The following is a 224707-nucleotide window of genomic DNA, read 5'->3' as shown; positions in this document are numbered from 1 at the left end:
GTTGCGCTGCTGCTGGCAGTGCCGATCTGCGGCGCGCTTGTCCGTCCACTTCGCCCGCTGTTTCTGAAGCTTCATGCGCCCACTCATCGCTCGTTGCTCGGCCAGGTAGCTGTCGTGCGCAGCGGTACGGTTACGTCGAGTTTTGGCGAGGCCACTCTGGAGGATGGCGGTGCTGGGCTGATCCTGCGAGTCAGAGCGGATGAGCAGGTCGGGTTCAAGCGCGGTGATCGCGTGGTTCTGCTGGAGTACCTGGAGGCTGAGAATGCCTATCGGGTCATTACCGAAAGTGAATTCAAGGGCGTCTAAGCCCGCTTTTAAAAGGAGTTGATGTAATGAGCCTCGAACTGGTGATGCCTTTCCTGATCGGATTGGGCGTGTTCTTCCTCTTGATCATGGGCTTCTTTGTCCTGTTCAAAGCCTTCTATATCAAGGTCCCGCAAGGCACGGCACTGATCGTCAACGACATGTCGTCGATGCCCAAGGTCCACTTCACAGGCGCTCTGGTCTATCCGGTGATCTACAAAAAGGAGTTCATGAAGATCTCCTTGTTGACGCTGGAAGTCGATCGCCGCGGCAAGGATGGTCTGATCTGCCAGGACAACCTGCGCGCCGATATCACCGTCGCCTTTTATCTACGGGTAAACGAGACCCAGCAGGACGTGCTGAAGGTCGCCAAGGCGATCGGAGTGGATCGTGCCTCCGATCGTGCAGCGGTGAATGAGCTGTTCAATGCCAAGTTCTCCGAAGCGCTGAAGACCGTGGGCAAGCGCTTCGATTTCGTCCAGCTGTTCGAAGAACGCCAGAGCTTTCGTGACCGTATCGTTGAAGTGATCGGCAACGATCTCAATGGCTATGTGCTTGAAGACGTCGCGATCGATTACCTGGAGCAAACGCCCAAAAGCTCCCTGGACCCAAACAACATTCTAGATGCCGAAGGTATTCGCAAGATCACTCAGCTGACGGCTGCGCAGAACATCATCACCAACGACTTCGAGCGCAACGAAGAGTTGGCGATCAAGAAAAAGAACGTAGAAACCCGTGAGGCGACTCTGGCGCTAGAGCGTCAGGAGGCTGATGCGGTGGCTAGGCAGAAGCGGGAGATCGAGACCATTCGTGCGCGCGAGCATGCTGAAACGCTCAAGGTGCAGGAAGAGGAGCGGCTGAAAGCCGAGCAGGCCCGCATTCAAACCCAGCAGGAGCTGGATATCCGCGCCGAGAACCACCAGCGTGAAGTCGAGGTGGCGCAGCAGAACCGCCAGCGTGCCGTGGTCATCGAAGTCGAGAAAGTGACGCGTGCCAAGGATCTGGAGATCGTGGCCCGCGAGCGTGAAGTCGAATTGCAGCGAATCGAAAAGGAAAAGGCGCTGGAAGAAGAGCGCAAGAATATCGCTTCAGTCATTCGTGAGCGCGTTGCGGTCGAGAAAACCGTTGCCCAGGAAGAAGAACGCATCAAGGAAGTCCGCGAGGTTTCCGAGGCCGAGCGAATGAAACAGGTCGTGGTGCTCAATGCCCAGGCCGAGGCAGAGCAGGAGCTGGTACGTCAGGTCAAGCAGGCCGAGGCGGACGAAACGCGCTCCAAGCACAAGGCTGTGGAAATCAATACGCTGGCTCAGGCCGAACTGGAGGCAGCTGCCAAGCAGGCAGAAGCCAAGAAGAAGCTTGCCGAGGGCGTCGAAGCCGAGCGTGCGGCACCTGGCCTGGCTGATGCGCGCGTGCGTGAAGTCACCGCGGCAGCGAAGGAGAAGGAAGGGCTGGCCGAAGCACGCGTGCAGGCAGAGCAACTGATCGCAGCTGCCAAAGGCGAGCAGGAGAAGGGTTTGGCCGAGGCACGGGTGATTGAGGCCAAAGCAGGCGCCAAGGAAAAGGATGGCTTGGCCGAGGCCAAGGTGCTGGAAGAAAAACTCACTGCTCAGGCCCGCGGCGAGGAGCAGTTGGGCAGTGCCAAGGCCAAGGCGGCCCAGGATCTGGGTATGGCCGAGGCGCACGTGCTCTTGGAACGCTTGAACGCCGAGGCCGAAGGCTTGGGCAAAAAGTTCGGTGCACTGGACTCGCTCAGCGATGGCGCCCGTCAGCACGAAGAGTTCCGCATGCAGCTGGAGAAGAGCTTCGAAGAGGCGATGGCCTCGATCGCGGCGAACAAGGACATCGCCAAGGACCAGGCGGAAGTGCTGTCGGCAGCGCTGTCGAAGGCCAAGATCGAGATCGTCGGTGGCGAAGGCGACTTCTTCAATTCGTTCGCCAAGTCGTTGTCGGTGGGCAAGGCGATCGAAGGAGTGGTTGGCAAGAGTCCAGTAGTTCAGGACGTGCTGGCGCGCCTCCTCAACGGCCGCGCTGCCGAAGCCAAACCGGTGCGCGCTGACACCAGCGAAGTTTGATGATCCCAGGGCGCCTGCATCTAAAAAGCAGAGCGCCCGTTCTGGCTCACCTATTGAGCCGCTGCAGCAAGGAGTGTTTATGTCTGAACCCAGGGATTATCTGGAAATGTCCTTCCGCTCGATTCAGTGCTTTGCCAATGATGGCCGCCTGGACGTGAGCGAGCTGGGCGCACTGCTGGGCATCGCCGAGCGCGACGGTGATATCGATGAAAACGAAGCGCGCGTGCTGAAAAAGATCATCGAACGTATCCGGCCCGAGGAAATCGACCAGCCAATGCGCGACAAGCTCGCCGAGGTGGCCAAGAAAATCGGAGCTTGAGGCATCCTCCAGATCACCAGCCATTCGGCGTTCCCCGCTACTTAGTGCAGCCCTGTGCGACCGGGGCTCGTTGCTTGCAGACCGCATAGATTCAAGGAAGACCCATGATGTCGGACGTCCAAGCCGAAAATACCCAGGACATTCTCGATAAAGCCGTCGCGCAAGGCGGTGCTTACGAGGTGCTGCACAAGCGACTGCAGGAGCAGGGATTACGTCTTCGGCATATCACCGAGAGCTTGAACGAAGAGCGCCTGGAGGCCTTCGGCAGTAGCCGAATGGAGGTGGTGGGACGCGTCCGTATCCGTACCGAGAATAACTGCACTGCACGTGACATCGCCCAGGTCGGCGACAGCTTGCTGTTTGGCTACAACGTTTTTCTCGGGCTCAAGAAAGAAACCCGTGTCGAGGACGTATTTTCGATCTATCGATTGAGCGAGCAGGCCGAGGGCTACGAAGCCCAAGCCGTGTCGCTTGAGGGCAGCTTTCTTGCCCAGAGCAGCTTCGTAAACGACTTCAACGAGCTGTACACCTACTACAAAAACACCCGCTTGCTGCAGCTGATAGTGCGTGACGGCAAGCTGCTGGCCAGCTTCCAGATCGGCGAGCGGGTCACGGACATCCGGGTATTCCGCTGGTCAATCTCCAATGACGGCAAGGATGTCCGATACATCGACAACCGTGGCGAGCGCGATATCGCGTTGCCGGCACCATTCGATTTCGAATGGCAGAAGACTTCTCGTGAGATGGCGGTCAACGGCCGCCATCCGCATCTGAATATCCTCGACACATTGTTCGTCGAGACCATTGGCGGCGACCTGACCGTCAAGGTCGAAAACAATACTGACGACGGCCTAGGCATCTACCGTGAGGCGGTGCTGGACAAGACCCAGTCCCTCGACGATGCCCAGATCGAATACGCCAGGCTCGGTAGCCTGATCCTGCTCAAGGTGCTGCCGTATCGGGAAGAGCAGTGGCGCTATCTGGTCTTCAACAGCCTGACGCGCACGGTTGAGCGCCTTGATGCAATTGGGCTCGCCTGCGTTCAGTTGCCAGAAGACCATGGAATCATCTTCCCTGGCGGCTACTACCTGCAGAACGGAGAGTCGAAGGCATTCGAGCAGTCGATGGACGGCATGCGCTTCAAGCGCGCGGTGCGCTCACCTAACGGTGAAGATGTGCAGTACATCTTCTACCATCCGGAAGAAGGGCGATCGGCGTTATTTACCTACAACATGATCGACCGCCAACTGCAGAATCCGATCTTCGGTCATGGCTATGCCCGGCTCGAAGACGGGCGCATGGTGATCTTTTCCGCCGAAGGCAGTGAGCCCACACGCATTCACCCGATGCAAATCTGGCAGACGCCGTTCTGTACCGATGACTTCGCCGCTCGGCAGCCTGCGCGCAGCGGGTTTTTTGGGCGCATCGGCAACGCCGAGTTGGTGCGCGGCGTATCCGACCTTTTCAACCTGAGTCGCGAGATCGATGCGCCGCAGATATCGGTGCAGCGTTATACCCAACTCTGCCAGAACACCCGCCGTCTGTTCGATGCTTACCACTGGCTGGGCGATGCCCAGTGCCAGGGGCTTGCCCTGCTGCTGCGCGAGATTGCAGCGACCGGCGAGCTGGTGCTCGATGAATTCGAGAAGGTCGAGAGCATTCGTCAGCAATCGACCCGCGCGATGGCCGAAGCTCAAACTCGCCAGAAGGCGCTGCTCTCCGGGCTGCTGACCGACAGCTGGGACAGGGTGCAGCAGTTCGTCGAAGCGTTAAACGCAATCAACTCACATCGTGGCCAGCTGCTGACCATTCGTGACTACCGCTATATCGATGTCTCGCGCATCGATGCCATGGAGGCCGAACTGCTCGAGGCGCAGGAACGGGCCAGCTTGGCGACTTCGAGGTTCCTGGCCAGCGATGCGGCGCTCGAGCCTTACCTGCTGGAACTCAGTGACCTCGATGCGGTGGCGCAGAAGGCGGAAACCGTCACCCAGCTCAATGAGCCCTTGGCCGGCATGCAGGAGATGGCTGCAGGGCTGGACATGCTTTCGGGCCTGATGGCGTCGTTGTCGATTGATGATGCCACCGAGCGCACCCGCATCGTTGAATCGATTTCGGAAGTGTACGCACGTCTCAACCAGGCCAAGGCGCGAGCGGAGCAGCGCCGCAAGGGGCTCGGTTCGGCGGAAACAGTCGCCCAGTTCGGTGCTCAGTTCAAATTGTTCAGCCAGGGCATCACCAACGCTTTGGCCCAGGCATCGGACCCGGAGCGCTGCGACGAGCAGCTCTCACGTCTGCTGGTGCAGCTCGAGGAGCTGGAAAGCCAGTTCGGTGATCACGAACAGTTCCTCGGCGACATCCTGAGCAAGCGTGAGGAGTTGCTGGAGACCTTCGAGGCGCACAAGCAGAGCCTGCTTGATGACCGCCAGCGCCGCGCCCAGGGCGTTCTCGATGCTGCGTCGCGCATTCTCGACAGCCTCGGTCGCCGTACTGCCCGGCTGAACCAGACCGAGGAGCTCAACGCCTTCTTTGCCGCCGACCCGCTAATTCTCAAACTGCGTGAGATGGTGGGACGCCTGCGCGACCTCAAGGACAGCGTCAAGGCAGACGATGTGGAGGCGCGCCTGAAGAGCGCCCGCGACCAGGCGGTGCGGGCGATGCGCGACAAGAGTGAGCTGTTCGAGGCCGGTGGCAATGTCATCCGGCTGGGCCCGCGCCACCGCTTTAACGTCAACACGCAGGAGTTGGATCTGACCCTGCTGCCCCGTGGTGATCAGCTCTATCTGCACCTGACCGGGACCGATTTTCTCGAGCCGTTGCGTGATCCCGAGCTCGAAGCGTTACGCGAATTCTGGCAGGTGTCGCTGGAGTCGGAATCGGAAGCGTTGTACCGCGCCGAGTACCTGGCCGGCGAAGTGCTCGCCGCCGCAGATGGCGGACACGACGGCCTGGATATCAATAGCCTAAAGCAGCTACTCGCCGACCGTGAGGCGCTGACCAGGCGCATTCGAGATTTTGCCGCCCCTCGTTACCGGGAAGGTTACGAAAAGGGTATCCACGATCACGATGCGGCGCTGATCCTGGCGCGCCTGCTACCGCTTCGCGACAGCGCAGGGCTGCTTAGCCATACGCCGATGGCGCGAGGCACTGGCTGTTTTTTCTGGAACAGCGTCCAGGGTGAGGCCATTGCGTTGGAGTGGCCAGAGCGCGCCCGCACCAGTCGGCATATTCAGCAGCTCTTTGGTCGCCGTGATGGACTCGATCAGCTTGAGGCGGAAATCGCTTCGGCGATTGAGCGGTTCGCGGCCGACGAAGGGATGACGCTGCCGTCCGGGCTGCCAATAGACGCAGCGCGCTATCTCGTACAGGAGCTGGCTGGCGAACGCATCGAATTCGTCTTCAGCAAATACGCGCGCCAGCTGCTTGTCTCGCTGCAGGCAAAGCTGGAAGCGGCACGTGTCTGGGATGGCTATGTGCAGACATTGGAGCGCCTGCAGGCGCGCCCAGCGGCGCGGTGGGCGCTGGTGGACAACTGGTTGCAAGGACTCTGCGATCAGGGCGAGCTGTCCGACCTTGCTCGTTACATCCCCGAAGCAGTGGCGCTGGCTCTTTTGCCGGAGGGGCAGAGCAGGCGGGTCACTGAAGTGGATCTGCGTTTTGCTGTAGAAGAGCTGATGGGCAACCACCCACGCATTGAAGACCAGCGACTGATGCTGTCGCTGGATGACTATTTCGAGCGGCTCGAGAACCATCGCCGACGCTTCCTGCCACAACTTCGGCGTTATCAGGCCTTGCGTCAGGACGTGATCGGTCGTGAGCGTGAGGCGCTGCGCCTTAGCGAGTTCAAGCCACGGCCGCTGAGTTCTTTCGTGCGCAACAAGCTGATAAACGACGTTTATCTGGGGTTCATTGGCGACAACCTCGCCAAGCAGATGGGCACTGCAGGAGAGAACAAGCGCACCGATTTGATGGGGCTTTTGATGCTCATCTCGCCGCCTGGCTACGGCAAGACAACCCTGATGGAATATGTAGCCCATCGATTGGGGCTGATCTTCATGAAGATCAATGGCCCGGCGTTGGGCCACGAGGTTCGTTCGGTGGACCCTGCGCAAGCGCCCGATGCCACTTCGCGCCAGGAGCTGGAGAAGCTCAATCTGGCTCTGGAGATGGGAAACAACGTGATGCTGTATGTCGATGACATCCAGCACACCCATCCAGAATTCCTGCAGAAATTCATCTCGCTTTGCGACGGTACGCGGCGTATCGAAGGCGTCTGGAAGGGCAAGACCAAAACCTATGACATGCGTGGCAAGAAATTCTGCGTGATCATGTCCGGCAACCCCTATACCGAATCCGGTGACGTCTTCAAAATCCCTGACATGCTTGCCAACCGTGCGGATATCTACAACCTCGGCGATACGCTCGGAGGCATGCAGGAAGCATTCAGCCTCAGCTATATCGAGAATGCGTTGACCTCCAATCCGATCCTGGCGCCGCTGGCTACCCGCGACATGGCCGATGTCTACCGGCTGGTCGACAAGGCCCAGGGCAAGCCGTTCTCCGCCAATGAGCTGTCGTACAGCTACAGCGCCGCCGAGATCAACGAGATCACCGCTACGCTCGAACGCTTGATGCAGGTGCGCGATGTCGTAGGCAGGGTCAACCAGCAGTACATCGTCAGTGCCGCGCAGGCCGACCAGTACCGTAGCGAGCCGCCGTTCAAGTTGCAGGGCAGTTACCGCAACATGAACAAGATGGCTGAGAAGATCAGTTCGGTGATGAACCAGGCAGAGCTGTTGCAGCTGATCGCCGACCATTACCAGGGTGAATCGCAGTTGCTCACCACTGGTGCCGAGGAAAACCTGCTCAAGCTCGCTGAGCTGCGCGGCAATATGACGGACACTCAGGCCGAGCGCTGGGCGCAGATCAAGCGTGACTTCATGCGCAACAAGGCCATGGGCGGCAGTGACACCGATGTCGGGGGCCGCGTAGTCGCGCAGCTCAACGATCTGGTCGAAAGCGTGCGCGGGCTGAGCACGGGCAAGTCCGACCGTGATGAGGCGCGTATTCCCTGGGAGCAACTGATTAGCGGGCTGGATAATCTTGGTCGGCTAAGACCGCAGGTAGAAGTTGTCGCACCGCCTCAGCCAGCCGTACAGAAGCTGCTGGAGAATCTGGCCGACAGCCTGCAGAACAGTTTTCTGCCGCTGATCAAAACCATGGATAAGAAGATCGATATCGACTTGCGTACCCACCATCGGATGCTGGAGATATCCGCTCAACTGCGTGAGCTTGGCGAACATCTCGGCCAGGAGCAACGCAACGTCGAACCCCACGATGGAGTGCCGTGAAGCGAGCGCTCGGTGAGCTGCGCTTTCTGGCCGTATTGGCTGGAGGCATGGTGCTTGTGCAGCTCGCCAACAGCTTTACCGGCGGTGCGCTGAATGTATGGGGGTTGGTGCCGCGTCAGGTGCAGGCGCTGCCTGGCATTCTGATCGCGCCCTGGCTGCACGGCGGCTGGGCGCACCTGCTGAGCAACCTCAGCGGCCTCATGATTCTTGGGTCACTGGTGTTGCTGCGCTCCCGACGTGATTTCGTTCTGGCAAGCATTTTCATCATCGTCGGCAGCGGCGGGTTGGTGTGGTGCTTTGGTCGAACCGGCGTGCACATCGGCGCTAGTGGCTGGCTTTTTGGTTTCTGGGGGCTATTGCTCGCCCGTGCCTGGATCGACCGTAGCCTGCTTGACCTGTTGCTTGCGGGGCTCGTGTTCATTTTTTATGGCGGTTGGCTGTTCGGGCTATTGCCGCGTGACGGAGTTTCCTTCGAATACCATCTGGCCGGTGCGTCGTGCGGCGTGCTTTACGCTGTGCTGTCGCGTAACCGGCGCCTCTGACAAAAAGGACTTTGTGTGGATTCCAATCGACTTGACCAACAATTGCGCGACAGCTTGGCCGATCTGCGCCTGAGCAACGAAGAGCGCGACGAGTTGCGTCAGCTGGGCCGCGAGCTGACAGTTGACCAGATACGCTTCCTGCGTAATCGGGCTTTCGCCTTGGTGCGCGAGCTTAGCCGTGAGCCGGCGAACGTTGAGCCTGCGCTTAAATGGCTGGAGCAGGTGATCAAGACGCTCGACTCCTGCTCCACTCCAGTCAGGGTAGAGCAGGCCAGCGCACATTTCAGTCCGGGCGAGAGCTGCCGTCGCAAGATTCGCGACCTCTGCCGGCAGGCGCGCAAGAGCGTGGATATCTGTGTTTACACAATTTCCGATGATCAGCTCAGTGAGGAGATTCTGGCCTGCCACCTACGGGGCGTAACGGTGCGGGTAATCAGCGACAACGAGAAACAGTATGACGCGGGCAGCGACATCCAGTGGTTGCGCGATAAGGGCGTGCCGTTGCGTATCGACTCTGGCCCATACCACATGCATCACAAGTTCGCGCTATTTGACGGGCGCCTGCTCCTCAACGGCAGTTTCAACTGGACCCGTAGCGCGACCACCAGCAATGAGGAAAATCTGCTGGTGATCGATCATCCACAATTGCTGGCCGATTACGCGCGCGAATTCGAGAACCTTTGGGCGCGTTATGCGGACAATCGTTAACGGCGAAATCCGTCAAGTTGCCTGGTGCAGCCGCCATAAAATCTTCGCTGAACACTTTTTGTCGCGTGAGCGCGAGGCTTTCATGATCGCCCCGGCCGGATATTTACAAAGCTCCGCTTGGGCCTGTCAGGGCCTATCAGAAGAAGGGCGAATGGATTCTTGTGGAATCAAGTAAGGGTCGGTGATTTCAATTGCCAACCCGATCCTCCCACAGGCTCACGGCCAAATAATTCTGTAGACTCTTCGCCTTTCGTTCGCCGGATGCCCGCCATGGCGCTGCAAGCCACCCCTTACAAAGTTGAAATCAATCTCACCGATCTCGATCGTCATGTTTATCAAGATCTGCGCTTCACCGTGGCTCGTCATCCATCGGAGACTGAAGAGCGGATGGTCGCGCGGCTGATTGCTTATGTGCTCTGGTACGGCGAGCAGTTGGCCTTTGGCCGCGGGCTGTCGGATGTTGATGAACCCGCGTTGTGGGAAAAGAGTCTGGACGATCGCGTGCTGCACTGGATCGAAGTGGGTCAGCCTGACGCTGAGCGGATTACCTGGTGTTCGCGCCGCGCCGAGCGTTTCAGCCTAGTGGCCTATGGCAACCTGCGGGTCTGGCAGACCAAAGTGCTCGATAGCGTACGTACCCTGAAGAAAATCAACGTCGTGGCGGTGGGGCAGGAGGCGCTGGAGTCCGTTTCGCGTGATTTGCCTCGGTCGATTAGCTGGAGCGTAATGGTCAGCGAAGGCTCGATGTTCATTACCGATGAGCGCGGCCAGCACGAAGTGCCGCTGGAGTGGCTGATCGGCGAGCGCGGCTAGGCGCCAGCGATGATAGAGGAGGGCGCGACGGCCCTCCTATGTTGGCGTCAGGACTGCCAGAACTGCACGAAGGCGTTAAACGACATCACCACCCCAACCGCCGTGGCCACCATGGCCAGCAGGCCGAACACCAGCATCCAGGTCGGATGACGGTACTCGTTACCGACGATGCTCGGCTTCTTCGCCGCCCAGAGAATGCAGGCCAGTGCCAATGGCAGTACCAGGGCATTGAGCGTTCCGGCCACGACAAGCACCTTCACCGGTTGCCCCACCAGACTGTAGATCAGCGTCGAGCAGGCGATGAAGGCGATGACCATCCGCTGGTTGTGGCGCTGGATGCTTTCATGCAACGAGTACATGAAGGTCACGCTGGTATAAGCGGCGCCGATCACCGATGACACCGAGGCGGCCAGCAGCACTACACCAAAGATCTTGTAGCCGATGGTGCCCATCGAGTGGGAGAACACCGACGCAGCGGGGTTGCTCGGGTCGAGAGTCAGGCCCTGGGTGACGACACCGAGGGCTGCGAGGAACAGGCAGATGCGCACGACGCCGGTGGTGGCGATACCGATCACGGCCGCGCGGGTTACCAGTCTGACATTCTCTACACCGGTGATGCCGGCCTCGACCAGTCGATGGCCACCGGAGAACGAGATATAGCCTCCGACCGTGCCGCCTACCAATGTCACGATCGGCAGTAGCAGGATCAGCGGGTCGTCCGGGTTGAAGCTGCGACTCATGGCCTCCAGCAACGGCGGGTTCGATTGCAGCATGGCGTAGCCGATCATGCACAGCATCACCAGCCCGAGCACCTGCATCACCGAGTCCATTACGCCCTTGGCGTTGCGTAGCAGGAATATGCCGATGATCAGCACGGCGGCGATCAACGAGCCGATTATCGGTGGGATGCCGAAGATGACGTTCATTGCCAGGCCGGCGCCACCGATGTTGCCGATGTTGAAGGCTATGCCGCCTAGCACGATGAAGGCGGATATCAGATGGCCGACGCCGGGTATCACCCGGTTGGCGACGTCTTGGCCGCGCAGGTTGGCAACGGTGATCACCCGCCAGATATTGAGCTGGGCACCGATGTCGATGAGCAAAGAGATCAGGATTGCGAAGGCGAAACTCGCCAGATACTTCTCGGTGAACAGCGACGTTTGGGTTAGAAACGCGGGTCCGATGGACGAGGTGGCCATGATGAAAATGGCGCCGCGTAGGACGTTGCGCTGAGCGGGAGTGCCGCGTTCGGCTTGTGTGGCTTGCATTGGATACCTTCTTTTTCTTGGCGTTGGGGCAGGTAGAAATGCGCCCGGGTCATACCCGGCAATGTTGTTCTTGTAGGAATAACTGGCTGCTGGTCAGCGGTTTCTTATGAGCGACTACCGCCACTGTGCGAGCAGTTCGCGATGCGCCCGTTGCGCGGCCTCCAGTGCGATCGGTTTGAGCCTTAGCGAGGTGCCGGGCAGGCACTGCGCCAGCTGGGCCACAGCTGCAGGTGTCAGCGCGCCGAGACGTGGATAGCCGCCGATCGTCTGGCGGTCGTTGAGCAGGATGATCGGCTGTCCATCGGCCGGAACCTGGATCGCGCCGAGCGGGACGCCCTCGGAAATCATTGATGAGCGTGCGCTGTGCAGTACGGGGCCGCGCAAGCGCACGCCCATGCGATCGGCTCGTTGATCGACCGTCCAGTCGCTGTTGAAGGCATCGAACAGGCTCTGGCCGCTGAAATCGCCAAACTGCGCACCGAGCACGACCGCGAGGCTCGGCCTCGAAAGCGGGGTGACGGTTTGCGCGGGCAGCTCCCGGGAAGTGTCAGAAGCACCGCCGAGCCAGTGCAAGCGGTTACCCTCGGTCAACGCTTGGCCGTCACCGGTCAAGCCGCCAAGCTGCTCGCGCCGCACCGTGGCGCAGCTCCCCAGCACCGGTGTCGCCTGAAAGCCGCCTGGCGCAGCGAGATAGGCGCGAACGCCTCGCTTCGGATGCGTGAAGGTAAGCAGCTGACCCTTACGGACCTCGAAGCTGCGTCCCGGCGCGATGGCCTCGTCATCGAGCGCGGCGCCGAGATCGGCACCGCAGATCGCCAGGCAGGTATCGGTTTGCGCGCGAAGGCTGAAATTCCCCAGCGTGATTTCCACCGTCGCGGCCTGCACCGGATTGCCAAGCAGCCAGTTGGCCCAGCTGTGGGAAATCCAGTCCACCGGGCCGCCCTGGGTAACGCCGAGGTGGCGGACGCCCATACGGCCGCCGTCCTGCAGGCTGGCCAATGCACCGGCGCGTTCGATAAGCAGGCTCATGCAGTGGTCTCCTCGAAGGGCCTGTCGTCACCGCCCAGGCGGACGAATTCGGCGCGCTCGATGGGCACAAAACGCACCCGGTCCCCTGGTTGCCAGAGGCTGTAGCCGTCGAGCTCGCGGTCGAACAGACGAACCGGGCTGCGCCCGATCAGATTCCAGCCGCCCGGTGAAACCAGTGGATAGATCGCCGTCTGCCGATCGGCGATGCCCAGACTTCCCGCCGGCACCTGCTTGCGCGGTGTGGCCAGGCGCGGGCTGGCCAGACGTTCGTCCACCAGTCCGAGAAAGGCGAAGCCCGGTGCGAAGCCCAGGGCGAATACCTGATAGATATGCGCGCTGTGTTGCTCGATCACGCCGGCTACACCGAGCCCGCTGCGTTTGCCCAATGACTCAAGCTCTGGACCGACGCTGGCGTCGTACCACACCGGTATATCGTGCTGGCGAGCACTTTCGGCAGCGGCCGGCTGCAGACCTTCAAGTGCCTGATGAAGATGCTGGCGGGCCTGCTGATCGTTCAGTCGGGTCAGGTCGTAATGCACCAGCAGGGTGGTGTAGGAAGGCACCAGATCGATCAGTGCCGTGCCGAAGGCGTCGTGCACCCGCTGACTGGCGGCGAGCATCCACGGCATATTGTCCTCGTCGATATGCTCGAACAGGCGCAGCACCAAGCTGTCGACGCCGACCACTTCGATCCGCGGCTTCATGCGGGAAGTGCCTGCAGCGCCTGGCGGATGCGCTGTACGGCGGCAACGGAGCCGGCATTGTCGCCATGCACGCAGAGGGTGTCGGCCTGCAGAATCAGCGTGCTGCCATCGCTCGCTGTCAGGGGTTCGCCCTTGGCCAAGCGCAGGGCCTGGTCGGCAACGGTGTCTGCATCGTGGTGGACGGCGCCTGGCAGGCTGCGCGAAACAAGCATGCCGGCGGCGTCGTAGGCACGGTCGGCGAACACTTCAAACCACAGGGTGATGCCCATTTCTTCCGCCAGCGCCTGGCTCGTGCTGTTGTCGCGGGTGGACATCAGCATCAGCGGCAGATTGGTGCTGTAGGCCTTGATGGCGCTCATGACCGCGCGCAGCAGTTCGGGCTGGCGCATCATGTCGTTGTACAGCGCACCGTGCGGTTTGACGTAGCGAACCTGCGTGCCTTCGGCGCGACAGATGCCGTCGAGCGCGCCGATCTGATAGAGCAACATGTCCTCCACTTCGGCGGGGCTGCAGGCCATGGAGCGGCGGCCGAAGCCGACCAGATCCGGATAGGCTGGATGGGCGCCAATGCGCACATCATGCTGTTTGGCCAACGCGACCGTGCGCCGCATGATCTGCGGGTCAGAGGCGTGGAAGCCACAGGCTATGTTGGCGCAGTCGATGAACGGCATCACCTCGGCATCCAGGCCCATGGTCCAGGCGCCGAAGCTTTCCCCTATATCGCAATTGAGTAAGAGACGACTCACGATGGCTGCTCCTTTCGAAATGGACTGGTGCGTTTGCGGCAGCGTTGAGGGTCGATACACTGATAAAGTATCGATAAATTATCAACGTATTTCTTCCGTCGGCCGTCTGAAGTGCCTGAGCGGACATTGCTGTATCCTTGCCCGCCACATCGATACGAACGGCGCTGCCGCTTCATCAATCAGGAACTCAAGATGGTTGACGCCAAAAGCCCCCGTCCGTTGCGATCTTCGATCGTCGCTTCGGCGCACCTCGCCGAGCAGTCCCAGGAACTGTCCGAGCTCGAGTACGGCATCATTGTCGCCAGCGCCGCGTTGATGCGCTGGATGGAGCGTTGCATGCAGGCCTGCGGCACGGTGGAGATGAACGCGCTGGACGTCATGGTGCTGCACAACCTCACCAGTCGAGGGCGCGCCAAGCGACAGGCGGACATCTGCCTGCTGCTCAACGTGGAAGACACGCACACCGTGACCTACGCGCTGAAGAAGCTCGGCAAACTCGGCCTGGTGGAAGGCGCGAAGCAGGGCAAAGAGATGTTCTATCGAACTACCGACAAGGGCCGCGCGCTCTGCCAGGAATACGCCGACATCCGCCGCGAATGCCTGATTGCCTCGTTCGAGAACCTCAATATCGACCCTGACGAGATCCACCGCCTGGCAGGCATGCTGCGCGCCATGTCCGGCTTGTACGATCAGGCCGCACGAGCGGCCACCTCCCTGTAATCCGTTTCACCGAGTCTGGAATCCGACGATGCGTATCGAACCCCGCCCCTTGCCCGAGCAGATGCCCGACCTTGGCGACCTGCCGCCGTTGCTGCAGCGGCTCTATGCTGCCCGGGGCGTGGCCAGCGCGGCGGAGCTGGACAAGGGACTGGCACGGCTGATCCCTTATAAGCAGCTCAAGGGTATCGATGCGGCGGTGGAACTGCTGGTCGAGGCGCTGGAGAAGCGCCAGCGCATCCTGTTCGTCGGCGACTTCGATGCCGACGGCGCCACGGCCAGCACTGTCGGCGTGCTCGGGCTGCGCCAGCTGGGTGCCGCCCATGTCGATTACCTGGTGCCCAATCGCTTCGACTATGGCTACGGTCTGACGCCGGAAATCGTCGCCGTCGCGCTGCAGCGCGAGCCCGATCTGTTGGTGACCGTGGATAACGGCATTTCCAGTGTCGACGGCGTGGCGGCGGCAAAGGCGGCTGGTTTGAAGGTGCTGGTGACCGACCATCACCTGCCGGGCCACGAACTGCCGGCGGCGGATGCCATCGTCAACCCCAATCAGCCTGAGTGTGCCTTTCCCAGCAAGTGCATCGCCGGTGTCGGGGTCATCTTCTACGTGCTGCTGGCCCTGCGCGCGCGCCTGCGTGAGCTGGACTGGTTCATCCGTCAGGGCTGGGCCGAGCCGAACCTGGCTGAGCTATTGGATCTGGTGGCGCTAGGCAGTGTCGCCGACGTGGTACCGCTGGATGCCAACAATCGCATCCTGGTCCATCAGGGATTGGCGCGGATTCGCGCGGGGCGCGCGAGGGCGGGCCTGCGGGCGATTCTGGAGGTCGCCGGGCGCGACCATCGGCGCATCACCTCTACCGACCTTGGCTTCATTCTCGGACCGCGGCTCAACGCGGCCGGGCGGCTGGATGACATGTCGCTGGGCATCGAATGCCTGCTCTGCGAGGACGAGGCACTGGCGCGCGATATGGCGGTCCAGCTCGATGAGCTGAACAAGGACCGCAAGAGCATCGAGCAGGGCATGCAGCGCGAGGCGCTGGCGCAGCTCAAGGATTTGCCGCTGGAGGACCTGCCGTTCGGCCTGTGCCTGTTCGAGGCAGACTGGCACCAGGGCGTGATCGGCATCCTGGCGTCGCGCCTGAAGGAGCGCTATCACCGTCCGACCATCGCCTTCGCCGATGCTGGCGACGGGCTGCTCAAAGGCTCGGCGCGTTCGGTGCCGGGCTTTCACATCCGCGATGCGCTGGATGCGGTTGCCGCCAAGCATCCCGGCTTGATCAGCAAGTTCGGCGGGCATGCCATGGCGGCCGGGCTATCGTTGCCGCAAGCCAATTTTGGCGCCTTTGCCGCTGCGTTCGACGCCGAAGTGCGCCGCCAGCTGTGCGAGGACGATCTCACCGGCCGGCTGCTCACCGATGGCCAACTCAGCGTTGAGGAGTTCCACCTGGAACTGGCCCGCGCGCTGCGCAACGCCGGGCCCTGGGGGCAGCACTTCCCCGAGCCGATGTTCCATGGTGTGTTCCAGCTGGTGCAGCAGCGCCTGGTTGGCGAGCGCCATTTGAAGCTGGTACTCAAGAGTGAATGTGGCTCGCTGACCCTTGATGGCATCGCCTTCAATATCGACCGCGAAATCTGGCCGAACCCGACGGTGCGCTGGGCCGAACTGGCCTACAAGCTGGACGTCAACGAGTACCGTGGCCAGGAAAGCGTGCAGCTGATGGTGGCGCATATCGCCCCGCGCTGACTGCCCCTTCGCCGGTCGATGATAGGCCGGCTGAATCCAGCGCCATTCCCCGTCAAGACGTCTGATTGTTGCCCGCGGCCATGGAGCCTAGAGTGGCTGGACAACAACAGCGCCATGCGGGAATCCGAAATGAGCGACACGACCGTCCATCACCGTGCCTGTCATCTGTGCGAAGCCATCTGTGGTCTGACCATCCAGACCGAAGGCGAACGAATCCTCTCGATCAAGGGCGACCCCCTCGACAGCTTCAGTCGCGGCCATATCTGTCCGAAGGCTGTCGCACTGCAAGACATCCAGAACGACCCTGACCGGCTGCGCCACCCGATGCGTCGCTGCGGCGATGAGTGGCAGGCAATCAGCTGGGAGGAAGCCTACGAACTGGTCGCCGATCGCCTGGCTGAGATCCGCGAGCGCCACGGCGCCAATGCCGTGGCCATCTACCAGGGCAACCCGAGCGTGCACAACTACGGGCTGATGACCCACAGCAATTACTTCCTCGGCTTGTTGAAGACGCGCAACCGCTTTTCCGCGACCTCGGTCGATCAGCTGCCGCATCACCTGACCAGCCATCTGATGTACGGCCACGGCCTGCTATTGCCCGTGCCGGATATCGACCACACCGATTTCATGCTGATCCTGGGCGGCAACCCACTGGCCTCCAACGGCAGCATCATGACCGTGCCCGACGTGGAGAAGCGGCTGAAGGCGATCCGTGCCCGGGGCGGCAAGCTGGTGGTGGTCGACCCGCGCCGCAGCGAGACTGCGGCCATCGCCGATCAGCACCTGTTCGTACGTCCGGGGCAGGATGCCGCACTGTTGTTCGGCCTGCTCAACACCCTGTTCGAGGAAGGGCTCACGCGTAGCACCGAACTCCCGCTGGACGGCATCGAGGAGGTGCGCACGGCGATCGCCGCGTTTACCGCCGAGGCGATGAGCGCCCGTTGCGGTATTCCGGCCGAGCAGATCCGCCAGCTGGGGCGGGATTTCGCTGCGGCGGACAAGGCGGTCTGTTATGGACGCATGGGCGTTTCGACCCAGGCCTTCGGTACGCTCTGTCAGTGGCTGGTGCAGCTGATCAACCTGGTCACCGGCAATCTCGATCGCGTCGGCGGCGCGCTGTGCACCGAGCCTGCGGTGGATCTGGTGGAAACCACCACGGGCGGGCATTTCGCCGCCTGGCGCAGCCGGATTTCGCAGCTGCCCGAGTACGGCGGCGAACTGCCGGTAGCGGCACTGGCCGAGGAGATGCTTGAGCCCGGGGAAGGGCAGGTGCGTGCATTGATTACCGTGGCCGGCAATCCGGTGCTCTCCACGCCCAACGGACGCAAGTTGGAGCAGGCGCTGGATGGGCTGGAGTTCATGCTCAGCGTCGACTTCTACATCAACGAGACGACCCGCTACGCCGACCTCATCCTGCCGCCGACCGCACCGCTGGAGCACGATCATTACGACGCGACATTCAATCTGCTTGCCGTGCGCAACGTTACCCGCTTCAACCAGCCGGTGCTGCCCAAGCCCGATGGCGCGCTGCACGACTGGGAAATCTTCATCGGACTGGCCAAGGCCTACGCGGTGCGGGTGGGTGTCGAGCTGAAGCCGACCATGCCGCCGCAGCAGATGATGGACCTGGCGCTGCGCCATGGGCCATACGGCGACAAGTCCGAGCGCAAGCTAAGCCTGGCCGCCCTGGAGGATTATCCCCACGGGCTGGATCTCGGGCCGCTCAAGCCAAACTTGGCGCGGCGCTTGAAAACGCCGAACAAGCGTATCCAGGCCGCGCCGACGCTAATGCTAGACGACCTGCAGCGCTTCGCCGCACAGCCTCAGGCGGGTGCCGACGAGCTGTTGCTGATCGGCCGCCGCCATGTACGCAGCAACAATTCCTGGATGCACAACTACCAGCGACTGGTGAAGGGCAAGCCGCGTCATCAGCTGCTGATGAATCCTGCGGACATGGCTGCTCGGACTTTGCAGGATGGTCAGCGGGTGCGCGTGCATTCGCGGGTCGGCGTGGTCGAGGTGGAGGCGCTGGCCAGCGAGGAAATGATGCCCGGCGTGGTCAGCCTGCCCCATGGCTGGGGGCACGCCCGTCCTGGCGTGCAAATGGATATCGCGCGGCAGCAGCCGGGCGTCAGCAGCAATGACCTGACCGATGAGCGTGAGCTGGACGTCTCCGGCAACGCGGCGCTCAATGGTGTGTCGGTGCAGGTCAGCGCCGCCTGAGGTTGACAGCTCCACCAATGTCGCGCTGGGCATGAGCGGCGAAACGGTCTCTACTCATGGATGTCCAATTTGCATCCACGACAGAAGAGGCCGTCATGTCCCAGCTTTTCCAGCCGCTTACCCTTCGCCAGCTCAAACTGCCCAACCGGATTGCCGTATCGCCCATGTGCCAGTATTCGGCGAAGGCCGGAATGGCCAACGACTGGCATCTGGTGCATCTGGGCAGTCGAGCCGTCGGTGGCGCCGGACTGGTGATCATCGAGGCGACGGCTGTCAGCCCTGAGGGACGTATTTCGCCGGACGACCTGGGTATCTGGTCCGACGAGCATGTCGAGCCACTGCGCCGTATCACCCGCTTTATCGAGGCGCAGGGCGCGTTCGCTGGCGTGCAGTTAGCCCATGCCGGGCGCAAGGCGAGCACCTGGCGGCCCTGGCTCGGCAAGCATGGCAGCGTACCGATTGCCGCGGGTGGCTGGACTCCGGTCAGCCCTTCGACCATCGCCTTCTCACCGGAGCATGCCGTGCCCACGGCTTTGGATGAGGCCGAAATTGCAGGCATTGTGCAGGCGTTCGTCGATGCGGCGGAGCGTTCGCTTGCGGCCGGGTTCAAGGTCGCCGAAGTGCATGCGGCACATGGCTACCTGCTGCATCAGTTCCTTTCGCCGCTGTCCAATCAGCGCCAGGACCAATACGGCGGCTCGTTCGACAACCGTATCCGCCTGCTGCTGGAGGTTACGGCTGCCGTGCGCCAGGTCTGGCCTGAGGAATTGCCGCTGTTCGTCCGCCTCTCGGCGACCGACTGGGTCGACGATGGTTGGAACGCCGACGAAACCGTCGAGCTTGCGCGGCGGCTCAAGAATGTCGGTGTCGACCTGATCGATGTGTCATCCGGCGGCACCGCGGCCAACGCCGATATCCCGGTTGGGCCCGGCTACCAGACCCAGTTCGCCGAGCGCGTGCGCAAGGAAGCGGGTATCGCCACCGGAACGGTCGGCATGATCACCGAAGCGGTGCAGGCCGAGCACATCCTGCGCACCGGTCAGGCCGATCTGATTCTGCTCGCCCGCGAACTGCTGCGCGATCCGTACTGGCCGCTGCATGCCGCCGAAGACCTGCGCGACAACTCCGTGGCCTGGCCGGCGCAATATGTGCGTGCCGCGCATCGCGATACGCCGATTCGCCAAGTGCCTGAGTCGGTTGACTGAGCACTCGGTCCAATCCTGATTCAATCCGTTTGGGGACTTCGATGAAAACCAGTGACCTTCTCGATCAACTGCTAAGGTCCGGTCAGGACCTGTTGCAGAAGCAGCAAGCTTCGGTGTCGCGTTCGACACCCTCGAAAAGCGGTGGCTCGCTCGGCGATATGCTCTCAGGCGTCGGCGGTCCGCTTGGCAGCATTCTTGGTGGCGGCGGTGCCGGAAAAGGTGCGTTGGCGACCGGGGCGCTCGGCATGCTGCTGGCGAGTCGGAGTGGGCGCCGGATGGGTGCCAAGGCAGTCACCTATGGTGGTCTCGCAGCGCTTGGCGTACTTGCCTATAAAGCCTATGGCAACTGGCAGGCACAGCAAGGAGTTGCGGCGCAGCCTGACGCGTCTCAGCCTGAACCCAAGACTGTGGATCGGCTGCCGCCCGATCAGGTCGAGGAACACAGCCGAGGCATCCTCAAGGCGCTGGTCGCGGCGGCCAAGGCGGACGGTCACGTCGACGATCAGGAACGCAAAATGATCGAAGCCGAACTGGCCCAGCTGACTGAAGATCCAGAGTTGCAGCATTGGCTTGAGGCCGAGCTGAACAAACCACTGGACCCGGTCGACGTGGCGGCTGCTGCCACCACCCCTGAGATGGCATCGGAAATGTATCTGGCCAGCGTGTTGATGGTCGACGAGGAGCAGTTCATGGAGCGCGCCTATCTGGATGAACTTGGCCGCCAGCTAAAGCTTGATCCTCAGCTGAAGGCCGAGCTGGAAAGCCAGGTTCGCGGCGTTTCCGGCTGATATCAGAGGTTGTGGTCTGCACCTCGCGCTTTCGTTTCATGCTGGTCAATTTGCTTGACATTCGCCGTGCCGACGGTCCCGCGTGGGCTGTCAGCCGCGGTCAGCTGCGCTATAATCGCCGGCTTTTCGCACCGTCCGATTGAGAGCTGCCTACTTATGGAAATCAACCCGATCCTCAACAGCATCAAGGACCTGTCCGAGCGCACCCTGTCAATTCGGGGGTATCTTTGACTACGATCAGAAGCATGATCGCCTCGTCGAAGTAAACCGCGAACTCGAAGACCCTAACGTCTGGAACAATCCCGAATACGCCCAAAACCTGGGCCGCGAGCGCGCCACCCTGGCGCAGATCGTCGAAACCATCGACGACCTCGACGGCGGTCTGGCCGATTCCCGCGACCTGCTCGACATGGCGGTCGAAGAAGATGATCAAGGCGCCGTTGATGATGTGGCCGCCGAGTTGGACCGTCTGCGCGGAATCCTCGAAAAGCTGGAATTCCGCCGCATGTTCAGCCACGAGATGGACCCGAACAACTGCTATCTGGACATCCAGGCCGGTTCCGGCGGCACCGAGGCGCAGGACTGGGCCAACATCCTGCTGCGCATGTACCTGCGCTGGGCCGACAAACGCGGTTTCAGTGCCGAGATCGTCGAACTGTCCGAGGGCGAAGTCGCTGGTATTAAGGGCGCTACCGTTCATATCAAGGGTGAGTACGCTTTTGGCTGGTTGCGTACCGAGATCGGTGTGCACCGCCTGGTGCGCAAGAGCCCGTTCGACTCTGGCGCGCGTCGCCACACCTCGTTCTCGGCAGTGTTCGTCTCGCCCGAGATCGACGACAGGGTCGAGATCGAGATCAACCCGGCCGACCTGCGCATCGATACCTACCGCTCCTCCGGTGCCGGTGGTCAGCACGTCAACACCACCGACTCGGCAGTGCGTATCACCCACGTACCGACCAACACCGTAGTGGCCTGTCAGAACGAGCGTTCCCAGCACGCCAACAAGGACACCGCCATGAAAATGCTGCGGGCCCGGTTGTACGAGCAGGAAATGCAAAAGCGCAATGCGGCGTCCCAGGCGCTGGAAGACACCAAGTCCGATATCGGCTGGGGCCATCAGATCCGCTCGTATGTGCTTGATGACTCGCGCATCAAGGATCTGCGCACTGGCGTGGAACGTAGCGACTGCAACAAGGTGCTGGACGGTGACCTCGACCAGTACTTGGAAGCCAGTCTGAAGCAAGGCCTGTAAGCCTTGCCGGGCACAGTGGTGGAATGACCGTAGACTGGGCTTTGGCCCGCCGTGACAGGGCAATGCGGCGGTGGGCTGAAGCCCGCCCTGCTTGAGTTCCACGTGTCAGATGTAGGGTGGGCTTCAACCCACCAAAATAGGGCAGGTCCCTGGTGGGCTGAAGCGAAACGCCTTCCGGCGCACCCTACCCAGGATTCATTCATTTCGATTCCAGGCATTTGAAACCATGAGCGAACAACCGCTGAACCAGCACGCCGTCCAAGAGGAAGAAAACAAGCTGATTGCCCAGCGCAAGGAAAAGCTTGCTGCCGTGCGTGAGCAGGGCAATGCCTTCCCCAATGACTTCCGCCGCGACCGCTATGCAGGCGACCTGCAGAAACAGTACGCCGAGAAGACCAAGGAAGAGCTGGAAGCGGATGCCATCCCGGTCAAGGTCGCCGGGCGCATCATGCTCAACCGCGGTCCGTTCATGGTGCTGCAGGACATGAGTGGGCGCATCCAGGTCTACGTCGATCGCAAGACGCTGCCAGCCGATCAGGTCGAGGCGGTAAAGCACTTCGATCTGGGCGACATCATCGCCGCTGAGGGCACGCTGGCGCGTTCCGGCAAGGGTGACCTTTACGTCTACATGAGCAGCGTGCGTCTGCTGACCAAGTCGCTGCGTCCGCTGCCGGACAAGTTTCACGGCCTGACCGACACCGAGCAGCGCTACCGCCAGCGCTATGTCGACCTGATGGTCAACGAGGAAGTCCGCGAGACATTCCGCGTGCGTTCCCAAGTCATCGCGCATATCCGCAAGTTCCTCGCTGAGCGTGACTTCCTCGAAGTGGAAACGCCAATGCTGCAGACCATTCCCGGCGGCGCCGCGGCCAAGCCGTTCGAGACCCACCACAACGCGCTGGACATGCCGATGTTCCTGCGTATCGCGCCGGAGTTGTATCTCAAGCGTCTGGTCGTCGGTGGCTTCGAGCGCGTATTCGAGATCAACCGCAACTTCCGTAACGAAGGCGTTTCGACCCGGCATAACCCTGAGTTCACCATGCTCGAGTTCTACCAGGCCTACGCCGATTACGAAGACAACATGGACCTGACCGAGGAGCTGTTCCGCGAGCTGGCCCTGGCGGTACTCGGCAGCACCGACGTGCCGTATGGCGACAAGGTGTTCCATTTCGGCGAACCGTTCGTGCGGCTTTCGGTGTTCGACTCGATCCTCAAGTTCAACCCCGAAATCTCCGCCGATGATCTCAACGACCTGGAAAAGGCCCGCGCCCTGGCCAAGAAGGCCGGCGCCAAGTTGTTCGGCCACGAAGGCCTGGGCAAGCTGCAAGTGCTGATTTTCGAGGAGCTGGTCGAGCACAAGCTGGAACAGCCAACCTTCATCACCGAATACCCGTTCGAAGTCTCGCCGCTGGCGCGCCGTAACGACCGCAACCCCAATGTCACCGATCGCTTCGAGCTGTTCATCGGTGGTCGTGAAATCGCCAACGCCTATTCCGAGCTCAACGATGCCGAGGATCAGGCCGAGCGTTTCCACGCGCAGGTGGCGGACAAGGACGCCGGCGACGACGAAGCCATGCATTTTGACGCCGATTTCGTCCGCGCTTTGGAGTACGGCATGCCGCCGACCGCTGGCGAGGGTATCGGTATCGACCGTCTGGTGATGCTGCTGACCAACTCGCCGTCGATCCGCGACGTGATCCTCTTCCCGCACATGCGACCGGAAGTCTGATCCACTGGCTGTGAAGGTCACCAACCCGCAGTGTGCTGGCGCAGGCATCTGCGGGTATAACCTCAACGGTACGGATCATCCGTGAAGAGGTAGCGATGAATACCCGTAACAACCTGGACGAATACCAGAGCATCGTGCGTACGCTGTCCGACCGCATCGTCGAGGCACAAACCCCGGTGCGCGTGCTGGATGCGGTCAAGTGGGACGAAAACACCCGCCAAGGCTTCTTCGCCGCCCAAGGGCGCGAATTGCCGAAGATCGATCGCGGTTATTACGAGGGCCGGCCACTGGCCTTCGATTCCAGCGCGAAGAAACAGGAATTCCAGGACATCGAGCGCGACATCACCCGCCAGCTCGGCCAGTTCAACCCGGTCGGGCAGATCATGCGGCGTATGTGCAAGGAATACCGCATGGTGATTCGCATGCTCGAGGCGCGTGGCACGCCGGACTTCGGCATGATCTCCCAGGAGCTCTACGGCGCGGCATCCGATGCCTTTCACGCGGGCGACCCGACCCTGGCCGATCTCGGCCTGATGCTCTCCGACTATCTGAACAACATCGCTGACCGTGGCGACCTGCGCGACGAACCGAAGAACCTCTCTGCGCCGCAGGCCGTCGAGCTGCTGCAGAAGCGCCTCGATATTGTGTTCGGCGAAGGCGAGGGCGTGATCCGCGTATTCGAATCCGACGGCATCCTCGCCGATGCAGCGGCCGGCGCCGACTACATCAAGATCCGCAGCGATGCGATGTTCAACGAGCGCGACGTGCGTGCACTGGAAGTCCATGAAGGCCTGGTGCATGTTGGCACCACGCTCAACGGCCAGAACCAGCCGATCTGCACCTTCCTGGCCAAGGGGCCACCATCGTCCACGGTGACTCAGGAGGGCCTGGCGATTCTGATGGAAGTGATCGCCTTCGCCTCCTACCCGACGCGCTTGCGCAAATTGACCAACCGCACCCGCGCCATTCACATGGCCGAGGAGGGCGCGGATTTTCTCGACGTATTCGCCTTCTTCCGCGAGCAGGGCTACGGCGACGATGACTGCTACAGCAACGCCAGTCGAGTGTTCCGCGGCTCGACACCCGATGGCCTGCCCTTCACCAAGGATCTGTCCTACCTGAAGGGCTTCATCATGATCTACAACTACATCCAGCTCGCCGTACGCAAGGGTCAGCTTGAGCAGATCCCGTTGCTGTTCTGCGGCAAGACCACGCTGGAGGACATGCGCACCCTGCGCCAGCTGGTGGACGAAGGCATGGTGGTACCGCCCAAGTACCTGCCGCAGCAGTTTCAGGATCTCAATGCGCTGTCAGCCTGGATGTGCTTCTCCAACTTCTTGAATCACCTGAGCCTGGATCGCATCGAAGCCGACTACGCGAACATTCTCTGATCCTGGATAACCGACACCTCTCACGCAAGGAAGCGTAACGATATGGAAAACCCCGTCTTTGCCCGACGTGCGAGCCCTATGGATCGCACGCTCTCGCCCGCCGCCTACAACCTCGTCATCGGCCTCACGCTTTGCTGGGGCTTCTGGGTCAACTGGTGGATGGTCGGCAACATCCCCGTCGAGTCCATTCGCAGCATTCACCCATGGCTGTTTTTCGGTGGCTATTTCGCCAGCTGCCTGACCGGCGCTTGGTTATTTCATAGCTCGAACAAGCCCTGGGTGAGTTTCCTCGGTTACAACCTGGTGGTGGTGCCGTTCGGACTCATCGTCAACCTGGTGGTCAGCCGCTACGACGCGGCGCTGGTGCATAAGGCCATCCGCATCACTGCGTTGGTCACTCTGGGCATGATGGTGCTGGGTACGCTGTTTCCGAGGTTCTTCGCGAGCATCGCCAGTGCACTGACGGTGGCGTTGCTGCTGGTAATCGTCGTCGAACTGGTCGAGCTGTTCATCCTCGGCATCCACCATGGCGTGATCGACTGGATCGTCGTGCTGATCTTCTGCGGCTATGTCGGCGTCGACTGGGGGCGGGCAAACCAGATTCCCAAAACCCTGGACAACGCCATCGACAGCGCCGCGGCGCTCTATATGGACATCATCAACCTGTTCCTGCGTATCCTGCGCATTCTCGGGCGCAAATAGGCGAGGGCAGGCCGAGGCCGCTCTCGCCGCGCTGCAATCACAGGATCAGGAGCTCCCCGTGTCCAGTCACGCACTCGAATACGAAATCCTTGGCCAGTCCGCGCAGAGCGTGGAAATCATCCTCGATCCCGGTGAGACGGTGATCGCCGAGGCCGGCGCAATGAACTACATGACCGATGGTGTGCGTTTCGAGGCGCGCATGGGTGATGGCTCCAGCAGCGGCGTACTCGGCAAGCTGTGGGGCATGGGCAAGCGGATGATCACCGGCGAGTCGCTGTTCCTCACGCATTTCACCAATCAGGGCAAGAGCAAGGCCCGCGTGGCCTTTGCTGCGCCATATCCCGGTACGGTAGTGCCGGTGGACCTCGCGGCAATCGGTGGGCAGCTGATCTGCCAGAAGGACGCCTTTCTCTGTGCGGCCTATGGCACGCGTATCGGCATCAGCTTCAGTAAACGCATCGGCGCCGGCTTTTTCGGAGGTGAGGGATTCATCCTGCAGCGTCTGGATGGCGATGGGCTGGCCTTCGTACACGCGGGCGGTACGGTGATCCGCAAGGAGCTGAACAACGAAACTCTGCGGTTGGATACCGGCTGCCTGGTCGCCTTCACTCCGGGCATTGACTACGACATCCAGCTCGCCGGCGGGCTCAGAAGCATGCTGTTTGGCGGCGAAGGGCTGCTGCTCACCACCCTTAAGGGCACTGGTAGCGTATGGATCCAGAGCCTGCCGTTCTCGCGCCTGGCAGAGCGGGTCTACGAAGCGACCTATCAGGCCCGCGGAGAAACACGTGCCGGCGGTAAATGATCGGCCTGTGTCGCGTCTGAATTTGCCACAATACGCCTCTTTGCCTCGATGAGATCGTCCATGTCCGAACGCAATCCTATTCCCCTGATCCTCACTGCTATCGGCAGCGTGTTTGCCACGGTCGCAGTACTGACCTATTACGGCTATGTGCATATAGCCAAACCTGAGGATGCGTTGTTACTGGCCGACTACACCATGCTCAAGACCGTGCCCGGCGAAGACTACCGGGTATCGCTGAAGCCGGCCTCGCAGGTGGCGCAGTGCATCAATGGCGTACTGGTGCTGTTCGATACCGAACAGAAAGGTTTGACCGGCGTGCTGGTGGACAACAAGAAGCGTGCAGTGCGCTGCGTGGAAGAGCAGGTTCCGGCCGGCTTGCTGCGCTGAGCCGCTACCGCGAGTCGTCTTTGATCCATGGGCCGAAACGAAAACGCTCCCGACGCGTTGATGGCGTCGGGAGCGTTCGTTTGCCGAGGTGGCGTGATGGATCAGCGCATCGAAGAGCGCGGTGCCACTGGCTTGTTGTCGTCGGAAATCGTCACTTCCACACGACGATTCATGGCGCGACCGGACGAGTCACTGTTGCTGGCGACAGGGTATTCCTTGCCGTAGCCCTGCGACACGATACGTTGCGAATCGACGCCCATCTTCACCAGAGCCATGCGTACCGAGTTGGCACGACGCTCTGACAGTCGCTGGTTGTATTCAGCAGAGCCGGTGCTGTCGGTGTAACCCTCGACGATTACCTTGCGCTCTGGATTGTCGTTCAGGAACTCAGCGAGCTTCTGCACGCTGTGCATGCCGCTGGGCTTGAGTTCGGCTCGGTCCAAATCGAACAGCACGTCACCGAATGTCACCAGCGTGCCGCGCTCGGTCTGCTTGGCCTGCATGTCTTCCTGCAGCTTGCGGATCTGTGCATCCCGGGATTCGAGCCGCGCTTCGGCACGCTGTGCCGAAGCCTTGCCCAGATCCGCTTCGGCGGCGCGTAGAGCAATGGTCTGTTCCGCTAGTTCAATGCGGCGCTTGGTCAGGTAAGCGAGCTGATCTACCTTCTCTTTTTTTGCATCGTCCAGGTAGGCCTTGTTCGCCTTATCCAGCATGTTGCTGGCGTCCTGGGTTTCCAGGGCCGCGACCTTGCTGGCGCGTGCGTCACTCTGCAGGGCGGAGAAGCTGCTACGCGCTTCTTCCAGGTTTTCGTTGGGCTGACTTGCGCAGGCCACCAAGCCGATGCTCAGAGCTAGCATGGTGGGTAGAGTTACGAGCTTATGCATGACGAGTTCATCCTTTGCTGCTGTAAATGGAATGTCGAACCGGGGCGCGCATCAGCGAACGTTGCGCATGCCTTCTTCGCGTAGCTCGCGGATACCCTGCTGCGCGTCGTCGACGGCCTTTTGAGCCTTGGCTGCTTCGGCTTTACGTTGAGCGACTCGGGCATCCCACTCAGCCTGTTCGGCCAGCTTGCGGGCACGCTCGTAGTCCTCTTTCTGCATGGCCATTTCGGCCTCTTTCCATTTTTCCTGTGCGGCGCGCATTTCCACGGCGGCAAACTCAGTGCCGCCGGCGCTGACAGCGCTGCGTACGGCTGATTCAGTCACGGCGAACTGTTCGGTCGGCGGATTACCGGCACATGCCGTCAATAGCAGGCCGCCAAGCGCAATGGCTGCCAGCTTGGGTAGCTGAAATCTTGAAGCGTGGGTTGCGACAGCTTTGTTCATGGTCAGTCTCCAGTGCGAATTGCATAACGGATCGCTACCGTCCCTGGTCATGCAGTGGGCTGATTAGGGCACTACCGATTTCGGGACATAGTTTTGTGAGGTCAAATTGCGCCAATCGTTCCGCAAAATTGGCGAACTAGAGCGGTTGTAAACGAAACGGTCGGGCGTCGGGAGGCCGCTGCCGCTCTGCAGTGCGCATAGTCAGTGGCCAAGGAGAAGCCTCACGTCGGCTTTACCCTGGGCAGTATGTGTACCGGTGCCAGGCGCCCGGCTTGTACCTTTTGGCTGGTCGGCTTTACCGGCCTACCAGGTCAGGAGGACGATTCCTTGTCGAGCATTTGCTGCAGGTGCCTGCGCGACAGTTCGAGGAAGCGTGGGGTGGGGCCGATATCTTCGTAGACAGGATCACCCTGCTCATCGGTAGCAATCACCTGAGTGCCGCGCACGTAAGGCAAACTGGTTTCGACGGCTTCGAGTGCTGCGCCGACCAGCTCGCCGAGCAGTGCTTCGGTGCTGCGCTTGGGGTACATCTCGGCCAGGGCTGCCAGCCTTGCTGCGCTCTCGATATCCAGCGCAATGTTGTAGCTGGTCTGGCTCATGCGGCCCTTGGCGTCCCGTTCCCAATGGCTGACAAGCTCGGAAATTTTCATGACTACTCCTTTTGCCCGCGCTGACGAGCGGTTATGACATGTGCAATCTTGCCTGCGCCCTAAATGCTCCCGCATTGATGCCTTGTCAGGGCCGGGCGCGGTGGGCACTCTGATTGGAGGTATTTTCAGCGTAGCCGTTCAGGATCGTTTTCTCCGCGGTGCGTCTGAAGAAGAGCGGCGAGTTCATTCGTGCGATGCCGCGCGGATGCGGCAAGTCCGGGTCGGCTGCATTGGCGGGAGGAGCAAATAGGTCATGGCGAAAATTATCGACGCGCGCTTGCGCGACAACGTACACCTGCTCGGCGAACTGCTCGGCAACACCATCCGTGCGCAGCATGGAGATCAGTTCTTCGACAAGATCGAGCGCATTCGCAAGGGCGCCAAGGCTGCTCGCAAAGGTTCGGCCGAGGGCGCGCAATTGCTGGCCGAGACGTTGGATAGTCTCGACGAGAACGAACTGTTGCCCATGACGCGGGCGTTCAATCAATTTCTCAACCTGGCCAATATCGCCGAGCAATACCACCAGGTACGGCGGCGTAGTGCGGACGATCAGGCACCGTTCGAAATCGGCGTATTCCCCGACTTGCTCGAACGTTTGAAAGCCGCCGGGCACGACGACGAGTTCCTGGCGCGGCAAGTGAGTCGTCTGGATATCGAGCTGGTACTCACCGCTCACCCCACCGAGGTGTCTCGGCGCACGCTGATCCAGAAATACGACGCCATTGCCGAGCAGTTGGCGGCACGAGACCACACCGATCTATCCGAAGCCGAGCACGCGGGGATCGAGCTGCAGCTGCAGCGACTGATCGCCGAGGTGTGGCACACCGAGGAGATTCGTCGCAACCGGCCGACGCCGGTGGAGGAGGCCAAATGGGGCTTTGCTGCGATTGAGAATTCGCTGTGGAAGGCTGTGCCCAACGTGCTGCGCCAGACGGACGCAACGCTGCGACGCCTAACCGGCTTGCACCTGCCGTTGGAGGCCGCACCGATCCGTTTCGCGTCCTGGATGGGCGGCGACCGCGATGGCAATCCGAACGTAACCGCGATGGTGTCCCGGGAAGTCTTGCTGACCGCGCGTTGGGTGGCGGCAGACCTGTATTTGCGCGAGATCGAGGGGCTGATTACCGCATTGTCCATGAGCGAAGCCAGTGAAGAGCTGCTACGCCAGACGGGTGAATCAGCCGAGCCGTATCGGGTGCTGCTCAAACCCCTGCGCCAGCGGCTGCGAGCGACACGCGAGTGGGCGCGGGCTGCCATTGAGCATGGCCAGCCGGCGCCGGTGGATGTGCTGCAGGACTGCGCAGAGCTGCGGCGGCCGTTGGAGCTTTGTTATCGCTCCTTGCATGCTTGCGGCATGGGCGTGATAGCCGATGGCGCACTGCTCGATTGCCTGCGACGCCTGGCGGTGTTCGGGTTGTTTCTGGTGCGTCTGGATATTCGCCAGGACGCCGCCCGACATGCTGCGGCGCTCGCCGAAATTACCGATTATCTTGGCCTGGGTGACTATCAGCAGTGGGATGAGCAGCGGCGGCTGGACTGGCTCCAGCATGAGCTGGGTAATCGCCGCCCCTTGTTGCCGTCGCATTATCACCCATCGGCCGAAACCGCCGAGGTATTGGCCACGTGTGCGGTGATTGCCGAGGCGCCGGCATCCTCGCTGGGTTCTTACGTTATCTCCATGGCGCACGCCGCGTCCGACGTGCTCGCCGTGCAGCTGCTGCTCAAGGAAGCTGGTCTGCAGCGGCCAATGCGCGTGGTGCCACTGTTCGAAACCCTTGATGATCTCAATAACGCCGCGCCGACCATCGACCGGCTGCTCGCGCTGCCTGGCTATCGCCAACGTTTACATGGGCCGCAGGAAGTGATGATCGGGTACTCCGATTCGGCCAAGGATGCTGGCACCACCGCCGCGGCCTGGGCTCAGTACCGCGCTCAGGAGCAGCTGGTGGACGTGTGTCGCGAGCATGGTGTCGAACTGCTGCTGTTCCATGGCCGCGGCGGCACTGTCGGTCGGGGCGGCGGCCCAGCGCATGCGGCGATTCTCTCGCAGCCGCCGGGCTCGGTCGCGGGGCGCTTCCGTACCACGGAGCAGGGCGAGATGATTCGCTTCAAGTTCGGCCTGCCGGATATCGCCGAGCACAATCTCAATCTGTACCTCGCCGCCGTGCTCGAGGCGACTCTGCTGCCGCCGCCAATGCCCGAGCCGGGCTGGCGCGAAACAATGGAGCGGCTCGCCGCCGAGGGCGTGGCGGCCTATCGCGGCGTGGTGCGAGAACACCCGCTGTTCGTCGACTATTTCCGCCAGGCGACACCCGAGCTCGAACTGGGCCGTCTGCCGTTGGGCAGTCGTCCGTCCAAGCGCCGAGAGGGCGGGGTGGAGAGCTTGCGAGCCATTCCGTGGATCTTTGCCTGGACCCAGACTCGGCTGATGTTGCCTGCCTGGCTTGGCTGGGAACAGGCGCTGCATGGCGCGCTGGAGCGCGGGGAGGGTGAGCGGCTGGCAGAGATGCGTGCGCACTGGCCATTCTTCAGCACGCGAATCGATATGCTGGAAATGGTCCTGGCCAAGGCCGACGCCGATATTGCCGGGCGCTATGACGAGCGCCTGGTGCAACCGGAGCTGCTCTCGCTGGGTAGCGATTTGCGTGACCGATTGTCGCAGGTCATCAGCGCTGTGCTGAGGGTGACCGGCCAGGTAGACCTACTTGATCACAGTCCGAAGACCCAGGAAGCGTTCAGCTTGCGCAACACCTACCTCGACCCGTTGCACCTGCTGCAAATCGAACTGCTGGCCCGATCGAGGCAATGTCAGAGTCCGGCTGAGAGCCCGCTCGAGCAGGCCTTGCTGGTCAGCGTGGCGGGTATCGCCGCGGGTCTGCGCAACACCGGCTGACAACTCGTCATGTCCGGCCAACCTCAGGGCGTGCCCGCCCTGTTAGCCGGAGCTCGCGTCGAATCGTGACATTTATGAGGGTCGATAGGCGTTTTCGGGACGGCTTGTGCCGTCCCGGTGCGCTGTGTATCGTGTTCAACCTTTTGTCGCATGGCGGCAAACCAGAATTTTTGATTCGTCAGCGATGACCGCACCGGCCCGCTGGCAGAGTCACCCCTTATCTAAGAAACTCGAGGACTCATCATGCGTGTGATTCTGCTTGGAGCGCCCGGTGCCGGAAAAGGTACTCAGGCTGGCTTCATTACCAAAAAATTCGGTATTCCGCAGATCTCCACGGGCGACATGCTGCGTGCTGCCGTCAAGGCTGGCACCGAGCTGGGTCTGAAAGCCAAGAGTGTGATGGATGCCGGTGGCCTGGTATCCGATGATCTGATCATCAATCTGGTCAAGGAGCGTATCGCTCAGCCCGACTGCGCCAATGGTTTCCTGTTCGATGGCTTCCCGCGCACCATTCCACAGGCCGAAGCTCTGAAAGAAGCCGGCGTGCGCATCGATAACGTCATTGAAATTGCCGTGGACGACGAAGAAATCGTCGGCCGTATCGCGGGTCGTCGTGTGCATCCGGCTTCGGGTCGTGTCTACCACACCGAACACAACCCGCCGAAGGTTGCTGGCAAGGACGACGAGACCGGCGACGAGCTGATCCAGCGTGAGGACGACAAGGAAGAAACCGTCCGTCATCGCCTGTCTGTCTACCATGCTCAAACCAAGCCGCTGGTGGATTTCTACCAGAGCCTGGCGGCTGCGGAAGGCACGCCGAAGTACAGCTGTATCGAAGGTGTCGGTTCGGTTGACGAAATTACTGCCAAGGTATTCGCTGCGCTGAGCTGATCCAAGCAGCGGTTGAAGGCCTACGAATTGCCCGTATCCAAGGATACGGGCATTTTTTTGTCCCGAAGGCCGGGTCAACGGCGAAAGAACCCAGACCTCGAATACGCTAGAATCTGCGCCTTTTCACCGACCGGACTGACCCGATGACCACTCTGCTGGCCCTGGATACCGCCACCGAAGCCTGCTCGGTCGCCTTGCTGCATGACGACAAGGTGTTGAGCCACTACGAGGTGATTCCGCGTCTGCATGCCCAGCGCTTACTACCGATGGTGCAGGCGCTGCTCGGCGAGGCCGGAGTCGCGCTGTCCGCGGTGGATGCCATCGCCTTCGGGCGGGGGCCGGGGGCCTTTACGGGCGTGCGGATCGCTATCGGTGTGGTGCAGGGACTGGCATTCGCGTTGCAGCGGCCGGTGCTACCGATTTCCACGCTTGCGACCATCGCTCAGCGCACCTGGCGCGAGCATGGCGCGGTGCAGGTTGCAACGGCGATTGATGCACGCATGGACGAGGTCTACTGGGGCTGCTACCGCGAGCAAGGCGGGGAGATGCAACTGGTCGGTAGCGAGGCCGTTCTGCCACCCGAGCGCGCTGCCCTGCCTAGAGATGCGGGCGGCGACTGGTTTGGTGCCGGCACCGGCTGGGGCTACGCCGAGCGGATAACCGCGGCCGTACGTGGGCATGATGCCGGCATGCTGCCCCATGCCGAGGATCTGCTGCAACTGGCGACATTCGCCTGGCAGCGCGGCGAGGCGCTGGAGGCCGATCAGGCCCAGCCGGTCTACCTGCGTGACAATGTTGCAACGCCCAAAGGGATCAAATGACGACGGGCGTTGCCAAAGCCTTGGCTGCCCGTTAGAGTCGCTGGGCCTTTGATCGAGTCGAATGATGCGCGTCGAAAGTTCCTTTCCTGTCCCCTATTCAACAGATCGTTCTACCCGTACCGGTAGAGCGGCGGATAGCTATGGGGAAACGCAGCGAGTCGCGCAGGCTCAGCGCGTTGTCGACAGCCGTGCCGGGCAGGATTACCAACCCCAGGCCGAGCGTCCGCAACAGCGGGTCAATTCGAGTGCATTGGTCGAACGCTACGCCGCATTCCGTTATGACGAACCTCAGCCGGAGCGCCCATTGTCCGGTCGCGTCGCTCAGGCACTGGCCAGCTACGCCAGCACGGCCAGCTTCAGCGCCGACCTCGATGGCACCGAGGTGCTTGGGCTCGACCTCTACGCCTGAGGTCGTCTAGCCTGTTGCAGCTTCCCTATTACCTCGGTTGTCCCTCCTGGAATGAGAGTGCCTGGCTGGGCTCTTTGTATCCAAAGGGGATGCCCGCACCGGATTTTCTCGCCAGCTACTGCGCGATCTTCAACACAGTGGAGGGCAATACCACGCTCTATGCCTGGCCCTCTGAGGAGAAGGTCCTGCGCTGGGCTAGCCAGATGCCTGAAGCTTTCCGCTTTTGCGCCAAGTTTCCGCGAGATGTCAGTCAAGCTGATGATCTGCACGCGGCGCTGGGCTTGGCGCACGCCTTTCAGCGGTTGCTCGCGCCGCTGGGGCAGAGGGTTACGCCATTTTGGCTGCAGCTGCCCGCCAGCGTAGGCCCATCCAGGCTGGGCGAGCTTGCCGCCTTCATCGACGGCTTCGCTGCAAAGCTGGCTATCGAGGTGCGCCATCCGGCTTTCTTCGACAAGGGCGACGGCGAGCGCGCGTTGAATCGCCTGCTGCGTGATCGCAGCATCGAACGTATTTGCCTCGATACCCGTGCACTGTTCAGCTGCCAGTCCCGTGATCCGGCTCTGCTGCATGCGCAAAGCAAAAAGCCGCGGCTGCCGGTGCGCCCGGTGGCATTCAGCGACTCGCCTCAGTTGCGCTTCGTCGGACATCCGCAGCTGGAAGCAAATGACGCATTCATGACGCCGTGGCTGGATAAGGTGGCGACCTGGATTGAGGCAGGCAAGGCACCGCACGTGTATCTGCACACGCCGGACAACCACCGTGCGCCCGAGCTGGCGATGCGTTTTCACGCTCAGCTGAGTGAGCGTTTGCCAGGCCTGCCACCTTTGCCTTCATTTCAACCGGCGCCTCAGCTGTCGCTGCTTGCCGATTGAGCAAGCGCTGCCGTTCGACCAGTTTTGTAAAACATCGCGCTCAACTTCGGGCGCTCTGTGTTGCCCATAAGAAATGACCTTTGGCAGATTTTTTCTTCTTTTGTTGGTGCTGCTTGCCGGCTTCGCCCTGGCGGTGCGGCAGGAGCTGATCGAGGTCCCGCCGCGTTGGAACCCCTGGGCGCCGCTGGACATTCGTGAACCACCGAACCTGCTGACGTCGCTCAAGCTGCGCCGCCTGCAGCAGGATCGAACGCTCTGCGAACAGGCGCTTGCTACTGCACCATTGCGCTATACAGCCGTACCGGACAGCACGCCGGAGCCAGGTTGCCCGGTTGAGAACAGCGTGCGCGTGCAGGGCTCCGACGTGCGCTTCAGTGGACCGTTTCTTGCCACCTGTCCGCTGGCGGCCGCTTATGCAATGTTCGAGTTGCACGGGCTTCAGCCGGCGGCCCAGGCGGTGTTCGGCCAGCGGGTGGTACGCATCGATCATTTCGGCAGCTTCGCCTGCCGTAACATTGCACGCAGCAATCGCCGCAGCCAGCACGCCAGCGCCAATGCACTGGATCTGGCCGGCTTTCACTTGCAGGACGGCACTCGCATCACCGTGGCGCGGGATTGGCAGGGTGACGGAGATAAAGCGCGTTTTCTGCGGCTAGTTCGCGACGCGGCCTGCGATGCGTTCAATGTCACGCTCGGGCCTGAATACAACGCGGCCCACCACGACCACTTTCATGTCGACATGGGTGGCTTCGGCATGTGTCGCTAAGTACCGCTCTCCAGGCGCAGTGAGGATTGCTCTGGCACAATGCGCCGTTTTCCATGACCGCTGGATGCCCCATGTCCGCACGCAACCCCCTGGTTCGAGTCGAGCCTCTCGCCCCGCAGTTCACGGCTGCAGCCCATGATTGGGCGCAGCGTCTTGGATTGCCGGTAACGGCGGACGCCGCCGAATTCGCTTTGCAGATTGGCGCGGACGGCTTGCAGCTGCAGGTGCTCGAGGCGCAGGCGCCGGGCCCGGTAAGGGTGGACTTCGTTGAGGGTGCCGCTGCGCACCGGCGTCAGTTCGGCGGTGGCAGTGGGCAGATGATCGCCAAGGCCGTAGGCATCCAGCCGGGTATTCGCCCTCGGGTGCTGGATGCTACCGCCGGGCTGGGGCGCGATGCTTTCGTGCTGGCAACGCTGGGCTGCGAAGTAAGCCTTATTGAACGCCAGCCGCTGATTGCCGCCCTGCTCGAGGACGGCCTGAGCAGGGCCGCGGTGGATTTCGAAGTTGGCGCGATCGCCGCGCGGATGACCCTGCTCAAAGGCAATGCCATCGAGCTGATGACGCAGTGGCAGCTCGAGGCGCCACAGGTCATCTATCTCGACCCGATGTTCCCCCATCGCGACAAGAGCGCGCTGGTGAAGAAGGAGATGCGGCTGTTCCGGCCCTTCGTCGGCGACGATATGGATGCGCCCGCGCTGCTGGCCGCCGCGCTGGAACTGGCCACTCACCGCGTGGTGGTCAAACGCCCGCGCAAAGCGCCGGCGATCGACGGCAGCAAGCCCGGTTACAGCCTGGAAGGCAAATCCAGCCGCTACGATATCTATCCGAAGAAGAAGCTGCAGGGCTGATTCACCAGTCCGCAACCTCTCGCTTGCTCAGGTCAGCGGCGATAGGCGCGCAGAAATACGCTCACTGCATCCCGTACGTGCAGGTTGCCTTCCTCATTGGTTGGCGCCTCGGTATAGCCGACCAGCAATCGAAAGTGCTGGGCTCCTTTGATCAGCGAACAGAAATGCTCGGCCGCTCGCAGTGGGTCGTCGATATCCAGCAGGCCCAGTGCGTTTGCCCTGGTGAACAGCTGTTGCAGATCGCACAGAAGCTGCTGGGGGCCGGCATCGAAGAACATCTTCACCAGCCCCGGATTCTGCGTCGCCATCGCCACCATCACCCGATGCAGGCCGATGGACTCGGGGCTATTGACCAACTCATTGAAGGCGCCGCCGATCGCCAGCAGCAGCTCTTCGATGTCGCAATCTTCCTCCACCTGAAACAACCGCCTTGGCAGGCGGGTTTCGCAGGTGGTTTTCACGGCTGCGCTGAATAGCGCCTCCTTGTCCTTGAAGTGGCTGTACAGCGTGAGCTTGGAAACGCCGGCTTCGGCGGCGATGGCCTCCATGCTGCTGCCTTCGTAGCCGTTGCCGAGAAACAGTACCTGTGCTGCAGCGAGGATTGCCTCGCGCTTTGCGGGGTCCTTCGGGCGGCCGGGGCCAGGCGATACGGAATGGTTTTCAGTCATGGGCATTTTAATAGTGGACTGGCTGGTACGGTATTTTTACTATACCGCGCAGTATAAGTATTCCAATCCGCTTCGCGACAGAGAGACTTCATCGTGTTCCGACATGCCTTGTCCCTTGCCTCTACGCTTGGTTGTGCACTTGTTCTGGTCGCCTGTGGCAATGGCGAGCCGCCGCCGCAGCTGCCTCGCCCGGTCATGGTGGTCCAGCCGCAGCCTGCCAGCGAAGCGCGCGAGAGCTATCCCGGCGAGGTGCACGCACGTTATGAGCCTGAGCTGGCCTTCCGCATCGGCGGCAAAGTCGTCGAACGCCTGGTCGAGGCGGGTGACCGCGTGCGCAAGGATCAGCCCCTGGCGCGTCTTGATCCGCAGGACGTGCGACTGCAACTGGACGGCATGCGCGCCCAGGTGGCGGCGGCGGAAGCCAATCTGCGAGTGGCCAAGGCGGAACATGATCGCTATCAGGCGCTGCTCGGCCGCCAGCTGGTCAGCCAGTCTCAATTCGACAACGCCGACAATGCCTACCGCGCCGCGGCGGCCCGTCTGCAACAGGCGCGGGCCGAGTTCGATGTCGCGAGCAATCAGGTCGATTACGCCGTGTTGCGTGCAAACCGCGACGGCTTGATCGCGCAGCGCCGAATCGAGGTCGGCCAGGTGGTCGCCGCAGGGCAGACCGCATTCGTGCTGGCCGCTGATGGGGAGCGGGAAGTGGCCATCGATCTACCGGAACAGTCGCTGGAGCGCTATCGAATTGGCCAGGAAGTCGAGGTCGAACTCTGGTCGCAGCCTGGGCGCCACTATCTCGGCAAGATTCGCGAGCTCTCGCCTGCCGCCGATGCGCAGTCGCGGACCTATTCCGCGCGCGTCGCCTTTAGCGAACAGGAAGTGCCCGCAGACCTCGGCCAAAGTGCACTGGTGAGCATCCGCCGCGATGGCGAGGTGTCGCTGGCGGTGCCGTTGTCCGCGCTCAGCGCCGAACAGGGAAGGGCACACGTGTGGCGACTGAAGGCCGATTCCACGGTAGAGCGGGTCGAAGTGCGTGCCGGGGCGTTCGGTGAGCAGCTGGTGCCGGTACTCGAAGGCCTGAATGCCGATGACTGGATCGTGCTGGCTGGCGTGCAGATGCTCAGCGAGAACCAGCTGGTTCGCCCGGTGGACCGCCACAATCGCCCCGTCGAGCTGGCTGCCCAGGAGTAACTGCGATGCGCTTCAATCTTTCCGCCTGGGCGCTGCAGAATCGGCAGATCGTCGTCTATCTGATGCTGTTGTTGGCGATTGTCGGCGCGCTGTCGTACAGCAAGCTCGGCCAGAGCGAGGATCCACCGTTCACCTTCAAGGCCATGGTCATCCAGACGCAGTGGCCGGGCGCTACCGCCGAAGAGATGTCGCGCCAGGTCACCGAGCGCATCGAGAAGAAGCTGATGGAAACCGGCGAGTACGAGCGCATCGTCTCGTTCTCCCGGCCGGGTGAATCCAACGTCACCTTCATGGCGCGCGACTCGATGCGCTCGAAGGATATTCCCGACCTCTGGTACCAGATTCGCAAGAAGATCGGCGACATCCAGCACACCTTTCCGCCGGGTGTGCAGGGGCCTTTCTTCAATGACGAGTTCGGCACCACCTTCGGCAACATCTACGCGCTGACCGGCGACGGTTTCGACTACGCGATTCTCAAGGACTACGCCGACCGCATCCAGCTGCAACTGCAGCGGGTGAAGAGCGTCGGCAAGGTCGAGCTGATCGGCCTGCAGGACGAGAAGATCTGGATCGAACTCTCTAACGTCAAGCTGGCCACGCTCGGCGTCCCGCTGGAAGCCGTGCGCCAGGCGCTGGAAGCGCAGAACGCGTTGACCGCCGCCGGTTTCGTCGAGACGATCAGCGATCGGGTGCAGCTGCGCGTCACCGGTAGCTTCGAGACGGTCAAGGAGATTCGTGATTTCCCCATCCGCGTTGCCGGTCGCACCTTCCGTATTGGCGACGTGGCCGAGGTGCATCGCGGTTTCAACGACCCGCCTGCGCCGCGCATGCGCTTCATGGGCGAGCCGGCGTTGGGGCTGGCGGTTTCGATGAAAAGTGGTGGAGACATCCTGGTGCTGGGCGAGGCACTGGAACAGGAGTTCGCCCGCCTGCAGGAGGAGCTGCCGGCGGGGATGCAGCTGCGCAAGGTGTCGGATCAGCCCGCGGCGGTGAAAACCAGCGTCGGCGAGTTCGTCAAAGTGCTGATCGAAGCGCTGGTGATCGTGTTGCTGGTGAGCTTCTTCTCGCTCGGCGTGCGTACCGGGCTGGTGGTGGCGTTGTCGATTCCGCTGGTGCTGGCGATGACCTTCGCTGCGATGAACTATCTGGACATCGGCCTGCACAAGATTTCCCTCGGCGCTCTGGTACTGGCCCTCGGGCTGATGGTGGACGACGCGATCATTGCGGTCGAGATGATGGCGATCAAGATGGAGCAGGGCTACGACCGTCTCAAGGCCGCCAGCTTCGCCTGGAATAGCACGGCTTTCCCGATGCTGACCGGTACGCTGATCACCGCGGCGGGTTTTCTGCCGATTGCCACAGCCGACTCAAGTACGGGCGAATACACCCGTTCGATCTTTCAGGTGGTCGCCATCTCCCTGATTGCTTCCTGGATTGCAGCGGTCGTCTTCGTACCCTTGCTCGGCGAGAAACTGCTGCCCGATCTGGCCAAGCATGCCGCAAACAAGCACGGCACTGCTGGCGACGACCACGATCCCTACTCGACACCTTTCTACCAGCGCGTGCGCCGCGTCGTGACGTTCTGCGTGCGCCGCCGCAAGACCGTGATCCTGCTTACCTTGGCACTGTTCGTTGCCGCGGTGGTGCTGTTCCGTATGGTTCCGCAGCAGTTCTTCCCGGCCTCTGGCCGCCTGGAACTCATGGTGGACATCAAGCTGGCCGAGGGTGCCTCGCTCAAGGCGACCGAGGCCGAGGTGCGGCGTCTGGAACAATTGCTCAAGGAGCGCGCTGGCGTCGATAACTATGTGGCCTATGTCGGCACCGGTTCGCCGCGCTTCTACCTGCCGCTCGATCAGCAGTTGCCGGCATCGAGCTTTGCCCAGTTCGTCGTGCTGGCCGACAGCATCGAATCCCGCGAGTCTCTGCGCGACTGGCTAATCGAGCGTATGCGCGAAGACTTCCCGAACCTGCGCGGCCGCGTCACTCGGTTGGAGAACGGCCCGCCGGTGGGCTATCCCGTGCAGTTCCGTGTCACTGGCGAGCACATCGATGTGGTGCGCGGGCTGGCCCGCCAGGTTGCAGCCAAGGTCAACGAGAACCCGCACGTGGCCAACGTTCATCTGGATTGGCAGGAGCCGAGCAAGATGGTCCGGCTCAACGTCGACCAGGACCGCGCCCGTGCGCTGGGTGTGACCACCGCCGAATTGTCCGGCTTCCTGCGGCGCACTTTCATTGGTGCCAGCGTCAGCCAGTTCCGCGAGGACAATGAGCTGATCGAGATCCTCCTGCGCGGAACAGAGCGTGAACGTCTTGAACTGTCGATGCTGCCGAGCCTGGCGATTCCCACCGAGAGCGGTCGCAGCGTGCCGCTGTCGCAGGTGGCAACGCTGGAGTACGGCTTCGAGGAGGGTGTGATCTGGCATCGCAATCGCCTCCCGACGGTCACCGTGCGCGCCGACGTGTACGGAGAACAGCAGCCAGCCGCGTTGGTGCGCGAGATCGAGCCGACCCTGGCGGACATTCGCGATCAGTTGCCCGGCGGCTACCTGCTCGAGGTCGGCGGCACGGTAGAGGATTCCGAACGTGGTCAGCGCTCGGTGAACGCCGGCATGCCGCTGTTCATCATCGTGGTGGTGACGCTGCTGATGGTCCAGCTCAAAAGCTTCTCACGCTCGGCCATGGTGTTCCTCACCGCGCCGCTGGGCATCATCGGTGTCGCACTGTTCCTGTTGCTGTTCGGCCAGCCGTTCGGCTTCGTCGCTATGCTCGGCACCATCGCGCTGTCCGGGATGATCATGCGCAACTCGGTGATTCTGGTGGATCAGATCGAGCAGGACATCGGTGTCGGTCATGCACGTTTCACTGCCATCGTCGAAGCCACGGTACGGCGCTTCCGGCCCATCGTGCTGACTGCGCTGGCGTCGGTGCTGGCGATGATTCCGTTGTCGCGCAGCATCTTCTTCGGGCCGATGGCGGTGGCAATCATGGGTGGTCTGATCGTCGCCACGGCGCTGACGCTGCTGTTCCTGCCAGCCCTGTATGCCGCCTGGTTCAAGGTCCGGGAAGACGAAGCTAGCACCCTCTGAACGGCAAAAGGGCGTGTCCGCTGCGGCGCGCCTAGATACCGGCGGCTTCGAGCAGTCGTTCGGCGGCGACCTTGGCGTCCCGCGCCTGCTCGCCCGGCCCTTCGATATGCGCCATGCTCAGTGCGCCTTCGAGCAGATATTGCAGTTGGCGCGCCAGCTGCGCTGGATTGGGTGCATCCAGGCGTTCCAGCAGCTCGCGCAAGTAGGCCAGCAACTCTGCCTTGTAGGCGGACGAACGACGGTGAATCGGATGGTCACGGTCGTGATATTCGGCCGCTGCATTGATGAACAGACAGCCGCAGAACGCGTCTTTGCCGTGAATCATCCCGTGCAACCCATCGAAAATTCCAAGTAGCGCTTCGCGCGGCGGCAGCCTGGTGGCGCGTTCGCGCAGGCGCGTCAGCATCAGTTCGTGGCGCGCTTCCAGCACGGCGAGGATCAGCTCGTCCTTGGACTTGAAGTGCTTGTACAGGGTCATCTTGGCCACGCCGGATTCGGCCAGAATGCGGTCGATGCCGGTGGCGTGATAACCCTCGCGATAGAACAGATTCTCTGCGGTGTTGAGCAACTGGTCGCGCTTGTTCGATGCCATGGATACCTCCTGTGGTTCGACATTATGCGGGAGCGCTCGCGGCTTGCTCCAGTTGGGCGGAGTTGCGCTGGTGCTTGCAGTGTACAGACAGGTCTGTCTATTATCCAGTCACAGCCAATCACGAGGGCAATACCATGAAGCTTTACGACCTGACGCTATCCGGCAATTGCCACAAGGTTCGCCTGTTCCTCAGCCTGATCGGCCAGCCAGTCGAGCTGGTGCCGGTGAATCTACTGGCGGGCGAGCACAGGCAGCCTGCGTTTCGGGAAATCAACCCGCGGGGGCAGATTCCGGTGCTTGAGGACGGCGACTTTCGACTTGGCGATTCCCATGCGATCCTTGTTTATCTGGCCCAGCGCTATGCCAGTGCGTGGTACCCGCACGACGCCCAGACCCAGGGCCATATCGCCAACTGGCTGAGCTTCGCCGCCAACGAGGTGCAACATGGTCCGGCCACGGTGCGGCTGGGCAAGCTGTTCGGCCGACCCATCGACGAGCCGCTGGCCCAGGCACGAGCCGCCAGCGCCCTGCGTACGCTGGAGCGGCATCTCGCGCAGCATGCCTGGCTGGCGCAGACCAGCGAGCCGACCATTGCCGACATCGCCGTCTACCCCAACGTCGCGCTGGGCGGTGACGGCGGGCTCGATCTGGCTGCCTATCCGGCGCTGCAAGCCTGGTTCTGCCGCATCCGCGCGCTGCCGGGCTATGTCGGCATGCCGGGGTTGTAACCATGATCTCGCAGATGAGCCGAATGCTGGCCGAGCACGTTCGGTTGTCCACCAGGTTGATTGGAATACCCCTGTTGCTGGCCATTGGCCTGGCCGCATCGATACTCGGCTTCGTCGAGAATGCGGCGGCTGCGGAACCGTTGCGCTTCAGTCTGGTGAAAACGGCTCAGACTGACAGCCGCGGTGATTTCGCCTGGCGTCGAGGCGGTTGGCAGCAGCAGCCACCGGCCCACCACGTAGCGGTCCTCATCGAGCACCGTGGCAGTCGGCTGTTGTTTGGCACCGGCTTGGGGCGGCATATCGATGCGCAGCTGGATGCCGAACTGCCGTGGCGTATCAAGCGTTACGGCACGGTGCGACCGGTGCGCGATCAGTTGGAAGGGGATGGGCTGAAGATCGACCGGATCGTGCTCGGCTGTGTGCGCTGGGAACATGCGTCGGGACTCGCCGACTTCCCGGAAGTACCCGTGTTGGTCAGTGCGCAGAGCCTTAGCTACCTGAGTGCCGCGACGCCACCAGCGGTGCTGCACAGCCAGTTCCAGCACTCGATTGACTGGCATTCGCTGCAATTCCAGCCCAAGCGTTACCTGCAATACGCCCAGAGCCTGGACATGTTCGATGACGGTCAGGTTGTGCTGGTGCCGTTGAATACACATGGTGCAGTAGGCCTGTTCCTGAATCTGGCCGATGGTCGCCGCTTCTTTTTTCGTGGTGACAGGTTGGGGGAGGAAGACGGAGCGTCGGCGGAAGGTATTCTGACGCTGCAGGATGCCGACAAGCAGGTTGCGCTCGGCTTCTATCCACGCTGGGTCCAGTGAGGTTGGGACAGGTGAAAAATACAGCGCAGTCTTGTTGGTTATGGGCGATGCTTAGATGGCAGGGTGGCAATGCAGCAGCGGGGCTACTCACGCTGCGACTGTCCTACCTGTGCCCTATGGCCTAAGTAGGTCTGCCGCTGTGAAGACGGATAGCTGCGCGCCCCTGGCGAGTGTCATCGATCTGCTGCTGGATGCCATCTGCGTGGTCGATGCGCAAGGCCATCTGGTTTATGTCAGCGCCGCCTGCGAGCGCATCTTCGGCTACAAGCCGGAGGAGATGGTGGGCAAGCGGATGATCGAGATGGTCTATCCCGAAGACCGCGCCCGAACCATGGCTGCCGCCGGTGAGGTCATGGCCGACCAGCCGCTGCTGCACTTCGAGAACCGCTATGTGCGAAAGGACGGCGGCATCGTGCACATCATGTGGTCGGCCTGCTGGTCGACCGATAACAAGCTGCGCATCGGTGTGGCTCGGGATATTACCCAGCGCAAGCAATCCGAAGCCATGCAGGCCGCGCTCTATTCCATTTCCGAAGCGGCCCATGGGGCGAAAGATCTCGCCGCGCTGTATCAGCAGATCCATCTGACCATCGCCCAGTTGTTGCCGGTAGACGATTTCATCGTTGCCATCAGAAACACCGCCAGCGGCGAGCTGACCTATCCGTACCAGGCGCTGGCGGTCGATTCCTCTGCACCGCCACCGGAGCCGGCGGCGTCGTTGTGTTTCTCCGTTCTGCATGGCGCACATCCGGTGCGCTTCAACGCCGAGTCGCTGCCCGCTTTGACGCTTCCGCTGAATGCCGCCGATGCCGGTGCGTGGTGGCTGGGTGTGCCGCTTGGTTCGAATGAGGGCGTGATTGGCGCGTTACTGTTGAAGAGCGGCGCGGCACCTTACACCGAGAAGGATCAGGAACTGCTGCAGTTCGTCTCGACGCAGGTGGTCACGGCCATCGAACGCACGCGCCTGTACGCGCGTCTGCAGCGTATGGCGCAATACGACGAGCTCACCGGTTTGCCGAATCGCGCCTGCTTCAGCGACCGGCTGGACACGGCCCTGGCTCGGGTGCGGCGCAATGGTGGGCGGGTTGCCTTGCTCTACGTGGATCTGGATCGTTTCAAGCAGGTCAACGACGCCTATGGGCACGGCGGTGGTGATCAGCTGCTGCGCGCAGTGGCAGATCGCCTAACACACTGCGTGCGCGACACCGATACCGTGGCACGGCTGGGGGGGGATGAGTTCGTGGTACTGCTGGACAGCATCGCCAAGCCGGAGGATGCCCACCTTGTAGTCGACAAAGTCCGCAGCGCCTTCACCCAGCCGATGCTCATCGCTGAGCACAGTCTCGAGATCGGCGTGAGCATCGGCACCGCCCTCTATCCAGAGGACGGCGACGCGGAGGCGCAGTTGCTCAAGCAGGCGGATGAGCGCATGTACCTGATGAAGGCTCGTCGCAGGCAACCGCAGGACTGAAGGTTCCGAAACATCTCGGCACACAGTGCCTCAGAACGATTTCAGCATCCTGCCCAGCAACTCCATCGCCTGTTCGCTGCGCGCGTCCCACGGGAGCCCGTGGTTGAGTCGCGCGCAGTTTCGAAAGCGCTGGGTCGCCGAGAAGATCGGCCCTGGGGCCAGGCTGATGCCCTGTGCCAACGCTAATTGTAGTAGCTGTAGTGAATCGACCTGCTCGGGAAATTCAAACCAGAGAAAGTAGCCGCCACTGGGTCGCGTGACCCGCGTACTGGCCGGGAAGTGGCGGGCTGCGGAGGCGAGCATCGCGCCCTGCTGCATCTCCAGCGCATGGCGCAGCTTGCGCAAGTGACGGTCGTAGCCGCCGTGCTGCAGGTAGTCGGCGATGGCGGCCTGTGCCGGCACTGACGGCGAGATGGTGGTCATCAACTTGAGGCGGGCGATCTGTTCGGCATAGCGGCCACCGGCTACCCAGCCGACTCGGTAGCCAGGTGCGAGGCTCTTGGAAAACGAACCGCAATGCATCACCAGCCCCTCACGGTCATGGCTCTTGACCGGCTTGGGCGGCTCGCGGGTGAAGTACAGCTCGGCGTAGACGTCATCCTCGATCATCGGCACCTGATGGCGCTGCAGCAACTCGTAGAGCTGCTGCTTCTTCGCGTCTCCCATACTGGCACCCAGCGGATTCTGCAGGCTGCTCATGAACCAGCAGGCCTTGATCGGCAAATGCGCGAGGCGGTCGGCGAGGATGTCCAGGTCGATGCCTTCGCGCGGGTGGACCGGAATCTCCACCGCCTTGAGCTTGAGCCGTTCCAGTACCTGCAGCGTGGCGTAGAACGCCGGTGCTTCGATGGCCACCAGATCGCCCGGTTCGGTCACCACCTGCAGGCAGAGATTCAGTGCCTCCATCGCGCCAGTGGTGATCACCAGCTCCTCCATCGGCAACATCACGCCGCTGACCATGTAGCGCAAGGCGATCTGCCGACGCAGATCGGGGTTGCCTGCGGTCATCTCGGCAATCACTTCCCGCGCTGGCATGGCACGTACGCTTTGCGCCATGGAGCGGGCCAGGCGCTGCAGCGGAAACAATTCGGGACTTGGGAACGCCGAGCCGAATGGCACGGTAGCTGGGTCGCGGAGCGAGGCGAGTACCGAGAACACCAGCTCGCTGACGCCAACGTCGGTGGTCTCCGCCGGCCGGGTACTGATATCCGGCTCGTGCAGCGGTCGTTTGGCATGTTCGCGGACGAAGTAACCCGAGCGTGCGCGCGCCTGTATCAGTCCGCGGTCTTCCAGCAGGTAATAGGCCTGGAACACGGTGGAGGGGCTAACGCCATAGGTGCGGCTGGCGTGGCGCACCGAGGGCACCTTTTCCCCCGGTGCAAGTACGCCGCTGCGGATCAGTTCGGCTATTTCGTCGGCGAATTTCTCGTAGCGCTTCATCGTGTCCGGGCCATGGCGGTTGGGCACGGCCAGTCTACTGGCGTAGCGCCGCGATGGGGGCGACGAAGGTGCTCGGCGTACTCACTCGGCTGCTTGGGTCGGCCAGGTCGCTGATCTCGAAACGCACCTCGCGGCTGAAGCCCCCGGTGTTGTCGAGCAGCGCGACGCTGACCGGCAGGTCAGCGATCTCGCCTGCTGCGAGGCTGATCTCGCGTGGGCCCTGCAGCTCGAAAGGGCCATCTTCCAGAGCCAGCGCATAGTGGCGCGATTGCTGGGTTTTATTGATCAGTTTGAGGCGGTACATGTTTTCGATCTGCCCCTGCATGTTCTCGCGGTACAGCGTGCGGTCACGGGTAACGTCCAATTGCAGCTGCGGCCGTGTCTCCAGGGCCCAGAGGAAGGCAGCGATCATCGCCGTCATTGCCAGTGCGTAGCCGATCAGGCGCGGACGGAAGAGGCGCGTGGCGCCACCCTGCATGGCGCGTTCGGAGGTATAGCGCAGCAGACCGTGGGCGTAACCCATTTTTTCCATGACGCTATCGCATACATCGATGCAGGCGCCGCAACTGATGCAGTCCAGCTGCAGACCGTCGCGGATGTCGATGCCAGTGGGGCAGACCTGCACGCACAGTGTGCAATCGACGCAGTCGCCGAGACCCTGTGCCCGCGGATCGCTGCCCTTGCGCCGGGCGCCGCGGCTCTCGCCACGTGCGGCGTCATAGGAAACCAGAAGCGTGTCGGCGTCGAACATCACGCTCTGGAAGCGCGAGTAGGGGCACATGTGCAGGCATACCTGCTCGCGCAGCCAGCCCGCATTGATGTAGGTCGCGGCGGTAAAGAACAACAACCAGAAGGCGGTTGTCGCACCGAGTTCGAAGCGGGCCAGGTCGCCCACCAGCTCGCGCACTGGCGTGAAGTAGCCGACGAAGGCCAGCGCCGTGGCAAGGCTGATCGCCAGCCACAGCGCATGTTTGGCGCTGCGACGCAGCAACTTGCCGACCGACCAGGGTGCGGCGTCGAGCTTGATGCGCTGCAGGCGGTCGCCCTCGGTAACCTTTTCTACCCACATGAACATCCAGGTCCAACTGCTCTGCGGGCAGGCGTAGCCACACCAGATGCGTCCGGCCAGTACGGTGATGAAGAACAGGCCGAAGGCAGCGATGATGAGGATTGCCGATAGCAGGATGAAATCCTGCGGCCAGAAAGTGGCGCCGAAGATATGGAATTGCTGCCGGTCCAGATCCCACAACACCGCCTGGCGTCCGTCCCAATTCAGCCACACGGTGCCGAAGTAGAGCAGCATCAGCAGACCGCCACCCAGCAGGCGCAGGTTGCGGAAACGGCCGCTGAAGCTGCGCGTATGAATGGGTCCGCCACTCTGTGCGGGTGTCAGGCGGATCGGTTGGCTGGGATCAACGGTTTCGATGATCTTTGCGGGTATGCGGTCAGTCATTAGGCTTCGCCCCATAGGCTTTTCAGGCGAGGCGGATGATCCGCGCCAAGGACCATGCATAACAGACTCAGATGAATCACTAAAATACGGATCAGATGTGCACTGGGAGTGACGTTCGCGGCCGCACGCTGTCATGCGTTGATCTGTGTCAGAGGATCGCTCTGGTAGTGGCTGATCCGCTTTTTTCGTGCTCATCTGATCCTGTTTTATCTCGATGAGGCCCGCCATAGTCGAGGCCTTTTGCCAAGCAACGAGGAGCTACTGTCATGACTCATGACCTGCCACCGATGGAGAGCTACCGATGATTCTCAAGGGCCTGACCTGGCTGGTGCTGCTGCAACTGCTCGGCAACCTGATCAATCTGGTGCTGCTGCCGGCACTGCCTGGGCCGATCATCGGCATGCTGTTGCTGTTCGGTATGTTGCTGCTGCGCCGCAGCATTCCCGAATCGTTGGAGAAGACCGCCGCGCTATTGCTGCAGTACCTGCCGCTGCTGCTCATCGTGCCGGCCGCCGGGATCATGACCAGTGGTACCGCACTGCTGGATGACTTGCCGGCCATCGCCGCCGGACTGGTACTGTCGTTGCTGATCACCGTGCCGTTCTGCGGCTGGCTGATGCAGCGGCTGATTCGCCGGCTGGATCGGCAACAGGAGGATCAGTCATGAACGTCCTGAATTGGCCGACGGCCTGGGCCGCCGTTGTGGTGCATCCGTTGTTCGCCGTGGCGCTGACCCTGATCGCTTTCCAACTGGCGTTGATGCTCTACCGGCGCAGCGGCTGGCTGGTGTTGCAGCCGGTGATGGTGGGCATGCTGCTGGTGGTCGGCACCCTGACTCTGGTTGGCCTGGATTATGCACGCTACCGCGAGGGCGCCTCGCTGATCGCCATGCTGCTAGGCCCGGCTACCGTGGCGCTGGCAGTGCCGCTTCATCGTCATCTCAAGCGGATTCAGCAGTTGTTCTGGCCGATCGTCATCACCCTGGCCATCGGCGGCGTGCTCAGCGTGGTGCTGACGCTGGCGATCGCCTGGGCGCTCGGTGCGCAGCTGCCGGTGTTGATGAGTCTGGCGCCGAAGTCGGCGACCATGCCGATCGCCATGCTGGTGGCCGAGCAGCTTGGTGGGTTGGCCTCGTTGGCCGCGGTGTTCGTCATGCTTACCGGTGTCATTGGTACGGCACTGGGGCCGCTTTTGCTGCGTTGGGCGGGCGTCGATCATCCTGCCGCGCGAGGCCTGAGCTACGGCATCAATGCGCATGCCATCGGTACGGCAAGGGCTCTGGAGGAGGGTGACGAATGCGGTGCTTTCGCGGCGCTGGGGATGAGTCTGCTGGGCATCCTGATCGCGCTGCTGCTGCCCTTTGCCCTGGGCTGAATGGTCCCGCCGACAGGCGTCGGCTGAGCCAGTGAGTTGCGGGCCCTTCAGCCTTCACGCACCACTGGCTAGCACCCCGTCAGCCCGGTTAGAGTAGGCGGCGGTCGCTTGACCGTGCACAGGGTGCAAACATGAAATTGCGGATGTTCCAGGTCGATGCTTTTACCGCCGAACGCTTCAGGGGCAATCCCGCGGCAGTGATCCCTCTGCAAACCTGGCTACCAGATGAGCTGATGCAGGCCATTGCCGCCGAAAACAACCTTTCCGAAACCGCCTTCTTCGTGCGCGAAGCGGACGGGGCGTTTCACATCCGTTGGTTTTCGCCGCTTACCGAAATCGATTTCTGCGGGCATGCGACGCTGGCCAGTGCCTTTGTACTGCTGGAAGCGGGGCTGGCGCAGGCTCCGCTGGTTTTCCGCGCTGCCGCCGTGGGCGATCTGAGCGTGCAGCGTCGGGCCGACGGCCTGCTGGAAATGAGCTTCCCCAACCGCGCACCGGAGCCGGTTGCCGAGCCGCCGGCGGTATTGTTACAGGGGCTTGGGTGCGAGCCGGAAGCGGTGCTGCGCAATGAGCAGGCCTGGTTCGCCGTCTACCGCGACGAGCAGCAGGTGCGCATGTTGACACCCGACCTCGAGCCGCTGCGCACGTTGGCACCGCTGGATGTAGTGGTGACCGCGCCAGGACGCGAGCAGGATTTCGTCTCACGCTATTTCTGGCCAGCGAACGGCGGTGCTGAGGACCCGGTAACTGGTTCCATCCATGCCGGGCTTGCGCCGTACTGGGCCGGGCGGCTGGGGCGTAACGAGCTGGTGGCCCTGCAGGCGTCGGTGCGTAGCGGCATGCTGCACTGCCGCGTCGAGGCGGATCGGGTAATGGTGGCCGGGCAGGCCGTGCTTTATCTCGACGGCACCATCGAGCTTTAAAAACTAGACGCTAACCCATTGCGAGCGGACCTCTCGGCCGGCGCGATGGGGGGCTGTGTGTGGCTGATCGGTTCAACGAATGGGATTGCGGAGCATGATGATAAAAAGGCTGTTGCCGTTTGTGCTGCTTGCCAGTGCGATGAGCCCATACGCTTTTGCGGCGCCGCCGGCATTGCCGCTGGACGACCGCCAGGCGCTGATCGAAACGTTGCTCGAGCGCATGACCCTGGCGGAGAAGATCGGCCAATTGCGCCTCATCAGCATTGGCAGCGACATGCCGCGCGAGCGGATTGCCGAGGAGATTGCTGCCGGGCGCATCGGTGCGACATTCAATTCGGTCACGCGTACCGACAACCGCCCCATGCAGGACGCCGCGTTGCGCAGCCGTCTGGGTATCCCGATCTTCTTCGCCTACGACGTCATTCATGGCCACCGCACCATCTTCCCGATCAGCCTGGCGCTGGCCTCCAGCTGGGATCTTGAGGCCATTGCCCTGAGCGGCCGCGTGTCGGCCATCGAAGCCAGCGCCGATGGGCTGGACCTGACCTTTGCGCCGATGGTCGACATCACCCGTGATCCACGCTGGGGCCGCACCTCCGAAGGTTTCGGTGAAGATCCCTACCTGGTCTCGCAGATCGCCGGCACGCTGGTGCGCACTTACCAGGGCCAGCGTCTCTCTGCGTCGGACAGCGTGATGGCCAGCGTCAAGCACTTCGCTCTTTACGGTGCGGTGGAGGGTGGGCGCGACTACAACGTGGTCGATATGAGCCCGCAACGCATGCACCAGGACTATCTGCCGCCTTACCGTGCCGCCGTTGACGCAGGAGCCGGCGGGGTGATGGTGGCCCTAAACACCGTCAACGGCATGCCAGCCAGCGCCAACCGCTGGCTGTTGCGCGACCTGCTGCGCGACGACTGGGGTTTTCGCGGGTTGAACATCAGCGACCATGGCGCCATCGATGAACTGCTGCGGCACGGGGTCGCCCCGGATGGCCGTACGGCAGCACGCCTGGCAATCGAGGCGGGCATCGACCTGAGCATGCATGACTCGCTTTATCTCCAAGAGCTGCCGGGGCTGGTCGAGCGCGGTGAGGTGCCGATCGAGCTGATCGACCAGGCTGTGGGCCGTGTGCTGGGCGCCAAGTACGACCTCGGTCTGTTCCATGACCCCTACCTGCGCATCGGCAAGGCGGCGGACGATCCTGTCGAGGTCAATGCCGAAAGCCGGCTGCACCGCGACGCGGCAAGACAGGTTGCGCGCGATTCACTGGTCTTGCTGGAGAACCGCCAGCAGACATTGCCGCTGCGCAAGGAGGCGACCATTGCCTTGGTCGGTCCGCTTGCCGATTCCCACGTTGACATGCTCGGCAGCTGGTCGGCCGCTGGCGTGGCTGCACAGACGGTGACCCTGCGCCAGGGACTCGAAGCCGCGGTTGGCGCCACCGGACAGGTCATTCATGCCCGTGGTGCAAATGTCACCGATGATCCGCGGTTGATCGAGTATCTGAATTTTCTCAACTGGGACCGCCCCGAAGTGACACAGGACCCGCGCCCGCCCCAGGCGATGATCGATGAGGCGGTACGTGCCGCGCGGGAAGCCGACGTGATCGTTGCCGCTGTAGGCGAGTCACGCGGTATGTCGCATGAGTCTTCCAGCCGCACCAGCCTCGCTTTGCCGGCCAGCCAGCAGGCGCTGCTCGAAGCACTGGTCGCCACCGGAAAACCGTTGGTGGTGGTGCTGATGAACGGGCGGCCGTTGCAACTTGGCTGGGTCAAGGAGCACGCCGATGCGGTGCTGGAAACCTGGTTCTCCGGCACCGAGGGTGGGCATGCGATTGCCGATGTACTGCTCGGCGAGCACAACCCGTCCGGCAAGTTGCCGATCTCCTTTCCGCGCTCGGTCGGCCAGATACCGACCTATTACAACCACCCGCGGCTGGGGCGTCCCTATGTCGAGGGACGTCCCGGCAACTACACCTCGCAGTACTTCGACGAATCCAACGGTGCGCTTTACCCGTTCGGTTACGGCCTGAGCTACACAAAGTTTGAGCTGTCCAAGCCGCAGCTTTCAGGACACAAACTGAAACGCGGCCAGAATCTGGAGGTCAGCGTAACGGTGAAGAACACTGGCGAGCGCGCCGGAGCGACGGTGGTGCAGCTGTATCTGCAGGATCTGGTCGGCTCCAGCGTGCGCCCGGTCAAGGAACTCAAGCGCTTTGAAAAGCTCATGTTAGAGCCCGGCGAGACGCGATTGATACGCTTCGAGCTGGGCGAGAGCGATTTGAAGTTCCATGACGCGAAACTCGACTACGTGGCTGAGCCAGGTGAGTTCGAAGTTCAGTTGGGATTAGATTCGCGGGCAGTAATCAGCGAGCGATTCGAGTTGTTGTAAGGCATTTTTCTATAGGCGCTTTGCATGCGGCACATGCGTCCGCCGTGGTGCTGATGGCACGGCGGCTGGACGAGTAGGCTGCATGCAACCAAACCTCAGCGACGCAGAGCGAACTCTGTTCAAACGTGTAATTCGGAGGCGGTGTGTTACGCATTTTTCAATGGAATACGAGAACCCAGCCGGCGCGCATGTTGGCGGGCTTGGTAGGCGGATTGTGCATGCTGATGGCCGGCAGCGCGCTGGCGTTCGGCCTCGATGATGTGGCCGAGCGTGCGAAGGCGCTGGCTGCTAGCGGTTACGAAGAGCCGGCCAGCAATCTTCCAGATGAATTCCGCAAGATGGCATTCGCCGACTACCAACGCGTGCGTTTCAACCCGGAGCACGCCTACTGGAAGGACGCCGAAACACCGTTCCACCTGCAGTTCTACCATCAGGGCATGCATTTCGACACGCCGGTACGCATCAACGAAATCACCGCGACGAAAGTGCGTGAGATTCGCTACGACCCGGCCATGTTCCAGTTCGATGGCGTCGAGATCGACCCTGCCGCGCTGGAAGGTCTCGGTTTCGCCGGTTTCAAAGTGCTCTATCCGCTGAACAAGGCGGACAAGCAGGACGAGGTGATGACGCTGCTCGGTGCCAGTTATTTCCGCATTGTCGGCAAGGGCCAGTGGTACGGGCTTTCGGCGCGGGGACTGGCCATCGACACGGCACTGCCGGGAGGGGAGGAGTTTCCGCGTTTTCGCGAATTCTGGGTGGAGCGGCCGCAACCTGATCGGCGCAACCTGGTGATCTATGCGCTGCTCGATTCGCCGCGTGCCACCGGTGCCTATCGCATGGTGCTGACGCCTGGCAAGGACAGTACCCTGGATGTGCAGGCAAAGGTGTTTCTCCGCGATCCGGTCGGCAAGCTCGGTATTGCTCCACTGACCAGCATGTTCCTGTTTGGCGCCAACCAGCCCAGCACTTCGCTGAACTATCGTCCGCAGTTGCACGACTCCGAAGGTCTGGCGATTCATGCAGGCAATGGAGAGTGGCTCTGGCGTCCGCTGAACAATCCGCAGCGCCTTGCCGTCAGCGCGTTCAACGTAGAGAACCCACGAGGCTTCGGCCTGATGCAGCGCACCCGCGACTTTGGCCGTTACGAGGATTTGGACGACCGTTACGAATTGCGCCCCAGTGGCTGGGTAGAGACCCGCGGCGACTGGGGCAAGGGCCACGTCGAGCTGGTGGAGATCCCGACGCCTGACGAGACCAATGACAACATCGTGGCCTTCTGGTCTCCGGAAAAGCAGCCCGAACCCGGCCAATCGCTGGATCTGGAGTATCGCCTGCATTTCTCCATGGATGAACCTGGCCTGCACGACCCTAAGCTGGCCTGGGTACAGCAGACGCGTATCTCCGCTGGCGACGTCAAACAAAGCAATCTGATCCGTCAGCCGGACGGCACGACTGCATTGATAGTGGATTTCGTCGGCCCAGTGCTGGAGCAGCTCGCCGAGGATGCACCGGTGACCACCCGCGTCAGCATCGATAACAATGCCGAGCTGGTGGAAAACAATCTGCGTTACAACCCAGTCACCAAAGGCTGGCGCCTGACGCTGCGGCTCAAGGTGCATGATCCAGCGCGGCCGGTAGAGATGCGCGCGGCGCTGGTGGATGGTGAAAACACCCTTTCCGAAACCTGGACCTACCAGATTCCTCCCCATGAATGAGCAACATTCGGTAAACGAAGTGGCGCAAACCTATTGCGACAGTCTGGCCTTGCCCGACGCCGAGGAGCCGGCCAGATACCGGCAGGCGGCAGAGCAGGGCGACCTGCTGGCGCTGCATGACGAGCTGTCCGGCGATGCATCTGGAGACCGTGTCCCGTCACGCCGTCTGCTCGATTCGGTCGTGGCTCGGCTGCGAATGGGATGGGGCGATCTGTTCGATCGGGCTGGGGTGATCGCCGAGGATTACCAGGGTCGTGCGTACGTGCAATCGACCCCGCCGATCGTACGTACGCGCATGGTGCCCGAACCCTGGCACACCAACATCCTGCGCCGCGGCTGGCGTCGTATGCTGGGGCGTACGCCGCCGCGCCGGCAGTTCGAGCCCAGCCCGCAGCCGCTCGACGAAGCACGCTGGCGGCGGGTCGCGGCGTTGCGCCGCGCCGCGCTGCTGTTGCTGATGCTTGGTCAGACGGCATTCGCCACCTGGCAGATGAAGGCAGTGCTGCCTTACCAAGGCTGGTTTCTGGTCGACATGCAGGAGGTCTTCGTCCAGCCGCTGTCAGAATCGGCCCGGCAAATCCTTCCCTATGTGGTGCAGACCAGCATTCTGCTGCTCTTTGCGCTGCTGTTCTGCTGGGTTTCGGTGGGGTTCTGGACCGCACTGATGGGCTTTTTCCAGCTGCTGCGTGGCAAGGATCGCTACAGCATCTCGGCCAGCAGCCCCGGTACCGAACCGATACCCGCCGAGGCGCGTACCGCGCTGGTGATGCCGATTGCCAACGAAGATGTGCCACGAGTGTTCGCCGGCTTGCGGGCAACCTACGAATCACTCAAGGCGACTGGCGAGCTGGAGCATTTCGACATTTTCGTGCTCAGTGATAGCAACGACCCGGACACCTGCGTTGCCGAGCAGAAGGCCTGGGTCGAGCTGTGCCGCGCGGTTGATGGCTTTGGCCATATCTTCTACCGACGCCGCCGGCGTCGGGTAAAGCGCAAGAGCGGCAACATCGATGATTTCTGCCGCCGCTGGGGTAGCAGCTACCGCTACATGGTGGTGCTGGATGCCGATAGCGTGATGAGCGGCGAATGTCTGACCAGTCTGGTCCGGCTGATGGAAGCCAACCCCAACGCTGGCATCATCCAGACTGCGCCCAAGGCCTCGGGCATGGACACGCTCTACGCCCGGCTGCAGCAGTTCGCAACGCGTGTTTACGGTCCATTGTTCACCGCCGGGCTCAATTTCTGGCAGCTGGGTGAGTCGCACTACTGGGGTCACAACGCGATCATTCGGGTCAAACCTTTCATTGAGCATTGCGCACTGGCGCCGCTACCGGGAACAGGGTCGTTCGCCGGGGCAATCCTTTCCCACGACTTCGTCGAGGCAGCGCTGATGCGTCGTGCCGGCTGGGGCGTCTGGATCGCCTATGACCTGCCGGGCAGTTACGAGGAACTGCCGCCCAACCTGCTCGACGAACTCAAGCGGGACCGTCGCTGGTGTCACGGCAACCTGATGAACTTCCGTCTGTTCATGGTGCGTGGCGTGCACACGGTTCACCGCCTGGTGTTTCTCACCGGCGTGATGTCCTACCTGTCGGCGCCGCTGTGGTTCCTCTTCCTGCTGCTATCTACCGGCCTGCTGGCGATCCATACGCTGATGGTGCCCGAGTACTTCCTGCAGCCTAACCAGCTCTATCCGTTATGGCCGCGCTGGCAACCGGAAGAAGCGATCGCGCTGTTCTCGGCAACCATGACGCTGCTGTTCCTGCCCAAGCTGCTCAGCGTACTGCTGGTGTGCATTCAAGGTGCGGAGGCTTACGGTGGGCGGCTGCGTGTGGTGGCCTCGATGCTGATCGAGACGCTGTTTTCCGTGCTGCTGGCGCCGGTGCGCATGCTGTTCCACAGCGTGTTCGTCACCTCCGCCTTTCTCGGCTGGTCGGTGCAGTGGAACTCACCGCAGCGGGGCGATAATGCGACCCCGTGGAGCGAAGCTCTGCGTCGACACGGCTCGCAGATCGTCATCGGCGTGCTCTGGACGGCGCTGGTCGCCTGGCTGGATGCGGCCTTTCTCTGGTGGTTGGCGCCGATCGTGGTGTCGCTGATCCTGTCGGCGCCGGTGTCGGTGATCACCAGCCGTACAGGGCTCGGTCTGGCCGCGCGGCGCTGCAAGCTATTTCTGATTCCGGAGGAATATGCACCGCCCACCGAACTGGCAAATACCGATCTTTACCAGCAGCAGAATCAGGCCGAAGCCTTGCGCCATGGCTTCATCGTGGCGGTGGTCGATCCGCTTTACAACGCGCTGGTCTGCGCTATGGCACGTGCTCGCCATGCCAAGGTGGTGCCTGCCGCGGAACTCCTGCGTGAGCAGCGCCTGGAGGAAGTCATTGCTGCCGGGCCCGCTGGTGAGAATGCCGAGGCGGCGCGCTGGCGGTTGCTCAACGACCCGGACGGCATGGCCCTGTTGCATCGGCACGCCTGGGAAGACCCGGCAGGCGCAGCCTGGCTCGCGCGTTATCAGGAAGAGTACCCGCATCGCGTGGCGCGACCTGATTTGACGGGCGCTGTCTGAGTCACCTGCCCAATGCGGCTCGCCCGAGCCGCATTGGCCTTGTTTTCAGTCGTCGCGCGTAAGCACTTCGAGCAGTTCGATCTCGAAGTGCAGATCCGAATTGGGCGGGATATGCGCGCCGACCTGGCGCTCGCCGTAACCGAGATGCGCCGGGACGAAAAGCCTGCGTTTGCCGCCGACCTTCATGCCCATCAGCCCGATGTCCCAGCCCTTTATTACTCGTCCCGTGCCGATCACGCATTGGAAGGGTTTGCCGCGCTCGTAGGAACTGTCGAACGGCGTGCCGTCGCTCAGCGTGCCGCGGTACTGGGTGGTGATCAGAGCGCCTTTGACCACCGCTTTGCCGTCGCCGAGCTGAATGTCTTCGACCAGCAATTCATCGTTCATTCATGCGCTTCCTGAAAGCTGAAAGAGGAAGCGCTTTGTGGCAGGGAAAGTCGTCGCGGGCAAGAGATTGGCCACCGCTTCAGATAAATCGAAGGCCGCTCGCCTAATTTATATCGGATAGATCGATATTTACTGACTGAAAATTGCAAACATTTTAGATCTGATTGAATGGATCATCTCCCTCATTGGCCGGGGCCGCCCGGAACCTGTTTGCGGAGAGCGAGATGATCGAACTACGTCCATATGCCCAGCTTGGTCATGCGCAGCACGGCTGGCTGAACGCGCGCCACCACTTTTCCTTCGCCGGTTATCACGACGTAGAGCGCATGCGCTGGGGCCGTCTGCGCGTATGGAACGACGACAGCATCGCGCCGCAGTCGGGCTTCGAGCCGCACTCGCACCGGGACATGGAGATCATCACCTACGTCCGTCAGGGCGCCATCACGCACGAAGACAGCCTGGGCAACCGCGGCCGTACCGTCGCCGGCGATGTGCAGGTGATGAGCGCCGGCACCGGCATCGTGCACAGCGAGTACAACCTGGAGGATGTGGAAGCGCGAATTTTCCAGATATGGATTCACCCGCAGCAGACCGGCCTGCCACCGAGCTGGGGTACGCGGGCCTTCCCAAGTGGGGAGCGCGCCGGTGCCTTCGTCACGCTCGCCAGTGGTCTGCCCGGCGACGACGAGGCACTGCCGATTCGTGCTGAAGCCAGGCTGGCAGCGGCTACGCTTGCTGCGGGGCAGAGTGCCGGCTATGAGATCGCCGATGGGCGCCGTGTCTATCTGGTGCCCGCCAGTGGCCGTATCGAGGTCAACGGGCTCGAAGTTGCCGCAGGCGATGGTGTGGCCGTGCGCGATGAGGCGCGGCTGAGCGTCAGAGCAGTGGAAAACAGCGAGGTCGTCCTGGTCGAGTCGCGCTGACGTATCGCGCCGGGATGTCCCGGCCTTGGCCATGTCGCATCCAGAACATTATTCAGACTCACCCACCGAAAGAGGAAAGCAAGATGGCGAAGATTCTCGTGCTGTATCACTCCATGTACGGCCATATTGAAACGATGGCCAATGCTGTCGCCGAAGGCGCGCGGCTCGTGCCGGGCGTCGAGGTGACGATCAAGCGCGTATCGGAAACCATGCCCGAAGACGCCTTCCGCAACGCCGGCGGCAAGGTCGATCAGCCAGCCGACATCGCCGATCCGAACGAGCTGTCGGACTACGACGGAATCATCTTTGGCACCCCGACCCGCTTCGGCAACATGTCCGGGCAGATGCGCAACTTCCTCGACCGCACCGGCGGCCTGTGGGCCAAGGGCGCGCTGCATGGCAAGGTCGCCAGCGTGTTCGCCTCGACCGGCACCGGCGGCGGTCAGGAGATGACCATCACCTCGACCTGGACCACCCTGGCGCACCACGGCATGGTCATCGTGCCGACCGGTTATGGCATCAGCGAGTTCTTCGACATCTCCGAAACCAACGGTGGCACGCCCTATGGCGCCACGACCATCGCCGGTGGCGACGGCTCGCGTCAGCCTTCGGAAAAGGAACTGGCCATCGCGCGCTACCAGGGCGAGCACGTGGCGAAGATCACCAGCAAGCTCAAGGGCTGACGAACGACGCAGTACCTACGCTGGGGCCCGCTCGGGCCCCAGCAGCAGGCCATACATCAGTTCGTCGACGAAGCCTTCGTCGCTGCTGCGTTTGTAGGCGGCGCGCTGCGTGCCTTCGTAAGCGAAGCCGAAGCGCTCGTAGAAGGCGATCGCTCGCGGGTTGTCCGCTTCCACAGTCAACTCCACACGCCGAATGCCGCTGGCCGCCAGCTTGTCGATGGCTTCCTGCATCATCCGCCGTGCCAGGCCGCTGCCCTTGACCTCGGGCGCGACTGCCAGCGTGCCGAGGTACGCCACATGGGCAGCGCGGCCCAGATGGCGCTGCACCTTGTAGAAGCCCTGGACCACGCCGTGCTCTTCGAAGACATAGAAGCTGGCGCTTTCGAACAGCGGCTCGAAGACCTTGCCGAAAGCCTCGCGCGGCATGGGGTCGTAACCCAGATACGGCACCACGTCCGGGTGCATGTAGATGTCGTAGACCCGCTGCTGATCGGCGGGAATGGCGAGGCGGCGCATGGGCATCTCCAATATGGTGGTGGCGGCAGCATAGCCGCTGAGCCAATGACAGATGCGACGCTTATTCCAACCCGTAGGGGGGGATTCAGCCATAGAGTCGGGTGCTGTGGTGGCCTGAAGCCCAGCCGACGGTGATCCGCGAGACAGAGTGAAGGCTGCGCTGCGTCAGCCGCGCGTGGGCCAATGGGGTGATAATGCGCGTCGCTTACCATTCACTGAGGACATCGCCCCGTGGTGCTATTCGAGATCGTTCCGCGCAGCCCCGAAACCTATCGTCGCGAGACCCGTCGCAGTACGCTGATCGTCGTTGCCACCTTTGCGGCACTCGCCATGGGATTGGCGACGCTGGCCGTAGCGTTGTTTGGCGAGCCGGGCGGCAACAACCTGAGGCTGAATATAGGCGGGGTGATTGCTGGGCTGGTGCTGACCATCGGGCTCGTCCGATCGCTCTACTGGCAACAGGCCTGGATGGCGTCGGCGGTTTACGGCTGGCAGCTCAAGCGCAGCCTGATGCGCGTGACCAACATGATGCATCAGGTCAAGGCAGGCGTAAGCGCTGGCAATCCAGATGCGATGAAGATGTTGCGCTTTTATCATCTTGGGCTGACGCAGATGCACCAGCTCGATGGCAACTCCAGCGGCATCAACGATTCGATCGCGGAGATCGACCGTCATCGGGAGGCGATGGAGGCGCTGCATATGGATATCGATCAGAACCGGCTTGAGTCCGAGTGGCTGGAGCGCGTCGGGCGGATCGAGGCGAAGCGCTGAGGCGAGCCCTTTTGATCGCACGCCAGCGTTCAGACGGCGCCAAGGCTCAATGCACGTGGCGGCTGCCGTCGGGGTGGTGGTGTACGTCAGCTTCTGGCGTTGCTGGCCGGTGGTGGTCGAGCGTACCGTGGTGATCGCCTTCGGCTGATGCGGGCGGCTGGGCAGCGGCAGGACTGGAGTGCTGGCCGCTGTGATCGTGCATGTCCGATTCACCGCCGCCGTGCTGGTGGCCGTCACTTGCGGCGACCAGCGACCGATACTGCGCCCTATCAAGCTGCGGCATCTGCTCGATGAAGGCGACCATGCCCCAGATGTAGTCGTCGCCCATGCTCTTGCCCCAGGCCGGCATGCCGGTCGCTTTGATGCCGTGCTTGATGACCCAGAACGTTGCGCCCGGATCACCGCCGATACCTTGCTTTGCCAGGTTCGGCGGAGCGGGGTAGAGGCTTTCGCTCAGTTCAGTGGCGTTCATCTCCGGTGCCAGGTGACAGCCAATGCACATGGCGTGGTAGTTGCCTGCGCCCGAACGGATCAGTGCCTCATCGTCGAGGCTCGGCACCTTGATTTCACGGGCACGCACCGCAATCGAGCGCTCGCGGGTGAATTCGAGAAGGGCCTCGATCACCCGCGAATGCGGCTCGTCGGCGGCGACACTGATCACGCCGGAGTACAGCACCCCTGCACCGGCTACGGCGATTACCACGCCGCTCAGGACGAGGGTCTTGAGTGTTGTTTTCATAGGCTCAGAACCAGAAGCGAATACCGGCTACCAGCTTCGCCTCGCTGACGTCTTCGTCATCGGCACGCAGCAGATCGGCGGTGTTGCCGTAGGCACGCCCCCAGCTGACGCCGACGTAAGGTGCAAGCTGGCGGTTGATCTCGTAACGCAGGCGCAACCCTACGCTGGCGTCGCTGAGACCGGAGCCGACGCCGCGGGCCTCGTCGTTGCGCCCGTGCAGGTTCAGCTCCGCGGTTGGCTGTAGCACCCAGCGCTGGGTCAGCAGGATGTCGTATTCGGCCTCCAGGCGCAGCGCAGTCTGGCCGCCCTCGCCAAGGAATGCCGTGGCTTCGGTTTCCAGACCGAACAGCGGCATGCCTTGCACGCCAAAGGCTGCCCAGGTCTGCGGTGAGCCAGGCTTGAAGTCCTGGCGCACGCCAGCGACGGTTTCCCACCACGGACCGATGGCGTGGCTCCAGAGCAGCTGCAGCTCGGCCTCCTCGGTATGGCCGTTGGTGCGCTCGCCTTCGGAGCGGAAGGCCAGACGGTCGATATCGCCGCCATACCAGCCGGAAATATCCCAGGCCAGGGTGCTGCCTTCATCGGCGTCCTGCCATTCCAGCTGATCGGCGAGGAAGAAGAAGTTGCTGCCGCCCTGATGCATATGGTGGGGCGGCAGATTTGGAAATGCCGCGACGCGGTCTGCATCGCTGATCGCAGGGATTGGCGTGCGAGGCTCCTGTCCGGGGGCAACGCTGGTAGCCGGTGGGTGAGCCATTGAACTGTGATCCATGCTGCCGTGATCGCCGTGATCCATGTCGCCATGGTTCATCTGGCTGTGGTCCGCTGGCGCAGCGTGCCCGCCGTGTCCGGAATGATCCATCGTCTGCTGCGCCTGGCTCGCTGTCGCAGCCATGGCGAGGGCGATGGCAACGGGCAGTGTCTTAGTGATCATGCGGCTTGCCTTGCTCGGAGCCCTTTGGCATGTCCTTCTGCATCTTTCCGTTGCCCATGCTGCCGTGGTCCATATGGCCGGAACCCATGTGCTGGTCGTGCATGTCCTGCATCTTGTCGTGATCCATGCCCTGCATCATGCCGCCCTGTTGTTGCCCGGACTGGGGTTGGCTGGCCTGCGGCGCGGCCTGTTCGGTTGGCGCATCGGCGGGATGATGACCGTCGTGCTCGCTCTGCGCGTGGGCGGCGTTGAGGCTGAGAGCGGCAGTCAGGCCGAAGGCGAGCAGGGCGTGCTGTTTGATCTTGTTCATAGGCTTCTCCGTCATTCTTCTACGCGGACTTCGCGGAACATCCCGAGGTCCATGTGCATCAGCATGTGGCAGTGATAGGCCCAGCGCCCGAGGGCGTCGGCGGTGACGCGATAGCTGCGTTTCGAACCCGGTGGCATGTCGATGGTGTGCTTGCGCACCTGGAAATTGCCGTGTTCGTCCTCAAGGTCGCTCCACAGCCCGTGCAGGTGGATGGGGTGGTGCATCATGGTGTCGTTGACCAGCACGAAGCGCACCCGCTCGCCATATTTCAGGCGGATTGGCTCAGCGTCGGCGAAGGGGATGCCGTCGAACGACCAGGCGAAGCGTTCCATATGTCCGGTCAGGTGCAGTTCGATGGTGCGCATCGGCTCGCGGCCGTCCGGGTCGGCGAAGGTGCTGCGCAGGTCGGCGTAGGTCAGTACGCGTCGGCCGTTATTACGCAGGCCGATACCCGGGTCGTCCAGCTTGGGCACCGGCATCATGGTCTGCATGTCCACCAGTGGATTGCCGGTTTCGCTGGCCGGATGCGCTTGCATGCCAGCGCCGTGCGAGCCGTGGCCCATGGCGGCGTGGTCCAGCTGGCCATGGTCCATCGCGCCATGCCCGGCATGGGCGTCATGACCCTGCGCGGGTGCCGCTGCAGCCTGACCATGGGCTGAATGATCGCCGTGGCCCATGTCCTCCATAGTCAGTTCGGGGCGCGGATCGGGCTCGGGCACCGGCGCCTGCAAGCCATCGCGCACGGCCAGCGTGCCGCGGGCATAGCCGCTACGGTCCATGGCCTGGGCGAACAGGGTGTAGGCGTTCTGGCTGCCGTCCGGCTCGACGAAGACATCGAGGGTTTCCGCCACGGCCAGGCGCACTTCGTCCACCTGCACCGGTTCGACGTTCTGCCCGTCAGCGGCGACCACGGTGAGCTTGAGGCCGGGGATGCGAAAGTCGAAATAACTCATCGCCGAGCCGTTGATCAGTCGCAGGCGGATGCGCTCGCCCGGCTGGAACAGCCCGGTCCAGTTGCCATCAGGCGCCTGGCCATTGAGCAGGTAGGTGTAGGTGGCGCCGCTGATATCGGCGAGGTCGGTCGGCGACATGTTCATCTTTGCCCAGGCCCAGCGATCACTGACGGTGTCGCTCCAGCCTTTGTCGGCGACGTCATTGATGAAATCGCCAAGCGTGCGCCGGCCCTGGTTGTAGTAGTCCGAGTGCTTCTTCAATTTCGCCAGCACCCGTGCCGGGCTTTCATCGGTCCAGTCGGAGAGAAACACCACGTAGTCGCGGTCGTAGCTGAATGGGTCGGGTTCCTTGGGATCGATGATCAGCGCGCCATAAACGCCCAGCTGTTCCTGGAAGCCGGAATGACTGTGGTACCAGTAAGTGCCGCTCTGGATGGCCTTGAAGCGATACTCGTACATGCCGTCCGGCGCGATGCCGGCGAAACTGAAGCCGGGCACGCCGTCCATGTTGGCCGGCAACAGAATGCCGTGCCAGTGGATCGAGGTGTCGTGGGGCAGCCGGTTGCGCACGCGAAGGGTCACGGTTTCACCCTCGCGCCAGCGCAGCAGCGGGCCGGGAATGCTGCCGTTGATGGCCATGGCAGTGCGGCGCTTGCCGGTAAAATCCACCGTCATGGAATCAATGGTGAGGTCGAACTCGGTGCCGCTGAGCACCGTCGGCTGCCCCGCGCTGGTCAGCGCCCAGACGGGCTGTTGCCACAGCCCGAGGCCTGCGACGGCGCCGCCGGCAGCCAGGCTTTTGACGAAGGTGCGCCGAGAACTGGTCAATTGCATGCGGGTCCTGTTCGGTCGATCGAATTGTTGGTTTGGCCGCCGCGCAGGCGCGACGCTGCAACGCTATGGCAAGCACCATAGCGCGACGTATCTGTCAGCGACCTGAAGCGAAAATTACGATTTTGTCAGCTAGCAGCGTGGCCAGCCGCAACCGGGCTGGCCGTGCTCAATACCGATGCCGGGCGGTTTTGGCACCGCCCAGATGTGCAGCGCGCCTTAGCGAACCGGCTGCGCGCCGAGGTAATCGCCGAGTACCAGATCCTTGCCCTTGGTGGTCAGGCCGATCACCTGATACTGCTGGTGCGGCTGACCGTAATCCATGCCTGGGGAGCCCGCAGGCATACCCGGTACGGCAACGCCGGCCAGATCATCACGCTTCTGCAGCTCATGAATCGCTGCGACCGGCACGTGCCCCTCGATGAACTTGCCGCCGATCACGCCGGTGTGGCACGAGCCCAGGCGCGGTGCGACGCCCAGCTTCTGCTTGACCGCCGACATGTTGGTTTCGACGTGATCGCGCACTTCGAAGCCGTTCGCCTCAAGGTACGTGATCCAGTCCTTGCAGCAGCCGCAGTTGGCATCGCGGTGCACATCGATGACGTCCGCGGCATGGGCCATGCCCGACATCAGCAGGGCGGCGAGTGCGGTGAGGTAAGGTTTCATGGGTTTCTCCAGAGCGATGTTCAGTTGCAGCCGCAGCCGCATCCTGTTTTGCGCGCCGCCGGGGCAGGCGAGCCGGTGGCGATTTGGGCAGGGTAACCGGCTTTGTCGAGGGTTGCGATGAGCATGGCGCTATCGGCCGTGCCGTCTATCCGGGCTAGCCCTGCGGCTAGGTCTACCTCGACTCGCTCGACGCCAGTCAAGGGTTGCAGTGCAGCGGTTACATGCCTGACGCATGCCCCGCAAGTCATGCCGGAAACCTTGAGTTCGATGCTGGTCATTGGGTGATCCTCGGTTAGCCATTTCAATGAAGCTGACCCGATGCTCAACCTTGACGCGATGGTAAGGTCAAGCCTTCATTTTTCTGAGTACCAAGCTAACGTCGGCGGGCTGACAAGAGGCTGATGGGAAGATTACTTTTTTGTCAGCTTCGTGGCGTCCCGGCAGCTGGCGCTGCCACACTTACGTGGTCGCCACCGAAGGAACTTGCCGCCATGAAACTGTTGGTCGCAGAAGACGAACCGAAAACCGGCATGTACTTGCAGCAGGGCCTGAGCGAGGCTGGCTTCACCGTCGACCGCGTCACCAGCGGCACTGACGCGCTGCAGCATGTGCTGAGTGCGCCTTATGACCTGCTGATTCTCGACGTGATGATGCCCGGCCTGGATGGCTGGGAAGTGCTGCGCCTGGTGCGGGCGTCCGGCAACGAGGTGCCGGTGCTGTTTCTCACCGCGCGTGATCGTGTCGAAGATCGCGTGAAAGGACTGGAGCTTGGCGCCGACGACTATCTGGTCAAGCCGTTCGCTTTTTCCGAGCTGCTGGCGCGTGTGCGCACCCTGCTCCGGCGTGGCAACGCAGCAGCATTGCAGACTCAGTTGAAGATCGCCGATCTGGAGGTCGATCTGCTCAAGCGCCGCGCGGTGCGGGCTGGCCAGCGTATCGACCTGACTGCCAAGGAATTCGCCCTGCTGGAACTGCTCCTGCGTCGGCGCGGCGAGGTGCTGCCCAAGTCGCTGATCGCTTCCCAGGTGTGGGATATGAATTTCGACAGCGACACCAATGTCATCGAGGTGGCGATCCGCCGCTTGCGGGCAAAGATCGACGATGGCTTCGAGCCCAAACTGATCCATACCGCACGGGGCATGGGTTACATGCTCGACGAGCCGGACGCGCCATGAAGCGGCTGTCGCTGACCGCAAGGCTGAGCCTGATGTTCATGCTGGCGGTGACCGGCGTGCTGGCGGCGGCCGGTTATTTCTTCAGCCAGCTCAGCGAGCACCACTTCGACGAACTGGACCGCCATACGCTGCACGAAAAGCTCGAGGCAAGCCGACGCCTGCTGGGGGAGCTGGACGACCTGCAGAACTTCGAGCGTGTTCGCCCACAGCTGCAGGCGCTGCTCGGCGGGCACAGCGAGATGCGCGGTTTCATTTTCGATGAACGCGGTGCACAGCTGTTTCCTCAGCCGGGCGTTGATGAAGCGGAGCCGCCGCTGCTCGGTCTGCTCGCCGAGCAGGAGGGCGAACTGGAACTGGACGGGCGCGTCTGGCGCGGTGAAGCCGGGCATGTGCAGGTCGGCGAGAGGCGCCTAACGTTGTTGATCCTCCTGGATGTCACCGCGCACAAAGCCTTCTTTCACACCTTCAGCGGCTGGCTGTGGGCGGCACTGGTGCTTTGTGCGCTGCTCAGCGGGCTGCTCGGCTGGTTGCTGGTGCGCAGCGGCTTGCGACCCTTGCGCGAGGTGACGCAGGTGGCGGCTTCGGTATCGGCCAAGTCGCTGCGCGAGCGCATCCCCGATGAGTCGACACCGGCGGAACTGCAGCAGTTGGTGCAGGCCTTCAACGCCATGCTGGCGCGACTGGAGGATGCCTTCGTGCGGCTGTCGAACTTCTCCGCCGATATCGCCCACGAGCTGCGCACGCCGCTGAGCAACCTGATGACCCACACCGAGGTGGCGCTGACCCGCGCGCGCACGCTGGATCAGTACCAGGACAACCTGCATTCCAACCTTGAGGAACTGCAGCGCATGTCGCGGATGATCGACGACATGTTGTTCCTGGCCAAGGCCGACAACGGGCTGATCGTGCCGGACGCCAAGCCCGTCGCGCTGGAGGCGTTGTGCGCGCAGCTGCTGGACTACTACCAGCTTTCGGCTGACGAACGCGGGGTTCGCTTCGAGCTGTCTGGTGCCGGCACGATTCAGGGCGATCTGCTGATGCTGCGCCGGGCGCTATCGAACCTGCTGTCCAATGCGCTGCGTTACACGCCCGATGGCGAGCTGATCCGCCTGGATATCGAGCCAAGCGCCGATGGTGTAGCGCTCAGCGTCGCCAATCCCGGCGCGGCCATCGCACCTGAGCATCTGGAGCGCTTGTTCGACCGCTTCTATCGAGTCGACCCGGCGCGGCGTGAAGGCAGCCCGAGCAATGCCGGGCTGGGCCTGGCGATCACGCGCTCGATTGTTCAGGCACATCGGGGCGGTATCCAGTGCAGTTCCGAGCAGGGCTGGACGATCTTCCGCCTGGAATTCCCTGGCTAAGTGCGTGCTCAGCGCTGCAACGGCACCGTCAGCGATACGCGCAGGCCGTCGGCCTGACTGTCGAAGGTGAGGGTGCAATCGCAGCGCTGCGCTATAGCTTGGACAATGGCCAGGCCTAGGCCGCTGCCACTGCTGGCGGCGTGTCGCCAGAAGCGCCGGGTCAGGTGTTCGAGATGCTCAGCGGCGATGCCCGGTCCCAGGTCACGCACCTCGAATCGTACTCGCTCAGCTTCAGGCTGCAGCGTCAGCGTGACAGCGCTGCCCGGCGCGGTGTGGCGCTGGGCATTCTCCAGCAGGTTGCGCAGCGCGGCGATGGCCAGCACCGGAGGCATGGCCAGTGGCGTGTCGGGTAATTCCGCCGGGACCTGCAACAGGATTGGTGCGCCGTCACCGCCACTGGCGTCCTGAATCGCCAGCCGCGCGACCTCGGCGGCCGAGCACTGCAAGCCATCGTCGAAATCCAGACTGCCTTCCACCCGGGCCAGCAACAACAGCTGCTCGAGCGTGCGCTGCAGGCGATCGGCACCGGCCTCGGCGTTCGCCAGTGCCTGTTCGGCGGCGGCGCCTTCGGTCATGCGCGCCACCTGCAGGTGGGTTTTGATCGCCGTCAGCGGGCTGCGCAGTTCGTGGGCGGCGTCGCCGGTCAGCCGGCGTTCGCGTTCGATGGCCTGAGCGATGCGCTGGAACAGCTGGTTCTGCGTCTGCACCAGCGGCAGCAATTCCGGCGGCAGGCCATCGACCGGCAATGGTTCGAGGGAGTCGGCGCTGCGTTGGGTCAGTGCCTCGCGAATCCTGCGCAACGGCGCCAGCCCACGGCCCAGGCCAAGCCAGAGCAGACCCAGGCTGCCAAGCAGGGCGACCGCCACCGGCAGCGCCGCCGCCAGCAAAACCGAGCGCTTCAGCGCGGCACGCTCATCCAGACGGTCGGCCGTGGTGATGCGCAGCTCGCCTTGCACCAGAGTGAAACTGCGCCAGGGCACGCCGTCGATCAGCTGGTCGCGATAGCCGTTCTGCTCGGCATCCAGCTGCTGGTCGGGCGCACTGTGGCTGCGCGCGAGTACCTCGCCACGCAGCGAGCTGACCTGGCAGGCCAGGCCGTTGGGAATACCTAGCTGCTCGGCGCTCAGGCGTTTCGCCGGACTGTCACCGGGCAGTGGTTGCGGCAACTGCACCAGCAGGCCGGCGACCATGCGCGCCGAGGAGGCCAGGCGCTGGTCGAGCGAAAGCATCATCTGGCTGCGCAGATCAACCAGCATCCAGGTCGCAGCCAATGCCCAGAGCAGCACGAAGGCCGAGCCGAGCATCAGGGTCAGGCGCAGACGCAGGCTCATGACGCGTCCTCGTCGCCTGCCGGGCCGAGGCGGTAGCCCAGGCCGCGCACGGTCTCGACGATGCCGTTGCCAAGTTTGCGGCGCAGATGGTGGATATGCACGTTCAGCGCGTTGCTCTCGACATCATCGGCAAAACCGTAAACCGCGTCCTTGAGCTGCTCGCTGCTGAGCACCCGGCCCTGATTGTTGAGCAGTGCCTGCAGCAGTGCCTGTTCACGGCGCGACAGGTCGACCGGCTGGCCGTCCAGGCGCGCCTCGCAGCGGCTCGGGTCGTAGCTCAACCGGCCATGCGCGATGAGGTTGATGCTGCGCCCGGACATGCGCCGCATCAGCGTGTGCAGACGCGCGGCCAGCTCGCGCAGGTCGAAGGGCTTGAGCAGGTAGTCGTCGGCACCCGCCTGCAGGCCGATGACGCGGTCGCTGACCGCATCGCGCGCGGTGAGCACCAGCACCGGTAGCTCCAGCCCCTGTTGGCGCAGGCGTCGCAGCAGGGCGATGCCGTCCTCGTCGGGCAGGCCGAGGTCGAGGATCAGCACATCGAAGTGCGCCGCGCGCAGCAGGGCTTCGGCATCCGCCGCGGTCGCAGCATGGTCGACGATCAAGCCCTGGGCATTGAGCCCGGCGACGATGCCGCTGGCGATCAGTGCGTCGTCTTCGGCAAGCAGCACGTGCATGGGTAGGGTCCGCAGAAAAAGCTCAAGGGTGGACCTTAGCGATTAAGGCAGCGTTATGCAGCCCGTACCACGGTGTTAATGGCGCGTTAATCCCGCCCCGGCATGCTGCGCGGCAGTCATTTCACTGCCAGGATTCTCATGCGCACATTGGTTCTTCTGCTGTTTCTGTTGGCGCCCGGAATAGCGTTGCCGGCCGGCGGGCTGTTTGGCGGCGGCTCGCAGATTGATTTTCTGCCGGTGGAAGAGGCGTTTGCGCTGACGGTCAGTCCACAGGAGAACGGCGCCACGCTGCTGCACTGGCGGATCGCGCCGGGCTATTACCTCTATCAGCAGCGCCTGCAGTTCGATGGCCTGCCGCCGGAGCGCCAGCCGCCGCTGCCCGAGGGCGAGCCCTACAGCGACGAGTTCTTCGGCGACTCGCAGATATACCGCGACAGCCTCGAATTGCTGATCCCGGCGGACGTGGAGAACAACGTGCGCCTCGGATGGCAGGGCTGCGCCGATGCCGGGCTCTGCTATCCACCGCAGACCCGTGAAGTTTCTCTGAGCGGTGACGGCACCGCCTCGACAGCCTCCGGGCAGGCCGAAGATCAGGCGCTGGTCAGCGGCCTCGAAAATCAGGCACTGGCCTGGAGCCTGCTGGTGTTCTTCGGCCTCGGGCTGTTGCTGGCCTTCACCCCCTGTTCGTTGCCGATGCTGCCGATCCTGGCAGGCATCGTGGTGGGCAGCGGCGCCACTTCACGCCGTGGTGTGGCCCTGGCTTCGACCTATGTTGTCAGCATGGCGCTGGTTTACGCCGTGCTCGGTGTGCTGGCGGCGCTGCTCGGCGCCAACCTGCAGGCGGCGCTGCAGCAGCCCTGGTTGCTGACCAGTTTCGCCGTGCTGTTCGTGCTGCTGGCGCTGCCGATGTTCGGTTTGTTCGAACTGCAATTGCCGGTAGCGCTGCGTGATCGTCTGGAGCGTGCCGGACGCCAGCAGCGCGGTGGCAGTCTGGCCGGTGCCGGTGCGCTGGGCATTCTCTCCGGTCTGCTGGTCGGCCCCTGTATGACCGCGCCACTGGCCGCCGCGCTGTTGTTCATCGCACAGAGCGGCAGTGCGCTACAGGGTGGCCTGGTGCTCTTTGCGCTGGGCCTGGGCATCGGCACGCCGTTGCTGTTGCTGGTGACCGTTGGCCAGCGCTTTCTGCCCACGCCAGGCGCCTGGATGGATCGGGTCAAGGTGGTGTTCGGTTTCCTCTTCCTGGCGGCAGCGCTGTTCGTTGCGCGTCCGTTGCTGGCCGACTGGCTGTGGCTGGGCCTGTGGGGGGCGCTGCTGGTGGTGCTTGCCACCGCCTTGCTGCATGTGGCGCAGGCAGTGCAACGCCAGGGCGTGCTCTGTCAGGCCAGCGGCGTTTTGCTGGGGCTGTGGGGCGCAGCAATGCTGCTGGGTGCGGCCGGCGGCGCGGATGATCCGCGTCGGCCGCTGGCGATCTATGCCGGCGGTGGGGCGGGTGCCATCTCCGCCGAAGCTCACGCGCTCGGTTTCAGCGATCCGGCGGTGCTGGATCGTGAGCTGGCGGCGGCCAAGGCCCAGGGCCAGTGGGTTCTGATCGATTACTACGCCGACTGGTGCGTCTCCTGTAAGGTCATGGAGAAGGAGGTATTCGGCAACGCCGAGGTGCAGGCGAGCCTGGACGGTGTGCGCGTGCTGCGCCCCGACGTGACCCGCAGCGACGCTGCCACCCGCGAGTTGCTGACGCGCTATCAGGTGCTCGGCCCGCCGACATTGGTGTGGATCGGCCCGGATGGTGAGGAGCGCCGCGAACGCCGTATCACTGGCGAGGTCGGCGCCAAGAGCTTTCTTCAGAACTGGAACCAAACCTGGGAGCGAGGTTGATGCTGACTGTGAATATCGGGCCGCTGGCACTGGCGGTGCCTCATGTGATCTTGCTGGGCAGCCTGCTGCTGGCCACTCTGACTGGTTGGTGGGTAGGCCGGCGCAGCGAACGCAATCCGGAGCGGCAGCTGTTTCGCTTGCTGCTGGTGGCGTTGCTGGTGGCACGTCTGGCCTTCGTCGCAATGTACTGGGCGTACTACCGAGACGACTGGCTGAGCGTTATCGATATCCGCGACGGCGGCTTCATCGCCTGGCCTGGGTTGTTCGCCGCGCTGGCGTTGGGTATCTGGTGGGGCTGGCGTGACCGCGAATTGCGCAAGCCACTGGGCATCGCCCTGACGGTGGGAATCCTCAGCTGGGGTTTCAGTAACCTCGCCTGGCATTCCTTCGAGCAGGGCACTCGGCTGCCGGAAATGGCGCTGCGTGACAACCAGGGCCGTCCGGTGGCGCTGGAGGATTATTCCGGTCAGCCACTGGTGATCAATCTCTGGGCGACCTGGTGCCCGCCGTGCCGGCGCGAGATGCCGGTACTTGCCGACGCCCAGGCACGGGAAAGCGATACCTTGTTCCTGTTTATCAACCAGGGCGAGGGGGAGGGGGAGATCAACCGCTTTCTGGAAACCGCGGGGTTGAGTCTCGAAAACGTCCTGCTCGACAGTGGCGGGCGCCTCGGGCAGCACGTCGGTTCCACAGCGCTGCCGACCACGCTGTTCTACAACGCCGATGGCCGCCAGGTCAGCAGCCATCTTGGCGAACTCTCGCACGCCAGCCTGGCGCGCGCGCTGGAAAAACTGAAAGAGGAAGCTGCGCCGTGATTCGATTCAAGCCATTACCCTACCTGCTGGCCGGCGTCAGCCTGCTGGCCCTGCCCATGGCGCAGGCCGAGGAGTTGCCGCAGGCGATCAAGGCCGTCGAGGCCCGTGGCGCCGAGGTCGTCGGCAGCTTCGAGGCACCCGGCGGGCTCAAGGGCTATGCCGCGCGCTACAACGGGCAGGGCATGGCCCTGTATCTCACCCCGGATGGCGAGCATGTGCTGATCGGTAGCCTGCTCGATGCAAAAGGCGAGGACCTGACCCGCGCGCACCTGGAGAAGCTGGTGTACGAACCGCTGGGCAAGGAAATGTGGACCCGCATGCAAGACAGCAGCTGGATCGCTGACGGTAAGGCCGACGCACCGCGCATCATCTACATGTTCAGCGACCCGAACTGTCCGTACTGCAACATGTTCTGGAAGCAGGCACGGCCCTGGGTCGAGTCCGGCAAGGTGCAGTTGCGGCACATCATGGTCGGCATGCTGCGCGCCGACAGCGCTGGCAAATCCGCCGCGCTGCTCAGCGCCAAGGATCCTCAGGCAGCGCTCAATGAGCACGAGGCGGCCGGCAAGGCGAGCAAGCTGAAGGCGCTGGAGAAGATCCCGGCAGCGCTGGAAAAGCAGCTCACCGATAACCTGATGCTGATGAGCGAACTGGGCGCCCAGGCGACTCCGGCGATCTTCTACCTCGACGACAACGGTCGTCTGCAACAGCACCAGGGCGCACCGCAGCCGGATGCCCTGGCGGCGATCATGGGCCCGCGCTGATGGTGTCGCCCTGGGATGGCGTCAAGGTGTTTGGTCGAACATGGGCTGTGAATCGGTGGGCTTTAGCCCGCCGCTAAGGCGAAGCAAACGGAACGCCATTGCCTGGGTGTAAATCACTAGAGCAGCGGCCTACACCTTGCCTCAGGTTCCCCTACCTGCGCGGCTTAGAGCACCCCGAAAACCTTCTTCGCCAAGCTAGTCGCTGCAGCAGCTGGGTTTTTGCGGATGCCGGCTTCCTGCTCGGCGATCACGGTGAACAGGCCATCGAGCGCCTGCTCGGTGACATAGCTTTCGATATTGGCGTAGCTGCCGTTCAGCCCCGACGGCACCTTGGCCGCAACGGCATTGTATTGCTGCGCCAGGCCGACCTGGTCGGTAGCCTGCTTGACGATGGGCAGGAATTTCGCGCGAATCTGGTCGCGGCTGGATTTGTTCAAATACTGGGTGGCCGAGTCATCGCCGCCGGCGAGGATGGCCTTGGCGTCTTGCACGGTCATCTTGCGCACGGCGTCCAGCAGCAGTTGCTGCGCTTCCGGCACGGCCTTTTCGGCAGCCAGGTTCATGCTGTTCTCCAGCTGTTCGACCTGCGCGCCCATGCCCAGCATCTTGAGCATCCGCGAGGCTTTGCCGATGTTGCCCGGCAGCTCGATACGCACGTCTGGATCGCTGCTGAAGCCGCCGGGGCGTCCCAGCTGCTGCACGGCAACCTTGGCCCCTTGGCTCAAAGCATCCTTCAGGCCGCCGCTGGCGTCGCTCTGGGTAAGGTCGGAGAGTGAAAGGGCGAAAGCACTGGCGGAAAGTGCCAGGCCTGCAACGAGTGTCGTGATGCGAAACATGGCGTTTGCCTCATGTTCGGTGGGATTGCTCGGGGACCGTGTGATGGCGCCGAGTGCATGGCCTGCCGCCGATGCTAAAGGATTACGGACTAAAGCGCAGGCGTCCGCCTGCAGTATGTGCCAAGCGCGCCTGGAACATTCTGGCGTCGATGCGCTACCGTTGCGCGCTCGTTGTTACGGAGCCAACCTGCATGATTCGCCTCTTTCACCCCGATGACCTTGAGCCAATTCTGGCAATCTGGCTGAGTGCATCCATTCGCGCTCACGATTTCGTCGACCAAGCTTTCTGGGAGTCGAAGCTGGATGACATGCGCAATATCTATCTGCCTGCGTCGCAGACCTGGGTCTACGAGCAAGGAGGGCAAGTGCAGGGATTCCTCTCTCTGCTCGATGAGGTGTTGGCGGCCATCTTCGTGGCGCCGGATGCCCAAGGCAGCGGTATCGGCTCAGCACTGATCGAGCACGCCAAGGCGATGCGTGAGCGGCTCGATCTCACGGTCTACAGCGGCAACACTGCCAGCGTTGCGTTCTATCACCGCCACGGGTTCGAAGTGCTTGGCGAACGAATGGACGAACACACCGGCCATCCGGAGCTGGCAATGGCCTGGCATCATCGATAGCGGGTAGTCATGGAGTCGTTTCGGGCGGCACTGAGTTGGTGTCATCGTCCTGCCGCTCGAGTGCGACCTGGCGAATCGACAGGCGAATCTCGGCAGGCAGCACGCGCTTGGCAGCACCTTCGGCCAGTTCGGCCAGCTTGTCGTGATAGCCCAACCGGCCTTGCTCGTCAGCGCTGACCACGCCCTGTTCCTGCATGCTCTGGATGAAATGGCGGAACAGCGTTTTGTCGAAGAACTCCGGTGCGTTCAGCCCATGCAGGATCGACAGGCGCTGGGCCATGACCGTGCAGAGATTTTCCAGCTCTTCGGCGCTCAGGCTGTGCTGGCCACTTTTGAGCAGCAATGAGGTAGCCATGTAGAAGCGCTGCAGCGTCTGCACCACCACTCGTGCGAGCAGCGTCAACAGCACGAACTGTCGCGAACTGGGCGCCGGGCGCACGTAATGGCTGCCATCCACCCTGAGCAACCCGTGCTCGACGAATGCGGCGAGCCACTGGTCGATCACCGTTTGCAGTTCCTCGACCTCCCAACGCATGAACAGCTCGGCACGCAGGTAGGGATACAGCGCCTCGGTGAAGCGCTGGATCTGCTCGCGACTGATGCGTGAGCTGTTCTGGAAGAAGCTGGCAAGCAAGGCTGGCAACGCGAAGATGTGCATCACGTTGTTGCGGTAGTAGGTCATCAGAACGGCGTTGTGCTCGTCCAGGTAGAGGATGTTGCCCAGCGCGTCCTTCTGCTCGGCAAGCAGGTCGAGGCTCTTCACGTAGGCGATCAGTGCATTTCCGTCGCCCTCCGGTAGTGTGGTGTGGGGCGAGTAGGGCACCGCACGCAGAAGCGCCTGGTAGAGATCCAGAATCCGCGCCAGCGATTGTTGGTCCAGCGCCTGGCGGCTGGTGGAGAGCATCGCCAGCGCGACCAGGTTGACTGGATTGATCGCCGCTGCCTCGTTCAGGCGCTGGGCTATACGGTCGGCCAGCTGATTGGTCGCGTCGTTCAGCCATTCGGGGCGGAAGTCCGGCGCATGGGTTTGCTGGCGCCAGCCGGGTTGTTGCTGTTCGAGAAATTCGTTGAGCTTGAGCGGCTCGCCGAAGTTGACCCAGACCTGGCCGAAGCGCTGCTTGAGCGCGCCGATGACCTTGAAAATGTCGAAGATCGACTCTTTCTTCTTCGCCGCTCCACGCAGTTCGCCGAGGTAGGTACGGCCCTCCAGTACACGCTCGTAGCCGATGTAGACCGGTACGAAGAGGATCGGCAGACGCGACGAGCGCAGGTAGCTGCGCAGGGTCAGTGCCAGCATGCCGGTCTTTGGCTGCAGCATACGGCCGGTACGCGAGCGGCCACCCTCGACGAAGTACTCCACCGGAAAGCCGCGGGTGAACAGATTGTGCAGGTATTCGTTGAATACCGAGGTGTACAGCGGGTTGCCCTTGAACGAGCGACGCATGAAGAAAGCACCGCCGCGGCGCAGCAGGCTTCCGATGACCGGCATGTTGAGGTTGATACCGGCGGCGATGTGGGGTGGCGTCAGGCCGTTGCGGAAAAGCAGATAGGAGAGCAACAGGTAGTCGATATGGCTGCGGTGGCAGGGGACGTAGATCACCTCATAGCCGCGCACGGCGTCCTGCAGCGGCTCGATATGGTTGACGCGGATGCCGTCGTAGATCTTGTTCCAGAACCAGGACAGCACCACTTCGAGGAAGCGCACCGCCGTATAGGCGTAGTCCGAGGCCACCTCGTTGCCGTAGCGCAGCGCCCTGGCTTCGGCCTTTTCGATGGAAATGTTCTCGCGTTCGGCTTCGTCGCGAATCGCCTGACGGACCTGCGGTGCGTGCACCAGGCCCTTCACCAGATTGCGTCGGTGCGACAGGTCGGGGCCGATCACCGCGGTCTTCTGGTTGCGGAAATGCACTCGCAGCATGCGATGAACCATGCGCAGGGTGCGCTCGTGGCCTTTGTTCAGGGCGATCAGCTCGCTCAGCTGGATCGGGGCGGAAAACTGCACGCGGGTCTTGCGGCCCAGCACCAGAATGCTGAGCAACTTGCGCAGGCGCCCGGTGACCGCCCAACTGTCGGCAAACAACAGCTTCCAGGCGCTGGTCTCACGATTGGGCGACTGCCCCCAGAACACACTGACCGGAATGATCTGCGCATTCTCCACAGCGTTCTGCTCCAGTGCATCGACCAGTCGCACCAGTGCAGGCGGGGCTACCAGCCGCGTACGGCGGCCGAACCAGCTGCTTGGCGGATTCAGAAAGAAGAATGCAGCCGGCTCCACATGTTCACCCACCGCCACATCGGCCACCGGGCGTGGCAGCCCGGCCTTGCTGCATTCGGCGTCCAGCACCGCCAGATCGCTCAGAGAAGGCTGCTGCAGTACATAGAAGACCGGCTTGCTGCGGTCCAGCTTGAGGGTGAAGGCGGACTGGTTGATGGTCTCCGAACGTACCCAGAAGTACAGCACGCGGCGCAACATGGAGAAAAGCAGACGGCGGATGGGGGAGCGGGTCATACGGCAGATTCGGCTATGGAAAGGGGGCGGTGCCCTCGAAGGCGGCAAGTGTGCCGCAAGCGAGGAGGGCGGGCAAAATCTCTGCTGTTTGGCTGGCTCCGGAGCAGAGTGGCAGTTCGGCTGAAGCCCCGGTTACCGGCAGAGCGTTCTAGGGATATCAGCGCCCGTTCGGATCTACTGGAGTCGACAGTTGAGTCTCGATGGCGGGTTTGTCTATGACTGAATGGACCTCGACGATCTTCGGTCCGCTGAACTCGTAGAAGACGTTCTCCGCGAACGAGACCTTCCGCCCATCGACGTCCAGGTCGAGAAAGCGGGCTGCTGGCGAGCAGTTGAATCGCAGCCGACACGCGACTCGCGGTGGCTCGCTGATCAGCAACTCGATGTTGAAGTGCAGGTCGGGAATGGTTGCGTAATCGTTTTCCAGCATCCGCCGATAGCCGGCCAAGCCAATGCGGCTGCCGTTGTGACGTACTTCGTCATGCACGAAGCGCCCGAGATTCGACCAGTCCCTGGCATTGAGGCAGTCGATGTAGGCTCGATAGATACCGGACAGTTCTGGCGGCGTCATGGATGAATCCTCCTTTGCATGAGTCGAGCGGCCGTCCTGTTTGTCAGTGAGCAGGCTCGCATCGTTTATCTCGGGTCAGCTATGGCGGAGGCTTCAGCGTGTGCGAAGTCGAGCGCCGCCGTAGGCCCCGGCCAGAAACAGCAGCGACCAGATCAGCAGGACCCCACGCCCACCGCCAGCAGCGGACTGGGCGGCAAGAACACAATTAAGTACAACGCCTGTCCGAAGACGACACCCAGATACAGCGCCCAGAGTGGTCTTGGCACGATGAAGCCCGACAGCACGCCCGCCACAAACAAGGTTCCACTGTAGTACAGACCGCCCGCATCCCATGGTTCAGCCTGACCGCTGAGCCAGGGCGACAGAGCCCAGATGCCGGCGCCCGCAAGCGTGGCGATCAGCAGCGCTTGCAGCACCGGTAGGAGGCTATGGCGCATCGGGCGCGGCCCGCCTGGAGTACCACGCATGGATAAGGCCGGCCTGGTAGAAGGGCACGGGATTGGCAAAGCCGCCGGCTTCTATAATGGCCGCGACTTGCTCGCGAGGCAGTATCGCCACGTCGCGCGCATAGGCGGCGCGCATCTGCTCCAGGCCCGCCGCCGGAATGCCGGCCACTGTCATCATGTTTAGCCAGGTTTCGAGCAGGGCATCGTAGTGTGGTGAGGAAACGTCTGATGCCAAATCCGAGCTCGCCAGTAAAGCGCCAGGACGAAGCCGGGCAGCAATGGTGCAAAAGAAGTCAGCACGAGCGTCGTGCTCCAGAATGAACTGGGACACCAGAAAGCACGTCGCTGCATCGAAGGCGGCTTGCTCGGGCAACGATTGCAGATACCCTTCGTGGAAATGGCAGCGCTCGGCGTAGCCGCCTTTGATCGCTTTGTCGCGACACACCGCTAGCATCGGCCCGGAAGGCTCGACGGCGGTAAAGGTCCAGCCAGGGAAGCGCTGGGCCAGATAGGCGATTTCCTCGCCGGTGCCTGCGCCAATGCACAGAACCCGAGCGTTGGCTGGGAGCTCTGCAAACACCGCCTCGAGAAGGAAATGCAGCGCGTCGCGAATCGGCGCGGTTCTGGCCCAGCGCTCGTCGTAGCTGGACGCCTGTTGATCGAAGATGTCTTTTATCTCATCGCTGCGCATGGCGGCTTCCCGAGTGAGCTGGTGTTCGATCGGTGCTTCGCCGCCGCAAGTGCGTGAAGCGAGAAGAGAACCTGACCTCGTCGAGCGTAATCAATGTGCGGGCAGAATGCCTTTGGCCCGCAGTGCATCCAGTGCAATCTGCTGGCGCAGTGGCAGGTCCGCGGCGTCGCGGGTATCGAGGTTCAAGGCGAACAGCCAGATATTCTCGCCACCCTCAACGTAACCGATATACCAGCCGACTCCGGGCGTGCTGCGGTTGGCCCAGCCGGTTTTGGCATACAGCCGATAATCCTTCGTCGTGTCGGCGAGCATTACGGCTTTCAATGTGTCATAGCTGCTCGCCCGGTAGGGCAGGCTGCGCTCGACGATACGTTTGAGCAGGTCTATCTGTTGCTCGGCGCTGATGGTCAGCGAGCCATCGAGCCAGAACTCGGTGCCGTTGAAGGGTTGTTGCAACTGCCCATAGCGGGCCCGATGAATATGGCCAGGATAGCTAGCCGCCCCCACTCGCTGCGCCAGCCATTGATAGCACCAGACACAGCTGACCCTGAATGCGCTTTTCAACGTCTGGTCGCGGTTCCAATCCTCGATCTCGTAACGGGTGTTATCCCACGGGATGATCTCGTCAGCCCCGGCGATGGCACCTTCCTCCAGCGCGATCAGCGTGTTCAGCACCTTGAAGGTGGATGCGGCGGTGAACGGCTGCTTCGCTCGGGCGTTGTTGTGAAGGTAGCGCTGCCCGGTTTCAGCCGATTCGATCACGAGCGTCCCCTCGACGCCGGCCTTGTCGAACAGCCGGGCGATATCGGCATCTTCCGCATGAGTGACGCCGGAAAGGCCGAGGAGCAGAAGCGCGAGGAACAGCTGGGGCATTGAAGAAGATCCGTAGGGTAGAGATGAGAGTCTGGCTATGCGCGTGCCGTTCTAGCAGGGTTTCCAGCGAAGTCCAGCCAATCGTGAATGAACGGTCAGGCATCTGCTGCGCGCCTCATAACGCTGGGCGGGACAGGCGATAAAGGCAGTGCCAGCGCAGCGGATTGTCAGGAGGCACGTGAGGGTGCTCGAATCTGTCGGATTCGCGCATCCCAAGACGCCCCATGACGGCGCGCGACCGGCGGTTTTCGACAGCGGTAAACGATACGATTTCCGAAAGATCGAGCGTATCGAATCCCACGCAAAGCGCCGCACGCGCGGCCTCCGTTGCTAGCCCTTTGCCCCAATGTGCAGCGGCCAGGCGCCAGCCGATCTCCACGCATGGGGAGAAGGGCAGTTCCAGGGACGGCGTATGAAGTCCTACGAAACCGATGAACTCACCAGACGCCTTTAGCTCTGCAGCCCAGAAACCCCAGCCACGTTGACTGATCAAGGCCCGGCAGCGGTCAGCCATCGTGTCGCTTTCGGCACGGCTGAGCAGCGCGGGGAAGTACTCCATTACGCTGGGGTCCGCATTCAATGCCGCGAATGGCGCGTAGTCGGCCGGCTTCCATTGCCGCATGAGCAGGCGTTCGGTTTCGAATTCGATCGGGTCCGGCATGGCTGAGGTGGCTCGGGTCGGATGAAGGTTGTTTGTTTTCAGTGACTCCGTTTTCGAGAACGGTGGCGGTGGCTTGGTCGTGGCCTAACCAGGATCGCTCACATAGCTGAGCGTAAGGCGCAGCATGTCCATGTGCTGAATGCCGTCCTCGATGATCGGTTCGCAATAGTGCTCGATGAAGAAGTCCCGCTCTATTCGTGTAACCCGAAAGCCTTGGCGTTGATAGAACGCCAGTTGATAGCCGAACGAACCCGTGCCCACTTCGAGCCGGCTGGCGCCCAGCCTGCGGTAGTGGTCAATGATCCATTTCAGCAGCGCTGAACCGTAGCCCGCGTTCTGCCGGGTTGGCCGTACCGCGATATTCATTAGCTCATACGCACTCCCGTCGATGGGCTGCACAACGCCGATACCGACGACCGTTCCGTCGAACGATGCCGCGAAGCACGTCGAGTTCGCCATATACGAGCAAACCTTGTCTGGCGAGGGATCGGCTAGCAGCAATAGGTCCATTGGCGCCTGTGAGGCGGGAATCTCGCCTATGTGCAGGGACATGTGCCGTTTACCTTGAGACGCGCCGCGATCAGGGCGGCTGTTTTCGATGGATTCGAAAACGTACTCGAAGCGGCGTGCGGGGTCCATTGCTTCCCTTGGGGGCGTCGAGGCAACGTTTGGCAATCGTTGCCGCCAAGCCGCGCAGTTGCATTCGTCCGGTAGCTGTTCTTATAGTTCCGCCGGCATTTTTGCAGGGCCTGGTCCGTGCCGCGCGGGCGGCGTGCCAGACCTTCAGCGCACTGGTGAGAGCCCATGATCGAAATAAGCAACCTGACCAAGCGTTTTGCCCAGCACACCGCCGTAGATGACCTGTCATTCCAGGTTCGCCGCGGAGAGGTGCTGGGGTTTCTCGGCCCGAATGGTGCGGGAAAATCCACCACCATGAAGATGTTGACCGGCTTTCTCACGCCGACTTCCGGCACTGCGAGCATTCTCGGTCACGATATCCAGTCTCAGCGGCTGCAGGCCCAGCGACAGATCGGCTATCTGCCCGAGGGCGCGCCGTGCTATGGCGACATGACGGTGCGCGGCTTTCTCGACTTCATCGCCGAGGTGCGCGGCTTTCGCAGCGCGGGCAAGCGCCAGCGGGTCGAGGCTGCGGTAGCGCAGGTTGAACTGGAGCATGTGCTGGGGCAATCCATCGAGACCCTATCCAAGGGTTTCAAGCGTCGCGTCGGTCTGGCACAGGCGATCCTTCACGACCCCAAGGTGCTGATTCTCGACGAGCCCACCGACGGCCTCGATCCGAACCAGAAGCATCAGGTGCGTCAGCTGATCCAGGGCCTGGCGCAGGACAAGATCGTCATCATTTCCACGCACATTCTCGAAGAGGTGAGCGCGGTGTGCACGCGGGCGGTGGTGATCGCCCATGGCAGGCTGGTGGCGGACGGCACGCCGTTGGAGCTGGAAAGTCGTTCGAAGTATCACCAGGCAGTCACCCTGGTCAGCGATGCTCCGTTGGATGACGTGGCGCTGGCGGCGCTACCAGGTGTCTCAGGGGTCGAGGCCAACGAGCGAGAGCACAGCGTGACCGTGTTGGCGCAGCCTGGGCAGGTGATCTTCCCGCAGGTCAACGCGCTGATCAGTCAGCAGGGCTGGGTGATAAAGGAGCTGGACGTGGAGCGCGGCCGGTTGGATGAGGTGTTCCGTAACCTGACCCGTGGGGAGTCGCTATGACCCAGTTGCCGGTTATCTTCAAGCGTGAGCTAGGCAGCTACTTCGCCACGCCGCTCGCCTATGTCTTCATCGTGATCTTTCTGGTGCTGTCCGGGGTGTTCACCTTCTACCTGGGCGGCTTCTACGAGCGTGGCCAGGCCGATCTGACTCCGTTCTTCAGCTTCCATACCTGGCTCTATCTGTTCCTGGTGCCGGCAATCGCCATGCGCCTATGGGCGGAGGAGCGCAAATCGGGTTCGATCGAGTTGCTGATGACCCTGCCGATCACCCGTTTAGAAGCGGTTGGCGGCAAGTTCCTCGCCGCTTGGGTGTTCGCCGGAATCGCCCTGCTGTTGACCTTCCCGATGGTCATCACCGTCAACTACCTGGGCGAGCCGGACAATGGCGTGATCGCCGCAGGCTATCTTGGCAGCTGGCTGCTGGCCGGTGCCTTTCTGGCGATCGGTTCGTGCATGTCGGCGCTGGCGAAGAATCAGGTAATTGCCTTCATCCTCTCGGTGGCGGTGTGCTTCCTGTTCATCGTCAGCGGCTTGCCGATGGTGCTTGATGCCCTGGCCTGGGCGCCGCAGTGGCTGGTCGATGCGGTGGCTTCGCTGAGCTTCCTGATCCGTTTCGATTCCATCAGCAAGGGTGTGATCGACCTGCGTGACCTGCTGTATTTCGTCACGCTGATCATCGCCTGGCTGGCGGCTACCGCCGTGGTCGTCGATCTGAAGAAAGCCGCCTGAGGGAACAGACATGAAACGAGTCATCTATTCCGGTGCCGGGCTGCTACTGATTGCGCTGGCCTTCCTGGTGTTCAACGGTCTTTCAGGCATGCTGTTCACCAATGCGCGGCTCGACCTGACCGAGCAGAAGCTCTATACGATCTCCGAAGGCACCGAGCGCATTCTCGACGGTTTGCAGACGCCCATCGAACTGCACTTTTTCTATTCGGACGGTACCGCCAAGGAGCTGGTGGCGTTGCGTAACTACGCGCGCCGCGTCGAGGAGATGCTCCGGGCCTATCAGCGAGCCTCCGGCGGCAAGCTCAAGCTGCATGTGATCGACCCGCAGCCGTTCTCCGAGGAAGAGGACCGCGCAGCCGAATTCGGCCTGCAAGCGGTGCCGCTCAACCAAAGCGGCGACAAAGTCTACTTCGGCCTGGCTGGCACCAACTCCGAGGGCAGCACGCAGATCATTCCGTTCTTTCCGTTGGATCAGGAAGAGTTTCTCGAGTACGAAATAAGCCGGTTGGTACAGGGCCTGGCGGCCGGCGAGCTGCCGGTGGTCGGAGTGCTGTCCGGATTGCAGCTCACCGGCGGCTTCGACATGCGTACCCAACAGGCGACGCCACCGTGGATGGTGCTGGAGGAGGTCCGCCAGCTGTTCCATATCGAGAGCTTGCGTCGTGATGTGGACATGATCCCGACCAATGTGTCGGTGCTGCTGCTGATCCACCCGAAGGATCTGCCGGAGCAGACGCTGTATGCCATCGACCAGTTCGTCCTGCGTGGCGGCAAGCTGCTCGCGTTCGTCGATCCCCATAGCGAGGTCGACCCGGGCATGGGCATTGGCCCTGGCGAGTTCGGGGAGGAGCGCGCCTCTGATCTCGAGCCGCTGTTCAAGGCCTGGGGCGTGCGCATGGTCCCGCAGCGTGCGCTGGTCGATGCGGCCTACGCCATGTCGGTGGGTGTCGGCGCCGAGCGTCGCCCGGTTCGCCACGCGGGCTGGTTGAGCCTGCCGCGTGTGGCGCTGGATCAGGACGACGTGACCACAGCCGGGCTGGAAAATATCACCATTGCCAGCGCTGGCATGCTCGAGTCGCTGGAGGGTGCGACGACGCGCTTCACACCGCTGCTCACCAGCTCCGAATACGCCATGCCGGTGGATGCCGAGCGCTTTGCAACCCTGGACAATCCGGAAACGCTGCTGCTCGACCTCAAACCGACCGGTGAACGCTATACGCTGGCTGCGCGAATCCAGGGGGCAGCTAAAACCGCGTTCCCGGATGGCATCGAAGGGCGCGAGAAGGGCATTCAGGAAAGCCAGAACATCAACGTCATTGCCATCGCCGATACCGACCTGCTCAGTGATCGGATGTGGGTGCAGGTGCAGGACTTCTTCGGCCAGCGCATCCCGCAGCCCTGGGCGGACAACGGGGCGTTCGTGATCAATGCGCTGGACAATCTATCCGGCACCGATGCGCTGATCAGTGTGCGCTCCCGCGGCCGCTTCACCCGCCCGTTCGTGGTGGTGGAAGCCTTGCAGCGTCAGGCCGAAAATCGCTTCCGCGAGAAGGAAGAAGTGCTGCAGCAGCGCCTGGCCGATACCGAGCAGCAGCTGGCCGAGCTGCAGAACCCGGACCCCGAAAAGGCTCTGGAGCTGACCAGCGATCAGGAGCAGGCGCTGCGTCAGTTCATGCAGGAAAAGGTCCGTATCCGCAAGGAACTGCGCGAGGTGCGCTACCAGCTCAACGCCGACATCGAGGCGCTGGGGCGTACGCTCAAGTTTGCCAATATCGCGCTGGTGCCATTGGCGCTGACGCTGGGCGTGCTGGCGTTGTGGCTGTGGCGGCGCCGGCGCAGTGCCTGATCCAAGCGCCTGCCCCCGGCGCTGATCGGGGCAGGCGCAGAGGTAAGAGTGGCTGTGGAAAAAAGAGGCTGACAGCCAAAATCGTTGTTTTATACTCCGGCAACGGCTGCGTTCGAGTCGCATTTGCGCTGAAGCTACTGCACGAGACGTGGTCGTCGACCCCTCTTCCGAGGAATAACAAAAAGCGAGTTGGAGAAGTGGTAATGGCTGAGCGCGAGACAGGAACCGTCAAATGGTTCAACGATGCAAAAGGCTACGGATTCATTCAGCGGGGTAATGGCGCCGACGTGTTCGTGCATTACCGCGCCATCCGTGGCGACGGCCACCGCTCGCTGGCCGAAGGGCAGCAGGTGGAGTTTTCGGTGACTCAGGGCCAGAAGGGCCTGCAGGCCGAAGACGTCGCCGGCGTCTGACCTCGGTTGCACAATGACAAAGCTCGTCCAAGTGACGGGCTTTGTTTTTTACGCGCCGGGGAGTTCTAGCCCGCCACCGATAAGCGATGAAGAACGCTGGCGGTCAGCCCGTGTGCCAGACGATCTCCTCTTCGCCGTCATCGCTGATGCGGATCCAGCGGTCAGCCACTTCAACGGCTTCCTCTTCCTGCCAGCCGCCCGGCGCGCAACGGATTTCAACGCCCAAGGCGGCGTGAGCGGCGCGGGCGCAAGCGAGGTCGTCCGCCCAAGGCGTGGCGTCGCTTTCCAGCAGCAGGCAATGCCATTTGCCCACCGCTTTCGGCAGCCAGGTCACCGGAATGCCGCCGGCGCTGCATTTGAAAGTCTGGCCTTTCTGTTGCCAGGCGGAGCAGGAGCCAATGGCCTGGGCCAGCCACTCGCCGACGGCTTGCTGGCTGGCATCCCTGAGGTAGATCTCGATATCGGGTTGACGCATGGGCGACTGCCTTATGTGGTGGAGCGGGGTCTTCGAGCATCGGCAAAACATACGAACGCTAGGGTGTGCGTTCGATCCAGTCGTAGCGTATCGCAACCCGCACGCTGAGGTGACTGTCGATCACCGCTGTGCGGCGATCAGCGCTGGCGCGCCAGCCATGCGGCGTCATCGCCAGTAGGTCGGCACGGGCTTGGGCATTGTCCAGTTGCAGCTCGTAGCTGAGGGTTTCGCTATGGGCCAGGCGCATGCCTTCGGGAATCAGCGACAGGTGCTTCTCGTCGTCGTAGTCGCGCACTTCATCGTAGAGCCGCGCGCGCAGCTCCCACAGATGTTCGCGGGTCGGCCCCATGCGCAGCAGTCCGCCGCCTGGGGGCAGCAAACGCTTCGCTTCCTGCCAGTCGAGTGGGCTGAACACGCTGGCCAGCAGGTTGCAGCTGGCATCGGCCAGCGGCACGCGGGCCATGCTCGCCACCAGCCACTCCAGCTGCGGGGCTCGCTTGCAAGCGCGTTTGATCGCCTCGCGGGATATGTCCAACGCATAGCCTTCGGCGTCTGGCAGCTCCTCGGCCAGCTGCGCGGTGTAGTAGCCCTCGCCACAGCCAATGTCGAGCCAGCGCTGCGGTGTGCGCTCGGCGGCCAATTCGGCCAGGCGTCGGGCCAGCGGCGCGTAATGGCCACCGTCGAGAAAACGCCGGCGCGCCTCGACCATGGCCTGGTTGTCGCCGGGGTCGCGGCTGTTCTTGTGTTGCACCGGAAGCAGGTTCAGGTAGCCCTGGCGCGCACGGTCGAAACGGTGATTGGCCGGACAGGCCACGCCGTTGTCGACCGCGCTCAGTGGCGCCTGGCAGATTGGGCAGATCAGCATGCGAGCAGGTTCACCAGTGTCTGGTAGTAGATCTCGGTCAGCAGATCGAGATCGCTGGCGAGGATGTGCTCGTCGACCTGATGGATCGTGGCATTGACCGGGCCGAGCTCGACCACCTGGGTACCGAGAGTGGCTATGAAGCGCCCATCCGAGGTGCCGCCGCTGGTGGACGGCTTGGTCTCGCGGCCGGTGACGCTGCGAATCGCCTTGGCGACGCCGTCAAGCAGGGCGCCGGGCTCGGTGAGGAAGGGCAGGCCGGACAGCGCCCAATCGACACTCCAGTCCAGACCGTGCTTGTCGAGAATCGCGGCGGTGCGCTGCTTGAGCTGCTCGACGGTGGATTCGGTGGAGAAACGAAAATTGAACACCGCCTCCAGCGTACCGGGAATCACGTTGGTCGCGCCGGTGCCGGCATTAAGATTGGATATCTGGAAGCTGGTCGGCGGGAAGAAGGCATTGCCGTCGTCCCAGTGCTCGGCGGCCAGTTCTGCCAGGGCTGGCGCGGCCAGGTGGATCGGGTTCTTTGCCAGATGCGGATAGGCGACGTGGCCTTGCTGGCCGCGTACGGTCAGCGTGCCGCCCAGCGAACCGCGCCGACCATTTTTCACTACGTCACCCACCAGCGAGGTGCTCGAAGGCTCGCCGACGATGCACCAGTCCAGGCGCTGGCCACGCTCGCGCAGGCGCTCGACGACGGCCTTGGTGCCGTGGTGCGCAGGGCCTTCTTCATCACTGGTGATGAGAAAGGCGATCTGCCCCTTGTGATTCGGGTGATCGGCGGTGAAGCGCTCCACTGCCACGACCATCGCCGCAAGGCTGCCTTTCATATCTGCCGCGCCGCGGCCGTGGAGCATGCCCTGCTCGTCGATGCGCGCACTGAACGGCGGATTCTGCCAGGCCTGCAGCGGGCCGGTAGGGACCACATCGGTGTGGCCGGCGAAGCACAACACCGGGCCTTCGGTACCGCGAATGGCCCAGAAATTCTCCACGTCCTCGATATGCATCGGCTCGATGGCGAAGCCGCAGGCCGCCAGGCGCTGACTCATCAGCTGCTGGCAGCCTTCGTCCAGCGGTGTGACCGAGGGGCGGTTGATCAGCTCGCAGGCGAGTTCGAGCGTCGGGGAAAGGGCTGGGGCGGTCATCACGGCTCCGGTGCGGCGGGGAAAGGGCGCCATATTAAAGCAAAGCCGTGGCAGCGGTGACGGCCGGATGCAGTGGTCATGGCGTCATGAGGTCTTATAATTGCCCGGTTTTCTCCGGGGAGTCGGCATGTCTATCGATGATCAGCGTTTCGGCGGCATTGCCCGTCTGTACGGCCGACTCGGCCTCGAACGGCTTACCGCTGCGCATGTGGCTGTGGTCGGCATCGGCGGCGTCGGCTCGTGGGCGGCCGAGGCGCTGGCGCGCAGCGGGGTTGGCGAGATCAGCCTGTTTGACCTGGACGACGTATGCATCACCAACACCAACCGGCAGATCCATGCCCTCGATGGCGCGGTAGGTAAAGCCAAGGTCGATGAGATGGCCGCGCGCATTCGCGCGATCAACCCGGCCTGCCAAGTCCATGCCGTGGCTGACTTTGTTACTCGCGAAACCATGGCCGAGTACATCACCGAAAACATGGATTGCGTCATCGACTGCATCGACAGCGTGTCGGCCAAGGCTGCGCTGATCGCCTGGTGCAAGCGGCGCAAGATCCAGATCATCACCACCGGCGGTGCTGGCGGGCAAGTCGATCCGACGCAGATTCAGGTCACTGATCTGAACAAGACCTTCAACGATCCGCTGGCTGCGAAGGTGCGCTCGTTGCTGCGCCGCGAATACAACTTTTCCCGCACTCCAGGGCGTACCTACAGCGTGCCATGTGTGTTCTCTACCGAGCAGTTGCGTTATCCGAAGCCGGACGGTGGTGTTTGCCAGAGCAAGAGTTTCGTCGGGGAGGGGGTCAAGTTGGACTGCGCCGGCGGCTTCGGTGCGGTGACCATGGTGACCGCCAGTTTCGGCATGGTCGCTGCGGCAAAGGCTGTAGACAAACTCGTAGCCGGAGCGAGACGCCCGAGTGAACGCAAGGCCGTCGAATGAGCCAAGGCCGCTCGATCGCTCCATGACGTGCTTCAAAAGAAAGTTCCGCTGTCACAAAAGCTTTACATCTCAGCCACTTGGCTGAAATACACCGTCGCCAAGATTCCCCCGAACACAAAGAGCCCATCTCGTGTGTTTCCGACGCTAAACATAAAGGGGAATTTTGATGATCCGTAAGCACTTCGCCGGTTTCGCCGCCAGCGCCCTGGCTCTGGCCGTTTCCGCCCAGGCTTTCGCCGGCACCGTCACCACTGACGGCGCCGATATCGTTGTCAAGACCAAGGGTGGCCTGGAAGTCGCCACGACGGACAAACAGTTCAGCTTCAAGGTAGGCGGCCGCCTGCAGGCCGACTACAGCCAGTTCGACGGCTTTTACACAGTTAACGGCGACAGCGCCGATGCTGCCTACTTCCGCCGTGCCTTCATCGAGATCGGTGGCGTTGCGTTCACCGACTGGAAATATCAGTTCAACTACGACCTGTCGCACAACGCCGGCAGCAGCGAAGACGGCTACTGGGATGAGGCTTCGATCCAGTACTCCGGTTTCAATCCGGTCAATATCAAGGTCGGTCGCTTCGACCCCGACTTCGGTCTGGAAAAAGCCACCAGCTCCAAGTGGGTAACCGCTCCCGAGCGTAACGCCGCTTACGATCTGGTCGACTGGACCAACGGCCACCAGAACGGTCTGGGTATTCAGGTCAACGGTACTGCCGGTCCATCCCTGTACGGTTCCCTCGGCCTGCATGCCAAGGATCAGAACGACGTCGACGGCGACAGCGTCAAGCAATTCAACGTGCGTGGCGTTTTCGCCCCGATGCACGAAGCCGGTAACGTGCTGCACTTGGGCGTGAACTTCGCCCAGCGTGACCTCGATGACGTCGGCGGCCTGGACACCCGTATCCGCAGCCGTCTGGGCATGCGCGGCGTATCCACCTCCGGTGGCAACGACGCGGGTACCAACGGCAACCGTCTGTTGCTGGGCGGCGCCAACAACCAACTTGCCGGTTCCTACGGCGACGACACCGCCTGGGGTCTGGAAGCGGCATGGGCTATGGGCCCGCTGTCGATCCAGGGTGAATACATCAAGCGTGAGCTGGATGCCGATTCCAGTGCCAATGAAGACATCGAAGCCAAGGGCTACTACGCCCAGATCGCGTACACCCTGACCGGTGAAGCGCGTGACTACAAACTGGGTCGTTTCGATGCCATCAAGCCGAGCAACAAGCAGACCGGCGCCTGGGAAGTCTTCTACCGCTACGATTACATCGAAGGCGACGACGACTCTGTTGGCATCAACGCGGGCAGCACCGTCGAAGGCAAGGTGCACAACGTTGGTCTGAACTGGTACGCCAACGACAACGTTCGCCTGACTGGCGCCTATGTGAAGGCCAAGGTCGACAACCAGGAGAATGCCGATGGCGATGACTCTGGTGACGGCATTGTGCTGCGTGCCCAGTACGCGTTCTAAACATCACCCTCATCCGTGATGCTCCATTGGGCCCCGCTTAGGCGGGGCTTTTTTTCGTCCGCGTGACAGGCCAGACTGCGCGCATGCCTATCCAGACCGTACACCGTCTCGCCGAACTCGATCCCGCCGAATGGGATGCCTTGCTGGCCGATACCCAGCCCTTCCTGCGCCATGCCTTCCTCTCATCGCTGGAAGACAGCGGCAGTGTGGGCGGGCGCAGTGGCTGGCAGCCCGCCCATGTCCTGTTGCGTAACGAACTGGGTGAGTTGCAGGCGGCGTTGCCGTTGTATCGCAAGAGCCATTCGTACGGCGAGTACGTGTTCGACTGGGCCTGGGCGGATGCCTGCCAGCGAGCCGGTATCGGCTATTACCCCAAGCTGCTCTGCGCAGTGCCCTTTACTCCGGTCACTGGCGGCCGATTGCTGGGTGATGTGGAAAGCGCAGGGGCACTGCTCGATGTGCTGACCGATGGGCTGGAGCGGCACGAGCTCTCCGGGCTGCACGTGAATTTCACCGAGCCCGAGGCTGACCAGCTACTGGCGGGCCGGGACGGCTGGTTGGAGCGCATCGGCTGTCAGTTTCATTGGCATAACCGCGGCTATCGCGACTTTCAGGATTTTCTCGACGCGCTGACCTCGCGCAAGCGCAAGCAGCTGCGCAAGGAACGCGAACAGGTCGCAGGACAGGGCATCACGTTCGATTGGCGCGAAGGCCATCAGCTCTGCGAAGCGGAATGGGATTTCGTCTATGCCTGCTACGCCAACACTTATCAGGTCCGCGGGCAGACGCCGTACCTGACCCGCCAGTTTTTCAGCCTGCTGGCCGAGCGCATGCCGCAGGCGATTCGCGTGGTGCTGGCCCTGCAGGGTTCGCGGCCGGTGGCGATGGCCTTCAGTCTGTGCAACGAACAAGGCCTGTATGGCCGCTACTGGGGTTGTCTGGCGGAGTTCGACCGGTTGCACTTCGAAACCTGCTTCTACCAGGGTATCGACCAGGCCATCGCCGACGGGTTGCAGCGCTTCGACGCAGGAGCGCAGGGCGAACACAAGCTCATTCGGGGCTTCGAGCCAGTCATTACGCGGTCGTGGCATTACCTGCAGCATCCGGGCTTGCGTGCGGCGGTGGCGGATTTTCTGCTGCAGGAACGTGCAGGGATACTGGCTTACGCCGAGGATGCACGACAGGCGCTGCCGTATCGGCAGGCAGGTGAGTAGCGAGCCGCTGATCTGCTACTGGTAAGCGCCGATTTTTCCGTTGTCCTGCCGGGCCCCGGCTGTTTCGCCTGTGTTTCTGACATGGCACGGGGCGTCGCGGATCACTCGTGGGACGCTGCGCTGTTTTCCTCGTGAATCTGCAGCATCCGTTCCAGTTCACCGCGCAATAGTGGGTCCTGGCAGCCTGGGAGGTACTCACGCAGCTTGCGGATTACCCACTGCTGGCCCTTGTCGACGAAGGGCAGGCGAGCGTCCATGGATTCGATAGCCATCGCCTTGCCGTAGAACGCGCCGGTGTCCTTGTTGGGTTCCAGGCCAAGATGCTTCAGGCAGTTGAGCAGCAGCTTGCAGCTTTCGATTTCCCCCTGGCGGACTTGTTCGAGCAGCTGCCGTTGCTCCGGCGTGCACGGCTGTTGAAGCGACTCGCCGGCAACCTTTGCACCAGCGCGCTCTGCGCTGAGCAGGTCCTGCAGCAGTTGGGCTTCGCCTTCAGGGGTATTCAGCGGGCTTTGCGGGGTAGTCATGTCGCGATCTCCTTTTGGTTGAGGGTTTCGCAAAATAGCGGCGCCAAGTGCGTGCCGTCGTATACGAAAAGGGCCGGCGAACCGGCCCCTCGGGGATCAGAGCTTCTTGGCGGTAATGATCTTCACCGGCGTCAGCGGGACGTTCTGCATGGTGGTGCGGTTGCCCGTGGGGACCTGCGCAATCTGATCGACCACGTCCATGCCGCGCACGACCTTGGCGAACACCGCGTAGCCGAAGTCGCGGCCACCGTGATCGAGGAAATCGTTGTCACGATGGTTGATGAAGAACTGGCTGGTAGCCGAGTTGACGTTCTGGGTGCGTGCCATGGCCACTGTGCCACGCACATTATGCAGACCGTTATCCGCCTCGTTCTTGATTGGCGCTTTGGTGGGCTTCTGATTCAGTCCTTCGCCAAAGCCGCCGCCCTGGACCATGAAGCCCGGAATAACACGATGGAAGACGGTGCCATCGTAGAAACCGCTGTCCACGTAACCGAGGAAGTTCTCGACGCTGATCGGCGCCTTTTCCGCTTCCAGCTCCAGTTCAATTTCACCCAGGGTGGTGTTCAGCAGTACACGAGGGTTTTCGGCGGCAAACAGATTGCCGGCCAGCAGTAGGGAACAGGCGGCGAGGGCGATGCGTTTCAACATGATTTCTTTCCTGATGTTGTGGGTGCGGTCAGCCGGCCAGTGTAGTGGCCTGCCCGGCATCGTACGTCTTGATCAGCTCGATGAGAATCCGGGTAGCCGGACCAAGTGGTCGATCATGGTTAGTGTAGAGATAGAACAACGGTCGACGGATGCCGCCTTGCACGAGCGGTAGCGGCTTGAGCACGCCTTCTGCCAGCTCGCGCTCGATCAGGTGTTTCGGCAGCCAGGCGAACCCAAGGCCGCTGCTGACGAAGGCCACGGAAGTGGCCAGGCTGCCAACTGTCCAGCGCTGCTCGGCGCCCAGCCATCCGGCATCGCGGGGTTGGCGCAGGCCGGTGTCGCGCACCACGATCTGCATCTGGCTCTGCAGATCCTGGACGCTTAGTTTGCGCCCCAGCTGATGGAGAGCGTGGTCAGCATGGGCGACGGCGACGAATTCCACGGTGCTGAGCTCGCTGCCCAGATAACCGGTAATGTCCAGGCCGCTGATCGCCAGGTCCGCGGTACCGTCTTTCAATACCTCCTCGACGCCGGAGAGCACTTCCTCGCGCAGGCGAATCCTGCAGCCACGGCTTTTAGGCATGAATTCGCTGAGAGCCTGGATCAGTTTGGCGCTCGGGTAGGCGGCATCGACCACTAGCCGCACTTCGGCTTCCCAGCCCTGTTCCATGTGATGCGCCAGTTCCTCCAGCTGGCTGGCCTGGGTAACCAATTGCCGGGAGCGGCGTAGCAGCACTTCTCCTGCATCGGTCAACACCGCCTTGCGGCCATCGATACGCAGCAGCGGCACCCCGAGCTGCTCCTGCATGCGCGCCACGGTATAGCTGACCGAGGACTGCGACCGATGCAGTGCTTCGGCCGCCTGAGCAAAGCCGCCGTGATCGATGACTGCCTGCAGAGTGCGCCACTGATCGAGGGTCACACGGGGCACTTTCATTCCTTCGCTTCCTTTAGGGTCTGTTACGCTGGCCGCTCCATCGAGGAGCCCAGTCAAATGAAAACAATCGGTTACCTGCTCTTTGCCCTGTTACCGCTTACCGCCAGCGCGGCGACTTATCCAATAGATGTCGATCAGCAGCTCAACGGCGCGGATATCAATGTCACTCCGCAGGCCATCGACCGCGACCTGGCGGCGTTGCTGTTGCTCAATTACGGGGAAACGACCGCGGTGTGCACGGCGGTATTCCAGAATGGTCCGGAAGCGCCCCGTACTCGGCGCACCGAGGTGCAGCCGGGTGAGCGAAAGGCGCTGACGTCGAAGTTCAAACGCGACGTGATCCGCCTGCGCGTCAAGCTGACCTGCGAGCCACAATAAGCGCACAGCCATGCCGCCGTCGGAGTAACTGCTGAGCGGTGCGCCGTGCGGTCAATCCAGCACGTTGTCCAGAATCTCGTAGACGATCCCGGTGGCAATAGCGACCAGAATGACGTCGCGGCCAGCCTGTTGCCATTCATAGCCCTCGTACCGAGGCAGATGCCCGAGCAGGCGGCTATCCATTTGCTTGGCGATACCTGGCGGCAGCGGTTTACCTCGCGCCAGATTCTTCTGGATACCCGGAGGCAGGGCAGACGCCGGCGCCAGCAAATCGCGATGATTACGCAGTGTGCCGCGAACGGCGCCGAGATCTATCGAGGGTCCATGATGGCGGTAATCCTGCTGTATCCCTGGCCGATTCCCATTGTTGCGATCCGGCTTGCCCTTGCCGGGGTGTTCCCTGTCCGGCTGTGCAAGGCCGATAGTGGCATGCAGCGCTAACGAAAGCGCGCCGGTCAACAGTGCTATCCGCTTGGTCGAGATCATGCGTACCTCCTGGGCATTAAGCCGCTACGCTTTTGTCAGCTTAGCCTGAGTTTCGAAGGCAAAACATGCCGGCCGTTACAGAACGCGCCTTTGCTCGGCAGACGGGTTAACCTATGCCATCGTTATTTTTCTCCGAGGTAGCTCCCTTGTTTGACCAATTCGCCCTGCACGAACGCCTGCTCAAGGCCGTCGCCGAACTTAAATTCGTCGAGCCGACCCCGGTGCAGGTGGCGGCGATCCCTCCGGCGCTGGAAGGGCGCGACCTGCGAGTGACCGCGCAGACAGGCAGCGGCAAGACCGCCGCATTCGTGTTGCCGATGCTCAATCGACTCATCGGTGATGCTGTGGTGCGCACCGATGTTCGGGCGTTGATTCTGCTGCCGACTCGCGAGCTGGCCCAGCAGACGCTCAAGGAAGTAGAGCGCTTCTCTCAGTTCACCTTCATCAAGTCAGCGATGATCACCGGTGGTGAGGATTTCAAGGTTCAGGCGGCCATCATGCGCAAGGTACCGGACATCCTCATCGGCACCCCGGGGCGGATGATCGAGCACCTGAACGCTGGTACGTTGATTCTCAGGGACGTGGAGCTGCTCATTCTCGACGAAGCCGATCGCATGCTCGACATGGGTTTTGCCGACGATGTGCAGCGCCTGGTAAACGAGTGCGCAAAACGTCAACAGACGCTGTTGTTCTCTGCCACCAGCGGCGGCGCGGCGCTGCGTGAGATGACTGCTAGCGTATTGCGTGATCCGCTGCACTTGCAGCTCAATCGGGTCAGCGAACTCAACGAAGGCACCCGTCAGCAGATCATCACCGCCGAAAACACCGAGCATAAGGAAAAGCTGGTGCACTGGCTGCTGGCCAACGAGACCTACAAGAAGGCGGTGATTTTCACCAATACGCGGGTGCAGGCTGATCGGCTCTATGGAAGGTTGGTCGCAGAAGGCGTAAAGGCCTACGTGCTGCATGGCGACAAGGACCAGAAAGATCGCAAGCAGGCCATTGACCGGGTCAAGGAAGGAGGGGTCAAGGTGCTGGTCGCCACTGATGTGGCGGCACGTGGACTGGATATTGAAGGCCTGGATCTGGTGATCAACTTCGATATGCCGCGATCGGGCGATGAGTACGTACATCGTATCGGACGTACCGGGCGCGCTGGTGGCGAGGGGCTGGCGATCTCATTGATCTGCCATAACGACTGGAATCTGATGTCGAGCATTGAGCGCTATCTCAAACAGCGCTTCGAGCGCCGGGTGGTCAAAGGACTCAAAGGCAGTTACCAGGGGCCGAAGAATCTGAAAGCCTCGGGCAAGGCTGCGGGCACCAAGAAGAAAAAGGTCGAGAAGAAGAAGGGCGTGGAAAAGAAATCCAAGCCGGCAGGCCGACGGCCGAACGGCGCCAAGCGGGAAGCTCCGTCACCGGTGGTGAGCCAGGACGGAATGGCCCCGCTCAAGCGCAAGAAGCCGGCGGCGGAATAGCCGGCGGCTAGTCAGCCCTTATCGAGCGTCAGCTGGCGGAATATCGGCTTCGCGTTCCGCTTCCTCGATCTGCTTCAAGCGCTTGTCATAAGCTTCGCACTCGTCGCCCAACTGGTCGGCGGTGCGCTTGGCCTGCATCTGTTGAATTTCTTCGTTGATCTCCTTGGCGCGCTCCGGATTGCTTTGGGTGAGCTGATTGACGCGCTCGGCCAGCTGCTCCGCCTTGGCATTCACCTCGTCTGTCGTGCAAGCCGCATGTACAGCAGGGCTCGCCAGCAGGGCGGCAGTCAGGGCAATCGTCAGGGTTTTCATGGCTCAGTCCTCAATTAATCGTTCTGAACGGTGGATCGCATCTGGGTCTCTTTAGTTCAGCGCGAACCCTGTGGCACCAGAGACGGTCGGTATGTACAAGCGCCTCGTTTCAGAGGCGAGTACTTGTTAGGGGAGAACGGCCATGAGCTACAACTGGGATCTGATCCAGCGTCTGCTGCATGAAGTCCAGACGGGTGCCAACGACAGCTTCAAGCCGCGCCGCTATGCCGAGGAACATGCTGCGCAGCTGGAAACTGACGGCCAACCGATGCCCAATCTGGATAGCCTGCGAGCCGAGGCCGCCGACTATGAGAGCCTGTTGTTCGAAGGTGGGTTTATCGTCACCCGGCCGGAAGAAGAGGGCGGCAACGGCGAAAACTTCGTTCTGACCGAGCGTGGCTCACGCCTGCTGGCAATGCTGGATAACCCGCAGGATGTGGGGCAGCGTCAGCGCCTGGCGGACAAGGGTGAAGCGGCCCTGGTACCGGAAGTGTTTGACGAGTTGGCAGTCGATCGTCCCTGACCCGCGCTACAGGCGAAAGCCATCGACAATGTAGCCCGCCAGCGTTTCGCTGACCGGCGACTGCTGCTGCGGATTGCGCAGTAGCACGATGCTGCTTTGCGGCAGTCGGGGTAGTCCTTCTGCTTCGCCAAGTATCTGCAATTCGGCGGGGATCAGGCTCTGCAACTGAGCAGTTAGTGCCAGCCCGGCCCCCACCACCGCCATGATCGCCGACAGACTTGGGCTGGTATAGGCGATTCGATACTCGATTTCCCGTGCGTCCAGCGCATTGCAAACCCAGGCGCGACAAAAGCAGTCCGTGTTGAAGGTGGCCAGCGGTAGAGGTCGGTGCTCTTGCAGGCTGAAGCCGGGAGCAGCTGCCCAGACGATGTGCTCCTGACGCAGCAGCTGGCCGATCTCGTTGCCCGGCTCGCGGGTGACGATGCTCAGGTCGAGATCGCGCCGCTGCAGCAACTGGCTTGAAGGCTCGCAATGCACCTCGACCTGCACCAGCGGAAACGCCTGGGCGAATCGCGCGAGAATGCCGGGTAGAAAGCGCATGACATAGTCGTCCGGCGTGCCGATTCGTACAGCGCCGACCATATGCGGCTGACGTAGGGTGGTCATGACTTCCCCATGCAGCTTGAGTATTCGGCGTGCAAAACCCAGCAGTATCTGTCCCTCGGCCGTAAGCCTGACTTGTCGGCCATTGCGCTCGAATAGTGGGCGCTGCAACACGTCCTCCTCAAGGCGTTTCATCTGCATGCTCACCGCTGACTGGGTGCGGTTGACTGCCGCGGCTGCGCGCGTGAATCCGCCGTGATCGGCGATGGCGACGAAGCTGCGCAGTAGTTCGGTGTCGATATTGGGATAGTTCGCCATTCATCAATCCTCGAGATGCAAGGCATCAGGAACATTCGTTGGATTGATGTTAATCGCAGCGCAACACTGGCGCCAATCCAACAGGAGGGTGCCGCGATGAACACGCATAAAATCGCTTCGCAAACATTCCCGCAGACGAAGGGGGCGAGGGCCTCTGCATCGCAATTGTTGTTGCACGCCTGGCGAATCCTGCGGCGTTGGAACCAGCTGGCGCGCCAACGGCATCAGCTGGCGGGTCTTAGTGACGCCATGCTCAAGGACATTGGCCGCAGTCGTGCCGACGCCGAATGGGAAGCTAGCAGACCGTTCTGGGATGATCCGGACTGCCGCTGATCAATGACCCAGAACCAGCTTTTGAATGCCTAGCGAAAGACTGACGGTGACCAGCATGAGGGCGAACAGACGCTGCAGCAGGCTACTGTTGAGGTACTGCGCCAGGCGATTGCCTGCCAGTACCCCGAATGCGCCTCCTAGCGCCAAGCCGCCGAGCAGAGGAAATGGGGGTTCGGCATCGGTGAGGTAGAGCAGAAAGCCGCCGCCGCTAACCACTGCGATCACTGCCATCGAGGTTGCCATGGCGCTTAGCAGCGACAGCGAGGTGAACCAGAGTAGCGCCGGGACGATGAGGAAGCCCCCGCCGACACCCATCAGTCCCGATAGCAGGCCGACACCTACCCCGATGCCCAACAGTGCCAGGTGACGGTCCTCGGCATTTTCCTTGGCTGGCAGGTTGGCGCCGCGCCACATGCGCCAGGCCGACCACAGCACCAGCAGGCAAAAGCCGATGATCAGCCAGCGCTCGGGAATGAACTGGCCCAGCCATTGGCCTGCGGCGTTGCCCGGCAGGCCGCATATGGCCAGCAACAGCACAGGACGCCAGGCGACCTGGCCCAGGCGCGCACGAGGAATGGCGCCGATCAGCGCTGACATTGCCACCGCGCCGAGGCTGACACCGATGGCGTCGCGTAATGGCAGGTGCAGGCTGAGCAGCAGGGGTAGGGCGACCAGTGAGCCGCCCGCCCCGGTGAGCCCCAGCAGCAGCCCGAGAATCAGGCCGATGCCCAGTGCTTCGAGGAGCAGGATATCCATCAGGCGGCGCCGGTGTGCGGTAGCGTCATTGTGGAAGCCTTCGTGATTTGCATTGCGTGCTCCATTTCAGCGCTCAGTCGCCCATGTCATTTGTACGCCTGCAACTGCGAGCGTTCCGGTCAACGGGCCGGGCACCCGACTGCATCACGCCCCCGCTGTGGCCTGTATGGATGGTCAGGGCGACAACGCGCGGCGCAGGCTGAAAGCGCCACGTAGCTCGCCTTCGCGGAAACCTCTTGCCTGATCCTGTGGATAGCGCTGCTCAAGCAGGCTCAGTAGTTCCGGGCTGATGTTCGCGCCGTGACAGCTCAGGCAGGCTTCGCCGGTGCCGATGGCCTGCATGTAGCGGTATTCGCCATCAACCACCTCGTCATGGCTGAGTTGCGCAAGCGGTTCGCCGGCGGCGGATCGTTGGGCAAATTGCTCGAGTACGGATTGCTCCCAGGTGTCCGGCGCGTTGTCGGGGTTGCGCAGTTTGAGCGCGGTGCGTCCGACTTTCCAAGGGGCCTGGCTATGCTGTTGGGCGATTTCGGGTGCGAGCAGCTGACACGCCTCGACCGCCTGGCTCGGGCCGCCGTCAGCCATGGCCTGCTTGACCGTAGCGAGTAGCTGCTGTTGAAACGCCGGGATCAGGCTGGCTGCCTCGTTGCGTAGTTGTTCGGCGTCGGGCACGGGTGCTGCTTGAACACTGAGCGTGAGCAAGCCCAGTGCGAACAAAAACTGCGGTTTCATGGAGTCCTCCGGGTTTAGCTGCCGCGGATCAGTTTACGCAACAGGAAGCGGTTGGGATGGCATGCTTCGGCCACCTCCCGTGGCAGCGGCAGCGGTTCGTCATTCAGCCAGGCGGCCAACAGCTCGCCGGACAGCGGCGCACTGATCATGCCGCGTGAGCCATGGGCGGTGTTGACGTAGAGCCCGCTCAGCCAGGGGCAGCTGGCGTGTTGAGGCTGGCGGGCGTTCCTGCCGAGCGCCGCATAAGTTTCTGCGAACGCCTGTGGCTCAGCCATTGGCCCGATCATCGGCAGGTAGTCCGGACTCGTGCAGCGGAACGCTACGCGTCCCTGGAGCGATTCAGTTTGTTGCGGATCGGCTTGGAGGCGGTCGTACAAATCCTTCGATATCTGCTCGAGCATCTCCAGGTTCGACTGATGCTCGACGACGCTTGGCGCATCGTCGATTTGCTGGAAGTTGAAGCTCGCTCCCAGTGTGTGCGTACCTTCCCGAGGCGGCGCGACGTAGCCTTTGGCGCAAAGCACGGTACGTAGCTGGTTGCTCTGGGTGGTCGCCGGCAGGCAGGAAATCTGCCCGCGAATGCGTTTGAGCGGTAACCAGGCGCTCTGGCTGAAACGCGCTGCGTCGGCCGCATTTGCCAGTACTACCACTGGCGCCTCGGCTAATACCGTCTCATTGCTAAGCACTTTCCAGTTAGCGCCGTCACGGCGCAGTTCCAGCGCTTCAGCGTATGTTTGCAGTTCGATGCCCGGCTGCTGCAGAAGCCAGCGACACAGCGCGGGCGGGTTGGCCCAGCCGGCGTCCGGGTAGAACAGTCCGCCTTCAGACAGCGCGACTCCGGCAAGGTCCTGAGCGTGTTCCCGCGACAGCGGATGGACCAGCGCGAAAGGGAACGCCGCCGCCAGCTCTGCCTGGCGTTCGCGCTCCTTTTCGTCGTAGATCAGCTGCAGCACGCCACAGGCTTGCCAGTCCTGGCCGGCTTGCAGGTTGCCAAGCAATCTGCGGGTGTAGCTGAAGCCGCTGACCACCAGCCGCGATAGCGCGGTGCCGTGGGCGGAAAGTTTTAGATAGAGCACGCCTTGGGGATTGCCTGAGCCTTCCTGCGCCGCCTCGGCGTGGCGCTCGAGCACGGTCACCCGCCAGCCCCGGGCGGCCAATGATGCCGCCGTTGCGCAGCCAGCAAGCCCGGCGCCAATGATTACCGCGTGACGCTCGGCAGCCTCGCAGGCGGGGCGAGCGAACCAGGGTTTGTCCGATGCGGTGGTCTCGGCTGTCCGCAGATACCCGCGCAGAATCTCGCGCTTGTGCCCATGTCCCGGCACCCGTTGCATGTCGAAGCCGGCATCGGTCAAACCGCGGCGCACGAAGCCTGCGCTGGTGAAGGTGCCCAGGGTAGCCCCAGGTGCGGATAGCCTGGCCAGCTCGGCGAACAGCGCTGGCTGCCACATCTGCGGGTTCTTTGCTGGGGCGAATCCATCGAGGAACCAGGCGTCGACACGTGCATCCAGGCTGGGTAGGCATTCGAGTACATCGCCAACCAGCAGGGTCAATACCACACGCCCGCCGGCAAAGACCAAGCGCTGATAACCCGGATGCAGCGCAACGTATTGCTGCAGCAGCTGTGCTGCCTGTTCCTGGAGCTCCGGCCACAGCGCCAGCGCGCGCTGTAGGTCGTCACGGGTCAGTGGGTGCTTTTCGACGCTGACGAAGTGCAGTCGCGCCTGGGTATTGGCGGTACGCTCGAACAGGTGCCAAGCGCACAGGAAGTTCAGGCCCGTACCAAATCCTGTTTCGCCTATCACCAGGTGCTGATTGCCTTGAAGTGCGGCGAAGCGTTGCGCAAGGTCGTTCTGCGCCAGGAACACGTGCTCGGTTTCGGCCAACCCGCTGGCGCGTGAAAAATACACGTCGCCATACAAACGGGACTGCGGTACGCCGTTCTCGTCCCAGTCGAGTTCGGCATGCTGGAAAGCGTCAGAGGCAAGTCGATCGGTCATCGTGATTCCTGAATGGGGCTGCGCGAGGCAATCGGCCGGGCGTGGCATGACCGCCCGGCACTGTCGGTCAGCTGTCGGCTTGGGCGTGCTGTTCCAGCCGGTCGATGGCGGCATCCAGCTCGTCCAATGCGGCCTCGCTAGCCGGGTGGTTCTGCTTGAGCAGCGTCTCGCTCTGCTGGCAGGCGTTGCGCAATTGCGGCACGCCGCAGTAGCGGGTGGCGCCGTGCAGGCGGTGCACACGCTCAATCAGCGCCAGGCGATCGCCTGCCTTGCGTGCTTCACGGATCGTACGGCGGTCGCCCTCCAGCGACTGCAGCAGCATGCCGAGCATGTCGTCGGCGAGGTCAGCCTTGCCTGCGGCCAGGCGTAGACCTTCTTCTTCGTCGAGCACTTTCAGCCCCGGCTCGGGTTGCGACGCAGGTTCGGTGGGGCGTTGCGGCTGGCTGCGCAGTGCCAGGCCGGTCCACTTCAGCACCACCTGGGCGAGCTGACGGTCGCTGATGGGTTTGGTGAGGTAGTCGTCCATGCCACTTTGCAGTAACGAGCGTTTCTCGTTTGCCAGGGCATGGGCTGTGAGCGCGATGATCGGCAGTGGCGTACTGCCCTCGACGTGTTCCCAACGGCGGATGGCCTCGGTGGTTTGCCTCCCGTCCATGCCAGGCATCTGCACATCCATCAGTACCAAGTCGAAGGTGTGCTGCTTGACGGCCTCCAGCGCAGCGAGCCCGTTGTCCACTGCGACGACCTCGGCGCCCATGTCGCCGAGCAGCGTTTTTACCAGCAGCAGGTTGGCTGGGTTGTCATCCACACAGAGCACGCGTGCCGCCCGACTGGGCGCCGCTGCAACGGGCTCGGTATACGCCTGGTTCGGTCGCACCAGCTCCAGAAGCACCCGCTGCAATTTGCGGGTGCACGCAGGCTTGCCTTGCAGCTGCGTATAGCTGTGAGCTTCCGGCAGGGTGTCGTGGTAGTGCGCCTGTTCGGTGGTTGGGCAAAGCACCACGCATTTGCAGCCGAGCGCTTCGATTTCCATCAACCGGTCGCTGAGGGCCTCTGGCGTGATTTCGCGATTGGTGACGCCGAGGATGGCCAGATCGATCAGCTGGCTGCCCTGGCGCTTTGCGGATATGGCGTCCTGCATCTGGCCGAGCGAGTCGAAGGTGTGTACTTCGAGCCCAAGGCTTTCCAGCTGATGCTGCAATGCCTGACGGGCCAGCGGATGCTGTTCCAGCAGAGCGATGCGCCGTCCCTGCAGGGCGGGGTGGGGCAGGTCTTCGATGTCATCACGGGCCTTGGGCAGGCTGAGGCTGATCCAGAATTCCGAGCCTTCATCGGGAATACTGTCGACGCCGATCTCACCGCCCATCTGCTCGATCAGGCGCTTGGAAATCACCAACCCGAGCCCGGTACCACCGGGCTGGCGTGACATGGAGTTGTCTGCCTGGCTGAAGGCCTGGAACAGGGCGCGCAGATCTTGATCGGTCAGACCGATGCCGGTGTCTTGGACGCTGATGCGCAGCTGGGCGCGATCGGAGTTGTCATCCTCGACCATGGCACGCACCGCGATGGTGCCTTCATTGGTGAATTTGATGGCATTGCTGATCAGGTTGGTCAGCACCTGTTTGAGACGCAGCGGATCGCCCACCAGCGACAGCGGCGTGTCGCGGTAGACCAGGCTGACCAGCTCCAGCTGCTTGGTGTGTGCGGCCGGAGCAAGGATGGTAAGGGTGTCCTCGATCAGATCCCGCAGGTTGAATGGGATGCTGTCGAGTACCAGCTTGCCGGCCTCGATCTTCGAGAAGTCGAGGATCTCGTTGATGATGCCGAGCAGACTGTCGGCGGATTGTTCAATGGTACCCAGATAGTCCTGCTGGCGCGGGGTGAGATCGCTTTTCTGCAGCAGCTGGGTGAAACCGAGGATGCCGTTGAGCGGTGTGCGAATCTCGTGGCTCATATTGGCGAGGAACTCGGATTTGATCCGGCTGGCCTCCAGGGCTTCTTTGCGCGCCAGATCGAGCTCGATATTCTGGATCTCGATGGTCTCCAGGTTCTGCTGCACGTCCTCGGTGGCCTGATCGATACTCTGTTGCAGCTCTTCACGGGCGCTGAGCAACGCTTCGGCCATGCGGTTGATGCCAGACGCCAGCTCATCCATCTCATGGCTGCCCAACGGCGGCAGACGGGTTTCTAGATGGCCGTCCTTGAGCTGCGCAACGGCGCCTTTGACTCGCTGCAACGGCAGGCTGATCGCTCGGCTCATGCGCAGCGCCAGTAGCGCTGTAATGATCAGGCCGGCACTGACTAGAAACAGGCTGGTGAGCAGGCTACGGTAGCCACGCAGCAGCGTGTTGTGGTGCGAGAGCTCCAATTCCAGCCAGCCAATCAGCTTTTCACTCGGGCCGCGGACTTCATCGGCAAGGTTCAGGTGGCGGCTGAGGACCGGCATCAGAATGCGCGTGTGGTCCATGCTGCTGACGCGGGTCAGGCCCTCAGGATCGCCTGGTGGCGGCGGGGTCAGCATGCGCGGGCCAGCATGCACGCGCTGGGTGCGCTCGGGGTCAAGAATGGTCACGGCGCGGACGTCGGCCTGATCCAGGACCTGGGTCAGAATGCGTTGTAGGCGCTTGTCATAGCCCAGATTCATGGCGGGGGCGGCCAGCGGTGCGAGCTGCTCGGCTATAAGCTGGCCGCGCTCGTCGAGCTGGTGGCGCATCTCGGACAGCTGCATCCAGGTGAAATAGGCGCCGAGCACCACTGCCAGCAAGGTGCTGGGCAGCAACGTCAGCATCAGCACGCGGCCACGAATTCCTAGGTCTTTCAGCACAGTCCGTCCACCGATCCTGAGTTGCAGCGCGCTAGTGTAGCGGCTCGGCTCGGTGGAATCTGCACGCCAGATCAAGGCCTGACGCGCATCCCTCAGTCGAGGCCGCGAATTTCCTTGCCGTTGAAGTCGGGCAGCTTCCAGTGGAAGGTCATCGCCAGCACGCGGAACAGGAAGCCGCTACCTAGCGCCGCCAAAGTGGCCAGCGTGGTATTGATCTCCAGCCACAGCATGCCCACGTAGAACACTCCAGTGAACAGCGCCACGGTAGCGTACAGCTCGCGTTGCAGCACCATTGGCACCTGATTGCACAGCACGTCGCGCATCAACCCGCCGAAGATGCCAGTGATCACGCCGGCCAGGACCACGATAGACGGGTGCGCGCCCATGCCCATCGCCACGTCGCAGCCGATCACGGTAAACGCCACCAGGCCGAGGCCGTCCACCAGCAGGAACACCATGCGCAGGTGATGCATGTGGCGGGCGATGAAGCCGGTGACTATTGCCGCACCGATGGTGAAGGTGAGGTATTCAGGATGGGCGATCCAGCCGACGGGGTAATGACCGAGCAGCACATCGCGTGCAGTACCGCCACCCAGCGCCGTCACAGTGCCCAGCAAGCAGATGCCGAACAGATCCATGCCGCGGCGCATACCCATGATGGCGCCGGACATGGCTTCGGCCGTGATAGCAATCAGATAGATGGTGTGCAGCAATTCCACGACGACTCTCCGGGCGGGTGTGCTGCACGCCTATGGGGCGCTGCAGCAAGGGATGCGCGATTATGGAGCAATGTTGGCTAAATTTGTCGTAGCTAAGTATTTTTAGGCCATGCAAACATTTTCTTAATCGGAAGGCCGCATGAACCTCGATCCGAAGCAGACCGAAGCATTTCGAACGGTGATCCGTACTGGTAGCTTCGAACAGGCTGCGCAGCGCCTGCACCTGACGCCGCCGGCAATCTCCCAGCGCGTTCGTGCTCTGGAAAGCACGTTAGGCAGCGCACTTGTGGTCCGTAGTCGGCCCTGCCGGGCCACCGAAACCGGGCAGCGGCTGCTGCAATATCTCAAGCGCGCCACCTTGCTCGAAGCCGACCTTCTGGCAGACCTCGCCGAGCGCAGTGATGCGCCACTGGTAGTGGTCGCGGCGCTGAATGCGGATAGTCTGGGGACCTGGTTCTTTCCGGCGCTGGCTGAGGTGCTGATCCGCGAACGGGTGCTGCTGGATCTCACCGTTGAGGATCAGGATCACACCTACAGCCTGCTTGAAACGGGCCTGGCAATCGGTTGCATCAGCACCGAACCCAAGCCCATGCGTGGCTGCACGGCCAGCCCCCTGGGCAGCATGCGCTACCGCCTGGTGGCATCCCGTGACTTTCGCCAGAAGCACTTCGCCACCGGCCTGACCCGCAACGCGGCGCGCAAGGCGCCGGTGGTCGCCTACACGCGCAAGGACACGTTGCAGTCATCCTTTCTGTTGCGCCGTTTCGGGTTGCCGGAGGGAGCTTATCCCTGCCATTTCGTCCCGGGTGCCGAACCGCATTTCAGCGCGATTCGCTACGGCCTGGGCTACGGCATGGTGCCCGAACTGTTGCTGCATGATGCGCTGAGTGCCGGCGAGGTGGTCGACCTGGCAGCCGACGAACCGCTCGAAATTGCCCTTTACTGGCATACCTGGAAGGTGCAGTCACCACGCATGGAGCACCTTTCGCGACAGATCATCGATGCGGCGCCGAAGATACTCGCACGGCCTTAGGCAGGCTGGGGATGAGCGCGGGTGCATCCGAACTAATGCCGGTCAGTTGAGACGGTCTGCCCGTCGTCGAGCGTTGCCGGTATCATGGCGACCTCTTCAGATGCCGTACGACGCCATGACTACACACTATCCGACCATTGCCGATTGCATCGGCAACACCCCGCTGGTTCGTCTGCAGCGGATGCCGGGTAAGACCAGCAATACCATTCTGGTCAAGCTCGAGGGAAACAACCCGGCCGGTTCGGTCAAGGATCGCCCGGCGCTGTCGATGATCAATCGCGCCGAGTTGCGCGGCGACATCCAGCCCGGCGACACACTGATCGAGGCGACTTCCGGTAACACCGGCATCGCCCTGGCCATGGCGGCGGCGATCAAGGGTTATCGGATGATTCTGATCATGCCGGACAACTCCAGCGCCGAACGCAAGGCGGCCATGACCGCCTACGGCGCCGAACTGATTCTGGTGACCAAGGAACAGGGCATGGAAGGAGCCCGCGACCTGGCGCTGAAGATGCAGGCCGATGGCCGCGGCAAGGTCCTCGACCAATTCGCCAATGGCGACAACCCCGAAGCGCACTACAACAGCACCGGCCCGGAGCTCTGGCGGCAGACCCAGGGCAGCATTACGCATTTCGTCAGCTCCATGGGAACCACCGGGACCATCATGGGCGTTTCGCGCTACCTAAAGGAGCAGAACGCTGCTGTGCAGATCGTCGGTCTGCAGCCGATGGAAGGTGCCGCCATCCCGGGCATCCGTCGCTGGCCCCAGGAATACCTGCCGAAGATCTACCAGGCCGAGCGCGTCGACCGCGTCATCGACATGTCGCAGCTCGAAGCCGAGCAGGTGATGCGCCGTCTGGCCCGTGAAGAAGGCATTTTCTGCGGCGTTTCCTCCGGCGGTTCCGTAGCGGCCGCCTTGCGCCTTTCGCAGGAGCTGGAGAATGCGGTGATCGTGGCGATCATCTGTGATCGCGGCGATCGTTATCTATCGACTGGCGTGTATGACGCACCCAATTGACTGCTCATCAGCGGCGCGCTCCCACGCGTCGCATTGCGTCGCCCATTACATTTTCAACGAACAGCACAGCGCAGGTTCCAGCTGATGGCCAAACGTAGCGGCGCTTTGCGCTTTCAACCCAGCGGCGGCGAGCGCAAGCCTCAGGTGCCGGTCGGCAAGAAGCAGCGCTTGAACATCGAGCGGCTGGCCAATGACGGACGCGGCATTGCCTTCGTCGATGGTCGCACCTGGTTCGTTGAGGGCGCACTGCCTGGCGAAGAGGTTGAGGTGCGCGTGCTGGCTGCGCGCAGCCAGATCGTCGAGGCGCGTTGCGAACGGGTGCTCCAGGCCAGCGCACAGCGCCAGGTAGAACCATGCCCGCATGCCCGCCTGTGCGGCGGCTGCAACCTGCAGCATGCCCCTATTGCAGATCAACTCGCCCTCAAACGGCACACGCTAAGCGAACAGCTGAGCCGTGTGGCCGGTCTGCAGCCGGAAAGCTGGGCCGAGCCGCTGGTCGGGCCGGAGTTTGGCTACCGACGCCGGGCGCGACTGGCGGTGCGCTGGGACGTCAAGAACAAGCATCTGGACATCGGGTTTCGCGCCAGTGCCAGCCAGGAGATCGTCTCAATCGAGCAGTGCCCGGTTCTGGTACAGCCCTTGCAGTCGCTGCTGCCGGCATTGCTGACGGCACTGCGCGATCTGGGCAAGCCCCAGGCAATCGGTCACGTCGAACTCTTCAGCGGCACAGCCGAGGCCGTGCTGATTCGCCACACCGCAACGCTGCCGGAAAGCGACATGGCGCGGCTGCGCAGCTTCGCCGCCGTGAATCGTGTGCAGCTCTGGTGGCAGGGTGACGGCGAGCCGCAGGCAGATGATACCCAGCTGCGGTTGGGTTACCGGCTAGAGGCGTGGGATCTGGAGTTGGCCTGGCGCCCAGGGGATTTCGTACAGGTCAACGCGCCGGTCAACGATGCGATGGTCGCTCAGGCTCTGGAATGGCTCGGAGCAGGCAAGGACGAGATGGTGCTCGACCTGTTCTCTGGGCTGGGCAACTTCAGCTTGCCACTGGCTCGCACGGGCGCTCGAGTGGTCGGTGTCGAAGGCGTGGAGGCGATGGTGGTGCGGGCTCAGGAAAACGCGCAGCGCAACGGGTTGGAACACGCGCACTTTTATCGGGCCGACTTGTCGAAGCCGCTTGCCGATGCACCTTGGGCGCGCAGCGGGTTCCCCATGGTGCTGCTCGATCCGCCACGCGACGGCGCGCTGGAAATCGTTCGACAAATGTCGCAGCTGAAGGCTCAGCGCGTGGTCTATGTTTCATGCAATCCGGCTACCCTTGCGCGCGATGCGCGCGAGCTGGCCAACCAGGGATTTCGCCTGAAGCGCGCCGGGGTGCTGGATATGTTCCCGCAAACCGCCCACGTCGAAGCCATGGCGTTGTTCGAGCGAAGTTAGCGCTCGATGCTGCATTCTTGACAGGCGAATTGCCTGTGGTTCAACCGACCGGCACACAGAATGCCGGCGTTTATGGCGCAGCTGCTGCGCAGAAGGGAAGGTTAGATGGTACAGGTCAGAGCGCTTCAGCCGATCAATACGGACGGCAGTATCAACCTGGATGGCTGGCTCGATCATGTGTTGGGGATGGACCCGGCACTCGACCGCGCGGCCCTGAAGGAAGCCTGTGAGTTCGCCCGTGAGGCGGAGCAGCAGGCCAATGCGGCGCAGAATCTCTGGAGCGAGGGCACGTCCAGCTACCAGATCGGCCTCGAGATCGCGGAAATTCTCGCCGACCTCAAGCTGGATCAGGACAGCCTGGTTGCCGCAGTCATCTATCGCGGCGTGCGTGAAGGCAAGATTCAGCTGCCTGACGTGCATCAGCGTTTCGGCTCGGTAGTGGCCAAGCTGATCGAAGGCGTGCTGCGAATGGCGGCGATCAGCGCCAGTCTCAACCCACGCGAATCCCTGGTGCTCGGCTCCCAGGCGCAGGTGGAAAACCTGCGCAAGATGCTGGTGGCCATGGTCGACGACGTGCGCGTTGCGCTGATCAAGCTTGCCGAGCGCACCTGTGCCATTCGTGCGGTCAAACTGACCGATGAAGAAAAGCGTCAGCGCGTCGCTCGCGAAGTCTTCGATATCTACGCACCGCTGGCCCATCGCTTGGGCATCGGCCATATCAAGTGGGAGTTGGAGGATTTGTCCTTCCGCTACCTTGAGCCCGAGCAATACAAGCAGATCGCGCAGCTGCTGCATGAGCGCCGGCTCGACCGCGAGCATTACATCCAGAATGTCGTGCAGCAGCTCAAGGACGAGCTGACCGCAACCGGCATCCAGCCCGATATCGACGGGCGCGCCAAGCACATCTATTCGATCTGGCGGAAAATGCAGAAGAAAGGCCTGCAGTTCAGCCAGATCTACGACGTTCGCGCCGTTCGCGTGCTGGTGCCGGAAGTCCGCGACTGCTACACCGCACTGGGGATCGTGCACACCTTGTGGCGGCACATTCCGAAGGAGTTCGACGACTACATCGCCAACCCGAAGGAGAACGGCTACCGGTCGCTACACACTGCGGTGATCGGCCCGGAGGGCAAGGTGCTGGAGGTGCAGATACGTACCCATGCCATGCACGAAGAGGCCGAGCTGGGCGTCTGCGCGCACTGGCGCTACAAGGGCACCGATGTCAATTCCGGCTCCAACCATTACGAGGAAAAGATCGCCTGGCTGCGTCAGGTGCTCGAATGGCACGAAGAACTGGGTGACATTGGCGGCTTGGCCGATCAGTTGCGAGTGGATATCGAGCCTGATCGGGTTTACGTGTTCACTCCGGACGGCCATGCCATCGACCTGCCCAAGGGCGCGACGCCGCTGGACTTCGCCTATCGCGTGCATACCGAGATCGGCCACAACTGCCGTGGCGCCAAGATCAATGGCCGCATCGTGCCGCTCAACTACAGCCTGCAGACCGGCGAGCAGGTGGAAATCATCACCAGCAAGCACGGTTCGCCGAGCCGCGACTGGTTGAACCCGAACCTGGGTTACATCACTACGTCGCGCTCGCGGGCGAAGATCGTTCACTGGTTCAAGCTGCAGGCGCGAGACCAGAACGTTGCTGCCGGCAAGACGCTGTTGGAGCGCGAACTGGGGCGTCTGGATCTACCCCCGGTCGACTTCGACAAGCTGGCCGAGAAAGCCAACCTGAAAGGTGCCGAGGACATGTTTGCCGCGCTGGGCGCCGGCGACCTGCGCTTGGCGCATCTGGTCAACATGGCGCAGCAACTGGTCGAACCGGAGCGTGGCTACGACCAGCTGGAGTTGATTCCGCGGCGCTCCGCGCCTTACAAACCGGGCAAACGCGGCGACGTGCAGATCCAAGGCGTCGGCAACCTGCTGACTCAGATGGCTGGCTGCTGCCAGCCGTTGCCGGGCGATCCGATCGTCGGTTACATCACTCAAGGACGTGGCGTCAGCATCCACCGCCAGGATTGCCCGTCGGTTCTGCAACTGGCCGGGCGTGAGCCGGAGCGGATCATCCAGGTCAGCTGGGGTCCGGTGCCGGAGAAGACCTATCCGGTGGAAATTATGATCCGCGCCTACGACCGTGCTGGCTTGCTGCGTGACATCTCGCAGATGCTGCTCAACGAGCGTATCAACGTGCTTTCGATGAACACCCGTTCGAACAAGGAAGACAGCACCGCGCAAATGACGCTGACCATCGAGATCCCCGGGTTGAGCGCCCTGGGTCGCTTGCTTAGCCGCATTTCGCAGCTGCCGAACATCATCGAAGCCAAGCGCCAAAGAGCAACGTAAGGCGCAGCACTGCGGCGGCGCCTACCGCGCCGTGGTGGATGGGTGAAGCGTCATCCACCCTACGATGCAATACGGTTTTGGGGCGTTTGGCCCGGACCGAACCGTAGGGTGGATGTCGCTTTTTACATCCACCATGATGCCATCAGCGCCCCTCACCAGCCGTCGATTCGCTGAGGAATCCTATGTACCAACTCCCCGACCTTCTGCATTTGATGGCCCGGCTGCGCGATCCGCAGCATGGCTGCCCCTGGGATCTGCAGCAGGACTACGCGAGCATCGTGCCGCATACGCTGGAAGAGGCCTACGAGGTCGCCGACGCCATCGAGAATGGTGACTTTGACCATCTGCCCGGTGAGCTGGGTGATCTGCTGTTCCAGGTCGTGTACTACAGCCAGCTGGCCAGGGAAGAAGGTCGCTTCGAGTTCGCCACCGTGGTTGATGCAATCACCCGCAAGCTGATCCGTCGGCATCCGCACGTCTTTCCCGACGGTGACCTGTATGGCTCACCGGAGCTGCCGCGTCTCGACGAGGCAGCTATCAAGCAGCGCTGGGAAGCGATCAAGGCCGAGGAACGTGCAGAGAGGGCTGCCGCGCCCGAGCAGCTGTCGCTGCTCGACGATGTTCCCAGTGCATTGCCGGCGCTCAGCCGCGCTGCCAAATTGCAGAAGCGCGCCGCTCAGGTCGGCTTCGATTGGCCCGAAGCCCTGCCGGTAGTCGACAAGGTGCGCGAGGAGCTGGGTGAGGTATTGGAGGCGATGAGTGAGAATGACCCGCAAGCTATAGCAGAGGAGGTGGGCGACCTTTTGTTCGTCGTGGTCAACCTGGCACGCCACCTCAAGGTCGATCCGGAAAATGCTTTGCGTGCTGCCAACGGGAAGTTCGAGCGGCGCTTCCGCTTCATCGAACAGACGTTGCGCGAAGCGGGGCGGCCCATTGAGGAGTGCGATCTCGAGACGCTCGACGCGCTCTGGGGCGAGGCCAAGAAAGCCGAGCGGTCGCCGTCCTGCGGCTAATGGCGTTTGCGGGGTGGATGTCGCTTTTCACATCCACCACAATGCCGCTTGGTAGATCGATGACGCGTCGTCCACCTGCGTCCAATTTGAATTCATGACGAGACGAGCCGAAACATGAGTCTTTCCCTCCGTGATCAGCTGCTCAAAGCCGGGCTGGTCAACGAAAAGCAGGCCAAGCAGGCCGTCAAGCAGAAGCAGAAACAGCAGCGCCTGGAGAAGAAAGGCCAGGTCGAGAAGGATGACTCGCAGCGCGAGGCCGCGCTAAAAGCCCAAGCCGAGAAAATCGCCCGCGACCAGGAACTCAATCGCCAGCAGCAGGAAAAGGCCGAACAAAAGGCCCGCACCGCGCAGGTCAAGCAGTTGATCGAAACCAGTCGTCTGCCAAAGCTGACCACCGAGGATTACTACAACTTCGTCGACGATAAGAAGGTCAAGCGCCTGTCGGTCAACAAGCTGATGCGTGACAAGCTGGCCAGTGGTTCGCTGGCTATCGTTCGTCACGGTGGCGGATACGAAGTGATCCCGCGAGATGCTGCGCTGAAAATTCAGGAGCGCGATCCACAGCGGGTGGTTCAGCTCAACACTCGCACCGAAGAGCCTGATGCCGACGATCCTTACGCCGCTTACCAGGTACCTGATGACCTGATGTGGTGATTCGATGGGGCAGGCCCTTTGCCCGACGGAAGGTCGGATAGAAATAGCCTGCCCCGACCTCTACTACAGACGCCCGCAACCGCGGGCGGATGTAGTGGAGGACGATATGGACGCTCAATCGAACCGATATTCCCCTTATGCCGACAACAATGGTTGGCGCGCCGCTGGCGTTCCGGGCGATCCGGAAGAGCCCGGCGTACCCACCCAGCCGACCGAGCCTGGCGAACCCACCGTACCGGATCAACCACCACCTGCACCGGTAGCCTGACCGCCGCGCAAGGCCTCTAGACATGGCTGCCAGGTTGCCCTGGTAGCCTGCACCAACGGCTAAATGCAGCATGCTCCGCGTTATGGCTTCTGCAGGGTTTGCATCGGCATCTCGGCCCGCCGTGGCGTCACCGCGCGTTGCGCAGAGCACCGCGCCGTCGCTGGTTTGAATGCATCTATCCGCACCTGGTTCACAGCTCCCTCTCCTTTACATCAGCAGTTGCGGCCGGCGCATGTCCGGACGGCGGTGTAGTCGACGCACGTCGCTTTGCAGGCAAAGCTGCTAACTTTGATGTGAGGGAGCGAACTGCCGGCGCCGGATGGGTCTAAAAACTTACAAAAACCAAAATGAGCGTTATTACGCTCACAGGTTTCTTTAAGGCGAGGGGCACTTACATGACGACTTGGATTATTGCGTACAACAAAGACGGCAACACGTCGACGCTGAAAATTGACTCAGAACACCAGCCTGATATCGATGAGGCAGTCGAGTTGGTAACTCGCAAAGCAGAAGAGCTTTATCCGGACCAGGAAATCGAGCACGAGCACGAGCCCGATCTGGAGGACACCCCGGCCACACGCCTGGCCGAGCGTTATGGGATCACCATCACGGGCATTTCCCAGTCCTGATGGGTGCAGGGCGCGCCAGCGGCCAGACCTCTCCATCCCCGATTACGTAAATCTGCCAGTTGTCTTCGGCTGCCACCGTCATTGCGCCGGTAAAGCTGCCGAAGGCCGGTAGCAGGCTGAGTTGCTCGCCGATGCAGAAGCACGGCAAGCGCAATCGCTGACGACCACGGCCGTGCAGTTGAAAGGCCGGGTGCACGTGGCCTGCGAGGACATGATGGGTCGGGTGCGGTTTTGGCTCGTGCTGCAGCGCGTAGGGGCCAAGCAATAACGGCTCGCTGACAACTTTGATGTCGAGTTCGTGCGGTGGGTCGCCAGCGCGGCGGTCGTGGTTGCCGCGTATCAGTGTGATTTCCAATTGCGGGTACTGCGTGCGCCACACGGCCAAGCGCGCCAGCGTGGCTGGCGCACGGGACTCCGGTGCGTGCAGGAAGTCGCCCAGAAAGATCAGCTGATGACAGGCGTACCGCTCCAGCAGATTGTCCAGTTGCCGCAGATTGGCGTCGGTAGTGCCGTGCGGCACGGGTTGGCCCAGGCGCCGGTAGGCTGCCGCCTTGCCAAAATGAATGTCCGCTACCAGAAGTGCATGCTGCTCCGGCCAGTAGATGGCTTTTTCTGCCAGCAGCCAGAGTGTGCTGCCGGCCAGTTCGATGGGCTGATAGGAGGTCATCGGCGGTCTGCTGGTGAAGGAGCTATCGTCATGTGGTGCGTTTTGCCTTCTTGATACGCGGCGTACCGTCCTTGGTCAGGCGCGGTTTGCGCTTGAGGCTGGTCTCGCGTTCGATGGCGATGCTGGCATTCGCTGCCGGCTGGTAGCCGCCGGGGCCAGCTGCCTTGTCCAGTTCTGCCACCATTCGGCGGATGCGATCAGCCAGTTTTTCCGACGTCATGCTCTCGCGGAAGCGCTCGACCATCAGCGGAAATGCCAAGGGCGTGGTGCGTTTGACCTGGTGGATATCCAGTGTCCGTTGTTGCAGCCGCCTCAGCGTCTGCTGCAGCCGCTCGACGTCCAGTTCCTGGCGCAGCACTTCTTCCTCGGCCTGGGTGAGCAGCAGGTTGGCCGGGTCGTATTGGCGAAAAACGTCGAAGAACAGTCCGCTGGAAGCCTGCAGCTGGCGTGCGCTCTTTTGCGCGCCGGGGTAGCCGGAGAACACCAGCCCGGCAATGCGCGCGATCTCTCGAAAGCGTCGTCGTGCCAGTTCACCTGCATTGAGGCTGGCAAGTACGTCATGCAACAGGTTGTCTTCGCTGAAAAGGGCCGGCGTCAGCCATTGCAGCCAATCCACCTCGGTCGCCGAGAGCAGTTCCAACCCGTAATCGTTGACCGCGATGGAAAACGTCAGCGGCTGCCGTTGGCCCATACGCCATGCCAGCAGGCTAGCAAGCCCGAGATGGACGTGGCGGCCTGCGAAGGGATAGAGGAACAGGTGCCAGCCCTCGCGTGACTTCATCACCTCGGCCAGCAGCGTGGTTTCGGTGGGCAGCGCCGACCAGTCCATCTGTACGCGAAGCAAGGGCTCGAGCAATCGCATTTCCGGGCTGGTGAACTGTTCTCGGGAGGCGGCGCCCAGTTGCTCTACCACCGCATCGGCCAGTTCGCTGGAAAGCGGCATGCGTCCGCCGTTCCAGCGTGGCACCGCGGCCTTCTTGCCGGTAGCACGGCTGACGTAGGCCGTCATGTTCTCGACCCGTACCAACTCCAGTAGGCGTCCGCCAAAGAGGAAGTTGTCGCCCGGTCGCAGGCGTGCGATGAAGCCTTCTTCGATGCTGCCCAGCGTTCGGCCGCTGCCACCCCTGGCCCAAAACTTCACGGTAAGGTTGGCGTCGCTGACGATGGTGCCGATGCTCATACGGTGGCGCATGGCCACGCGGCGGCTGGGGACTTTCCAAAGTCCCGTCTCGTCCGGTTCGACCCGTTGGTAGTCCGGATAGGCCGTCAGCGAATGCCCGCCGTGACGGACGAAGGCCAGCGCCCATTGCCAGTGCTCGTCGGTCAGCTCTCGATATGACCAGGCCTGTCGCACCTCGGCGAAGAGTTCGTCTGGCCGGAAACCGCCACCCAGCGCCATGCTCACCAGATGCTGAACCAGAACGTCGAGGGGGCGATAGGGTGCAGCGCGAGCCTCGATGCGGCGTTCTGCAATTGCGATCTGCGCGGCAGCGGCTTCCACCACTTCCATGCTGTGAGTCGGCACTAGCGTGACTCGGGAGGTCCGTCCCGGTGCATGGCCGGAGCGACCGGCACGTTGCATCAGTCGAGCTACGCCCTTTGGTGAACCGATTTGGAGCACCCGCTCAACTGGCAGAAAGTCTACCCCGAGATCCAGGCTTGAGGTGCAGACCACCGCCTTGAGTGCTCCTTGCTTGAGGCCCAGTTCAACCCAATCGCGTACCTCGCGGGCTAACGATCCGTGATGCAACGCGATGAGACCAGCCCAGTCCGGACGGGCGTCGAGCAGGGCCTGGTACCAGATTTCGGATTGTGAGCGGGTGTTGGTGAATACCAGTGTGGTGGCGGCCGAATCGAGCTGTTCCACTACCTGCGCCAGCATGCGCAGCCCGAGATGGCCGGCCCAGGGGAAGCGCTCTATGCTCGGTGGCAGCAAGGTATCGACGCGCAGGTCCTTGTCCACCCTGCCTTGCACGAGCTTGCCGGTGCCTGGGTGCAGCAGTACCTCCAGCGCATGTGGCTGATTTCCGAGTGTGGCCGACAGCCCCCAGACAACCAGATCCGGCATCCACCGCCGTAGTCGAGCCAGCGCAAGTTGCAACTGCACACCGCGCTTGTTGCCCAGCAGTTCGTGCCACTCGTCCACCACCAGCATGCGCAGGCCGGCGAATGCCTGCTGGGCGTCGGCGCGCGTCAGCAGCAGGGTGAGGCTCTCGGGCGTGGTGACCAGTGCGCTGGGTAAACGCCGGCCCTGACGCGCGCGCTCGGCACCGCTGGTGTCGCCGGTGCGCAGGCCGATGGTCCAGTTGATGCCAAGATCGTCCAGCGGGGCTTGCAGCGCGCGGGCAGTATCGGCGGCCAGGGCGCGCATCGGGGTGATCCAGAGGATTGTAAGCGGGGCTGGTTTGTCAGATGTCCTGGCAGGTGCCTGCTGGTCGCCCGTGCGCCAGCCCTCGGCGACAGGCGCGAACCGATTCAACGCGCCCAGCCAGACGGCGTAGGTCTTGCCCGAACCGGTGGTTGCATGTAGCAGGCCCGACTCGCCTTTCTTTACGGCTTGCCAGACCTCGCGCTGAAAGGGGAAGGGCTCCCAGCCCCGGCTGGTGAACCAGTGTTCACCCAAGATATCGGTCGTATTACTCATTGCCAGTACGGCCAGGAGGAGATATTGGCAGAGTCAAGAAGCCCTCCGTGTAGTGCGCCCACGAAGGGCGGCGTGAACCCGTTGGCTCCCAGTGGCCTGTCTTCCCCCTCACCCCCAGCCCCTCTCCCTCAGGGAGAGGGGGGCGATTACTCAGAAGGCCTGATGTTTCATGCACGGCCGCGCCGCTGTAGCCCCCTCTCCCCTGGGGAGAGGGCTGGGGTGAGGGCGAGCTGAATACGGAGTCGCCAGTGCCTTCCCACACTCGCTGCCCCGTTGTTGGGGCAGAGGACATATCGCCCAGCCGTCTAACGCAACGGCTCGCACCCGCACCGCTGTAGCCCTCTCTCCCTTTGGGAGAGGGCGGGCTGGGCACGGTGCTCGCCAGGCACGTCGACTTCATCCCAGCAATTCCTTTAGCGTTCCCAGGGTATCGGCTTCCTCCACCGGCTTGTCGAGACGCCAGCGCAGCATGCGCGGGAAGCGCACAGCGATGCCGCTTTTGTGTCGGCTGCTGGCAGCAATGCCTTCGAAGCCGAGTTCGAACACCAGCGTCGGCGTCACGCTGCGCACGGGGCCGAATTTTTCCACGGTGGTCTTGCGCACGATTGCATCAACCTTGCGCATCTCCTCGTCAGTGAGACCGGAATATGCTTTGGCAAAGGGCACCAGTTTGCGCTCCGGATCGCCTGGCTCGCCGTCCCAGACGGCGAAGGTGTAGTCGGTATATAGGCTGGCGCGGCGCCCATGACCGCGCTGGGCGTAGATCAGCACGGCATCGATCGAATACGGGTCGATCTTCCACTTCCACCAGACGCCAACGTCCTTCGTGCGACCGACCCCGTACTGTGCTGCGCGCGCCTTGATCATCATGCCCTCGACGCCGCGTTCGCGAGAGGCCTCGCGCTGCCGGGCCAGCTCGGCCCAGTCGTTGCTGGTCACCAGCGGCGAGAGCAGCAAGCGCGGACTGGAACACTGTTGCACCACCATTTCGAGCTGATGCCGCCGCTCGCGATGCTCAAGCTGTCGCCAGTCGTTGCCTTGCCACTCCAGCAGATCGTAGGCCAACACGGCGACGGGAGCATCCTGCAGCACCTTGGCCGTTAGGTTCTTGCGCCCGATTCGCTGCTGCAGCAGCGCGAAGGATTGCACGCCGAAGCGTTCGGACGTTTCGGGAGCACTGCCGTCAGGTTGTCCGAAGAGCTCAGTCGTCGGCTCGCCCGGCGCGTGCTTCCAGACCAGGATCTCACCGTCGATCACGGTGCCGTCTGGCAGGCTGGCGGCTAGCTCGCATAGCTCGGGGAAGCGTTCGCTGATCAGCTCCTCTCCGCGGGACCAGACCCAGATCTGTCCGTCACGCTTGACCAATTGCGCGCGGATGCCATCCCACTTCCATTCGACGAACCAGTTCTCCGGTGCGCCCAGCAAGGTGTCGAATTCTTCGACCGGTGCTTGCAAAGGGTGCGCAAGGAAGAAGGGGTAGGGTTGGCCGCCGCGCTGCGCATGTTCGTGCTCGGACTCGTCGGCGATCAGCGCAAGGTAGCCTTCGGCGCTGGGCCGGTGGGACAGATCTGTGTAGCCGACCAAACGCTGCGCGACCCGTTTCGGATCAAGATCGACCAGCGAGGCCAGTGCGCGGGTAACCAGCAATTTCGAGACGCCCACACGAAAGGCGCCGGTGATCAACTTGATGCAGACCATCAGGCTGAGCCGGTCCAGTTGCGCCCACAGCACGGGTAAACGCTCGGCCAGCTCCTCAGGCGGCAGGCCGCGTAACGGCAGCAGCTTGTCCTGCATCCAAACGGCAAGGCCATCGTCGGAGCTGTGCTCGGCCTCGGGCATCAACAGCGAAATGGTTTCGGCCATGTCGCCGACGGCCTGATAGCTTTCTTCGAATAGCCACTCCGGCAACCCGGAGGCTTGCATGGCGGTTTCGCGCAGCACGCGGGTCGGGACCAGTTGGCGGGGTCGACCGCCGGAGAGAAAGTACACCGCCCAGGCAGCATCGGCGGGATCGGCTTCGCGGAAGTAGTCGCGCATCGCGGCGAGCTTGGCGTTGCTCGAGGTGGTGGCGTCGAGACGGCTGTAAAGGGTGGCGAAGGCTTTCATTGCGCTACACCGTCACGCGTCCGCGTAGTCCGCGGTGAGCAAATGCGCCGCTATAGGGGCGTTGGATCATTCAGCCCCCTGCGTCGCTGCGTCATCTTCATCGCCGTATTCAGTCTCGAATGCCTGCGCGTCAAGCCCGCGCATTTCGCGCAGGTAGCGAACCAGGATCGGAACCGAGCCGTGGGTGACCATGACCCGTTCGGCACCGGTTTGCGCGATCGCCCAGAGCAGGCCCGGCCAGTCGGCGTGATCGGAGAGCACGAACCCACGGTCGACACCACGCCTACGGCGGGTGCCACGCAGCATCATCCAGCCGCTGGCAAAGGCGTCCGCGTAGTCGCCAAACCGGCGCATCCAGGTACTGCCTCCGGCAGAAGGAGGGGCAAGAATGATGGCGTGTTTCAAGCGCGGATCGCCCTTCTTCAGGTCGCCGGCATAGACGGTGGGGGGCAGATAGACACCGGCCTCGCGATAGATCTTGTTCAGCGGCTCGACAGCGCCGTGGACCACGATGGTCCCGATGCTTTCATCCAGCCCATGCAGGATGCGCTGCGCTTTGCCAAAGGCGTAGCAGAACAACACACTGGCACGGCCTGCGGCAGCGTTGGCACGCCACCAGTCATTGATGCCATTGAACACTTCGGTTTGGGAAGGCCATTTGTAGATCGGCAGGCCAAAAGTCGATTCGGTGATAAAGGTGTGGCAACGCACCGGCTCGAAAGGGGCGCAGGTGCCGTCTGGTTCGACTTTGTAGTCACCGGAGGCAACCCAGATCTCGCCCTTGTACTCCAGTCGAACCTGGGCCGAGCCGAGCACGTGGCCAGCAGGGTGAAAGCTGAGCTTTACGCCGTGGTGATCGAGAGACTCGCCGTAGGCCAGCGTCTGCAGCGGCATATCGACGGCGATCCGTGAACGCAAGATGCCCTCACTGTCGCTGGATGCCAGGTAATGACCCATTCCCCAGCGTGCATGGTCGCCATGGGCGTGAGTTATGACGGCGCGATCCACCGGGCGCCAGGGATCGATGTAGAAATCCCCTGGTGGGCAATACAGGCCTTCGGGGCGGGCAACGACAAGGTCCATTGAATACAGGCGGCTCGAGGGGCTTGTAGGGTTGGAGCCCAGCGAGGCGCTTCGAGTTCGCCTGTCGAGTTCCGGCAAACGGGTTTGGTGCTCAGCGCAGGTTTGACCAGGGGGTAGTTGTAGGGCGTGCGGTGTGGGTGGGCTGAAGCCCACCGTACGGTTTTCGAGGAAGTGGGTATGGTCGGCTTCAGGCCACCGTTCTCATGCGTCTCAGCCTGTATATGAGGCTGTGGCTTGAAGCCTGTCGGGCAGTGTCACGCAACGCAGACCGTCAGTCCTGCAGTTTGAGATGCGAGGTGTCTGGAACCACCGCCGTTGTGTCCCGCGGGACTTCGCCCATGTCACTGCCCACCGGGGCGAGACTGAACTGGGAGAGGTCGACACGCGGCGCCTCAGGCTCGGGATGAGCATCCTGCAGGTCGACGCCGACAGGCGCGATGCCGAAATCCGGTGCTTCGACGTCGGCGAAGGCTGCCATGTACTCGTCGCGGGGAGTCACCTTGAGCGCTGCGGGGGAGGCATTCGAAGCGCTCGGTGCGGCTGCAGTGCTAGCAGCGGGCGGTGTCGGCGGCGGCGGTGCAAGTTCGATTTCCTCGACATCGACTGGCATCGGCTTGACTTCGACCTGCGCCCCGGCCCGTTCCATCGCCAGGCGGTATTTCTCCACAGCGTCGTAGTCCAGGTTCTGCTTGATGACGATGCGTCTTCCGGAGAACAACAGCGCGATGCGCTGGGCGTCGGCCTGGAAGAGCCTGGTCAGGTTGGCTTCTACCTGCTCGAGCCGGGCGCCGGGGAGCAGTTGGCCGGAAAAGGCGATCTCGTAGAGGCTCATGGGGTACTGCTCCTTGTGTGGCCGTTGCCAGTGTTCGTGGAGACGTTGCTGGGTGGAAACTTAGTCGAGATGGCGATGATCTGGCAAAGCGCCAAGTGCTGCACTTGCCGGCGTCACAAGTTTGCGTGATGCCAGCTGCGTTAAGGCAGAGGCGCGAACAGGGCGTCGATATCCTGCTCGCCCAGCTGCCAACTCCCATCGCCGGCCCCTTCGAGCACGCCGGCGGCCAACTCGGCCTTGCGCGACTGCAGCTCACGGATGCGCTCCTCGACGGTGCCGCGGGTAATTAGACGATAGACGAATACCGGCTTGTCCTGGCCGATACGATAGGCCCGGTCGGTCGCCTGGTTCTCCGCGGCAGGGTTCCACCAGGGGTCGTAGTGGATCACCGTGTCGGCAGCCGTCAGGTTCAGTCCTGTTCCGCCCGCCTTCAGGCTGATAAGAAACAGCGGCACCTCGCCAGCCTGGAAGCGCTCGACGGGTGTGCGCCTGTCTTCGGTGGCGCCGGTAAGCTTGACGTAGGCGATGCCGCGCTTTTGTAACGCCTGCTCGATCAGCGCGAGCATCGAGGTGAATTGGGAAAACAGCAGCACCCGGCGTCCTTCGCTCATCAGCTCATCGAGCATGTCCAGCAGGCTATCGAGTTTGCCCGAGGTGCTGCGGCGAGGACCTCCCACGGTTTCGCCTTTGACCAGACGCAGGTCGCAACAAACCTGGCGCAGCTTGAGCAGGGCTTCGAGGACGACCATCTGGCTGCGCGCGAGGCCCTTGCGTTCGATTTCCTCACGTACCTTGCGATCCATCGCCTGGCGCAGTGTCTCGTAGAGCTCGCGTTGGGCGTCGTTCAGTTCGACCCAGTGGACGAACTCATTCTTGGCTGGCAACTCGGTGGCCACCTGTTCCTTGGTGCGGCGTAACAGAAAGGGGCGAATACGGGCGCGCAGATGGCTCAGCCGCGCGTCATCGCCGTGTTTCTCGATGGGGGTGCGGTAGTCCTGGGTGAAGCGCTTGGCGTCGCCGAGCCAACCTGGCATGAGGAAGTGGAACAGCGACCACAGTTCACCGAGGTGGTTTTCCAGCGGCGTACCCGTTAGACAAAGCCGCTGTCGGGTCTGTAGTTCACGCACCGCCTGGGCCGCTTTGCCAGACGGATTCTTGATGTGCTGGGCTTCGTCGAGAATCAGCACATGTAGCGGCTGTTCGCGCAGGACAGCGATGTCTCGGGTCAACAGTGCATAGCTGGTCAGCAGCAGGTCGTGCTCGCCGAGCTCGTCGAAGTGCTTCTGCCGACTGGTGCCCTTGAGCGTTAGCACCCGTAGTTGCGGGGCGAAACGGCTGGCCTCGTCCTGCCAGTTGGGGATCAGGCTGGTAGGCATTACCACCAGGGCAGGGCGGTCTAGGCGTCCTGCCTGCTTTTCGACAAGGATATGGGCAAGGCTCTGCAGGGTCTTACCGAGCCCCATGTCGTCGCCGAGGATGCCGCCTGCGCCCAGTTCGCGCAGCGTCTGCATCCACGTCAGTCCTTGCAGCTGATAAGGGCGAAGTTTGCCATTCAGCGCAACGGGTGCCGGGCTTGCCGCTAAGTCGGGGTTCTGCAGGCGTGTGGCGAATTTGCGTAGTCGTTCACCCCCTTTCCATTGCGGTGCCAGGCTATCGAGCCCTGCCAGGCGAGCACCGTCCGCCTTGCTCAGACGCAGTGACGATCCGTCCATCGGCTCTTGCAGGTAGAGTTCACCCAGCGTCGCAAGTATCGGCTTGAGCCGCGCGAAGGGCAGCGCGATTTGCAGTGGCTGTCCGTCGTGCTGGCTTGGCCGGTCAAGCTGCACCCGCAGTTGGTCTTCGTCGTCGCGTTGGGCGACGGCGCGCGGGCTCAAGACTTGTGGGTTCTGCCGGACCAGGCGTAGCAGAACCGGCAACATGCCGATGCGCTGGCCCTCCACGACGATACCAAGGTCGAGATCAAACCAGTCGTCCCCCGAGGATTCGTCGATCTGGGCGTACCAGCTGTCGATGGTCGTCAGGGCATAGGCGAAGCCTGGATGAATATCGATCTGCCAACCTTGGCGGCGCAGCTCTGGCAGTTGTTCCTGGACGAATCTAAGCCAGGGTTCTTCGCCGGGTAGCTGGAACATCTCGGCCGAGTCCTTCGGCAGCGCCTGGCTCTGGCGCAAAGCCGGCCGAAAGCCCAGTTGCTCCAGTTGTCTGCGTAGCGCCTGCTCTGCCTTTGAGTCACGGGTGATCAGGTAAAGCTCGTCGCCCTGCGGATGGCGAATACGTTCGCCTTCACGCTTGCCGTGTATGCGCGCCTCGCCGTAGAGAAACGAGAGCCCGGCCCGGTGCTGGTATTCGCTGACCATACGCCGGTTGCCGGGCTGGTAGCTGGTCGCCATGTGGCTACCCAGGCTGAGCAGGGGGATGGGCGACAGATCCTTGATCAGTCGCTCGTTGCGTGGTGCCAGCGGAGGAACCATCGCTCAGGTCCTCGTTGCAGAAGGAGCGCGCAGCAGCATGCCGCCTGCAGAACGGGGAGGGAGCCGGCGCAATAGGCTCATGGCTGCTTCAGTTCGATCAGCAGCCCGCCGCCGTCGTGGTCGAGATATGTCGGCCTGCCGGGCACCAGGCGAACCCGCTGTTTCAGACGCTCGCTGGCAAGCAGCTGGCCGTAGTTGCCTGTTTACCAAAAGCATCATCTCACTCTGTATAAAGCGGCCAGGTCGCAACGGCAACGTGTTCTGGGTGGGATAGTGCTCAAACTGACGTTCGCCTCGGTGGATGGTAATTGCCTCGTCATCGTCGGTGATCGATTGTTGCCAGGCCTGGTCCGGCACCCGACAACCCTGCTCTGCTATGAGTCTTTCTGCAATGTGTTCCAGCGCCGGCTGCCGCCCGGCGAATGCGGGCGACGCACGGAGTGCCAGCAAAACAGCCAAGCGGCGAAGTCGCATCTAGGATCCTTTATTCACTTGGTGCGAGCCGTTCGAGTAGTGCTTCGAGGGTATTGAAGCGCTCCTCCGGACGTTCCATCGGGATCTGGAACTTGAACAAGGTGGCGCCTTCGAACTTGTAGCGGTTCGGTTGGCTCTGGATCAGCTTGATCAGCACCATCGGATCAACCGAGGTGTCGGCAGAAAATTCGATGCGTCCGCCTTGTGGCCCGGCGTCGATCTTGGTGATGCCCAGCTTTTCCGACTGCAACTTGAGCAGCGTCAGACGTACCAAATTCTTGGTCGGCTCGGGCAGCAGGCCGAAGCGGTCGATCATTTCCACCTGCAGCTCTTTCAGGCCATCCTCGTCGGCGGCATTGGCGATGCGCTTGTAGAGGATCAGACGGGCATGCACGTCCGGCAGATAATCCTCCGGTATCAGTGCCGGCAGGCGCAGGTTGATCTCCGGGCCACCGCCGAGCGGCTGCTCCAGATTTGGCTGTTCGCCCTTGCGGATCGCCTTGACCGCGCGCTCGAGCATTTCCATGTACAGGGTGAAGCCAACCGCCTGGATCTGCCCGCTCTGACCTTCGCCGAGCAGTTCACCCGCGCCGCGGATCTCCAGATCATGGGTGGCCAGGACGAAGCCGGCGCCGAGGTCCTGGGCGTTGGCAATGGCTTCCAGACGCTTTTGCGCGTCATCGGTCATGCCTTTGCGTGGTGGGGTAAGGAGGTATGCGTAGGCCTGGTGGTGACTGCGGCCGACGCGGCCGCGCAATTGGTGCAGTTGTGCCAGGCCGAACTTGTCGGCGCGTTCGATGATGATGGTGTTGGCGCTGGGCACGTCGATACCGGTCTCGATGATGGTCGAAGCCACCAGGACGTTGAAGCGCTTGTGGTAGAAGTCGCTCATCACCTGTTCAAGATCACGTTCGCGCATCTGCCCGTGGCCGATGGAAATACGCGCCTCCGGCACCAGTGCCTGCAGGTCGGCGGCGCACTTCTCGATGGTCTTGACGTCGTTGTGCAGGTAATAGACCTGGCCGCCACGCAGCAGCTCGCGCAGCAGTGCCTCCTTGATCACGGTGTTCTGCTGTTCCATGACGAAGGTGCGTACCGAAAGTCTGCGTGCCGGTGGCGTGGCAATGATCGACAGGTCGCGCATGCCGGCGATGGACATGTTCAATGTGCGCGGAATCGGCGTGGCGGTGAGTGTGAGGATGTCCACTTCGCTACGCAGGGCCTTGAGCTGCTCCTTCTGGCGTACGCCGAAGCGGTGCTCTTCGTCTATGATGACCAGGCCCAGGTTGCTGAATTTGACGTCATCCTGCAGCAGCTTATGGGTGCCGATGAGGATGTCGATCTTGCCTTCGGCCAGCTCGGTGATTGCGCTTTGCACTTCCTTGGCAGACTTGAAGCGGCTCATTACCTCCACTCGCACCGGCCAGTCGGCGAAACGGTCGCGGAAGCTGTTGTAGTGCTGTTGAGCAAGCAGGGTAGTGGGTACGAGTACCCCGACCTGCCGGCCGCCATGGACTGCGATGAAAGCGGCGCGCATGGCTACTTCGGTTTTACCGAAGCCGACGTCGCCACAGACCAGGCGGTCCATTGGCTTGGCAGAGAGCAAGTCTTCGCGCACCGCGTCGATGGCGGCCTGTTGATCCGGCGTCTCTTCGAACGGGAAGCCGCTGGCGAAAGTCTCGTAATCGACCTGCGGGTCCTTGAAGGCATAACCCTGACGCGCTGCGCGGCGGGCATAGATGTCCAGCAGTTCGGCTGCGACGTCGCGGACCTGCTCGGCGGCCTTGCGCTTGGCCTTCTGCCAGGTTTCCGAGCCGAGTCGATGCAGCGGTGCCAGTGCGTCATCGCTGCCTGTGTAACGGGCGATCAGGTGCAGGCTGGCGACCGGCACGTACAGCTTGGCTTCGTCGGCGTACTGCAGCAGCAGAAACTCTTGCGCCTGGTCTTCGATCTCCAGGGTGACCAGGCCCTGGTAACGGCCGACGCCGTGATCGATATGCACCACCGGCGAGCCTTCACGCAGCTCGGTGAGGTTCTTGATGACGTTCTCGCCGCCATCACGGCTCTTTTCCCGCCGCCGGCGTTGCATGACGCGCTGGCCGAACAGCGGGCTTTCCGCGATGAGGGCGACGTGGTCCAGCAGCAGGCCTTCGTCGAGCGGGGCGATGGTGATCGCAAGACGCTCCTTGCTGGCGAGAAATCCTCCCCAGCCCTCAACTTCCTGCGGGCGCAGCTTCAGGCGTGCGAGCAGTTCCAGCAGCACCTCGCGGCGCCCTGCGGACTCAGCTGTAAATAGCACGCGTCCCGCGTAGTCCTCGAGGAAGTGACGCAGCTTGCCCAACGGCTCGCTGGCCTTGGACTCAATGGCCAGTTCCGGCAATGCCTGTGCGCTGAAGCGCTCGCGGCCGATGCCGGGCTCCACGTCCTGTTGGCTGGCGACAACCCGCGGCCACAGCTTGAGACGGGCGAAGCAGTCCTCCACCGGCATGAACAGCTCCGCCGGGGGTAGCAGTGGCCGCTCCGGATCTACGCGCCGTTCTTCGTAGCGATTGCGCACGTCGCTCCAGAACTGCTCGGCGGCCTGCTCGATGCCGGGTAGCGAAAAGACCTGAGTATCTTCGGGCAGGTAATCGAAAAGCGTTGCGGTTTCTTCATAGAACAACGGCAGGTAGTACTCGATACCTGCCGGCGTAATGCCGGTTGAAAGATCCTGATAGATCGGGCAGCGCCGGAAGTCCACATCGAAACGTTCGCGGAAGCGCGCACGGAAGCCGGTGACCGCTTCCTTCTTCAGAGGAAATTCGCGCGCCGGTAGCAGTCGGATCGACTCGACCTTGTCTATCGAACGCTGGTTCTCCGGATCGAAGGTGCGCAGCGTTTCAATTTCGTCATCGAACAGGTCGATGCGATAGGGCAGGGGGCTACCCATGGGAAATAGGTCGATCAAAGCGCCACGTACGGCGAACTCGCCGTGTTCGTACACCGTGTCCACGCAGCGATAGCCCGCAGCCTCCAGACGTAGGCGCATCTGTTCGACATCGAGCTTCTGCCCGACGTCCAGGACCAGGCTCGAGCCGAGCAGAAAACGCTTCGGCGCCAGTCTGTGTAGGGCTGTGGTGATCGGCACTACCAGCACGCCGTGGCTTAGCTCCGGCAGCTGGTAGAGGGCGGCGATCCGCTGGGAGACGATGTCCTGGTGCGGCGAGAACAGGTCGTAGGGCAGCGTTTCCCAGTCGGGGAAATGCAGCACCGGCAGCTCGGGTGCAAAGAAGGCGAGTTCTTCCTGAAGGCGTTCGGCGCTCTGGCTGTCGGCAGTGACGAGGAGCGTGAAGCGTTTGGCGTTGCTGGCTGCTTCGGCAATCGCAAGGCTCAGCGCAGCTCCTGGAAGATTGCCCCAGTGTTGCCTGCCGCTGGCGGCAGGCAAAGGGGGAAGGCGCAAGACGGACACGAGAGGGCGTGGCTCCGATGGAAAAATAGGCCGCCGGGATTGTAACTATCGAGGCGCTTGGCTGTCAGTGTTTCGTCCGCTGCAGATTGCCGGCGCTAGGGTGCGCCGTCATAATGTAGCCCCTTTTCTCAGCCCCTACATGTTGGAAGGAACTGCCCGTGACTCAGAAGCCCGACCAGTGTCTTGGTGAATGGATTGACCGCGAAGCCCTCGCCGAAGCGATGATTCCGCTGATTGGTCAGCTTTATCGCAACAACAACGTGGTGACTTCGATCTACGGCCGTGGCCTGATCAATCGTTCGGTGATTGCCATCCTAAAGGCACATCGTTTCGCTCGTCACCGCATTGCCGACGAAACCGAGCTGTCGGTGCACGACACCTTCCAGATTCTCAAGACCATGAGTGAAATGAACCTGGGTGCCGCTTCGGTGGATCTGGGCAAGCTGGTGGCCAAGTACAAGGAAGCGGGCAACGGCCGCAACCTGGAGCAGTTCGTACGGGAAGAGCTGGCCGAAGTGGCCGACAAGCGTCTGGCTGCCTCCGGCCACAAAGGCACCGACGTCGTGCTGTACGGTTTCGGTCGCATCGGCCGTCTGCTGGCTCGCATCCTGGTAGAGAAAACCGGTGGCGGCGATGGCTTGCGCCTGCGTGCCATCGTCGTGCGCAAGGGCGCTGACAACGACCTGGTCAAGCGCGCCAGTCTGCTGCGGCGTGATTCGGTGCATGGTCCTTTCGATGGCACCATCACCATCGATGAAGAAAACAACACCATCACCGCCAACGGCAACCTGATTCAGGTGATCTACTCCAACGATCCGGCCTCGGTGGATTACACCCAGTACGGCATCGAGAACGCATTGCTGGTCGATAACACCGGTAAGTGGCGTGATGCCGAAGGCCTGGGTCAGCACCTCAAGTGCCCGGGTGTTGCGCGCGTCGTTCTGACCGCTCCGGGCAAGGGCGAACTGAAGAACATCGTGCATGGCATCAACCATGGCGATATCACCGCTGACGACAAGATCATCTCTGCCGCATCCTGCACCACCAACGCCATCGTGCCGGTGCTCAAGGCGGTGAACGATCAGTACGGCATCGTCAACGGTCACGTTGAAACCGTGCACTCCTATACCAACGACCAGAACCTGATCGACAACTTCCACAAGGGCAGTCGTCGTGGTCGCAGTGCTGCGCTGAACATGGTGATCACTGAGACCGGTGCAGCCACCGCCGCAGCCAAGGCGCTGCCGGTGCTCAAAGGTAAGCTGACTGGCAACGCGATCCGCGTGCCGACACCGAACGTTTCCATGGCCATTCTCAACCTGAACCTGGAGAAGGCCACCGGTCGCGAAGAAATCAATGAGTACCTGCGCCAGATGGCCATGCATTCGGATCTGCAGAAGCAGATCGATTTCGTCAACTCGCAGGAAGTTGTATCCACTGATTTCGTAGGGTCTCGCCACGCCGGTGTGGTGGATGCAGAGGCAACCATCTGCAACGACAATCGCGTCGTGCTTTACGTCTGGTATGACAACGAGTTCGGTTACAGCTGTCAGGTGGTGCGCGTGATGGAAGACATGGCAGGAGTTAACCCGCCAGCCTTCCCGCGCTAAGCGTCAGCGGGTCGTAGTGCAGAAACGGGAGCCTAGGCTCCCGTTTCGCTTTTTAGTCTTTCAGTTGGCACCGAGCCCAGGCGAGATTGCGCTGGCGTTCGATGGGTGAAAAGCGAAGCTGCATCCTGCGAGGTTATTTCGCCTCTCTTGTCTCGAGTCAAAAATCCGCAATGCTTGGGTGGTCAGTCACGGGCTACGACCTCTATAATCGGGCGGATTTTTTACCTGGGTCCGCGACATGGTGTCGCGTCGTTAACCTATCGACGCGCGCAGCGCAATCCTACTTTGCGCCATGCCGCTGGGCCTGCAAAAAAAGCTTTCTAAAATCAGTGGTTAGGCAAACCGATGATCAATATAAAACGAGGGCTTGATTTGCCCATAGCCGGTGCGCCGGCGCAGCGTATCGAGGCCGGAAGGCCCGTTCGCAGCGTCGCCGTGGTTGGCTTCGACTATCCGACCATGAAGCCCACGATGGCTGTTCAGGTCGGTGATCGGGTTAAGCTGGGGCAGATTCTTTTTTCCGACAAGAAGTCACCGGGCGTGCATTACACCGCGCCTGGTGCCGGCGTCGTCAGTGCGGTGCATCGTGGTGAAAAGCGCGTGCTGCAGTCGGTGGTCATCGACCTCGATGGCGACGAAGAAGTCACTTTCGCAACTTATTCGCCCGCCCAGCTGGATGGCTTGAGCAACGAGCAGGTTCGTGAAAACCTGCAGCAGTCCGGTCTATGGACCGCGTTTCGCACGCGTCCATTCAGCAAGGTTCCGGCGGTCGACGCGGTGCCTAGCTCGATTTTCGTGACAGCAATCGACACTCATCCACTGGCGGCCGATCCGGCCGTCATCATTGCCGAACAGTCAGAAGCTTTCGAGGCTGGCCTTAAGGTGCTCGGCAATCTGGCCAAGCTGTTCGTCTGCAAGGCGCCGACTGCATCGCTGCCGGGCGAGGCTCTGCCAAAAGTGCAGGTCGAGACCTTCAGCGGTCCGCACCCCGCGGGTCTGGCTGGCACCCATATCCATTTCCTCGACCCGGTTAGCGCCAGCAAGAGTGTCTGGACCATCGGCTACCAGGACGTTATCGCCGTGGGCAAGCTGTTCACCAGCGGTCGTCTTTCGGTTGAGCGCATCGTCTCTCTCGCTGGGCCGGTGGTCGAACAGCCGCGTCTGGTTCGGGCCCGTCTAGGTGCCAATCTGGACGAACTGACTGCTGGCGAACTGCAGCCCGGCGGCAACCGTGTCGTTTCCGGTTCGCTGCTCGGCGGTCGTACCGCTCATGGCGCTTTCGCCTATCTTGGTCGCTACCACCAGCAGGTTTCCTGCCTGCGTGAGGGCAAGGAGCGCGAAATGCTCCATTACATGCGCCCAGGCGTCGAGAAGCATTCGATCCTCAACATCTATATCTCCACGCTGATGGCAGGCAAGAAGTTCGCCTTCTCAACCTCCACCAATGGCAGTCCCCGTGCGATGGTTCCGGTTGGCAATTACGAGAAGGTAATGCCGCTGGACATTCTGCCGACCCAGCTGCTGCGCGCGTTGATCGTGGGCGACACCGAGGTGGCGCAGAAGCTCGGTTGCCTGGAGCTGGACGAAGAAGATCTGGCGCTGTGCAGCTATGTCTGTGCCGGGAAATACGAATACGGCCCGATCCTGCGGGACAATCTGACCCGCATCGAGAAGGAGGGTTAAGGGCATGGGCATTCGCGCATTCCTCGACAAGATCGAGCATCATTTCGAAAAAGGCGGCAAGTACGAAAAGTGGTACGCACTGTACGAAGCGGCCGACACCTTCCTCTATCGTCCCGGTAGTGTGACCAAAACCACCGCTCACGTGCGCGACGGCATCGACCTCAAGCGCATGATGATCACCGTCTGGATGTGTACATTTCCGGCGATGTTCTTCGGCATGTGGAACACCGGCTACCAGGCCAACCTGATCTTCGCGCAGAGCCCTGATCTGCTTGCAGCTCAGGAAGGCTGGCGCTTTGGTCTGATCGGCGCGCTTGCCGGCTTCGACCCGAACAGTCTCTGGGATAACTTCATCCAGGGTGCTGCCTACTTCCTGCCGATCTACGCGGTGACCTTCATCGTCGGCGGTTTCTGGGAAGTGCTGTTCGCTTCCATCCGCAAGCACGAGGTCAACGAAGGCTTCTTCGTCACTTCCGTACTGTTTGCCCTGATCCTGCCGCCGAGCATCCCGCTGTGGCAGGTCGCACTGGGCATCAGCTTCGGCGTGGTAATCGGCAAGGAAATCTTCGGTGGCACTGGCAAGAACTTCCTGAACCCGGCGCTAACGGCACGCGCGTTCCTGTTCTTCGCCTACCCGGCGCAGATGTCCGGCGATGCGGTTTGGACTGCGGTCGATGGCTACGCCGGTGCGACCGCGCTGAGCCTGGGCTTTGCCGGTGGTATCGAAAATGTCATCAATAACGGCATTACTTGGATGGACGCTTTCGTCGGCACCATTCATGGCTCGATTGGTGAAACCAGCACCCTGGCAATCTTCATTGGCGGCGCAATTCTGGTCGGCAGCAAGATCGCTTCGTGGCGCATAGTCTCCGGCGTGATGATCGGCATGATCGCTCTGAGCTTCCTGTTCAACCTGATCGGTTCAGAGACCAACCCGCTATTCGGTATGCCCTGGTACTGGCATATGGTTGTCGGTGGTTTCGCCTTCGGCATGATCTTCATGGCGACCGATCCGGTTTCGGCGTCGATGACTAATACCGGCAAGTGGGTGTTCGGCATCCTGATCGGTGTGATGGTCGTACTGATCCGTGTGGTCAACCCTGCCTTCCCGGAAGGCATGATGCTGGCGATCCTGTTCGCCAACCTGTGTGCGCCGCTGATTGACCATTTCGTCATTCAGGCCAATATCAAGCGGAGGCTGGCACGTAATGTCTAGTCAGAAAGAATCCACCGTTCGCACGCTGACGGTAGCCCTGTTGGTCTGCCTGGTGTGCTCCATCTTCGTGGCTGGCGCCGCTGTGGCGCTTCGCCCGACTCAGCAGGAAAACCGTCTGCTGGACAAGCAGCGCAGCATCCTGGCCATCGCTGGCCTTGGTGACGCTGGCATGTCCGGCAATCAGGTCAAGCAGCTGTTCAACGACCGTATCGTTGCCCGTCTTGTCGACCTGGAAACCGGCAAGTTCAGCGACGAGTTCGACGCCAAGACCTTCGATCCGTTGGCAGCGGCGAAGGACACGGCCCTGTCCAAGCGGCTACCTGCCGATCAGGACATCGCCTCGATCAAGCGACGTGAGCGTTACAGCACCGTTTATATCGTTGAAGGCCAAGGCGAGGGTGATATCGACACCCTGATCCTGCCGGTCCGTGGTTACGGCTTGTGGTCCACTCTCTATGGCTTTATGGCAGTGCAGGGCGACCTGGACACCGTGGCCGGCTTCGGTTTCTACCAGCACGGGGAAACCCCGGGTCTGGGCGGCGAAGTGGACAACCCGAAATGGCGCGGCCAGTGGCCTGGCAAAGAGCTTTTCGATGACAACGGCAAATTGGCTGTTCAGGTCGTCAAGGGCGGCGTCGATCCGCAAAGCCCTCGTGCCACTCATCAGGTCGATGGCCTGGCGGGCGCGACGCTGACCAGTAATGGCGTCAACTCGCTGTTGCAGTTCTGGCTGGGCGAGAACGGCTTCGGTCCATTTATCGCTAATCTGCGCGCTGGGGAGGCTTGATCATGTCGCAACCCACTGTGAAAGAAGTACTGCTCAATCCGGTCTTCAACAACAATCCCATCGGCCTACAGATTCTCGGAATCTGCTCGGCGCTGGCGGTTACTTCCAACCTGAACACCGCGTTGGTGATGTCGGTGGCGCTGACCCTGGTCTGCGCCTTCTCCAACCTGTTCATCTCGATGATTCGCAGCCAGATCCCGAACTCGATTCGTATGATCGTGCAGATGGTGATCATCGCCTCGCTGGTAATCCTTGTTGATCAGGTGCTCAAGGCGTACGCCTTCTCCCTGTCCAAGCAGCTGTCGGTGTTCGTCGGCCTGATCATTACCAACTGTATCGTGATGGGGCGCGCGGAAGCCTTTGCCATGCAGAACCCGCCAGTGCTGTCGTTCTTCGACGGTATCGGTAACGGGCTTGGCTATAGCGCCATGTTGATCGCGCTCGGCTTCATTCGCGAGTTGACCGGTGCGGGCAAGCTGATGGGCTATACCATCCTGCCGACCATCAATGACGGTGGCTGGTACCTTCCCAACGGCATGATGCTGCTGCCACCTTCGGCGTTCTTCCTGATCGGCCTGTTCATCTGGGGTATTCGCGCGTGGAAGAAAGAGCAGGTCGAGAAGCCTGCCTTCAAGATGGCGCCGCAAGTCTCGAATAAGGAGGCTTACTAATGGAGCACTACATCAGCCTGTTCGTCCGCGCCGTGTTCATCGAGAACATGGCACTGGCGTTCTTCCTGGGCATGTGTACCTTCATCGCGATTTCCAAAAAGGTGGAAACCGCGATTGGTCTGGGTATCGCGGTAATCGTGGTACAGACCATCACCGTGCCGGCCAACAACCTGATTTACACCTACCTGCTCAAGAGCGGTGCGCTGGCCTGGGCCGGTCTACCCGAGGTGGATCTGAGCTTCCTCGGCCTGCTGAGCTACATCGGTGTGATCGCGGCTATCGTGCAGATTCTCGAGATGACCCTCGACAAGTATGTGCCTAGCCTCTACAACGCGCTGGGTGTGTTCCTGCCGCTGATCACCGTGAACTGCGCCATTATGGGTGGCACGCTGTTCATGGTCGAGCGTGATTACAACCTGAGTGAAAGCGTGGTGTATGGCATGGGCTCCGGCCTGTCCTGGGCGCTGGCCATCGCTTTGCTGGCCGGTATTCGCGAAAAGCTGAAATACAGCGACGTTCCAGATGGGCTGCAGGGGTTGGGTATCACCTTCATCACCATCGGACTGATGTCGCTGGGCTTCATGTCTTTCTCTGGCGTACAGCTGTAAGGACGGAACGAACTGATGAGTTACGAAATTTTCCTCGCCATCGGTATGTTCACCGCCATCGTGCTTGCGCTGGTGGTGATCATCCTGGCTGCACGCGCCAAGCTGGTTTCCAGCGGCGACGTGTCCATCGAAATCAACGGCGAGCGGACCATTACCGTCCCCGCTGGTGGCAAGCTGCTGCAGACGCTCGCTTCCAACAACATCTTCCTCTCATCCGCCTGTGGCGGCGGCGGCACCTGCGCGCAGTGCAAGTGCATCGTCGAGAGCGGTGGCGGCGAGATGCTGCCTACCGAGGAGTCGCACTTCACCCGCCGCGAAGCGGGCGAGGGCTGGCGTCTGTCTTGCCAGACCCCGGTCAAGGCGGACATGAAGATCGAAGTGCCGGAAGAAGTGTTCGGCGTGAAGAAGTGGGAATGCACTGTCGTTTCCAATCCCAACGTTGCAACCTTCATCAAGGAGCTGACGCTGAAACTGCCGGAAGGCGAGAACGTCGATTTCCGCGCCGGTGGTTACGTGCAGCTGGAATGCCCGCCGCACGAAGTGCGTTACAAGGACTTCGACATTCAGGAAGAGTATCGCGGCGACTGGGATAAGTTCGACCAGTGGAAGTACGTATCCAAGTGCGATGAGACGGTGATCCGTGCCTACTCCATGGCCAACTATCCGGAAGAGCGTGGCCTGGTGAAGTTCAACATCCGTATCGCCTCTCCGCCGCCGGGCCGTGACGATATCCCGCCGGGCAAGATGTCCTCTTTCGTGTTCAGCCTGAAGCCGGGTGACAAAATCACGGTCTACGGACCCTTTGGTGAGTTCTTTGCCAAGGAGACCGATGCTGAGATGGTCTTCATCGGCGGTGGTGCCGGTATGGCACCGATGCGCTCGCACATCTTCGACCAGCTCAAACGCCTGAAATCCACGCGCAAGATGAGCTTCTGGTACGGCGCTCGTTCCATGCGTGAAGCGTTCTACGTAGAAGAGTATGACCAGCTGCAGGCTGAGAATCCCAACTTCAAGTGGCACTTGGCGCTGTCCGATCCGCTGCCGGAAGACAACTGGGAAGGTCCGACCGGGTTCATTCACAACGTGCTATACGAGAACTATCTGAAAGATCATCCGGCCCCGGAAGATTGCGAGTTCTATATGTGTGGCCCGCCGATGATGAATGCCTCGGTGATCAAAATGCTCACCGATCTGGGTGTCGAGCCAGAGAACATTCTGCTCGACGACTTCGGCGGCTAGTATGATCCGAGCGTCACTACGGCCCTTCTTCGCTGTCGTGTACCTCCAGCCCGTCATCGCTGTCGCTCTCGCGACAGCCCTGACGGGCTGTCTGTTTCAGGACAAGGTGGAAGCCTTTACTGGCCCTACCATGGGCAGTACCTATACGGTCAAATATGTGCGTAGCGGCGACGGCCCCGCCAAAGAAGTGCTGCACGGCGAGGTCGAGGCCATCCTCAGTCAGCTCGACAAGCAACTGTCTACCTACCGTAGCGATTCGGATGTCGAGCGATTCAATGCGCTGCCGGCCGGCAGCTGCGAACCGATGCCAAATATGGTGCGCGAATTGGTCGCAGCGGGCGGCCAGCTATCGGCCGACAGCGATGGCGCATTCGACCTTACACTCGAGCCGCTGCTCAACCTTTGGGGCTTCGGCCCGCAGGGGCGCGGCGAACGTGTGCCCTCGGTCGAGGAGATCAGTGCGGCGCGAGCGCTCACCGGTCATCAGTATTTGAGGATCGATGGCGATCGCCTGTGCAAGGCGGTTGCGCTGCAGCTGGATTTCAACAGTATTGCTGCCGGGTATGCCGTGGATCTGGTAATCGACCGATTGAAGGCGCTCGGGGTACAGAGCTATCTGGTGGAAATCACCGGCGAGCTGAAAGCCGAAGGACGCAAGCCGGATGGTTCACCATGGCGTATCGCGATCGAAGCGCCTCGTGACGACCAGCGTGTTGCGCAAAAAATCGTCGAGCTCGATGGCATGGGAGTATCCACCTCGGGTGATTATCGCAATTATTTCGAGCGCGACGGGCGGCGTTATTCGCATACGCTCGATCCGCAGAGCGGGCAGCCGATCGAGCATCAGCTGGCCGCGGTTACGGTAATAGACAAATCGACCTTGCGGGCTGATGGGCTGTCCACTGCGTTGATGGTGCTTGGCCCCGAGAAGGGGCTGGCGCTTGCCGAGCGTGATGGCATTGCTGCGTTCTTCGTCGTCCGTGAAGGGCAGGGTTTCGTCACAACAAGCACCAAGGCTTTCGATGAGCTGTTCGGTGCGGGAGTAGAGCAATGACTTGGTTACTGGTTTTTTTGGTAATGCTGCTCGTCGTCTTTGGTATGGCCATTGGCGTAATCATGGGGCGCAAGCCTATCGCGGGGTCCTGTGGTGGTATCGCCAATCTAGGTATTGAAAAGGAATGCTCCATCTGCGGTGGAAGCCGTGAGAAGTGTGAGGAAGTGAACGAGGCGAAGAACGCGGGCAACACCGATCTCGCCTACGATGCCACCAAGCGTTGATGCGCTGCGTCACGCCTTCGAATCAAGGGGATAGCGGTCTCGTATCACGGTGAAGAAGTGGCGCGCTTTGCTCGAAGGCTTACGTCGGACGGCGTTGTTGAGTATCGGTGAATTCGTTGACAGCAGCGGCGTATGCCGTTGCGTTTTCAGGAGTGTATATGGCGGTCTATAACTACGATGTGGTGGTACTGGGTTCCGGTCCGGCCGGGGAAGGCGCGGCGATTAACGCCGTCAAGGCAGGACGCAAGGTCGCCGTGGTAGACAACCGTCCGCTGGTTGGTGGTAACTGCACCCACTTGGGCACCATTCCGTCCAAGGCCCTGCGGCACTCGGTGCGGCAGATCATGCAGTACAACACCAACCCGCTGTTCCGGCAGATCGGCGAGCCGCGCTGGTTCTCCTTCCCCGATGTGCTGAAAAGCGCCGAGAAGGTCATCAGCAAGCAAGTCACATCGCGCACGTCCTACTACGCACGCAACCGCATCGATACCTTCTTCGGTACCGCCAGCTTCTCCGATGAGCAGAGCGTGGAAGTAGTCTGTCTCAACGGTATGGTGGAAAAACTTGTCGCCAACCAGTTTGTGATCGCCACCGGTTCGCGTCCCTACCGCCCTGCAGACGTCGACTTCAGTCATCCGCGAATCTACGACAGTGACACCATTCTCACGCTGAGCCACACACCGCGCCGGATGATCATCTACGGAGCCGGTGTCATCGGTTGTGAATACGCGTCGATTTTCAGCGGGCTTGGCGTGCTGGTCGATTTGATTGACAACCGTGAACAGCTGCTTAGCTTCCTGGATGACGAGATTTCCGATGCGCTCGGGTATCACCTGCGCAACAACAACGTGCTGATTCGTCACAACGAGGAATACGAGCGGGTCGAAGGGCTGGAAAATGGTGTGATCCTGCACCTCAAGTCGGGCAAGAAGATCAAGGCTGACGCTTTCCTCTGGAGCAACGGGCGTACCGGCAACACTGACAAGCTTGGGCTGGAGAACATCGGGCTTAAAGCAAACGGCCGCGGTCAGGTTCAGGTTGACGAGCATTACCGCACCGAAATCGGCAATATTTATGCTGCAGGCGACGTGATCGGCTGGCCATCGTTGGCCAGTGCTGCCTATGACCAGGGCCGTTCGGCGGCCGGCAGCATTGTGAACAACGATTCGTGGCGATTCGTCGACGACGTGCCGACTGGCATCTATACCATTCCCGAGATCAGTTCTATCGGCAAGAACGAGCGTGAACTGACCCAGGCCAAGATTCCTTACGAAGTAGGCAAGGCATTCTTCAAGAGCATGGCCCGGGCGCAGATTTCCTTCGAGCCGGTCGGCATGTTGAAGATCCTCTTCCACCGCGAAACGCTGGAAGTCCTCGGCGTGCACTGCTTCGGTTATCAGGCCTCGGAGATCGTGCACATCGGCCAGGCGATCATGAATCAGAAGGGTGAGGCGAACAGTATCAAGTACTTCGTCAACACCACGTTCAACTACCCGACGATGGCTGAAGCCTACAGGGTCGCTGCGTTCGACGGGCTTAACCGGCTTTTTTGAGCGGCTCCAGCCGGTGGCCTGAAACGGCTGGAGAGGGGAGCGATTCCCGGAATTGGCACTGGCCTAACCGGGAGAGCTTTTGATCAGGTGAAGGCAATCCGACAGCGACATGCGCTGTCGGATCTGCGCTGCAGTTCGTTGGTTTTAAACTCTATCGGGCTTGCGCAAGGGTTGCGACGGCTAGGCCCGGATAGTCCGTGATCAGGCTGTCGACTCCGAAGTCCGCAAGGCGGCGCATCAGTGCTGGCTCGTTCACCGTCCATACCGAAACATGCAGACCCTGTTTACGCGCTTTTTCCAGTCGTTCCGGCGAGCATAGGGTCCACTTCAGTGCAAGTAGCTCACAGCCATACTGACGGGCGACTTTCAGCGGGTCCAGCCAGTTGTATTCGGCAACCAGCCCCCGCGAGATCTCCGGTGCCAGCCGGTTCAGGGCGCGGAGTACCTCTCGCGAACTGGACGTTACGGTGATGCGATCAAGCAATTGATGGCGCTCTGCGAGTTCCCTGACCGCTGTCACCGTGCGTGCAGCTCGAACCCGCGAGGCGCTTTTCACCTCAAGCTGCCAATGTTCGAAATCGCATTTCTCGAATAGCTCGCTCAGTCGCGGAATGGGGCATGGCTCTTTCCATCCGGGGCCGCCCAGGCGTGCGTCGTATCTGATCAGATCTTCGGCATCATGTTGTGTGACCTTTCCGCGGCGCCCGGTGGTGCGCTTGAGCGTTGGATCATGAATGACCACCAGTTCACCGTCGCGGGACAGATGCAGATCCAGCTCGCAGCGACGCACGCCATGCTGCAGGCATTGCTCGAAGCTCGCCAGGGTATTTTCTGGCGCTTCGCCTTTTGCGCCGCGGTGGCCGTAGATGAGGGTCACGGTTGCAGATCTTCCTTTGGCGTTAATTGGGGGCGCTGGTGATGGCGGACGCTGTTGATGACACGGTCGCCTTCGAAATAAACAGAGAACTCTCGATAGTCCCAGCGAGTGATGGGCGGTCGGCCTACCGTCGGCCGCTCTTCATCGGCAAGGCCGAAGCGATCCAGTACTTGGTTTTTTGAATCGCCCCGCGTCGGCATTGTCATTTCCGGCAGGCCTTGCTGACCAACAGATATGCGGATGTCTTCGGCAAATAGGTTGGGGCTGAGTGTCAGTACGAACAACAGGGTCGCCAGGCGGCGCATGGTTCAATCTCCTTGCAGGCTTTCCAGGGCCAGGCGCCGCTCCAGCGCCTGTTTCTGCAGGATATGCCGTGCGAGCAGCTGCCGCTGTGCATCAGTCAACGCTTCAAACTCCGTGCCGATGTCATAGCGTCCATCGTCCATGCTTGTGCAATAAATGACCCGTGCTTCCAGCAGCAGCCCAAGCCCTTGCGGCAGCAGTATCAGCTTCAGGGTGAGGACCTCACCGTTGCTTAGCGGCTTGTCACTGGCGAAGCTGATGCCTCCCTCGGATAACACCACAGGCTGTGGCGCGCCCTGATCTTTCAGCAGGTCCTGAGCCAACGCCTGGCCTAGAAGCTCGATTCGCTTGTTCTGGACCTTCAGGTAGTTGGCCAGCGTGCGGTTGCTCTCGGCAATCTGGCGCAACAAATGCTGCGCCTCGAAATCGAGCTGGTGCAGCTCGCCAAGCAGGCTGAATAGCGGCGGCAGAGGCTCGCTACATGAGCCTTCGTTCTGGTTCGCCGGGATGATTTCCAGTGCCACGTGATCTTCGATACGGTAGTATTCGCGGCGTTCTTCAGTGTCTTGTGTCGGCATGACCATACCCGGTTAGCAGCAGTGGCCAGAGTGTATCAGGCCCCGCGGTTGCGTCAGCTGCATGTTAGTTTCTTCCCGCCAGCGAACCCGTCGATTTATGTTCAGACCGCTGTCCGTATACATCGGAGCGCGTTACACCCGCGCCAGACGTCGTAGTCTTTTCGTTTCCTTCATCTCCTTGACCTCGATGATCGGGCTAGCCCTCGGCGTCCTGGTGATGATTGTCGTGCTATCGGTGATGAACGGTTTCGACCACGAAATGCGCACTCGCGTGCTTGGTATGGTTCCGCACGCGACCATTGAAAGCCCGACGCCGATCAGTGGCTGGCAGGCACTGGGGTCGCGTCTCGAGCACCATTCTCAGGTCGTGGCCACCGCGCCCTTTATTCAGAGTCAGGGACTTCTAACCCATCAGGGACAGGTCACCAAAATCCTGATAAATGCTGTGGATCCCCAGGCCGAACGGCAGGTGTCGATCATCGATCAGTTCTTTCGTGAAGGTTCGCTGGACGATCTGGCACCCGGGGATTTCGGCATCATCATCGGCGATAAGGCTGCCGCCAAGCTTGGTGCAGGCGTTGGCGACAAGATCACCTTCGTGGCGCCCGAGGTAACCGTGACGCCAGCGGGAATGTTCCCGCGCATGAAGCGCTTTACGGTGACCGGTATCTTCCACGTGGGAGCGGGCGAGATCGACGGCTACGTCGCCCTGGCCAACATCGCCGACATCGCCCGTTTGCAGCGTTGGCAGCCGGATCAAGTGCAAGGGTTGCGTCTACGTTTCGACGACTTGTTCCAGGCACCGCGCATTGCTTGGGAACTCGCTGGGCAGCTTGGCGACGACTTCTTTTCTCGTGATTGGACCCGCACTCACGGCAACCTCTATCAGGCGATCCGTATGGAAAAGGCGATGATTGGTCTGCTGCTGTTGCTGATCGTCGCGGTCGCGGCGTTCAACATCATTTCGACATTGGTCATGGTCGTGACCGACAAGCGAGGCGATATCGCCATCCTGCGCACCCTTGGCGCGACGCCGAAGCAGATCATGGCAATCTTCATGGTGCAGGGGACAGTGATCGGTGTCGTCGGCACGCTGGTAGGCGCGTTGCTTGGCATGTTCGCTGCGGTCAATGTGAGCAGCTGGATCGCCGGTCTGGAGCGCCTGATCGGCCATAAGTTTCTAAGTGCCGATGTGTATTTCATCGACTATCTGCCGTCGCGGTTGATGGCTGCCGATGTCATCCAGGTCTGTGTCGCAGCTTTGGTTTTGAGTTTTCTCGCGACCCTGTATCCAGCTTGGCGTGCCGCACGCACCCAGCCGGCAGAGGCGCTTCGTTATGAGTGAGCGGGTTATGAACGAGCAGTCTTCGCAAACGCAGGCGGTACTGAGCTGCCGCAATCTGGGCAAGCGCTACGAGCAGGGCCCCGAATCGGTCGAGGTATTGGCTGGGCTGCAACTAGAGCTTTTCCCAGGGCAGCGCGTAGCCATTGTCGGCAGCTCGGGCTCGGGCAAGAGCACCTTGCTAAATCTGCTTGGCGGCCTGGACACGCCGAGCGAGGGTAGCGTCTGGTTGGCCGGTGAAGAGCTATCGGCGCTCAACGAAAAAGATCGGGGGCTGTTGCGCAATCGGGCGCTGGGCTTCGTCTATCAGTTTCATCATCTGCTCGCCGAGTTCACCGCGCTGGAAAATGTCTGCATGCCGCTGCTGATCGGCCGGACTCCCATCCCGGAGGCGCGTCAGCGGGCCGCTGCTCTGCTGCAGCGGGTGGGGCTCGGCCATCGTCTGGAGCACAAGCCATCGGAGCTGTCGGGCGGCGAGCGGCAGCGAGTTGCCATCGCTCGGGCGCTGGTCAACGAACCAGCCCTGGTATTGCTCGATGAGCCCACCGGCAACCTCGATCATCACACCGCTCAGGGCATTCAGGACCTGATGCTCGAGCTTAGTACCTCGCTGCAGACGGCTTTTCTGGTCGTCACTCATGATCGTCAACTCGCCGCGCAGATGGATCAGATCCTGCGGCTGGAAGACGGGCGTTTGGTGGTCGAATAATGTTCAGGCCCCTCAGTGTTTTCATCGGCAGTCGCTATACGCGTGCGAAGCGCCGCAATCACTTCATCTCGTTCATTTCCCTGACTTCATTGATCGGCCTGGCGCTCGGAGTGCTGGCGATGATCATGGTGTTATCGGTGATGAACGGTTTTCAGCGTGAAATGAGCTCGCGAATTCTTGGCATGGTGCCGCACGCGACGGTCATTGGCGATCAGCCGCTTGATGATTGGCAGGCCGTTGCGGCGCGTCTGGCGGCACATCCGCAAGTTGTAGGCCTGGCGCCGGTTACACAGCTCGAGGGCATGCTGTCGTTCAAGGGCAGCATGCAGCCGATCCAGATCAGTGGTATCGATCCGCAGGCGGAAGCGGATGTGTCCATCGTAGGCTCACACCTGGTCGGCGGTAGTCTGAATGACCTGAAGCCGGGGGAGTTCGGCGTCATCATCGGGCTGATGACCGCCAGGCGTTTCGGTCTGAAGCTGGGTGACAAGTTGACGTTGATCGTGCCAGAGGTCAGCTCCTCGCCAGGTGGCATCACGCCGCGTATGCAGCGGTTGAATGTGGTGGGGGTGTTTAAGGTTGGTGCTGACCTGGATGGCAGTCTAGGCATGATTCATCGTACTGATGCCGCGCAAATCCACCGCTGGGGTCCGCAGCAGGTTCAGGGCGTACGACTCAAGCTAAGCGATCTGTATCGCGCGCCGGAGGTGGCTGCTCAGGTTAGTGCCTCGCTCGGTGATGGCTTCCATGTGGAGGACTGGTCGTACACGCAGGGCAGTTTGTTCAGCGCAATGAAGATGGAAAAGACCATGATTGGTCTGTTGCTGATGCTTATCGTCGCTGTTGCGGCATTCAACATCATCGCGACCCTGATCATGGTCGTCGCCGACAAGCGTGCTGACATCGCCATTCTGCGCACTCTGGGAGCTACACCCCGGCAGGTCATGGCGATCTTCATGGTGCAGGGCAGCATCATCGGCTTCAGCGGCACGGTGATCGGGGTAATTCTGGGCGTGCTTGGAGCGCTGAACGTGAGCGCCTTGGTGGCTTGGCTGGAAAGGGTTTCTGGCCAGCATATCTTCAGTTCGGACGTTTACTTCATCAGCACCCTGCCATCGGAGCTGCGTCTGGAGGATGTTGTGCTGGTTTCCGTGGCTGCGTTGAGCTTGAGCTTCCTGGCGACTCTTTATCCGGCCTGGCGGGCAGCGCAGACTCAGCCGGCCGAGGCGCTGCGCTACGAGTGATCCGCTTTAGCGGCGGTCGTTCTGGCGCTTGCGCCAGCTGCGGCCAACCCACCAGCGCCAGTAGGCCTGGGTGAGTACGTAACCAAGTATCGCAAGAACCACTCCGCTGACCAGCGAGCCCAGATACAGCGGTTGCCAATTGTGCTGCAGCATGTACCGCACCCAGGCCAGGCTCAGCTCCGCGGGCATGCTGGACGCCGGAGTATCCAGCAGCCAGGTGCCAATCTTGTAGTTGCAGTAGAACACTGGCGGCATGGTCAGCGGGTTGGTCAGCCAGACGAGTCCTACTGCGATCGGCAGGTTCGCCCGCGAAGGCAAAGCACAGAGGGCTGCAGCGACCATCTGCATCGGTATTGGGATCATGGCCCAGAACAGTCCGGTCGCCATCGCGCGGGCTACCGAATGCCGATTGAGATGCCAGAGGTTAGGATCGTGAATCAGCGCGCCAAGAAAACGCAGCGACTTGTTAGTCTTGATGCGATCTGGGTGTGGCATGTAGCGTTTGAAAAAACGACGCGGCATGAAGGTTCTCTGGCAGGTTGCAGCCCGGCGATTATGCCTTGAATCGGGGGGCGACGCTGACAGTAGTTTTGTGACATTACGTCTACGCCTGCGACAAATTGACCATCCGCGAATTGCGGTCCTGGAAAGGATTCCTGGGAGTCAGAAAGTATGCGCACATGGATGCTGGCGCTCGCCGCTGGTTTGGTGCTGCCACGTTTCTTGCCGGCGCTTCCCGCCGTTTGGGGCTGGTTGGCGCTTGCCGCTTTGGGCTGTTTACTCCTCCTGCGAAGGCGATGGGTGCCGCTGGGGCTGTTTCTTCTCGGATTATCCTGGGCGTGCTATCAGAGCCAGGCCGCTATCGATGATCGCCTGCCCGCATCGAAGGATGGTCGGACGTTCTGGATCGAAGGAACGGTGACCGGGTTGCCCAGTAGCGCTGGCAACGTTGTCCGTTTTGAACTGGTGGATATCGAGTCGCGCCATGCCGGGCTGCCATCCAAAGTACGGCTGTCCTGGTATGGCGGCCCGACTATGCAGGCCGGTGAGCGCTGGCGGTTGGCCGCGCGACTGAAGCGTCCCCGCGGTCTGGTCAATCCGCAATCCTTCGATTACGAAGCCTGGCTGCTGGCGCGGCGAATAGGTGCGACTGGCAGCGTCAAGGCTGGCGAGCGCTTGTCGAGCCCCGCAGCGACCGATGGTTGGCGTGACCGGCTGAGAGCCCGTCTGATGGCTATTCCAGCTTCTGGCCGGCAAGGTGCAGTGGCCGCACTGGTAGTAGGCGACGATTCCGGACTGAGTCGAAGCGACTGGAGGGTCTTGCAGGACACGGGCACGGTGCACCTGATGGTCATTTCCGGGCAGCACATCGGCATTCTGGCCGGAATGCTGTATGGATTGATTGCGCTATTGGCGCGCTCAGGACTCTGGCCGCGGCGGGTGCCCTGGTTACCCTGGGCGTGCGGTCTTGCCCTTGCCGGCGCGCTGGCGTATGGCTGGTTGGCTGGCTTCGATGTTCCGGTACGGCGTGCCTGCCTCATGGTGGCCGTAATTCTGATCTGGCGTTTGCGCTTTCGCCATCTGGGCGTCTGGCAGCCCCTATTACTGGCGCTCAACGGTGTTTTGCTAATCGATCCGCTGGTTACGCTGCAGCCTGGCTTTTGGCTTTCTTTCGGTGCTGTCGCGGTGCTGGCGCTGGTGTTCTCCGGGCGGCTTGGTCATTGGGTTTGGTGGAAAGCGTTGGTGCGGGCCCAGTGGGCGGCCTCTATTGGTCTATTGCCGCTTCTATTGGCGCTGGGGCTGCCGATCAGCGCCAGCGGCCCGTTGGCCAATCTTATTGCCGTACCCTGGGTGAGCCTGACGGTGCCTTTTGCGTTGCTGGGCACTATGTTGCTGCCGCTATGGGGCATTGGTGAGTCGTTGCTGCTGGCGGTTGGCTGGTCGCTGGCGATGCTGTTCGATCTGTTGACGATCATCTCGAACTGGCAGCCCGCGTGGCTTGCTAGCGGCCTTTCATTGTGGGCCTGGCCGGCGGTCGTATTGGGCGTTTTTCTGCTGCTGCTACCCGCTGGGCTACCGCTGCGTGCGCTAGGGCTTGTGATGTTGCTGCCTCTGGCCTTTCCTCCACGGGCGTCAGTGCCTGAGGGGCACGCGCAGGTATGGATGCTGGATGTAGGGCAGGGGCTGTCGGTGTTGGTGCTGACACGCACGCACGCGCTTCTCTACGACGCCGGGCCGAGTCAAGGCGACTTCGATATGGGCGAGCGCGTCGTCTTTCCTTCGTTGCGGACCCTGGGAGTCGATGGGCTGAACATGCTGCTGCTCAGCCACGCGGATAACGATCACGCCGGTGGTGCGCAGGCAATCAGGCGCTTGATGCCGGTTGATCGGATCGTCAGTGGCGAGCCCCAACGACATCCCACTGATCTCGGCGCAGAGACGTGCGAAGACGGTACCGAGTGGCAGTGGGATAGCGTGCACTTTCGCTTATGGCAGTGGCAGGCGGCACGCGATAGCAACCAGCGCTCATGCGTTCTGATCGTAGAGGCGGATGGTGAGCGGATGCTGCTTACCGGAGATATCGATCACGCGGCAGAGCGCGCATTGCTCCTGAGCGGGCAAACGGTGCAGGCGCATTGGCTGCTGCTACCGCATCATGGCAGCCGAAGTTCCTCTTCGGAGCCGTTTTTGCGCACCGTTGGGCCTAGAGCTGCACTAATCTCCCGGAGCCTGCACAATGCGTTCGGACATCCTCACCCGGAGGTCGCCGCCCGCCTGGAGGCTCTCGGTATCGAGTCTTATGACACCGCCGTGCATGGCGCCGTCCGCATCGATCTTGGTCGCTTCTCCCCGGCTGACGTGCAGCGGTCACAACGTCGATTCTGGCGGGAAAAATGAGAACGGCGGCCGTCGGCGCCCCCTCGACCCTGTGCTAGAGTGGCGCCACTTTTTCGAGGGGGATTCATCTCGTGTGGGAGCTGGTCAAAGCAGGCGGCTGGATAATGCTGCCAATCATTCTGTGTTCCATCGCGGCTGCTGGCATCGTCGCTGAACGCTTGTGGACGCTGCGTCCAAGCCGCGTTACACCGCCCCATCTGCTGGGGCAGGTATGGAAATGGATCAAGGATAAGAAACTCAGCAACCAGAAGCTTAAAGAGCTTCGCGCAGACTCTCCCTTGGGTGAGATCCTTGCCGCCGGCCTCAGCAATTCCAAGCGTGGTCGCGAGATCATGAAGGAGTGCATCGAGGAAGCAGCGGCCAGGGTGGTCCATGACCTTGAGCGCTACCTCAATGCGTTGGGAACGATTGCTGGCATCGCGCCCCTGCTGGGTCTGCTGGGAACGGTGCTGGGCATGATCCAGATATTCAGCGCCTTCATGGATTCGGGCATGGCCAACGCGCCGCTGCTGGCCGGTGGTATTGCCAAGGCGTTGATCACCACTGCTGCTGGTCTGATGGTCGGTATCCCTGCGTTATTCTTCCATCGTTTCCTGCAGCGTCGTGTTGACGAGCTGGTTGTGGGCATGGAGCAGGAAGCGATCAAGCTGGTGGAAGTGGTGCAGGGCGACCGCGATGTCGATCTCGGTGAGGAAAAGGCGTGAAATTCCGTCGCAAACCCCGCGAGAACGTCGAGATAGGACTGGCCCCTCTGATCGATGTGGTGTTCATCCTGCTGTTGTTCTTCGTGGTCACCACCACTTTCACTCGTGAAACGCAGCTCAAGGTCGATCTGCCGGAAGCGGCAAGCGGCACGCCCCCAGAGTCCTCCGAGACTCGTCAGCTGGAAGTATTGATCGACGTGGCTGGCAATTATTCTCTTAACGGCAAGGCGCTGTTGAAGAATGACCTCAACTCGCTGATGGCAGCTCTGAGCAAGGAGTCCGGTGGCGATAACCGTCTTCCGATGATCATTAGCGCCGACGGTAAGACGCCGCATCAGGCGGTGATCACCGCGATGGACGCCGCTGGCAAGCTGGGCTTCGGTCAGCTGCGGATCACCACGGTCGAGGCGCAGGCGTCGCCCTGATGTCATTCGCCGATCGCCTGCAACGCGCCTGGTATGAGGGGCATCCGGCACTGTGCTTGTTGACGCCGCTGGAGCTGTTGTACCGGCGCGTGGTCGAGGCCAGGCGGCAGCGCTTTATCGACCAGAGTAATGCCTATCGTGCGCCCATACCGGTCATCGTGGTGGGCAATATCACGGTGGGCGGAACCGGCAAGACACCCCTGATTCTCTGGTTGATCGAGCATTGCCGCCGCCGCGGGTTGCGTGTCGGTGTCGTCAGCCGCGGCTACGGTGCGAAGCCGCCGACACTGCCGTGGCGTGTTCGCCCCGAGCAGTCCGCTGAGCAATCTGGTGACGAACCTTTATTGATAGTCCAGCGCACCGGTGTGCCATTGATGATCGATCCTGATCGATCACGCGCCGTTCGCCAGTTGCTGGAAACAGAGTCGCTGGACCTGATCCTTTCCGACGACGGCCTGCAACACTATCGTTTGGCGCGAGATCTTGAGCTGGTCTTGATTGACGCAGCTCGGGGGCTGGGCAATGGTCGCTGCCTGCCGGTGGGTCCACTGCGTGAGCCGGCCAAGCGCCTGGATAGTGTGGATGCGGTGCTGCTCAACGGTGCCGAGGCAGATACCGCCAACGGTTACGCGTTCAGCCTTGAGCCGGTCGCATTGGTCGAGCTGTGTTCTGGCGAGCGCTGGCCCCTCGATCACTTTCCCTACGGGCAACAGCTGCACGCGGTGGCGGGCATCGGCAACCCACGGCGTTTCTTCACCACGCTCGAAACGCTACACTGGCGACCGATTCCGCACCCCTTCGCCGATCACGCCGCCTACAGTCAGGAGCAGCTGAAATTCAGCCCCGACCTGCCGCTGGTGATGACCGAGAAGGATGCGGTGAAATGCCGGGCATTCGCGCCGCCAGGTTGGTCGTATCTGCAGGTGCAGGCTGTGCCGTCAGCGGCCTTTATCACCTGGTTCGATGGACAGTTGACGCGATTGTTGCCCGATCACTCTTAAGCGGCTCGATCTGCCATCGCAGTCGACTGCTTCCAAGGACTGCGCATGGATACCAAACTGCTCGACATTCTGGCCTGCCCGCTATGCAAGGGGCCGCTGAAGCTCACCGATGATAAGTCGGAATTGATCTGCAAGGCCGATGCCCTGGCCTTTCCAGTGCGTGACGGCATCCCGGTGATGCTCGAGAGCGAAGCCCGTACCCTGGACGTGGACGAGCGCCTAGAGAAATGAGCACCGCTTACACGGTAGTGATTCCCGCCCGCTATGCGTCGACTCGTCTGCCCGGAAAGCCGCTGCAGGATATTGCCGGCAAACCGATGATTCGACATGTGTGGGAGCAGGCATGCAAAAGCACGGCGCAGCGCGTGGTCGTCGCTACCGATGACCCGCGTATCGTAGAGGCTTGTACGGCGTTCGGTGCGCAAGTTGTGCTGACCCGTCCCGACCATAACTCCGGCACGGACCGGCTCGCCGAGGTGGCTGAGCTGCTCGGGCTGTCACACGACGCCATCGTGGTCAACGTACAGGGTGACGAGCCGCTGATCCCTCCGGTGGTGATTGATCAGGTTGCAGCGAATCTGGCTGCACATCCTGAGGCTGCCATCGCGACGCTCGCCGAACCGTTGACAGACGTGCAGGCCCTGTTCAATCCCAATGTGGTAAAGGTTCTCTCGGATACCAACGGCCTGGCGCTGACCTTCAGCCGTGCACCATTGCCTTGGGCGCGCGATTCGTTTGCGGCCGATCGCAACCAGTTGCCTGTCGGGGTGCCATACCGTCGGCATATCGGGATCTACGCTTATCGAGCTGACTTCCTTGCCAACTTCGTTTCCTGGGGCCCCTGCTGGCTCGAGGATACCGAGTGCCTGGAGCAGCTGCGCGCGCTTTGGCACGGCCAGCGTATTCACGTTGCGGACGCGGTGGAGGCGCCGCCCGCTGGCGTCGATACGGCTGAAGATCTGGAGCGGGTTCGCCGTCTGCTGGGTGGCTGAGATGAAAGTGCTGTTCGTATGTATGGGCAACATTTGCCGTTCGCCCACAGCCGAGGGTGTGTTTCGACAGCGCGTTGAGCAATCCGGGCTCGATGATCGAATCGAGATCGATTCGGCCGGGACCGGTGACTGGCATGTTGGCAAGGTGCCAGATTCGCGCGCTTGCGAGGCGGCTGGACGACGCGGTTATCAGATCGCCTCGTTGCGCGCGCGCCAGGTACAGCTCGAGGACTTCGAGCGTTTCGATCTGATCCTTGCGATGGATCACGACAATATGGCCCGTCTGCAGTCGCTGCGTCCGGATCGTGCTAGGGCCGATCTCGACCTGTTGCTGCGTCGCTATGGTCTGGAAACTGAGGTGGTGCCTGATCCTTACTACGGTGGAGCCGACGGGTTCGAAGAGGTCCTGGACCTTATCGAAAAGGCCTGTGATGCGTTGCTCGTGGAAGTAAAGGGGCGACTGTGAGTCTGATCCTTGAGTCGAACCGGTCGCTTAGGTCATTCAACACCTTTGCAGTCGACCAGCGTGCACGTTTCTTCGCTTCTGCGCATAGTGACGAAGATGTGCGCGATGCGCTCGACCAGGCGCGACAGCTCGACGTGCCGTTGCTGCCAATCGGTGGGGGGAGCAACCTGCTGCTGACGGGTGATGTCCCCGCGCTGGTGCTGCATATGGCCAGTCGTGGAAAACGCATTATCGACGAGTCTGCCAAGCACGTGCTGGTCGAAGCGGAGGCCGGGGAGCAATGGCACCCGTTCGTGCTATGGACGCTGGAGCAAGGCTTGGTCGGGCTTGAGAACCTGAGCCTGATACCGGGTACTGTCGGCGCCTCACCGATCCAGAACATCGGCGCCTACGGTGTCGAGATCAAGGACGTGTTCGCCGGGCTCACCGCAATGGATAGCCAGACCGGAGCGCTCTGCGAGTTCGCCCTCGATGACTGCGCCTTCAGTTACCGCGACAGTCTGTTCAAACAGCAGCCAGGACGTTATTTGATCCTGCGTGTGCGTTTCCTGCTGCGGCGGCAGGCGATGCTGCATCTCGAGTACGGGCCGATCCGTCAGCGGCTTGCGGAGCAGGGGATCCTCACCCCAACCGCGCAGGATGTGAGTCGAGCCGTCTGTGCCATCCGTAGTGAGAAGCTGCCTGACCCGCGACAGCTGGGCAACGCCGGCAGCTTCTTCAAGAATCCGTTGGTATCGGCTGCGGTTGCTCAGATGCTTCGTGATAGTCATCCTGATCTGGTGGCCTACCCGCAGGTCGATGGTCGGGTGAAGCTGGCTGCTGGTTGGCTGATCGAGAAAGCTGGCTGGAAAGGTTATCGTGACGGCGACGCCGGCGTGCATCGGCTGCAGGCGCTGGTGCTGGTCAATCATGGTAGGGCCACGGGCAAGCAGCTGCTTGGCCTGGCGCGCCAAATTCAGGCCGACGTGGTCGAGCGGTTCGGTGTTGAGCTGGAAATCGAGCCAAACGTGCTCTGAGTGCAATGGCTCGGCGCTACGCGCATCAAGGATATTATCTTTGTAATCGGGTGGGTCTTTCCGGGCTATTGGCCGGCGGCAAGCGGTGGTGAACAATCGCGGTGTGTTTGCTTGCCCTCTTGCCAAGAGGAAAGCGCACCATTTTCAGAAGCGCACACAAATAAAAAGGGATGCCGAAGCATCCCTTTTTTTCGCCAGTAGTGTTTAGCCTTGCGGCTTCTCACGGTTGTCTGGCTCATCGTCTTCTGCAGGGTTTTCCGGCTTCTGAGATGTTGGCTGAGAAGCCTCCTCGTGTACCGGTACTTCCGTCTTCTGTTCGCTGTGCTCGACGGCTGGCTCCTGCGCTTGCCGAGTGGGCTCGACGACCAAGGCCGGCTGCTCCACAGCGGTAGGCTGCTCTTGCGTGACTACGGGATCAGCGAGCTGCTCTGACTGCGTTTCCGGTACTACGTGCGCTGCAGGCTGCTCAGGTTGCACTTCGGCCTCTGGCGCACTGGCGACGATTTCCGGGCTGGCAAGCGGCTGCTCTGCAACAGGCTTGGCGACAGCTTCGGCTGCCTCCTTGGCCTGGCGCTCGGCTTCGCGCTGGCGACGACGGACTTCGCGCGGATCGTTGGGTGCTCGACCGGTAGGGGTCGCTGCTACTGTGGCGACCGGTGCCGCTTCGGTTTTTTCGACCACTGGCTCGGAGACAGGCTGTGGAGCTGCCTCGGTGTTGGCAGTCCGTGGAGCTTCCTCCTGCGCGGCTTCAATCGGTTGTACCAGGATCTCCGCGGTCTCCGTCTCGGCTACCAGCGGCGCTTCGGCAATCGCAGCCTCGTTCACGTCCTGAGCAACCTGCGCGTGTTCGACAATGGTAGCAACGCCTTCGGTGCTGGTTTGGATCACAGCGTCATCGGCGAGCTTTTTCTGCGGAGCAGCTTCGGTGTCAGCGGTGTTCGCAGCCAGCGCAGCGGCCGTTGCAGCTATCGCGATCTCCTCGGTTTTGACCGGAGCGTTGTTTTCGTCGACTTCCTCGATCTCGTTGCCATTGGCATCACGCTGACGCTCGCGACGGTTGCTGCGGCGGCGCTGCCCGCGGGAGCGGCGACGTGGGCGGTCGCCTTCGTTGCCTTCAGTGCCGTCGTTAGCATCCTGAGACTCTTCAGCCTCAGCTGCATCTTCGGCTTGCTGCAGCATCTCATCAGCGATGGCCGGGGCCTGCTGCTCGACACGTGGTTTGCGCTCCTCGCGCGGTGCGCGTGGCTGACGTTCCACCTGCTCTTCTTCAGCGACTACAGGTGCCTCGTCGATCGGTGCGCGCAGTTCGCGCTTACGCTCCTCGCGCGGCTTGCGTTCTTCGCGTGGTGCTCGTTCGCGCCGCGGCTGCGCCTCTGCGGTTTCCGTCTGCTCGCGTGGCTTGCGCTCTTCACGCGGCGGACGTGGCTGACGCTCTTCGCGTGGCTGACGTTCTTCGCGGGGTTGGCGTTCCTCGCGTGGTTTGCGCTCTTCGTCACGGCCGGCGCGCGAATCACGGCGGCGGTTCTGCTGACGTCCACTGCGACGCTCATCGTTGCGCTGTGGGCGCGGCGAAGCGGGCTTCTTCTCTACTTCTACGGTGGCTTGCGGCTCTTTCGCCTCGCCTGCGAACAGGCCGACCAGGGACTTGATCAGGCCCTTGAACAGGCTTGGCTCCGGTGCTGGCGCCTGTGTGGCGGCGGGGGTTTCGACCGGCGCTGCGGCGGCAGGGGCCGGCGCGGTGCGCTGTGGTGCGGTCTTGACTGCGGCTTCCTGGCGAACCAGGGTGCGAGTGGAGCTGACGGGCTGAGCTTCCTCGGCTTCGGTCTGGCTCATCTCGTAGCTTGCCTGGCCGGCCAATATCTCGGGGCTGTCGTCGCGCAGGCGTTGTACTTCGAAGTGCGGCGTTTCCAGATGGTCGTCCGGCAGGATGAAGATGCGAGCGCGGGTGCGTAGTTCGATCTTGGTGATCGCGTTGCGCTTTTCGTTTAACAGGAATGCGGCGACCTGGAACGGCACTCGGGCGCGAACCTCGGCGGTACGGTCCTTCAGGGCCTCTTCTTCGATCAGGCGCAGAATTGCCAGCGACAGGGACTCCACATCGCGGATGATGCCCTGGCCATTACAGCGCGGGCAGACGATGCCGCTAGTCTCGCCAAGGGATGGGCGCAGACGCTGACGGGACATTTCCAGAAGGCCGAAGCGCGAGATGCGGCCAACCTGGATGCGTGCTCGGTCGGCTTCCAGTGCTTCGCGCATTTTTTCTTCGACGGCACGTTGGTTTTTGGCTGGCGTCATGTCGATGAAGTCGATGACGATCAGGCCGCCGATGTCGCGCAGGCGCAGTTGACGAGCGATTTCTTCGGCTGCCTCCAGATTTGTCTGCAGCGCGGTTTCTTCGATGTCGCCGCCTTTTGTGGCGCGGGCCGAGTTGATGTCGATAGACACCAGTGCTTCGGTTGGATCGATGACGATGGAGCCGCCCGAAGGGAGTTTCACTTCACGCTGGAAGGCTGTCTCGATCTGGCTCTCGATCTGGAAGCGATTGAACAGCGGCACCGAGTCTTCGTACAGCTTGATCTTGCTGGCGTACTGCGGCATCACCTGCTGAATGAAGCTCAATGCCTCATCCTGTGCTTCGACGCTGTCGATGAGCACTTCGCCGATGTCCTGACGCAAGTAATCACGGATCGCGCGAATGATGACGTTGGATTCCTGATAGATCAGGAACGGAGCGACGCGATCCTGCGAGGCATCCTTGACCGCGGTCCAGAGCTGCAGCAAGTAGTCCAGGTCGCATTGCAGCTCTTCGCTGGAGCGGCCCAGGCCGGCCGTACGGACGATGAGGCCCATGTCTGCAGGTACGTCCAGACCGTTCAAGGCTTCGCGCAGCTCATTGCGTTCTTCGCCTTCGATACGGCGAGAGATGCCGCCCGCGCGGGGATTGTTGGGCATCAGTACCAGGTAGCGGCCGGCGAGGCTGATAAATGTGGTCAGAGCTGCGCCCTTGTTGCCGCGCTCTTCCTTCTCGACCTGGACGATCACTTCCTGGCCTTCGCGCAGGACGTCCTTGATGTTTACGCGGCCTTCAGGGGATTTGCTGAAGTACTCGCGGGAGATTTCTTTAAGGGGGAGGAAGCCGTGACGCTCGGCGCCGAAGTCGACGAACGCGGCTTCTAGGCTGGGTTCTACGCGGGTGATCTTGCCCTTGTAGATGTTGGCTTTCTTCTGCTCGCGGGCACCCGATTCGATGTCGAGATCGAACAAACGTTGGCCGTCGACCAGTGCGACACGCAACTCTTCAGGCTGAGTTGCGTTAATTAGCATTCTTTTCATGTAGTACCGTCGGTTTCCGAGGCATCCGGAAACGGCGTTCGGCACACACGACTCTCGCGGTCGGTGTCAGGTGAGTCAGGAATGGTTGTAAGGCACTCCAGTGTCCAGCGATGTGCGGCCAAATGGGCCGGCGTCGCGACGACATCTCCTGCTGCTGTCGGAACAGAAGCAATGGTTCGGGAGGAGGAATCAGGCATCGGTAGCGGACGGAATGAAGCGTCTGTGAAAGCCTTTGCTACGCAATCCGATGCTGTGCATCTCCACCCAACACGCATACTTTGAAAATCGGGTGCCGCTCGCAGAATCCAGAGAGCGGGTTATCGATTATCGCGATTCCCCAGTGGGGGCACGCATCATGTCTTCAAGGCTTGTTTCGCAACTTCACCACTATTGAGGGAAGCTCCGTCGGACGGCCTCACGTCCTAGAACACTTTTTGCCGGTCAGGGTTGGCGGTAACGCTGGCATCCCTGAGCCTGGCCGCTTTTGGCGGCGTTCGGGACTATAACAGCAATGTTTAAGTGCTTCAAATCCATGAAAATTGATATGATGCCCCGATGACCAATACCCCCTCCCAGACCTCCGGTGTGCAAATACTCGAGGTAGCGCCGGAACTTGCCGGCCAGCGCATCGACAACTTTCTTCGCAACCAGCTAAAAGGCGTACCCAAGACCTTGATTTACCGCATCTTGCGTAAGGGCGAGGTGCGGGTGAACAAGGGACGGATCAAGCCTGAGTACAAGCTGCAGGCTGGCGACTTAGTACGCGTACCTCCGCTGCGGCTGGCTGAGCGCGACGAACCTGAGCCTCTTGCTCAGGGGCTGCTTGAAAGGCTGGAAAAAGCCATCGTTTACGAGGACAAGGCGCTTATCGTGCTGAACAAGCCTGCCGGTATAGCGGTGCATGGCGGCAGCGGGCTCAGCTATGGCGTAATCGAAGCGCTGCGCCAGCTGCGCCCAGATGCCAAGGAGCTTGAGCTGGTGCATCGTCTGGATCGGGATACCTCGGGGCTGTTGATGATCGCCAAGAAGCGCAGCATGTTGCGTCACTTGCATCAGGCTCTTCGAAGTGACGGTGTTGACAAGCGTTACATGGCGCTGGTGCGCGGCCGATGGGAGACCTCAAAGAAGCAGGTCAATGCGCCTCTGCTGAAGAATACGCTGCGCTCTGGCGAGCGGATGGTTGAGGTGACCGAGGACGGTAAGGAGGCGCTGACGCTGTTTCGTGTGCTTCGCCGATTTGGTGAGTTCGCAACCCTGGTTGAGGCAAAGCCAGTGACCGGGCGCACCCATCAGATTCGTGTTCACGCGCGTCACGCTGGGCATAGCATTGCTGGGGACAGCAAGTACGGTGATGAGGAGTTCACACGGGTGATTCGCGAGCTGGGCGGCAAGCGTTTGTTTTTGCATGCCTACGCGTTGAAGGTGCCGCTTCCCGACGGCGGCGAGTTGTCATTCGAGGCGCCGGTCGACGAGATGTGGGCGCGGACGTTGGAGCGTCTTGGTGAGTAGCTACCGGGTTCTGATATTCGACTGGGACGGCACCTTGGCTGACTCGATTGGCCGTATTGTCGAGTCGATACATGTTGCTGCGCAAAGCTGCGGCCTGCCGAGGCTTGATGATGCTGATGTAAAAGGCATCATCGGGCTGGCTCTGCCCGAGGCGATTGGCGTGCTGTACCCGGATCGCGCTGATGACGCGCTGATCCATGAGTTTCGCCTTCGCTACGGCGAGCACTACTTGGCTTTGGAGGCTCAGCCTTCGCCGCTGTATCCCGGCGTTGCCGAGGCTCTGTCAGCTTTTCGTGATGCTGGATATCTGCTTGCTGTTGCTACTGGCAAGGGGCGGCGCGGTCTCGACCGTGTTCTGGCGGGGCAGGACTTGGTAGGTTTCTTCGATATTACGCGCTGTGCGGATGAGACGGCCAGCAAGCCTGACCCGCTGATGATTCGCCAGATCCTCGCTCATTGTGATGCGCAGCCGGAGCGGGCTCTGATGGTCGGTGATTCTGTGTTCGATCTGCAGATGGCTCATCGCGCCGGGGTGGACAGCGTGGCTGTCGCTTATGGTGCGCAGCCGCTGGATGTCCTGCGGCGGTTTGAGCCTCGCATGACGATCAATCATTTTTCGGAGCTCGGCACCTGGTTGCGCTCCGTAGCTGGTACTGAGGTGGGTGACTATGTCGGATGAGTGGAAAGCTCCGGTTGGGGAAGCCAAGGAAGAGCGCAACAGCTGGAAGCTGCTGGAGAAAACGCTGCTTGCCGGGGTTCAGGAGCAGCGCCGCGCTAGGCGCTGGGGCATATTTTTCAAGCTGTTGACCTTCGTATATCTGTTCGGTGCGCTGGCTTTATTTTCGCCGGCACTGCAGTTTGGCAAGAGCAGAGGTGCTCAGGAGAGCCACACGGCAGTGATCAATGTGCGCGGGATGATCGCCGATGAGGAATCCGCCAGCGCGGATAACATAGTGGGCGCCTTGCGCGCTGCCTTCGAGGATGCGAACACCAAAGGAATCGTCCTGCGCATCAACAGCCCTGGCGGCAGTCCGGTGCAATCGGGTTACATCTATGACGAGATCCGGCGTTTGCGTGGCGAGTACCCGTCGATCAAGGTGTACGCGGTGATTACTGATCTCGGTGCGTCGGGTGCGTACTACATCGCCAGTGCTGCAGACGAGATTTATGCCGACAAATCCAGTCTGGTCGGCTCAATCGGTGTAACTGCAGCCACTTTCGGTTTTGTCGACACCATGGAAAAGCTCGGTGTTGAGCGACGTGTTTACACCTCCGGCGAGCACAAGGCGTTTCTTGATCCGTTTCAGCCGGAAAAGCCTGAGGAAACCCAGTTCTGGCGTAGCGTTCTTGCGACGACCCATCAGCAGTTCATCGATAGCGTCAAGCGAGGTCGCGGAGATCGCCTCCAGGATTCGCAGCATCCAGAGTTGTTTTCCGGGTTGGTCTGGTCAGGTGAGCAGGCGCTGGAGCTGGGTTTGATCGATGGTCTGGGCAGTACAGCTCATGTGGCGCGTGAAGTAATCGGTGAGCCTGAGCTCGTTGATTTTACGGTCAAGGAGTCGCCGCTCGATCGTTTCACCAAGAAGCTTGGGGCTGGTGTGGCTGAGCGTCTAGCGATACTGGTCGGGCTGCAGGGGCCGGCGCTGCGATAGCGGGGCGCCGGCTTGCGTGATTAGGGAAGCTCTACGCCTTCGTTCAGCAGCATGTCCACCAGGCGTATCAGCGGCAGGCCGACAAGGCTGGTGACGTCCTCGCCCTCGGTGGTGCGGAAAAGGCAGATGCCAAGCCCTTCGGCTTTGAAGCTGCCTGCACAGTCGAAGGGTTGCTCAATCTTCAGATAGCGCTCGATCTGTGCCTCATCCAGTTTTCGAAAGTGCACGGTAAAAGGTACGCAATCCACTTGGATGCGGTTGCTACCGCTATCGAGCAGAGCTACGCCGGTGAGGAAGCTGACGCTGCTGCCGCTGGCAAGTTGCAGTTGCCGTTTTGCGCGTTCGAACGTGTGGGGCTTTCCGAGAATTTCCTGGCCCAGCACGGCAACTTGATCAGAACCGATGATCAGATGGTTCGGGTATCGTTCGGCCAGCGCTCTAGCCTTGTGCTCGGCAAGTCTGCGTACAAGGCGCTCCGCGTTTTCTCCGGGAAGGCGGGTTTCGTCGATATCCGGTGCACAGCTGTCGAACGGTAGCTGCAGGCGAGAGAGTAGTTGCTGGCGATAACGTGAGCTGGAAGCAAGCAGCAGGTGGCGCATAATTCCTCCTTTATATATAGGTACGAAATTGTATGCGCTGCGTTGTAAGACCATGCGGAAATTCCTTTGACAGGGCGAGGACGCATCCCTAGAATGCCGCGCTTATGTTGAAAGGACCGATACCTCCGCACGTTGATCCGCGCAAGCTTGCTGACCGAGCGGCCACCCTAACTGGTGAGTTGCAATTGTCGCAGCTAAAGCGGCTCGCAGATCCTCTTGAGGATGATCAGGGTGTGGTGCGCGCTAGTTTTTCTTTTGGGCGCGACGAGCAGCGTACTGTGGTTGTTCACAGTCAGCTCGACGTTGAAGTCAAACTGATTTGCCAGCGTTGTCTGGAGCCGGTTGTTCTGCCGATTCACAGCGAGTGCGATTATGCGGTTGTGAATGAAGGGGCGAACAGCCAGCACCTACCCAAAGGGTATGACGTGCTGGAAGTGGGAGAGGATCCTCTGGATCTGCTGGCGCTGGTCGAAGATGAGCTGTTGCTTGCTCTGCCGATTGTTCCACTCCATGACCCTGAAATTTGCCAGCCGCCGGTTGGGCCAGATGAGCCCGAGCCGAGTGAGGACGAGGTAACGCGGTCCAACCCGTTCAGCGTACTGGCGCAGTTAAAGCGTGACCCAAACGTTTAGGAGTTGATCCAAATGGCTGTTCAGCAGAACAAAAAATCCCGTTCCGCCCGTGACATGCGTCGTTCGCATGACGCTCTCGTGCCGAACGCTCTGTCCGTGGAAAAGAGCACTGGTGAAGTTCACCTGCGTCACCATGTTTCCCCGGATGGTTTCTACCGTGGTCGTAAGGTGATCGACAAGGGCGCTGACGAGTAATCCTTGTCCGCTCCGGTCATCGCGATCGATGCAATGGGTGGGGACTTCGGTCCCCACTGCATTGTTCCTGCCAGTCTTTCCTGTCTGGCTGAAAACCCCTCGCTGCACCTGGTCCTTGTCGGCCAAACTTCATTGCTTGAACAAATCATTGCCCAGCATTCTGGGGTCGATCACGCGCGCCTGAAAATCGTCGATGCACCTGAAATGATCGGAATGGACGAGCGTCCGGCCCAGGCATTGCGTGGCAAGCCGCGCTCCTCCATGCGCATTGCGCTCGAGCAGGTTCGTGATGGTGGCGCTAAAGCCTGCGTGAGTGCCGGGAACACCGGCGCGCTAATGGCCCTGGCGCGCCTGATTTTGAAAACCCTTCCAGGTATTGATCGGCCGGCTATGGTGACGGCGCTTCCTACGGAGGGTGATCCGTGTCTGTTGCTGGACCTTGGCGCAAATGTCGATTGCCCGCCCGAGCAACTTTTTCAGTTTGCAGTGATGGGTTCTGTGGCGGCTGAATCCCTTGGGAGGTACCAGCCTAGGGTCGCGCTGCTGAATGTGGGCACTGAGGAAATCAAGGGCAATCAGCAGGTCAAACAGGCTGCTCTGCTGTTGCAGCGGGCTGCTGGGCTCAATTACCAGGGCTTTATCGAGGGCGATGGGCTTTATCGTGGTGAGGCCGATGTAGTCGTGTGCGATGGCTTCGCCGGTAACGTGTTGCTCAAGTCCAGCGAAGGGTTGGCTGGGATGCTGGTTGCCAGGGTCGAGGCGCTGTTCAGGCGTTCGCTTGGCGCGCGCATTGTGGGCGTTGCGGCATTGCCACTCTTGCGCAGGCTGCGTGCCGAGCTCAATCCGGCGCAGTATAACGGCGCTAGTTTTCTAGGCCTGCAGGGTATTGTGGTCAAGAGTCACGGCAGTGCAGGCGCGGAGGGCTTCAAGGCGGCCATACAGCGTGCTGCGCAGGATGTTGAGCATGATCTTCCCGAGCTCCTGGGTCGCAGGTTGGGGTGTTTTTTGGGTGCCGATCGCACGCCTGATGAGTCAGGTGATGTGACTGCAGAGAATGGCCAGCCATCCAACTGAAATTCGCGGCGCCGGTCACTGGCGTATTCTTCAGACGAACAGAACCACAAGAGAGTCGTTTCATGTCCGCATCACTTGCTTTCGTCTTCCCCGGTCAAGGTTCCCAATCCCTTGGCATGCTGGCTGAGCTTGGTGCTCAGCAGCGCGTGATTCTCGATACCTTTGCCGAGGCGTCTTCAGCGCTAGGTTATGACCTCTGGGCGCTGACCCAGAATGGTCCGGAAGAGCAGTTGAATCAGACCGACAAGACCCAGCCGGCCATTCTCTGTGCGTCCATTGCTATCTGGCGTTTGTGGCAGGCCGAGGGCGGCGCACGGCCTGCCTTCGTTGCCGGGCACAGTTTGGGTGAGTATTCCGCCCTAGTGGCCGCTGGGTGCCTGGCCTTTGCCGATGCAGTCAAGCTGGTCGAGTTGCGTGGGCAGTTGATGCAGCAGGCCGTACCGGCTGGGCAGGGTGGCATGGCGGCTATTCTCGGGCTGGAGGATGCCGACGTATTGGCCGCTTGTGCGGAGGCCGCACAGGGGGAGGTAGTCAGCGCGGTCAACTTCAACGCACCCGGTCAGGTGGTGATTGCAGGTGGTGCTGCGGCGGTGGAACGCGCCATCGAGGCATGCAAGGCCAGAGGCGCCAAGCGTGCGATGGGATTGCCGGTGAGCGTGCCGTCCCATTGCGACCTGATGCGCCCAGCGGCGGAGCGTTTTGCTGCGTCGGTAGCGGCGATCGAATGGCAGTCGCCGCAGATTCCGCTGGTGCAGAACGTCAGCGCCGCAGTCGTTGCAGATATGGATGCACTCAAGCGCGATCTGCTGGCTCAGCTTTACAGTCCGGTGCGTTGGGTCGAATCGATGGTGGCCCTGGGCGAACGGGGCGTTACCTCGTTGGTCGAGTGCGGCCCCGGCAAGGTTCTATCTGGCCTCAACAAGCGCTGCGTCAAGGGCGTCAGCACCTACAATCTGGATACCCCCGAGGCCTTCGCGGCAACTCGTGCCGCATTGGCTTGAACAAGGAGAATGCTATGAATCTGCAAGGTAAGGTGGCGTTGGTAACCGGCGCAAGCCGTGGTATTGGCCAGGCCATTGCCCTTGAGTTGGGCCGCCAGGGCGCAATCGTTATCGGTACTGCAACTACGCCGTCCGGTGCCGAGCGCATTGCCGAGACACTGAAGAGCAACGGTATCGAAGGTGCCGGGCTGGTACTTGATGTTGGCAATGACGAGTCGGTCAGCACCACCCTCGAGCACATCCAGCAGCATCTTGGGCAGCCGGCAATTCTGGTCAATAATGCCGGTATCACCCGCGATAACCTCATGCTGCGTATGAAAGATGACGAATGGCATGATGTCATCAATACCAATTTGAGCAGCCTGTATCGCCTCACAAAGGGCGTACTGCGTGGCATGACGAAGGCGCGCTGGGGACGAATCATCAATATCGGTTCGGTGGTTGGTGCCATGGGCAACGCCGGACAGGTAAACTACGCGGCAGCCAAAGCCGGTCTGGAGGGTTTCAGTCGTGCATTGGCTCGTGAGGTTGGGTCGCGTGGCATCACGGTGAACTCCGTGGCGCCCGGTTTCATTGATACCGATATGACTCGCGAGTTGCCGGAAGCCCAGCGCGATGCGCTCCTGGGGCAAATTCCCCTGGGGCGTCTCGGTCAGGCCGAAGAAATTGCCAAGGTCGTCGCGTTTCTCGCTTCGGACGGCGCTGCTTATGTAACTGGTGCTACGGTTCCGGTGAATGGCGGCATGTACATGAGCTGAGTGTGACGGCCAACGCAGGAGGACAGTCATAAGGGCTGTCTTTAAATTAGCTATAAACTGCAGCTGCGTTATAGACAGATGGTTGAAGGCGGCGTCATGCTTGCCTGCTTCCAGCTTGAAATGCGGAAAACGCTTTCTATACACTACCGCGCAGACCAGCTGCCTGATTTTTCCATAGGAGTGAAAACAAGGTATGAGCACCATCGAAGAACGCGTCAAGAAAATCGTTGCCGAGCAACTTGGCGTTAAAGAAGAGGAAGTAACCAACAGCGCTTCCTTCGTCGAAGACCTGGGTGCCGACTCTCTTGACACCGTTGAGCTGGTGATGGCTCTGGAAGAGGAATTCGAGACCGAAATCCCGGACGAGCAGGCTGAGAAAATCACCACCGTTCAGGAAGCCATCGATTACATCAATGCGCACGCGCAGTAAGTTGTAATCCGCTTCGGAAACAGGAAAGCCGCACTGCCTTGATCGAGGTAGTGCGGCTTTTCTTTGAGAAGGATTCACCCAGGTTGCGGGTGCTATGCGCACCAGAGCAGGGGGATCGGTCCTGTCTTGGCGGGAGTCGAGCCAAGTACGTTAGGTAATAGGAGTAATCGCTGTGTCGCGTAGACGCGTCGTAGTCACCGGGATGGGCATGCTATCGCCACTGGGTAACGATGTGCCGAGCAGCTGGCAGGGAATTCTCGCCGGCCGCAGTGGCATCGGCCTGATCGAGCATATGGATCTTTCTGCCTATTCCACTCGTTTTGGCGGGTCGGTCAAGGGCTTCGATGTCGAGCAGTATCTGCCGGCAAAAGAAGCGCGCAAGCTCGACCTCTTCATTCAATACGGCCTTGCTGCAAGCTTTCAGGCCGTGCGTGATTCCGGGCTGGAGGTCACTGACGCCAACCGAGAGCGCATCGGAGTCGCGATGGGTTCGGGTATCGGCGGCCTGACCAATATCGAAAACAGCTGCAAAGCGCTGATCGAGCAAGGCCCGCGGCGTATTTCGCCATTCTTCGTGCCGGGCTCCATCATCAATATGGTGTCTGGCTTCCTGTCGATTCACCTCGGGTTGCAGGGCCCCAACTATGCGATCGCCACCGCCTGCACTACGGGTACCCATTGCATTGGCATGGCCGCGCGCAACATCGCCTATGGCGAGGCCGATGTCATGGTCGCCGGCGGCTCCGAGATGGCAGCCAGTGGACTCGGTATAGGTGGTTTTGCTGCAGCGCGGGCATTGTCCACGCGTAACGATGATCCAGCCGCAGCGAGTCGCCCGTGGGACAAGGAGCGCGATGGCTTCGTACTGTCCGATGGCGCGGGCGCGCTAGTGCTTGAAGAGCTGGAGCATGCCAAGGCTCGCGGTGCACACATCTATGCCGAGCTGATTGGTTTCGGAATGAGCGCCGATGCGTTTCACATGACCTCGCCGCCCGAGGACGGGGCCGGTGCGGCGCGGTGTATTCGCAATGCGCTGAAGGATGCTCAGCTCAATGGCGATCAGGTGCAGTACATCAATGCACACGGCACATCGACTCCCGCTGGTGATAAAGCCGAGGCTGCGGCGATTCGCAGCGTATTCGGTGATCACGCCTACGAGTTGTCGGTGAGTTCGACCAAGTCCATGGTCGGCCATCTACTCGGCGCGGCCGGCGCCGTGGAGGCAATCTTCAGCGTGTTGGCGATTCGCGATCAGGTGGCGCCGCCAACCATCAATCTGCACGAGCCAGACGAGGGCTGTGACCTCGACTTCGTGCCGCATCATGCCAAGCCGAGGCCGATCGAAGTCGCTGTGTCCAACTCCTTCGGTTTCGGTGGGACCAATGGTTCGCTGGTGTTCCGCCGGTTTGCCGAGTGAGATTGAGTTGGCTGAACGGACAGCCCAGTGATGGCCTGTCCGTTCATGATCGCGGTCTGGCCTACGGCGATGGGTTGTTCGAGACGATCCGCGTCGTAGGCGGCCAGGCGCGGCTGGTCGAGCGACATCTGCAGCGTCTGAGTGGTGGTTGCCAGCGCCTCGGTATTCCCGTTGATGCCGATAGCCTGCGCAATGAGCTGTTGCAGTTTTGCCTGGCGCTGGGGCAGGGTGTTGCCAAGCTAATCGTCACCCGCGGTGTCGGACAGCGCGGTTATGCAGCGCCGCAACCCTGTCAACCGCAACGCTTGTTGCTAGGTTCGCCGCTTCCCGCGTACCCGCAGCAGCACGCTGAAGCTGGTGTACGGCTTTTTCCCTGTGCCACACGTCTCGCCGAGCAACCTTTGCTTGCCGGCGTCAAGCACCTGAACCGCCTTGAGCAGGTTCTGGCGCGCGCCGAATGGTGCGATCCTGACTATGCCGAAGGTCTGATGCGCGACATGTCCGGAAGGGTAATCGAGGGCGTGTTCAGCAATCTATTTCTCATCGTAGACGGCGAGCTGGTTACTGCGTCGCTCAGCCGCTGCGGCGTGGCCGGTGTCATGCGGGCCGAAATCATGGCGCGGGCGTCACGGTTGGCGATTACCGTCGACGAGCGCGATATCAGCTATGCCGAGCTGCTGCAGGCCGACGAGGTTTTTCTTTGCAACAGCCTCTATGGTGTCTGGCCCGTGACAGGTTTGGCCGAGCGCGTCTGGCCCGTCGGCCCGCTGACCCGTAAACTGCAGTCCGATGTTGCCGACCTGCTGAGTGATTCGTGATCCGTAAATTTCTTGTTCTGCTGCTGACCGTGGTGCTGTTGGCAGTGATTGCGCTCGGGCTGTTTGCCTGGAAGCAGCATGCTGCCTTGGAGCAGCCGCTGTCCGTGGGCACCGATGCCCATCTGCTTGATGTGCGGCCGGGCGACACACCTAGTGGCGTATTTCAACGGCTTGAGGCCGAGGGCCTGTTGGAAGATGCTTTTTGGCTACGGCTGTACTGGCGCCTGAACCTGTCTGGCCAGAGCCTGCACAGTGGTGAATATCGTCTGACGCCAGGCATGACCGCGCGCGACATGGTCGGGCTCTGGAAGCGCGGCGAGGTGGTGCAATACAGCCTCACCCTGGTCGAGGGTTGGAACTTCCGTCAGCTGCGTGCCGCGCTGCAGAATCAGCCCAAGATCGAGCAGACACTGGATGGTCTGTCGGATGCTGACATCATGGCGCGCATCGGTGCGCCAGACCTGCATCCGGAAGGCCGATTCTTCCCGGATACCTACCGTTTCACCCGAGGCACTTCCGATATCGAGCTGCTGCGGCGTGCTTATGCGCGGCTGGAGCAGGTGCTCGAGGAGGAATGGCAGCAACGCACAGAAGGCCTTCCCTACAAAGATGCTTACCAAGCGCTGATCATGGCTTCGATCATTGAGAAGGAAACTGGTGTACCGCACGAGCGTGGTGAAATATCCGGGGTGTTCATGCGTCGGTTGGCGCGCGGCATGCTATTACAAACAGACCCGACGGTGATCTACGGCATGGGCGAGGCTTACCGTGGCCGTATCACCCGGAACGATCTGCGTACTCCGACGCCTTACAACACTTACACCACACCCGGATTGCCGCCAACGCCCATCGCCATGGTCGGGCGAGAGGCGATCCACGCGGCATTGCATCCGGCCGACGGCACCAGCCTCTTCTTTGTAGCCCGAGGCGATGGCAGCCACGTCTTCAGCGATACGCTCGATCAGCATAACCGTGCGGTCCGCGAGTACCAGCTCAAGCGCCGTGCCGACTACCGCTCCAGCCCGGCGCCTCGGCAGGCACCGGCTACCAGTGAAAGCGCCCAATGAACGGACTATTCATCACCCTTGAAGGCCCGGAAGGCGCTGGCAAGAGCACTAATCGAGAGTACCTCGCGGAACGCTTGCGAGCTCGCGGCCTGGATGTAGAGCTGACGCGCGAGCCTGGCGGTACGCCGCTGGCTGAGCGCATTCGTGAGCTGCTGCTGACTCCCGCAGACGAGCCGATGGCGGCGGATACCGAGCTCCTGCTGGTGTTTGCCGCACGTGCTCAGCATGTGGCGCGCGTCATAAGGCCTGCCTTGGAACGTGGTGCGGTCGTTTTGTGTGATCGTTTTACCGATGCCACCTACGCTTACCAAGGGGGCGGCCGCGGGCTCTCGCTCGAACGAATAGCGCAGCTGGAAACGTTCGTGCAAGGCGATCTGCGTCCTGATTTGACTTTAATCTTCGATCTTCCAATCGAGGTAGGGCTTGCCCGCGCGGTGGCGCGGGGCCGCCTTGATCGCTTTGAGCAGGAGGGCGTTCGCTTTTTCGAGTCGGTGCGACGCGCTTATTTGGCACGTGCTGAGGCTGCACCTTCACGGTACCGGATTATCGACGCCGGTCAGGCGCTTGCTGCCGTGCAGCAGGATGTTGAAGCACTGATTCCTGACCTGATGGAGCGCCTCGGTGGCTGACGTTCTTCCCTGGCAGGCCGAGCTCTGGCGGCAGCTGGCAGGGCGCACTCAGCATGCTCATGCCTACCTGCTGCATGGTCCGGGCGGTATCGGTAAGCGCTTACTGGCTGAGCAATTGATGGCGCTGCTGCTGTGTCAGCGCCCCGTCAGTGCGAGTGCGTGCGGTAAGTGCAAAGGCTGCCAGTTGCTGGCAGCGCATACGCATCCAGACCATTACATTCTCGAACCGGAGGAGGTCGATAAGGCCATCCGGGTCGATCAGGTGCGCGACCTGGTCGGCTTCGTCACTCAGACGGCGCAGTTGGGCGGACGCAAGGTGATATTGCTGGAGCCAGCCGAGGCGATGAACCTGAATGCGGCCAATGCATTGTTGAAAAGTCTCGAGGAGCCTTCCGGCGATACCGTGCTGCTGCTCATCAGCCATCAGCCCAGCCGTCTGCTGCCGACGATCAAAAGCCGCTGCGTGCAGCAGGCCTGCCCACTGCCGGGGCGCCAGCAGAGTCTTGACTGGCTTGCGGGACAGCTACCGGAGCTGGCATCGGATCTTCGGGAGCAGCTACTGACCTTGGCGGCTGGCTCGCCTTTGGCGGCGCTGAAACTTCACGACCAGAAAGTGCTGGAGCTGCGAGCTTTGGTGGTCGAGGGGGTGAAGAAGCTGCTCAAGCAACAACAGTCACCTAGCCAGCTGGCCGAGGGCTGGAATGCGCTGCCGCTGATTCTGCTGTTCGATTGGTTCTGCGAGTGGGCGCATTTGATCCTGCGTTATCAGATGGCCGGTGATGCAGCGGAGCTCGGTGCTGCCGATATGCAGAAGGTGTTGCAGTACCTTGCGCAGAAATCACCGCAGTCCAAAGTGATGGCGCTGCAGGACTGGCTACTCGAACATCGTCAGAAAGTGCTGGGCAAAGCTAACCTCAACCGTGTGTTGCTTCTCGAAGCGCTACTGGTGCAGTGGGCAACGCTGCCCGGCACGGGCTAGAATCGACTGGAATTTTCGTTAGGAACACCGCATGAGCCTGCCAGCAAATCTTGGACCACGTAATGGCATTCTGTCCTTGACCATCAAGGACAAGTCGGTGCTCTACGCGGCGTTCATGCCCTTCATCAAACATGGCGGATTGTTCATTCCGACCAACAAGAGCTACAAGCTTGGCGATGAGGTATTCATGCTCCTCAACCTGATGGATGAGCCGGAGAAGATTCCGGTTGCAGGCAAGGTGGTCTGGATTACGCCTAAAGGCGCCCAAGGCAGTCGCGCTGCCGGTATTGGCGTGCAGTTCAATGAAGGCGACAGTACGGCGCGCAACAAAATCGAAACCTATTTGGCCGGTGCACTCAAATCGGACCGTCCAACCCACACGATGTAGCGCCCAGGCGACTGGCGCTTGCTCGATGCCTGCAGCTAGCCGCAAGTCTGTTCGTCTTTCCTGATCGTCTGCTATTTGCTCTACAATCGCCCCTTTTTCGCGATAGCAAGTAGTGCCTTTCATGTTGGTAGATTCCCACTGTCACCTTGACCGACTCGACCTGACCGCCCACGACGGCTCACTCGATGCAGCGCTGGACGCTGCTCGATCACGCGGGGTCGGGCACTTCCTCTGTATCGGTGTAAGCGCCGATAACACCGCAGCGGTAAAGGCTTTGGCCGAACGTTATGCTGATGTCGATTGCTCGATCGGCGTCCACCCTCTGGATCTGGAATCGACGAGCCAGCCGGTGCTGGATTGGTTGCTGAGCGAGTTGCAGCATCCGCATGCTGTCGCCATCGGTGAAACGGGGCTGGACTATCACTACGAGCCGGGTGCGGCGCAGATGCAGCAGCAGTCGTTCCGCCTGCACCTCGAAGCTGCTCGGCTCACGGGCAAGCCGGTGATCGTTCATACCCGTGCGGCGCGCGCCGATACGCTGGCATTGCTGCGGGAGGCGTCGCTACCCCAAGCGGGCGTGCTGCATTGTTTCACCGAGGACTGGGAAATGGCCAAGGCGGCGCTTGATCTGGGGTTCTATATCTCGCTCTCTGGAATCGTCACTTTCCGCAACGCCGATGCGCTGCGAGACGTGGCTCGGCAGGTCCCCGCTGATCGTTTGCTGGTCGAAACAGATGCACCTTATCTGGCGCCGATACCGTATCGCGGCAAACCGAACCTGCCGCAGTACGTGCGCGAAGTGGCTGAGTTTCTCGCCGAGCTGCGCGGCGTTTCCTTCGATGCGCTGGCCGAACAGACCACAGCGAATTTCAAAACGCTGTTTCCGCAGGCAAGGGTTGGCGGCTGACGTGGCAGTCGAGCACTCGCTGACTGCATCTTAGGGCGTGTATCGATTGTTTCCCGTTTGCCAGCTCGCATCGGACGCTTTGCGTATCGCGCTGTACCGCTCTATTGACCCCAAGGTGGCGCATGACCGCTGAGACGCTACACACCGGATCGCTCCAACGTGGGCTGAAGAATCGCCATATCCAGCTGATTGCGCTCGGCGGCGCGATTGGCACCGGGTTATTTCTGGGCTCGGCAGGGGTATTGAGAAGCGCTGGGCCGTCGATGATTCTTGGCTACGCGATTGGTGGCTTCATCGCTTTTCTGATCATGCGCCAGCTCGGCGAGATGATCGTCGAGGAGCCGGTTGCAGGTTCCTTCAGCCACTTCGCACACAAGTACGGCGGCGGGTATGCGGGATTTCTTTCCGGCTGGAATTACTGGGTGCTCTACGTTCTGGTAGGCATGGCCGAGCTGACGGCGGTGGGCAAGTACGTGCAGTTCTGGTGGCCCGAGATTCCGACTTGGGCGACAGCCACTGCGTTCTTTGTTCTGATCAATCTGATCAACCTCAGTAACGTCAAAGCCTTTGGTGAAGCCGAGTTCTGGTTCGCCATCGTCAAGGTCGCCGCGATCGTCGGCATGATTCTGCTCGGGCTTTTCCTGCTGGTCAGTGGCCAGGGGGGCGAGCAGGCGAGCATCAGCAATCTTTGGGCGCATGGTGGGTTTTTTCCCAATGGCTTCAGTGGCATGTTGCTAGCCTTGGCGATCATCATGTTTTCCTTTGGCGGCCTTGAGCTGGTTGGCATCACAGCGGCGGAAGCGGCGGACCCGAAAACGGTTATCCCCAAGGCAATCAATCAGGTCGTCTATCGTATTCTGATCTTTTACATAGGCGCCTTGACGGTGCTATTGGCGCTTTATCCCTGGGACGCGCTGCTGCAGACGTTGGGTTCGGCGGGCGATCCCTACAGTGGCAGTCCTTTCGTGCAGATATTTTCGCTGATCGGCAGCGACACGGCTGCGCACCTGCTCAACTTCGTCGTGCTCACCGCGGCGCTGTCGGTCTATAACAGTGGCGTGTATTGCAACAGCCGTATGCTGTACGGCCTGGCAGAGCAGGGCGATGCGCCGCGCAGTCTGATGAAGATCAACGCCCGTGGGGTGCCAGTCCTCGCGGTGGGTGTGTCGGCGTTGGTAACGCTGCTCTGCGTGGCAGTGAACTACCTGTTTCCGCAAGGCGCTCTCGAAGTGCTTATGTCCCTCGCTGTGGCTGCGTTGGTGATCAACTGGGCGATGATCAGTCTTGCGCACCTCAAGTTCCGTCGTGCAATGCAGCGCCAAGGGGTTGAGCCAAGCTTCAAGGCGTTTTGGTTCCCGCTGAGCAATTACCTGTGCCTAGCCTTCGTGGGTGGAATACTGGTCATCATGCTGTGGCTGCCGGGCATTCGCATGTCGGTTTTCGCCATTCCCGTATGGGTTGGCTTCCTTTGGCTGTGCTATCAGCTTCGGGCTCGTCTGCTTGCGAAGGCGATGTAGTGCTTCTCTAGCGGTCATGAGGCAAAAAAAACCCGGTTTCCTGAGAAACCGGGCCAAGACCATTAGGAGTATGAAATCGCAATCCTAGCGACCTCATCTGGCTGGGCAGTGGGGGGATTGCCCGGCCAGTTACTCAAGTATTAGCGCTGTATCTCCACTGTGCAGGCGGATTTGCGCGATTTTTAAACGCATTTGGAATACATGTCTCGCTGGTTGATCGCCGTCAGTGCGCAGCTGTGTCCCGTAACAGGGCAAGCGTTTCTTCGATCACCCGTTCTGGCGTGTAGAAATGCGGCGAGAAGCGGATGCCGCCGCCGCGCAATGCGCAAACTACCTGTGCAGCCTTGAGGCGTTCGAACAGTGCCGCATTCGCCCACCCCTCGAGGCGGAACGCGATAATGCCGGAGCGGCGTTGCGTCTGGCCTGACGACAGGATTTCGATTCCGTTCAGGCCATTGAGCCCTTGAGTCAGCCATTCGATACGCTCATCCAGCGCTTTGGCTACCTGCACCATTCCGACTTCCTCAAGCAGGGATAGACTGGCTTCCAGTGCCATTGCACCCAGCAGGTTCGGGCTGCCGCACTCGAAGCGTCTGGCGCTGCGCGCTGGCTCCCAATCCATGCGGTCGTAGTCGCCAGCGTGTTCCAGCATGTGCCAGCCGTATTCGTGCAGTTTCAGCTGATCGCGCAGGTCGCTACGACAATAGAAAACACCGAGCCCCTCAGGGCCGAGCATCCATTTGTGACCGTCCGCCATGGCGAAGGCGCAGCGGCTTTGCTGTACATCGAAGGGCAGGGCGCCCAACTGCTGAATCGCATCGATGCACAGGAGTACCCCGTGTTGCTCGCAGCCTTCGCCCAGACGCGCCAGATCCAGACGCATGCCGCTGGCGTATTGCACGGCGCTGATCGCCATAAGTCGCACCCGTGGACCACACGCGGCCAGAAGGTCACCCTCGGGATCCTTCCCCTTGAGACTGACCTGAATGACTTCGACGCCTTGTGGCCGCAGCGCCTCCCAAACGACGCGGTTGGACGGAAACTCTTCATCGCTGATAACGATTTGATCCCCGCTTTTCCAGTCCAGTCCGAACGCCACAAATGACAGGGCTTCGGAGGTGTTCTTTACCAGTGCGACATCCGCGCTGGTCGGCGCATTGAGCAGCCGCGTCAGCCGCTGACGCAAGCTGTGTTCCACCTTGAGCCATTGTGGATAGTCGCGCGCACCGAGGGTCGCGTTCTGTTCAGCGAAAGCACTTACCGCCTGTGCGGCTCGGAGAGGCCAGGGCGCGACGGCTGCGTGGTTCAGATATCGCAATCCGACTATTTGAGGAAATTCGTCATTGATTTGAATCATGGATGGATGTTCCGTGCATTTCATGACCGGTTAGGCATAATGGCTGCCTTGATATTCACCTAAGCAGCCTCTTATGCAGAATGAACCTCGTAAGGTCCGCGAATTTCGTCGCCGCGAACAGGAAATCCTCGACACTGCGTTGCAGCTCTTTCTCGATCAAGGAGAGGACAGCGTTACCGTCGAGATGATTGCCGATGCGGTTGGTATCGGCAAAGGCACCATCTACAAGCACTTCAAGTCCAAGGCCGAAATCTATCTGCGGCTGATGCTCGATTACGAGCGCGATCTGAACAAGTTGTTGCACTCGCCTGATCTGGATCGCGACAAGGAAGCGCTTTCGCGTGCTTACTTCGAGTTCCGCATGGGTGACCCACAGCGCTATCGCTTGTTCGACCGTCTCGAAGAGAAAGTAGTCAAAGGCAATCAGGTGCCGGAGATGGTCGAGCAGCTACACAGCATCCGCGCCTCCAATTTCGAACACCTGACTCAGCTAATCAAAGGACGCATCGCCGAAGGCAAACTGGAGGATGTGCCGCCTTACTTCCACTATTGCGCCGCCTGGGCGCTGGTGCACGGAGCCGTGGCGCTGTACCACTCGCCTTTCTGGAGCAACGTGCTGGAGGATCAGGACGGCTTCTTCCAGTTTCTGATGGACATTGGCGTGCGCATGGGCAACAAGCGCAAGCGCGACTGATCCCAAGGCCGAATGACGAAGCAAAAGCAGGGCAGCAATGAGAGCAAGCGAGTTTCCCATCCGTTACATAGAACCGGTGTTCCGCCCGCCCAGCGAAGCGCATTCGTTGATCCTGCCTGTGACCAATGGTTGCTCCTGGAACAACTGTACCTTCTGCGAAATGTATACCGCCGAGCAGAAGCGGTTTCGTGCCCGCAACGAGGCTGAGGTGCTCGAGGAGATCCGCCGTTGTGGCGAGCAGATGATCGTTCAGCGCGTGTTCCTCGCCGACGGCGATGCGTTGGTACTGCCGACCCGACGGCTGTTGACGATCCTCCAGCAGATTCGCCAGTGTCTGCCGGAGGTACAGCGAGTCTCCAGCTATTGCCTGCCTCGCAACCTGCGCAAGAAATCCGTCGCAGAGTTGCGGGAACTGGCTGATGCGGGGCTCGGTATGGCCTATGTCGGCGCCGAGTCTGGGGATGATGAGGTGCTGGCACTGGTCAACAAGGGCGAGACATATGAATCGACCCTCAGTGCGTTGGATAAGCTCGGACAGGCGGGGATCGCGCGTTCGGTGATGATTCTCAACGGCCTAGGTGGCCTTCGGCTCAGCCGCCAGCACGCACGCAATTCTGCTCGATTGATGAATGCGGCACAGCCTGAGTTTCTGTCCACGCTGGTGGTCAGCTTTCCGCAAGGCGAGGCGCGCTTCCGGCACGGGTATGAGGATTTTGAGCCACTGCTTCCGGCGGACCTGTTTCGCGAGTTGGAATGGCTGCTGGAGGATCTCGAATTGAACGACACGGTTTTCCGCAGCGATCACGCGTCCAACTACCTAGTGCTCAAGGGGGTGTTAGGCGCTGATAAGCCGGGCCTGCTGCGTCGTGTGCGAGAAGCCATCGAGGATCCGCGCAATGCCCCACTGCGCGAGGAATGGCAGCGCGGGCTTTAACCCGCCAATTCGAGCTCGGCGATGGGCAGAAAGCTCGATGTGGCGTGGATGCTGCATTGCCTATCGGGTCGCCGGTTTTTCGTCGCCGGCCCCTGGAGGTGAGTTCCATGCGTTTTCTGTTAGGAATGCCGTCCTTGCTGGCAGTACTCATGCTGGCCGGATGCATGAAAGTCAGCGACATGGCCGAGGGTACTCGCTATCACCTTCGCGACGCCGGCGTTCTCGATCATAGCGAAACCCGCCGCACCAGCTCCTGGCGTCTTCAGCCGGACTCTTTTATTTACATCGCGCAGGGCCATTTCGTACCGCCCGGCGATGTGTACCCACGGCCGAACGTCGTGGCTGAAGAGGCCTTCAACGGTTTTGTCGAGTACTTCCCCATGGTTCGTCGCGCTCGAGATCCGCTTGGGCTGGAGGAGGCCATGGGCGAGGCTTCTGCGATTGGGGCCCACTATCTGTTGTATCTGCGTTTTGCGGCGGCGGATGACCGTATCGGTAGTTTTGACGAGCTGAACGATCAGCGCGCGCTGGACCGGCTTGGGGTGGATACCGGTGTGGTGCAGCTGATGCTGGTTGAAACGGGGACGCGTTATTTGGTCGATACGGCTCGCATTCGTAATCGCGGCGGGGTGCTCGGTATCTACGACGCCAAGCCGGAGCAGCTCTTGCGCCCGCCATTGCAGGACTATGCTCGTCGGTTGTTGGGCCTGCCGCGCTGATCGATGTGGCAGTATCGGGGCAGGCGAGTAACGCTGCCATCTGAGGAGGACCGAATGACCGATACAGGCAAGGCTGGAGACCTGCTGGCGCAGCTTTCAGCCGGCGAAACGAAGAAGGGCTTACCACCGGTGCATCTGTGGAACCCCCCATTCTGCGGGGATCTGGACATGCGCATTGCACGCGATGGCACCTGGCATTATCAGGGATCGCCGATCACGCGGACGGCGATGGTGCGCTTGTTCTCCACGGTAATTCGTCGCGATGGCGAGGATTACTTTCTGGTGACGCCGGTCGAGAAGGTTGGCATACAAGTCGAGGACGCGCCCTTCGTTGCAGTTCGCGTGGAGGTGAGCGGGCAGGGTGAAGCACAGCTCCTGCGCTTCATCACCAACGTTGAGGATGAGGTCGAGGCGGGCGAAGAGCACCCGTTGCGGGTGGTCACCGATCCACAGACCCAGGAGCCGGCGCCGTATGTTCATGTGCGCGCCAACCTCGAAGCGCTGATCCACCGCAATGTATTCTATGAGCTTGTGGAACTGGCGGTGCCTGGCGAGGTAAACGGCCAGAGTTGGCTGGGTGTTTGGAGTGGTGGTGTGTTCTTCCCTATAGGTCGTGCCGAATAGGCTTCGACGGTTTCATCTCGGCATGATTGAAAAAGGCTCCCGAGGGAGCCTTTTTTGTTGGTCTTACATGTTGGGGTAGTTCGGCCCGCCGGTACCTTCGGGCGCCACCCAGGTGATGTTCTGCGCCGGGTCCTTGATGTCGCAGGTCTTACAGTGCACGCAGTTCTGCGCGTTGATCTGGAAGCGCTTGCTGCCATCGTCGTTGCTCACGACTTCGTAGACGCCAGCCGGGCAGTAACGCTGTGCCGGCTCGTCGTACATCGGTAGGTTCTTCTCGATCGGAATGCTCGGATCAGCCAGCTTCAGGTGAACCGGCTGCTCTTCCTCGTGGTTGGTGTTGGAGAGGAATACCGAGGAGAGTTTGTCGAAGCTCAGCTTGCCGTCCGGCTTGGGGTACTCGATCTTCTTCGACTCGGCGGCTGTCTTGAGGCAGGCATAGTCCGGTTTGGTGTCGTGCAGCGTGAACGGAATCTTGCCGCCGAAGATGTTCTGGTCGATGAAGTTAAAGGCGCCGCCTTTGATGGTTCCCCACTTGTGAATGGCTGCGCCGAAGTTGCGGCTCTTGTAAAGCTCGTCGTACAGCCAGCTGGACTTGAAGCCTTCTTCGTAAGCGCTCAGTTCGTCGCCGCCTTCACGCCCGGCCAGCAGCGCATCGGCCGCGGCTTCGGCAGCCAGCATGCCGGACTTCATTGCAGTGTGGCTGCCCTTGATTTTCGCGAAATTCAGTGTTCCGGCGTCGCAACCGATCAGTGCACCGCCGTTGAATACCATTTTCGGCAGACAGTTGATGCCGCCTTTGGCGATGGCTCGCGCACCGTAGGAAACGCGCTTGCCGCCTTCCAGGTACTGCTTCACTACCGGGTGATGCTTGTAGCGCTGGAATTCGTCGAACGGCGACAGGTACGGGTTGCTATAGGACAGGTCAACGATAAGGCCAACGACCACCTGATTGTTCTCCAGGTGATAGAGGAACGAACCGCCGGTGTTCTCGTCGTTCAGCGGCCAGCCGGCGGTGTGTACGACCAGGCCCTGCTCATGCTTGGCCGGATCGATGTCCCACAGTTCCTTGATGCCGATGGCGTAGTGCTGCGGGTCGACATTGGCATTGAGCTGGAAACGGTTGATCAGCTGCTTGCCGATGTGGCCGCGGCAGCCTTCGGCAAACAGGGTGTACTTGGCGCGCAATTCCATGCCCGGCGTGTACATGCCTTCCTTCGGATTGCCTTCGCGGTCGACACCGAGGTCGCCGGTCAGGATGCCGCGGACGATACCGTTCTCGTCGATCAGCGCTTCCTGGGCGGCGAATCCCGGGTAGATCTCGACACCCAGGTTCTCGGCCTGCTGGGCGAGCCAGCGGCACAGATTACCCAGAGAAATGATGTAGTTGCCTTCGTTGTGCATGGTCTTGGGGACCAAGGCATTGGGCAGCTTGGAGGCGGCATCGGCGCTCTTGAGCAGGTAGATGTCGTCACGCTTGACCGGCGTGTTGAGTGGGGCGCCGAGCTCCTTCCAGTCGGGGAACAATTCGTTGAGCGCGCGCGGCTCGAAAACTGCGCCGGATAGAATGTGGGCACCTACTTCGGAGCCTTTCTCAACGACGCATACACTGATTTCCTGACCAGCGTCGGCGGCTCTCTGCTTCAGTCGGCAGGCTGCGGATAGGCCTGCAGGGCCGGCGCCGACGATGACAACGTCGAATTCCATGTATTCGCGTTCCATTGGGCTTTCTCCTACTCAGGGCTTGGTTGTTATATAAGTGATGGAGGGCTGTGATCGGTCCCTGACCGAGCCGGGCCGGCGCATTATATATAGACGCTCGAATCGGTCCAATACAAACGTTTGTTTGAATTTTCTGGAAGCCTGTTAGAATCGGCCGAACCGCGCCGTTATGACGGGTCATATGCGTTGTTGACCCCGTCCGCGGCCTGCGGTCAAGATACGGACGGTTTGCACTCGCCGAACAGGGCAGCGGCTATGAAACCCAAGCCACGAGCAAGGCTCGGTTCGCCTCGGCGGAATTCTATTCACCGGAGAGTAACGAGGAATCCATGAAGGTTCTTGTAGCTGTCAAACGAGTGGTCGATTACAACGTCAAGGTTCGCGTCAAGGCGGACAACTCAGGCGTTGACCTCGCCAACGTCAAGATGTCGATGAATCCCTTCTGCGAAATTGCCGTGGAAGAAGCTGTTCGCCTGAAAGAGAAGGGCGTGGCGAGCGAAATCGTTGTCGTCTCCATCGGCCCGACCGCTGCCCAGGAGCAGCTGCGCACCGCGCTGGCGCTGGGCGCCGATCGCGCCGTGCTGGTCGAGTCCACTGATGAGCTTAACTCCCTGGCCGTCGCCAAGCTTCTGAAGGCCGTGGTCGACAAGGAGCAGCCGCAGTTGGTCATCCTCGGCAAGCAGGCCATCGACAGCGATAACAATCAGACCGGGCAAATGCTCGGCGCATTGACTGGTTACGCCCAGGGCACCTTCGCCTCCAAGGTGGAAGTGACTGGCGACAAAGTCAACGTGACCCGCGAAATCGATGGCGGCCTGCAGACTGTTGCGCTGAGCCTGCCGGCGATCGTCACCACAGACCTGCGTCTGAACGAGCCGCGCTATGCGTCGTTGCCGAACATCATGAAGGCCAAGAAGAAGCCGCTGGAAGTGCTGACTCCCGATGCACTGGGCGTTACCACCACTTCTACCGTAAAGACCCTGAAAGTCGAAGCGCCGGCAGCCCGTAGCGCCGGTATCAAGGTCAAGTCCGTGGCTGAACTGGTCGAGAAACTGAAGAACGAGGCGAAGGTAATCTAAATGACTATCCTGGTTATCGCTGAACACAACAATGCCGTCCTCGCGGCAGCTACCCTGAACACCGTCGCCGCGGCGAAAGCTATCGGTGGCGACATCCACGTGCTGGTAGCCGGCAGCGGCTGTGGTGCCATCGGCGAAGCAGCCGCGCAGATCGAAGGCGTGGCCAAGGTACTGGTCGCCGACGATGCGGCTTACGCCAATCAGTTGCCGGAAAACGTCGCGCCGCTGATCGCTGACCTGGCGAAGAACTACAGCCACGTGCTGGCGGCTGCCACCACCAATGGCAAGAACTTCCTGCCGCGCGTTGCCGCCCAGTTGGACGTCGACCAGATCTCCGAGATCATCGCTGTCGAAAGCCCTGATACCTTCAAGCGCCCGATCTACGCTGGTAACGCCATCGCTACCGTGCAGTCCAGCGCCGCGATCAAGGTCATCACCGTACGCGCCACCGGCTTCGATGCTGTTAATGGTACCGGCGGTTCGGCTGCGGTCGAGCAGATCTCCGGTACCGGTGATGCCGGCAAATCCGCCTTCGTTGGCGAAGAGCTGGCCAAGTCGGATCGCCCTGAGCTGACCGCTGCCAAGATCGTCGTTTCCGGCGGCCGTGGCATGCAGAACGGTGACAACTTCAAGCATCTGTACTCGCTGGCCGACAAGCTCGGCGCGGCAGTGGGCGCGTCCCGTGCCGCAGTCGATGCCGGCTTTGTGCCGAACGACATGCAGGTCGGCCAGACCGGCAAGATCGTAGCGCCGCAGCTGTACATCGCCGTCGGTATCTCCGGTGCCATCCAGCATCTGGCGGGCATGAAGGACTCCAAGGTGATCGTCGCGATCAACAAGGACGAGGAAGCGCCGATCTTCCAGGTTGCCGATTACGGCCTGGTAGGCGATCTGTTCGAGATCGTGCCGGAGCTTGAAAAGCTCGTCTGAGGTCGTCTGCTGTTGAAGGAACCCGCTCATGTAGCGGGTTTTTTCATGGGCGACCGTTAGGGTCGCCGGTGTAAGATCGGTGGGCCAGAATCGGCATTTCTTCACCGTGGCGCAATAAAGGGGATATTCATGCGTTTTGCTTTTCCGTTAAGGTCGGCGTTGATTGCGCTGGTGTTGGCCACGCCATTCACCGCAATGGCGGCGGGAAAATGCGATCGCCTAGTCGCCACTGGTGCGTCGGATAACCCCCCGTTTCTGTGGCGTGATCCGCAGAACCCCAAGCGTCTTGTCGGTGCCAATGCCGATCTGCTTGCCCAGATTGCCGATTCACTCGATCTGAAGCTGGATCTGCTCTACACGGGCGATCGGTCCAAGGCGATCGAGGAAGTTCGCAGTGGTCGGGTCGACGTACTTGCTGATGCAACTCTGACGGTGCAGCGGCTCGAAGAACTGGATTTTGTGCATCCGGCCATCTTGCAATTGCAGACGGTGGCCTGGGTGCGCAACGAGCCAGGTTTTTTCTATTCCAGCCGCGAAGATCTGCGCGGTCAGCGCGGCATGATCGTCTCCGCCAGCCGTTTCGGTAGTGAGTTCGACGCCTTTGCCAAGGCCAATCTCCAGTTGCAGCAGGTCACCGGCTTCAAACAGGGGTTGCAAAAACTCGTGGCAGGTAATGGCGACTATCTCCTGAGCGAGCGCTACCGCACTGTTGCTGAAGTGGATGCGCTTGGGTTGTTGGACAAGGTCCAGCGTCTCGATCCGCCGGTGGTCGCGAGGGATATGCACCTGGCCATCTCTCATAATTCGGCATGCAACGACCCCTGGCTGCGCGGACAGTTAGCGCGAAAAATGACAGAATTGCGCGCCGCCGGCGTGCCGGAGCAACTGGTGGCGCATAACCTGACGGTCTGGAAGAACCAGCAGTCAGAGCGAGCAAGCGTCTCGAAAAAGTAGGATTTTCCGTGTTGATGCGATTTCTTCCCGTCCCTGTACTGATGCTGCTTGTTACCAGCGGCTGTGCCAGTGATCCCGCGCCGATAGAGCAGTTGCGTCTGAGCGAGCAGGCCGTGGCTCAGGCGCGTTCTATGGATGCGTCACCAGCTTACGAGGAGTTGTTGCTGGCCGAGAGCAAGCTGAGCGAGGCCCGTGCCGCGCTGGATGCCGGCGATAATCGTCAGGCCCGCATGCTCGCCGAACAGGCTGAGCTCGATGCGCGTCTGGCCGAGGCCAGGGTTCTGAAGGATAAGCGTCAGGCGCAGATCGATGATCTCAATCTGCGCATTCAGCGCCTGCGACAACAGTTGGGAGAGCAGCGGTGAGAGGCGGATTCGCTATAACCATGGTTGGGCTGCTGTTGGCCGGCTGCTCCACGCCTGAAACCGAGCGTGAGCTTGGCGAAGCGTCTGCTGCACTGCAGCGCATCCAGGCCGATAGTGCCGTTCAGCGCAGCGCGCCGAAGGATCTGCAGCGGGCCATTGAAACGCTGCAGCGGGCCGAACGCTTCAACGAATACTGGGGCGGCGGCGCCGACGCGCGCCATTACGCTTACCTAAGCCGGCGCTACAGCGAGATTGCCGCGCAACAGGGTGAGTTGTCGCAGCATCAGGAGCAAGTAGCGCGTCTGGAGATGGAGCGTGACAGGGCTCGGCGCATGCTGCAGGACGCCAGACTGATGACCGCCGAGCAGCAGGGCCGCTGGCTGGAGGATCAGATGATGAGCCTGGCCGCGAGTGAGACCGATCGTGGCTTGGTCATGACGCTGGGCGATGTCCTGTTTCACGCTGGCAGCGCCAACCTCAGCAGTTCCGCCAATCGTACCTTGCTCAAGCTCGTGCATTTTCTTCAGCTCAATCCGCAGCGCAAGGTGCGTATCGAGGGCTACAGCGATAGTCGCGGTGATCCGCAGGCAAATCTCGCGCTGTCCCGAGCGCGGGCGCAGACGGTTGCCGATCTGTTGGTAAATCTCGGTATTGGCGCTGAGCGGGTGGAGGTGCGCGGCTACGGCGAGCGCTTCGCTGTCGCTGAAAACGCCTCGGCGCGCGGTCGCGCTCAGAATCGGCGGGTAGAGATCCTGTTTTCCGATGCTGACGGAAATCTCGGGCCTGACCGTTAGATGCGGAACCTTGAATAGACTGTTTCGGCGACACGCAGCATAACTGTATTGGTTGGCTTCTCCGTCAGTACGCTACTGTTACGGTTCAGTTGGCAGGAGACCGGCGAGATGACCAATCTGTTGCTCTATCAGCGCATTGCCCAACAGCTCGCCGAGGATATTCGGCGCGGTGTATATCGACCTGGTGAGCGCGTGCCCTCGGTACGCAAGATGAGCCGGCAGCTTAGCGTTAGCCACGCCACGGTGTTGCAGGCGTATGCCAATCTCGAAGACCAGGGGATGATCCGCGCACGGCCGCAGTCCGGTTTCTATGTCCACCAGACACCTGTGCTTACCGCGCCTACACCGGATATCGCTCAGGTTGAACGACCGACGCTGGTTACCCGCAGCAGCATCATCAATCAGGTGCTCAGTGAGTCCCGGCGCGACGGGCTGATCCCCTTGGGCGCCGCTGTTCCCCATGTCGATTACCTGCCCGTTCGGGCCCTGCATCAACAGCTTGCGAAGGTCACTCGCTTCCAGAGCCCGCGGGCGTTCAGCTACATGTTCAGCCCAGGCTATGAACCACTTCGGCGTCAGGTTGCAATTCGCATGCGCGATGCCGGAGTGGTGGTTGACCCCGGTGAGATCGTTATCACCCATGGTTGTGTCGATGCGCTGCAGATGGCCTTGCGCGTGTTGACCAAGCCGGGCGATCTGATTGCCGCTGAGTCGCCGACTTACTACGGGCTACTGCAGCTTGCAGATCTGCTCGGGCTTAAAGTCATCGAAATACCGAGCGATCCTGATACCGGCATGAGCCTTGAGGCGCTGCAGTTGGCCGCGGGGCAATGGCCGATCAAGGCGCTGGTGCTAACTGCCCGCCTAAGCAATCCCTTGGGCGTGAGCATGCCCGATTATCGGCAGAAGCAGCTGTTGAACCTGGCGGCGCGGTTCGATATCCAAATTATTGAGGACGATATATACGGGGAGCTGGTGTTCGATCAGGACCAGTACAAGGCGCTCAAGTCCAATGATCGGGACGGGCGCGTCATTTACTGTTCCAGCTTCTCCAAAACGCTGTCGCCTGGCGTGCGCATCGGCTGGATCATTGCGGGGCGCCACCAGCCGGAGATCGAACGTTTGCAGACGTTCAGTACCCATTCAGCATGTAGTGTTACCCAGATGGGTGTTGCAGCCTATCTGGAGAACGGAGGCTACGACCGACATCTGCGTGCTATTCGGCAGGAGTATCGTAAGAACCTCAGTGCCTTTCAGCTGGCGGTACAACGTTACTTCCCCGAAGGCACTCAAATGACGAGGCCGAAAGGAAATTTCATTCTCTGGGTCAGCCTGCCAGTACGGGTCAATACTCAGGATCTGCACGTGCGTGCGCTGGAGCAGGGAATCAGCATTGCGCCAGGGCTGATATTCAGTAACACCGAACAGTTCAACCATTGCATCCGACTCAATTGTGGGCTGCCCTGGAATCATGAGACCGAACGAGCGCTGCGTACGCTCGGACAGCTGGCGTCGGAGCTTTGTGGAGCTGCCCAGTAGGGCTCCCGACACGAAGTCGCCGTGAGGAATGATCTAGATGCGAAGGCCGCTGCTGCTGTTGTTGGTGTTGCTGTCGTTGGCCACGTTAGGCGGATGCGGGGAGGATGATGAGGTGACCTCGGAGTCCGAGCACCCACCTGTGCTGATCGAGGAACCATCATTGCCTCCGGTCGAGGCTGAGCCTGCCGAGGAGCCCCCGGATCTCGAGATCGAGCTGGCACCAATCGAGGAAGACGTGGATGGCGAGCCGCCGGAGCTGCAGATCAGTATTCCCGAGCCTGAGCCCAAGCCGGCGGTTAAACCTGCTCCAGTCAAACGGCCTGCCGAAAAGAAGGCGGCTGAGGTTGAGCTTTCCGCCCCGGAACTTGACCTTCGCCTGCCGGAGGAACTGGCTGCAGAGCTGATGCCAGCCCCCGGCGGCGAGCCTGTTCGGCTGTTGCCGCCGCTTTTCGATCCAACCAGATCATCAAAATCCATGCAGGTCGACGGCCGTCTGATTCCCAGTGAAGACAATGACGAAGGGCTGATCGACGGTGCAGAAATTCGCTTCGAATTCAAGCGCTAAGCCCCGGCCGGCCCCGGCGCAGTTGGCATCTGGCGCTTAGCGCTGGCCCATCGCAGCGCAGAACAATCCATGCAGCTCGTGGGCGGGCAAGGGGTAGCTCATATGGAACCCCTGCACTTCCGTGCAGCCATCATCGGTCAGCAGGCGCAGCTGTTCTTCCGTCTCCACGCCCTCGGCCGTAACGCACATCCGCAGGCCGCGACCTAGCTCGATCAGCGCGCGCACGATCGAATGATCTTCCGACGACTGCCCAATACCGGCAACAAAGCTGTTGTCGATCTTGATCACGTCGAAAGGGTAGTGGCGCAGGTTCGTCAGCGAGGAGTAACCGGTGCCGAAATCATCCACCGCCAGGCGCACGCCGAGTGCCTTGATACGGTCGAGCAGCTCCAGCGTGCTCTGGGTTTCGCGCAATAGCGCGCTTTCGGTGATTTCCAGTTCGAGCCTTTCGCCCGTCAAGGCGTTCTCGTCGAGCGCACGGGCTATTTCGTCGAGCAACCGGTCGTCATGCAACTGCAGCGGCGACAGGTTCACCGATACGACCAAATGGCTTGGCCACATTGCCGCCTGCCTACAGGCCTGATGCAGCACCCAGCGCCCGAGCGGAATGATCATCCCGGTTTCCTCTGCCAACGGAATGAAATGTTCCGGGAGCAGCATGCCGCGCTCTGGATGATGCCAGCGTAAAAGGGCTTCAGCGCCCACGATCTGCATGCCCTGGCTCAGGTAGCGTGGCTGGTAGTGAACTTCCAACTGTTGTTCGGCTATTGCGATACGCAGTTCGTCTTCGCGTCGCAGGCGCTCGTGCAGGCGCTGGTCCATTTCCTCGCCGTAGGCGCGCCAGGTTCCTCGTCCGGCGTCCTTGGCCTGATACAGCGCAATGTCTGCGCATCGCAGCAGCTCGTTGGCCTGAGAGGCATCGTCAGGTGCTAGCGCCACACCGATGCTGGCGCCGATGCTGATTTGCTGGTCCTCGTAGATGAAAGGTTCGCTGATCGCCTCGATGATGCGTTTGCAAAGGTGGTCAATATCAGTGGTTCCGCTGATCCGATGAAGCGCGACGACAAATTCGTCGCCGCCCAGCCGCGCCACGAGGTCGCCGTCGCGGGTGTGCTGGCGCAGGCGTGACGCTACACCGATCAAGACCTCATCGCCGGCCGCATGGCCAAGGGTGTCGTTCACCGGCTTGAAACGGTCGAGATCAATGTAGAGCAATGTCAGAGTCGAGCCGCTACGCGGTGACGTCAGGTTCTGTTCGAGGTAGTCGCGCAGGCGGCTGCGGTTGGGCAACCCTGTCAGTGCGTCATGCTGGGAGAGGTATTGAACTCGGGCTTGGGCCTTCGTTTCTTCGGTAATGTCGCTGGCGGTTCCGCGAAAGCCGAGCAGCTTGCCGTCGTGATGGATGGCACGCGCAGCCAGGCGGCAGTAGCGCTCACAGCCGTCAGCTGCTCGGTAACTGCTGCGTAAGGGCATGAGCTGCGGTGCTTCCAGCCAGTTCTTTAGCGCGGCGCTGTCGGAAATCAGCAGCTCCAACAATGGCCGCCCCAGCCACTGCCCAGGTTCATGCCCGGTTATTTGCCGGAAGCGATTGGACAGGAAGGTCAGCCGAGCCTGCTCATCGGTCTCCCAGATCCAGTCGGAAGAGGCTTCCGCGACGTCGCGAAAACGCTCTTCGCTCGCAGCCAGCGCTCCCCGGCTGGCAGCAAGCCGTGCATAGCTGACATCCAGTAGTTGCATCAAGCGCAGGGCGTGGCGGATAAGCAGCCAGGCGAGCAGCCCCAAGCCAAGCGCCACGGCTGCCAGCACAGGCAGCGTAACCCACAACAGCAGGCGGCCAGGCTGTGCTGCGGTCCAAGTGAGTTGAACGGGCGAACCATCCTCCATGGCCAGCTGAAGAATCGGACCATCGATTTCAACAGACTTGGGGGCCAGACGCAGCTGGTCGATTGCGTACTGTTCGCCGAGGTCTTCCAGTCGCTGGGCATCCAGCAGATCGACGAACAAGAGCGTGGATGCCGGTCCTTCATCTTCTTCCAGATTGGTGCCCCCGGTAGTCAGCACGGCAGCGGCGACCAACGCAGGCATATCCTCGACCCATAGCAGAGAGGAAACGCCTGCTTCTTCTTCTGCCACGGCGCGCGCGCGCTCCAGCAGCTCAGGCAGGCCATGTTGCACGTACCGAGAGGCGTCGACCGCCTGCAGTTTTCCGCGAATTACCGAGTAGCTGATGTCGCCTGTGGGGGTAACTACCAGCACCGCGTCGTAGCCGAAGTCCTTGTAGAGCGATGGGCCGAGATTGGCTTGGCTGAAGGCCCAGTCGACATCGATCCGTGTGTTGAGATGAGCGTAGGCATCGCCCCAGAAGGCGTAATCGGCGATGGATCGTTTTATCCAGTCGTGCTGTGCCTGCAGTGCCTTGCTGGTAAGAAAATGGCTCTGCTGCAAAGCGTTTTGATCGATTCGCCGGGCGATGTGCACTACCGCCAAGGCAGCCACGACGAGTGCGAGTACCAGTAGCGCGACCATTCCGGGCAGGATGCGACGAGCAAAGATGATTTTGGCCTCCGGCTTTGCCGGGCCATCTTCAGAGGAGAGGGTGTGCATGAGGAGAATCCTGACCAGAACGGCGGCGCGGCATGGTGCCACTGCCGATCAGCGAAAGCATCTCGAGAGCCAGCGTCGGAACTCGGCGTTAGCGCCTGTCACGCTCCTTGGCATCTTGGGCGTCAGCCTCAGCGTTACGCTGTGCGATGCGCTGTTTCTGTTCCTCGGTCAAAGGAATTTTGCGGGCTGTGGAGCGTAACAGCAGCAGGCTGCTGACGATCGAGCCTAGTGCGACGACCAGAATCAGCCAGAAATACCAAGGCATTTTCTTCCTCCAAACGGGCAGTTAAGTGACCAGAGCCGACAGACTGCACTGTACGTGGGTTGCATCTCACCGGTCACCTGGTTCGGTCATGACAGTCCCCAGTTTTTGACCATGCTGGCGGGCTTTCGTCCCTGGCCAAATTTTCTGCGACAATGCGCGCCGACTTTTCCGAGGACGTGTCATGACCTGCCAGACTCCGATCATCGTAGCGCTCGACTTCCCATCCCGCGATGCCGCGTTGGCTTTGGCGAAGCAGCTCGATCCCTCGCTTTGCCGCGTCAAGGTCGGCAAGGAGCTGTTCACGCGCTGTGGTCCGGCGGTGGTTGAGGCGTTGCACGGGATGGGTTTCGAGGTATTTCTCGACCTCAAGTTTCACGACATTCCCAACACCACCGCAATGGCGGTTAAGGCAGCTGCGGAGCTGGGCGTGTGGATGGTCAACGTGCACTGCTCCGGTGGGCTCCGGATGATGTCAGCATGCCGCGAGGTGCTCGATAGCATTGCCGGTCCTGCGCCGCTGCTGATCGGTGTGACCGTGCTTACCAGCATGGAGCAAGGCGACCTCGCCGGTATCGGTCTGGATATCGCACCGCAGGAGCAGGTGCTCCGATTGGCCGGGCTGGCTGCGCAAGCAGGCCTCGATGGCCTGGTGTGTTCGGCTCAGGAAGCGGTGCCGCTCAAGACGCAGTTCCCCGCGTTGCAGCTGGTGACCCCGGGTATTCGGCCTGCTGGCAGTGCTCTGGATGACCAGCGCCGTATTCTGACTCCGGCCCAGGCCATGGCTGCGGGCTCCGACTATCTGGTGATCGGTCGCCCGATCGCTCAGGCCGCCGATCCGGCGCAAGCGCTGGCAGCCGTGGTGGCCGAGCTGGCATGACGAAAAAAGGCTGGGCCTAACGGCGCAGCCCTTTTTACTGAAGCGCGCAGCTGATTAGCTGACCTTGAGCACCAGCTTGCCGAAGTTGCCGCCAGTGAACAGCTTCATCAGCGTGTCGGGAAAGGTCTGCAGTCCCTCGATGATGTCTTCCTTGCTCTTCAGCTGTCCGCTGGAGAGCCACTCGGCCATGTCGCTCATCGCCTCGGGGTAGCGCGAGACATAGTCGGTCACCACCATGCCCTCCATTCGTGCACGATTGACCAGCAGCGACAGGTAGTTGGATGGGCCCTTCACCGCCTCTTTGTTGTTGTACTGGCTGATGGCGCCGCAGATCACCACCCGTGCTCCGACGCTGATGCGCGGCAGCACCGTATCCAGAATGTCCCCGCCGACGTTGTCGAAGAACACATCCACACCTTTTGGGCATTCGCGCTTCAGGCCGGCGGCCAGGTCTTCATTCTTGTAGTCGATTGCGCCATCGAAGCCGAGCTTCTCGGTCAGGAAGCGACACTTGTCCGCGCCACCGGCGATACCTACTACGCGACAGCCTTTGATCTTGGCGATCTGCCCGGCGATGCTGCCGACCGCGCCTGCTGCGCCGGAAATCACCACCGTCTCGCCGGCCTTGGGCTGGCCCACTGCGAGCAGGGCGAAGTAGGCGGTCATGCCGGTCATCCCCAGCGCCGAGAGGTAGCGGGGCAGCGGCGCCTGCTGCGGGTCGACCTTGTAGAAGCCCTTCGGCTCGCCGAGATAGTAGGCCTGCACGCCGAGCGCACCGTTCACATAGTCGCCTTCCTTGAAGTTCGGGTGCTGCGAGGCGATCACTTTACCGACGCCTAGCGCGCGCATCACCTCGCCGATACCCACCGGCGGAATATAGGACTTGGCGTCGTTCATCCAACCGCGCATCGCAGGGTCAATGGAGAGGTACTCGACTTTGACCAAAATCTGATTAGGGCCAGGCTCGCTCACCGGCTTCTCGACATAGTCGAAGGTTTCCCGGGTCGGCGCACCGATTGGCCGCTGGGCTAGCAGGAATTGCTGGTTGAGCAGGGTCATGAAATAAGCCTCGTGTTTGCGAAAGGTTTGGTTTAGCCCGACCAGCGCCGCGCCGCAAGGTACGTCAGGGGGCTGGAATGAATGGGCATCCAGTTCGGTGATATGACAGCAGCGGCGGTTAAATGCGCGGGCACATAGCGGTATAAGTTCGACCGGGATGCCTTATGCGGTCATTTCGCAAGCACAAGGTGAGTCGAATTCTTCAGGAAGAACACTTATGAGCATGACATTCTCCGGGCAGGTCGCTCTGGTTACCGGTGCAGCAGCAGGAATCGGCCGCGCCACGGCACAGGCATTCGCCGAGCAGGGTCTCAAGGTCGTGCTAGCCGACATCGACGAAGCGGGTATCCGTGACGGCGCTGAAAGCATTCGTGCCGCTGGCGGTGAGGCGATCGCCGTGCGCTGCGACGTGACGCGAGACGAAGAGGTCAAGGCGCTGATCGAACAGACGTTGGCGCACTACGGTCGGCTCGATTACGCGTTCAACAATGCGGGCATCGAGATCGAGCAGGGAAGGCTAGCCGAGGGTAGCGAGGCCGAGTTCGACGCGATCATGGGCGTCAACGTCAAGGGCGTCTGGTTGTGCATGAAGCACCAGCTGCCGGTCATGTTGGCGCAAGGTGGTGGCGCCATCGTCAACACCGCCTCGGTCGCGGGCCTGGGCGCCGCGCCGAAGATGAGCATTTATGCGGCGTCCAAGCATGCAGTGATCGGCCTGACCAAGTCGGCGGCGATCGAGTACGCGAAAAAGAAGATCCGTGTGAATGCGGTGTGTCCGGCGGTGATCGACACCGACATGTTCCGTCGCGCCTACGAGGCCGATCCGCGCAAGGCTGAGTTTGCCGCGGCGATGCACCCGGTGGGCCGGATTGGGAAGGTTGGGGAGATCGCAACAGCGGTGTTGTATCTGTGCTGCGATGGCGCCGCGTTTACCACCGGCCAAGCGCTGGCGGTGGATGGCGGGGCAACGGCGATCTAACGGCGAGCCCGGCGCTGTCTAGCCGGGCACTATTTGCTGCGTCGCTCAGGTGCGGCTGCGCAGAATGACCAACGTGATAACGCCTGCGATCAATCCCCAGAGCGCTGCTCCGATGCCGAACAGCGTCAACCCCGACGCCGTGACCATGAAGGTGATCAGCGCCGCCTCACGTTCGTTGGGTTGCTGCATGGCCTGGGTTAGCCCCGAGCCTATGGAGCCAAGCAGTGCCAGTGCCGCAACGGATAACACCAGCGCCGCCGGAAAGGCGGCAAACAGCGCCGCCAGAGTCGCGCCGAAGATGCCGGCGATGCCGTAGAAGACTCCGCACCACGCCGCAGCGGTATATCGTTTTTGCGGGTCGGGATGGGCTTCGGGCCCCGCGCAGATGGCCATGGTTATTGCCGCCAAGTGGATGCCGTGGGACCCGAACGGCGCCAGCAGCACCGAGGCGATGCCTGTGGTCGAGATCAATGGCGAAGCCGGCACCTGGTAACCCTCGGCGCGCAGCACCGCGAGGCCTGGCATGTTCTGCGAGGCCATGGCGATGACGAATAGCGGAATGCCGATGCTGAAAATCGCCGCGAAAGAGAGTGCAGGCGTCGTCCATACCGGTACTGCCACCTGTAGGCTGAAGCGTTGGAAATCCAGCAACCCGGAAACGCCGGCGATCAGGCATCCGACCAGCAACGCGGCGAATACGGCGTAGCGAGGCTGCAGCCGCTTGGCCAGCAGATAGCTGAAGAACATACCGAGTACCAGCACCGGCTGGACCTCAACGGCGCGAAAGATCTCGATTCCTATATTGAACAGCACGCCGGCCAACAGCGCGGCGGCCAGCGATGCCGGCACTCGCCGCATCAGGCGATCGAAGCTGCCTGTCAGGCCGCACAGGGCAATCAGCGCGGACGCGAATATGAAGGCACCGATTGCTTCGGCGTACGGCACGCCAGGCAAGCTGGTGATCAGCAGGGCCGCGCCCGGGGTCGACCAAGCCACCACTACCGGGGTGCGGTAACGCAGCGACAAACCGATACTGCAGATCGCCATGCCGATCGACAGCGCCCAGATCCAGGACGAAATCTGCGCCGCGCTCAGACCTGCCGCCTGACCGGCCTGAAACATCAGCACCAGCGAGCTGGTATAGCCGGTGAGCATGGCGATGAAGCCGGCCACGACGGTTGAGGGCGAGCTGTCGCTCAGTGGGCGCAGGGCGGTACGGCCGATCTCATTCATTCTTGCTTTCTACTTATTGAAATGTGTGGCGGGCTGCTGGTGCCGGGCCCCGTACAAGCCTATTGCCTCGCATGGCGATGCGTCCCGGTACAGCAGCACACGCATTAAACATAACAGTCGAGCCGGACACGAAATGCAGATCATCGCCATGCGCGATCGTTGAATCCCGTTCTGGCACCCTTGTTGCTATCTAGTTATTGCCTGCCGCGATGCGTCAAAAAAACCGCGGCTGTTGGAGGATTAGATGAGTCAGGGTGTTCAATTCAATCGCTTGATGCTGGAAATGCGGGCCATGCAGACCGATGCAATGGCGCGCGTCAAGCCGGAGGTAAAGACCCAAGAGGTCGGCGCTCCGAGCTTCTCCGACATGCTTGGCCAGGCGGTGAACAAGGTGCACGAAACCCAGCAAGTTTCGAACCAGCTGTCATCTGCCTTCGAAATGGGGCAAGGCGGCATTGACCTGACCGAAGTGATGATCGCTTCCCAGAAGGCTAGCGTTTCCTTTCAAGCCATGACCCAGGTTCGCAACAAACTGGTTCAAGCTTATCAAGACATCATGCAGATGCCGGTTTGAGGCGGATTGAATCATGGCTGAAGCGTTGAGCAACGTTCCGGTGCCGGCTACCTCCGAGGGTGCGAAGAAGCCCTTCCTGGGCCTGTCCTTCCTGGAAAACCTGTCTGATATGTCCATGCTGCGGCAGGTCGGCCTGTTGGTCGGTCTGGCAGCAAGTGTGGCGATCGGTTTTGCCGTGGTGCTCTGGTCACAGCAGCCAGATTACCGCCCGCTGCTGGGCAGTCTGGCGGGGATGGATGCCAACCAGGTAATGGAAACCCTCGCGTCCGCAGATATCACCTACACCGTCGAACCCAACTCCGGCGCACTGTTGGTGAAGGCCAATGATCTTGCGCGCGCTCGCTTGAAGCTTGCCAGCGCCGGTATCGGCCCGGCCGACAGCAATATCGGTTTTGAAATTCTCGACAAAGATCAAGGGCTCGGCACAAGCCAGTTCATGGAGGCGACCCGCTACCGCCGTGGCCTCGAAGGCGAATTGGGTCGCACCATCTCCAGCCTCAACAACGTCAAGGGCGCCCGTGTGCACCTGGCGATCCCGAAGAGTTCGGTATTCGTGCGTGACGAACGCAAGCCTAGCGCTTCGGTTCTGGTGGAGCTTTACCCAGGCCGTGCGCTGGAGCCGAGTCAGGTGATGGCGATCATCAATTTGGTCGCAACCAGCGTCCCGGAGCTGGGCAAATCGCAGATCACCGTGGTGGACCAGAAGGGCAATCTGCTATCCGACCAGCAGGAGCTCACCGAGCTGAGCATGGCCGGCAAGCAGTTCGACTACAGCCGTCGCATGGAAAGCCTCTATACCCAGCGCGTGCACAACATCCTGCAGCCGGTGCTCGGTAGTGGCCGCTACAAGGCCGAAGTTTCGGCGGATGTGGATTTCAGCGCGGTGGAGTCCACCTCGGAAACCTTCAATCCTGACCAGCCTGCGCTACGCAGCGAGCAGAGCGTCAATGAGCAGCGCCAGAGCAGCGTATCGCCGCAGGGCGTGCCTGGCGCGCTGAGCAATCAGCCACCTGGGCCGGCCGCTGCGCCTGAGCAGGCCAATCAGGCTGCCGCTGCTGCTGGTGCCGTGGCGCCTGGTCAACCGCTGCTGGACGCCAACGGTCAACAGGTCATGGACCCGGCGACCGGCCAGCCGATGCTTGCCCCTTTCCCGGCCGACAAGCGTGAGCAGGCCACACGTAACTACGAGCTCGATCGTTCCATCAGCTATACCAAACAACAGCAAGGTCGCCTTCGCCGGTTGTCGGTAGCGGTGGTGGTCGACGATCAGGTGACGCTCAATGCTGCTGGCGAAGTGGTGCGTGTGCCGTGGAATGCCGATGATCTGGCACGCTTCACCCGCCTGGTGCAGGACTCGGTGGGCTTCGACGCCAGTCGCGGAGACAGCGTCAGCGTGATCAACACGGCGTTCGTTGCCGACAGCTTTAGCGAGACGTTCGAGGAGATCCCGTTCTATTCGCAGCCGTGGTTCTGGGATGTCGTCAAACAGGTGCTCGGTGTGCTGTTCATTCTGGTGCTGGTGTTCGGCGTGCTGCGCCCAGTGCTCAAGAATCTCACCAACCCATCCAGCGGCAAGGAGCTGCAGGTCGCCAATGGCTCCGGCGAGCTGGGCGACGATGACGGGTTGGAGTCGGGACTGGCCAGTGATCGGGTTAGCCTGAGTGGTCCGCAGAACATCCTGCTACCAAGCCCCAGCGAGGGATATGAAGCCCAGCTGAACGCGATCAAGAACCTGGTGGCCGATGACCCGGGACGGGTAGCCCAGGTCGTGAAAGAGTGGATCAACGACGATGAGTGACAATCGAGTTCAAGCCAAGCTCAGCAAGGTCGACAAGGCCGCCATTCTGTTGCTCTCGCTGGGGGAAACCGACGCTGCGCAGGTGCTGCGTCACCTGGGGCCGAAGGAGGTACAGCGTGTCGGTACCGCCATGGCGCAGATGCGTAACGTGCAGAAGGCGCAGATCGAACAGGTGATGAGCGAGTTCGTCGAAATCGTTGGCGACCAGACCAGTCTGGGCGTCGGCTCTGATGGCTATATCCGCAAGATGCTCACCCAGGCGCTGGGCGAAGACAAGGCCGGTGGCCTGATCGATCGCATCCTGCTGGGCGGCAATACCAGCGGTCTGGACAGTCTGAAATGGATGGAGCCGCGCGCCGTCGCGGACGTGATCCGCTACGAGCACCCGCAGATTCAGGCCATCGTGGTGGCCTATCTCGATCCGGACCAGGCTGGCGAGGTGTTGTCGCATTTCGACCACAAGGTGCGGCTGGATATCGTCCTGCGCGTGTCCTCGCTCAATACCGTCCAGCCTGCGGCCTTGAAGGAGCTGAACCTGATTCTGGAGAAGCAGTTCTCTGGCAGCACAAACACCAGCCGCGCCAGCCTGGGTGGCGTGAAGCGAGCGGCGGACATCATGAACTACCTGGACAGCTCCATCGAAGGCCAGCTGATGGATGCGATCCGCGACGTGGACGAAGACCTGTCCAGCCAGATCGAAGATCTTATGTTCGTCTTCGACAACCTCGCCGAAGTCGACGACCGTGGCATCCAGGTGCTGCTACGTGAGGTATCCTCCGATGTGTTGGTGATGGCGCTCAAGGGCGCCGACGACGGCATCAAAGAGAAGGTCTTCAAGAACATGTCCAAGCGTGCCGGCGAGCTGTTGCGCGACGATTTGGAGGCCAAAGGTCCTGTGCGCGTCAGCGATGTCGAGAACGCGCAGAAGGAAATCCTTACCATCGCTCGCCGCATGGCCGAGGCCGGAGAAATCGTTCTGGGCTCCAAGGGCGGCGAAGAGATGATCTAAGTAGGTACGAACCCCAAACATGGCCAAGGACAACCCCAGCGACGTCATTCGTGCGAAAGATGTCAGCCTGTTCGATCGCTGGTCTTTGCCCAGTTTCGATCCGCAAGGTGAGGACCAGGTGCTGCCCTCGGCTAAGGTCGTGGAAGCGCCGGTCGAAGAGTTGGCGCGCAGCGAGGACGTCCCCGTCGAGGAAGTCAAACCGCTGACGCTCGACGAACTCGAAGCGATCCGTCAGCAGGCCTACAACGAAGGTTTCGCCACCGGAGAGAAAGATGGCTTTCATGCCGGTCAGCTCAAGGCGCGGCAAGATGCCGAGGCCGCTCTGGCCCCGCGAGTGGAGGGTCTTGAGCGGCTGATGGGCCAATTGCTCGATCCCATCGCCGATCAGGATCGTAATCTCGAGCACGCCATGGCGACGCTTGTCAGCCATGTGGCGCGTGAAGTTATTCAGCGCGACCTGCTGATCGATTCCACCCAGATTCGCCAGGTATTGCGCGAGGCACTGAAGCTGTTGCCCATGGGCGCGACCAACGTGCGAATCCACGTCAATCCGCAGGATTTCGAGCTAATCAAGGCACTGCGTGAGCGACATGAGGAAACCTGGCGAATTCTCGAGGACAGCAGCTTGCTACCTGGCGGCTGCCATATCGAAACTGAGCACAGTCGAATCGATGCCAGCATCGAGACGCGCCTCACCCAGGCCATCAAGCAACTGTTCGAACAGCAGCGCGAGAATGCCACCCGTCCTCCCGTAGCGGATTTGACCATCGATCTGGATGTGACCGATGCGCCTTGAGCGAGTCAGCTTCGCCAAGCGTTTCGAGGCCTACAGCGAAGCGATCAAACTGCCCAGCCAGCCCATGCTGGAGGGGCGTCTGCTGCGCATGGTCGGCCTGACGCTGGAGGCAGAAGGCCTGCGTGCAGCCGTCGGCAGTCGCTGCCTGGTCATCAATGACGATAGCTATCACCCCACCGAGGTCGAGGCCGAGGTGATGGGTTTTTCCAGCGGCAAGCTGTATCTGATGCCCGTTGGCAGTCTGGCCGGCATCGCGCCTGGCGCGCGGGTGGTGCCGCTGGTCAATACCGGTCGGTTGCCTATGGGTATGTCCATGCTCGGCCGCGTGCTCGACGGGGCAGGGCGGGCACTGGACGGAAAAGGCGGCATGAAGGCCGAAGACTGGGTGCCGATGGACGGTCCAGTGATCAATCCGCTCAAGCGTCACCCGATCAGTGAGCCACTGGACGTGGGTATTCGCAGCATCAATGGGTTGCTCACGGTAGGGCGCGGTCAGCGTCTTGGGCTATTCGCCGGCACCGGCGTCGGTAAGTCGGTGCTCCTGGGCATGATGACCCGCTTCACCGAGGCCGACATCATCGTCGTCGGCCTGATCGGCGAACGTGGTCGCGAGGTCAAGGAGTTCATCGAGAACATCCTCGGCGAAGAGAGCATCAAGCGTTCGGTGGTGGTCGCATCGCCCGCCGACGAGGCGCCGCTTATGCGCCTGCGGGCCGCGCAGTACTGCACGCGTATTGCGGAGTACTTCCGTGATCAAGGCAAGAACGTGCTGTTGTTAATGGATTCCCTGACTCGCTATGCCCAGGCGCAGCGCGAGATTGCCTTGGCCATTGGCGAGCCGCCGGCAACCAAGGGCTACCCGCCATCGGTGTTCGCCAAGTTGCCCAGCCTGGTCGAGCGAGCCGGTAACGCTGAGCAGGGCGGTGGATCCATCACCGCTTTCTATACCGTACTGTCCGAGGGCGACGACCAGCAGGACCCGATTGCCGACGCCGCCCGTGGTGTGCTCGACGGCCACATCGTGCTATCGCGCCGCTTGGCCGAAGAGGGGCACTATCCTGCCATCGACATCGAGGCCTCCATCAGCCGGGTCATGCCGCAGGTAGTAAGCGCCGAGCACGTCCGTGCCTCGCAGCGCTTCAAACAGCTGTGGTCGCGCTATCAGCAGAGTCGCGATCTAATCAGTGTCGGCGCATACGTGCCGGGCGGCGACCCGGAAACGGATATGGCCATCGCCCGGCAGGCGGATATGGTCAGCTATTTGCGCCAGGGGCTCGACGAGAGTGAAGACCTCAACCGCAGCGCTGCACAGTTGGCCGCGATTTTCAGTCCCCGGCAAGGCGGCTAACCGGTGGTGGTCAGCCGAGCTGCGCGCCTAGCGCCGGTCATCGAGATGGCCGAGCGTGCCGAGCGCGACGCTGCGCGGTTGCTGGGCCAGGCGCAGGCGCAATTATCGCAGGCCGAGGCCAAGCTATCGGAGCTTGAACAGTATTTTGGCGATTACCAGCAGCAGTGGATGCAGCAAGGCAGTCAGGGCGTTTCCGGCCAATGGCTGATGAATTACCAACGTTTTCTTTCTCAGCTCGAATCGGCTATCGGCCAGCAGCAGCGTAGCGTCAATTGGCACCGTGACAATCTGCTCAAACTTCGTCAGCAGTGGCATCAAAAGCACGCGCGCGTGGAAGGACTGAGCAAGCTGATCGAAGGTTATCAGCGTGAAGCGCGGGTAGCGGCAGACAAGCGCGAGCAGAAGCTGCTCGACGAGTTCGCCCAGCGGCTTGCCGGTCGACCGCGGGAGCGTTGAGCACTCATGTCGGTCATTGTTTGCGTGCTAGCGCAAACGAACCGGATTCGTGCTTGCCGCGCCGCAGCTTGAGTGATAAATCTTCACCGGTTTTTACGCAGTGATTAATTCGGTAGGGTTGCGAATTCGCGTTCGGTCCCCCTCGGTCTGGTTACAGACCCCGAATTGCTTTTTTTCAGCCGGATACGGCTGTCCAATTCGCATCAGCGACGGCTGCCAACACCGGCAGTCTTCAAGACGTTCCGGATCAGGGAGTGCCACATGACCATTACTTCGCAGCCTTCGGTGGATGGGCAAGAGCTGACCATTACCATCAGCGGACGCTTCGACTTCAATGCGCATCAGGCTTTCCGTGATGCCTATCAGCGCCAGGACGTGAGTCCGCGACGTTATGTGGTGAACCTGCAGGGCACTACCTACATGGACAGCTCCGCCCTCGGCATGCTGCTTTTGCTTCGCGACCATGCGGGCGGCGATGAGGCGGACATTCGTCTGCTCAACTGCAATGCCGACGTCCGCAAGATCCTCTCGGTTTCCAACTTCGAACAGCTGTTCGTGATCGCCTGAGATGCCTACCTGGCTGTCGATCCTGATCGCCGAGGACAGTCCTGTCGATCGCATGCTGCTCTCCACCATTGTTGCTCGGCAGGGACATCGCGTGCTCACGGCGGCCAATGGTCAGGAGGCAGTCGAGCTTTTCCAGCGGGAACGGCCTCAGCTGGTGCTGATGGACGCTCTGATGCCGGTCATGGATGGTTTCGAGGCAGCCCGCCGGATCAAGCAGCTTGCCGGCGATGAGCTGGTTCCTATCATCTTCCTCACTTCGCTGACCGAGAACGAAGCACTGGTCAGTTGCCTTGAAGCCGGCGGTGACGACTTCATCGCCAAGCCTTACAACCCGATCATTCTCGAAGCCAAGATTCAGGCCATGCACCGTCTGCGGCGGCTACAGGCAACAGTGCTGGAGCAGCGCGATCTGATCGCCAGGCGCAATCGGCAGTTGCTCGATGAGCATCGTGCGGCAAAGGCAATATTCGATAAGGTCGCCCACGCCGGTTGCTTGAGTGCACCCAACATCCGTTATCGGCAATCGCCCCGGGCGCTGTTCAATGGCGATCTGCTGCTGGCTGCGCAGGCGCCGGCAGGGCAGATGTTCGTGCTGCTTGGGGATTTCACCGGCCATGGCCTTCCGGCGGCCATCGGTGCCATGCCGCTGGCAGAGACCTTCTACGGCATGGCGGCCAAGGGGTACTCCAGCTCCGACATCCTTCGCGAGATGAATGCCAAGCTCAAGCAGATCCTCCCCGTGGAGATGTTCTGTTGCGCAACGCTACTGGACATCAATGCCAAGCAGGGAACCCTGCGCGTCTGGAGTGGCGGGCTTCCAGATGGTTATCTCATTTCCGCTGATGGCCGACGCACTGCATTGGTTTCCCAGCACCTGCCGTTGGGCGTAGTTTCCGCCGCGGCATTTGACGATAAGTTGCAGTACTACCCGCTGGCACCTGGCGATCGCCTGTTGTTGCTCTCCGACGGCGTCGTGGAAAGCCGCAATGCAGAGGACGAGCTGTTCGGCGAGCAACGGCTGTTGGCTGCACTCACTGCCAACCGCGAGCCGGCCCACCTGTTTGACGAGATCGAGCAGGCGTTACTCGACTTCCACGGGCAGCAGCAGGATGACCTGAGTCTCGTCGAAGTTGTGGTTACAGAGGATGCGGGGTTTATGCCGCTGACCAGTTCCGCAACGGCACATCGCATTCGCCCCATGGATTGGTCGGCCCACTTCGATCTGCGTGCCGATAGCTTGCGCAACGGCAACCCATTGCCGCAGCTGCTGCAAGTGCTGCTGCAGATCAACCAGATACGACCAAGAGTGGGCGCGATCTATACCGTATTGGGCGAGCTTTATTCCAATGCATTGGAACATGGCGTGCTCGGGTTGGATTCGGCACTCAAGTGTGATGCCGACGGTTTTAAGCAGTACTACGATTTGCGGCAGCAGCGTCTGCAGACGCTTGCTGACGGCCATATTCATCTTGAGCTGGGTATAAAGGCGGACTCACAGGGCGGTCAGCTGCGCATCGCCATCAGCGACAGCGGCTCGGGTTTCGATGTGGCGAGCGCGCTGCAGGTTCAACTGGGTAGTGATCAGTTCAGTGGCCGAGGTTTGCACCTGGTCCGCCAGTTAAGCGACGGGCTCGACTGGCAACCGGATGGGCGGGGGTTGAGCGTGGAGTTCGTCTGGCAGGCTGAGGCATAATTCAGCGCTTTGAAACAGGAGTGTACCGGTGTCCAACACTCATCTCGACAGCGCCGTGCTGGCTACGCTGCAGGACGTGATGGAGAGTGAGTATCCGGCACTGCTGGATACCTTCCTCGCCGATTCCGAGGAGCGGGTTCGCCTCCTCCGGCAGGCCTGTCAGGCTGATCAGGCCGAGACCCTGCGTCGGGCTGCCCACAGCTTCAAAGGCAGCTGCAGCAACATGGGCGCAACGCTGCTGGCTGAGCTCTGCCAGGAGCTGGAGAGTGCCGCAAGAGAAGAGCAACTTGCCGTGGCGCCGCGGCTCATCGAATCCATCGAACGTGAATTCGCCATCGTAGGCATCCTGTTTCGCGCCGAACGACAGCGCTATGGTTAAGCGGACAAATCTCTGACGCACACGTCGCCCGGCTGCTCGGGGGTGGTCGCGGCGCTTCGGGAATTCTGGGCGCTGGTAGCCGGAATCACGCGCTTTTGCGCGACCTTTTCATGTGGCCGCAGAGGCTGGCCCGGAACTTGCTCCGCTATCGCCACGATCCATCCGTAGCGGAATGACCCAATGGCTGTTTCCCCTGACCTGCTGCTCAAATCTCCTTCTGTAGACGCACGAGCGAAAGCTTCGTCCAAGGCTCCCGAAGCCCCGCGCGAGGCCCGGGATAGCGCCAGCTTTTCTGACGTGTACGCCAAGGAGCGTCAGCCGAAGCCGGTCGACCGTCCGGTGCGCAACGAGACCGGTCGGGACAAGCCCGTCGATGATAAGGCCCGGCAAGAGTCAGCTGGCGTGGCCAGTGACGAAAAGCCGGCGGTTGCCGAAAGCGGCAACCCCTTGCCTCCCGACGCGCCGGCGGAGGAAGTACCTGACGCTGAGCTCGACCCGCTGTTGTTGCTGGGCCTCGGAGGCCAACTGGTGCCGCAGGCCGAAAACGTGCCGGGTAGCGAACTTCAGGGGGAGTCGCTACTGGCAGGTTTATCGGTTGCGCAGGAGCTTGCCGCCGGTGACGAGGGCTTGGCTGCCGAAGAAACATCCCTTGCGAGCATGCGCGCGGTGGGTGAAACACCTTTCGGTATGCAGAAGGCTGCTCAGCAGCTGGGCAACCCGTTGGCAGATGCGCAAGCAAAGGCAGACGTAGATGACGGTTTCGCTAGCCTGCTGCTGGCCGAAAATGAGCCGGCCGATGGCGAGTTCGATCTGGAACTGGCGACCAAGGAGTTGCTGGACAGCGTGGACGGGCCCAAGGAAAGCCGCCCGGCGAGCGCCACTGAATTGGCTGCTGCGCGACTCAATCCGCTGAGCCAGGCGATCACCCAGCAGGTTCAACAGGCGCAACGGCCGGCGCTGGTGCCAGGCCAGCCGGTACAGATGCAGCAGACTGGCTGGAGCGAGGCTGTTGTGGATCGCGTGATGTGGCTCTCCAGCCAGAACCTGAAGTCGGCCGAGATACAGCTCGATCCCGCAGAGCTTGGGCGCATGGAAGTGCGTATTGATCTGAGCAAGGACCAGGCGCAAGTAACATTCCTCAGTCCGCATGCCGGGGTGCGAGACGCGCTGGAAGGGCAAATGCAGCGTCTACGTGAGATGTTCGCCCAGCAGGGCATGAACCTGATGGATGTCAACGTCTCCGATCAGTCGCTGGCGCGCGGCTGGCAAGGCGGTGCTGAAGGGGGATCGTCGCGAGGCTCTTCAGCTGAGGATGATGCGCCCGCTGAAGAATTGCAGGGCATCACGGATATTTCCGGCAACCGTACCTCGGGTGACCGCGGCTTGGTCGATTACTACGCCTGAGGCATCCGCCATTATTTGCTGATAGCCGGCACCTGATCCGACGGGGTCGCGCCGGTTTTCCGCCGCCGGTCGCGGCAGCGCGCATAGGTTTCGCCGCGCCGACGTCGCAGAGTTCATTTCCTGATACCTTGTCGGCACCTGGGTCAATGGCTTGCCGCCGTCACTGGCGGCTGCCTGATACGTTGGCACAGCAGTTGCTCTTAACTCGCAGAACCCGACCGAATCGCGGTTGATGACGGATATTTGGCATGGCTAAGAAACAGGCTCCAGCGGCAGTGCCGCCAACCGGCCCGGAAGCGGTGTCGGCAGGTAAAGGCCGACTGAAACTCATCATCGTCATCGTGGTCGCCATGTTGGTGGCTGTAGCGCTTTCCGTTGGCGGCACGCTGTACTTCATGGGCAAGGGAGACGATCTTGGCGGCAGCAAGTCGGAAGAAGCTGCGGCGGTCGTGTCAGGCAAGCAGCCTGCGATCTATGAAGTGCTGATGCCGGCATTCGTGGTCAATTTCAACCACAAGGGTCGGCAGCGTTACATGCAGGTCAGCATTGCGTTGATGACTCGTGATCAGGCAGCGTTGGACGCGCTTAAAGTCCACATGCCGTTACTGCGCAACCGGCTGGTAATGCTGCTGTCCAGTCAGGATTTCGAGGCGTTGAAAACGCCTGTTGGCAAGGAGATGCTGCGTCAGCAGGCGACTGCCAGCGTGCAAGAGCTGGCGCAGAAGGAAATTGGCAAGCTTGCCGTCGAGCAAGTGCTTTTCACCAACTTCGTATTGCAATAGAAGGCTGCCCAGATGGCTGTTCAAGACCTGCTCTCGCAAGACGAGATCGATGCGCTCCTGCACGGGGTCGACGACGGTCTGGTGGATACCGAGAGCGATTCCGAGCCGGGGTCCATCAAAAGCTACGACCTGACCAGTCAGGACCGCATCGTGCGTGGGCGCATGCCCACGCTGGAAATGATCAACGAGCGCTTCGCCCGTTACACCCGTATCAGCATGTTCAACCTGCTGCGCCGTTCGGCTGATGTGTCGGTGGGTGGCGTTCAGGTGATGAAGTTCGGCGAGTACGTGCATTCCCTGTATGTGCCGACCAGCCTCAACCTTGTGAAAATGAAGCCGCTACGCGGCACCGCGTTGTTCATCCTCGATGCCAAGCTGGTGTTCAAACTGGTGGACAATTTCTTTGGTGGCGACGGGCGACACGCCAAGATCGAAGGTCGGGAATTTACCCCGACCGAACTGCGTGTAGTGCGTATGGTGCTGGAACAGGCGTTCGTCGATCTCAAGGAAGCGTGGCATGCAGTGCTGGACGTCAACTTCGAGTACGTCAACTCGGAGGTGAATCCGGCGCTGGCCAACATCGTCAGCCCCAGCGAGGTGGTGGTGGTTTCCACCTTCCATATCGAGCTGGAGAGTGGCGGTGGGGATCTGCACGTGACCATGCCCTATTCGATGATCGAGCCGATCCGCGAGATGCTCGACGCCGGATTCCAATCCGATGTTGGCGACCAGGATGAACGATGGGTCAAGGCGCTGCGCGAGGACATGCTCGACGTCAGCGTACCGCTGGGCGCCACGGTCGTGCGACGACAGCTGAAGCTTCGCGACATCTTGAACATGCAGCCCGGCGATGTGATTCCGGTGGAAATGCCCGAAGACATGATCATGCGTGCCAATGGCATGCCGGCCTTCAAGGTCAAGCTGGGTGCCCACAAGGGCAACCTGGCATTACAGGTGCTGGAACCCTTGGTTCGTTCACGTTGAACCAGCCCTTTACTCAATTCGAGCCGTTCGAGGACTAGCGATGGCAGACGAACAAGACAACTCATCTCCCGAGGAACAGGCGCTTGCCGATGAATGGGCAGCAGCCCTGGCCGAGGCGGGTGATGCCAGCCAGGACGACATCGACGCATTGCTGAGTCAGGGGCCCGCGGCAGCGCCACCGGCGCCGCCGCGTGCACCACTGGAAGATTTTGCCAGCGCGCCGAAATCTACTGGCGTGCAGATGGGGCTCGATGGTCCGAACCTGGACGTGATTCTCGATATTCCCGTGTCCATTTCCATGGAGGTCGGCAGTACCGAGATCAGCATCCGCAACCTGCTGCAGCTCAATCAGGGGTCGGTGGTGGAGCTTGATCGCCTAGCCGGCGAGCCGCTGGATGTGCTGGTCAATGGCACGCTGATCGCCCATGGCGAAGTGGTGGTGGTAAACGAGAAGTTCGGTATCCGGCTGACTGATGTCATCAGCCCGACCGAACGCATCAAGAAGTTGCGTTGACATGCGGGCCCTTGCGTTTCTGATCGCGCTGCTGGTTCTGCCTGCCATGGCAGCGGAACCGGCGGCGAGCATGAGCAGTACCGGCATGGGCGCGCAGCTGGGCAAGCTGCTGTTCGGCCTTTTGCTGGTGATCGGGTTCATCTTCCTGCTGGCATGGCTGTTGCGCCGAGTGCAGCAGATGAATCCGCGTGGCACCCAGGTTATCAAGCTGATTTCCAGTCAGGCGCTTGGCCCTCGTGAGCGATTGGTGCTGGTCCAGGTCGGTGGTGAGCAGATCCTCATCGGCCTGAGTGGCGGGCGTATCACGCCATTGCACGTCATGCAGGAGCCAGTGCACCTACCGGATGCCGAGCCAGCCAACCCCGAATTCGCCCAGCGTCTGATGGAGCTGCTTGGCAAGGACCACAAGGACAGACCTTGATGTTGCGCATTTTGCTTGTGGCCATGCTGGTGCTGCTCAGCCCTCTTGCCATGGCACAGGAGCCTTCGGGCATCCTGGCTCAGGGAAACAATCCGCTATCGATTCCCGCAATTACCCTGACCACGGATGCCGAAGGGCAGCAGGAGTACTCAGTCAGCCTGCAGATCCTGCTGATCATGACGGCGCTGAGCTTCATCCCTGCATTCGTCATGCTGATGACCAGCTTCACCCGGATCATCATCGTCTTTTCCATCCTGCGTCAGGCGCTGGGGCTGCAGCAGACGCCTTCGAATCAGATCCTCGTTGGCCTGACCCTGTTTCTTACGTTGTTCATCATGGCACCGGTGTTCGAACGGATTAATCAGGATGCGCTACAACCCTACCTGAGCGAGCAGATACCGGCGCAGGAGGCCATCTCGCGGGCCGAAGTGCCACTGAAGAACTTCATGCTCGCGCAGACCCGCGAAAGCGATCTGGAGCTGTTCGTGCGACTGTCGCGGCGCACCGACATCGCTTCGCCGGAGGCGGCCCCGATGATTATTCTGGTGCCGGCCTTCGTCACTTCGGAGCTGAAGACCGCGTTCCAGATCGGCTTCATGATATTCATTCCGTTCCTGATCATCGACATGGTGGTGGCCAGCGTGCTGATGGCGATGGGCATGATGATGCTCTCGCCGCTGATCATCTCGTTACCGTTCAAGATCATGCTGTTTGTGCTGGTGGACGGTTGGGGGCTGATCATCGGCACTCTGGCCGGTAGCTTCGGCACCCTTTAGGAAACACGCAGATGACGCCAGAAGTAGCGGTGGACCTGTTTCGCGAAGCGCTGTGGATGACGGCGATGATAGTCGGTGTGCTGGTTGTACCCAGCCTGCTGGTCGGCTTGGTGGTGGCGATGTTTCAGGCGGCCACACAGATCAATGAGCAAACCCTGAGTTTTCTGCCGCGCCTGCTAGTCATGCTGATGACACTGATCTGGGCCGGGCCTTGGCTGGTGCGCGAGCTGATGGAGTACATGCAGAACCTGGTGCAAAACATTCCGCTGTTGATCGGGTAGCCGGCGTGCTTGAGCTGAGCAATGCGCAGATCGGCGGGTGGGTAGGGCAGTTCCTGCTCCCGCTGTTTCGCATCGCCGCCTTACTGATGAGCATGCCGATTATCGGCACCCAGTTGGTGCCGATGCGTGTTCGCCTTTATCTGGCGCTGGCCATTACGGTGGTGTTGGTGCCGACGCTGCCGGCAATGCCGGTGGTTGAGTCACTGAGCCTGGCATCGTTGCTGTTGATCGCTGAACAATTGTTGATCGGCGTGATGCTCGGGTTCGTCCTGCAACTGTTTTTTCACGTTTTCATCGTTTCAGGGCAGATGCTGGCGATGCAAATGGGGCTTGGTTTCGCCTCGATGGTCGATCCGGCCAATGGCGTCTCCGTGCCGGTGATCGGCCAGTTCTTCAATATGCTAGTGGTTCTGTTGTTCCTTTCGGTCAATGGCCATCTGGTGGTGCTGGAAATTCTCGCCGAGAGTTTCGTTACCTTGCCGGTGGGCGGCGGACTGTCGACCAACCATATGTGGGATGTGGCCGGTAAACTTGGTTGGGTCCTCGGCGCCGGCCTGCTATTGGTACTGCCTGCTATCACCGCGCTGCTGGTGGTGAATCTGGCATTCGGCTTGATGACTCGCGCTGCACCGCAGCTCAATATTTTTTCGATCGGCTTCCCGCTGACGCTGGTGCTCGGCTTGATCATCGTCTGGGTCGGCATGGCCGATATCTTTGCGCAATATCAGATATTCGTCAGCGAAGCGTTGATGATGCTGCGCGAGTTGGCCGGCGCACGTTGATGTCCTTGATCAAGCAGGAGGCCCGCAGTGGCTGAAAGCGAAAGCGGTGCGGACAAAAGCGAGGAACCCACAGATAAACGCCTGCGCGAATCCCGTGAAAAAGGGCAGCTGGCGCGCTCGCGTGAGCTCAGCACGGTAGCCGTCACGCTGGGCGGCATCGGTGGCTTGCTGGCGTCCGGTGGGAGTTTGGCGCAGACCCTGATGGCGATGATGCAAGGCACCTTTGAGCTGAGTCGGGAAACCGTGCTCGATGAAGGGTCCATGGTGCGGTTGCTCATGAGTAATGGCCTGATGGCATTGGAAGCAATCATGCCGCTGCTCATTGCGCTGCTGATTGCCTCGATCGTCGGTCCTGTTTCGTTGGGTGGCTGGCTGTTCTCGGGCAAAGCCATGGCGCCGAAGGTCAGCCGAATGAACCCGGCGGCCGGACTCAAGCGCATGTTCTCCACCAAGGCTCTGGTCGAACTGCTCAAAGCGCTGGGAAAGTTTCTGGTCGTGCTCAGTGTTGCGCTACTGGTGCTCTCGGCGTATCAGGACGATCTGCTGTCGATTGCCAAGCAGCCGCTGGATTTGGCCATCATGCACAGCGCCGAAATCGTTGGCTGGTGTGCTTTGTGGATGGCTTGCGGACTGATCCTGATCGCCGCGGTGGATGTGCCGTTCCAGCTTTGGGATAACAAGCAGAAGCTGATGATGACCAAGCAGGAGGTCAGGGACGAATACAAAGACTCCGAAGGCAAGCCGGAGGTCAAATCGCGTATTCGCCAGTTGCAGCGCGATGCTGCGCAGCGGCGCATGATGCAGGCCGTACCTGAGGCGGACGTGGTTATCACCAACCCGACGCACTTTGCCGTCGCGCTCAAATACGATGCGGCCAGGGGCGGGGCGCCGATGCTGGTCGCCAAGGGCGGTGACTTCGTGGCGCTGAAGATTCGCGAGATCGCACAAGAGCACAAGGTTACGGTATTGGAATCGCCCGCGTTGGCGCGGTCGGTGTACTACTCGACCGAGATCGATCAGGAGATTCCCGCAGGTTTGTACTTGGCCGTCGCCCAGGTGCTGGCGTACGTCTATCAACTGCGTCAATACCGCGGCGGTAAGGGAAGAAGGCCAGACCCGCTGGCCAATCTGCCTATCCCGCCGGATCTGCGCAGAGACGAGTAGCAAAGTCGGGCGGCGATCGTGCGGCCGCCGCCGCGTCCCCGTTCCGTTACTCGATGACGCCGCAGGCTACGCGCGCACCGCCACCACCCAAAGGCTGCGGATGATCCGAGTGGTTGTCGCCACCCTGGTGAATCATCAATGCCAGGCCCTTGATATCCCCTAGGCTCTTCAAGCGAGGCGCCAATACCGGCTGGCTGGCTTTGCCTTCGCTGTCGACGTACAGGGCGGGCAGATCACCCAGATGTCCGTCGCCCCAAGGCTCGCCATGCTTGCCGGTGTTTTTGGGGTCCCAGTGGCCGCCAGCAGCGCCTGCCGCGGTTGTTTTTCCATCTATATCCGCCGGCTGGCAGCTGCCCTTGGCGTGAATGTGGAATCCGTGAACGCCGGGTTGCAGGCCGGTCAGTTCGGGGCGGAATACCAGGCCGTACTCGTTGCTCTCAACCTTCACGTTGCCCACCGATTCGCCAATGCCTTGAGCGGTGACGGTGTTTACCTTGACGCTCAAGGTTTCGGCCTGGGCGGCGAGGGCGGTGCAGCCTGCAAGCGCGGCGATGATCCACAGTTTCATCTGATGCTCCTTTCGCACAAAACGGCAACGGAGTGTTGCCGATAGCAGTTGTGACTGTCTGTATCCGGTCGCGTTCGACGGCTCGGCCTTGCTGTGCTTCCGGATGGTGGTGGTATTCCGTTCGACCAGCGCTGCCGTGGGCTGAAAAAGTTGGACCCCTTCTTGCTATAGCTCGGTCAGGGCGCATTTCGCGTCAAGATTTCGTTCTGTATTCCCGGGGTCTATGTGGATCGCACGCAACTCATCAATATTCGCAATGGCCTGACGGGCGCCGGTCGCGGCAACCTCGGCGTGCCGCTGCTTTTGCTCGTGATGATGGGCATGATGATGCTGTCGGTACCGCCGTTCCTTCTGGATCTGCTGTTTACCTTCAACATTGCCTTGTCGATCGTCGTGCTGCTGGTCAGCGTCTACGCGCTGCGACCGCTTGATTTCGCGGTTTTTCCGACGATTCTGCTGGTCGCCACACTGATGCGTCTGGCGCTGAACGTTGCGTCGACGCGCGTGGTGCTGATCAATGGTCACGAAGGCGGCTCTGCTGCCGGCCATGTGATCGAGGCCTTCGGTAATGTGGTGATTGGCGGCAACTACGTCGTCGGTATCGTCGTGTTCGCGATCCTGATGATCATCAACTTCGTCGTGGTAACCAAGGGTGCCGGGCGAATCTCGGAAGTCAGCGCTCGCTTCACGCTCGACGCCATGCCCGGCAAGCAGATGGCGATCGATGCCGATCTTAACGCAGGTCTGATCGACCAGTCCGAAGCCAAGCTGCGGCGCGTTGAAGTCGCCTCCGAGGCAGACTTCTACGGTTCGATGGACGGTGCGAGTAAGTTCGTTCGCGGTGACGCCATTGCCGGCTTGCTGATCCTTTTCATCAACCTCATTGGTGGCGTCGGCATTGGCATGGCGCAACACGGCATGAGCTTCAGTGAAGCCGGCCAGGTGTATGCGCTGCTGACCATCGGTGACGGTCTCGTCGCGCAGATCCCGTCGCTGCTGCTATCGACTGCTGCAGCGATCATGGTGACCCGTGTCACCAGCTCCGAAGATATGGGCCAGCAGGTCAACCGGCAGATGTTCGCATCGCCCAAGGCGTTGGCCGTAGCGGCTGGCATCATGATCGCCATGGGCCTCGTGCCTGGCATGCCGCATACCTCCTTTCTCGGCCTTGGCGTTGTAGCCGCAGCAGGTGCCTACTGGATCTGGCATCGGCAGAAGCAGGTCGTGAAGAAGGCCGAGCAGGAAGTGCAGAAACAGCAGGAACTGCTTCCTGCTCAGCGGACAGCGGAAACCAAGGAGTTGGGCTGGGATGATGTGACGCCCGTCGATATGGTGGGTCTTGAAGTCGGCTATCGCCTGATTCCGCTGGTGGATCGTAACCAGGGCGGCCAGCTGCTGGCGCGAATCAAGGGCGTACGCAAGAAACTATCCCAGGATCTGGGTTTCCTCATGCCCTCGGTGCACATTCGCGACAATCTCGATCTGCTACCCAACGCCTATCGATTGACGCTGATGGGAGTGAGCCTGGCCGAGGCCGAGGTCTATCCGGATCGCGAGTTGGCGATCAATCCGGGGCAGGTGTTCGGCCCCCTAAACGGCATAGCCGCCAGGGACCCGGCCTTTGGCCTGGAAGCTGTCTGGATAGAGGCAAGCCAGCGCGATCAGGCGCAGTCACTGGGTTACACAGTGGTAGACGCCAGTACGGTGGTCGCCACGCATCTCAATCAGGTGCTGCACAAGCATGCGCACGAGTTGCTAGGCCATGAGGAGGTACAGCAACTGCTGCAGTTGCTGGCCAAGAGCTCGCCGAAGCTGGCCGAGGAGCTGGTGCCGGGTATGGTCTCGCTCTCGACCCTGCTCAAGGTGCTTCAGGCGTTGCTGCAGGAGCAGGTTCCAGTGCGCGACATCCGCACCATCGCTGAAGCCATCGCGAATGCGGCTGCCAAGAGTCAAGATCCCGCCGCAATGGTCGCAGCTGTGCGGGTCGCGCTGTCCCGGGCAATCGTGCAAAACGTTGTGGGACTAGAGCCGGAGCTGCCTGTGATCACGCTGGAACCTAGGTTGGAACAGATCTTGCTCAATAGCTTGCAGAAGGCTGGTCAGGGCTCCGAAGACGGAATTCTGCTGGAGCCAGGAATGGCCGAAAAGTTGCAAAGGTCTTTGGTAGATGCAGCACAGCGTCAAGAAATGCTCGGTAAACCGGCAGTGCTGCTGGTAGCCGGCCCGGTTCGGGCGATGCTGTCGAGGTTCGCGCGGCTGGCGGTACCGAACATTCATGTTCTGGCCTACCAGGAAATACCGGACAACAAGCAAGTCACCATCGTCTCGACGGTGGGTCAGAATTAACCGAGGGTAGAAGGCCATGCAGGTCAAACGTTTCTTCGCTGCCGATATGCGCATCGCCATGAAAATGGTGCGTGACGAGCTGGGCGCCGATGCCGTGATCATCGGCAATCGCCGGGTGGCCGGTGGCGTCGAGCTGACCGCAGTGCTCGACTACCCGATGCAGTCCGCTCCCGCAGCGACCAAGCCCAATCCGGCGCTGGAAGCCGAGTTGCGCAAGACGCAGGCGCGCCTTGCCAATGCGCATGCAGAGCTGAGTACAGCACCTCGCGCGAAAATGCAGGATCGTCAACTGGTTGACGAGAAGCCGGCCGCGGTGACAAGCAAGCCACAAGCCGAACCTGTCGCCGCGCCTACTGCTTCGGTCGACGCACGTGCAATCGAGGCCATGTATTCTGAGTTGCACGGCCTGCGCGAGCTGATCGAAGTACAGCTCGGTTCGATTGCCTGGGGGCAGGAGCAGAGTCGCCGTCCGCAGCAGGCTGGCCTTTGGCGCCGTCTGCAGCGCATGGGGCTGCCGGCTGAACTCTCGCGTAGCCTTCTGGAAAAGGTTGCAGGGATCAACGAGCCCCGCCAGGCTTGGCGCATGGTGCTGGCGCACCTGGCTCAGGCGATCAAGGTCACGAAGAACGAACCGCTGGAAGAGGGTGGCGTAATTGCGCTTGTTGGTCCGGCCGGCGTCGGCAAGACCACGACCCTGGCCAAGCTGGCGGCCCGCTACGTGTTGAAGTACGGTGCGCAGAACATCGCGCTGGTAAGCATGGACAATTATCGCATCGGCGCGCAGGAGCAGCTCAAGACTCTCGGGCGCATCCTTGATGTGCCGGTACTGCAGATCGATCCAAGCCAGTCGCTGGTCAAGACGCTGGCGCCATTGGCGCGAAAGCGCGTGATCCTTATCGATACGGCGGGCCTTCCGGCAAACGACCCGACCCTGCGTATGCAGCTCGATGCGTTGTCTGATCGGGGGGTGAAATCGAAGAACTATCTGGTGCTGGCGGCAACCAGTCAGAGTCAGGTGTTGAAGGCGGCGTGGCACAACTATCGTCGCTGCGGCTTGGCTGGTTGTATCCTGACCAAACTGGACGAGGCGGGCAGCCTTGGTGATGTGCTTGGCCTCACAATCAGCCAGCACTTGCCGATAGCCTACCTCGCGGATGGGCCTCGGATCCCGGACGATCTGCACCTGCCGCGCAATCATCAACTGGTCAGTCGCGCCGTGAGTTTGCAAACCGGTGAGGAACCGAGCGAGGAAACCATGGCCGATATGTTCGCCGGTTTGTACAACGGCTCCTCACGGCGGGCCGGATGATGATGCGACAGCGGTTCCTGAATGAATCAGATGCGCGCCATGCGGGCGCATCGCCGGCCGTATGGCCCCAGCAAGATATAGGCGTGTGAACATGGGTAAGCATCCCGTACAGGTGATTGCGGTGACCGGCGGCAAGGGTGGCGTCGGCAAGACCAACGTGTCGGTCAATCTGTCTCTGGCACTGGCCGATCTCGGTCGGCGTGTAGTGTTGCTCGATGCCGACTTGGGATTGGCCAACGTTGACGTGCTGCTGGGTCTTACCACCAAGCGCACCCTTGCCGACGTGATTGCTGGTGAGTGCGATCTGCGCGACGTGCTGATCCAGGGGCCCGGTGGCATTCGCGTCGTGCCGGCAGCGTCCGGCACGCAGAGCATGGTCCAGCTCTCGTCTCTGCAGCACGCCGGCCTGATCCAGGCATTCAGCGATCTCGGCGACGAACTCGACGTATTGATCATCGATACCGCGGCTGGCATAGGCGATTCGGTGGTCAGCTTCGTACGCGCAGCGCAGGAGGTGTTGCTGGTCGTTACCGATGAGCCCACTTCCATCACTGACGCCTATGCTCTTATCAAATTGCTGAACCGCGACTACGGCATCAGCCGTTTCCGCGTGCTAGCCAACATGGCGCACGCGCCACAGGAAGGCCGCAACCTGTTCGCTAAACTGACTAAGGTTACCGAGCGGTTTCTCGATGTGGCGCTGCAGTATGTAGGCGCCGTGCCGTATGACGAGACCGTGCGCAAGGCGGTACAGAAGCAGCGAGCTGTTTATGAGGCTTACCCACGTTCGAAATGTGCGCTGGCCTTCAAGGCCATCGCGCAGAAGGTCGACACCTGGCCGCTGCCCGCGACACCGCGCGGCCACCTCGAATTCTTCGTAGAGCGTCTCATCACGCCCGCTTCACAGAGCCACGAATGACAGGTGCCGGAACCGCTATGTATTACAGCAAGGCTCAGGCAAAGGATGCTCAGTACCGCCTAATTGATCAATACGCCCCATTGGTCAAGCGAATCGCCTACCACCTATTGGCGCGTCTGCCTGCCAGCGTGCAAGTGGATGATCTCATTCAGGCCGGAATGATCGGACTGCTGGAGGCAGCGAAGAAATACGACGCCGGCAAAGGTGCCAGTTTTGAAACGTATGCGGGCATTCGCATTCGCGGCACCATGCTCGACGAAGTACGAAAGGGGGACTGGGCGCCGCGCTCGGTACACCGAAATTCGCGCATGGTCAGCGAAGCTATCCGTGCTATTGAGGCGAAAACTGGACGTGACGCTAAAGATCACGAGGTTGCGGCCGAACTTAAGCTAAGTCTCGATGAGTATTACGGCATTCTCGGGGACACACTGGGCAGCCGTCTGTTCAGCTTTGACGATCTGCTGCAGGAGGGTGAGCACGGCGAGTTTGAGGACGACGCTGCCAGTACCCATCCGGAGCCCTTTCGTGACCTCGAGGATGATCGCTTCCAGCAGGCTTTGGCCGATGCCATTTCCAACCTGCCCGAGCGCGAGAAGCTGGTGCTGTCGCTGTACTACGACGAAGAATTGAACTTGAAGGAAATTGGTCAGGTGCTGGGAGTCAGCGAGTCGCGTGTGAGCCAGTTGCATAGCCAGTGTGCTGCGCGCTTGCGCGCACGTCTCGGCGAATGGCGTGCCAATTGACGATTGTTTGCGGTATGACGTGCTCGGTTGCTGAGGCATTTTGGGACTTACGGAGGTCGACTTGGACAAGAACATGAAAATCCTCATCGTCGATGACTTCTCGACGATGAGACGAATCATCAAGAACCTCCTGCGTGACTTGGGGTTCACCAACACCGCCGAGGCGGATGACGGTACTACTGCGCTGCCAATGCTCAAGAGTGGCAGCTTCGACTTCCTCGTCACCGACTGGAACATGCCTGGCATGAGCGGTATCGATCTGCTGCGCACCGTGCGCGCCGATGAGCGCCTCAAGAACCTGCCGGTGCTGATGGTGACTGCCGAAGCGAAACGCGATCAGATCATCGAAGCGGCACAGGCCGGGGTTAATGGCTATGTGGTCAAGCCTTTCACTGCCCAGGTGCTCAAGGAGAAGATCGAAAAGATCTTCGAGCGCGTCAACGGCTGAAGCAGCAACGCCGCGAGGGCACTATGACGCAAGCAGACCAAACCCTGGCAGAGTTCGAAGCGACTCTGAAGGCGCATGCACCCCAACTGATTGAAAGCCTGCAGCAAGGTCGCTTCGATGAAGCGACGCAGATGTTCAATGAGCTTAATCAGGCCCGCAATCATGGGCTCTACCTAGAAGTTGGCAAGCTCACCCGCGAGCTGCACAACGCCATCGTCAAGCTCGAGATGGATACCTGCGCTACCGGCGGCGATCCGTCACCGATTACCGACGCGACCGATCGTCTGTCCTATGTGGTGGAGATGACCGAGAAAGCGGCCAACCGCACCATGGACCTGGTGGAAGAGTCGGCGCCATTGGTGAATTACGTGAGTTATGAAGCTCAGAGCCTCACGGCCGATTGGCAGCGCTTCATGCGTCGCGAAATGAGTGCTGAGCAGTTCCGCGATCTGGTCAAGCGCATCGATGTGTATCTCCAGCGCAGCATGAACGATGGCAGCCAACTATCGCAAAATCTCAGTGAGATCATGTTGGCTCAGGACTTCCAAGACCTGACCGGGCAGGTGATCAAGCGCGTGACTCGGCTTGTCACCGAACTCGAAAGCAACCTGCTCAATCTCGTCCTGATGGCGGGGCAGGTCGATCGCGTGGCCGGCATTCAGCACGACCGCGACGCGATGCGCGCCGAGCAGGAACAGAAAAAACAAGAAAAAGAGCCTTCCAAAGGTGAAGGTCCGCAGATGCATGCCGATATACGTGAGGATGTCGTATCCGGGCAGGACGATGTCGACGATCTGCTTTCGAGCCTGGGCTTTTAGGGGATGTGAATATGAGCTTCGACGCCGATGAAGAAATCCTCCAGGACTTCCTGGTAGAGGCCGGCGAGATTCTCGAACTATTGTCCGAGCAACTCGTGGAGCTGGAAAGCAGCCCCGATGATACAGCGTTGCTCAATGCGATTTTTCGCGGGTTCCATACGGTCAAGGGCGGCGCAGGATTCCTTCAGCTTCATGAGCTGGTTGAGTGCTGCCATATCGCCGAAAACGTCTTCGACATTCTTCGCAAGGGTGAGCGTCGCGTCGATTCCGAATTGATGGACGTCGTTCTGCAGGCGCTCGATTCGGTGAACGCGATGTTCAGCCAGGTTCGCGAGCGGACCGTGGTGACGCCGGCAACCCCAGAGCTGCTGGCAGCACTGGCGCGTCTGGCAGAGCCCGCTTCGGCTGACGAAGTTGTAGCTACAGCCGAGCCGCAGTCCGCCGCCGACGTGGAAGCGGATGCCGCTGAAGCGGATTTCGAACAGTTTCTCGAGGCCATCGATTCGCCTGCAGACAAAGTCGAGGCAACTGCTGCGTCCGATGAGATCACTGACGACGAATTTGAGTCGCTGCTCGATCAATTGCATGGCAAAGGCCAGTTCGCCATCGCTGCAGGCGCGGCGCCGACCCCCGAGGCCGAAGTGGCCGCTGCCCCCGTCGGTGACGAAATTACCGACGACGAGTTCGAAGCATTGCTGGACCAGCTGCATGGCAAAGGCAAATTCGAACCAGCCACGACAGAAACCTCTTCGGCTCCAGCCGAGACGGTCGCTCAGCCAGCTGCAGCGAAGGCTGGCACCAGCGCCAGCGATGAAATTACCGACGATGAATTCGAAGCGCTGCTTGACCAACTGCACGGCAAGGGCAAGTTCGAAGCTGCTAGCGCCGCCGACACGCCACCTGTCGTCGAGCCCATCAAGGCGGTGCCGGCCAAGGCTGCACCCGCTAAACCCGTCGCCCCAGCCAAACCCGCTGCTGCTGCGGCGGTGAGCAAGCCAGTTGCGCCTGCGCCGGCCGAGAAGCCTCCGTCGGAGGCTGAAACTACGGTACGAGTTGATACCGCGCGCCTCGACGAAATCATGAACATGGTTGGCGAGCTGGTGCTGGTGCGCAATCGCCTAGTGCGCTTGGGCTCCAACAGTGGTGATGAAGCGATGGCCAAGGCCGTTTCCAACCTCGACGTAGTGACGGCCGACCTGCAGAGCGCGGTGATGAAAACCCGCATGCAGCCGATCAAGAAAGTATTCGGCCGGTTCCCGCGGCTAGTGCGCGATCTGGCGCGCAGCCTGAAGAAAGAGATCAATCTTGAGCTGGTCGGTGAAGAGACCGATCTGGACAAGAACCTCGTCGAAGCGTTGGCCGACCCGTTGGTGCACTTGGTGCGCAATGCGGTTGACCACGGAATCGAGATGCCGGAAGAGCGCGAGGCGGCTGGCAAGTCCCGCACCGGGCGAGTGGTTTTGTCTGCCGAGCAGGAAGGCGACCATATCCTGTTGATCATCAGCGATGACGGCAAGGGTATGGATGCGAATGTCCTGCGTGCCAAAGCCGTCGAAAAAGGCATGCTGGAGAAGGATGCGGCAGACCGGCTGAGTGATCTGGAATGCTACAACCTGATCTTCGCACCCGGTTTTTCGACCAAGACCGAGATTTCCGATGTGTCTGGCCGCGGTGTCGGCATGGACGTGGTCAAGACCAAGATTTCCCAGCTCAACGGCACGGTCAACGTGTTCTCGACCAAGGGGCAGGGTTCGAGGGTGGTGATCAAGGTGCCGCTGACGCTGGCGATCATGCCGACCCTGATGGTCATGCTCGGCAACCAGGCGTTCGCGTTTCCGCTGGTTAACGTCAACGAGATCTTCCATCTCGATCTTTCGCGTACTAACGTGGTTGATGGGCAGGAAGTGGTGATCGTCCGCGACAAGGCGCTGCCACTTTTCTATCTCAAGCGATGGCTGATTCAGGATGCGGCTCAGGATGAGCAGCGAGAGGGCCACGTCGTGATCCTCAGTGTCGGCAACCAGAGCATCGGTTTTGTCGTCGACCAGTTGGTCGGGCAGGAAGAAGTGGTTATCAAGCCGCTGGGCAAAATGCTGCAAGGCACGCCTGGAATGTCCGGCGCGACCATCACCGGTGATGGCCGTATCGCTCTGATTCTCGATGTCCCTAGCATGCTAAAGCGGTACGCACGCAGGATTTGATTCAGTCAGGTAGCGCTGCCCGTGGATGGGCGCGCTACCGCTAGGAGTGATGTATGGCAGTCAAGGTCCTGGTCGTCGACGATTCCGGTTTTTTCCGCCGGCGCGTCTCGGAAATTCTTTCCTCTGATTCCAATATCCAGGTTGTCGGTACCGCCACCAACGGGCGCGAGGCCATTGATCAGGTATTGGCGCTGAAACCTGACGTCATCACCATGGACTATGAGATGCCCATGATGGATGGCATTACCGCGGTGCGGCAGATCATGCAGCGCTGCCCGACGCCGGTACTGATGTTCTCCTCGCTGACCCATGAGGGCGCGCGGGTTACCCTTGATGCGTTGGATGCAGGCGCGGTGGATTATCTGCCGAAGAACTTCGAAGACATCTCGCGTAATCCGGACAAGGTCAAGCAGCTGCTGTGCGAAAAGGTGCATACCGTGTCGCGCAGCAACCGGCGCTACAGCACGTTCTCCACTTCGACAACCAGCGCACCGCCTGTCTCGCCCCGTGGCACTACCGCTACGCCGTCTACGACTACAGGTCGGACCGGCACTGCGTCGCCGGCCCCGGCTGCACCTGCCGCTCGCTCGCCCGCGCCCAAGCGCAAGGCCTATAAACTGGTGGCCATAGGGACATCCACTGGTGGGCCGGTTGCCCTGCAGCGGGTGCTCACTCAACTGCCGGCAAACTTTCCTGCACCGATCGTGCTCATTCAGCACATGCCTGCGGCTTTTACCAAGGCATTCGCTGACCGCCTGGATAAACTCTGCCGTATCCGCGTCAAGGAGGCCGAAGACGGTGACGTGCTGCGTCCAGGGCTCGCATTGCTGGCTCCAGGCGGCAAGCAGATGATGATCGATGGCCGCGGCGCAGTGCGCATTCTGCCGGGTGACGATCGCCTCAACTACAAGCCTTGTGTTGATGTCACGTTTGGCTCGGCGGCCAAGTCCTTCCAGGACAAGGTGCTTGCGGTTGTCCTCACCGGCATGGGCGCAGACGGGCGCGAAGGCGCACGCTTGCTCAAGCAGAGCGGTAGCCAGGTGTGGGCCCAGGATGAAGCCAGCTGCGTGATTTACGGAATGCCGATGGCCATAGTCAAGGCCAATCTCAGCGACGCGGTCTACGGCCTTGACGATATCGGTCGCCATATTGCCGAGGCATGTATCTGATGGATGTGCTCAGCCTTATCGGGCTGTTGCTGGCGTTCGTTGCCATCGTCGGGGGTAACTTTCTCGAGGGTGGCCATATCTCGGCATTGCTCAACGGGCCGGCCGCACTTATCGTGCTTGGCGGTACCATGGGCGCCGTATTGTTGCAGACGCCCATTGCCGTATTCATGCGTGCCATGAGTATCGGTCGCTGGATCTTCTTTCCGCCGCGCATCGATCTTGGTCGTGGCATCCTCCTGGTCACCGCGTGGAGCAACACGGCCCGTAAGGAGGGTCTGCTCGGCCTCGAGCCGGTCGCCGAGACGGAGCCTGACCCCTACGCGCGTAAGGGTTTGCAGCTGTTGGTCGATGGCGCCGAGCCTGAGGTTATTCGCAGCATTCTCGAGGTCGATCTCTATACCCAGGAAAGTCGTGATCTGCGTGCCGCCAAGGTGTACGACGCCATGGGGGGCTATTCGCCGACGATCGGCATCATCGGGGCGGTGATGGGGTTGATTCACGTGATGGGCAATTTGGCCGACCCGAGCCAACTCGGTAGCGGCATCGCCGTTGCATTCGTTGCCACGATCTATGGTGTTGCTCTGGCTAACCTGTTGGTGTTGCCGGTCGGCAACAAGCTCAAGAGCGTCGTACAGCGGCAGACGGCTTACCGTGAAATGCTGCTGGAGGGCGTGCTGTCGATTGCTGAAGGTGAGAATCCGCGCTCCATCGAGATGAAGCTGCAAGGCTTCATGGACTGACCCCATGGCCAGACGCAGACCGCCGGAAGAGCACGAGAATCACGAGCGTTGGCTGGTGTCGTACGCCGATTTCATTACGTTGCTGTTCGCGTTCTTCGTGGTGATGTACTCGATATCCTCGGTCAACGAAGGCAAGTACAAGATCCTGTCCGACTCGTTGGTCGGTGTCTTCAGTCAAGCGGATCGCTCGGTCAAGCCCATTCCTATTGGGGAAGAGCGACCGCGGACCACCGAGCCGGACGTTTCGCTGGTCGATGATCCGTCAGGCCAGTCAACGCCAGGAAATCCGACCCTCGACCCGCTTGAGCTTATCGCCCAGAGCATGCGCGAAACCTTTGGCGAGCTTATCGCCAACGAGCAGCTGACAGTTCGGGGCAACGAGTTGTGGATTGAGATCGAACTCAACTCCAGTTTGCTTTTCCCCAGCGGCGATGCGTTGCCCAATGACCAGGCGTTCCTGCTGATAGACAAGGTCGCCGGAATCCTGGCTCCTTTTGATAACCCCATCCACGTTGAAGGGTTTACCGACAATTTGCCGATCAGTACCGACAAGTTTCCGACCAACTGGGAGCTTTCCGCAGCTCGCGCTGGCAGTGTCGTGCGGATGCTGGCGGCACAGGGCGTAAATCCTTCCAGGCTGGCTGCGGTTGGCTACGGTGAGTTTCAGCCGGTGGCCGATAATTCGACTGCCGAGGGACGCGCGCGCAATCGTCGGGTAATTCTGGTGGTGTCGCGTAATCTCGATGTGCGCCGCAGTGTCTCTGGGGTGGGCAGCAGCAACGCACGCCCTGACGATGCGCTGCGTCGGGCTGGCACACAATCTGCACCACCCCGAGCTATGTAGCGCTTTAGGGCGCAATCGTCAAAACACCGTCGCATTACCTGTTTTGGGTGATGCAGTGCCGGTCAGCATCGAGCCGGGTGGAAGAGCATGAGAGTCTGGGCAGTAGCCAATCAAAAGGGTGGGGTGGGCAAGACCACTACGTCGATCGCGCTAGCGGGGTTGCTGGCCGACGCCGGCAAGCGCGTGGTGGTGCTGGATCTGGATCCGCATGGCTCGATGACCAGCTATTTCGGTCACGACCCTGACAATCTCGACCACAGCGTTTTCGACCTGTTTCAGCACCAGGGGACCGTGCCTGACGGTCTGCCCTGGCAGTTGCTGCTCGCCACCAGTCACGAGCGTATTTCGCTGATGCCGTCGAGCACGGTGCTAGCGACGCTGGAGCGTCAATCCCCCGGTCAGAGCGGCCTGGGCCTGGTCATTGCCAAGAGCCTGTCGCAGCTTTGGCAGGATTTCGACTACGCCATCATTGATAGCCCGCCGTTGCTTGGCGTGCTAATGGTCAATGCATTGGCTGCCAGCCAGCAGCTGGTCATTCCGGTGCAAACCGAATTTCTGGCAATGAAGGGCCTTGAGCGGATGGTCAGCACGTTGGCGATGATCAACCGATCACGCAAACAGGCGCTCCCGTACACCATCGTGCCCACGATGTTCGACCGTCGAACCCAGGCCTCGATGAACACGCTCAAAGTGTTGCGCGCCGGCTATGTGGAGAATCTCTGGCCGGCTTTCATCCCGGTAGATACCCGTCTGCGTGATGCCAGCCGCGCCGGATTGACCCCGTCCCAGTTCGATCCGACTAGCCGCGCGGTGCTCGCTTATCGAGCCTTGCTCAAACACCTATTGGCCTCGCAAGTGGCACCGCAGGTCGCGTGAAATCACCGTACCGCTCGGCGTGCAGCGACTCAAGTTTGTCGTACACACTGCCGATAGCCTGTTCAGATTCTCTTCACGAGTTCGTTCCATGAGCCGCACTGTCCTAACAGAAACTCGCTCCCAACAGGCGCTGCAATCCTATCTCGATGGGCTATTGCAGGACGCCGCCATCGAGCTGGCTGACTCGGTCAGCCAGGACGAGTTTCAGGCTGCCGTGCTCGAGGAGCAACTGCGCGATACTCGAAAGAGCCAGCCGCCGCGACTGGAGATCGTGCAGCCCACGCCACCGCCGATCGTTGCGCCTGAAGTGTTGCAGCCGCAAGAGATTACTCTTGAGCCAGCCACTGAGCTGGAAATGGTGCCGCAGCCTTTGAGTGGGCCCGTCCAGATTGACTCTGACGGGCAGCCGGGTTGGGGTGAGGAGCCATTCGAATGCCTGTTGTTCGATGTGGCCGGATTGACGCTTGCGGTACCGCTGGTGTGTCTTGGCTCAATCTATCCGCTGGCTGGTCAGGAGCTGACACCGCTGTTCGGTCAGCCTGATTGGTTTCTTGGCATACTGCCGAGCCAGGCTGGCAATCTGAAGGTGCTGGACACGGCGCGCTGGGTGATGCCTGATCGTTATCGTGACGATTTCCGCGAGGGCTTGCAGTACGTGATATCGGTTCAAGGCTATGAGTGGGGGCTGGCGGTGCATCAGGTCAGTCGCTCGATTCGCCTTGACCCAAGCGAGGTCAAGTGGCGCACGCAGCGTAGCCAGCGTCCCTGGCTAGCCGGTACGGTAATCGAGCACATGTGCGCGTTGGTCGACGTGACCGCGCTGGCCGAGCTGATTGCCAGTGGTGCGGTCAAGCAAATGCAGGGCGCTGCGAAGCCACGGGCGCACTGAACGCAATCAAATGACGGTCGCGCCCGTTGCGCGGCCCAGCGATAGAATCGACCGCCATTGCGGTAACTGAAGAAGGTGGGACTATGAAGATGACGTCTGCGCAGGGTTCCGAAGATCCTGTACTGCAATGGGTGACTTTCCGTCTGGACAACGAGACGTACGGCATCAATGTAATGCAGGTTCAAGAGGTGTTGCGTTACACCGAGATCGCGCCGGTGCCGGGTGCGCCCAGCTACGTGCTCGGGATCATCAACCTGCGTGGCAACGTGGTGACGGTGATCGACACGCGCCAGCGTTTCGGCCTGGAAACTGCCTCCGTGTCGGACAACACCCGTATCGTGATCATCGAGGCGGACCGTCAGGTCATTGGCATCATGGTCGATAGCGTGGCCGAGGTGGTCTATCTTCGCCAGTCCGAGATCGAAACAGCACCCAACGTTGGTAATGACGAGTCGGCCAAGTTCATTCAGGGCGTCTGCAACAAGAACGGCGAGCTGCTGATTCTGGTCGAACTCGACAAGATGATGAGTGAAGAAGAATGGGCCGATCTTGAGAGCATCTGATACATGCTGATTGCGTCGCTGGTCGCATCGCTGGTTGCGCTGGCATTCTGCTGTCTGGGGCTGCTGGGTTTCTGCCTGTGGCTGCTCAGGCGGCAGCGGCTGCTGGTGGAACAACAACAGCAGCGTGATGCGAGCAGGGACAGGCGAATAAAGGAGTTAAGCAGCCGTCTGGATGCCTATCTCGAAGGCAGCTTGCGCATGGGTGATGAGTTGCGCGAGCTGAGCCGTGTGGTCGCGCCTCTGCCTGACAAACTTACTCAGCTGGAACAGCGAGACCCGAACAACTTCTCCTTCTCCCAGGCCGCCAAATTGGTGGGTATGGGTGCCAGCGTCGATGATTTAACCCAGTCCTGTGGACTTTCGCAGTCCGAGGCTGAGCTGATGAGCAAACTGCATCAGTCGCGGCAGAAACCCTGATCGTTGTACCGTGACGGCGTAGACGTCCTCCCGTCGCCACGCCTGGAACCTCCTAGGTTCGCCTCATTCCAATCCGTATCAGCCCGGCTTTTGCCAGGCGCGTCCATGTCCCTAGGCCGGGACGAGGAGGGCAGTGATGCGGCGCATACTCGTTCTACTACTTTTCGCGGTTGCACTTGGCGCGCACGCAGGCGAGGCACCGGACGACGTCGATGGGGCGCTGACTGTGAATGTCTTCCAGGCCAAGCGGCTGCACGACATGGGGGCGGTATTCATCGATGTTCGCGCTGATCGCGAGTGGTTATGGGGCCATGTTGAGGGGGCCGTGCATTTCGATCTCGCTAGCAATTTCGTAAATCTTGCAAGTCCTGAATGGCCGCGTGAGCTTCCGTTGGTCATCTACTGCGATAGCGAAATTTGCCCCCGCAGCGCGGAAGCGACGCGCATGGCCGTGGCGTGGGGTTACCAGCAGGTTTTCTATTTTCGCTCGGGCTACTTTGCCTGGCTGTTGCACGACTTTCCTCAGGTGAGTGGGGAAGACCGTGCGCTCTCCACGCTCAACGCTCAGGCCCACTGAGCAATGGCCAGGATGGAGGCTGCGGGTCGTTGTTTGACTCGCGGAAGCCGGGTGGGCACTTACCCTTCAGGTACCAGGCAAACGCGATGATCTCGGCGATGGTCCGATATAGCGCCTCTGGAATTTCATCCCCTAATTCCAGTCGGGCAAGCAGTCTCACCAGATCAGCATTCTCGTAAATCGGTACTTCGTGCTCGCGAGCAATGGCGAGGATGGCTTCGGCCAGCTCATCATCACCTTTGGCGCTCAAGCTTGGCGCGCTCACGCCGTCATAACTGAGCGCGATGGCCTGGCGCGGTAGCTTGTCAGTCATGCTGTTTCATCCACGAAGCGTTGCTCGAGGGAAGTGTTCGGCCCTTGGGGCGGAGTGCCTTGTCGGCATGTAAGTTCGCCTACGCTAAGGCCTGCAGTTTGGAGCCGTTCACGTAGATGGGTCAGCTCGGCAGCGACTAGTTGAGCCGTGGCGCTATGCTCCGCCCATAGCTGGCTGGACAGTGTCCCGCGCACCAGCTGCGCTTGCACCTGCAGCGGTCCGAGTGGGGCGACATCGAAGGCTAGCTCCACCTTCCATAGCGTTTCGCTGCGCTCCTTCTCTTGCCGTTTTGGCTGATCCTCTCGCTGCAGCTTGATCTGCAACGGCACAATATCCCGATTGTCCCGCATCGGCAGCTCCAGCTGCCATGTGGTAAGCAGTGCGCCATCGGGGCCGATCTGCGTCTGGGCCAGGCTGGACAGCTGGTGAGTCTGCAGCCTCGATACGGCTGCGGCGGCAAGCTTGAGCAGCATCTCCAGGTCCGCTTCGTCTTCCATGCCGGGCGGCAGTCGGGTGGGTAGCGGAAATGCGGTCGCGAACTGCCGTGAGTTGCTTTGCGCCAGTAAGCCGAGCGCATTGCGCGCGAAGGCGGGCAATGCCTGCCCCATGGCTGCGCCGGCTTGAGCGCCTGCCAACGGTGTGCTGCCAGGTAGGCTAGGCATCTGGGCGAGTAGCCGCAGCAATCCGGCCTTGAGGTCGCCCTGCAGACCATCGGTCTGTCCGGCGAGCAAGCGCGCTTCAAGGAACACGCCGCTCTTGGCCAGCGCCGCAGCCAACGCTTTGGCATCTCCCAGCTGTTGCATGTCGGGGATCAGTCCGAGCAGCTTGTCGGCGGCACTGCGCAACCCCTCCGGTAGCCCGCCGGACGTGCCTTGCAATGCCTTGAACAGTCCTTCCAGTGAGGCTTGGCGATTTTGCTGGGCGCCCAATTGCTCGCTGACGTTGAGCTGGTCGAGGCGCCCTGCTAGCGGAAGGAAGGCGAGCGATTGGTCGCCCTTGACCTGGGCCGTCAACAGGCTGCCAAGAGCTAGCGGATTGCTCGATTCGATGTTCAGTTTTTGTCCTGCCATGGGAGCATTGAGCAGGCTGATTACCGCCTTGAATATCTTCTGTCCGTCGTCGGATTGCTGTTGGCTTGTTGCAACCACTCGCCCCTGAATCACGCTGCCGACCGGCAGTTGCTGAAGGTCGAGTGAGGACGCGGGCTGGCGGCCTGCCATGTGTGGCGACGCAAGCAGGCGGGTGTCGGATAGCGCCGTGATCACGAATGCAGCTCCAGGTGGTGGAGCCTTGTTACTGCTGACCTCGACAGTCGCCTGGCGCCCGCTACTCATGGTCAGACGCAGCAACAGGCGGAACGCCTGCGCGGTCTCTCGGATGCTGACGACTTCGGCTTCGGCGTTTTCGCCGGCCGCGAGCAGGCCCTGCATGGGTTGCAGCACTTTCAACGCGAGGTCGCTAGCCGCTATAGCTTGGCGTGGCGCGCTGGTCTGCGGCAGGGCGGCGGTACTCTTGATCTCGGTCATCTTTCCTCAAATGCACTTACAACCTTTCGCGTTTGCGGCCTTCGGCACTAAGGGTTGCCATGTATAATTCCGCACGCCTGGCCCTATTGCATGAGTATAGCGGCCAGGCCTTTTTCATCTTGAGGTGTCGCTAGCGTGCCAACTCCCTTTCTCGAAGCTGTAGCGCTCGCTTGCGAGCGGGATTGGCGTCTGCTTTTCGACAAGCTGGATCTGCGCCTCGACAGTGGAGAGATGCTGCAGATTTCCGGCCCTAATGGCAGCGGCAAAACCAGCCTGCTGCGTCTGCTTGCCGGGCTGATGCAACCTACCGCTGGTGAGGTGTTGCTCAAGGGGCAGCCGCTCGAGGCCCAGCGTGGTGAGCTTGCGCGTAACCTGTTATGGATCGGCCACGCTGCCGGTATCAAGGGCTTGCTGACAGCTGAAGAGAACCTCACCTGGCTCTGTGCGCTGCATCAGCCGACCAGCCGCGAATCAATATGGAAAGCCCTTGCTGAAGTAGGACTGCGTGGGTTCGAAGACGTGCCCTGTCACACTCTTTCCGCGGGGCAGCAGCGTCGTGTGGGCCTGGCGCGCCTTTATCTATCTCCGCCACCTTTGTGGATTCTCGACGAGCCCTTTACCGCGCTCGACAAGCATGGCGTGGCGCAGCTGGAGAGTCACCTGGCAACACATTGCGAGCAGGGCGGGTTGGTCGTGCTGACCACTCACCACAGCCTGACGGAGAAGCCAGCCGGCTATCGCGAACTTGATCTGGGGCAGCAGGCCGCATGAGCAGCGTTTTTACCCTACTGCTGGCGCGCGAGACGCGCTTGTTGTTTCGTCGTCCCGCCGAGCTCGCCAACCCGCTGGTGTTCTTCGCAATTGTCATCGCTCTGTTTCCCTTGGCGGTCGGGCCGGAAACACAACTGTTGCAGACCATTTCGCCTGGGCTGGTCTGGGTCGCGGCGCTGCTGGCCGTGCTGCTCTCGCTGGACGGCTTGTTCCGTAGTGATTTTGAGGATGGCTCGCTCGAACAGTGGGTCGTTTCGCCGCACCCGCTCGCGCTTCTGGTGCTCGCCAAGGTGCTGGCACACTGGGTTTTTTCCGGCCTTGCGTTAGTTTTGCTGGCGCCGCTGCTGGGGTTGATGCTGGGCTTGCCGCTTGGGACCATCCCCGTGCTGCTGATTTCACTACTGCTGGGGACCCCGATACTAAGCCTGCTAGGGGCGGTTGGCGCGGCCCTGACGGTTGGGCTCAAACGAGGCGGCTTGTTGCTTGCGCTGCTGATACTGCCGCTTTACATCCCAGTGCTTATTCTGGGCAGCGGCGCGCTGCAGGCAGCCTTGCAAGGCTTGCCGGCAGTCGGACACCTGCTTTGGCTGGCCAGTCTGACGGCCCTGGCAGTTACTCTTACACCCTTTGCGATAGCAGCTGGCCTGAAGATCAGCGTTGGCGAATAGCGACACACCCTGATGGCCCGGCGCCCGCGCCCGGTCGATGTACGAATGTCGAGGCCTGGTCTGTCAGGTTCTCGCTGGACGATGAGTCATTCGATGAACTGGACATGGTTTCACAAACTGGGCTCTCCCAAATGGTTCTACGAGATCAGTGGGCGCTGGCTGCCTTGGCTGGCTTGGGCGGCAGTGCTGCTTGTCAGCATTGGCGTCGTGTGGGGCCTTGCGTTCGCCCCTGAGGATTACCAGCAGGGCAATAGTTTCCGGATCATCTACATCCACGTTCCGGCTGCCTTCCTTGCGCAATCCATCTACGTGATGCTCGCCGTGGCGGGCGTGGTCGGCCTGGTCTGGAAGATGAAGCTGGCTGATGTAGCCTTGCAGCAGGCAGCGCCGATCGGTGCCTGGATGACCTTTATCGCGCTGCTGACCGGCGCTGTATGGGGCAAGCCGACCTGGGGCGCCTGGTGGGTATGGGACGCTCGGCTGACTTCGATGCTGATCCTGCTGTTTCTCTACTTCGGCATCATTGCCCTGGGCCAGGCGATCAGCAACCGGGACAGTGCTGCCAAGGCCTGCGCGGTACTTGCCATCGTTGGCGTAGTGAACATCCCAATCATCAAGTACTCGGTGGAGTGGTGGAACACACTGCACCAGCCGGCGACCTTCAAGGTCACCGAAAAGCCGGCCATGCCGATGGAGATGTGGCTACCGCTACTGGTGATGGTCATCGGCTTCTACTGCTTCTTCACCGTGGTGCTGCTTATGCGCATGCGCCTGGAAGTGCTGCGCCGCGAATCGCGTGCCAGTTGGGTGAAGAACGAGGTCAAGGCTCTGGTAGGAAACAACTCGTGAACTTTTCGTCCTTCGCCGAATTCATCGCCATGGGCAATCATGGCGTGTATGTCTGGACATCCTATGGCATCAGCCTGGCTGTTCTGATTCTCAACGTTGCGTTGCCAGTACTGGCGCGGCGACGTTACCTGCAAGATGAGGCGCGTCGTTTGCGCCGGGAGGAGTCGAAGTGAATCCGGTGCGCAAGAAGCGTCTTTTCATCGTCCTGGCGATTCTCGCCGGCGTCGGTATCGCCGTGGCGCTGGCGTTGTCCGCTCTGCAGCAGAACATCAACCTGTTCTATACGCCCACTCAGATCGCCGCGGGGGAAGCGCCGGAAGGCACCCGTATTCGAGCAGGTGGGCTGGTTGAGGAAGGTTCGGTAGAGCGCACCAACGATTCGCTGACGGTTTCCTTCCGCGTCACGGACGGAGCCAAGGCGATCACTATCATCTTTCAAGGGATCCTCCCCGACCTGTTCCGTGAAGGGCAGGGCATCGTCGCGCTGGGCCGAGTCAACGCCGATGGTGTGCTGATCGCCGACGAGGTCCTGGCCAAACACGATGAGAACTACATGCCGCCCGAGGTGACCCAGGCGCTGGAGAAGAGCGGGATGATGAAGCATTACGAGGGTGGCAAGCAGGAGTACGCGAAATGATTCCGGAACTCGGCCATCTGGCGATGATTCTTGCGCTGTGCCTGGCAATCGTTCAGGCCACGCTACCCCTGATCGGCGCCTGGCGCGGTGACAGGCAGTGGATGGGACTGGCGCAACCTGCCGCGTGGGGGCAGTTTGCCTTTCTCGCATTTTCCTTCGCCTGTTTGACCTATGCCTTCATGGTCGACGACTTCTCTGTCGCTTATGTTGCGCACAACTCCAACAGCGCGTTGCCTTGGTACTACAAGTTCAGCGCCGTTTGGGGCGCACACGAGGGCTCGTTGCTGCTGTGGGCTTTGATTCTTGCCGGCTGGACCTTTGCCGTGGCAGTTTTCTCTCGTCAGCTTCCCGAAGACATGCTGGCGCGGGTGCTTGGCGTAATGGGCTTGATCAGTATTGGTTTCCTGTTGTTCCTGATCGTCACGTCCAACCCCTTCGAGCGTCTGCTTCCGCAGGTTCCACTGGATGGTCGTGACCTCAATCCGTTATTGCAGGATTTCGGCTTGATCGTCCATCCACCCATGCTCTACATGGGATATGTCGGATTCTCCGTGGCATTCGCCTTTGCAATCGCCGCGTTGTTGGGCGGCCGACTGGACGCCGCCTGGGCCCGCTGGTCCCGTCCGTGGACGCTGGTTGCTTGGGCCTTTCTCGGTATAGGTATCGCCCTGGGCTCCTGGTGGGCATATTACGAACTTGGCTGGGGCGGCTGGTGGTTCTGGGACCCGGTGGAAAATGCCTCGTTCATGCCGTGGCTGGTCGGGACGGCCCTGATTCATTCGCTCGCCGTGACCGAGAAACGTGGCGTATTCAAGAGCTGGACCGTGTTGCTGGCCATCGCGGCCTTCTCGCTGAGCCTGCTCGGGACCTTCCTGGTTCGTTCTGGTGTGCTGACTTCCGTACACGCTTTCGCTACCGATCCCGAGCGTGGCGTGTTCATCCTGATCTTCCTGCTGATGGTGGTTGGCGGTTCGCTGACGCTGTTCGCTTTGCGCGCACCAGTGGTCAAGAGCCAAGTCGGCTTCGGGTTGTGGTCTCGCGAGACGCTGCTGCTGGTCAATAACCTGTTGTTGGTCGTCGCGACTGCAATGATTCTGCTCGGCACACTCTATCCGCTGCTGCTAGACGCCATATCCGGCGCCAAGCTGTCGGTAGGGCCTCCTTACTTCAACGCGATGTTCGTTCCGTTGGTCGGGGCGCTGATGGTGGCGCTTGGCGTTGGCATCATGGTGCGCTGGAAGGACACCCCGGTGAAGTGGCTGGTCAGTATGCTTGCCCCGGTACTGATCGCCAGCGCGATTCTTGGCGGGCTCGGCTCGCTGA

At 61.3% G+C, this 224707-nt stretch carries 219 protein-coding genes and 1 pseudogene (2 of these 220 cut by a window edge); 154 read left to right on the top strand and 66 right to left on the bottom strand.

All coding sequences use genetic code 11. From position 1 onward, the window contains the following. From CXK91_RS17825 to CXK91_RS17795, 7 genes are all read left to right on the top strand, one after another. Window positions 1–306, top strand: the 3' portion of a protein-coding gene (locus CXK91_RS17825) for an OB-fold-containig protein (RefSeq protein ID WP_103457413.1). Its footprint begins 339 nt before the window's first position; the window shows 306 of its 645 coding nt (coding positions 340–645); its start codon lies beyond the left edge, outside the window; its stop codon occupies window positions 304–306. A gap of 26 nt (window positions 307–332) precedes the next feature. Continuing rightward, complete coding sequence (locus CXK91_RS17820) at window positions 333–2375, top strand: flotillin family protein (RefSeq protein WP_103457412.1); 2043 nt, start codon at window positions 333–335, stop codon at window positions 2373–2375. Between the two features lie 79 nt (window positions 2376–2454). Then, entirely contained in the window at window positions 2455–2694 is a 240-nt protein-coding gene (locus CXK91_RS17815) for a hypothetical protein (RefSeq protein ID WP_103457411.1), read from the top strand. A gap of 107 nt (window positions 2695–2801) precedes the next feature. Continuing rightward, entirely contained in the window at window positions 2802–8045 is a 5244-nt protein-coding gene (locus tag CXK91_RS17810) for a DNA repair ATPase (protein ID WP_103457441.1), read from the top strand. Window positions 8046–8092: 47 nt separating this feature from the next. Then, window positions 8093–8587 carry a rhomboid family intramembrane serine protease gene (locus tag CXK91_RS17805; protein ID WP_272887585.1) on the top strand — a complete coding sequence of 165 codons (495 nt, stop codon included), beginning with the start codon at window positions 8093–8095 and terminating at the stop codon, window positions 8585–8587. Between the two features lie 15 nt (window positions 8588–8602). Then, window positions 8603–9295: a phospholipase D-like domain-containing protein gene (locus CXK91_RS17800; protein WP_103457409.1), complete on the top strand. Its 693-nt coding sequence runs from the start codon at window positions 8603–8605 to the stop codon at window positions 9293–9295. 270 nt (window positions 9296–9565) lie between these two features. After that, on the top strand, window positions 9566–10108 hold the full coding sequence (locus CXK91_RS17795; protein WP_103457408.1) for a YaeQ family protein: 543 nt from the start codon (window positions 9566–9568) through the stop codon (window positions 10106–10108). A gap of 47 nt (window positions 10109–10155) precedes the next feature. Here CXK91_RS17795 and CXK91_RS17790 read toward each other — a convergent pair whose 3' ends face one another. From CXK91_RS17790 to CXK91_RS17775, 4 genes are all read right to left on the bottom strand, one after another. Then, entirely contained in the window at window positions 10156–11376 is a 1221-nt protein-coding gene (locus CXK91_RS17790; RefSeq protein ID WP_103457407.1) for an NRAMP family divalent metal transporter, read from the bottom strand. A gap of 114 nt (window positions 11377–11490) precedes the next feature. Then, entirely contained in the window at window positions 11491–12405 is a 915-nt protein-coding gene (locus CXK91_RS17785; RefSeq protein ID WP_103457406.1) for a biotin-dependent carboxyltransferase family protein, read from the bottom strand. Next, on the bottom strand, window positions 12402–13109 hold the full coding sequence (gene pxpB / locus CXK91_RS17780) for a 5-oxoprolinase subunit PxpB (protein ID WP_103457405.1): 708 nt from the start codon (window positions 13107–13109) through the stop codon (window positions 12402–12404). Before pxpB ends, CXK91_RS17785 begins: the two co-directional genes overlap by 4 nt. After that, window positions 13106–13855: a 5-oxoprolinase subunit PxpA gene (locus CXK91_RS17775; RefSeq protein ID WP_103457404.1), complete on the bottom strand. Its 750-nt coding sequence runs from the start codon at window positions 13853–13855 to the stop codon at window positions 13106–13108. The genes pxpB and CXK91_RS17775 overlap by 4 nt, the downstream gene beginning before the upstream one ends. A 192-nt stretch (window positions 13856–14047) precedes the next feature. Between CXK91_RS17775 and CXK91_RS17770 the strand changes: the two genes are divergently transcribed. From CXK91_RS17770 to CXK91_RS17720, 11 genes are all read left to right on the top strand, one after another. Next, entirely contained in the window at window positions 14048–14575 is a 528-nt protein-coding gene (locus CXK91_RS17770) for a winged helix DNA-binding protein (RefSeq protein WP_003283847.1), read from the top strand. 28 nt (window positions 14576–14603) lie between these two features. After that, complete coding sequence (recJ, locus tag CXK91_RS17765; RefSeq protein WP_103457403.1) at window positions 14604–16319, top strand: single-stranded-DNA-specific exonuclease RecJ; 1716 nt, start codon at window positions 14604–14606, stop codon at window positions 16317–16319. A gap of 129 nt (window positions 16320–16448) precedes the next feature. Then, window positions 16449–18542: a molybdopterin-dependent oxidoreductase gene (locus CXK91_RS17760; RefSeq protein ID WP_103457440.1), complete on the top strand. Its 2094-nt coding sequence runs from the start codon at window positions 16449–16451 to the stop codon at window positions 18540–18542. Window positions 18543–18637: 95 nt separating this feature from the next. Beyond that, complete coding sequence (locus CXK91_RS17755) at window positions 18638–19747, top strand: NADH:flavin oxidoreductase/NADH oxidase (RefSeq protein WP_103457402.1); 1110 nt, start codon at window positions 18638–18640, stop codon at window positions 19745–19747. 41 nt (window positions 19748–19788) lie between these two features. Further along, complete coding sequence (locus tag CXK91_RS17750; RefSeq protein ID WP_103457401.1) at window positions 19789–20535, top strand: tellurite resistance TerB family protein; 747 nt, start codon at window positions 19789–19791, stop codon at window positions 20533–20535. Between the two features lie 156 nt (window positions 20536–20691). Next, window positions 20692–21787 (top strand): peptide chain release factor 2 gene (gene prfB, locus CXK91_RS17745; RefSeq protein WP_103457400.1). Its coding sequence is split into 2 segments (ribosomal slippage): window positions 20692–20763 and window positions 20765–21787, totalling 1095 coding nucleotides; the frame shifts between segments, so codons are not numbered across the junction. Window positions 21788–22013: 226 nt separating this feature from the next. Further along, window positions 22014–23516, top strand: a complete 1503-nt coding sequence (gene lysS, locus CXK91_RS17740) for a lysine--tRNA ligase (RefSeq protein WP_103457399.1) — start codon at window positions 22014–22016, stop codon at window positions 23514–23516. A gap of 95 nt (window positions 23517–23611) precedes the next feature. Further along, a complete protein-coding gene (locus tag CXK91_RS17735; protein ID WP_103457398.1) occupies window positions 23612–24907 on the top strand; it encodes a flavohemoglobin expression-modulating QEGLA motif protein in 1296 nt (431 codons plus the stop codon). 42 nt (window positions 24908–24949) lie between these two features. Continuing rightward, a complete protein-coding gene (locus tag CXK91_RS17730) occupies window positions 24950–25609 on the top strand; it encodes a Bax inhibitor-1 family protein (protein WP_103457397.1) in 660 nt (219 codons plus the stop codon). A gap of 58 nt (window positions 25610–25667) precedes the next feature. Next, window positions 25668–26414, top strand: coding sequence for a TIGR00266 family protein (locus CXK91_RS17725; RefSeq protein WP_103457396.1), 747 nt, complete (start codon window positions 25668–25670; stop codon window positions 26412–26414). Window positions 26415–26474: 60 nt separating this feature from the next. Further along, a complete protein-coding gene (locus CXK91_RS17720) occupies window positions 26475–26801 on the top strand; it encodes a hypothetical protein (protein WP_103457395.1) in 327 nt (108 codons plus the stop codon). Window positions 26802–26902: 101 nt separating this feature from the next. Here the strand turns inward: CXK91_RS17720 and CXK91_RS17715 are convergent, their stop codons facing one another. The 3 genes from CXK91_RS17715 to CXK91_RS17705 all read right to left on the bottom strand — a co-directional run bounded on the left by CXK91_RS17715 (window position 26903) and on the right by CXK91_RS17705 (window position 28779). Further along, a complete protein-coding gene (locus CXK91_RS17715) occupies window positions 26903–27685 on the bottom strand; it encodes an OmpA family protein (RefSeq protein ID WP_103457394.1) in 783 nt (260 codons plus the stop codon). Window positions 27686–27736: 51 nt separating this feature from the next. Then, window positions 27737–28129: a DUF4398 domain-containing protein gene (locus CXK91_RS17710; protein WP_103457393.1), complete on the bottom strand. Its 393-nt coding sequence runs from the start codon at window positions 28127–28129 to the stop codon at window positions 27737–27739. Between the two features lie 311 nt (window positions 28130–28440). Further along, on the bottom strand, window positions 28441–28779 hold the full coding sequence (locus tag CXK91_RS17705; RefSeq protein WP_103457392.1) for a pilin assembly protein: 339 nt from the start codon (window positions 28777–28779) through the stop codon (window positions 28441–28443). Between the two features lie 253 nt (window positions 28780–29032). Here CXK91_RS17705 and ppc point away from each other — a divergent pair, with 253 nt between their 5' ends. The 7 genes from ppc to CXK91_RS17670 all read left to right on the top strand — a co-directional run bounded on the left by ppc (window position 29033) and on the right by CXK91_RS17670 (window position 36279). Continuing rightward, window positions 29033–31672, top strand: coding sequence for a phosphoenolpyruvate carboxylase (gene ppc, locus CXK91_RS17700; protein WP_103457391.1), 2640 nt, complete (start codon window positions 29033–29035; stop codon window positions 31670–31672). 243 nt (window positions 31673–31915) lie between these two features. Further along, the gene (gene adk, locus CXK91_RS17695; protein WP_041014541.1) at window positions 31916–32563 is read left to right on the top strand and encodes an adenylate kinase; all 648 of its coding nucleotides are present in this window, start codon (window positions 31916–31918) and stop codon (window positions 32561–32563) included. Window positions 32564–32706: 143 nt separating this feature from the next. Next, window positions 32707–33384 (top strand): tRNA (adenosine(37)-N6)-threonylcarbamoyltransferase complex dimerization subunit type 1 TsaB, encoded by a 678-nt coding sequence (gene tsaB, locus CXK91_RS17690; RefSeq protein ID WP_103457390.1) that lies wholly within the window; start codon window positions 32707–32709, stop codon window positions 33382–33384. A gap of 64 nt (window positions 33385–33448) precedes the next feature. Next, window positions 33449–33793, top strand: a complete 345-nt coding sequence (locus CXK91_RS17685) for a hypothetical protein (RefSeq protein WP_103457389.1) — start codon at window positions 33449–33451, stop codon at window positions 33791–33793. 11 nt (window positions 33794–33804) lie between these two features. Beyond that, on the top strand, window positions 33805–34665 hold the full coding sequence (locus CXK91_RS17680; RefSeq protein ID WP_256055761.1) for a DUF72 domain-containing protein: 861 nt from the start codon (window positions 33805–33807) through the stop codon (window positions 34663–34665). 73 nt (window positions 34666–34738) lie between these two features. After that, window positions 34739–35431: an extensin family protein gene (locus tag CXK91_RS17675; protein ID WP_103457387.1), complete on the top strand. Its 693-nt coding sequence runs from the start codon at window positions 34739–34741 to the stop codon at window positions 35429–35431. A 71-nt stretch (window positions 35432–35502) separates the two neighbouring features. Continuing rightward, window positions 35503–36279, top strand: a complete 777-nt coding sequence (locus tag CXK91_RS17670; RefSeq protein WP_103457386.1) for a class I SAM-dependent methyltransferase — start codon at window positions 35503–35505, stop codon at window positions 36277–36279. Between the two features lie 32 nt (window positions 36280–36311). Here the strand turns inward: CXK91_RS17670 and CXK91_RS17665 are convergent, their stop codons facing one another. Beyond that, a complete protein-coding gene (locus CXK91_RS17665; protein WP_103457385.1) occupies window positions 36312–36947 on the bottom strand; it encodes a TetR/AcrR family transcriptional regulator in 636 nt (211 codons plus the stop codon). Between the two features lie 93 nt (window positions 36948–37040). Between CXK91_RS17665 and CXK91_RS17660 the strand changes: the two genes are divergently transcribed. Together CXK91_RS17660 and CXK91_RS17655 are read left to right on the top strand one after the other, a co-directional pair. Next, window positions 37041–38141: an efflux RND transporter periplasmic adaptor subunit gene (locus CXK91_RS17660; protein ID WP_103457384.1), complete on the top strand. Its 1101-nt coding sequence runs from the start codon at window positions 37041–37043 to the stop codon at window positions 38139–38141. Between the two features lie 5 nt (window positions 38142–38146). Next, window positions 38147–41227: an efflux RND transporter permease subunit gene (locus CXK91_RS17655; RefSeq protein WP_103457383.1), complete on the top strand. Its 3081-nt coding sequence runs from the start codon at window positions 38147–38149 to the stop codon at window positions 41225–41227. A gap of 31 nt (window positions 41228–41258) precedes the next feature. On the opposite strand, the gene CXK91_RS17650 is transcribed toward CXK91_RS17655, so the two are convergent. Then, the gene (locus tag CXK91_RS17650; RefSeq protein ID WP_103457382.1) at window positions 41259–41819 is read right to left on the bottom strand and encodes a TetR/AcrR family transcriptional regulator; all 561 of its coding nucleotides are present in this window, start codon (window positions 41817–41819) and stop codon (window positions 41259–41261) included. Window positions 41820–41953: 134 nt separating this feature from the next. On the opposite strand from CXK91_RS17650, the gene CXK91_RS17645 reads away from it, so the two are divergent. The 3 genes from CXK91_RS17645 to CXK91_RS17635 all read left to right on the top strand — a co-directional run bounded on the left by CXK91_RS17645 (window position 41954) and on the right by CXK91_RS17635 (window position 44836). Continuing rightward, window positions 41954–42547 carry a glutathione S-transferase family protein gene (locus CXK91_RS17645; protein WP_103457381.1) on the top strand — a complete coding sequence of 198 codons (594 nt, stop codon included), beginning with the start codon at window positions 41954–41956 and terminating at the stop codon, window positions 42545–42547. Window positions 42548–42561: 14 nt separating this feature from the next. Continuing rightward, window positions 42562–43365: a Zn-dependent hydrolase gene (locus CXK91_RS17640; RefSeq protein WP_256055757.1), complete on the top strand. Its 804-nt coding sequence runs from the start codon at window positions 42562–42564 to the stop codon at window positions 43363–43365. Between the two features lie 139 nt (window positions 43366–43504). Continuing rightward, window positions 43505–44836 carry a sensor domain-containing protein gene (locus CXK91_RS17635; protein ID WP_103457379.1) on the top strand — a complete coding sequence of 444 codons (1332 nt, stop codon included), beginning with the start codon at window positions 43505–43507 and terminating at the stop codon, window positions 44834–44836. 30 nt (window positions 44837–44866) lie between these two features. On the opposite strand, the gene mapR is transcribed toward CXK91_RS17635, so the two are convergent. Then, a complete protein-coding gene (gene mapR / locus CXK91_RS17630; protein WP_103457378.1) occupies window positions 44867–46276 on the bottom strand; it encodes a GntR family transcriptional regulator MpaR in 1410 nt (469 codons plus the stop codon). 34 nt (window positions 46277–46310) lie between these two features. Then, on the bottom strand, window positions 46311–47729 hold the full coding sequence (gene ccoG, locus CXK91_RS17625; protein ID WP_103457377.1) for a cytochrome c oxidase accessory protein CcoG: 1419 nt from the start codon (window positions 47727–47729) through the stop codon (window positions 46311–46313). Between the two features lie 301 nt (window positions 47730–48030). Between ccoG and CXK91_RS17620 the strand changes: the two genes are divergently transcribed. The 6 genes from CXK91_RS17620 (at window position 48031) to mdoH (ending at window position 56702) form a co-directional block, all read left to right on the top strand. Further along, entirely contained in the window at window positions 48031–48396 is a 366-nt protein-coding gene (locus tag CXK91_RS17620; RefSeq protein WP_103457376.1) for a CidA/LrgA family protein, read from the top strand. Then, entirely contained in the window at window positions 48393–49103 is a 711-nt protein-coding gene (locus CXK91_RS17615) for an LrgB family protein (protein ID WP_103457375.1), read from the top strand. The genes CXK91_RS17620 and CXK91_RS17615 overlap by 4 nt, the downstream gene beginning before the upstream one ends. 143 nt (window positions 49104–49246) lie before the next feature. Continuing rightward, the gene (locus CXK91_RS17610; protein ID WP_103457374.1) at window positions 49247–50026 is read left to right on the top strand and encodes a PhzF family phenazine biosynthesis protein; all 780 of its coding nucleotides are present in this window, start codon (window positions 49247–49249) and stop codon (window positions 50024–50026) included. A 100-nt stretch (window positions 50027–50126) separates the two neighbouring features. After that, entirely contained in the window at window positions 50127–52418 is a 2292-nt protein-coding gene (gene bglX / locus CXK91_RS17605) for a beta-glucosidase BglX (protein ID WP_103457439.1), read from the top strand. A gap of 218 nt (window positions 52419–52636) precedes the next feature. Next, on the top strand, window positions 52637–54133 hold the full coding sequence (locus CXK91_RS17600) for a glucan biosynthesis protein G (RefSeq protein WP_256055758.1): 1497 nt from the start codon (window positions 52637–52639) through the stop codon (window positions 54131–54133). After that, window positions 54126–56702: a glucans biosynthesis glucosyltransferase MdoH gene (gene mdoH / locus CXK91_RS17595; protein WP_103457372.1), complete on the top strand. Its 2577-nt coding sequence runs from the start codon at window positions 54126–54128 to the stop codon at window positions 56700–56702. The genes CXK91_RS17600 and mdoH overlap by 8 nt, the downstream gene beginning before the upstream one ends. Window positions 56703–56747: 45 nt before the next feature. Here mdoH and CXK91_RS17590 read toward each other — a convergent pair whose 3' ends face one another. Continuing rightward, on the bottom strand, window positions 56748–57089 hold the full coding sequence (locus tag CXK91_RS17590) for an FKBP-type peptidyl-prolyl cis-trans isomerase (RefSeq protein WP_003283804.1): 342 nt from the start codon (window positions 57087–57089) through the stop codon (window positions 56748–56750). 224 nt (window positions 57090–57313) lie between these two features. Between CXK91_RS17590 and CXK91_RS17585 the strand changes: the two genes are divergently transcribed. Continuing rightward, window positions 57314–58012, top strand: coding sequence for a pirin family protein (locus tag CXK91_RS17585; RefSeq protein WP_103457371.1), 699 nt, complete (start codon window positions 57314–57316; stop codon window positions 58010–58012). Between the two features lie 83 nt (window positions 58013–58095). Next, entirely contained in the window at window positions 58096–58695 is a 600-nt protein-coding gene (gene wrbA / locus CXK91_RS17580; protein WP_103457370.1) for an NAD(P)H:quinone oxidoreductase, read from the top strand. A gap of 15 nt (window positions 58696–58710) precedes the next feature. Here wrbA and CXK91_RS17575 read toward each other — a convergent pair whose 3' ends face one another. Continuing rightward, the gene (locus tag CXK91_RS17575) at window positions 58711–59211 is read right to left on the bottom strand and encodes a GNAT family N-acetyltransferase (protein ID WP_103457369.1); all 501 of its coding nucleotides are present in this window, start codon (window positions 59209–59211) and stop codon (window positions 58711–58713) included. 231 nt (window positions 59212–59442) lie between these two features. On the opposite strand from CXK91_RS17575, the gene CXK91_RS17570 reads away from it, so the two are divergent. Next, on the top strand, window positions 59443–59982 hold the full coding sequence (locus CXK91_RS17570; RefSeq protein WP_103457368.1) for a DUF3087 domain-containing protein: 540 nt from the start codon (window positions 59443–59445) through the stop codon (window positions 59980–59982). Window positions 59983–60028: 46 nt separating this feature from the next. Here CXK91_RS17570 and CXK91_RS17565 read toward each other — a convergent pair whose 3' ends face one another. The 6 genes from CXK91_RS17565 to CXK91_RS17540 form a co-directional block, all read right to left on the bottom strand. Then, a complete protein-coding gene (locus CXK91_RS17565) occupies window positions 60029–60721 on the bottom strand; it encodes a c-type cytochrome (RefSeq protein WP_103457367.1) in 693 nt (230 codons plus the stop codon). Window positions 60722–60725: 4 nt separating this feature from the next. Beyond that, window positions 60726–61655, bottom strand: coding sequence for a copper resistance protein B (locus CXK91_RS17560; protein ID WP_103457366.1), 930 nt, complete (start codon window positions 61653–61655; stop codon window positions 60726–60728). Then, entirely contained in the window at window positions 61645–61965 is a 321-nt protein-coding gene (locus CXK91_RS17555; RefSeq protein WP_103457365.1) for a hypothetical protein, read from the bottom strand. The genes CXK91_RS17560 and CXK91_RS17555 overlap by 11 nt, the downstream gene beginning before the upstream one ends. An 11-nt stretch (window positions 61966–61976) precedes the next feature. Further along, window positions 61977–63752: a copper resistance system multicopper oxidase gene (locus CXK91_RS17550; protein ID WP_103457364.1), complete on the bottom strand. Its 1776-nt coding sequence runs from the start codon at window positions 63750–63752 to the stop codon at window positions 61977–61979. A gap of 216 nt (window positions 63753–63968) precedes the next feature. After that, window positions 63969–64415, bottom strand: coding sequence for a DUF411 domain-containing protein (locus CXK91_RS17545; protein WP_036991719.1), 447 nt, complete (start codon window positions 64413–64415; stop codon window positions 63969–63971). A gap of 20 nt (window positions 64416–64435) precedes the next feature. Then, a complete protein-coding gene (locus tag CXK91_RS17540; protein WP_103457363.1) occupies window positions 64436–64693 on the bottom strand; it encodes a heavy-metal-associated domain-containing protein in 258 nt (85 codons plus the stop codon). A 213-nt stretch (window positions 64694–64906) separates the two neighbouring features. Here CXK91_RS17540 and CXK91_RS17535 point away from each other — a divergent pair, with 213 nt between their 5' ends. Then, window positions 64907–65590 (top strand): heavy metal response regulator transcription factor, encoded by a 684-nt coding sequence (locus tag CXK91_RS17535; protein WP_058064309.1) that lies wholly within the window; start codon window positions 64907–64909, stop codon window positions 65588–65590. Continuing rightward, a complete protein-coding gene (locus tag CXK91_RS17530) occupies window positions 65587–66951 on the top strand; it encodes a heavy metal sensor histidine kinase (RefSeq protein ID WP_103457362.1) in 1365 nt (454 codons plus the stop codon). Before CXK91_RS17535 ends, CXK91_RS17530 begins: the two co-directional genes overlap by 4 nt. Window positions 66952–66959: 8 nt before the next feature. On the opposite strand, the gene CXK91_RS17525 is transcribed toward CXK91_RS17530, so the two are convergent. Both CXK91_RS17525 and CXK91_RS17520 read right to left on the bottom strand, forming a co-directional pair. Next, entirely contained in the window at window positions 66960–68282 is a 1323-nt protein-coding gene (locus tag CXK91_RS17525) for an ATP-binding protein (RefSeq protein ID WP_103457361.1), read from the bottom strand. Further along, window positions 68279–68956, bottom strand: coding sequence for a response regulator (locus CXK91_RS17520; RefSeq protein ID WP_103457360.1), 678 nt, complete (start codon window positions 68954–68956; stop codon window positions 68279–68281). Before CXK91_RS17520 ends, CXK91_RS17525 begins: the two co-directional genes overlap by 4 nt. A 138-nt stretch (window positions 68957–69094) precedes the next feature. Between CXK91_RS17520 and dsbD the strand changes: the two genes are divergently transcribed. Genes dsbD through dsbG form a run of 3 tightly spaced genes read left to right on the top strand, consistent with a single transcriptional unit; the run spans window position 69095 to window position 72410 of the window. Continuing rightward, window positions 69095–70831, top strand: a complete 1737-nt coding sequence (dsbD, locus tag CXK91_RS17515) for a protein-disulfide reductase DsbD (RefSeq protein ID WP_103457359.1) — start codon at window positions 69095–69097, stop codon at window positions 70829–70831. Continuing rightward, the gene (locus CXK91_RS17510) at window positions 70831–71646 is read left to right on the top strand and encodes a TlpA family protein disulfide reductase (protein WP_103457358.1); all 816 of its coding nucleotides are present in this window, start codon (window positions 70831–70833) and stop codon (window positions 71644–71646) included. Before dsbD ends, CXK91_RS17510 begins: the two co-directional genes overlap by 1 nt. Beyond that, window positions 71643–72410: a thiol:disulfide interchange protein DsbG gene (gene dsbG, locus CXK91_RS17505; protein WP_103457357.1), complete on the top strand. Its 768-nt coding sequence runs from the start codon at window positions 71643–71645 to the stop codon at window positions 72408–72410. The genes CXK91_RS17510 and dsbG overlap by 4 nt, the downstream gene beginning before the upstream one ends. Before the next feature lie 164 nt (window positions 72411–72574). On the opposite strand, the gene CXK91_RS17500 is transcribed toward dsbG, so the two are convergent. Further along, the gene (locus CXK91_RS17500; RefSeq protein WP_103457356.1) at window positions 72575–73246 is read right to left on the bottom strand and encodes a DUF4197 domain-containing protein; all 672 of its coding nucleotides are present in this window, start codon (window positions 73244–73246) and stop codon (window positions 72575–72577) included. A gap of 191 nt (window positions 73247–73437) precedes the next feature. Between CXK91_RS17500 and CXK91_RS17495 the strand changes: the two genes are divergently transcribed. Continuing rightward, the gene (locus tag CXK91_RS17495) at window positions 73438–73866 is read left to right on the top strand and encodes an N-acetyltransferase (protein ID WP_103457355.1); all 429 of its coding nucleotides are present in this window, start codon (window positions 73438–73440) and stop codon (window positions 73864–73866) included. Window positions 73867–73873: 7 nt separating this feature from the next. On the opposite strand, the gene plsB is transcribed toward CXK91_RS17495, so the two are convergent. From plsB to CXK91_RS17460, 7 genes and pseudogenes are all read right to left on the bottom strand, one after another. Then, complete coding sequence (gene plsB, locus CXK91_RS17490) at window positions 73874–76375, bottom strand: glycerol-3-phosphate 1-O-acyltransferase PlsB (RefSeq protein ID WP_103457354.1); 2502 nt, start codon at window positions 76373–76375, stop codon at window positions 73874–73876. Between the two features lie 157 nt (window positions 76376–76532). Continuing rightward, window positions 76533–76946 (bottom strand): ester cyclase, encoded by a 414-nt coding sequence (locus CXK91_RS17485; protein ID WP_103457353.1) that lies wholly within the window; start codon window positions 76944–76946, stop codon window positions 76533–76535. 93 nt (window positions 76947–77039) lie between these two features. Then, window positions 77040–77413: pseudogene (locus CXK91_RS17480) on the bottom strand (hypothetical protein). Beyond that, a complete protein-coding gene (locus CXK91_RS17475; RefSeq protein ID WP_103457352.1) occupies window positions 77373–78083 on the bottom strand; it encodes a class I SAM-dependent methyltransferase in 711 nt (236 codons plus the stop codon). Before CXK91_RS17475 ends, CXK91_RS17480 begins: the two are co-directional and overlap by 41 nt. 90 nt (window positions 78084–78173) lie before the next feature. Then, window positions 78174–78956 carry a class D beta-lactamase gene (gene blaOXA, locus CXK91_RS17470; protein WP_103457351.1) on the bottom strand — a complete coding sequence of 261 codons (783 nt, stop codon included), beginning with the start codon at window positions 78954–78956 and terminating at the stop codon, window positions 78174–78176. Between the two features lie 115 nt (window positions 78957–79071). After that, on the bottom strand, window positions 79072–79617 hold the full coding sequence (locus CXK91_RS17465; RefSeq protein ID WP_103457350.1) for a GNAT family N-acetyltransferase: 546 nt from the start codon (window positions 79615–79617) through the stop codon (window positions 79072–79074). Between the two features lie 84 nt (window positions 79618–79701). Continuing rightward, complete coding sequence (locus CXK91_RS17460; protein WP_423834081.1) at window positions 79702–80169, bottom strand: GNAT family N-acetyltransferase; 468 nt, start codon at window positions 80167–80169, stop codon at window positions 79702–79704. 252 nt (window positions 80170–80421) lie between these two features. Between CXK91_RS17460 and CXK91_RS17455 the strand changes: the two genes are divergently transcribed. The 4 genes from CXK91_RS17455 (at window position 80422) to CXK91_RS17440 (ending at window position 84332) form a co-directional block, all read left to right on the top strand. Further along, entirely contained in the window at window positions 80422–81345 is a 924-nt protein-coding gene (locus CXK91_RS17455; protein WP_103457349.1) for an ABC transporter ATP-binding protein, read from the top strand. Continuing rightward, on the top strand, window positions 81342–82073 hold the full coding sequence (locus CXK91_RS17450; RefSeq protein ID WP_103457348.1) for an ABC transporter permease subunit: 732 nt from the start codon (window positions 81342–81344) through the stop codon (window positions 82071–82073). Before CXK91_RS17455 ends, CXK91_RS17450 begins: the two co-directional genes overlap by 4 nt. Before the next feature lie 10 nt (window positions 82074–82083). Then, entirely contained in the window at window positions 82084–83919 is a 1836-nt protein-coding gene (locus CXK91_RS17445) for a GldG family protein (protein ID WP_103457347.1), read from the top strand. A gap of 203 nt (window positions 83920–84122) precedes the next feature. After that, window positions 84123–84332, top strand: coding sequence for a cold-shock protein (locus CXK91_RS17440; RefSeq protein WP_003283763.1), 210 nt, complete (start codon window positions 84123–84125; stop codon window positions 84330–84332). 103 nt (window positions 84333–84435) lie between these two features. Here the strand turns inward: CXK91_RS17440 and CXK91_RS17435 are convergent, their stop codons facing one another. Genes CXK91_RS17435 through dapE form a run of 3 tightly spaced genes read right to left on the bottom strand, consistent with a single transcriptional unit; the run spans window position 84436 to window position 86814 of the window. Continuing rightward, a complete protein-coding gene (locus CXK91_RS17435; RefSeq protein ID WP_103457346.1) occupies window positions 84436–84807 on the bottom strand; it encodes a hypothetical protein in 372 nt (123 codons plus the stop codon). Window positions 84808–84865: 58 nt separating this feature from the next. Then, the gene (locus CXK91_RS17430) at window positions 84866–85672 is read right to left on the bottom strand and encodes a putative RNA methyltransferase (protein ID WP_103457345.1); all 807 of its coding nucleotides are present in this window, start codon (window positions 85670–85672) and stop codon (window positions 84866–84868) included. Beyond that, the gene (dapE, locus tag CXK91_RS17425) at window positions 85666–86814 is read right to left on the bottom strand and encodes a succinyl-diaminopimelate desuccinylase (protein ID WP_103457344.1); all 1149 of its coding nucleotides are present in this window, start codon (window positions 86812–86814) and stop codon (window positions 85666–85668) included. Before dapE ends, CXK91_RS17430 begins: the two co-directional genes overlap by 7 nt. 127 nt (window positions 86815–86941) lie before the next feature. On the opposite strand from dapE, the gene tcdA reads away from it, so the two are divergent. The 3 genes from tcdA (at window position 86942) to CXK91_RS17410 (ending at window position 90433) form a co-directional block, all read left to right on the top strand. Further along, entirely contained in the window at window positions 86942–87751 is an 810-nt protein-coding gene (gene tcdA / locus CXK91_RS17420) for a tRNA cyclic N6-threonylcarbamoyladenosine(37) synthase TcdA (RefSeq protein WP_103457343.1), read from the top strand. A gap of 166 nt (window positions 87752–87917) precedes the next feature. Next, the gene (locus tag CXK91_RS17415) at window positions 87918–89219 is read left to right on the top strand and encodes an OprO/OprP family phosphate-selective porin (RefSeq protein ID WP_103457342.1); all 1302 of its coding nucleotides are present in this window, start codon (window positions 87918–87920) and stop codon (window positions 89217–89219) included. A gap of 83 nt (window positions 89220–89302) precedes the next feature. Next, complete coding sequence (locus tag CXK91_RS17410) at window positions 89303–90433, top strand: GNAT family N-acetyltransferase (protein ID WP_103457341.1); 1131 nt, start codon at window positions 89303–89305, stop codon at window positions 90431–90433. 101 nt (window positions 90434–90534) lie between these two features. Here the strand turns inward: CXK91_RS17410 and CXK91_RS17405 are convergent, their stop codons facing one another. From CXK91_RS17405 to CXK91_RS17395, 3 genes are all read right to left on the bottom strand, one after another. Next, window positions 90535–90957 carry a DUF6306 domain-containing protein gene (locus CXK91_RS17405; RefSeq protein ID WP_103457340.1) on the bottom strand — a complete coding sequence of 141 codons (423 nt, stop codon included), beginning with the start codon at window positions 90955–90957 and terminating at the stop codon, window positions 90535–90537. A gap of 96 nt (window positions 90958–91053) precedes the next feature. After that, entirely contained in the window at window positions 91054–91608 is a 555-nt protein-coding gene (locus CXK91_RS17400; RefSeq protein WP_103457339.1) for a peptidylprolyl isomerase, read from the bottom strand. 28 nt (window positions 91609–91636) lie between these two features. Further along, window positions 91637–92545, bottom strand: a complete 909-nt coding sequence (locus CXK91_RS17395) for a LysR family transcriptional regulator (protein WP_103457338.1) — start codon at window positions 92543–92545, stop codon at window positions 91637–91639. A 57-nt stretch (window positions 92546–92602) separates the two neighbouring features. On the opposite strand from CXK91_RS17395, the gene CXK91_RS17390 reads away from it, so the two are divergent. After that, entirely contained in the window at window positions 92603–92923 is a 321-nt protein-coding gene (locus tag CXK91_RS17390; protein ID WP_103457337.1) for a 3-phosphoglycerate kinase, read from the top strand. A gap of 51 nt (window positions 92924–92974) precedes the next feature. Here CXK91_RS17390 and CXK91_RS17385 read toward each other — a convergent pair whose 3' ends face one another. Further along, the gene (locus CXK91_RS17385; protein WP_103457336.1) at window positions 92975–93409 is read right to left on the bottom strand and encodes an anti-virulence regulator CigR family protein; all 435 of its coding nucleotides are present in this window, start codon (window positions 93407–93409) and stop codon (window positions 92975–92977) included. Between the two features lie 146 nt (window positions 93410–93555). Here CXK91_RS17385 and CXK91_RS17380 point away from each other — a divergent pair, with 146 nt between their 5' ends. After that, window positions 93556–94887, top strand: a complete 1332-nt coding sequence (locus CXK91_RS17380; protein WP_103457335.1) for a DEAD/DEAH box helicase — start codon at window positions 93556–93558, stop codon at window positions 94885–94887. A gap of 18 nt (window positions 94888–94905) precedes the next feature. Here CXK91_RS17380 and CXK91_RS17375 read toward each other — a convergent pair whose 3' ends face one another. After that, window positions 94906–95199 (bottom strand): hypothetical protein, encoded by a 294-nt coding sequence (locus CXK91_RS17375; RefSeq protein WP_103457334.1) that lies wholly within the window; start codon window positions 95197–95199, stop codon window positions 94906–94908. Between the two features lie 142 nt (window positions 95200–95341). Between CXK91_RS17375 and CXK91_RS17370 the strand changes: the two genes are divergently transcribed. Beyond that, a complete protein-coding gene (locus CXK91_RS17370) occupies window positions 95342–95722 on the top strand; it encodes a transcriptional regulator (protein WP_103457333.1) in 381 nt (126 codons plus the stop codon). Between the two features lie 6 nt (window positions 95723–95728). Here the strand turns inward: CXK91_RS17370 and CXK91_RS17365 are convergent, their stop codons facing one another. Beyond that, window positions 95729–96583, bottom strand: coding sequence for a LysR substrate-binding domain-containing protein (locus CXK91_RS17365; RefSeq protein WP_103457332.1), 855 nt, complete (start codon window positions 96581–96583; stop codon window positions 95729–95731). 96 nt (window positions 96584–96679) lie between these two features. Between CXK91_RS17365 and CXK91_RS17360 the strand changes: the two genes are divergently transcribed. Continuing rightward, window positions 96680–96916, top strand: a complete 237-nt coding sequence (locus tag CXK91_RS17360) for a DUF1127 domain-containing protein (protein ID WP_103457331.1) — start codon at window positions 96680–96682, stop codon at window positions 96914–96916. Here the strand turns inward: CXK91_RS17360 and CXK91_RS17355 are convergent, their stop codons facing one another. The 5 genes from CXK91_RS17355 to CXK91_RS17335 all read right to left on the bottom strand — a co-directional run bounded on the left by CXK91_RS17355 (window position 96917) and on the right by CXK91_RS17335 (window position 103944). Continuing rightward, window positions 96917–97672, bottom strand: coding sequence for a sulfite exporter TauE/SafE family protein (locus tag CXK91_RS17355; RefSeq protein ID WP_003283741.1), 756 nt, complete (start codon window positions 97670–97672; stop codon window positions 96917–96919). A 174-nt stretch (window positions 97673–97846) separates the two neighbouring features. Next, a complete protein-coding gene (locus CXK91_RS17350; RefSeq protein WP_103457330.1) occupies window positions 97847–98404 on the bottom strand; it encodes a Tll0287-like domain-containing protein in 558 nt (185 codons plus the stop codon). A gap of 14 nt (window positions 98405–98418) precedes the next feature. After that, on the bottom strand, window positions 98419–100401 hold the full coding sequence (gene mnmC, locus CXK91_RS17345; protein WP_103457329.1) for a bifunctional tRNA (5-methylaminomethyl-2-thiouridine)(34)-methyltransferase MnmD/FAD-dependent 5-carboxymethylaminomethyl-2-thiouridine(34) oxidoreductase MnmC: 1983 nt from the start codon (window positions 100399–100401) through the stop codon (window positions 98419–98421). Between the two features lie 67 nt (window positions 100402–100468). After that, window positions 100469–103225: a response regulator gene (locus tag CXK91_RS17340; protein WP_181003975.1), complete on the bottom strand. Its 2757-nt coding sequence runs from the start codon at window positions 103223–103225 to the stop codon at window positions 100469–100471. Window positions 103226–103317: 92 nt separating this feature from the next. Then, on the bottom strand, window positions 103318–103944 hold the full coding sequence (locus CXK91_RS17335; RefSeq protein ID WP_103457328.1) for a trimeric intracellular cation channel family protein: 627 nt from the start codon (window positions 103942–103944) through the stop codon (window positions 103318–103320). A 139-nt stretch (window positions 103945–104083) separates the two neighbouring features. Here CXK91_RS17335 and CXK91_RS17330 point away from each other — a divergent pair, with 139 nt between their 5' ends. The 8 genes from CXK91_RS17330 to CXK91_RS17300 all read left to right on the top strand — a co-directional run bounded on the left by CXK91_RS17330 (window position 104084) and on the right by CXK91_RS17300 (window position 112345). Next, entirely contained in the window at window positions 104084–104977 is an 894-nt protein-coding gene (locus CXK91_RS17330; RefSeq protein ID WP_103457327.1) for an HTH-type transcriptional regulator ArgP, read from the top strand. Window positions 104978–105092: 115 nt separating this feature from the next. After that, on the top strand, window positions 105093–105995 hold the full coding sequence (gene cysM, locus CXK91_RS17325; RefSeq protein ID WP_103457436.1) for a cysteine synthase CysM: 903 nt from the start codon (window positions 105093–105095) through the stop codon (window positions 105993–105995). Window positions 105996–106079: 84 nt separating this feature from the next. Continuing rightward, window positions 106080–107432: a 23S rRNA (uracil(1939)-C(5))-methyltransferase RlmD gene (gene rlmD, locus CXK91_RS17320; RefSeq protein ID WP_103457326.1), complete on the top strand. Its 1353-nt coding sequence runs from the start codon at window positions 106080–106082 to the stop codon at window positions 107430–107432. A 105-nt stretch (window positions 107433–107537) separates the two neighbouring features. Next, entirely contained in the window at window positions 107538–109781 is a 2244-nt protein-coding gene (relA, locus tag CXK91_RS17315) for a GTP diphosphokinase (RefSeq protein WP_103457325.1), read from the top strand. A 182-nt stretch (window positions 109782–109963) separates the two neighbouring features. Further along, window positions 109964–110794: a nucleoside triphosphate pyrophosphohydrolase gene (mazG, locus tag CXK91_RS17310; protein WP_103457324.1), complete on the top strand. Its 831-nt coding sequence runs from the start codon at window positions 109964–109966 to the stop codon at window positions 110792–110794. 114 nt (window positions 110795–110908) lie between these two features. Next, window positions 110909–111448 carry a DUF2058 domain-containing protein gene (locus CXK91_RS17305; protein ID WP_103457323.1) on the top strand — a complete coding sequence of 180 codons (540 nt, stop codon included), beginning with the start codon at window positions 110909–110911 and terminating at the stop codon, window positions 111446–111448. Window positions 111449–111554: 106 nt separating this feature from the next. Next, window positions 111555–111716, top strand: coding sequence for a hypothetical protein (locus CXK91_RS22760; protein ID WP_003283725.1), 162 nt, complete (start codon window positions 111555–111557; stop codon window positions 111714–111716). Between the two features lie 395 nt (window positions 111717–112111). Then, a complete protein-coding gene (locus CXK91_RS17300) occupies window positions 112112–112345 on the top strand; it encodes a hypothetical protein (RefSeq protein ID WP_103457435.1) in 234 nt (77 codons plus the stop codon). Here the strand turns inward: CXK91_RS17300 and pdeM are convergent. From pdeM to mfd, 8 genes are all read right to left on the bottom strand, one after another. Then, on the bottom strand, window positions 112323–113012 hold the full coding sequence (pdeM, locus tag CXK91_RS17295) for a ligase-associated DNA damage response endonuclease PdeM (RefSeq protein WP_103457322.1): 690 nt from the start codon (window positions 113010–113012) through the stop codon (window positions 112323–112325). The genes CXK91_RS17300 and pdeM overlap by 23 nt on opposite strands. 28 nt (window positions 113013–113040) lie before the next feature. After that, on the bottom strand, window positions 113041–115656 hold the full coding sequence (locus CXK91_RS17290; protein ID WP_103457321.1) for a ligase-associated DNA damage response DEXH box helicase: 2616 nt from the start codon (window positions 115654–115656) through the stop codon (window positions 113041–113043). Between the two features lie 396 nt (window positions 115657–116052). Beyond that, the gene (locus CXK91_RS17285; RefSeq protein ID WP_103457320.1) at window positions 116053–117762 is read right to left on the bottom strand and encodes an ATP-dependent DNA ligase; all 1710 of its coding nucleotides are present in this window, start codon (window positions 117760–117762) and stop codon (window positions 116053–116055) included. A gap of 66 nt (window positions 117763–117828) precedes the next feature. Beyond that, on the bottom strand, window positions 117829–118845 hold the full coding sequence (locus CXK91_RS17280) for a ligase-associated DNA damage response exonuclease (RefSeq protein WP_103457319.1): 1017 nt from the start codon (window positions 118843–118845) through the stop codon (window positions 117829–117831). Between the two features lie 271 nt (window positions 118846–119116). After that, window positions 119117–119677, bottom strand: coding sequence for a hypothetical protein (locus CXK91_RS17275; protein WP_103457318.1), 561 nt, complete (start codon window positions 119675–119677; stop codon window positions 119117–119119). 140 nt (window positions 119678–119817) lie between these two features. Next, the gene (locus tag CXK91_RS17270; protein WP_103457317.1) at window positions 119818–122148 is read right to left on the bottom strand and encodes a DEAD/DEAH box helicase; all 2331 of its coding nucleotides are present in this window, start codon (window positions 122146–122148) and stop codon (window positions 119818–119820) included. Between the two features lie 3 nt (window positions 122149–122151). After that, entirely contained in the window at window positions 122152–122622 is a 471-nt protein-coding gene (locus tag CXK91_RS23020) for a CsiV family protein (protein ID WP_336440425.1), read from the bottom strand. Window positions 122623–122632: 10 nt separating this feature from the next. After that, a complete protein-coding gene (gene mfd, locus CXK91_RS17260) occupies window positions 122633–126070 on the bottom strand; it encodes a transcription-repair coupling factor (protein ID WP_103457316.1) in 3438 nt (1145 codons plus the stop codon). Window positions 126071–126228: 158 nt separating this feature from the next. Between mfd and CXK91_RS17255 the strand changes: the two genes are divergently transcribed. From CXK91_RS17255 to sthA, 10 genes are all read left to right on the top strand, one after another. Then, window positions 126229–127680 carry a glyceraldehyde-3-phosphate dehydrogenase gene (locus CXK91_RS17255; RefSeq protein ID WP_058064820.1) on the top strand — a complete coding sequence of 484 codons (1452 nt, stop codon included), beginning with the start codon at window positions 126229–126231 and terminating at the stop codon, window positions 127678–127680. Between the two features lie 345 nt (window positions 127681–128025). Then, window positions 128026–129363 (top strand): Na(+)-translocating NADH-quinone reductase subunit A, encoded by a 1338-nt coding sequence (locus CXK91_RS17250; protein WP_103457315.1) that lies wholly within the window; start codon window positions 128026–128028, stop codon window positions 129361–129363. A 4-nt stretch (window positions 129364–129367) separates the two neighbouring features. Continuing rightward, window positions 129368–130579: an NADH:ubiquinone reductase (Na(+)-transporting) subunit B gene (locus CXK91_RS17245; RefSeq protein ID WP_103457314.1), complete on the top strand. Its 1212-nt coding sequence runs from the start codon at window positions 129368–129370 to the stop codon at window positions 130577–130579. Continuing rightward, complete coding sequence (locus tag CXK91_RS17240; protein WP_103457313.1) at window positions 130572–131366, top strand: Na(+)-translocating NADH-quinone reductase subunit C; 795 nt, start codon at window positions 130572–130574, stop codon at window positions 131364–131366. The genes CXK91_RS17245 and CXK91_RS17240 overlap by 8 nt, the downstream gene beginning before the upstream one ends. Continuing rightward, window positions 131363–132037, top strand: coding sequence for an NADH:ubiquinone reductase (Na(+)-transporting) subunit D (locus tag CXK91_RS17235; RefSeq protein ID WP_181003974.1), 675 nt, complete (start codon window positions 131363–131365; stop codon window positions 132035–132037). The genes CXK91_RS17240 and CXK91_RS17235 overlap by 4 nt, the downstream gene beginning before the upstream one ends. After that, window positions 132037–132645: an NADH:ubiquinone reductase (Na(+)-transporting) subunit E gene (gene nqrE, locus CXK91_RS17230; protein ID WP_102823541.1), complete on the top strand. Its 609-nt coding sequence runs from the start codon at window positions 132037–132039 to the stop codon at window positions 132643–132645. Before CXK91_RS17235 ends, nqrE begins: the two co-directional genes overlap by 1 nt. A gap of 12 nt (window positions 132646–132657) precedes the next feature. After that, a complete protein-coding gene (gene nqrF / locus CXK91_RS17225) occupies window positions 132658–133884 on the top strand; it encodes an NADH:ubiquinone reductase (Na(+)-transporting) subunit F (RefSeq protein ID WP_181003977.1) in 1227 nt (408 codons plus the stop codon). Window positions 133885–134014: 130 nt separating this feature from the next. Then, window positions 134015–134938 carry an FAD:protein FMN transferase gene (locus CXK91_RS17220; protein ID WP_103457434.1) on the top strand — a complete coding sequence of 308 codons (924 nt, stop codon included), beginning with the start codon at window positions 134015–134017 and terminating at the stop codon, window positions 134936–134938. Further along, window positions 134935–135162 carry a (Na+)-NQR maturation NqrM gene (nqrM, locus tag CXK91_RS17215; protein WP_102823543.1) on the top strand — a complete coding sequence of 76 codons (228 nt, stop codon included), beginning with the start codon at window positions 134935–134937 and terminating at the stop codon, window positions 135160–135162. The genes CXK91_RS17220 and nqrM overlap by 4 nt, the downstream gene beginning before the upstream one ends. Window positions 135163–135320: 158 nt before the next feature. Continuing rightward, window positions 135321–136715: a Si-specific NAD(P)(+) transhydrogenase gene (sthA, locus tag CXK91_RS17210; protein WP_058064813.1), complete on the top strand. Its 1395-nt coding sequence runs from the start codon at window positions 135321–135323 to the stop codon at window positions 136713–136715. 151 nt (window positions 136716–136866) lie between these two features. Here sthA and CXK91_RS17205 read toward each other — a convergent pair whose 3' ends face one another. The 3 genes from CXK91_RS17205 to CXK91_RS17195 are packed head-to-tail and all read right to left on the bottom strand — an operon-like array spanning window position 136867 to window position 138473. Beyond that, on the bottom strand, window positions 136867–137592 hold the full coding sequence (locus CXK91_RS17205) for a glycerophosphodiester phosphodiesterase (protein ID WP_103457310.1): 726 nt from the start codon (window positions 137590–137592) through the stop codon (window positions 136867–136869). Then, complete coding sequence (locus tag CXK91_RS17200; protein ID WP_103457309.1) at window positions 137589–137897, bottom strand: phosphodiesterase; 309 nt, start codon at window positions 137895–137897, stop codon at window positions 137589–137591. The genes CXK91_RS17205 and CXK91_RS17200 overlap by 4 nt, the downstream gene beginning before the upstream one ends. 3 nt (window positions 137898–137900) lie before the next feature. Continuing rightward, a complete protein-coding gene (locus CXK91_RS17195) occupies window positions 137901–138473 on the bottom strand; it encodes a PilZ domain-containing protein (RefSeq protein ID WP_256055760.1) in 573 nt (190 codons plus the stop codon). A 97-nt stretch (window positions 138474–138570) separates the two neighbouring features. Between CXK91_RS17195 and CXK91_RS17190 the strand changes: the two genes are divergently transcribed. Genes CXK91_RS17190 through CXK91_RS17180 form a run of 3 tightly spaced genes read left to right on the top strand, consistent with a single transcriptional unit; the run spans window position 138571 to window position 141768 of the window. After that, window positions 138571–139818, top strand: coding sequence for a lipoprotein-releasing ABC transporter permease subunit (locus CXK91_RS17190; protein ID WP_103457307.1), 1248 nt, complete (start codon window positions 138571–138573; stop codon window positions 139816–139818). A gap of 7 nt (window positions 139819–139825) precedes the next feature. Beyond that, window positions 139826–140524 carry a lipoprotein-releasing ABC transporter ATP-binding protein LolD gene (lolD, locus tag CXK91_RS17185; protein ID WP_103457306.1) on the top strand — a complete coding sequence of 233 codons (699 nt, stop codon included), beginning with the start codon at window positions 139826–139828 and terminating at the stop codon, window positions 140522–140524. Beyond that, entirely contained in the window at window positions 140524–141768 is a 1245-nt protein-coding gene (locus CXK91_RS17180; RefSeq protein ID WP_103457305.1) for a lipoprotein-releasing ABC transporter permease subunit, read from the top strand. The genes lolD and CXK91_RS17180 overlap by 1 nt, the downstream gene beginning before the upstream one ends. A gap of 6 nt (window positions 141769–141774) precedes the next feature. Here the strand turns inward: CXK91_RS17180 and CXK91_RS17175 are convergent, their stop codons facing one another. Next, window positions 141775–142290: a DUF2062 domain-containing protein gene (locus CXK91_RS17175; RefSeq protein ID WP_103457304.1), complete on the bottom strand. Its 516-nt coding sequence runs from the start codon at window positions 142288–142290 to the stop codon at window positions 141775–141777. Between the two features lie 150 nt (window positions 142291–142440). Between CXK91_RS17175 and CXK91_RS17170 the strand changes: the two genes are divergently transcribed. The 8 genes from CXK91_RS17170 (at window position 142441) to murB (ending at window position 149270) form a co-directional block, all read left to right on the top strand. Next, the gene (locus tag CXK91_RS17170; RefSeq protein ID WP_103457303.1) at window positions 142441–144666 is read left to right on the top strand and encodes a DNA internalization-related competence protein ComEC/Rec2; all 2226 of its coding nucleotides are present in this window, start codon (window positions 142441–142443) and stop codon (window positions 144664–144666) included. Window positions 144667–144737: 71 nt separating this feature from the next. Beyond that, window positions 144738–145370: a MotA/TolQ/ExbB proton channel family protein gene (locus tag CXK91_RS17165; protein ID WP_003283693.1), complete on the top strand. Its 633-nt coding sequence runs from the start codon at window positions 144738–144740 to the stop codon at window positions 145368–145370. Next, window positions 145367–145795: an ExbD/TolR family protein gene (locus tag CXK91_RS17160; protein ID WP_103457302.1), complete on the top strand. Its 429-nt coding sequence runs from the start codon at window positions 145367–145369 to the stop codon at window positions 145793–145795. Before CXK91_RS17165 ends, CXK91_RS17160 begins: the two co-directional genes overlap by 4 nt. Continuing rightward, window positions 145795–146796, top strand: a complete 1002-nt coding sequence (gene lpxK / locus CXK91_RS17155) for a tetraacyldisaccharide 4'-kinase (RefSeq protein ID WP_103457301.1) — start codon at window positions 145795–145797, stop codon at window positions 146794–146796. Before CXK91_RS17160 ends, lpxK begins: the two co-directional genes overlap by 1 nt. Window positions 146797–146841: 45 nt before the next feature. Further along, window positions 146842–147027 (top strand): Trm112 family protein, encoded by a 186-nt coding sequence (locus tag CXK91_RS17150; protein WP_103457300.1) that lies wholly within the window; start codon window positions 146842–146844, stop codon window positions 147025–147027. Further along, a complete protein-coding gene (kdsB, locus tag CXK91_RS17145) occupies window positions 147024–147788 on the top strand; it encodes a 3-deoxy-manno-octulosonate cytidylyltransferase (protein WP_103457299.1) in 765 nt (254 codons plus the stop codon). Before CXK91_RS17150 ends, kdsB begins: the two co-directional genes overlap by 4 nt. 1 nt (window position 147789) lies before the next feature. After that, the gene (locus CXK91_RS17140) at window positions 147790–148254 is read left to right on the top strand and encodes a low molecular weight protein-tyrosine-phosphatase (protein WP_103457298.1); all 465 of its coding nucleotides are present in this window, start codon (window positions 147790–147792) and stop codon (window positions 148252–148254) included. Further along, complete coding sequence (gene murB, locus CXK91_RS17135) at window positions 148251–149270, top strand: UDP-N-acetylmuramate dehydrogenase (protein ID WP_103457297.1); 1020 nt, start codon at window positions 148251–148253, stop codon at window positions 149268–149270. Before CXK91_RS17140 ends, murB begins: the two co-directional genes overlap by 4 nt. A 204-nt stretch (window positions 149271–149474) precedes the next feature. Here murB and rne read toward each other — a convergent pair whose 3' ends face one another. After that, complete coding sequence (rne, locus tag CXK91_RS17130) at window positions 149475–152603, bottom strand: ribonuclease E (protein ID WP_219811501.1); 3129 nt, start codon at window positions 152601–152603, stop codon at window positions 149475–149477. Between the two features lie 555 nt (window positions 152604–153158). On the opposite strand from rne, the gene rluC reads away from it, so the two are divergent. From rluC to sppA, 3 genes are read left to right on the top strand one after another with little or no spacing between them, the layout of a single operon-like run. Then, window positions 153159–154112, top strand: coding sequence for a 23S rRNA pseudouridine(955/2504/2580) synthase RluC (rluC, locus tag CXK91_RS17125; protein WP_103457295.1), 954 nt, complete (start codon window positions 153159–153161; stop codon window positions 154110–154112). Continuing rightward, window positions 154105–154791, top strand: a complete 687-nt coding sequence (locus CXK91_RS17120; protein ID WP_103457294.1) for an HAD-IA family hydrolase — start codon at window positions 154105–154107, stop codon at window positions 154789–154791. Before rluC ends, CXK91_RS17120 begins: the two co-directional genes overlap by 8 nt. Then, a complete protein-coding gene (gene sppA, locus CXK91_RS17115; RefSeq protein WP_103457293.1) occupies window positions 154781–155764 on the top strand; it encodes a signal peptide peptidase SppA in 984 nt (327 codons plus the stop codon). The genes CXK91_RS17120 and sppA overlap by 11 nt, the downstream gene beginning before the upstream one ends. 20 nt (window positions 155765–155784) lie before the next feature. On the opposite strand, the gene CXK91_RS17110 is transcribed toward sppA, so the two are convergent. Further along, a complete protein-coding gene (locus tag CXK91_RS17110; protein ID WP_103457292.1) occupies window positions 155785–156363 on the bottom strand; it encodes a Maf family protein in 579 nt (192 codons plus the stop codon). A gap of 104 nt (window positions 156364–156467) precedes the next feature. On the opposite strand from CXK91_RS17110, the gene CXK91_RS17105 reads away from it, so the two are divergent. From CXK91_RS17105 to CXK91_RS17040, 14 genes are all read left to right on the top strand, one after another. Then, on the top strand, window positions 156468–156995 hold the full coding sequence (locus CXK91_RS17105; protein WP_103457291.1) for a YceD family protein: 528 nt from the start codon (window positions 156468–156470) through the stop codon (window positions 156993–156995). A 12-nt stretch (window positions 156996–157007) separates the two neighbouring features. Further along, window positions 157008–157190 carry a 50S ribosomal protein L32 gene (rpmF, locus tag CXK91_RS17100; RefSeq protein ID WP_003283674.1) on the top strand — a complete coding sequence of 61 codons (183 nt, stop codon included), beginning with the start codon at window positions 157008–157010 and terminating at the stop codon, window positions 157188–157190. A gap of 3 nt (window positions 157191–157193) precedes the next feature. Beyond that, window positions 157194–158264: a phosphate acyltransferase PlsX gene (plsX, locus tag CXK91_RS17095; RefSeq protein WP_103457290.1), complete on the top strand. Its 1071-nt coding sequence runs from the start codon at window positions 157194–157196 to the stop codon at window positions 158262–158264. A gap of 62 nt (window positions 158265–158326) precedes the next feature. Continuing rightward, entirely contained in the window at window positions 158327–159265 is a 939-nt protein-coding gene (gene fabD / locus CXK91_RS17090; RefSeq protein WP_103457289.1) for an ACP S-malonyltransferase, read from the top strand. A 14-nt stretch (window positions 159266–159279) separates the two neighbouring features. Next, window positions 159280–160023 carry a 3-oxoacyl-ACP reductase FabG gene (gene fabG, locus CXK91_RS17085; protein ID WP_103457288.1) on the top strand — a complete coding sequence of 248 codons (744 nt, stop codon included), beginning with the start codon at window positions 159280–159282 and terminating at the stop codon, window positions 160021–160023. 193 nt (window positions 160024–160216) lie between these two features. Next, window positions 160217–160453: an acyl carrier protein gene (gene acpP, locus CXK91_RS17080; protein WP_003283670.1), complete on the top strand. Its 237-nt coding sequence runs from the start codon at window positions 160217–160219 to the stop codon at window positions 160451–160453. Between the two features lie 172 nt (window positions 160454–160625). Continuing rightward, window positions 160626–161870 carry a beta-ketoacyl-ACP synthase II gene (gene fabF, locus CXK91_RS17075; RefSeq protein ID WP_103457287.1) on the top strand — a complete coding sequence of 415 codons (1245 nt, stop codon included), beginning with the start codon at window positions 160626–160628 and terminating at the stop codon, window positions 161868–161870. A gap of 2 nt (window positions 161871–161872) precedes the next feature. Beyond that, window positions 161873–162688, top strand: coding sequence for an aminodeoxychorismate lyase (gene pabC / locus CXK91_RS17070; protein WP_103457286.1), 816 nt, complete (start codon window positions 161873–161875; stop codon window positions 162686–162688). Further along, window positions 162685–163755 carry an endolytic transglycosylase MltG gene (gene mltG, locus CXK91_RS17065; RefSeq protein WP_103457285.1) on the top strand — a complete coding sequence of 357 codons (1071 nt, stop codon included), beginning with the start codon at window positions 162685–162687 and terminating at the stop codon, window positions 163753–163755. Before pabC ends, mltG begins: the two co-directional genes overlap by 4 nt. Further along, entirely contained in the window at window positions 163752–164384 is a 633-nt protein-coding gene (tmk, locus tag CXK91_RS17060) for a dTMP kinase (RefSeq protein ID WP_103457284.1), read from the top strand. Before mltG ends, tmk begins: the two co-directional genes overlap by 4 nt. Further along, window positions 164377–165363, top strand: coding sequence for a DNA polymerase III subunit delta' (locus tag CXK91_RS17055; protein WP_103457283.1), 987 nt, complete (start codon window positions 164377–164379; stop codon window positions 165361–165363). The genes tmk and CXK91_RS17055 overlap by 8 nt, the downstream gene beginning before the upstream one ends. A 31-nt stretch (window positions 165364–165394) precedes the next feature. Then, window positions 165395–165751, top strand: coding sequence for a PilZ domain-containing protein (locus CXK91_RS17050; protein WP_003283656.1), 357 nt, complete (start codon window positions 165395–165397; stop codon window positions 165749–165751). Window positions 165752–165872: 121 nt separating this feature from the next. Further along, window positions 165873–166658, top strand: a complete 786-nt coding sequence (locus CXK91_RS17045) for a TatD family hydrolase (protein WP_103457282.1) — start codon at window positions 165873–165875, stop codon at window positions 166656–166658. Window positions 166659–166780: 122 nt separating this feature from the next. Next, window positions 166781–168175, top strand: coding sequence for an amino acid permease (locus tag CXK91_RS17040; protein WP_103457281.1), 1395 nt, complete (start codon window positions 166781–166783; stop codon window positions 168173–168175). Between the two features lie 223 nt (window positions 168176–168398). On the opposite strand, the gene CXK91_RS17035 is transcribed toward CXK91_RS17040, so the two are convergent. After that, the gene (locus tag CXK91_RS17035) at window positions 168399–169532 is read right to left on the bottom strand and encodes an aminotransferase class V-fold PLP-dependent enzyme (protein ID WP_103457280.1); all 1134 of its coding nucleotides are present in this window, start codon (window positions 169530–169532) and stop codon (window positions 168399–168401) included. Between the two features lie 73 nt (window positions 169533–169605). Between CXK91_RS17035 and CXK91_RS17030 the strand changes: the two genes are divergently transcribed. The 4 genes from CXK91_RS17030 (at window position 169606) to CXK91_RS17015 (ending at window position 172503) form a co-directional block, all read left to right on the top strand. Beyond that, window positions 169606–170226 (top strand): TetR/AcrR family transcriptional regulator, encoded by a 621-nt coding sequence (locus tag CXK91_RS17030; protein ID WP_103457279.1) that lies wholly within the window; start codon window positions 169606–169608, stop codon window positions 170224–170226. 37 nt (window positions 170227–170263) lie between these two features. Continuing rightward, window positions 170264–171160 (top strand): radical SAM protein, encoded by an 897-nt coding sequence (locus tag CXK91_RS17025; RefSeq protein WP_103457278.1) that lies wholly within the window; start codon window positions 170264–170266, stop codon window positions 171158–171160. A gap of 107 nt (window positions 171161–171267) precedes the next feature. Beyond that, entirely contained in the window at window positions 171268–171879 is a 612-nt protein-coding gene (locus CXK91_RS17020) for a DUF4823 domain-containing protein (protein WP_103457277.1), read from the top strand. Window positions 171880–171933: 54 nt separating this feature from the next. Continuing rightward, window positions 171934–172503 carry a DUF1285 domain-containing protein gene (locus CXK91_RS17015; protein ID WP_103457276.1) on the top strand — a complete coding sequence of 190 codons (570 nt, stop codon included), beginning with the start codon at window positions 171934–171936 and terminating at the stop codon, window positions 172501–172503. 63 nt (window positions 172504–172566) lie between these two features. On the opposite strand, the gene CXK91_RS17010 is transcribed toward CXK91_RS17015, so the two are convergent. Then, window positions 172567–174222 carry an electron transfer flavoprotein-ubiquinone oxidoreductase gene (locus CXK91_RS17010; protein WP_103457275.1) on the bottom strand — a complete coding sequence of 552 codons (1656 nt, stop codon included), beginning with the start codon at window positions 174220–174222 and terminating at the stop codon, window positions 172567–172569. A gap of 329 nt (window positions 174223–174551) precedes the next feature. Between CXK91_RS17010 and CXK91_RS17005 the strand changes: the two genes are divergently transcribed. The 7 genes from CXK91_RS17005 to CXK91_RS16975 all read left to right on the top strand — a co-directional run bounded on the left by CXK91_RS17005 (window position 174552) and on the right by CXK91_RS16975 (window position 180448). Continuing rightward, window positions 174552–175301, top strand: a complete 750-nt coding sequence (locus CXK91_RS17005) for an electron transfer flavoprotein subunit beta/FixA family protein (RefSeq protein ID WP_103457274.1) — start codon at window positions 174552–174554, stop codon at window positions 175299–175301. Further along, a complete protein-coding gene (locus CXK91_RS17000; RefSeq protein WP_103457273.1) occupies window positions 175302–176231 on the top strand; it encodes an electron transfer flavoprotein subunit alpha/FixB family protein in 930 nt (309 codons plus the stop codon). 129 nt (window positions 176232–176360) lie between these two features. After that, a complete protein-coding gene (locus CXK91_RS16995) occupies window positions 176361–177185 on the top strand; it encodes a substrate-binding periplasmic protein (protein ID WP_103457272.1) in 825 nt (274 codons plus the stop codon). Window positions 177186–177199: 14 nt separating this feature from the next. After that, window positions 177200–177550, top strand: coding sequence for a DUF4398 domain-containing protein (locus CXK91_RS16990; protein ID WP_103457271.1), 351 nt, complete (start codon window positions 177200–177202; stop codon window positions 177548–177550). Between the two features lie 20 nt (window positions 177551–177570). Beyond that, window positions 177571–178344: an OmpA family protein gene (locus CXK91_RS16985; protein ID WP_103457270.1), complete on the top strand. Its 774-nt coding sequence runs from the start codon at window positions 177571–177573 to the stop codon at window positions 178342–178344. Window positions 178345–178452: 108 nt separating this feature from the next. Then, on the top strand, window positions 178453–179883 hold the full coding sequence (locus tag CXK91_RS16980; RefSeq protein WP_103457269.1) for a PLP-dependent aminotransferase family protein: 1431 nt from the start codon (window positions 178453–178455) through the stop codon (window positions 179881–179883). A 37-nt stretch (window positions 179884–179920) separates the two neighbouring features. Further along, entirely contained in the window at window positions 179921–180448 is a 528-nt protein-coding gene (locus CXK91_RS16975) for a hypothetical protein (protein WP_103457268.1), read from the top strand. A 36-nt stretch (window positions 180449–180484) separates the two neighbouring features. Here the strand turns inward: CXK91_RS16975 and CXK91_RS16970 are convergent, their stop codons facing one another. Both CXK91_RS16970 and CXK91_RS16965 read right to left on the bottom strand, forming a co-directional pair. Beyond that, the gene (locus CXK91_RS16970) at window positions 180485–183052 is read right to left on the bottom strand and encodes a bifunctional diguanylate cyclase/phosphodiesterase (protein ID WP_103457267.1); all 2568 of its coding nucleotides are present in this window, start codon (window positions 183050–183052) and stop codon (window positions 180485–180487) included. 88 nt (window positions 183053–183140) lie between these two features. Continuing rightward, window positions 183141–183317: a DUF2897 family protein gene (locus CXK91_RS16965; RefSeq protein ID WP_103457266.1), complete on the bottom strand. Its 177-nt coding sequence runs from the start codon at window positions 183315–183317 to the stop codon at window positions 183141–183143. A gap of 181 nt (window positions 183318–183498) precedes the next feature. Here CXK91_RS16965 and pyrF point away from each other — a divergent pair, with 181 nt between their 5' ends. Then, on the top strand, window positions 183499–184194 hold the full coding sequence (gene pyrF / locus CXK91_RS16960) for an orotidine-5'-phosphate decarboxylase (protein ID WP_103457265.1): 696 nt from the start codon (window positions 183499–183501) through the stop codon (window positions 184192–184194). 54 nt (window positions 184195–184248) lie between these two features. Here pyrF and CXK91_RS16955 read toward each other — a convergent pair whose 3' ends face one another. Next, window positions 184249–185253: an NADP-dependent oxidoreductase gene (locus tag CXK91_RS16955; RefSeq protein WP_103457264.1), complete on the bottom strand. Its 1005-nt coding sequence runs from the start codon at window positions 185251–185253 to the stop codon at window positions 184249–184251. A gap of 217 nt (window positions 185254–185470) precedes the next feature. Here CXK91_RS16955 and CXK91_RS16950 point away from each other — a divergent pair, with 217 nt between their 5' ends. Next, window positions 185471–186232, top strand: a complete 762-nt coding sequence (locus CXK91_RS16950; RefSeq protein ID WP_103457263.1) for an SDR family oxidoreductase — start codon at window positions 185471–185473, stop codon at window positions 186230–186232. Window positions 186233–186277: 45 nt separating this feature from the next. Here the strand turns inward: CXK91_RS16950 and CXK91_RS16945 are convergent, their stop codons facing one another. After that, on the bottom strand, window positions 186278–187465 hold the full coding sequence (locus tag CXK91_RS16945) for a benzoate/H(+) symporter BenE family transporter (protein WP_103457262.1): 1188 nt from the start codon (window positions 187463–187465) through the stop codon (window positions 186278–186280). Window positions 187466–187709: 244 nt separating this feature from the next. Here CXK91_RS16945 and fliE point away from each other — a divergent pair, with 244 nt between their 5' ends. The 18 genes from fliE to flhB all read left to right on the top strand — a co-directional run bounded on the left by fliE (window position 187710) and on the right by flhB (window position 203193). Next, complete coding sequence (gene fliE / locus CXK91_RS16940; protein ID WP_103457261.1) at window positions 187710–188039, top strand: flagellar hook-basal body complex protein FliE; 330 nt, start codon at window positions 187710–187712, stop codon at window positions 188037–188039. 13 nt (window positions 188040–188052) lie between these two features. Next, a complete protein-coding gene (fliF, locus tag CXK91_RS16935) occupies window positions 188053–189837 on the top strand; it encodes a flagellar basal-body MS-ring/collar protein FliF (protein WP_103457260.1) in 1785 nt (594 codons plus the stop codon). After that, on the top strand, window positions 189830–190846 hold the full coding sequence (gene fliG / locus CXK91_RS16930) for a flagellar motor switch protein FliG (protein WP_103457259.1): 1017 nt from the start codon (window positions 189830–189832) through the stop codon (window positions 190844–190846). Before fliF ends, fliG begins: the two co-directional genes overlap by 8 nt. A 19-nt stretch (window positions 190847–190865) precedes the next feature. Next, on the top strand, window positions 190866–191642 hold the full coding sequence (gene fliH / locus CXK91_RS16925) for a flagellar assembly protein FliH (protein ID WP_103457258.1): 777 nt from the start codon (window positions 190866–190868) through the stop codon (window positions 191640–191642). Beyond that, window positions 191632–192990 carry a flagellar protein export ATPase FliI gene (gene fliI / locus CXK91_RS16920; RefSeq protein ID WP_103457257.1) on the top strand — a complete coding sequence of 453 codons (1359 nt, stop codon included), beginning with the start codon at window positions 191632–191634 and terminating at the stop codon, window positions 192988–192990. Before fliH ends, fliI begins: the two co-directional genes overlap by 11 nt. 3 nt (window positions 192991–192993) lie before the next feature. Then, window positions 192994–193446 (top strand): flagellar export protein FliJ, encoded by a 453-nt coding sequence (gene fliJ, locus CXK91_RS16915; protein ID WP_103457256.1) that lies wholly within the window; start codon window positions 192994–192996, stop codon window positions 193444–193446. A 261-nt stretch (window positions 193447–193707) separates the two neighbouring features. Next, entirely contained in the window at window positions 193708–194013 is a 306-nt protein-coding gene (locus tag CXK91_RS16910; protein ID WP_103457255.1) for an STAS domain-containing protein, read from the top strand. Window position 194014: 1 nt separating this feature from the next. Then, window positions 194015–195706, top strand: a complete 1692-nt coding sequence (locus tag CXK91_RS16905; RefSeq protein WP_103457254.1) for an ATP-binding SpoIIE family protein phosphatase — start codon at window positions 194015–194017, stop codon at window positions 195704–195706. A gap of 28 nt (window positions 195707–195734) precedes the next feature. Further along, a complete protein-coding gene (locus tag CXK91_RS16900) occupies window positions 195735–196085 on the top strand; it encodes an Hpt domain-containing protein (protein WP_103457253.1) in 351 nt (116 codons plus the stop codon). A gap of 180 nt (window positions 196086–196265) precedes the next feature. Beyond that, complete coding sequence (locus CXK91_RS16895) at window positions 196266–197489, top strand: flagellar hook-length control protein FliK (protein WP_103457252.1); 1224 nt, start codon at window positions 196266–196268, stop codon at window positions 197487–197489. 248 nt (window positions 197490–197737) lie between these two features. Then, window positions 197738–198271 carry a flagellar basal body-associated protein FliL gene (gene fliL / locus CXK91_RS16890; protein WP_103457251.1) on the top strand — a complete coding sequence of 178 codons (534 nt, stop codon included), beginning with the start codon at window positions 197738–197740 and terminating at the stop codon, window positions 198269–198271. Window positions 198272–198283: 12 nt separating this feature from the next. Then, window positions 198284–199255: a flagellar motor switch protein FliM gene (gene fliM, locus CXK91_RS16885; protein ID WP_103457250.1), complete on the top strand. Its 972-nt coding sequence runs from the start codon at window positions 198284–198286 to the stop codon at window positions 199253–199255. 40 nt (window positions 199256–199295) lie between these two features. Then, window positions 199296–199769: a flagellar motor switch protein FliN gene (fliN, locus tag CXK91_RS16880; RefSeq protein ID WP_103457249.1), complete on the top strand. Its 474-nt coding sequence runs from the start codon at window positions 199296–199298 to the stop codon at window positions 199767–199769. Window position 199770: 1 nt separating this feature from the next. Then, entirely contained in the window at window positions 199771–200190 is a 420-nt protein-coding gene (fliO, locus tag CXK91_RS16875; RefSeq protein WP_103457248.1) for a flagellar biosynthetic protein FliO, read from the top strand. Then, complete coding sequence (gene fliP / locus CXK91_RS16870; protein WP_103457247.1) at window positions 200190–200966, top strand: flagellar type III secretion system pore protein FliP; 777 nt, start codon at window positions 200190–200192, stop codon at window positions 200964–200966. Before fliO ends, fliP begins: the two co-directional genes overlap by 1 nt. A gap of 11 nt (window positions 200967–200977) precedes the next feature. Continuing rightward, complete coding sequence (gene fliQ / locus CXK91_RS16865) at window positions 200978–201247, top strand: flagellar biosynthesis protein FliQ (protein ID WP_103457246.1); 270 nt, start codon at window positions 200978–200980, stop codon at window positions 201245–201247. 5 nt (window positions 201248–201252) lie between these two features. Beyond that, complete coding sequence (fliR, locus tag CXK91_RS16860; protein WP_103457245.1) at window positions 201253–202029, top strand: flagellar biosynthetic protein FliR; 777 nt, start codon at window positions 201253–201255, stop codon at window positions 202027–202029. A gap of 27 nt (window positions 202030–202056) precedes the next feature. Further along, on the top strand, window positions 202057–203193 hold the full coding sequence (gene flhB / locus CXK91_RS16855; protein ID WP_103457244.1) for a flagellar biosynthesis protein FlhB: 1137 nt from the start codon (window positions 202057–202059) through the stop codon (window positions 203191–203193). A gap of 46 nt (window positions 203194–203239) precedes the next feature. Here the strand turns inward: flhB and sodC are convergent, their stop codons facing one another. Further along, window positions 203240–203761, bottom strand: coding sequence for a superoxide dismutase family protein (gene sodC / locus CXK91_RS16850; RefSeq protein WP_103457243.1), 522 nt, complete (start codon window positions 203759–203761; stop codon window positions 203240–203242). Window positions 203762–203986: 225 nt separating this feature from the next. On the opposite strand from sodC, the gene flhA reads away from it, so the two are divergent. The 15 genes from flhA (at window position 203987) to CXK91_RS16775 (ending at window position 218620) form a co-directional block, all read left to right on the top strand. Next, a complete protein-coding gene (gene flhA / locus CXK91_RS16845; RefSeq protein WP_103457242.1) occupies window positions 203987–206107 on the top strand; it encodes a flagellar biosynthesis protein FlhA in 2121 nt (706 codons plus the stop codon). 16 nt (window positions 206108–206123) lie between these two features. Next, window positions 206124–207416, top strand: a complete 1293-nt coding sequence (gene flhF, locus CXK91_RS16840) for a flagellar biosynthesis protein FlhF (protein ID WP_103457241.1) — start codon at window positions 206124–206126, stop codon at window positions 207414–207416. Between the two features lie 91 nt (window positions 207417–207507). After that, complete coding sequence (gene fleN / locus CXK91_RS16835; RefSeq protein ID WP_103457240.1) at window positions 207508–208335, top strand: flagellar synthesis regulator FleN; 828 nt, start codon at window positions 207508–207510, stop codon at window positions 208333–208335. A 17-nt stretch (window positions 208336–208352) separates the two neighbouring features. Further along, window positions 208353–209078, top strand: a complete 726-nt coding sequence (fliA, locus tag CXK91_RS16830; protein ID WP_103457239.1) for an RNA polymerase sigma factor FliA — start codon at window positions 208353–208355, stop codon at window positions 209076–209078. Window positions 209079–209151: 73 nt separating this feature from the next. Then, complete coding sequence (locus CXK91_RS16825) at window positions 209152–209526, top strand: chemotaxis response regulator CheY (RefSeq protein WP_181003973.1); 375 nt, start codon at window positions 209152–209154, stop codon at window positions 209524–209526. A gap of 23 nt (window positions 209527–209549) precedes the next feature. Further along, the gene (locus CXK91_RS16820; protein WP_103457237.1) at window positions 209550–210344 is read left to right on the top strand and encodes a protein phosphatase CheZ; all 795 of its coding nucleotides are present in this window, start codon (window positions 209550–209552) and stop codon (window positions 210342–210344) included. An 11-nt stretch (window positions 210345–210355) separates the two neighbouring features. Beyond that, a complete protein-coding gene (locus CXK91_RS16815) occupies window positions 210356–212545 on the top strand; it encodes a chemotaxis protein CheA (RefSeq protein WP_103457236.1) in 2190 nt (729 codons plus the stop codon). A gap of 53 nt (window positions 212546–212598) precedes the next feature. After that, on the top strand, window positions 212599–213714 hold the full coding sequence (locus CXK91_RS16810) for a protein-glutamate methylesterase/protein-glutamine glutaminase (RefSeq protein ID WP_103457235.1): 1116 nt from the start codon (window positions 212599–212601) through the stop codon (window positions 213712–213714). Beyond that, window positions 213714–214454 (top strand): flagellar motor protein, encoded by a 741-nt coding sequence (locus tag CXK91_RS16805; RefSeq protein ID WP_103457234.1) that lies wholly within the window; start codon window positions 213714–213716, stop codon window positions 214452–214454. The genes CXK91_RS16810 and CXK91_RS16805 overlap by 1 nt, the downstream gene beginning before the upstream one ends. A 4-nt stretch (window positions 214455–214458) precedes the next feature. After that, window positions 214459–215298, top strand: coding sequence for a flagellar motor protein MotD (motD, locus tag CXK91_RS16800; protein ID WP_103457233.1), 840 nt, complete (start codon window positions 214459–214461; stop codon window positions 215296–215298). 87 nt (window positions 215299–215385) lie between these two features. After that, window positions 215386–216174 (top strand): ParA family protein, encoded by a 789-nt coding sequence (locus CXK91_RS16795; RefSeq protein ID WP_103457232.1) that lies wholly within the window; start codon window positions 215386–215388, stop codon window positions 216172–216174. Window positions 216175–216262: 88 nt separating this feature from the next. Then, complete coding sequence (locus CXK91_RS16790; RefSeq protein ID WP_103457231.1) at window positions 216263–217063, top strand: CheW domain-containing protein; 801 nt, start codon at window positions 216263–216265, stop codon at window positions 217061–217063. An 83-nt stretch (window positions 217064–217146) separates the two neighbouring features. Next, complete coding sequence (locus CXK91_RS16785; RefSeq protein WP_102823619.1) at window positions 217147–217626, top strand: chemotaxis protein CheW; 480 nt, start codon at window positions 217147–217149, stop codon at window positions 217624–217626. Between the two features lie 3 nt (window positions 217627–217629). Continuing rightward, window positions 217630–218043 (top strand): DUF2802 domain-containing protein, encoded by a 414-nt coding sequence (locus CXK91_RS16780; RefSeq protein WP_103457230.1) that lies wholly within the window; start codon window positions 217630–217632, stop codon window positions 218041–218043. Between the two features lie 136 nt (window positions 218044–218179). Continuing rightward, complete coding sequence (locus CXK91_RS16775; protein WP_103457229.1) at window positions 218180–218620, top strand: rhodanese-like domain-containing protein; 441 nt, start codon at window positions 218180–218182, stop codon at window positions 218618–218620. Here CXK91_RS16775 and CXK91_RS16770 read toward each other — a convergent pair. Both CXK91_RS16770 and CXK91_RS16765 read right to left on the bottom strand, forming a co-directional pair. Beyond that, window positions 218601–218933, bottom strand: a complete 333-nt coding sequence (locus tag CXK91_RS16770; RefSeq protein ID WP_103457228.1) for an EscU/YscU/HrcU family type III secretion system export apparatus switch protein — start codon at window positions 218931–218933, stop codon at window positions 218601–218603. The genes CXK91_RS16775 and CXK91_RS16770 overlap by 20 nt on opposite strands. Beyond that, window positions 218930–220459 (bottom strand): flagellar hook-length control protein FliK, encoded by a 1530-nt coding sequence (locus tag CXK91_RS16765; RefSeq protein ID WP_103457227.1) that lies wholly within the window; start codon window positions 220457–220459, stop codon window positions 218930–218932. The genes CXK91_RS16770 and CXK91_RS16765 overlap by 4 nt, the downstream gene beginning before the upstream one ends. A gap of 135 nt (window positions 220460–220594) precedes the next feature. On the opposite strand from CXK91_RS16765, the gene ccmA reads away from it, so the two are divergent. From ccmA to CXK91_RS16735, 6 genes are all read left to right on the top strand, one after another. After that, complete coding sequence (gene ccmA / locus CXK91_RS16760) at window positions 220595–221230, top strand: cytochrome c biogenesis heme-transporting ATPase CcmA (RefSeq protein WP_103457226.1); 636 nt, start codon at window positions 220595–220597, stop codon at window positions 221228–221230. Then, window positions 221227–221898: a heme exporter protein CcmB gene (gene ccmB, locus CXK91_RS16755; protein WP_003280404.1), complete on the top strand. Its 672-nt coding sequence runs from the start codon at window positions 221227–221229 to the stop codon at window positions 221896–221898. Before ccmA ends, ccmB begins: the two co-directional genes overlap by 4 nt. A gap of 93 nt (window positions 221899–221991) precedes the next feature. Beyond that, complete coding sequence (locus CXK91_RS16750; protein ID WP_103457225.1) at window positions 221992–222747, top strand: heme ABC transporter permease; 756 nt, start codon at window positions 221992–221994, stop codon at window positions 222745–222747. Further along, a complete protein-coding gene (gene ccmD, locus CXK91_RS16745) occupies window positions 222744–222920 on the top strand; it encodes a heme exporter protein CcmD (RefSeq protein ID WP_003280407.1) in 177 nt (58 codons plus the stop codon). The genes CXK91_RS16750 and ccmD overlap by 4 nt, the downstream gene beginning before the upstream one ends. Next, on the top strand, window positions 222917–223384 hold the full coding sequence (gene ccmE / locus CXK91_RS16740; RefSeq protein WP_103457224.1) for a cytochrome c maturation protein CcmE: 468 nt from the start codon (window positions 222917–222919) through the stop codon (window positions 223382–223384). Before ccmD ends, ccmE begins: the two co-directional genes overlap by 4 nt. Further along, on the top strand, window positions 223381–224707 hold the 5' portion of the coding sequence (locus tag CXK91_RS16735) for a heme lyase CcmF/NrfE family subunit (RefSeq protein WP_103457223.1). It continues 650 nt past the right edge of the window; only the first 1327 of its 1977 coding nucleotides appear in the window; it begins with the start codon at window positions 223381–223383; its stop codon lies beyond the right edge, outside the window. Before ccmE ends, CXK91_RS16735 begins: the two co-directional genes overlap by 4 nt.

Origin of the sequence: Stutzerimonas stutzeri, assembly GCF_002909485.1 — a bacterium.
Classification (GTDB): domain Bacteria; phylum Pseudomonadota; class Gammaproteobacteria; order Pseudomonadales; family Pseudomonadaceae; genus Stutzerimonas; species Stutzerimonas stutzeri_AH.
This window is presented reverse-complemented; position numbering and strand designations above follow the sequence as displayed.

What these genes read in the sequence shown, in the direction of transcription:
- CXK91_RS17820 (WP_103457412.1), top strand. Translation starts at nt 333, where the DNA reads ATGAGCCTCGAACTGGTGATGCCTTTCCTGATCGGATTGGGCGTGTTC.
- CXK91_RS17815 (WP_103457411.1), top strand. Translation starts at nt 2,455, where the DNA reads ATGTCTGAACCCAGGGATTATCTGGAAATGTCCTTCCGCTCGATTCAG.
- CXK91_RS17810 (WP_103457441.1), top strand. Translation starts at nt 2,802, where the DNA reads ATGTCGGACGTCCAAGCCGAAAATACCCAGGACATTCTCGATAAAGCC.
- CXK91_RS17805 (WP_272887585.1), top strand. Translation starts at nt 8,093, where the DNA reads ATGGTGCTTGTGCAGCTCGCCAACAGCTTTACCGGCGGTGCGCTGAAT.
- CXK91_RS17795 (WP_103457408.1), top strand. Translation starts at nt 9,566, where the DNA reads ATGGCGCTGCAAGCCACCCCTTACAAAGTTGAAATCAATCTCACCGAT.
- CXK91_RS17790 (WP_103457407.1), bottom strand. Translation starts at nt 11,376, where the DNA reads ATGCAAGCCACACAAGCCGAACGCGGCACTCCCGCTCAGCGCAACGTC.
- CXK91_RS17785 (WP_103457406.1), bottom strand. Translation starts at nt 12,405, where the DNA reads ATGAGCCTGCTTATCGAACGCGCCGGTGCATTGGCCAGCCTGCAGGAC.
- pxpB (WP_103457405.1), bottom strand. Translation starts at nt 13,109, where the DNA reads ATGAAGCCGCGGATCGAAGTGGTCGGCGTCGACAGCTTGGTGCTGCGC.
- CXK91_RS17770 (WP_003283847.1), top strand. Translation starts at nt 14,048, where the DNA reads ATGGTTGACGCCAAAAGCCCCCGTCCGTTGCGATCTTCGATCGTCGCT.
- recJ (WP_103457403.1), top strand. Translation starts at nt 14,604, where the DNA reads ATGCGTATCGAACCCCGCCCCTTGCCCGAGCAGATGCCCGACCTTGGC.
- CXK91_RS17760 (WP_103457440.1), top strand. Translation starts at nt 16,449, where the DNA reads ATGAGCGACACGACCGTCCATCACCGTGCCTGTCATCTGTGCGAAGCC.
- CXK91_RS17755 (WP_103457402.1), top strand. Translation starts at nt 18,638, where the DNA reads ATGTCCCAGCTTTTCCAGCCGCTTACCCTTCGCCAGCTCAAACTGCCC.
- CXK91_RS17750 (WP_103457401.1), top strand. Translation starts at nt 19,789, where the DNA reads ATGAAAACCAGTGACCTTCTCGATCAACTGCTAAGGTCCGGTCAGGAC.
- lysS (WP_103457399.1), top strand. Translation starts at nt 22,014, where the DNA reads ATGAGCGAACAACCGCTGAACCAGCACGCCGTCCAAGAGGAAGAAAAC.
- CXK91_RS17735 (WP_103457398.1), top strand. Translation starts at nt 23,612, where the DNA reads ATGAATACCCGTAACAACCTGGACGAATACCAGAGCATCGTGCGTACG.
- CXK91_RS17730 (WP_103457397.1), top strand. Translation starts at nt 24,950, where the DNA reads ATGGAAAACCCCGTCTTTGCCCGACGTGCGAGCCCTATGGATCGCACG.
- CXK91_RS17720 (WP_103457395.1), top strand. Translation starts at nt 26,475, where the DNA reads ATGTCCGAACGCAATCCTATTCCCCTGATCCTCACTGCTATCGGCAGC.
- CXK91_RS17715 (WP_103457394.1), bottom strand. Translation starts at nt 27,685, where the DNA reads ATGCATAAGCTCGTAACTCTACCCACCATGCTAGCTCTGAGCATCGGC.
- CXK91_RS17710 (WP_103457393.1), bottom strand. Translation starts at nt 28,129, where the DNA reads ATGAACAAAGCTGTCGCAACCCACGCTTCAAGATTTCAGCTACCCAAG.
- CXK91_RS17705 (WP_103457392.1), bottom strand. Translation starts at nt 28,779, where the DNA reads ATGAAAATTTCCGAGCTTGTCAGCCATTGGGAACGGGACGCCAAGGGC.
- ppc (WP_103457391.1), top strand. Translation starts at nt 29,033, where the DNA reads ATGGCGAAAATTATCGACGCGCGCTTGCGCGACAACGTACACCTGCTC.
- adk (WP_041014541.1), top strand. Translation starts at nt 31,916, where the DNA reads ATGCGTGTGATTCTGCTTGGAGCGCCCGGTGCCGGAAAAGGTACTCAG.
- tsaB (WP_103457390.1), top strand. Translation starts at nt 32,707, where the DNA reads ATGACCACTCTGCTGGCCCTGGATACCGCCACCGAAGCCTGCTCGGTC.
- CXK91_RS17685 (WP_103457389.1), top strand. Translation starts at nt 33,449, where the DNA reads ATGCGCGTCGAAAGTTCCTTTCCTGTCCCCTATTCAACAGATCGTTCT.
- CXK91_RS17675 (WP_103457387.1), top strand. Translation starts at nt 34,739, where the DNA reads ATGACCTTTGGCAGATTTTTTCTTCTTTTGTTGGTGCTGCTTGCCGGC.
- CXK91_RS17670 (WP_103457386.1), top strand. Translation starts at nt 35,503, where the DNA reads ATGTCCGCACGCAACCCCCTGGTTCGAGTCGAGCCTCTCGCCCCGCAG.
- CXK91_RS17665 (WP_103457385.1), bottom strand. Translation starts at nt 36,947, where the DNA reads ATGACTGAAAACCATTCCGTATCGCCTGGCCCCGGCCGCCCGAAGGAC.
- CXK91_RS17655 (WP_103457383.1), top strand. Translation starts at nt 38,147, where the DNA reads ATGCGCTTCAATCTTTCCGCCTGGGCGCTGCAGAATCGGCAGATCGTC.
- CXK91_RS17650 (WP_103457382.1), bottom strand. Translation starts at nt 41,819, where the DNA reads ATGGCATCGAACAAGCGCGACCAGTTGCTCAACACCGCAGAGAATCTG.
- CXK91_RS17645 (WP_103457381.1), top strand. Translation starts at nt 41,954, where the DNA reads ATGAAGCTTTACGACCTGACGCTATCCGGCAATTGCCACAAGGTTCGC.
- CXK91_RS17640 (WP_256055757.1), top strand. Translation starts at nt 42,562, where the DNA reads ATGAGCCGAATGCTGGCCGAGCACGTTCGGTTGTCCACCAGGTTGATT.
- mapR (WP_103457378.1), bottom strand. Translation starts at nt 46,276, where the DNA reads ATGAAGCGCTACGAGAAATTCGCCGACGAAATAGCCGAACTGATCCGC.
- ccoG (WP_103457377.1), bottom strand. Translation starts at nt 47,729, where the DNA reads ATGACTGACCGCATACCCGCAAAGATCATCGAAACCGTTGATCCCAGC.
- CXK91_RS17620 (WP_103457376.1), top strand. Translation starts at nt 48,031, where the DNA reads ATGATTCTCAAGGGCCTGACCTGGCTGGTGCTGCTGCAACTGCTCGGC.
- CXK91_RS17615 (WP_103457375.1), top strand. Translation starts at nt 48,393, where the DNA reads ATGAACGTCCTGAATTGGCCGACGGCCTGGGCCGCCGTTGTGGTGCAT.
- CXK91_RS17610 (WP_103457374.1), top strand. Translation starts at nt 49,247, where the DNA reads ATGTTCCAGGTCGATGCTTTTACCGCCGAACGCTTCAGGGGCAATCCC.
- CXK91_RS17600 (WP_256055758.1), top strand. Translation starts at nt 52,637, where the DNA reads ATGCTGATGGCCGGCAGCGCGCTGGCGTTCGGCCTCGATGATGTGGCC.
- mdoH (WP_103457372.1), top strand. Translation starts at nt 54,126, where the DNA reads ATGAATGAGCAACATTCGGTAAACGAAGTGGCGCAAACCTATTGCGAC.
- CXK91_RS17590 (WP_003283804.1), bottom strand. Translation starts at nt 57,089, where the DNA reads ATGAACGATGAATTGCTGGTCGAAGACATTCAGCTCGGCGACGGCAAA.
- CXK91_RS17585 (WP_103457371.1), top strand. Translation starts at nt 57,314, where the DNA reads ATGATCGAACTACGTCCATATGCCCAGCTTGGTCATGCGCAGCACGGC.
- wrbA (WP_103457370.1), top strand. Translation starts at nt 58,096, where the DNA reads ATGGCGAAGATTCTCGTGCTGTATCACTCCATGTACGGCCATATTGAA.
- CXK91_RS17575 (WP_103457369.1), bottom strand. Translation starts at nt 59,211, where the DNA reads ATGCGCCGCCTCGCCATTCCCGCCGATCAGCAGCGGGTCTACGACATC.
- CXK91_RS17565 (WP_103457367.1), bottom strand. Translation starts at nt 60,721, where the DNA reads ATGAAAACAACACTCAAGACCCTCGTCCTGAGCGGCGTGGTAATCGCC.
- CXK91_RS17560 (WP_103457366.1), bottom strand. Translation starts at nt 61,655, where the DNA reads ATGATCACTAAGACACTGCCCGTTGCCATCGCCCTCGCCATGGCTGCG.
- CXK91_RS17555 (WP_103457365.1), bottom strand. Translation starts at nt 61,965, where the DNA reads ATGAACAAGATCAAACAGCACGCCCTGCTCGCCTTCGGCCTGACTGCC.
- CXK91_RS17550 (WP_103457364.1), bottom strand. Translation starts at nt 63,752, where the DNA reads ATGCAATTGACCAGTTCTCGGCGCACCTTCGTCAAAAGCCTGGCTGCC.
- CXK91_RS17545 (WP_036991719.1), bottom strand. Translation starts at nt 64,415, where the DNA reads ATGAAACCTTACCTCACCGCACTCGCCGCCCTGCTGATGTCGGGCATG.
- CXK91_RS17540 (WP_103457363.1), bottom strand. Translation starts at nt 64,693, where the DNA reads ATGACCAGCATCGAACTCAAGGTTTCCGGCATGACTTGCGGGGCATGC.
- CXK91_RS17535 (WP_058064309.1), top strand. Translation starts at nt 64,907, where the DNA reads ATGAAACTGTTGGTCGCAGAAGACGAACCGAAAACCGGCATGTACTTG.
- CXK91_RS17530 (WP_103457362.1), top strand. Translation starts at nt 65,587, where the DNA reads ATGAAGCGGCTGTCGCTGACCGCAAGGCTGAGCCTGATGTTCATGCTG.
- CXK91_RS17525 (WP_103457361.1), bottom strand. Translation starts at nt 68,282, where the DNA reads ATGAGCCTGCGTCTGCGCCTGACCCTGATGCTCGGCTCGGCCTTCGTG.
- CXK91_RS17520 (WP_103457360.1), bottom strand. Translation starts at nt 68,956, where the DNA reads ATGCACGTGCTGCTTGCCGAAGACGACGCACTGATCGCCAGCGGCATC.
- dsbD (WP_103457359.1), top strand. Translation starts at nt 69,095, where the DNA reads ATGCGCACATTGGTTCTTCTGCTGTTTCTGTTGGCGCCCGGAATAGCG.
- CXK91_RS17510 (WP_103457358.1), top strand. Translation starts at nt 70,831, where the DNA reads ATGCTGACTGTGAATATCGGGCCGCTGGCACTGGCGGTGCCTCATGTG.
- CXK91_RS17500 (WP_103457356.1), bottom strand. Translation starts at nt 73,246, where the DNA reads ATGTTTCGCATCACGACACTCGTTGCAGGCCTGGCACTTTCCGCCAGT.
- CXK91_RS17495 (WP_103457355.1), top strand. Translation starts at nt 73,438, where the DNA reads ATGATTCGCCTCTTTCACCCCGATGACCTTGAGCCAATTCTGGCAATC.
- plsB (WP_103457354.1), bottom strand. Translation starts at nt 76,375, where the DNA reads ATGACCCGCTCCCCCATCCGCCGTCTGCTTTTCTCCATGTTGCGCCGC.
- CXK91_RS17485 (WP_103457353.1), bottom strand. Translation starts at nt 76,946, where the DNA reads ATGACGCCGCCAGAACTGTCCGGTATCTATCGAGCCTACATCGACTGC.
- CXK91_RS17475 (WP_103457352.1), bottom strand. Translation starts at nt 78,083, where the DNA reads ATGCGCAGCGATGAGATAAAAGACATCTTCGATCAACAGGCGTCCAGC.
- blaOXA (WP_103457351.1), bottom strand. Translation starts at nt 78,956, where the DNA reads ATGCCCCAGCTGTTCCTCGCGCTTCTGCTCCTCGGCCTTTCCGGCGTC.
- CXK91_RS17465 (WP_103457350.1), bottom strand. Translation starts at nt 79,617, where the DNA reads ATGCCGGACCCGATCGAATTCGAAACCGAACGCCTGCTCATGCGGCAA.
- CXK91_RS17460 (WP_423834081.1), bottom strand. Translation starts at nt 80,169, where the DNA reads ATGTCCCTGCACATAGGCGAGATTCCCGCCTCACAGGCGCCAATGGAC.
- CXK91_RS17455 (WP_103457349.1), top strand. Translation starts at nt 80,422, where the DNA reads ATGATCGAAATAAGCAACCTGACCAAGCGTTTTGCCCAGCACACCGCC.
- CXK91_RS17450 (WP_103457348.1), top strand. Translation starts at nt 81,342, where the DNA reads ATGACCCAGTTGCCGGTTATCTTCAAGCGTGAGCTAGGCAGCTACTTC.
- CXK91_RS17445 (WP_103457347.1), top strand. Translation starts at nt 82,084, where the DNA reads ATGAAACGAGTCATCTATTCCGGTGCCGGGCTGCTACTGATTGCGCTG.
- CXK91_RS17440 (WP_003283763.1), top strand. Translation starts at nt 84,123, where the DNA reads ATGGCTGAGCGCGAGACAGGAACCGTCAAATGGTTCAACGATGCAAAA.
- CXK91_RS17435 (WP_103457346.1), bottom strand. Translation starts at nt 84,807, where the DNA reads ATGCGTCAACCCGATATCGAGATCTACCTCAGGGATGCCAGCCAGCAA.
- CXK91_RS17430 (WP_103457345.1), bottom strand. Translation starts at nt 85,672, where the DNA reads ATGCTGATCTGCCCAATCTGCCAGGCGCCACTGAGCGCGGTCGACAAC.
- dapE (WP_103457344.1), bottom strand. Translation starts at nt 86,814, where the DNA reads ATGACCGCCCCAGCCCTTTCCCCGACGCTCGAACTCGCCTGCGAGCTG.
- tcdA (WP_103457343.1), top strand. Translation starts at nt 86,942, where the DNA reads ATGTCTATCGATGATCAGCGTTTCGGCGGCATTGCCCGTCTGTACGGC.
- CXK91_RS17415 (WP_103457342.1), top strand. Translation starts at nt 87,918, where the DNA reads ATGATCCGTAAGCACTTCGCCGGTTTCGCCGCCAGCGCCCTGGCTCTG.
- CXK91_RS17410 (WP_103457341.1), top strand. Translation starts at nt 89,303, where the DNA reads ATGCCTATCCAGACCGTACACCGTCTCGCCGAACTCGATCCCGCCGAA.
- CXK91_RS17405 (WP_103457340.1), bottom strand. Translation starts at nt 90,957, where the DNA reads ATGACTACCCCGCAAAGCCCGCTGAATACCCCTGAAGGCGAAGCCCAA.
- CXK91_RS17400 (WP_103457339.1), bottom strand. Translation starts at nt 91,608, where the DNA reads ATGTTGAAACGCATCGCCCTCGCCGCCTGTTCCCTACTGCTGGCCGGC.
- CXK91_RS17395 (WP_103457338.1), bottom strand. Translation starts at nt 92,545, where the DNA reads ATGAAAGTGCCCCGTGTGACCCTCGATCAGTGGCGCACTCTGCAGGCA.
- CXK91_RS17390 (WP_103457337.1), top strand. Translation starts at nt 92,603, where the DNA reads ATGAAAACAATCGGTTACCTGCTCTTTGCCCTGTTACCGCTTACCGCC.
- CXK91_RS17385 (WP_103457336.1), bottom strand. Translation starts at nt 93,409, where the DNA reads ATGATCTCGACCAAGCGGATAGCACTGTTGACCGGCGCGCTTTCGTTA.
- CXK91_RS17375 (WP_103457334.1), bottom strand. Translation starts at nt 95,199, where the DNA reads ATGAAAACCCTGACGATTGCCCTGACTGCCGCCCTGCTGGCGAGCCCT.
- CXK91_RS17370 (WP_103457333.1), top strand. Translation starts at nt 95,342, where the DNA reads ATGAGCTACAACTGGGATCTGATCCAGCGTCTGCTGCATGAAGTCCAG.
- CXK91_RS17365 (WP_103457332.1), bottom strand. Translation starts at nt 96,583, where the DNA reads ATGGCGAACTATCCCAATATCGACACCGAACTACTGCGCAGCTTCGTC.
- CXK91_RS17360 (WP_103457331.1), top strand. Translation starts at nt 96,680, where the DNA reads ATGAACACGCATAAAATCGCTTCGCAAACATTCCCGCAGACGAAGGGG.
- CXK91_RS17355 (WP_003283741.1), bottom strand. Translation starts at nt 97,672, where the DNA reads ATGGATATCCTGCTCCTCGAAGCACTGGGCATCGGCCTGATTCTCGGG.
- CXK91_RS17350 (WP_103457330.1), bottom strand. Translation starts at nt 98,404, where the DNA reads ATGAAACCGCAGTTTTTGTTCGCACTGGGCTTGCTCACGCTCAGTGTT.
- mnmC (WP_103457329.1), bottom strand. Translation starts at nt 100,401, where the DNA reads ATGACCGATCGACTTGCCTCTGACGCTTTCCAGCATGCCGAACTCGAC.
- CXK91_RS17330 (WP_103457327.1), top strand. Translation starts at nt 104,084, where the DNA reads ATGAACCTCGATCCGAAGCAGACCGAAGCATTTCGAACGGTGATCCGT.
- cysM (WP_103457436.1), top strand. Translation starts at nt 105,093, where the DNA reads ATGACTACACACTATCCGACCATTGCCGATTGCATCGGCAACACCCCG.
- rlmD (WP_103457326.1), top strand. Translation starts at nt 106,080, where the DNA reads ATGGCCAAACGTAGCGGCGCTTTGCGCTTTCAACCCAGCGGCGGCGAG.
- relA (WP_103457325.1), top strand. Translation starts at nt 107,538, where the DNA reads ATGGTACAGGTCAGAGCGCTTCAGCCGATCAATACGGACGGCAGTATC.
- mazG (WP_103457324.1), top strand. Translation starts at nt 109,964, where the DNA reads ATGTACCAACTCCCCGACCTTCTGCATTTGATGGCCCGGCTGCGCGAT.
- CXK91_RS17305 (WP_103457323.1), top strand. Translation starts at nt 110,909, where the DNA reads ATGAGTCTTTCCCTCCGTGATCAGCTGCTCAAAGCCGGGCTGGTCAAC.
- CXK91_RS22760 (WP_003283725.1), top strand. Translation starts at nt 111,555, where the DNA reads ATGGACGCTCAATCGAACCGATATTCCCCTTATGCCGACAACAATGGT.
- CXK91_RS17300 (WP_103457435.1), top strand. Translation starts at nt 112,112, where the DNA reads ATGACGACTTGGATTATTGCGTACAACAAAGACGGCAACACGTCGACG.
- pdeM (WP_103457322.1), bottom strand. Translation starts at nt 113,012, where the DNA reads ATGACCTCCTATCAGCCCATCGAACTGGCCGGCAGCACACTCTGGCTG.
- CXK91_RS17290 (WP_103457321.1), bottom strand. Translation starts at nt 115,656, where the DNA reads ATGAGTAATACGACCGATATCTTGGGTGAACACTGGTTCACCAGCCGG.
- CXK91_RS17285 (WP_103457320.1), bottom strand. Translation starts at nt 117,762, where the DNA reads ATGAAAGCCTTCGCCACCCTTTACAGCCGTCTCGACGCCACCACCTCG.
- CXK91_RS17280 (WP_103457319.1), bottom strand. Translation starts at nt 118,845, where the DNA reads ATGGACCTTGTCGTTGCCCGCCCCGAAGGCCTGTATTGCCCACCAGGG.
- CXK91_RS17275 (WP_103457318.1), bottom strand. Translation starts at nt 119,677, where the DNA reads ATGAGCCTCTACGAGATCGCCTTTTCCGGCCAACTGCTCCCCGGCGCC.
- CXK91_RS17270 (WP_103457317.1), bottom strand. Translation starts at nt 122,148, where the DNA reads ATGGTTCCTCCGCTGGCACCACGCAACGAGCGACTGATCAAGGATCTG.
- CXK91_RS23020 (WP_336440425.1), bottom strand. Translation starts at nt 122,622, where the DNA reads ATGCGACTTCGCCGCTTGGCTGTTTTGCTGGCACTCCGTGCGTCGCCC.
- CXK91_RS17250 (WP_103457315.1), top strand. Translation starts at nt 128,026, where the DNA reads ATGATCAATATAAAACGAGGGCTTGATTTGCCCATAGCCGGTGCGCCG.
- CXK91_RS17245 (WP_103457314.1), top strand. Translation starts at nt 129,368, where the DNA reads ATGGGCATTCGCGCATTCCTCGACAAGATCGAGCATCATTTCGAAAAA.
- CXK91_RS17240 (WP_103457313.1), top strand. Translation starts at nt 130,572, where the DNA reads ATGTCTAGTCAGAAAGAATCCACCGTTCGCACGCTGACGGTAGCCCTG.
- nqrE (WP_102823541.1), top strand. Translation starts at nt 132,037, where the DNA reads ATGGAGCACTACATCAGCCTGTTCGTCCGCGCCGTGTTCATCGAGAAC.
- CXK91_RS17220 (WP_103457434.1), top strand. Translation starts at nt 134,015, where the DNA reads ATGGGCAGTACCTATACGGTCAAATATGTGCGTAGCGGCGACGGCCCC.
- nqrM (WP_102823543.1), top strand. Translation starts at nt 134,935, where the DNA reads ATGACTTGGTTACTGGTTTTTTTGGTAATGCTGCTCGTCGTCTTTGGT.
- sthA (WP_058064813.1), top strand. Translation starts at nt 135,321, where the DNA reads ATGGCGGTCTATAACTACGATGTGGTGGTACTGGGTTCCGGTCCGGCC.
- CXK91_RS17200 (WP_103457309.1), bottom strand. Translation starts at nt 137,897, where the DNA reads ATGCGCCGCCTGGCGACCCTGTTGTTCGTACTGACACTCAGCCCCAAC.
- CXK91_RS17195 (WP_256055760.1), bottom strand. Translation starts at nt 138,473, where the DNA reads ATGCCGACACAAGACACTGAAGAACGCCGCGAATACTACCGTATCGAA.
- CXK91_RS17190 (WP_103457307.1), top strand. Translation starts at nt 138,571, where the DNA reads ATGTTCAGACCGCTGTCCGTATACATCGGAGCGCGTTACACCCGCGCC.
- lolD (WP_103457306.1), top strand. Translation starts at nt 139,826, where the DNA reads ATGAACGAGCAGTCTTCGCAAACGCAGGCGGTACTGAGCTGCCGCAAT.
- CXK91_RS17180 (WP_103457305.1), top strand. Translation starts at nt 140,524, where the DNA reads ATGTTCAGGCCCCTCAGTGTTTTCATCGGCAGTCGCTATACGCGTGCG.
- CXK91_RS17175 (WP_103457304.1), bottom strand. Translation starts at nt 142,290, where the DNA reads ATGCCGCGTCGTTTTTTCAAACGCTACATGCCACACCCAGATCGCATC.
- CXK91_RS17170 (WP_103457303.1), top strand. Translation starts at nt 142,441, where the DNA reads ATGCGCACATGGATGCTGGCGCTCGCCGCTGGTTTGGTGCTGCCACGT.
- lpxK (WP_103457301.1), top strand. Translation starts at nt 145,795, where the DNA reads ATGTCATTCGCCGATCGCCTGCAACGCGCCTGGTATGAGGGGCATCCG.
- CXK91_RS17150 (WP_103457300.1), top strand. Translation starts at nt 146,842, where the DNA reads ATGGATACCAAACTGCTCGACATTCTGGCCTGCCCGCTATGCAAGGGG.
- kdsB (WP_103457299.1), top strand. Translation starts at nt 147,024, where the DNA reads ATGAGCACCGCTTACACGGTAGTGATTCCCGCCCGCTATGCGTCGACT.
- CXK91_RS17140 (WP_103457298.1), top strand. Translation starts at nt 147,790, where the DNA reads ATGAAAGTGCTGTTCGTATGTATGGGCAACATTTGCCGTTCGCCCACA.
- rne (WP_219811501.1), bottom strand. Translation starts at nt 152,603, where the DNA reads ATGAAAAGAATGCTAATTAACGCAACTCAGCCTGAAGAGTTGCGTGTC.
- rluC (WP_103457295.1), top strand. Translation starts at nt 153,159, where the DNA reads ATGACCAATACCCCCTCCCAGACCTCCGGTGTGCAAATACTCGAGGTA.
- sppA (WP_103457293.1), top strand. Translation starts at nt 154,781, where the DNA reads ATGTCGGATGAGTGGAAAGCTCCGGTTGGGGAAGCCAAGGAAGAGCGC.
- CXK91_RS17110 (WP_103457292.1), bottom strand. Translation starts at nt 156,363, where the DNA reads ATGCGCCACCTGCTGCTTGCTTCCAGCTCACGTTATCGCCAGCAACTA.
- CXK91_RS17105 (WP_103457291.1), top strand. Translation starts at nt 156,468, where the DNA reads ATGTTGAAAGGACCGATACCTCCGCACGTTGATCCGCGCAAGCTTGCT.
- rpmF (WP_003283674.1), top strand. Translation starts at nt 157,008, where the DNA reads ATGGCTGTTCAGCAGAACAAAAAATCCCGTTCCGCCCGTGACATGCGT.
- fabD (WP_103457289.1), top strand. Translation starts at nt 158,327, where the DNA reads ATGTCCGCATCACTTGCTTTCGTCTTCCCCGGTCAAGGTTCCCAATCC.
- fabG (WP_103457288.1), top strand. Translation starts at nt 159,280, where the DNA reads ATGAATCTGCAAGGTAAGGTGGCGTTGGTAACCGGCGCAAGCCGTGGT.
- acpP (WP_003283670.1), top strand. Translation starts at nt 160,217, where the DNA reads ATGAGCACCATCGAAGAACGCGTCAAGAAAATCGTTGCCGAGCAACTT.
- tmk (WP_103457284.1), top strand. Translation starts at nt 163,752, where the DNA reads ATGAACGGACTATTCATCACCCTTGAAGGCCCGGAAGGCGCTGGCAAG.
- CXK91_RS17050 (WP_003283656.1), top strand. Translation starts at nt 165,395, where the DNA reads ATGAGCCTGCCAGCAAATCTTGGACCACGTAATGGCATTCTGTCCTTG.
- CXK91_RS17045 (WP_103457282.1), top strand. Translation starts at nt 165,873, where the DNA reads ATGTTGGTAGATTCCCACTGTCACCTTGACCGACTCGACCTGACCGCC.
- CXK91_RS17040 (WP_103457281.1), top strand. Translation starts at nt 166,781, where the DNA reads ATGACCGCTGAGACGCTACACACCGGATCGCTCCAACGTGGGCTGAAG.
- CXK91_RS17035 (WP_103457280.1), bottom strand. Translation starts at nt 169,532, where the DNA reads ATGATTCAAATCAATGACGAATTTCCTCAAATAGTCGGATTGCGATAT.
- CXK91_RS17030 (WP_103457279.1), top strand. Translation starts at nt 169,606, where the DNA reads ATGCAGAATGAACCTCGTAAGGTCCGCGAATTTCGTCGCCGCGAACAG.
- CXK91_RS17025 (WP_103457278.1), top strand. Translation starts at nt 170,264, where the DNA reads ATGAGAGCAAGCGAGTTTCCCATCCGTTACATAGAACCGGTGTTCCGC.
- CXK91_RS17020 (WP_103457277.1), top strand. Translation starts at nt 171,268, where the DNA reads ATGCGTTTTCTGTTAGGAATGCCGTCCTTGCTGGCAGTACTCATGCTG.
- CXK91_RS17015 (WP_103457276.1), top strand. Translation starts at nt 171,934, where the DNA reads ATGACCGATACAGGCAAGGCTGGAGACCTGCTGGCGCAGCTTTCAGCC.
- CXK91_RS17010 (WP_103457275.1), bottom strand. Translation starts at nt 174,222, where the DNA reads ATGGAACGCGAATACATGGAATTCGACGTTGTCATCGTCGGCGCCGGC.
- CXK91_RS17005 (WP_103457274.1), top strand. Translation starts at nt 174,552, where the DNA reads ATGAAGGTTCTTGTAGCTGTCAAACGAGTGGTCGATTACAACGTCAAG.
- CXK91_RS17000 (WP_103457273.1), top strand. Translation starts at nt 175,302, where the DNA reads ATGACTATCCTGGTTATCGCTGAACACAACAATGCCGTCCTCGCGGCA.
- CXK91_RS16995 (WP_103457272.1), top strand. Translation starts at nt 176,361, where the DNA reads ATGCGTTTTGCTTTTCCGTTAAGGTCGGCGTTGATTGCGCTGGTGTTG.
- CXK91_RS16990 (WP_103457271.1), top strand. Translation starts at nt 177,200, where the DNA reads ATGCGATTTCTTCCCGTCCCTGTACTGATGCTGCTTGTTACCAGCGGC.
- CXK91_RS16985 (WP_103457270.1), top strand. Translation starts at nt 177,571, where the DNA reads ATGGTTGGGCTGCTGTTGGCCGGCTGCTCCACGCCTGAAACCGAGCGT.
- CXK91_RS16980 (WP_103457269.1), top strand. Translation starts at nt 178,453, where the DNA reads ATGACCAATCTGTTGCTCTATCAGCGCATTGCCCAACAGCTCGCCGAG.
- CXK91_RS16975 (WP_103457268.1), top strand. Translation starts at nt 179,921, where the DNA reads ATGCGAAGGCCGCTGCTGCTGTTGTTGGTGTTGCTGTCGTTGGCCACG.
- CXK91_RS16970 (WP_103457267.1), bottom strand. Translation starts at nt 183,052, where the DNA reads ATGCACACCCTCTCCTCTGAAGATGGCCCGGCAAAGCCGGAGGCCAAA.
- CXK91_RS16965 (WP_103457266.1), bottom strand. Translation starts at nt 183,317, where the DNA reads ATGCCTTGGTATTTCTGGCTGATTCTGGTCGTCGCACTAGGCTCGATC.
- pyrF (WP_103457265.1), top strand. Translation starts at nt 183,499, where the DNA reads ATGACCTGCCAGACTCCGATCATCGTAGCGCTCGACTTCCCATCCCGC.
- CXK91_RS16955 (WP_103457264.1), bottom strand. Translation starts at nt 185,253, where the DNA reads ATGACCCTGCTCAACCAGCAATTCCTGCTAGCCCAGCGGCCAATCGGT.
- CXK91_RS16950 (WP_103457263.1), top strand. Translation starts at nt 185,471, where the DNA reads ATGAGCATGACATTCTCCGGGCAGGTCGCTCTGGTTACCGGTGCAGCA.
- CXK91_RS16945 (WP_103457262.1), bottom strand. Translation starts at nt 187,465, where the DNA reads ATGAATGAGATCGGCCGTACCGCCCTGCGCCCACTGAGCGACAGCTCG.
- fliE (WP_103457261.1), top strand. Translation starts at nt 187,710, where the DNA reads ATGAGTCAGGGTGTTCAATTCAATCGCTTGATGCTGGAAATGCGGGCC.
- fliF (WP_103457260.1), top strand. Translation starts at nt 188,053, where the DNA reads ATGGCTGAAGCGTTGAGCAACGTTCCGGTGCCGGCTACCTCCGAGGGT.
- fliG (WP_103457259.1), top strand. Translation starts at nt 189,830, where the DNA reads ATGAGTGACAATCGAGTTCAAGCCAAGCTCAGCAAGGTCGACAAGGCC.
- fliH (WP_103457258.1), top strand. Translation starts at nt 190,866, where the DNA reads ATGGCCAAGGACAACCCCAGCGACGTCATTCGTGCGAAAGATGTCAGC.
- fliI (WP_103457257.1), top strand. Translation starts at nt 191,632, where the DNA reads ATGCGCCTTGAGCGAGTCAGCTTCGCCAAGCGTTTCGAGGCCTACAGC.
- CXK91_RS16910 (WP_103457255.1), top strand. Translation starts at nt 193,708, where the DNA reads ATGACCATTACTTCGCAGCCTTCGGTGGATGGGCAAGAGCTGACCATT.
- CXK91_RS16905 (WP_103457254.1), top strand. Translation starts at nt 194,015, where the DNA reads ATGCCTACCTGGCTGTCGATCCTGATCGCCGAGGACAGTCCTGTCGAT.
- CXK91_RS16895 (WP_103457252.1), top strand. Translation starts at nt 196,266, where the DNA reads ATGGCTGTTTCCCCTGACCTGCTGCTCAAATCTCCTTCTGTAGACGCA.
- fliL (WP_103457251.1), top strand. Translation starts at nt 197,738, where the DNA reads ATGGCTAAGAAACAGGCTCCAGCGGCAGTGCCGCCAACCGGCCCGGAA.
- fliM (WP_103457250.1), top strand. Translation starts at nt 198,284, where the DNA reads ATGGCTGTTCAAGACCTGCTCTCGCAAGACGAGATCGATGCGCTCCTG.
- fliN (WP_103457249.1), top strand. Translation starts at nt 199,296, where the DNA reads ATGGCAGACGAACAAGACAACTCATCTCCCGAGGAACAGGCGCTTGCC.
- fliO (WP_103457248.1), top strand. Translation starts at nt 199,771, where the DNA reads ATGCGGGCCCTTGCGTTTCTGATCGCGCTGCTGGTTCTGCCTGCCATG.
- fliP (WP_103457247.1), top strand. Translation starts at nt 200,190, where the DNA reads ATGTTGCGCATTTTGCTTGTGGCCATGCTGGTGCTGCTCAGCCCTCTT.
- fliQ (WP_103457246.1), top strand. Translation starts at nt 200,978, where the DNA reads ATGACGCCAGAAGTAGCGGTGGACCTGTTTCGCGAAGCGCTGTGGATG.
- sodC (WP_103457243.1), bottom strand. Translation starts at nt 203,761, where the DNA reads ATGAAACTGTGGATCATCGCCGCGCTTGCAGGCTGCACCGCCCTCGCC.
- flhF (WP_103457241.1), top strand. Translation starts at nt 206,124, where the DNA reads ATGCAGGTCAAACGTTTCTTCGCTGCCGATATGCGCATCGCCATGAAA.
- fleN (WP_103457240.1), top strand. Translation starts at nt 207,508, where the DNA reads ATGGGTAAGCATCCCGTACAGGTGATTGCGGTGACCGGCGGCAAGGGT.
- fliA (WP_103457239.1), top strand. Translation starts at nt 208,353, where the DNA reads ATGTATTACAGCAAGGCTCAGGCAAAGGATGCTCAGTACCGCCTAATT.
- CXK91_RS16825 (WP_181003973.1), top strand. Translation starts at nt 209,152, where the DNA reads ATGAAAATCCTCATCGTCGATGACTTCTCGACGATGAGACGAATCATC.
- CXK91_RS16820 (WP_103457237.1), top strand. Translation starts at nt 209,550, where the DNA reads ATGACGCAAGCAGACCAAACCCTGGCAGAGTTCGAAGCGACTCTGAAG.
- CXK91_RS16815 (WP_103457236.1), top strand. Translation starts at nt 210,356, where the DNA reads ATGAGCTTCGACGCCGATGAAGAAATCCTCCAGGACTTCCTGGTAGAG.
- CXK91_RS16810 (WP_103457235.1), top strand. Translation starts at nt 212,599, where the DNA reads ATGGCAGTCAAGGTCCTGGTCGTCGACGATTCCGGTTTTTTCCGCCGG.
- CXK91_RS16805 (WP_103457234.1), top strand. Translation starts at nt 213,714, where the DNA reads ATGGATGTGCTCAGCCTTATCGGGCTGTTGCTGGCGTTCGTTGCCATC.
- motD (WP_103457233.1), top strand. Translation starts at nt 214,459, where the DNA reads ATGGCCAGACGCAGACCGCCGGAAGAGCACGAGAATCACGAGCGTTGG.
- CXK91_RS16795 (WP_103457232.1), top strand. Translation starts at nt 215,386, where the DNA reads ATGAGAGTCTGGGCAGTAGCCAATCAAAAGGGTGGGGTGGGCAAGACC.
- CXK91_RS16790 (WP_103457231.1), top strand. Translation starts at nt 216,263, where the DNA reads ATGAGCCGCACTGTCCTAACAGAAACTCGCTCCCAACAGGCGCTGCAA.
- CXK91_RS16785 (WP_102823619.1), top strand. Translation starts at nt 217,147, where the DNA reads ATGAAGATGACGTCTGCGCAGGGTTCCGAAGATCCTGTACTGCAATGG.
- CXK91_RS16780 (WP_103457230.1), top strand. Translation starts at nt 217,630, where the DNA reads ATGCTGATTGCGTCGCTGGTCGCATCGCTGGTTGCGCTGGCATTCTGC.
- CXK91_RS16775 (WP_103457229.1), top strand. Translation starts at nt 218,180, where the DNA reads ATGCGGCGCATACTCGTTCTACTACTTTTCGCGGTTGCACTTGGCGCG.
- CXK91_RS16770 (WP_103457228.1), bottom strand. Translation starts at nt 218,933, where the DNA reads ATGACTGACAAGCTACCGCGCCAGGCCATCGCGCTCAGTTATGACGGC.
- CXK91_RS16765 (WP_103457227.1), bottom strand. Translation starts at nt 220,459, where the DNA reads ATGACCGAGATCAAGAGTACCGCCGCCCTGCCGCAGACCAGCGCGCCA.
- ccmB (WP_003280404.1), top strand. Translation starts at nt 221,227, where the DNA reads ATGAGCAGCGTTTTTACCCTACTGCTGGCGCGCGAGACGCGCTTGTTG.
- CXK91_RS16750 (WP_103457225.1), top strand. Translation starts at nt 221,992, where the DNA reads ATGAACTGGACATGGTTTCACAAACTGGGCTCTCCCAAATGGTTCTAC.